General features: G+C 67.6%; 141 protein-coding genes (2 of these 141 cut by a window edge). 60 read left to right on the top strand and 81 right to left on the bottom strand.

Annotation, left to right across the window (positions count from 1 at the left end; genetic code table 11):
* From purH to OHB26_RS15475, 4 genes are all read right to left on the bottom strand, one after another.
* Positions 1 to 550, bottom strand: partial view of a bifunctional phosphoribosylaminoimidazolecarboxamide formyltransferase/IMP cyclohydrolase gene (purH, locus tag OHB26_RS15490; protein WP_330184860.1) — the 5' portion only. The gene continues 1,037 nt to the left of window position 1, outside the view; the window shows 550 of its 1,587 coding nt (coding positions 1-550); the start codon lies at positions 548 to 550; the stop codon falls past the left edge of the window.
* Positions 547 to 1,200: a phosphoribosylglycinamide formyltransferase gene (gene purN, locus OHB26_RS15485; RefSeq protein ID WP_330185654.1), complete on the bottom strand. Its 654-nt coding sequence runs from the start codon at positions 1,198 to 1,200 to the stop codon at positions 547 to 549. Before purN ends, purH begins: the two co-directional genes overlap by 4 nt.
* A 63-nt stretch (positions 1,201 to 1,263) precedes the next feature.
* Positions 1,264 to 2,757, bottom strand: a complete 1,494-nt coding sequence (locus tag OHB26_RS15480; protein WP_330184859.1) for a cell division protein PerM — start codon at positions 2,755 to 2,757, stop codon at positions 1,264 to 1,266.
* 165 nt (positions 2,758 to 2,922) lie between these two features.
* On the bottom strand, positions 2,923 to 3,867 hold the full coding sequence (locus tag OHB26_RS15475; protein WP_330184858.1) for a DUF5336 domain-containing protein: 945 nt from the start codon (positions 3,865 to 3,867) through the stop codon (positions 2,923 to 2,925).
* 244 nt (positions 3,868 to 4,111) lie between these two features.
* Here OHB26_RS15475 and OHB26_RS15470 point away from each other — a divergent pair, with 244 nt between their 5' ends.
* The gene (locus OHB26_RS15470) at positions 4,112 to 4,705 is read left to right on the top strand and encodes a Uma2 family endonuclease (RefSeq protein WP_330184857.1); all 594 of its coding nucleotides are present in this window, start codon (positions 4,112 to 4,114) and stop codon (positions 4,703 to 4,705) included.
* 218 nt (positions 4,706 to 4,923) lie between these two features.
* On the opposite strand, the gene sucD is transcribed toward OHB26_RS15470, so the two are convergent.
* Both sucD and sucC read right to left on the bottom strand, forming a co-directional pair.
* Positions 4,924 to 5,838, bottom strand: coding sequence for a succinate--CoA ligase subunit alpha (gene sucD, locus OHB26_RS15465; protein WP_067572883.1), 915 nt, complete (start codon positions 5,836 to 5,838; stop codon positions 4,924 to 4,926).
* 15 nt (positions 5,839 to 5,853) lie between these two features.
* Positions 5,854 to 7,020, bottom strand: a complete 1,167-nt coding sequence (gene sucC, locus OHB26_RS15460) for an ADP-forming succinate--CoA ligase subunit beta (protein ID WP_330184856.1) — start codon at positions 7,018 to 7,020, stop codon at positions 5,854 to 5,856.
* A gap of 544 nt (positions 7,021 to 7,564) precedes the next feature.
* On the opposite strand from sucC, the gene OHB26_RS39710 reads away from it, so the two are divergent.
* Positions 7,565 to 8,884: a M23 family metallopeptidase gene (locus OHB26_RS39710; protein WP_442942952.1), complete on the top strand. Its 1,320-nt coding sequence runs from the start codon at positions 7,565 to 7,567 to the stop codon at positions 8,882 to 8,884.
* A gap of 283 nt (positions 8,885 to 9,167) precedes the next feature.
* Here OHB26_RS39710 and pcrA read toward each other — a convergent pair whose 3' ends face one another.
* Positions 9,168 to 11,648, bottom strand: coding sequence for a DNA helicase PcrA (gene pcrA / locus OHB26_RS15450; protein ID WP_330184855.1), 2,481 nt, complete (start codon positions 11,646 to 11,648; stop codon positions 9,168 to 9,170).
* A gap of 373 nt (positions 11,649 to 12,021) precedes the next feature.
* On the opposite strand from pcrA, the gene OHB26_RS15445 reads away from it, so the two are divergent.
* Complete coding sequence (locus OHB26_RS15445) at positions 12,022 to 12,309, top strand: chorismate mutase (RefSeq protein ID WP_330185653.1); 288 nt, start codon at positions 12,022 to 12,024, stop codon at positions 12,307 to 12,309.
* 401 nt (positions 12,310 to 12,710) lie between these two features.
* Here OHB26_RS15445 and OHB26_RS15440 read toward each other — a convergent pair whose 3' ends face one another.
* The gene (locus OHB26_RS15440; protein WP_330184854.1) at positions 12,711 to 14,162 is read right to left on the bottom strand and encodes an NAD-dependent succinate-semialdehyde dehydrogenase; all 1,452 of its coding nucleotides are present in this window, start codon (positions 14,160 to 14,162) and stop codon (positions 12,711 to 12,713) included.
* Positions 14,163 to 14,780: 618 nt separating this feature from the next.
* On the opposite strand from OHB26_RS15440, the gene pgi reads away from it, so the two are divergent.
* A complete protein-coding gene (gene pgi / locus OHB26_RS15435) occupies positions 14,781 to 16,421 on the top strand; it encodes a glucose-6-phosphate isomerase (protein ID WP_330184853.1) in 1,641 nt (546 codons plus the stop codon).
* Here the strand turns inward: pgi and OHB26_RS15430 are convergent, their stop codons facing one another.
* The gene (locus OHB26_RS15430) at positions 16,422 to 19,100 is read right to left on the bottom strand and encodes a helix-turn-helix transcriptional regulator (protein WP_330184852.1); all 2,679 of its coding nucleotides are present in this window, start codon (positions 19,098 to 19,100) and stop codon (positions 16,422 to 16,424) included.
* A 114-nt stretch (positions 19,101 to 19,214) separates the two neighbouring features.
* Positions 19,215 to 19,460, bottom strand: coding sequence for a hypothetical protein (locus OHB26_RS15425; protein WP_330184851.1), 246 nt, complete (start codon positions 19,458 to 19,460; stop codon positions 19,215 to 19,217).
* Positions 19,461 to 19,776: 316 nt separating this feature from the next.
* On the opposite strand from OHB26_RS15425, the gene OHB26_RS15420 reads away from it, so the two are divergent.
* Positions 19,777 to 22,440: a helix-turn-helix transcriptional regulator gene (locus OHB26_RS15420; protein ID WP_330184850.1), complete on the top strand. Its 2,664-nt coding sequence runs from the start codon at positions 19,777 to 19,779 to the stop codon at positions 22,438 to 22,440.
* A 25-nt stretch (positions 22,441 to 22,465) separates the two neighbouring features.
* Here the strand turns inward: OHB26_RS15420 and OHB26_RS15415 are convergent, their stop codons facing one another.
* From OHB26_RS15415 to OHB26_RS15390, 6 genes are all read right to left on the bottom strand, one after another.
* Positions 22,466 to 23,962: an MFS transporter gene (locus tag OHB26_RS15415; RefSeq protein ID WP_330184849.1), complete on the bottom strand. Its 1,497-nt coding sequence runs from the start codon at positions 23,960 to 23,962 to the stop codon at positions 22,466 to 22,468.
* A 147-nt stretch (positions 23,963 to 24,109) separates the two neighbouring features.
* Positions 24,110 to 24,463, bottom strand: coding sequence for a DoxX family protein (locus tag OHB26_RS15410; RefSeq protein ID WP_330184848.1), 354 nt, complete (start codon positions 24,461 to 24,463; stop codon positions 24,110 to 24,112).
* 224 nt (positions 24,464 to 24,687) lie between these two features.
* Positions 24,688 to 26,079, bottom strand: coding sequence for a DUF1731 domain-containing protein (locus tag OHB26_RS15405; protein ID WP_330184847.1), 1,392 nt, complete (start codon positions 26,077 to 26,079; stop codon positions 24,688 to 24,690).
* Positions 26,080 to 26,215: 136 nt separating this feature from the next.
* A complete protein-coding gene (locus tag OHB26_RS15400; protein WP_442942951.1) occupies positions 26,216 to 27,301 on the bottom strand; it encodes a CaiB/BaiF CoA transferase family protein in 1,086 nt (361 codons plus the stop codon).
* 91 nt (positions 27,302 to 27,392) lie between these two features.
* Complete coding sequence (locus OHB26_RS15395) at positions 27,393 to 29,018, bottom strand: acyl-CoA dehydrogenase family protein (RefSeq protein WP_330184845.1); 1,626 nt, start codon at positions 29,016 to 29,018, stop codon at positions 27,393 to 27,395.
* 11 nt (positions 29,019 to 29,029) lie between these two features.
* Positions 29,030 to 29,683, bottom strand: coding sequence for a TetR/AcrR family transcriptional regulator (locus tag OHB26_RS15390; protein WP_330184844.1), 654 nt, complete (start codon positions 29,681 to 29,683; stop codon positions 29,030 to 29,032).
* 76 nt (positions 29,684 to 29,759) lie between these two features.
* On the opposite strand from OHB26_RS15390, the gene OHB26_RS15385 reads away from it, so the two are divergent.
* On the top strand, positions 29,760 to 30,521 hold the full coding sequence (locus OHB26_RS15385; RefSeq protein ID WP_330184843.1) for a crotonase/enoyl-CoA hydratase family protein: 762 nt from the start codon (positions 29,760 to 29,762) through the stop codon (positions 30,519 to 30,521).
* 55 nt (positions 30,522 to 30,576) lie between these two features.
* Positions 30,577 to 31,812 (top strand): hypothetical protein, encoded by a 1,236-nt coding sequence (locus OHB26_RS15380; protein WP_330184842.1) that lies wholly within the window; start codon positions 30,577 to 30,579, stop codon positions 31,810 to 31,812.
* Between the two features lie 118 nt (positions 31,813 to 31,930).
* On the opposite strand, the gene OHB26_RS15375 is transcribed toward OHB26_RS15380, so the two are convergent.
* Complete coding sequence (locus OHB26_RS15375; protein WP_330184841.1) at positions 31,931 to 32,620, bottom strand: pyridoxamine 5'-phosphate oxidase family protein; 690 nt, start codon at positions 32,618 to 32,620, stop codon at positions 31,931 to 31,933.
* Between the two features lie 84 nt (positions 32,621 to 32,704).
* Here OHB26_RS15375 and OHB26_RS15370 point away from each other — a divergent pair, with 84 nt between their 5' ends.
* The 5 genes from OHB26_RS15370 (at position 32,705) to OHB26_RS15350 (ending at position 37,951) form a co-directional block, all read left to right on the top strand.
* Positions 32,705 to 33,391 (top strand): DUF4184 family protein, encoded by a 687-nt coding sequence (locus OHB26_RS15370; RefSeq protein WP_330184840.1) that lies wholly within the window; start codon positions 32,705 to 32,707, stop codon positions 33,389 to 33,391.
* Between the two features lie 83 nt (positions 33,392 to 33,474).
* Positions 33,475 to 34,641: an alpha/beta hydrolase family protein gene (locus tag OHB26_RS15365; protein ID WP_330184839.1), complete on the top strand. Its 1,167-nt coding sequence runs from the start codon at positions 33,475 to 33,477 to the stop codon at positions 34,639 to 34,641.
* Between the two features lie 68 nt (positions 34,642 to 34,709).
* Positions 34,710 to 36,122 carry a MocR-like pyridoxine biosynthesis transcription factor PdxR gene (gene pdxR, locus OHB26_RS15360; RefSeq protein WP_330184838.1) on the top strand — a complete coding sequence of 471 codons (1,413 nt, stop codon included), beginning with the start codon at positions 34,710 to 34,712 and terminating at the stop codon, positions 36,120 to 36,122.
* On the top strand, positions 36,119 to 36,364 hold the full coding sequence (locus tag OHB26_RS15355; protein ID WP_067572960.1) for a DUF2630 family protein: 246 nt from the start codon (positions 36,119 to 36,121) through the stop codon (positions 36,362 to 36,364). The genes pdxR and OHB26_RS15355 overlap by 4 nt, the downstream gene beginning before the upstream one ends.
* A 75-nt stretch (positions 36,365 to 36,439) precedes the next feature.
* The gene (locus OHB26_RS15350; protein ID WP_330184837.1) at positions 36,440 to 37,951 is read left to right on the top strand and encodes a carboxylesterase/lipase family protein; all 1,512 of its coding nucleotides are present in this window, start codon (positions 36,440 to 36,442) and stop codon (positions 37,949 to 37,951) included.
* Between the two features lie 31 nt (positions 37,952 to 37,982).
* Here OHB26_RS15350 and OHB26_RS15345 read toward each other — a convergent pair whose 3' ends face one another.
* The gene (locus OHB26_RS15345) at positions 37,983 to 38,849 is read right to left on the bottom strand and encodes an Fpg/Nei family DNA glycosylase (protein WP_330184836.1); all 867 of its coding nucleotides are present in this window, start codon (positions 38,847 to 38,849) and stop codon (positions 37,983 to 37,985) included.
* A gap of 54 nt (positions 38,850 to 38,903) precedes the next feature.
* Complete coding sequence (locus OHB26_RS15340) at positions 38,904 to 39,218, bottom strand: ArsR/SmtB family transcription factor (RefSeq protein ID WP_330184835.1); 315 nt, start codon at positions 39,216 to 39,218, stop codon at positions 38,904 to 38,906.
* 80 nt (positions 39,219 to 39,298) lie between these two features.
* Between OHB26_RS15340 and OHB26_RS15335 the strand changes: the two genes are divergently transcribed.
* Positions 39,299 to 40,069 (top strand): SDR family NAD(P)-dependent oxidoreductase, encoded by a 771-nt coding sequence (locus OHB26_RS15335; protein WP_330184834.1) that lies wholly within the window; start codon positions 39,299 to 39,301, stop codon positions 40,067 to 40,069.
* A gap of 5 nt (positions 40,070 to 40,074) precedes the next feature.
* Here OHB26_RS15335 and cobF read toward each other — a convergent pair whose 3' ends face one another.
* Complete coding sequence (gene cobF, locus OHB26_RS15330; protein ID WP_330184833.1) at positions 40,075 to 40,839, bottom strand: precorrin-6A synthase (deacetylating); 765 nt, start codon at positions 40,837 to 40,839, stop codon at positions 40,075 to 40,077.
* Between the two features lie 69 nt (positions 40,840 to 40,908).
* Between cobF and OHB26_RS15325 the strand changes: the two genes are divergently transcribed.
* From OHB26_RS15325 to OHB26_RS15295, 7 genes are all read left to right on the top strand, one after another.
* A complete protein-coding gene (locus tag OHB26_RS15325) occupies positions 40,909 to 41,742 on the top strand; it encodes a thymidylate synthase (RefSeq protein ID WP_330184832.1) in 834 nt (277 codons plus the stop codon).
* A gap of 70 nt (positions 41,743 to 41,812) precedes the next feature.
* On the top strand, positions 41,813 to 42,304 hold the full coding sequence (locus tag OHB26_RS15320; RefSeq protein WP_330184831.1) for a dihydrofolate reductase: 492 nt from the start codon (positions 41,813 to 41,815) through the stop codon (positions 42,302 to 42,304).
* Between the two features lie 105 nt (positions 42,305 to 42,409).
* On the top strand, positions 42,410 to 42,736 hold the full coding sequence (locus tag OHB26_RS15315) for a cupin domain-containing protein (RefSeq protein WP_330184830.1): 327 nt from the start codon (positions 42,410 to 42,412) through the stop codon (positions 42,734 to 42,736).
* A 57-nt stretch (positions 42,737 to 42,793) separates the two neighbouring features.
* Complete coding sequence (locus OHB26_RS15310; RefSeq protein WP_330184829.1) at positions 42,794 to 43,804, top strand: Dyp-type peroxidase; 1,011 nt, start codon at positions 42,794 to 42,796, stop codon at positions 43,802 to 43,804.
* A 3-nt stretch (positions 43,805 to 43,807) separates the two neighbouring features.
* Positions 43,808 to 44,605, top strand: coding sequence for a family 1 encapsulin nanocompartment shell protein (locus OHB26_RS15305; RefSeq protein WP_330184828.1), 798 nt, complete (start codon positions 43,808 to 43,810; stop codon positions 44,603 to 44,605).
* 113 nt (positions 44,606 to 44,718) lie between these two features.
* Positions 44,719 to 45,264, top strand: a complete 546-nt coding sequence (locus OHB26_RS15300; RefSeq protein ID WP_330184827.1) for a hypothetical protein — start codon at positions 44,719 to 44,721, stop codon at positions 45,262 to 45,264.
* Complete coding sequence (locus tag OHB26_RS15295; RefSeq protein ID WP_330184826.1) at positions 45,245 to 45,673, top strand: NUDIX hydrolase; 429 nt, start codon at positions 45,245 to 45,247, stop codon at positions 45,671 to 45,673. The genes OHB26_RS15300 and OHB26_RS15295 overlap by 20 nt, the downstream gene beginning before the upstream one ends.
* Here the strand turns inward: OHB26_RS15295 and OHB26_RS15290 are convergent.
* Positions 45,623 to 47,299, bottom strand: coding sequence for an MFS transporter (locus OHB26_RS15290; protein ID WP_330184825.1), 1,677 nt, complete (start codon positions 47,297 to 47,299; stop codon positions 45,623 to 45,625). The genes OHB26_RS15295 and OHB26_RS15290 overlap by 51 nt on opposite strands.
* A gap of 351 nt (positions 47,300 to 47,650) precedes the next feature.
* Between OHB26_RS15290 and OHB26_RS15285 the strand changes: the two genes are divergently transcribed.
* Positions 47,651 to 49,357, top strand: a complete 1,707-nt coding sequence (locus tag OHB26_RS15285; protein ID WP_330185652.1) for a TerD family protein — start codon at positions 47,651 to 47,653, stop codon at positions 49,355 to 49,357.
* A 90-nt stretch (positions 49,358 to 49,447) separates the two neighbouring features.
* On the opposite strand, the gene OHB26_RS15280 is transcribed toward OHB26_RS15285, so the two are convergent.
* Entirely contained in the window at positions 49,448 to 50,107 is a 660-nt protein-coding gene (locus tag OHB26_RS15280) for a TetR/AcrR family transcriptional regulator (protein ID WP_442942949.1), read from the bottom strand.
* 162 nt (positions 50,108 to 50,269) lie between these two features.
* Between OHB26_RS15280 and OHB26_RS15275 the strand changes: the two genes are divergently transcribed.
* The 4 genes from OHB26_RS15275 to OHB26_RS15260 all read left to right on the top strand — a co-directional run bounded on the left by OHB26_RS15275 (position 50,270) and on the right by OHB26_RS15260 (position 55,315).
* Positions 50,270 to 51,832, top strand: coding sequence for an amino acid permease (locus OHB26_RS15275; RefSeq protein ID WP_330184823.1), 1,563 nt, complete (start codon positions 50,270 to 50,272; stop codon positions 51,830 to 51,832).
* Positions 51,833 to 51,888: 56 nt separating this feature from the next.
* On the top strand, positions 51,889 to 52,638 hold the full coding sequence (locus OHB26_RS15270) for a DUF1989 domain-containing protein (RefSeq protein ID WP_330184822.1): 750 nt from the start codon (positions 51,889 to 51,891) through the stop codon (positions 52,636 to 52,638).
* On the top strand, positions 52,635 to 53,252 hold the full coding sequence (locus OHB26_RS15265; RefSeq protein WP_330184821.1) for an urea amidolyase associated protein UAAP2: 618 nt from the start codon (positions 52,635 to 52,637) through the stop codon (positions 53,250 to 53,252). Before OHB26_RS15270 ends, OHB26_RS15265 begins: the two co-directional genes overlap by 4 nt.
* A gap of 86 nt (positions 53,253 to 53,338) precedes the next feature.
* Positions 53,339 to 55,315 carry a 5-oxoprolinase/urea amidolyase family protein gene (locus OHB26_RS15260; protein WP_330185651.1) on the top strand — a complete coding sequence of 659 codons (1,977 nt, stop codon included), beginning with the start codon at positions 53,339 to 53,341 and terminating at the stop codon, positions 55,313 to 55,315.
* 6 nt (positions 55,316 to 55,321) lie between these two features.
* On the opposite strand, the gene OHB26_RS15255 is transcribed toward OHB26_RS15260, so the two are convergent.
* Positions 55,322 to 55,918, bottom strand: a complete 597-nt coding sequence (locus OHB26_RS15255; protein WP_330184820.1) for a class I SAM-dependent methyltransferase — start codon at positions 55,916 to 55,918, stop codon at positions 55,322 to 55,324.
* Positions 55,919 to 55,954: 36 nt separating this feature from the next.
* Entirely contained in the window at positions 55,955 to 56,428 is a 474-nt protein-coding gene (locus OHB26_RS15250; RefSeq protein WP_330184819.1) for a MarR family winged helix-turn-helix transcriptional regulator, read from the bottom strand.
* A 110-nt stretch (positions 56,429 to 56,538) separates the two neighbouring features.
* Here OHB26_RS15250 and OHB26_RS15245 point away from each other — a divergent pair, with 110 nt between their 5' ends.
* Complete coding sequence (locus OHB26_RS15245) at positions 56,539 to 57,675, top strand: GDSL-type esterase/lipase family protein (protein ID WP_330184818.1); 1,137 nt, start codon at positions 56,539 to 56,541, stop codon at positions 57,673 to 57,675.
* Here the strand turns inward: OHB26_RS15245 and OHB26_RS15240 are convergent.
* The 7 genes from OHB26_RS15240 to OHB26_RS15210 form a co-directional block, all read right to left on the bottom strand.
* Positions 57,662 to 59,230 carry a hypothetical protein gene (locus OHB26_RS15240; protein ID WP_330184817.1) on the bottom strand — a complete coding sequence of 523 codons (1,569 nt, stop codon included), beginning with the start codon at positions 59,228 to 59,230 and terminating at the stop codon, positions 57,662 to 57,664. The two genes, OHB26_RS15245 and OHB26_RS15240, sit on opposite strands and share 14 nt — an antisense overlap.
* Complete coding sequence (locus tag OHB26_RS15235; RefSeq protein WP_330184816.1) at positions 59,215 to 59,985, bottom strand: ABC transporter ATP-binding protein; 771 nt, start codon at positions 59,983 to 59,985, stop codon at positions 59,215 to 59,217. The genes OHB26_RS15240 and OHB26_RS15235 overlap by 16 nt, the downstream gene beginning before the upstream one ends.
* An 85-nt stretch (positions 59,986 to 60,070) precedes the next feature.
* Positions 60,071 to 60,640: a Uma2 family endonuclease gene (locus OHB26_RS15230; protein ID WP_330184815.1), complete on the bottom strand. Its 570-nt coding sequence runs from the start codon at positions 60,638 to 60,640 to the stop codon at positions 60,071 to 60,073.
* A gap of 77 nt (positions 60,641 to 60,717) precedes the next feature.
* Complete coding sequence (locus tag OHB26_RS15225; protein ID WP_330184814.1) at positions 60,718 to 105,384, bottom strand: non-ribosomal peptide synthase/polyketide synthase; 44,667 nt, start codon at positions 105,382 to 105,384, stop codon at positions 60,718 to 60,720.
* Positions 105,385 to 105,673: 289 nt separating this feature from the next.
* Positions 105,674 to 106,432, bottom strand: a complete 759-nt coding sequence (gene cobM, locus OHB26_RS15220) for a precorrin-4 C(11)-methyltransferase (RefSeq protein ID WP_330184813.1) — start codon at positions 106,430 to 106,432, stop codon at positions 105,674 to 105,676.
* A 28-nt stretch (positions 106,433 to 106,460) separates the two neighbouring features.
* The gene (locus OHB26_RS15215) at positions 106,461 to 107,099 is read right to left on the bottom strand and encodes a response regulator transcription factor (protein ID WP_330184812.1); all 639 of its coding nucleotides are present in this window, start codon (positions 107,097 to 107,099) and stop codon (positions 106,461 to 106,463) included.
* 17 nt (positions 107,100 to 107,116) lie between these two features.
* Complete coding sequence (locus OHB26_RS15210; RefSeq protein WP_442942948.1) at positions 107,117 to 108,310, bottom strand: sensor histidine kinase; 1,194 nt, start codon at positions 108,308 to 108,310, stop codon at positions 107,117 to 107,119.
* Between the two features lie 92 nt (positions 108,311 to 108,402).
* Here OHB26_RS15210 and OHB26_RS15205 point away from each other — a divergent pair, with 92 nt between their 5' ends.
* The 3 genes from OHB26_RS15205 to OHB26_RS15195 are packed head-to-tail and all read left to right on the top strand — an operon-like array spanning position 108,403 to position 111,321.
* Entirely contained in the window at positions 108,403 to 109,461 is a 1,059-nt protein-coding gene (locus tag OHB26_RS15205) for an ABC transporter permease (RefSeq protein WP_330184811.1), read from the top strand.
* Positions 109,462 to 109,488: 27 nt separating this feature from the next.
* Positions 109,489 to 110,223, top strand: a complete 735-nt coding sequence (locus tag OHB26_RS15200) for an ABC transporter ATP-binding protein (protein ID WP_330184810.1) — start codon at positions 109,489 to 109,491, stop codon at positions 110,221 to 110,223.
* Positions 110,224 to 110,283: 60 nt separating this feature from the next.
* Entirely contained in the window at positions 110,284 to 111,321 is a 1,038-nt protein-coding gene (locus OHB26_RS15195) for a TIGR03617 family F420-dependent LLM class oxidoreductase (protein WP_330184809.1), read from the top strand.
* 113 nt (positions 111,322 to 111,434) lie between these two features.
* Here the strand turns inward: OHB26_RS15195 and OHB26_RS15190 are convergent, their stop codons facing one another.
* From OHB26_RS15190 to OHB26_RS15175, 4 genes are all read right to left on the bottom strand, one after another.
* Positions 111,435 to 111,656, bottom strand: coding sequence for a DUF559 domain-containing protein (locus tag OHB26_RS15190; RefSeq protein WP_442943015.1), 222 nt, complete (start codon positions 111,654 to 111,656; stop codon positions 111,435 to 111,437).
* Positions 111,657 to 111,730: 74 nt separating this feature from the next.
* Positions 111,731 to 112,120 (bottom strand): type II toxin-antitoxin system VapC family toxin, encoded by a 390-nt coding sequence (locus OHB26_RS15185; protein WP_330184808.1) that lies wholly within the window; start codon positions 112,118 to 112,120, stop codon positions 111,731 to 111,733.
* Complete coding sequence (locus tag OHB26_RS15180) at positions 112,117 to 112,383, bottom strand: type II toxin-antitoxin system Phd/YefM family antitoxin (RefSeq protein ID WP_330184807.1); 267 nt, start codon at positions 112,381 to 112,383, stop codon at positions 112,117 to 112,119. Before OHB26_RS15180 ends, OHB26_RS15185 begins: the two co-directional genes overlap by 4 nt.
* Before the next feature lie 59 nt (positions 112,384 to 112,442).
* Positions 112,443 to 113,039 (bottom strand): helix-turn-helix domain-containing protein, encoded by a 597-nt coding sequence (locus tag OHB26_RS15175; protein ID WP_330184806.1) that lies wholly within the window; start codon positions 113,037 to 113,039, stop codon positions 112,443 to 112,445.
* A gap of 142 nt (positions 113,040 to 113,181) precedes the next feature.
* Between OHB26_RS15175 and OHB26_RS15170 the strand changes: the two genes are divergently transcribed.
* The 4 genes from OHB26_RS15170 to OHB26_RS15155 all read left to right on the top strand — a co-directional run bounded on the left by OHB26_RS15170 (position 113,182) and on the right by OHB26_RS15155 (position 117,196).
* Entirely contained in the window at positions 113,182 to 114,588 is a 1,407-nt protein-coding gene (locus OHB26_RS15170) for a purine-cytosine permease family protein (protein ID WP_330184805.1), read from the top strand.
* 11 nt (positions 114,589 to 114,599) lie between these two features.
* Complete coding sequence (locus OHB26_RS15165) at positions 114,600 to 115,652, top strand: isopenicillin N synthase family dioxygenase (protein ID WP_330184804.1); 1,053 nt, start codon at positions 114,600 to 114,602, stop codon at positions 115,650 to 115,652.
* Positions 115,649 to 116,680, top strand: coding sequence for an adenosine deaminase (gene add, locus OHB26_RS15160; protein ID WP_330184803.1), 1,032 nt, complete (start codon positions 115,649 to 115,651; stop codon positions 116,678 to 116,680). Before OHB26_RS15165 ends, add begins: the two co-directional genes overlap by 4 nt.
* Before the next feature lie 207 nt (positions 116,681 to 116,887).
* Entirely contained in the window at positions 116,888 to 117,196 is a 309-nt protein-coding gene (locus OHB26_RS15155) for a DUF4254 domain-containing protein (protein ID WP_330184802.1), read from the top strand.
* A 45-nt stretch (positions 117,197 to 117,241) separates the two neighbouring features.
* Here OHB26_RS15155 and OHB26_RS15150 read toward each other — a convergent pair whose 3' ends face one another.
* The 6 genes from OHB26_RS15150 to OHB26_RS15125 are packed head-to-tail and all read right to left on the bottom strand — an operon-like array spanning position 117,242 to position 125,276.
* Positions 117,242 to 119,179: an acetoacetate--CoA ligase gene (locus OHB26_RS15150; protein WP_330184801.1), complete on the bottom strand. Its 1,938-nt coding sequence runs from the start codon at positions 119,177 to 119,179 to the stop codon at positions 117,242 to 117,244.
* A gap of 11 nt (positions 119,180 to 119,190) precedes the next feature.
* Complete coding sequence (locus OHB26_RS15145) at positions 119,191 to 120,024, bottom strand: HpcH/HpaI aldolase/citrate lyase family protein (protein ID WP_330184800.1); 834 nt, start codon at positions 120,022 to 120,024, stop codon at positions 119,191 to 119,193.
* Positions 120,021 to 120,515, bottom strand: coding sequence for a MaoC family dehydratase (locus OHB26_RS15140; protein WP_330184799.1), 495 nt, complete (start codon positions 120,513 to 120,515; stop codon positions 120,021 to 120,023). Before OHB26_RS15140 ends, OHB26_RS15145 begins: the two co-directional genes overlap by 4 nt.
* Positions 120,512 to 121,672 (bottom strand): acyl-CoA dehydrogenase family protein, encoded by a 1,161-nt coding sequence (locus OHB26_RS15135; protein ID WP_330184798.1) that lies wholly within the window; start codon positions 121,670 to 121,672, stop codon positions 120,512 to 120,514. The genes OHB26_RS15140 and OHB26_RS15135 overlap by 4 nt, the downstream gene beginning before the upstream one ends.
* Positions 121,669 to 123,681, bottom strand: a complete 2,013-nt coding sequence (locus OHB26_RS15130; protein WP_330184797.1) for an acetyl/propionyl/methylcrotonyl-CoA carboxylase subunit alpha — start codon at positions 123,679 to 123,681, stop codon at positions 121,669 to 121,671. The genes OHB26_RS15135 and OHB26_RS15130 overlap by 4 nt, the downstream gene beginning before the upstream one ends.
* An 8-nt stretch (positions 123,682 to 123,689) precedes the next feature.
* On the bottom strand, positions 123,690 to 125,276 hold the full coding sequence (locus OHB26_RS15125) for a carboxyl transferase domain-containing protein (protein WP_330184796.1): 1,587 nt from the start codon (positions 125,274 to 125,276) through the stop codon (positions 123,690 to 123,692).
* 94 nt (positions 125,277 to 125,370) lie between these two features.
* Here OHB26_RS15125 and OHB26_RS15120 point away from each other — a divergent pair, with 94 nt between their 5' ends.
* The 3 genes from OHB26_RS15120 to OHB26_RS15110 all read left to right on the top strand — a co-directional run bounded on the left by OHB26_RS15120 (position 125,371) and on the right by OHB26_RS15110 (position 127,697).
* Positions 125,371 to 125,964 carry an SACE_7040 family transcriptional regulator gene (locus tag OHB26_RS15120; protein WP_330184795.1) on the top strand — a complete coding sequence of 198 codons (594 nt, stop codon included), beginning with the start codon at positions 125,371 to 125,373 and terminating at the stop codon, positions 125,962 to 125,964.
* Positions 125,965 to 126,219: 255 nt separating this feature from the next.
* Entirely contained in the window at positions 126,220 to 126,978 is a 759-nt protein-coding gene (locus tag OHB26_RS15115) for a hypothetical protein (RefSeq protein WP_330184794.1), read from the top strand.
* Between the two features lie 248 nt (positions 126,979 to 127,226).
* Positions 127,227 to 127,697, top strand: coding sequence for a hypothetical protein (locus tag OHB26_RS15110; protein ID WP_330184793.1), 471 nt, complete (start codon positions 127,227 to 127,229; stop codon positions 127,695 to 127,697).
* A 65-nt stretch (positions 127,698 to 127,762) separates the two neighbouring features.
* Here OHB26_RS15110 and OHB26_RS15105 read toward each other — a convergent pair whose 3' ends face one another.
* Positions 127,763 to 128,224, bottom strand: a complete 462-nt coding sequence (locus OHB26_RS15105) for a MarR family winged helix-turn-helix transcriptional regulator (protein WP_330184792.1) — start codon at positions 128,222 to 128,224, stop codon at positions 127,763 to 127,765.
* Between the two features lie 111 nt (positions 128,225 to 128,335).
* On the opposite strand from OHB26_RS15105, the gene OHB26_RS15100 reads away from it, so the two are divergent.
* Positions 128,336 to 128,677 (top strand): DMT family transporter, encoded by a 342-nt coding sequence (locus tag OHB26_RS15100; RefSeq protein WP_330184791.1) that lies wholly within the window; start codon positions 128,336 to 128,338, stop codon positions 128,675 to 128,677.
* Between the two features lie 12 nt (positions 128,678 to 128,689).
* Complete coding sequence (locus OHB26_RS15095) at positions 128,690 to 129,010, top strand: DMT family transporter (protein ID WP_330184790.1); 321 nt, start codon at positions 128,690 to 128,692, stop codon at positions 129,008 to 129,010.
* 12 nt (positions 129,011 to 129,022) lie between these two features.
* On the opposite strand, the gene OHB26_RS15090 is transcribed toward OHB26_RS15095, so the two are convergent.
* Complete coding sequence (locus tag OHB26_RS15090; protein WP_330184789.1) at positions 129,023 to 129,466, bottom strand: SRPBCC family protein; 444 nt, start codon at positions 129,464 to 129,466, stop codon at positions 129,023 to 129,025.
* A 264-nt stretch (positions 129,467 to 129,730) separates the two neighbouring features.
* Here OHB26_RS15090 and OHB26_RS15085 point away from each other — a divergent pair, with 264 nt between their 5' ends.
* Positions 129,731 to 130,948 (top strand): TetR/AcrR family transcriptional regulator, encoded by a 1,218-nt coding sequence (locus OHB26_RS15085; protein ID WP_330184788.1) that lies wholly within the window; start codon positions 129,731 to 129,733, stop codon positions 130,946 to 130,948.
* A 307-nt stretch (positions 130,949 to 131,255) separates the two neighbouring features.
* Here the strand turns inward: OHB26_RS15085 and OHB26_RS15080 are convergent, their stop codons facing one another.
* The 5 genes from OHB26_RS15080 to OHB26_RS15060 form a co-directional block, all read right to left on the bottom strand.
* Positions 131,256 to 131,462: a hypothetical protein gene (locus OHB26_RS15080; RefSeq protein WP_330184787.1), complete on the bottom strand. Its 207-nt coding sequence runs from the start codon at positions 131,460 to 131,462 to the stop codon at positions 131,256 to 131,258.
* A 1,208-nt stretch (positions 131,463 to 132,670) separates the two neighbouring features.
* Positions 132,671 to 132,889: an MbtH family protein gene (locus OHB26_RS15075; protein ID WP_330184786.1), complete on the bottom strand. Its 219-nt coding sequence runs from the start codon at positions 132,887 to 132,889 to the stop codon at positions 132,671 to 132,673.
* A gap of 15 nt (positions 132,890 to 132,904) precedes the next feature.
* Positions 132,905 to 161,470: a non-ribosomal peptide synthase/polyketide synthase gene (locus OHB26_RS15070; protein WP_330184785.1), complete on the bottom strand. Its 28,566-nt coding sequence runs from the start codon at positions 161,468 to 161,470 to the stop codon at positions 132,905 to 132,907.
* A complete protein-coding gene (locus tag OHB26_RS15065) occupies positions 161,470 to 179,466 on the bottom strand; it encodes a non-ribosomal peptide synthase/polyketide synthase (RefSeq protein ID WP_330184784.1) in 17,997 nt (5,998 codons plus the stop codon). Before OHB26_RS15065 ends, OHB26_RS15070 begins: the two co-directional genes overlap by 1 nt.
* A 515-nt stretch (positions 179,467 to 179,981) precedes the next feature.
* Positions 179,982 to 181,334 carry a GAF domain-containing protein gene (locus OHB26_RS15060; protein WP_330184783.1) on the bottom strand — a complete coding sequence of 451 codons (1,353 nt, stop codon included), beginning with the start codon at positions 181,332 to 181,334 and terminating at the stop codon, positions 179,982 to 179,984.
* Positions 181,335 to 181,693: 359 nt separating this feature from the next.
* On the opposite strand from OHB26_RS15060, the gene OHB26_RS15055 reads away from it, so the two are divergent.
* Entirely contained in the window at positions 181,694 to 182,884 is a 1,191-nt protein-coding gene (locus tag OHB26_RS15055) for a cytochrome P450 (RefSeq protein WP_330185649.1), read from the top strand.
* Between the two features lie 77 nt (positions 182,885 to 182,961).
* Here the strand turns inward: OHB26_RS15055 and mftF are convergent, their stop codons facing one another.
* The gene (mftF, locus tag OHB26_RS15050; RefSeq protein ID WP_330184782.1) at positions 182,962 to 184,362 is read right to left on the bottom strand and encodes a mycofactocin biosynthesis glycosyltransferase MftF; all 1,401 of its coding nucleotides are present in this window, start codon (positions 184,360 to 184,362) and stop codon (positions 182,962 to 182,964) included.
* A 227-nt stretch (positions 184,363 to 184,589) separates the two neighbouring features.
* Between mftF and mftR2 the strand changes: the two genes are divergently transcribed.
* Entirely contained in the window at positions 184,590 to 185,213 is a 624-nt protein-coding gene (gene mftR2, locus OHB26_RS15045; protein WP_330184781.1) for a mycofactocin system transcriptional regulator MftR2, read from the top strand.
* Between the two features lie 73 nt (positions 185,214 to 185,286).
* A complete protein-coding gene (locus tag OHB26_RS15040) occupies positions 185,287 to 186,342 on the top strand; it encodes a ferredoxin--NADP reductase (RefSeq protein WP_330184780.1) in 1,056 nt (351 codons plus the stop codon).
* Positions 186,343 to 186,444: 102 nt separating this feature from the next.
* On the opposite strand, the gene OHB26_RS15035 is transcribed toward OHB26_RS15040, so the two are convergent.
* Positions 186,445 to 186,984, bottom strand: a complete 540-nt coding sequence (locus OHB26_RS15035) for a transglycosylase SLT domain-containing protein (protein ID WP_330184779.1) — start codon at positions 186,982 to 186,984, stop codon at positions 186,445 to 186,447.
* 222 nt (positions 186,985 to 187,206) lie between these two features.
* The gene (locus OHB26_RS15030) at positions 187,207 to 187,947 is read right to left on the bottom strand and encodes a DNA alkylation repair protein (protein ID WP_330184778.1); all 741 of its coding nucleotides are present in this window, start codon (positions 187,945 to 187,947) and stop codon (positions 187,207 to 187,209) included.
* 134 nt (positions 187,948 to 188,081) lie between these two features.
* On the opposite strand from OHB26_RS15030, the gene OHB26_RS15025 reads away from it, so the two are divergent.
* Positions 188,082 to 188,648, top strand: a complete 567-nt coding sequence (locus OHB26_RS15025) for a DUF3761 domain-containing protein (RefSeq protein WP_330184777.1) — start codon at positions 188,082 to 188,084, stop codon at positions 188,646 to 188,648.
* Between the two features lie 25 nt (positions 188,649 to 188,673).
* On the opposite strand, the gene OHB26_RS15020 is transcribed toward OHB26_RS15025, so the two are convergent.
* The 4 genes from OHB26_RS15020 to OHB26_RS15005 form a co-directional block, all read right to left on the bottom strand.
* Positions 188,674 to 189,921, bottom strand: coding sequence for a hypothetical protein (locus OHB26_RS15020; protein WP_330184776.1), 1,248 nt, complete (start codon positions 189,919 to 189,921; stop codon positions 188,674 to 188,676).
* Between the two features lie 93 nt (positions 189,922 to 190,014).
* Positions 190,015 to 191,232: a lipase family protein gene (locus OHB26_RS15015; RefSeq protein WP_330185648.1), complete on the bottom strand. Its 1,218-nt coding sequence runs from the start codon at positions 191,230 to 191,232 to the stop codon at positions 190,015 to 190,017.
* A 99-nt stretch (positions 191,233 to 191,331) separates the two neighbouring features.
* Positions 191,332 to 191,952 (bottom strand): TetR/AcrR family transcriptional regulator, encoded by a 621-nt coding sequence (locus OHB26_RS15010; RefSeq protein WP_330184775.1) that lies wholly within the window; start codon positions 191,950 to 191,952, stop codon positions 191,332 to 191,334.
* Between the two features lie 5 nt (positions 191,953 to 191,957).
* A complete protein-coding gene (locus OHB26_RS15005; RefSeq protein ID WP_330184774.1) occupies positions 191,958 to 192,308 on the bottom strand; it encodes an SPW repeat protein in 351 nt (116 codons plus the stop codon).
* A gap of 155 nt (positions 192,309 to 192,463) precedes the next feature.
* Between OHB26_RS15005 and OHB26_RS15000 the strand changes: the two genes are divergently transcribed.
* Positions 192,464 to 193,687, top strand: coding sequence for an NAD(P)/FAD-dependent oxidoreductase (locus tag OHB26_RS15000; RefSeq protein WP_330184773.1), 1,224 nt, complete (start codon positions 192,464 to 192,466; stop codon positions 193,685 to 193,687).
* Between the two features lie 21 nt (positions 193,688 to 193,708).
* Here OHB26_RS15000 and OHB26_RS14995 read toward each other — a convergent pair whose 3' ends face one another.
* On the bottom strand, positions 193,709 to 194,056 hold the full coding sequence (locus OHB26_RS14995; RefSeq protein WP_330184772.1) for a DUF1330 domain-containing protein: 348 nt from the start codon (positions 194,054 to 194,056) through the stop codon (positions 193,709 to 193,711).
* A 153-nt stretch (positions 194,057 to 194,209) separates the two neighbouring features.
* Between OHB26_RS14995 and OHB26_RS14990 the strand changes: the two genes are divergently transcribed.
* On the top strand, positions 194,210 to 194,992 hold the full coding sequence (locus OHB26_RS14990; protein ID WP_330184771.1) for a glutamate racemase: 783 nt from the start codon (positions 194,210 to 194,212) through the stop codon (positions 194,990 to 194,992).
* Positions 194,993 to 195,032: 40 nt separating this feature from the next.
* Complete coding sequence (locus tag OHB26_RS14985) at positions 195,033 to 195,275, top strand: hypothetical protein (protein ID WP_330184770.1); 243 nt, start codon at positions 195,033 to 195,035, stop codon at positions 195,273 to 195,275.
* A 7-nt stretch (positions 195,276 to 195,282) separates the two neighbouring features.
* Here OHB26_RS14985 and OHB26_RS14980 read toward each other — a convergent pair whose 3' ends face one another.
* The 8 genes from OHB26_RS14980 to hppD all read right to left on the bottom strand — a co-directional run bounded on the left by OHB26_RS14980 (position 195,283) and on the right by hppD (position 202,893).
* Positions 195,283 to 195,627 (bottom strand): hypothetical protein, encoded by a 345-nt coding sequence (locus tag OHB26_RS14980; protein WP_330184769.1) that lies wholly within the window; start codon positions 195,625 to 195,627, stop codon positions 195,283 to 195,285.
* A gap of 112 nt (positions 195,628 to 195,739) precedes the next feature.
* Positions 195,740 to 196,930, bottom strand: a complete 1,191-nt coding sequence (tuf, locus tag OHB26_RS14975; protein WP_067566908.1) for an elongation factor Tu — start codon at positions 196,928 to 196,930, stop codon at positions 195,740 to 195,742.
* Positions 196,931 to 197,011: 81 nt separating this feature from the next.
* Positions 197,012 to 199,117 carry an elongation factor G gene (gene fusA, locus OHB26_RS14970; protein ID WP_330184768.1) on the bottom strand — a complete coding sequence of 702 codons (2,106 nt, stop codon included), beginning with the start codon at positions 199,115 to 199,117 and terminating at the stop codon, positions 197,012 to 197,014.
* 157 nt (positions 199,118 to 199,274) lie between these two features.
* Entirely contained in the window at positions 199,275 to 199,745 is a 471-nt protein-coding gene (rpsG, locus tag OHB26_RS14965) for a 30S ribosomal protein S7 (RefSeq protein ID WP_030525248.1), read from the bottom strand.
* A gap of 1 nt (position 199,746) precedes the next feature.
* Positions 199,747 to 200,121 carry a 30S ribosomal protein S12 gene (gene rpsL / locus OHB26_RS14960; RefSeq protein ID WP_019049359.1) on the bottom strand — a complete coding sequence of 125 codons (375 nt, stop codon included), beginning with the start codon at positions 200,119 to 200,121 and terminating at the stop codon, positions 199,747 to 199,749.
* 280 nt (positions 200,122 to 200,401) lie between these two features.
* Entirely contained in the window at positions 200,402 to 200,959 is a 558-nt protein-coding gene (locus OHB26_RS14955) for a DUF3558 domain-containing protein (RefSeq protein ID WP_330184767.1), read from the bottom strand.
* Positions 200,960 to 200,973: 14 nt separating this feature from the next.
* Complete coding sequence (locus OHB26_RS14950) at positions 200,974 to 201,480, bottom strand: DUF3558 domain-containing protein (RefSeq protein WP_330184766.1); 507 nt, start codon at positions 201,478 to 201,480, stop codon at positions 200,974 to 200,976.
* Between the two features lie 231 nt (positions 201,481 to 201,711).
* Entirely contained in the window at positions 201,712 to 202,893 is a 1,182-nt protein-coding gene (gene hppD, locus OHB26_RS14945; protein ID WP_330184765.1) for a 4-hydroxyphenylpyruvate dioxygenase, read from the bottom strand.
* Positions 202,894 to 203,029: 136 nt separating this feature from the next.
* Between hppD and OHB26_RS14940 the strand changes: the two genes are divergently transcribed.
* The gene (locus tag OHB26_RS14940) at positions 203,030 to 203,548 is read left to right on the top strand and encodes an Lrp/AsnC family transcriptional regulator (RefSeq protein WP_330184764.1); all 519 of its coding nucleotides are present in this window, start codon (positions 203,030 to 203,032) and stop codon (positions 203,546 to 203,548) included.
* 3 nt (positions 203,549 to 203,551) lie between these two features.
* On the opposite strand, the gene OHB26_RS14935 is transcribed toward OHB26_RS14940, so the two are convergent.
* The 10 genes from OHB26_RS14935 to OHB26_RS14890 form a co-directional block, all read right to left on the bottom strand.
* Positions 203,552 to 204,196: a GntR family transcriptional regulator gene (locus OHB26_RS14935; RefSeq protein ID WP_330184763.1), complete on the bottom strand. Its 645-nt coding sequence runs from the start codon at positions 204,194 to 204,196 to the stop codon at positions 203,552 to 203,554.
* Between the two features lie 27 nt (positions 204,197 to 204,223).
* Positions 204,224 to 205,207 (bottom strand): isopenicillin N synthase family dioxygenase, encoded by a 984-nt coding sequence (locus OHB26_RS14930; protein WP_330184762.1) that lies wholly within the window; start codon positions 205,205 to 205,207, stop codon positions 204,224 to 204,226.
* Between the two features lie 32 nt (positions 205,208 to 205,239).
* Positions 205,240 to 206,403: a nitrate ABC transporter substrate-binding protein gene (locus tag OHB26_RS14925; RefSeq protein ID WP_330184761.1), complete on the bottom strand. Its 1,164-nt coding sequence runs from the start codon at positions 206,401 to 206,403 to the stop codon at positions 205,240 to 205,242.
* Between the two features lie 25 nt (positions 206,404 to 206,428).
* On the bottom strand, positions 206,429 to 207,265 hold the full coding sequence (locus OHB26_RS14920; protein WP_442942947.1) for an ABC transporter permease: 837 nt from the start codon (positions 207,263 to 207,265) through the stop codon (positions 206,429 to 206,431).
* Complete coding sequence (locus OHB26_RS14915; protein WP_442943014.1) at positions 207,265 to 208,062, bottom strand: ABC transporter ATP-binding protein; 798 nt, start codon at positions 208,060 to 208,062, stop codon at positions 207,265 to 207,267. Before OHB26_RS14915 ends, OHB26_RS14920 begins: the two co-directional genes overlap by 1 nt.
* Positions 208,063 to 208,167: 105 nt before the next feature.
* Positions 208,168 to 209,511, bottom strand: coding sequence for an amidohydrolase family protein (locus OHB26_RS14910; RefSeq protein ID WP_330184760.1), 1,344 nt, complete (start codon positions 209,509 to 209,511; stop codon positions 208,168 to 208,170).
* Positions 209,512 to 209,776: 265 nt separating this feature from the next.
* Positions 209,777 to 210,889 (bottom strand): winged helix DNA-binding domain-containing protein, encoded by a 1,113-nt coding sequence (locus tag OHB26_RS14905; protein WP_330184759.1) that lies wholly within the window; start codon positions 210,887 to 210,889, stop codon positions 209,777 to 209,779.
* Between the two features lie 29 nt (positions 210,890 to 210,918).
* Positions 210,919 to 211,893, bottom strand: a complete 975-nt coding sequence (locus tag OHB26_RS14900) for an NADPH:quinone oxidoreductase family protein (protein WP_330184758.1) — start codon at positions 211,891 to 211,893, stop codon at positions 210,919 to 210,921.
* Between the two features lie 96 nt (positions 211,894 to 211,989).
* Complete coding sequence (locus OHB26_RS14895; protein ID WP_330184757.1) at positions 211,990 to 213,633, bottom strand: serine/threonine-protein kinase; 1,644 nt, start codon at positions 213,631 to 213,633, stop codon at positions 211,990 to 211,992.
* A gap of 87 nt (positions 213,634 to 213,720) precedes the next feature.
* Positions 213,721 to 215,202 (bottom strand): serine/threonine-protein kinase, encoded by a 1,482-nt coding sequence (locus OHB26_RS14890; protein WP_330184756.1) that lies wholly within the window; start codon positions 215,200 to 215,202, stop codon positions 213,721 to 213,723.
* 204 nt (positions 215,203 to 215,406) lie between these two features.
* On the opposite strand from OHB26_RS14890, the gene OHB26_RS14885 reads away from it, so the two are divergent.
* Together OHB26_RS14885 and OHB26_RS14880 are read left to right on the top strand one after the other, a co-directional pair.
* Positions 215,407 to 216,183, top strand: coding sequence for an acyl-[acyl-carrier-protein] thioesterase (locus OHB26_RS14885; protein WP_330184755.1), 777 nt, complete (start codon positions 215,407 to 215,409; stop codon positions 216,181 to 216,183).
* Positions 216,184 to 216,310: 127 nt separating this feature from the next.
* Positions 216,311 to 217,075: a hypothetical protein gene (locus OHB26_RS14880; RefSeq protein WP_330184754.1), complete on the top strand. Its 765-nt coding sequence runs from the start codon at positions 216,311 to 216,313 to the stop codon at positions 217,073 to 217,075.
* A 72-nt stretch (positions 217,076 to 217,147) separates the two neighbouring features.
* Here OHB26_RS14880 and OHB26_RS14875 read toward each other — a convergent pair whose 3' ends face one another.
* Positions 217,148 to 218,818: an FAD-dependent oxidoreductase gene (locus OHB26_RS14875; RefSeq protein WP_330184753.1), complete on the bottom strand. Its 1,671-nt coding sequence runs from the start codon at positions 218,816 to 218,818 to the stop codon at positions 217,148 to 217,150.
* A 226-nt stretch (positions 218,819 to 219,044) separates the two neighbouring features.
* Here OHB26_RS14875 and OHB26_RS14870 point away from each other — a divergent pair, with 226 nt between their 5' ends.
* The gene (locus tag OHB26_RS14870; RefSeq protein ID WP_330184752.1) at positions 219,045 to 219,536 is read left to right on the top strand and encodes a SixA phosphatase family protein; all 492 of its coding nucleotides are present in this window, start codon (positions 219,045 to 219,047) and stop codon (positions 219,534 to 219,536) included.
* A 19-nt stretch (positions 219,537 to 219,555) separates the two neighbouring features.
* Here OHB26_RS14870 and OHB26_RS14865 read toward each other — a convergent pair whose 3' ends face one another.
* Entirely contained in the window at positions 219,556 to 219,756 is a 201-nt protein-coding gene (locus OHB26_RS14865) for a hypothetical protein (protein ID WP_330184751.1), read from the bottom strand.
* Positions 219,757 to 219,908: 152 nt separating this feature from the next.
* Here OHB26_RS14865 and OHB26_RS14860 point away from each other — a divergent pair, with 152 nt between their 5' ends.
* Complete coding sequence (locus OHB26_RS14860) at positions 219,909 to 220,358, top strand: MerR family transcriptional regulator (RefSeq protein ID WP_330184750.1); 450 nt, start codon at positions 219,909 to 219,911, stop codon at positions 220,356 to 220,358.
* A 48-nt stretch (positions 220,359 to 220,406) separates the two neighbouring features.
* Here OHB26_RS14860 and OHB26_RS14855 read toward each other — a convergent pair whose 3' ends face one another.
* Entirely contained in the window at positions 220,407 to 221,027 is a 621-nt protein-coding gene (locus OHB26_RS14855; protein WP_330184749.1) for a GTP cyclohydrolase II, read from the bottom strand.
* 150 nt (positions 221,028 to 221,177) lie between these two features.
* Here OHB26_RS14855 and OHB26_RS14850 point away from each other — a divergent pair, with 150 nt between their 5' ends.
* From OHB26_RS14850 to OHB26_RS14840, 3 genes are read left to right on the top strand one after another with little or no spacing between them, the layout of a single operon-like run.
* Entirely contained in the window at positions 221,178 to 221,660 is a 483-nt protein-coding gene (locus OHB26_RS14850; protein ID WP_330184748.1) for a carboxymuconolactone decarboxylase family protein, read from the top strand.
* A 3-nt stretch (positions 221,661 to 221,663) separates the two neighbouring features.
* The gene (locus OHB26_RS14845) at positions 221,664 to 221,975 is read left to right on the top strand and encodes a GNAT family N-acetyltransferase (RefSeq protein ID WP_330184747.1); all 312 of its coding nucleotides are present in this window, start codon (positions 221,664 to 221,666) and stop codon (positions 221,973 to 221,975) included.
* Complete coding sequence (locus tag OHB26_RS14840) at positions 221,972 to 222,958, top strand: pirin family protein (protein ID WP_330184746.1); 987 nt, start codon at positions 221,972 to 221,974, stop codon at positions 222,956 to 222,958. The genes OHB26_RS14845 and OHB26_RS14840 overlap by 4 nt, the downstream gene beginning before the upstream one ends.
* 66 nt (positions 222,959 to 223,024) lie before the next feature.
* Here OHB26_RS14840 and OHB26_RS14835 read toward each other — a convergent pair whose 3' ends face one another.
* Positions 223,025 to 223,861, bottom strand: a complete 837-nt coding sequence (locus OHB26_RS14835) for a helix-turn-helix transcriptional regulator (protein ID WP_330184745.1) — start codon at positions 223,859 to 223,861, stop codon at positions 223,025 to 223,027.
* A 397-nt stretch (positions 223,862 to 224,258) separates the two neighbouring features.
* Between OHB26_RS14835 and OHB26_RS14830 the strand changes: the two genes are divergently transcribed.
* Positions 224,259 to 225,266, top strand: a complete 1,008-nt coding sequence (locus OHB26_RS14830; protein WP_330184744.1) for an aldo/keto reductase — start codon at positions 224,259 to 224,261, stop codon at positions 225,264 to 225,266.
* A gap of 121 nt (positions 225,267 to 225,387) precedes the next feature.
* On the opposite strand, the gene OHB26_RS14825 is transcribed toward OHB26_RS14830, so the two are convergent.
* Both OHB26_RS14825 and mqo read right to left on the bottom strand, forming a co-directional pair.
* On the bottom strand, positions 225,388 to 225,858 hold the full coding sequence (locus OHB26_RS14825; RefSeq protein ID WP_330184743.1) for a PaaI family thioesterase: 471 nt from the start codon (positions 225,856 to 225,858) through the stop codon (positions 225,388 to 225,390).
* Positions 225,859 to 225,936: 78 nt separating this feature from the next.
* Positions 225,937 to 227,445 (bottom strand): malate dehydrogenase (quinone), encoded by a 1,509-nt coding sequence (gene mqo, locus OHB26_RS14820; RefSeq protein WP_330184742.1) that lies wholly within the window; start codon positions 227,443 to 227,445, stop codon positions 225,937 to 225,939.
* A gap of 83 nt (positions 227,446 to 227,528) precedes the next feature.
* Between mqo and OHB26_RS14815 the strand changes: the two genes are divergently transcribed.
* The 4 genes from OHB26_RS14815 to OHB26_RS14800 all read left to right on the top strand — a co-directional run bounded on the left by OHB26_RS14815 (position 227,529) and on the right by OHB26_RS14800 (position 229,571).
* Positions 227,529 to 228,215 carry a TetR/AcrR family transcriptional regulator gene (locus OHB26_RS14815; protein WP_330184741.1) on the top strand — a complete coding sequence of 229 codons (687 nt, stop codon included), beginning with the start codon at positions 227,529 to 227,531 and terminating at the stop codon, positions 228,213 to 228,215.
* A 69-nt stretch (positions 228,216 to 228,284) separates the two neighbouring features.
* Positions 228,285 to 228,590: a hypothetical protein gene (locus OHB26_RS14810; RefSeq protein WP_330184740.1), complete on the top strand. Its 306-nt coding sequence runs from the start codon at positions 228,285 to 228,287 to the stop codon at positions 228,588 to 228,590.
* Positions 228,587 to 229,003 (top strand): hypothetical protein, encoded by a 417-nt coding sequence (locus OHB26_RS14805; RefSeq protein WP_330184739.1) that lies wholly within the window; start codon positions 228,587 to 228,589, stop codon positions 229,001 to 229,003. Before OHB26_RS14810 ends, OHB26_RS14805 begins: the two co-directional genes overlap by 4 nt.
* On the top strand, positions 228,990 to 229,571 hold the full coding sequence (locus tag OHB26_RS14800) for a TetR/AcrR family transcriptional regulator (RefSeq protein WP_330184738.1): 582 nt from the start codon (positions 228,990 to 228,992) through the stop codon (positions 229,569 to 229,571). The genes OHB26_RS14805 and OHB26_RS14800 overlap by 14 nt, the downstream gene beginning before the upstream one ends.
* 6 nt (positions 229,572 to 229,577) lie before the next feature.
* On the opposite strand, the gene OHB26_RS14795 is transcribed toward OHB26_RS14800, so the two are convergent.
* Positions 229,578 to 230,108, bottom strand: coding sequence for a CGNR zinc finger domain-containing protein (locus OHB26_RS14795; RefSeq protein WP_330184737.1), 531 nt, complete (start codon positions 230,106 to 230,108; stop codon positions 229,578 to 229,580).
* Positions 230,109 to 230,147: 39 nt separating this feature from the next.
* Between OHB26_RS14795 and OHB26_RS14790 the strand changes: the two genes are divergently transcribed.
* Positions 230,148 to 230,686, top strand: the 5' portion of a protein-coding gene (locus tag OHB26_RS14790) for an EamA family transporter (RefSeq protein ID WP_330184736.1). The gene runs 430 nt beyond the window's last position; 539 of the gene's 969 nt are visible here — the first part of the coding sequence; the start codon lies at positions 230,148 to 230,150; its stop codon lies beyond the right edge, outside the window.

Below are 230,686 nucleotides of genomic sequence, written 5' to 3'. Positions count from 1 at the left end.
TGGCGGTGTGTTGGAAAGCCTTGGCGGCCAAAGCGGTTCGCTCGGCGAAGGTGAAACCGCCGCCCTGCACCGCCTTCAGCACGCTGTCGTACTCATTGGTGTCCACGACCACCGCGACGGAGGGGTGGTTCTTGGCCGCGGCGCGCACCATGGACGGTCCGCCGATATCGATCTGCTCGACCGATTCGTCGACGCTCGCGCCACTGGCCACGGTCTGGGTGAACGGGTACAGGTTCACCACGACCAGCTGGAAGGCCTCGACACCGAGTTCGACGAGCTGATCCAGGTGCTCATCCTTGCGGGTGTCGGCCAGAATGCCGGCGTGCACGCGCGGGTGCAGCGTCTTGACGCGGCCATCCAGGGTCTCCGGAAAACCGGTCAGGTCTTCGACTTTGGTGACCGGGATGCCGGCATCGGCGATCTTGCCGGCGGTCGAACCGGTCGAGACCAGCTCCACGCCCGCAGCGTGCAGACCGGAGGCCAATTCGATCAGACCGGTCTTGTCGTAGACGCTTACCAGGGCCCGCTTGATCGGCTTACGCTCACTCACCGGAGAACCTCATTCGGGATAACTGCCTTTCGTCCATCGGAGACAATGCCTCGGACCGCGACGGCTGCGACGGTCTCCGCCAGCAGCCGGCGCTCCACAACCTTGATGCGCTCATGCAGCGCCGCCTCGTCGTCACCGGGCAGCACCTCGACCGCCTCCTGCGCCAGGATCGGTCCGGTATCCACGCCGGAATCCACCAGGTGCACGGTCGAACCGGTCACCCGCACGCCGTAGGCCAGTGCGTCCCGCACCCCGTGCGCGCCCGGGAAGGCGGGCAGCAGCGCCGGATGGGTATTGATGATCCGGCCACCGAACCGCTGCATGAAGCGGGGGCCGAGGATCTTCATGAACCCGGCCGAGACCACCAGATCCGGCGAGAACGCGTCGACGATCTCGGTCAGCGCCTGATCCCAGGCCGCGCGATCCTCGAAATCGCTCAACTCGACCATGAACGACGAAACGTCGAAGGCCTCGGCATGATCGAGGGCCGCGCAATCGCGATCCACGCCGACGGCGACGACCCGGGCCGGATAACCCGGCTCCCGAGTCGCTTCGAGCAGCGAACGCAGCAGCGAACCGGTGCCGGAGGCGAGCACGACGACCGTCGCGGGCGCGGACGGCGGTAGCAGCTGGGTGGGCGTGGAGCTCAGCGCACTACTCCCTGGGTATCGGGCGGAAAGGGAACGGCGGAATGCGATCCGCCGCCCTAGAGCCTAACGACCGTCCACTTCAGGGTTGTCCGGCAGGTCTCCCTCTACCACTTCGGCGTCGACTATGTCGGAGTTCTCCGCCGATTCGGCGTGCGGTTCGTGGTCGAGGGCGTCGGGTTCGTCCAGGAGTTCGCCGTCGACCTCGACCACATGACCCGGATCGTCATCGTCGTAGTAGTCGTCGTACTCGTCGTCCTCGTAGTAGTCGTCCTCGGCGTACTCGCCGTCGTAGCCGTCGTCCTCGTACTCGGTGTCGTATTCATTGTCGTCGTAGTCGTATTCGGCCGCAGGCACCTCGACGGGGGCGAACCAGCGCGCGCCGAGCATGCCGACATAACCGGTGGCGGCGAACCAGAGAAAGGCCAGCACCGCCGCGATCAAGGCATCGGGGCCGATCCAGCCGAAGGTGCCGAGCTCACCACCGGCCACGGCACCGAGCAGCGCGATCAGCACCGCGGCCGAGGCGGCGGCGGTGAGCGTCGCCCACGGCGCGGTGGGGCGGTCATCGGTACCGCGGCCGCAGTCCAGGCCGCCGAGCACGCCGACGGCCGCCGGAGCGATGAGAAAGACCAGCCACCAGGCCGCGACCGGGCCGGACGGTACGGCCGCCAGCACCGGTACCGCCGGGACGGGCGCGCCGTCGATGCCGAACAGACTCAGCGACCCCGCGCCGATCCGCACCTGGCCGCCGAGCAGCACGCTCACCGCATCGATCAGCGCATTGGGCAGATAGGCCAGCGACAGCAGCGTCAAACCCAGTGCGCCCGCGAAATTTCCGGCCGAATGATAGGTGTCACCGATCCGCGACCAGTGCACGACGAACGACACCACGGTGAGTACAGCGGCCACACCGAGCAGCCGCCACACCGAACGCATCCCGGCTCGCATCCCCGGAACCACCCAGTGCGGCAGGGGAATCGGCAGCAGATCGGTGAAATCACGCCAATGCCGCACGCCCACACCGGCGATCACCGCGAGCAGGTGCAAACCGATCACCCAGGCGAAGGCGACCAGGGTATTCGGCGGCTGCAAGGCCACCACAGCGGAAGCGTCATCGGCCACCGCCAGGCAGACCGCGGTCACCAGCAGCGGCCCGCCGGTCGCCGCACCCGCGATCCAGGCCAGATCCACCGGGGTGCAATCCCCTTCGGCCGCACAGTGATCGGCGGCCCGGGCGCAGTCGCGCGCCACCAGCCACAGCATCAGCCCGGTCGGCAGCAGCGGCCACAGTCCGATCGAGGTCCGGCCGATGGTCAGCGGAACCTGATGCACCGCAAGCCAGCTCGCCGATATCGCCCCCGACGCACCCGAAAGCCCACTCCCCGCGGCCAACAGCGTCCCGAACACCACGGCGAAAATAATCAACAGCACAATGGCCGAAGCCCTGGCCGCCACGAAGAACAACACCCGGGCCCACTCAGGAGTGAGCGACCCGAACCCGCCCCCGCCTACCGAGACCGGACCCCGCGGTCTTTCCCGCACATCCTCATCGGTCACCCGAGCCAGGGTAGTTCTCGGCGCACTCATGGAAAACCAGCCTGGCAGCTGCACCGCTCCCCCGCAGGCAGGCGCGCCGCACTCCGATCAGGGATGACCGGACCAGCCGCCGAACACGAAAAAGGCCCCCAGCATGTGCTGGGGGCCGCTCATTTCGCGCTGGTTCTACTTATCGTCCTGGCCCGGACGGAAGGCGCGGGTCGCGTCGGCGGCCGGATCGGCGGCCTGTTCGCCTCCGAAGGGCTGGGCCGGGCGCGGCGGCTGCGAGCCGAAATGCTGAGTGGCGTCGGCGCTTCCGGGCTGACCGTAGGACGGCTGCTGCTGGCTGAAACCACCCGGCTGCTGACCGTACGACGGCGGCTGCTGACCATAGCTCGGCTGCTGGTAGCCGCCACTGCTCTGCCCGGCGGGCTGCTGCCCGTAGGACGGCTGCTGCGGGTACTGGCCGCCGGTGCCGTAACCGGCCTGCTGACCCGGCTGCTGGCCGGGCTGACCGTAGGACGGCTGCTGCTGGCCGAAGCCCTGCTGGCCGAAGCTCGGCTGCTGGTAGCCACCACTGCTCTGCCCGAACGGCTGCTGGCCGAAGCCTTGCGGCGCAGCGGGCTTCGGGGCCGGAGCCTTCACGATGCCCGCCTCGAACAGCACCGCCAGCACGGCGATCACGGCCTGTACGAAGGACAGGAACACGATCAGCCAGCCACCCCACTTGGTGGACAGCTCCCCGGTGAACGAGTTGAACAGGATCGACAGGAAGCCCGCCAGCGAGGCGGCCGCCGCGACCCCGGTCCAGTTCTGCTTGGGCAGCAGCGACAGACCGGCGAGCAGACCGGCGAAGAGCAGGATGCCGACGAGCAGCGGATCCGACTCGAACAGGCTGTAGGTGAGGCTGAGTTCCTTCGCGCCCTTGTACGGCGCGAAACCCAGCAGGAAGTTGATTACACCGAGCGCCGCGACGCCCACGGTGAGGAGGAAGGGAAGGCCCTTGCCCGCCACGCCACCCGTACTCGACCCTGCTGCGGGACCACCCGCGGGCTGCGAGCCGTAGCCAGGTGCGTTGGAAGGCGTCGGCGCGGGCCCGTTGTATCCCGAGCCCCCGGTCGGGTATGACATGTCGTCGTCTCCTATCGAGTCGTTCACGAACTCTTACCGACGCTACTGCACCGCGCGGCCGGGGTCACGGCGTGCCACTCGCCGACACCGGACCGCAATGCCCGGGTGCCGCCGGTACAAACAACCCGGCCACTCCGCCATGATCGCGAACGAAAGTTGACGGGTAACGAAAAGTGCGATGATTGAGGCTGCTCTGGGCGAACAACCTCACCAGCACGAGGACCGAACGGTACGGAGGCGGGCGATGACCGTGGAGATGCAACCGATCTCGCACAACCAGCCGATCAGCGTGGAAGAATTCGACGCTCTGCCAGTCGACAACAGCCTGATTTACGAGATCGAGAACGGACTCTTGCTCGTGAATGCTCGCCCCGCGCCGCCGCACAGTCGGGCCATAGTCCGCTTGGCCGCCCAGATAAATGCCCAGCTGCCCGCAGAGTGGGAAGCGCTCCCTGAGCTCGAAGCCGAACTACCGGTTGGCGATTCGCAGCGGCGTGTTCCCGATCTGGTGATCGCCCCCGACGAAGTCGACGAACAGACCCGCGTCCGGAGTGACCAGATCGCGCTGGCAATCGAGATTGCGTCGTCTGGTGAATCGGCGCTGCGTGACTACTCGATGAAATCGAGCGAGTACGCCGCGAACGGGATCGCGCACTACTGGGTGATCGATCTACTCGACGTCGAGCATGCCGCTGTCGGCCTCACCATTTTCGTCCTGGGTGACAACGGCCGCTACACGATCCAACCGCGCGTCACCGGGACCGTACGGGTCGACGAGCCGTTCCCACTCGTCATCGACCTCGACGCACTGTCCACGAAGCGAAAAACCGAAGGATAGCGCCGCAGTAAGCCCGAACATCAGCAACGGCGAAGGCCGCCTCCCGAATTCGGGAGGCGGCCTTCGAGGCTCGAACATCAATGGCGACAACTGATTTCGTGAGGTCCGGGTAACTCCCCGGGTACCCCCGAAATCGGGGTCGCACCGGAACCGCACCACGCGTCCCCGACGCCAACGGCTCTCAGCCGGGCGCTGAAGGCGCGGAGTGGCGGGACAGCTCAGGCGGTGATGCTGGCCTTCTCGAGGATTTCGCGCGCCAGGGCGGCGGTCTCGGACGGGGTCTTGCCGACCTTCACGCCCGCGGCCTCGAGGGCCTCCTTCTTGCCCTGGGCGGTGCCCGCACCGTCGGAGACGATGGCGCCGGCGTGGCCCATGGTCTTGCCCTCGGGGGCGGTGAAGCCCGCGACGTAGCCGACGACCGGCTTGGTGACGTTGGCCTTGATGTAGGCCGCGGCCCGCTCCTCGGCGTCGCCGCCGATCTCGCCGATCATGACGATGAGCTTGGTCTCGGGGTCCTTCTCGAACGCCTCGATGGCGTCGATGTGGGTGGTGCCGATGATCGGGTCGCCGCCGATGCCGATGGCGGTGGAGAAACCGAAGTCCCGCAGCTCGAACATCATCTGGTAGGTCAGGGTGCCCGACTTGGAGACCAGGCCGATCGGACCCTTGCCCGCGATGGTGGCCGGGGTGATGCCGACCAGCGACTCGCCCGGGGTGATGATGCCGGGGCAGTTCGGGCCGATGATCCGGGTCTTGTTGCCCTTCTCGACGTTGTAGGCCCACGCGTACGCGGTGTCCTGCACCGGGATGCCCTCGGTGATGACCACGAGCAGCGGGATCTCCGCGTCGATGGCCTCGATGATGGCGTCCTTGGAGAAGGCGGGCGGCACGAAGGCGATCGAGGTGTCGGCCCCGGTCTTCTCCATGGCCTCGGCGACGGAGGCGAAGACCGGCAGCTCGACCTCGTTGCCGTCCTTGTCGACATGCTTGACGGTGGTGCCCGCCTTGCGCGCGTTGACACCGCCGACCACGTTGGTGCCCGCCTTCAGCATCAGCGCGGTGTGCTTGGTGCCCTCACCGCCGGTGATGCCCTGGACGATGACCTTGTTGTCCTTGTTCAGGAAGATAGACATATTGGTTCGTGTCCCTTACTTGGCGGCGGCCAGTTCGGCGGCCTTGTCGGCGCCTTCGTCCATGGTCTGAGCGAGAGTCACCAGCGGGTGGTTGAAGTCGGCGAGGATCTTGCGACCCTCCTCGACCTTATTGCCGTCGAGGCGCACGACCAGCGGCTTGTTGGCCTCGGCGCCCAGGGTCTCCAGCGCGCCGACAATGCCGTTCGCGACCGCGTCACAGGCGGTGATGCCGCCGAAGACGTTCACGAACACACTCTTGACCTGGGCATCGCCCAGGATGACATCCAGGCCGGCGGCCATGACGGCGGCCGAGGCGCCGCCACCGATGTCGAGGAAGTTGGCGGGCTTGACGCCGCTGTGGTTCTCACCGGCGTAGGCGACCACGTCCAGGGTGGACATGACCAGACCGGCGCCGTTGCCGATGATGCCGACCTCACCGTCGAGCTTGACGTAGTTGAGGTCGTTCTCCTTGGCCTTGAGCTCCAGCGGATCGGTGGCGTCGATATCCGCGAACTCCGCGTGGTCGGGGTGGCGGAACTCGGCGTTCGCGTCCAGGGTGACCTTGCCGTCGAGGGCGAGGATTTCGTCATTGGGGGTGCGAACCAGCGGGTTGACCTCGACCAGGGTGGCGTCCTCCTTGACGAACACCTCCCACAGCTTCTGGATGGTCACGGCCGCGGCGTCGAGCACCTCGGCGGGCAGGTGGCCCTGCTCGGCGATGGAACGGGCGAAGGCCAGGTCGACACCCTTGACGGCGTCGACGGGCACCTTGGCCAGACGCTCGGGGGACTTGACCGCGACTTCCTCGATCTCCATGCCGCCCTCGACCGAGCACATGGCCAGGTAGGTGCGGTTGGAACGGTCCAGCAGGAAGGAGATGTAGTACTCCTCGGCGATGTCCTTCGCCTCGGCGACCAGGATCTTCTTGGTGATGTGGCCCTTGATGTCCAGGCCCAGGATGTTCTGGGCGTGGGTGAAGGCGTCGTCCGGGGTGGCGGCGTACTTCACGCCACCGGCCTTGCCGCGGCCACCGACCTTGACCTGCGACTTGATCATGACCGGCTTGCCGATTTCTTCGGCAATCGCACGCGCGTCCTCGGCCGTGTCGGTGACACGACCCTCCGACGAAGGCACTCCGTGCTTCACGAAGAGTTCCTTCGCCTGATATTCGAAGAGATCCATGTACTCACCGTCTCGTCTGCGTTGTTGTGACAACGTCTGGGTTGGCGGCCCGTTGTCGACCCGTAGCGACTGCTTGCAGGTCGCTCGAAAGGGTCAGCGGGTCGGGTCGGACTCTAACCAGTCACATGGAGCCGAAATCAGCCGCATACAGCCTAAGTGGCGCAGGTCACGGTACTGTCTCTGTGCTCACAAAACGCCTTGTCAATGCTACTCACGGGTAGCTTGTTGACGGTCCGCCAGGTAGAACACTCGAATCCCGCAGCGTGATACGGGCTACTACGTGGCGTCGTTGACAGAGCTCACCTGGTTACCCACAGCACAGTGAGGAAATGTCGGCTCGCGACGTGATGAATGTCACACGAGCGTGTCGAACCCCTTCCATCGCTTGCTGAGCCGCAATCGTTTCGTTACCGTCGATGCGGTCGATGTCACAACCCGGTCACGACAGGAGGACGGCAGGCTTGACGCAGCACAGCGCTCCGCAGGTAGAGCTCCGCTCCGCAGGCACTCCGTCAGCTCCGCGGCAATACCTGGACCAGCTCCGATGAGCGAGGGTCCGTTCCCAGCACGCAGTCGCGCCAAACACGGCCATCGCTATCGCGAAGAGGCCGAGAACTTCGGCGGCGCAACCCACTTCGAGGCCCCGGCACGCAGCCAGGTCGCACACGGAGATTGGTCCGGTTCACAGAACTGGGATGCCCCGGCCGCCCCCGCGCAGAACTGGGAAGCTCCCGCCGAGAACTGGCAGGACTCCGCCGCCGGTTGGCAGGACTCCGCGCAGAACTGGCAGCCGGAACCCAATTGGGAGGCCGCCCAGTCCAACTGGGAGTCACAGCCGCGGTGGGGCAACGCCGGTGGCTGGGATGAACAGGCCGCGTGGAACACCCCCGCCGACCAGTCCGGACCCAACACCGGTGGCTGGGCCGCCCCCAATCCGAGCGATTGGGCCGGGCAGTCCCGCGCCAATTGGGACTCCCCCGCCGATCCGTCGCCCTCGGGTGACTATCGACCCGTCTACAGCTTCCGCACCGCCTCCGGTGACCGCCTCGACTTCTCCGGTGACGGCGCGCGCGTCGATCAGCGTGCGAGCGAAGCGGATTCGGCCGAGGATCGCCCGAAGATTTCCGGTGGTCGCCGCCGCGCCGGTGGTACGCACCGCGTTCCGACTCCGCCGAGCTCGCTCAAGGGTCGCGCCGCCGTGGTGGCCGTGGCCGCGGGCGCGGTGGTCGCCGCCGGACAGACCGGTATGGAGACCACCGGCGCACAGGCCGACAATGTCGAGTACCAGGCCGCCGCACAGGTGCGCGAGGTCTCCGCGAACGAGACCATCGGCGATACGTCCGGCTCACCGCAGGTGCTGAATTCGGGTGCGCCCGTTGATCTCACCCAGTTCAACGACATCTTGCAGAAGGGCCAGAAGTACGCGGCCGATCTGGCCGCCGCCGAGGCCGCCAAACTGCGCCCGCTCTTCACCAAATTCGCCGCCGGAAACTTCACCTCCGGTTTCGGTATCCGCTGGGGCGTCCAGCACCTCGGCGTGGACGTGGCGGCCCCCATCGGCACCCCCATCTACGCCGTAGCCGACGCAACGGTCCTGGAGGCAGGCCCCGCTTCGGGTTTCGGTATGTGGGTCCGTCTGCTGCACGATGACGGCACCGTGACCATCTACGGCCACATCGACACCGCGACGGTGTCCGCGGGCCAGCGTGTGCTGGCGGGCGACCAGATCGCCACCGTCGGCAACCGCGGCTTCTCCACCGGCCCGCACTGCCACTTCGAAGTCTGGCTCAACGGCGTCGACAAGATCGACCCCCTGCCCTGGCTCGCCTCCCGCGGCATCTCCCTCGGCATCCAGCGCGACTGAGTTCCAAGCATTTACAGCTGCCCACCCGGGAAACCGGGTGGGCAGTTCGCGTTTCGAGAGGTTGTCGAGTTCTCGGCCTGAGTCGGGCTCGGTGTGGATCCCGGCCGAAAGATGCCGGGATGACTGGGGCCTCTGCCCGCCGGGACCGCAAGCGATGCCACGGTGAAGAAGATGGCGGGGCGTGCACGTGCCGGAGCGGCGGACTGTCCGCCGACACCTGACGGATCACACCACCCGCAGAAGTCCGTGCGCCGCACATGAACTCGCCGTGCGCGGCGGGCAGCTAGAGCTTTACCAAGGTCCGGCTGTAGGAGGGGATGAGGCGGATTTTGCCAGCGGTGCCGAAGTCGATGGTGACGGTGGCCAAGGTGCCGAAGCCTTCGGCGGCCACCACTCGGCCGAGGCCGTATTTGTCGTCGCTCACGCGGTCACCCACGGCCAGGACGAGGCCGGTGTTGTTGCGTTTGCCCGCACCGCTGCCGCCGGAGGAGGGGGCGGGGCGGCGGTCGCCGCCGCGGACACCGGGGCGGGTTTCCGGGGACCAGCCGTCGCCTCGGGTCCAGTCGCGTTCGAAGCCCTCGTCGTCACCGCGGCGGCGGCCCATGCTGCGACCGGTTTGGGAGACGGTGGGCTCGAGGCGGCGCCAGTCCATCAGGTGGCCCGGAATCTCCTGTAGGAAGCGGGATTCGGGGTTGGAGACGGGCTGCCCCCAGCCGGAGCGGACCACGGCGCGGGTCAGGTAGAGGCGCTGGCGGGCGCGGGTGATGCCGACGTAGGCCAGGCGGCGCTCCTCGGCCAGTTCGGTGGGATCGCCCAGGGCGCGCATATGCGGGAACTGGCCGTCCTCCCAGCCGGTGACGAAGACGACGGGGAACTCCAGGCCCTTGGCGGTGTGCAGGGTCATCATGGTGACGACGCCGGTGCCCTCGTCCGGAATCTGATCGCTGTCCGCGACCAGCGAGACGCGCTCCAAAAAGGCTGCGAGGGAACCGGGTTCGGGTTCGCCCTCGGCCTGTTCGGGCACAATGCCCTCCGCCCGTGCGGCTTCCACATTGTTGCGCGCTTCGGAGCTGAATTCGCGTGCGACGCTGACCAATTCGTTGAGATTGTCCAGGCGCGCGCCGTCCTGCGGATCGTCGCTGGCCTCGAGTTCGCGGCGGTAGCCGGTGCGGTCCAGCACGGCCTCGACCACATTGCCGACATCCGGGAAGTCCTGATCCGGCTGCACACCGGCGGCGCGGATCTCGTCGAGCAGTTCGACGAATCCGGCGATGGCCTTCACCGCACGGGTATTGAGCAGTGCGACCTTACCGTCGGCGGCATCCCGAAGCGCCTGTGCGAAACCGATATCGCGCTGTTCGGCATGCACGGCCACGCACGCCTCGGCGCGGTCGCCGATCCCCCGGCGCGGGGTGTTGAGAATGCGGCGCAGGCTCACCGCGTCATCCGGATTCTCCAGCACGCGCAGGTACGCGACGATATCGCGGACCTCCTTGCGCTCGTAGAAGCGCACCCCGCCGACGACCTTGTACGGCAACCCCATTCGAATGAAGATCTCTTCGAGCGCACGGGAGTTGTTGTTGGTGCGGTAGAAGACCGCGACATCGTTGTAGTTGGCATCGCCCTGGTCGACCAGCTTGTCGATCTCACGCGCCACGAACGAGGCTTCGTCATGCTCGTTGTCGGCGACATAGCCGACGATCAGCTCACCGTCGCCGGAGTCGGTCCACAGCTTCTTCTCACGCCGGTTCTCATTACGCGAGATGACGGCGTTGGCGGCGGCCAGAATATGCTGGGTGGAGCGGTAATTCTGTTCCAGCAGAATGGTTTCCGCATCCGGGAAGTCGCGCTCGAACTCCTCGATATTGCGGATGGTCGCGCCGCGGAAGGCGTAGATGGACTGGTCCGCGTCACCCACCACGCACAACTCGCTCGGCGGCACCCGGTCGGCGGCTTTGTTCTCTTCCTCGAGCGCGCCGTCCGCACCCCAGACGTGCCGGTGATGCCCGACCAGTTCGCGCACGAGCACGTACTGCGCGTGGTTGGTGTCCTGGTACTCGTCGACCAGCACGTGCCGGAAGCGCCGCCGGTAGTACTCGGCCACCTGTGGATGCCGTTGCAGCAGGGCCACCGTCTCGCCGATGAGGTCGTCGAAGTCCATGGCGTTGGCCGCGCGCAGCCGCCGCTGGTACTCGTCGTAGACGCGGGCGACCAGGCGCGGCAGTTCGGCCTCCTCGGTCTCGGCGTCGGCGGCGGCCTGGGCCGGATCGACGAGTTCGTTCTTGAGATTGGAGATGGCGGTGGCGAGCAGGCGCGGGGTGTACTTCTTGGCGTCGATATCGAAGTCGCGGCTCACCATGGCGAGCAGGCGGCGGGAGTCGTCGGCGTCGTAGATGGAGAAGTTGGAGTTGAGCCCGGCGACCAGATTGGCCTGTGTGCGAAGTATGCGAACACAACTGGAGTGGAAGGTGGAGACCCACATTCCGGCCGCGCGCGGTCCGACCAGACCGGCGACGCGTTCGCGCATCTCGGCCGCGGCCTTATTGGTGAAGGTGATGGCCAGCACCTCGCCGGGGCGGACCCCGCGGGCGTCCAGGAGATAGGCGATACGCCGGGTGAGTACGGCGGTCTTTCCCGATCCGGCACCCGCCACGATCAGCAGCGGAGTTCCGGTGTGCACCACCGCCGCGCGCTGTTGCGGATTCAACCCCTCGAGCAGTTTCTGCTCGGCCTGCTGCTCGTCCCTCGCCACCGTCGTCTTCATCGCCCATCCACGCTACCGGCGGGCACCGACAGGTGCGCATCCGGCGGCGAAGGTGTCCGATAAGTGCCGGTCCGGCGAACCCGAGGTGAACCTCGGCGGCGCGAAAACTCAGCAGATTCACAAACGGAGACGTTTTGGTTTGCTCACACCACATGGCACACTGGCCACATGACCGGCGCTTTGGCTAGTGAATGCACCTGAGCGGGTCCAGCGGGGGACAATGTAGAACGCAAGAGGTCTGATTCTTGGTGAAGAACCGATCGGTAACGGGTCGGGGCCGCCTGCCGATCGACGTTCTGGACCACGAGGAGTTGAAAGTATGAGCATCTCGACGACGGGGCAATCCGAGCCTGCCACCGGAGCGGACTCCGCCATGCCCGCCGAGACCGCGGCCGCCGAGGCGACCGCGCTGCCCTCGGAGGCGGAGATCGACAAGCTGCGCAAGGAGATCGACAAGCTCGACGCCGAGATCCTGGCGGCGATCAAGCGCCGGACCGAGGTCTCGCGCATTATCGGCCGCACGCGTATGGCGAACGGCGGCACCAAGCTCGTGCACTCGCGCGAGATGAAGGTGCTGGAGCGTTTCAGTGAGCTCGGTCAGGAGGGACACACCCTCGCCATGCTGCTGCTGCGCCTGGGCCGGGGTCGTCTCGGCCACTGAATTTTCGGCCTCCGCTCCGCTACGGCGGGTCGCGGGCTCCATTTTCGGCCTCCGCTTCGCTCCGGCGGGTCGCGGGCTCCATTTTCGGCCTCCGCTCCGCTACGGCGGGTCACGGCCCTCGTGACCCCGTTTCTTCCCTCCCTCCGCTCCTCCGCTTCGCTCCCCCGCTCCACTCAGTCCAGAAACGGGGCGGGCCGCGACTTTGGGTGGGGGTTATTGGCGGGGTTGTCTCCGGGTGTTAACGCGCGGGACTGGTTGGGGCGATAGAACGTGCGGTGTGCCGTACAGGGCACCGCTGACCACGCGACACTCGTGCGAGCGAGTAGCGCTTTCCAGAGGCCGCCCCGGGTGTCTTACCCCGGGGCGGTTCTTCATTTGCGGAGGAATCCGGACGGTCGGGATCAGGGCAGGGCGATGTACTTGGTGTTGAGGTACTCCTCGATGCCCTCGAAGCCGCCCTCGCGACCGAAGCCGGACTCCTTCACCCCGCCGAAGGGTGCGGCCGGATCGGAGATGACACCGCGATTGACCCCGACCATGCCGGTCTCCAGGCCCTCGGCAATGCGCAGCGCGCGGTCCAGGCTCTGCGTGTAAACGTATGCGACCAGCCCGAATTCGGTGTCGTTGGCGGCGGCGAGCCCCTGCTCCTCGGTATCGAAGCCGACAACGGGGGCGACCGGTCCGAAGACCTCTTCGCGCAGGATGCGGGCCTGCGGCGGGAGATCGGTGAGCACGGTAGCCGGGTAGAACCAGCCCGGTCCGCCGGGAGCCTTACCGCCCAATTCGACTCGCGCACCGGCGGATACGGCGTCCTCGACCAGCTCGGTGACGGTGTCCAACTGGTCTTCGTTGATCAGCGGACCGAGCGTGGTCTGTGGATCGGTACCCGGGCCGAGCTTGTATTCGGCCATGGCGGCGACCAGTTTCCGGGTGAACTCCGCGCGCACCGAGTTCTGGACGTGGAAGCGATTGGCGGCCGTGCACGCCTCGCCGCCGTTGCGGAGCTTGGCCAGTACCGCGCCCTGGACGGCCGCATCGATATCGGCATCGTCGAAGACCACGAAGGGCGCATTGCCGCCGAGCTCCATGGAGGTGCGCAACAACCCGTGCGCGGAGCTCTCCACGAGCTTCTTACCGACCGGAGTGGATCCGGTGAAGGTGAGCTTGCGCAGCCGCGGATCGTTCAGCAGCGGGGCGGTGACGGCGCCGGAATGCGATGTCGTGATCACCGACAGCACGCCGTCGGGCAGTCCGGCATCGCGGCAGAGCTGCGCCAGCAGCAGCATGGTGAGCGGGGTCTCGCTCGCGGGCTTGACGATCATGGTGCAGCCGGCGGCGAGAGCGGGCCCGATCTTGCGGGTGCCCATGGCGAGCGGGAAGTTCCACGGGGTGATGGCCAGACAGGGCCCGACCGGTTGTTTGGTCACGAGGATGCGCCCGGTCCCGGCGGGGGCGGCCTGATACCGGCCGTGGATGCGGGTGGCCTCCTCGCTGAACCAGCGGAAGAACTCCGCGCCGTAGCGGACCTCATTGCGGCTCTCGGGCAGCGCCTTGCCCATCTCCAGGGTCATGAGGAGGGCGAACTCCTCGGACCGGGCGGTAATGGCCTCGAAGACCGCGCGCAGGATCTCACCGCGCTCGCGGGCGGGGGTGGCGGCCCATTCGGCCTGGACGGCGACGGCCGCGTCGAGGGCGCGCACCGCGTCTTGTGGAGTGGCGTCGGCGATTTCGACGAGGGTCTCCCCCGTGGCCGGATTGCGCACCGGGAAGGTCCCGCCCCCGGTGGCATCGACCGGTCCGCCGATCCACAGTCGCGTAGGTATGGAATCGAGTAGTTCGCGTTCTGACACCATGCGAATCAGCCTAGGCTCTGTTTGATTTGCCGAAGCTGCGCTTCGGCGGGTTCGCGGCCCTGTGAGCTCGGTTCTTCACTCCTCCACTCAGTCGCTGCGCTCCCTCGCTCCAGAACCGAGCCGGGCCGCGAACTTGCTCTGTTTGATTTGCCGAAGCTGCGCTTCGGCGGGTTCGCGGCCCTGTGAGCTCGGTTCTTCACTCAGTGCCCTCTGCCTACGCTGCGCTTCGGCGGGTTCACGGCCCTGTGAGCTCGGTTCTTCACTCAGTGCCCTCTGCCTACGCTGCGCTTCGGCGGGTTCACGGCCCTGTGAGCTCGGTTCTTCACTCAGTGCCCTCTGCCTACGCTGCGCTTCGGCGGGTTCACGGCCCTGTGAGCTCGGTTCTTCACTCCTCCACTCAGTCGCTGCGCTCCCTCGCTCCGTCGCTCCAGAACCGAGCCGGGCCGCGAACTTCGTGGGTTCACACGAAGTTCGTGGCCTCGGTCGGCTCGGCCCTCCCACGACGCATCTCGAGTGACCCGCACAAACGCGAACTCGATGGCTTCGATCTGCGGGTTCGGGTTCGAGTTACCCGGGGTTACCTGCGCGTAGGAGAGGGTGGTTGTAACCTCGGCGAACGTGAGCAGCGACATCACCGCATCGGCGGCCTGGCGGAAACTGCACGACCATCATGCGTCCATCGCCGGGCGCCACCTGCGGGAATTCTTCGCGGAGGATCCGAAGCGCGGGGGTGAGTTGACCGTCGAGGTCGCCGACCTGCATATCGACTACTCGAAGCATCGCATCACCCGCGAGACCTTGGATCTGCTGGTCGAATTGGCGGAAACCGCTGGCGTACAGCGGTATCGGGACGCCATGTTCGCGGGTGAGCACATCAACACCTCCGAGGATCGCGCGGTCGAGCATGTGGCGCTGCGGGTTCCGGCCGGTGCGGTCGTCATGGTCGACGGCGCCGACGCGGGTGCGCAGGTGCACGAAGTACTCGACCGGATGGGCGATTTCACCGATGCGGTGCGTTCGGGTGAGTGGCGCGGTGCGACCGGTGAACGGATCAGCACGGTGGTGAATATCGGTATCGGTGGTTCGGATCTGGGTCCGGCCATGGTGTACCTGGCGCTGCGGCACTACGCCGATGCGGGCATTTCGGCGCGCTTCGTCTCGAATGTCGATCCGGCGGACCTGGTTTCGAAGCTGGCGGGGCTCGACCCGGCCACGACGCTGTTCATCGTGGCGTCCAAGACCTTCTCCACACTGGAGACGCTCACCAATGCCACGGCCGCGCGCCGCTGGCTGGTCGCGGCGCTCGGCGAGGAGGCGGTGGCCAAACATTTCGTCGCGGTCTCCACCCATGCGCGGCGGGTCGCCGATTTCGGTATCGACACCGCGAATATGTTCGGCTTCTGGGATTGGGTCGGCGGCCGATACTCGGTGGATTCGGCCATCGGCCTGTCTGTCATGACGGTTATCGGCAGGGAGCGGTTCGCCGAGTTCCTCGACGGTATGCACCGGGTGGACGAGCATTTCCGGACCGCGCCGCTGGCGCAGAACGCGCCGGTGCTGCTGGGTCTGCTGGGTGTGTGGTACTCGAATTTCTTCGGCGCGCAGTCGCGGGCGGTGCTGCCGTACTCCAATGATCTGGCGCGGTTCCCGGCGTATCTGCAGCAGTTGACCATGGAGTCGAACGGTAAGTCGGTGCGGGCGGACGGCACGCCGGTGACCACCTCGACGGGTGAGATCTTCTGGGGTGAGCCGGGAACCAATGGTCAGCACGCGTTCTATCAACTGCTGCACCAGGGTACGCGGCTGGTACCCGCCGATTTCATCGGATTCGCCCGTCCCACCGACGATCTGCCGACCCTCGACGGGTCGGGCAGTATGCACGACATTCTGATGAGCAATCTGTTCGCGCAGACCAAGGTGCTGGCCTTCGGCAAGACCGCCGAGGAGATCGCCGCCGAGGGCGCCGATCCGAAGCTGGTGCCGCACAAGGTGATGCCGGGCAATCGGCCCTCCACGGCGATTTTGGCCCCGCAGCTGACTCCGTCGGTGCTCGGACAGCTGATCGCGCTCTATGAACACCAGGTGTTCGTCGAGGGCGCCATCTGGGGTATCGACAGTTTCGATCAGTGGGGGGTGGAGCTCGGCAAGGCGCAGGCATTGGCGCTGGAGCCGCTGCTCACCTCGGCCGAAGATCCTGAACCCCAGGCCGATTCGTCCACTGACGAACTGATCCGCTGGTACCGGGAGCGCCGCGCCTGATCAGCCGATGCGGAGGCGGGCCAGCTCGACCCGGTTGCTGACGCCGAGCTTCGGGAAGGCCCGATAGAGGTGGTGCCCAACGGTTTTGGGGCTGAGGAACAGTTGGGCGGCGATCTCCTTGTTGGTGGCCCCGGCCGCGGCGAGCCGGACCACCTGGAGCTCCTGCGGGGTGAGCCGAGCCGCGATATCGTCCTCGGGCTCGGGGACCGAACCCTCACCGGCGGCGCGCAATTCGATGCGGGCGTGTTCGGCCCAGGGCGTCGCGCCGATGCGGTCGAAGGTCTCCAGCGCCTGGCGCAGGTGCACACGCGCCTCGTTCATCCGGCGCTCACGACGCAGCCATTCGCCGTAGACGAGTGCGGTGCGCGCGTGATCGTAGCGGCGGTCCGCGATCAGATGCAGTTCCAGCGCCCGCGCCAATAGTGCACCGTCGCCGCGCAGCATGCCCTGGCAGCTGAGCACGATGCCCTCGGCCCACGGCGTGTCCAAGGCCGCTGCCCAGGTTTCGATTTCGGCCATCGCCGCCTCGGCACGTTCGGGTTTGCGCAGTCGCACGGCGGCTTCGATGAGATCCGAGAGCAGATCGATCCAGTGTCCGCGCGCCTGTGCGGGCGCGCGGTGTAGTGCGTCGAGGCGGGCGAGCGCCTGTTCGTAGCGGCCGGTCCCCAGATCCAGTAGGCCGAGCGCCCATTCGCTGTGCGTGACATCGACGGCGTTGTGGTCGCCGGGGGCGTTGCGCAGATTGCGTTCGGCGAGTTCGCGGCAGCGCGGTTCATCGCCCTGGACCGCGGCGATGAGCGCGAGTACCGCCTCGGCCCCGGCCACCCGCGAGGGCTGTCCGATATCGGCGGCGATGCGGGCGGTGGCGGTGGCCATGAGCTCGGCCTCGCGCATCCGCCCGAGAATGAATTCCGTTGTGGCCAGGGTGCTTCCGATGGCGGGGAACCAGCCGATCATGCCGCGGGCGCGGGCCATATCGGCGAGTTCGGTCAGATGCTCACGCGCGATGGCCATATCGCCGATGAGAGCCGCCTGCAGCGCGAAAGCCAGTCGGACCGAGATCATTTCGAGCGGTACGTTCAGGCTGAAGGAGACATTGGCGCGAATCACCGAGATACCTTCGGCCAGTTCGCCCTCGAGCAGTGCGAGTCCGCCGCGCAGGGCGGCCTGGAGCGGTCCGGCGATATCGCGCGGTAGTTCGGCGAGCCGGTCGTTGGCGGCGGTCACGGCGGCGATATTGCCTGTGGTCCAGGCGATTCGGCCGGCCTCGACGAAAAGCAGGGCGGCCCGCTCGGGTTCGATCTCGGCGACCTGCGCGGCGGCGTCGAGCATGAGTTGCTGTGCCTTGCGCAGTGATCCGTGCTCGAACTCGAGCAGTCCGCGGGTGCCGCCGATGCGCGCGCGTTCGACGGGCCCGAGCGGTAGGCGTTCGGCGGTGTCGGCGAGGCGGCGCGCGCGTTCGGTATGACCGGCCTGCGCGGCGGTCTCGACGGCGAGGACCAGTCGCCGGGCGCGGGCGTCCGGATCGGGGGTGAGGGTGGCGGCGCGTTCCAGCGCGATGGCGGCGGAGGCGTGCCCGGTGCGTTCCCGGGCGCGTTCGGCGGCGGATTCCAGTGCGGCGGCGACGGTTTCGTCGGGTCCGGTGCTGGCGGCGGCCAGATGCCAGGCGCTGCGGCTGGGGTCGTCGGCGAGCACCTCGGCGATGGCGGCGTGTACCGCGAGGCGCTGGGTGAAGGAGGCGCCGTGGTAGGCGGCGGAGCGTTGCAGCGGATGCCGGAAGCTCACGGTCTGTCCGGTGACGGCCACCATGCCGGAGAGTTCGGCCTCGTCGAGGGCGGTCGCGGTGTACCCGAGCAGTTGCAGGGCGCGCAGTACCACGCCGAGGTCGCCGGTCTCCTCGGCGGCGACGACGAGCAGTGCGGTGCGTGTGCACGGGGTCTGCGCGGCGATCTGGCGTTCGTATCCGCCCTGTAGCCGCAGTGGTAGCGGGAGCGGTGCGGCGGGTGAGACGTCCCGGTGCATATTCGGGAATTCCAGTAGTGCCAGCGGGTTTCCGGCGGCTTCGGCGAGTACCCGGTCACGCTGGTCGGGGCTCAGACTCGGACTGCACGCGGTGAGCAGGGCGACGGCGGAGGTGGCGTCCAGCGGTCCGAGTCGCAGCTCCGACAGACCGCCGGGTTCGAAGCCCTTGCGCCCGGCGAAGAGCATGACGATGCCCTCCGCGCCGAGTCGCCGGGCGGCGAAGCGCAGTACATCGGCCGAGGGCCGGTCCAGCCAGTGCGCGTCGTCGATGAGGCAGAGCACGGGTCCGTCGGTGGAGAGTTCGGCGAGCAGGGTCAGGGTCGCGACGCCGATGAGGAAGCGGTCGGCCCCGTCCGAGGGGCAGAGCCCGAGTGCGCCGCCGAGTGCCCGGCGCTGCGGTTCGGGCAGGGTGTCGAGGCGGTCGAGAGCGCTGCCGAGCAGCAGATGCAGTCCGGCGAAGGGTAATTCGGATTCGGATTCGACGCCGGAACAGCGGAGTATCCGCCAATCGGCGGCCTGCGCCGCGGCGTATCGCAGCAGTGCGGATTTGCCTTCGCCCGCCTCGGCGGTGAGGGCCAGTGCGCCGCTGCGACCGTGGCGCGCGGCGCGGAGCAGGGTTCCGATCTGCTGCACTTCGGGGAGGCGACCGTACAGCACATGCGACAACCTATGCACCGCGTGACGAATCGGCAAACTCGTTCCGCGCGGAAATCGGCCATCGGCGGCGACCCCTCCCATCAGGAGGGACGAATGTGATGGCGGGGTCCGTCGCTACCGGGTGTGCTGGCGGAGCACGTCGTATGCGCGCATCGCGTCTTCGGGAAAGACGAGGATGTGCAGTCGATTCCCGGCGGTCCGGTACCCGGTTCGATGCGCGCGACCGGTGGTGGCCCGCACCCCGTGGGCGTGCAGGAGTTGGCGGACGGTGCTGGCGGCCCGTTCGTCCGGGACGGTGGCGGCCCGCACCAGCAGCCCGAATTCGCCGCTGTCGTATTCGCGCCGCAACCATCCGATCATTGGTGTTCTCCCGCTGTCCCGCTCCGACTTCCGAGCCCGTCGCGTGTCGAGGATCTCACGGTCGCCGCCGGTTTCCGAGTGTGAGGGAGCAGACATTCACCGGATGCGCGTGACCCGATCCGAATTACGTTGGGAGGCATGCTCCACGGCCGGTCGGAGGAGTCAGCGCGGATCGGGGCGCTGCTGGACGGGGCTCGCGCGGGGTCGATATGAGGCGGCCGTGTGGCGCGGTGAGGCTCTTACGAACAGCCCGACGCGGGCTCGCTGGGGTGCGGGTTGGCGGGGCGGATAGGTTTTGGGGGTGCTGTACGGCCGGATGAGGGAAGAGCAGCGGATCGGGGCGGTGCTGTCCGAGGCCGGGCGGGGGCGAAGTGGGGTACTGGCGGTGGTCGCCGGGCCCGGGGAGGGGAAGTCGGCGCTCTTGGCGCGGGCGGTGGAGTTGGTGGGGCCGCAGTGGCGGATTCTGCGGTACACGGGTGTGGAGACCGAGGCCGAGTTGGCCTTCTCGGGGCTGGGGCAACTGCTGGAGCCCGCGCTGCCGCTGCGCGATTTGCTGCCGGAGCCGCAGTGTCTGGCTCTCGGCGGGGCGCTCGGGCTGGCGCATGCGGCGCATCCGGAACGCTTCCTGGTCGGGCTGGCCACGCTCTCACTGCTGGCGGAGCTGTCGGTGCAGGGCCCGGTACTGGTGCTGGTGGATGACGCGCAGTGGGTGGATCAACCCTCCATCGATGCCCTGCTGTTCACCGCCCGGCGACTCGAAAATGAGGGCGTGGCCATGCTCTTCGCGGGCCGCCCGGACTTCGCCGCACCGGGTCTGCCGCAGTTGGTGCCCGCACCGCTGGACACCGAGGCGGCGCTGGCGCTGCTGGCCGATCGAATGCCGCAGTTGCCCATGGAGATTCGGGATCGGGTGGTACAGGAGTCGGCGGGCAATCCGCTGGCGCTGCTGGATTTGCCCGGGATGAACCTGGATTCGCTGCCGGTGGGTCCGCTGGCGCTCTCGGATCGGCTGCTGTCGGGCTATCAGGGCCATATCGAGCATCTCTCGGCGGCGGCCCGGCTGGCACTGCTGGTCGCGGCCGCCGAGGCCGATGAGGATCTGGGTGTGGTACTGAAGGTGCTGGACGCCTTGGGAATCGGCGCGGAGCCACTCGCCGAGGCGGAGCACAGCACCATGATCACGGTGATCGGCCAGTCGGTGGCGTTCCGGCATCCGCTGCTGCGCGCGGCCGCCTATCGCTCGGCCACCGACGCGCAGCGCATCGCGGTGCACACCGCGCTGGCGCGGGCGTTGATCTCCGATCCCGATCGCTATGCCTGGCATCTGGCCGCCGCCACCGTCGGCGCGGACGAAAAGGCCGCCGCCGCACTGGAGGCCGCGGCCGAGCGGGCCTGTGTGCGTACCGGGCACGGGGCCGCGGCGACCGCCTGGGAGCGGTCCGCACAGCTCACCCCCGACCCCGTGGATCGCGCGCGCCGACTGGTGGCCGCCGTCGAAACCGCGGCGGACGCGGGCCAATTCGCGCGGGCGCGACGCCTGGCCGAACAGGCCCGCGAGCTCACCTGCGATGCGGTGCATCGGGCCCGGCTCGCCACCGTGCTCGCCCATATCGAGTTCGAGCACGGCTCCCCCGCCACCGCCCAGCGACTGCTGCAGCAGGGCGCGGCCGAGACCGCGCTGGCCGATCCGAAGCGGGCCGGGGAGATGCTGCTGGACGCGGGCCGGGTGGCCTGGACCATCGGCGATATGCCGGGTATGCGGACTTCCCGGGCCATGCTCGCGGAGCTGCCGTCCAGCCCGGATCGGGACAGATTCCTGGGCGCGTACGAGGGCACACTCGGCCTGATCGAGCCCGACCCGTCGGCGGGAATCACCCTGCTGCGCAGCAATCTCAGTGTGCCGGAGCAGATTCGACATCACGAACCGGCGGTGCGTTTCGTGCTGGCCACCCAGGCCATCGTGATCGGCGATATCGCGGTGGCGCGCGAAATCCTGGCGGATTTGAGCGAATTCTGTCGTATGCAGGGCAGATTGGGCTGGCTGGCCCCGGTCGAATTGTGGTTGAGCTCGGTGGAGTTCCTGGCGGGCCGCTTCCGGGACTCGGAGCTGCTCTCGACCGAGGGCAGGCGAATCGCCGAGAATACCGATCAGCCGATCCGAATCTTCCACGCCGACAGCAATCTCGCGGTACTCGCGGCGGTCAGGGGTGATGAGCGGCGCTGCCGCGAACTCGCCGACGTGGCCTTCGCCCAGCCCGATCTGACCTCCACGCACCGCGCCCAATTCGATTGGGCGCTGACGCTTTCGGACATGGGGGCGGGCCGCTACGCCACCGCCCTGGACCGGATGGACGAGCTGCTCGATATCTCCACGGCGCGGAATGCGCAGTGGCTCACGGTGCATGCCGATCGGGTGGAATGTGCGGTGCGCTTGAATCAGCCCGAGCGGGTGGCGGATTCGCTCGAGCGGCTGCGGCTGTGGTCGGCGGCGCTGGAGGCGCCCTGGGCGGAGGCCCTGTGGTCGCGCTGTCTCGGGTTGGTGCACGGTGATCCCGAATTCCTCATTCGCGCAATGGATCTGCATGCCAGGCAAACGCGCTGGTTCGATCGGGCCCGCACGGGTCTGCTCTACGGCGAGTGGTTGCGCCGCGAGCGCCGCACCGGGGACGCGCGCGCCGAATTGCGCGAAGCCCTGGATATTTTCGAACGATTGGGCGCGCACCCGTGGTCGCAGCGGGCTCGTGAGGAGTTGCGGGCCTCGGGCGCGGGTGCGATTCCGGAGGGTTCGCGCGGTCCGGCGGCCGACCTCACCCCGCAGGAGTTGCAGGTGGCGCGGCTGGCGGCCACCGGTGCGACCAATAAGGAGATCGGCGCCAGCCTGTTCCTATCGCCCAAAACCGTTGGCCACCACCTCTCCCGGATCTTCCGCAAGCTCGGGGTGTCGAGCCGCGTGGAGCTCGCCCGGCTGGAGTTGGACTGATCCGGCCGACGACATACCGGAACGGCTATACCTGTCCGATGTAGGGCTCACGGGTGGCGCGGCCGCCCTCGGACATCCCGGTGCGCCCGAGCGCGCCCTCGAAGTCGTTCCATCCCGGGGCTTCCCGCTCCCGCAGCAGCAGGTGCACCAGCACCGCTCCGACGGTCACCACGGCCGCGCCCGTCAGCAGCGTGGAGTGCATGGCATGGTCGAAGGCCATGGACGCGGTGGCGACCGGCCCGGTATCGCCGGTCCGGCCCGGCACGGTGAATCGATCGGCGGGCAGGCTGCCGAGTACGGCCACCCCGAGCGCCGCGCCCGCCTGCTGGATGGTGTCGTTGAGCGCGGAGCCGACGCCCGCGTCCTCGGCCGATACCGCACCCGTGAGGGTGACGACGGCCGCGGGCAGCGCCAGTCCGCCGCCCGCGCCGAGTACGCACAACGCCAGGATCAGAGCGCCGATGCCGTGTTCGGCGACCGTGACGAGCAATACCGATCCGCCTGCAAGCAGCAGCATTCCGGTCACGGTGAGCGACGTATCGCAGACCTTGACGCCGAGTCCCGCGCCGATTCCATTGCCCAACAGCGAGGCCAGCACCATCGGAACGAAGACCATTCCGGTCTGGGTCGGTGAGTAGCCGCGCACGAATTGCAGGTACTGGGTGAGAGTCAGCAGCACGCCGGCGGTGCCGAATGGCACCAGGATCAGTGCCAGGCCCGCGCCGCTGAAACCCCGCCCGCGGAACAGTTCGAGCGGCAGCATGGGCGCATCGGCATGCCGCTCCCAGGCGATGAATCCGGCCGAGCCGAGGGCGGCCGACAGCAGTAGCACGCCGGTGAGACCGCCGAATCCCCGCCGCTGCCATTCGATAATGGTGGCGACGATCGCCGTCATGGCGAGCACCGACAGCACCGCGCCGACCGGATCGGAACCGCGCCGCGCTCCGCGTGACTCCGGTATCAGCACCGACGCCGCGATGATGGCCGCCGCGGCGATCGGCACATTGGCGGAAAAGACCGCACCCCAGCCGAATTGGGAGATGAGCGCCCCGGCGAGCACCGGCCCGCAGATCAGTCCGAGCACCGAGACGCCGCCCCAGATCGCCATGGCCCGACGGCGCTCGCCGGTATCGAAGACGGTGATCAGAATGGCGAGCGAGCTCGGCAGGATGACGGCCGCACCGATCCCCATGGCCACCCGCGCCGCGATCAACTGCTCCGGGTTCGCCGCGAATGCGCCCGCCGACGACGCCGCACCGAAGAGCAGCAGCCCCATGATCAGGATCCGACGCCGCCCGAAGCGGTCGCCGAGACCACCGGTGGTGAGCAGCAGCCCGGCGAAGACCAGCGGGTACGAGTCCAGCACCCATTGGGTCCGCGCCGCGCCGGCGTGCAGATCCCGGGCCATATCCGGGACCGCGACCGTGAGCGCCGTATTGTCGACGACCAGCAGCATGGTGCTCAGAGACAGCACGAACAGGATGAGCCAGCGGCGTGGATCGCGCGGGGTGACGCCCTCCATCGGCCGAACCTCCCTCTCACGAAGCGCGGCACCGGAGACCTCGTGGGCGGTGTGCCGCAGCTTTGTACGTTAGGGATGCGCGGGTCGCGGGGGTATCGGGCAAATGCCTTAATCCGGCAGGTCAGTTTCGATTCCGGCGTGTACGGATCACAGCTGGGTCAGACCGAGCGCCAGCGAGCCCGCCGCGAAGGCGAGGAAGAGCAGTGGGAAGTAGATATTGTGGAGCACCCGGGTGTACAGGTGCACGGCGACGGCGCAGAGGAAGAACAGCGTGAGCCCGGCCGCCGCGGCGATCCCGAACGGGCGCGGACCCAGCAGTCCGGCGGTCAGCCCGAGCGCACCCGCGCCCTTGATGGCGCCCAGGTAGGGCAGCATCGCGCCGGGCACCCGCGCTTCGGCCATATTCTTCAGCACGCTCTCGGCCCGCCTGAAGTTGAGCACCGCCTCGGCGGCATTGGCCACGATGGCGATGAGGGTGACGACGACATAGACGGCGAACAATTGGATTTCCCTACCTCGGCGGTTGATTCCGGCTTGATTGCAAGCCTGGTGAATCCCGTCGAAACCCTCCAATACCTGTCTTCATAACCGATAGTTATGGAGGCGGCAGCGGTCGAATCCCGCTCGGGTGCCTGGGATTCCGGCCGCCTTCCCCGAAACCGGAACGCCCCCGGACGTCTCGGACGTCTCGGACGTCTCGGGGGCGTTCTGGTCTTGGTCGTGGACTACCCGGTGCGCGCGGGCAACAGATTGCCCAGGGCCTCGTCCAGGGTCGGGTAGCGGAAGCGGAATCCGCTGCGCCGCAACACTTGCGAGGTGGCGTGCCGTCCGGTCAGGCCGAGCGCCGGATCGGTGCGCAGCAAGACCGCGCCGATGGTGAGCGCCGCGGCCGGGGTCGGCGGCGACCAGGGACGGCGCAGCTGACGGCGCAGCGCGATCATCAGCTCCCGATTGCGCACCGGGAAGTCGGTCGCCGCCACCAGGATTCCGTTCGGCAACGTCACCGTCGGATCCAGCCCCAGCGCCGCGCGGACGATGCCCAGCCAGTCGTCCAGGTGAATCCAGCTGAACCACTGGGTGCCCGGGCCGACGCTGCCGCCGAGCCCGGCTTTGGTCAGCGCCACCAGACGTTTCATGGCGGGTGCGTCCGGATCGAGCACGATCGAGGTGCGCAGAATGGTCCAGTGCGCGGCATTGGCGCCCTCGAACGCCTCCTCCCACGGCTGCGCCACACCGGTCATCTGCGGCAGCCCGGGATCGGGTAGCGGAGTGCCTTCGGTACAACGGATTTCACCGGCATCGGCCCAGATGGCGGTGGTGCTGGCCTGCACCCAGTGGTCGATGGGCCGATCCAGGGTTTTGGACGCCTCCACCAGCGCGCGGGTGGAATCGACTCGGCTGTCGCGCAATTCGGCGATATTGCGGGCGGTGGGTCGGCAGTCGACGAGCTTGCCCGCCAGATTGATCACCGCGGTCGGCCCCGGATTGCGCAGTGCCGCAGCCCATTCGCCGCTGGTGCGGCCGTCCCATTCGAACTGGGCATACGGCAGCTCCGCGACCGCGCGGCGGGTGAGAATGCGCACCCGCTGACCACGGCAGGTGAGATCGGCGGCAAGGGTGCGCCCCAGCGCGCCGGTGCCGCCCGCGATCACGACGGTGAGCGCAGCCGCGGCGGGCCGCAGTCCGGCCAGCCGGGCCAGGCGCGCGAAGCAGGTGTGCGCATCGGTCTCCAGCAGCGTGCCGACCACCTTGCGTGCCACCGCGGCCGAGGCGCCGGTGAAGGTGAGCCGCTGCGAAACCTCGGTACCGCCGTCACGCGGGGTGAGCGTCCACCGGATGCGCATGGTGCCCGCGGGTTCGGGCTGTTCCACACCGATCTCGCGTTCGGGGACGTAGGTGGCGATGGTGAACGGTTTCGCGAAGCGCCCGTGTACCGCCTCGTTCGCACGCCCGCGCGGCAGATAGTCGCCGGTGCTGCCGACGCCCGGCGCACCGTGCAGGATCACGGAGGTGACGGCCGGATTCCACTCGGGCCACCGGGCCGGATCACCCAGTACGGCCCAGACCCGCTCGGGCGGGAGGGCGATCCATTGGCTGTACGTCGTTGTACGAGGCATGCCCCGACGCTATAACCGCTGGCGTCCGCCGGGAAGCGTGGGCTTGGTCGCATCGGGGGCGGGTCACGTATCGGGCGCGGACGGACCGCGATCCCGTGCCCGAGGGGCGGACGGTGTCGCCCGCGCCCCGTGCTCGCTACTTCCAGATCTCGGTGATCGGGGTGAGTTCGGCGGGCGCGGGTTCCGGAACGGCCGCGGGCGTGCGCGAGAAGCGCGGTGCGGGTGCGGGTTGCCGAATGCCGTCGATGTCGACCATGGAGCCGCGGGCGCGCAGGTGCTCGTCCCGTGCCGCCTCGGACCAACTGCGCACGGGGGTCACGCAGGCATCCACATCATCGAAGAGTTCACACCATCGATCCTGCGTCCTGGTGGCGAACTTATCGGTGAAGACCTTGCGCAGCACCTCCTGTCCGGCCGGATCCATCTGCTGCGGAAGCGATTCCGGATCCAGTTCGAGCACCCGCAGCAGTTCGGCGTAGAACTGCGGTTCGAACGCGCCGACCGCCATATACCTACCGTCGGCGGTGGCGTAGGTGTCGTACCAGGCCATTCCGGTATCGAGCAGATTGCTGCCGCGCTCATCGGACCAGACCCCGCCCTGATGCAGGCTGATGATCGAATGTGCCAGTGTGAGAACGCCGTCCACCATGGCGGCGTCCACCACCTGCCCCTGTCCGGAGCGCTGCCGCTCCAGCAGGGCCGACAGCACGCCGAGCACCAGGAAGACCGATCCGCCGCCGTAGTCACCGAGCAGGTTGATCGGCGGCACCGGCCGCTCACCCTTGCGGCCGATACCGTGCAGTGCGCCGGTGAGCCCGATGTAGTTGATATCGTGCCCGGCCCGGTCCGAGCGCGGACCCCGCTGACCCCATCCGGTCATGCGGCCGTAGACGATTCGCGGGTTTCGGGCGAGCACCTCGTCCGGTCCGAGCCCGAGCCGTTCGGCCACGCCCGGCCGGAAGCCCTCGATCAGCACGTCGGCCTTCTCGATGAGTGCGAGCACCTCGGCCACGGCCGCCGGATCCTTGAAATCGGCCGCCACGAAGGTGCGGCCGCGCATCTGCGCCCGCATGGGGCCGATCCCGGCCCGGTCGCCCGGGCGCTGCACCCGCACCACCTCCGCGCCCAGATCGGCCAGCATCATTCCGGCGTGTGGACCTGGTCCGATACTCGCCAATTCGACGACCCGAATCCCGTCCAGTGGCCCGCGCACCGCACCCACCGCCAACTACCCCCTACTGGTTCTCGAACGAATACCCTTGGAGTAGAACACGTTCCAGAAGGACCCGCCAGGTGCAGTTCGACAAATACGGTCAGGCCACGAAGCCGCGCTCCAGGATGGCCTCGGTGTCCACACCGGTCGGCAGGGTGCCGAAGGCGATACCCCAGTCACCGCCGAATCGGGTGGCGCAGAAGGCATCCGCGACCGCCGGGTGGCCGTATCGCACCAGCTGCGAACCCTGGAGCACCAGCGCCATCAGCTCGACCACACGGCGGGCGCGGTACTCGATATCGCTGAGATCGGTGAGCTCCTTACCGATTCGGTCGATGGCGGTGTCCAGGGCCGCGTTCGCACCGCGTGCCAGCGCGACCTCGTCGAAGTACGCCTGCACGGTCTCGGGCTGACGGGCCATGGCGCGCAACGCGTCCAGGGCCGCCACATTGCCCGAACCCTCCCAGATCGACATGAGCGGGGCCTCGCGGTACAGCCTCGGGAGACCGGACTCCTCGACATAACCGTTGCCGCCCAGGCATTCCAGGGCTTCGGCGGCGTGCGCGGGTGCGCGCTTGCACACCCAGTACTTGGTGATGGCCAGGGCCATGCGCCGGAACGCCGCCTCGGATTCGTCACCGGCGGCGGCGCGATCGGTGGCACCGGCCAGGCGCATCATGACGGTGGTGGCGGCATCGGATTCGACGATCAGATCGGCGAGCACATTGCGCATGGCGGGCTGGTCGATCAGGTTGGCCCCGAACGCCTTTCGATGCCGGGCGTGGTGCACGGCGTGGATGACGCCCGCGCGCATACCGGTGGCCGAACCGATCACACAGTCCAGGCGCGTCATATTGACCATTTCGATAATGGTCTTCACGCCCGCGCCCTCCGCGCCGACCAACCAGCCGATGGCGTTCTCGTACTCGATCTCGGAGGAGGCGTTGGACTTATTGCCCAGCTTGTCCTTGAGTCGTTGCAGCCGCAGGGTATTGCGCGAACCATCCGGCAGTACCCGCGGCAGCAGGAAGCAGGAGAGGCCGCCGGGGGCCTGCGCCAGGGTCAGGAACATATCCGACATGGGCGCCGAGGTGAACCACTTGTGCCCGACGATCCGGTACGTGCCGTCGGAAAGTGGTGTGGCGGTGGTGGTATTGGCGCGGACATCCGAACCGCCCTGCTTCTCGGTCATCGACATTCCGGCGATGAGACCGGCCTTGGCCGAAGGCTCGCGCAAGCCGTAGTCATAGACCCGCGAGGCGAGCAGCGGCTCGAACCGGGCGGACAATTCCGGATTGTGCCGCAGCGCGGGCACCACCGCGTAGGTCATGGAGATCGGGCACATATGCCCGGCATCGGCCAGACCCCAGGTGTAGAACTTGGCCGCACGCGCCACATGCGCGCCCGAGCGCTCATCCTGCCACGGTGAACCGTGCAGGCCATGTGTCACAGCGACATTCATCAGATCGTGCCAGTGCGGGTGGAACTCCACCTCGTCCACCCGATTGCCGAAACGGTCGTGGGTGTGCAGCACCGGCGGGTACGCGTTGGCCAGCCGCCCCCACTCCTGCGCCTCGAAACCGCCTGCGAGCGCACCGAGTTCACGCACCTCGGCCTCGGCCCAGCCCGCGCCCTCACGATGCAGCCCCTCGATGAGCGCGGGGTTGCGCGAATTGTCGAACGGCACGATATCCGGGACCTGATTGAACACATCATGGGTATGCATGCGGGGACTCCTTATTCCTGAGGCACGCCGAGCGCGCGCAGCGCGAAGGCGACGAGTTCGGGCACCACCGATTCACTCTCCAACTGTTCGGCGAGCGGGCCGACCAGCACCTCGCCGATGGCGCCGACCAGTGCGGTGGCGCTGGTGCGCGGATCCTGCGGCGGCAGTTGCCCACTGGCCACCCCATCGGCGATCGCGGTCTCGTAGATCTCCGCGAAGGCGCGCCGGAAGCGCAGCCGCTCGGCGTCGACGGCGGTGTCCACCGGCTCGGCGAGCAGTACATAGGCCAGTTTCGGGTTCTTGAGCGCGCGCCCGGCGAAGGTCTCCACCGCCGCGGTAACGCGCTCACGGGCGCTCTTGGGCCCTTCGGCCGAGTCGGTTACGGCCGGGGTGTCGCCGAGTCGCGCGGAGTCGGAGTCACCGGCGGCGGCGACCGCCGCCACCTCGCGGGTGACAACCTCACGGAAGACCGCGGTGACCAATTCGGCCTTGCCGCTGAAGGTTTTGTAGACGGTGCCGGTGGCCACACCCGCCTCGGCGGCGACCGCCGCCATGGAGAGCCCGGCATACCCGTCGCGGGAGAGCACGGCCATGGCGGCCCGCACGATCGAGCCGGCCTGGGCATCGAGGCGGGCCTGTACGGCGGGGGTTCTGCGGTAGGCCACGCAAGAAGTGAACCATTGATTCATTTCTTCGCGCAAGGCCCTTGTCCGCCCCGATTTACGGCGTATGGTCGAGCCCGTGAGCGTACGAGTCGAACGCAATGGCCCCGTGACCACCGTGATCCTGCATCGCCCCGAGGCGCGCAACGCGGTCGACGGACCCACCGCCCGCGCCCTGGCCGATGCCTTCCGCGACTTCGACGCCGACCCCGATGCGGCGGTCGCCGTGCTCTGGGGCGACGGCGGCACCTTCTGCGCGGGCGCGGACCTCAAGGGCCTCGGCACCGAACGCGCCAACCAGGTCACCGAGGACGGCGACGGCCCGATGGGGCCCACCCGGATGATCCTGTCCAAGCCGGTGATCGCGGCCGTCTCCGGCTACGCGGTGGCGGGCGGACTCGAGCTCGCACTCTGGTGCGATCTGCGAATCGCGGAGCAGGACAGCACCTTCGGCGTCTTCTGCCGCCGCTGGGGAGTACCGCTCATCGACGGCGGCACCGTGCGCCTGCCCCGCCTTATCGGCACCGGGCGCGCCATGGACCTGATTCTCACCGGCCGGGCCGTCGACGCCGCCGAAGCGCTCCAGATCGGCCTGATCACCCGGGTGGTCCCGAACGGCGAATCCCGCCGCGCCGCAGAGGAACTCGCCCGCCAATTGGCCGCACTGCCGCAGACCTGCCTGCGCTCGGACCGCATGTCCGTACTGGAGCAGGACGGCCTCGACGAGCCCACCGCCATCACCAATGAACTGCACCACGGATTGAAGGCGCTCGCCGACGGCGCACTGGACGGCGCCCAGCGCTTCGCCTCCGGCGCGGGCCGCCACGGCCAGCCCAGCTGACCCCTGGCCCGCCGACCGCACGGGTTCACAGCCCGGGCCGGTACGCTGCCGTGCGATGAATCGGCTGAGCGTGGTGGACGAAATGTTCCTGCGCGCGCATCGGGGTATGGGTACCCCGATCGCGTTGCAGGGGCTCTGGCGTACCGCCGATCCGGTCGATCGGGAACTACTGGACCGGATTCACGAAGCCCTGCGGGTGGGTCCGCTGGGGCGGCGCGTGGTGCGCACCCGGGTCCCCGGAGCCCGGCCACGCTGGCAGGCCACCGGGTGGGCACATCCAGCGGCGGTGACCGATCGGGCGATTCCCACTGCGGCACTGCTGGATTGGGCCGATGCCCAGGGCGAAAACCTCGACCCGGAGATCGGACCGGGTTGGCGGCTCTCGGCGACCGAACTAGCCGAGGGCGGCTGTGTCATGTCGCTGACCTGTTCGCACGCCCTGGCGGACGGCCGGGCGCTCACCCTCGCCATCGATCACGCGCTGACCGGCACCCCCTTGGCGGCATCCGTTGCCGGACATACCGATTGGGCCGACGCGCGCAAGCAATGGGCCACCGTGATCGGCGGCACCGCGCGCGCCCTGCGCCGGGGACTGCCACCGCGACCGGTCCCACCCGATGATCGAAAGATGCTGCCCACCAACACAATCTCCGGCGCGGTGACCCGCAGCGCGATAATCCAGGTCTCCGCACTGGAGTGGAACCGGGTGGCGGTGGCCAATGACGGCACCGCCAACAGTCTCTTCGTCCAACTCATTGCGAATATGCTGTGGGACAGCGGATTCCAGGAATCGACCATTGCCGCCAGCCTGCCGGTCGATACCCGCGACGAACCGCGCGTCGACAATGACATGGCCATGACGGAGATAGCCATCACCCGGAGCGACACCCCGTCCACCCTGCGCCGCAGGGCCCGCGCCGCCTACGAACATCGCATGACCAGCCCCGGCGGCATTCCGGAGGAGCTTTTGCAGGTCATCCCCGATCGCTGGGCCGCCGCCCTGGCCAAGGGCGCGGGCGAGCGAGACATCCTGTGCTCCAATATCGGAACCCTGCCGGACTCACTGCTCTCGCTCGGACCGCATCCGTGCACCGGGGTCGCGGCGCGCGCCATCCACCCCGGCCTGCGCCCGGATCAACTGCCGCGCACCAGAATCTCCGGATACCTCACCCGCATCGCCGACAACTACACCCTTTCCGTGGTAAGCCTCGACCCCGACGTCGCGCAATCCCCATCCGCCCTCGCCGAGAAAGCATTGGCCGACCTGGGATTGCGTGGAACGTTCTGGTAACCCGACCCCGTCATCCCGGCATGGTCTCGGCCGGGATCCACACCCGCAGTGCTCCAACGAGCTTCGATGGATCCCGGCCAAACGCGCACCGGGATGACGAGGGGTGCCGGGCAGGCGATCAGGCGCCCGCGACCACGGTCTCCGAGTAGCGCGCCCGAACGTGTTCGGGCACTTCGACTCCCGATTCGAGGTCAGTGGAGGAGATGGGAGCATCCCAGATCTGACGCAGCGGGAGTACACCCGCCCAGGTGCCGCCCGCTTCGATATCGGATTCGTCATCGCGCGGGCCGCCCGTGCGCATCTTCACCGAGGCTTCGGTGAGGTCGAGGGCGAGCACCATGGTGGCCGCCATCTCCTTCTTGTTCGGCGACCGAACGGCATCCCAGGACCCGGGTGCCACATGCTCCACAATCACCCGGAGGCCGTGCATGCGCTCGTCGGGATCGGTGAGCTCCACCGGCCTGGCGTGGATTACGGCCGAACGATAGTTCATCGAGAAGTGCATGGCGGAGCGGGCGTAGACCACACCGTCGAGGTGGGTGACCGCCACCGAGACCGCACCGGTCATGGCGGCGCGCAGGTTGCCCGCGCCGGTGGAGCCGTGCAGGTAGAGGGTGTCGCCGTCGCGTCCGTAGGTGGTGGGGATGACGACCGGGCTGCCGCCGAGAACGACGCCGAGGTGGCAGAGGAGTCCGGCATCGAGGACCGCGTCCAGTTCGGCGCGGTCGGTGGCTCCCCGCTCCTTGGAGCGGGTGAGCGCGCTACGGGGCGTGGGTGACAATGGGGTCCGGGTCGCTTGCTCGGTCATATGACCAGCATTGCGCGCGCAGTGGCATTGCTGAATAGCCAATTCGCCGCAAGATCGAAGGACCACTTGCTCGGGGGAGATTTCGTGCCGTTCACGCTCGCGCACCCGGCCGCGGCGCTGCCGCTGGCCCGCAGGCTATGGCTTCCCGGCCTGGTCGCGGGCAGTATCGCACCGGATACTCCGTACTATCTGCCGACGGGCGTCAACGGTGAGCTGACGCATTCGATGCTCGGACTGCCGGTCGATCTGGCGCTGGGAGTGGCCCTACTCGCGCTCGGATGCGTACTCCACCGACCGGCCCTGGCCCTGCTCGGCAAATCGGCTACCCCGCCCAGAACCAGTTGGTGGCGCGGGGCGGCGGCCATCGCGGTCGGCGCGCTGACACATCTGGCCTGGGACGCGTTCACCCATACCGATGGTGCGGCGGTACGACATTGGGGACTGATGCGCGAGTCGGTGGCGGGACCGCATCGCGTGTACAACGTGATCGGGTATCTCTCCTCCCTCGGCGGTCTGCTGGTCCTGGGCTGGTTCGGCGCGCGCCGGTATCGCCGCGCGGAGCCCGGTCCACCGGTGCCGCAACGGAACTGGGTCCTCGGCGGGCTCGTACTCGCCGCCTCGGCCGGAGCACTGATCGCCGGTACCGATCCGATTGTCGAGGTCAGCCTCTATGACTGCGTCCGACACCTGCTCGTCGCCGCAATACAAAGTGCCGCCATTGTTTTCATCGCATGGGCGCTGGCGAACAGCCTCCGCCGGCGCTCCGGCTGACAACCCGCACAGGGCAGGCTAAGGTAACCCCCGCGTCCATAAACGCTGCAAATCAATACGTTTCGGGTATCAATGGGGGATCGTTGATCGGCAAGATCGTCGCGGCAGCTCTCACCTCTGCCGCGCTGTTGACCACGGCCGCGGGCCTGTCCACCGCCGCACCACTGGGCGCGACCATGCTCCCGCAGCCGACCGGCCAATTCCAGGTCGGCACAACGACTCTGCATCTGGTCGACGCGGGCCGCCCCGATCCCTTCCGGCCGACCCGCCCGCGTGAGCTCATGGTCTCGGTGTTCTATCCCGCGACGGCCACCGAACTGTTCCCTCGTGCGCACTATGTCTCCACGGTGCTGGTTCCGGAGATTCAGCGGCAACTCGGCATCGAATTGCCTGGGCTGCTGACCAATTCGTACGCCGACGCACCCGTGATCCCGGATGGCCGATTTCCGGTGGTGCTGTACACCCCGGGGGCCGGAGTGTCCAGATTGCTGGGCACCGGCCTGGCCGAGGACCTCGCCAGTCGCGGGTACATCGTGGTCGCCATGGATCACACCTATGAGGGTCCGGCGGTGGAGTTCCCGGGCGGGCGCGTGGCCACGGCCGCCCCCATGCCCGAGGGTTTCGTGCCGTCGATCCGCAAGAAGTTCATCGCCGCCCGCCTGCTCGATATCGAGTTCGTACTCGACATGCTCACCGGACTGGCGGGCGGCACCAATCCCGATGCCGAGAACCGTTGGCTGCCGGTCGGTCTCGCGGACGCACTGGATCTGGACCGAGTCGGTATCGTCGGCCATTCCTCCGGAGGTTACGCCGCTGTCGAGGCCATGCACGATGACCGGCGCATAGATGCGGCGGTCGATCTCGACGGTCAGATCGGGGTGGACGAGGAGTTCGGCCGGGCCGCCGTCGAGGGTGTCGATCGACCGGTGCTGGTGCTGACCAGCCGCCAGATCGAGGAGGTGGGCGATGCGAATCCGTCCCTCGACGCCTTCTTCGCACACGGCACCGGCTGGAAACATCAACTCACCATGGGCAATTCGGCGCATTACGACTTCACCGATATGCCGTCGCTGGTGCCCGATGCCGTGCGACCCGCCGCCGAGACCTACTTCGGCCCCATCGCCGCCCCGCGTGCCGCCGCGCTGACGGACAGCTATGTGGCGGCGCTCTTCGACAAGTTCCTGCGCGATGATCCGAACACCCCGCTCGATCGCCCCGGCGCGGATCCGGAAATCACCACCCTGCGCTGACCGATACCGCCCGTCGCGAGTGGCAGGCTGTAGTGGCCCGAATTCCGGATCTAGGGAAGGCCACTTCGGTGACAGACGGCGGCAAAAACTGGGCAGTGGTGGTGGACGATCTGCCGCTGGTGATCGACCGCGACTCGAGCGTGCCGCTGGCGGTCCAGGTGGCGGATGGTTTACGCGGCGCCGCGACCACCGGCGCACTGCGCGGCGGGGATCGCCTGCCGTCCTCGCGCGAACTGGCGGCCCGGCTCGGCGTGAGCCGAACCGTGGTCACCGCCGCCTACGACCAGCTGCATGCCGAGGGCTGGCTCAGCGGGCGGCACGGGTCCGGTACCTATCTGACGGCCTCACCGGTGCCGGTGGCGGCGCAGGCCGCCACCACCCCGCGCGCCGATCCGGCGGTCGGCCTGCTGGATCTGGGCACGGGCGCACCGTGTATCGAGGTGATCGATCGAACGGCCTGGCGACGCGCCTGGCGCGCGGTATCGGATCGAAATCCCCTGGTGCGCAAGGAACGAGCCGGTGAACCCGACTATCGGGCAGCGGTGGCCGAACACCTGCTGCGCCATCGCGGGCTCGGTCCGGGCAGCGGCAGCGTGGCGCTCGCCACCGCCGGAACCAGTACGGCGGTAAGCGAACTCGCTGCGACCCTGCTGCGCCCCGGCGATGTCGCCGCCATCGAGGACCCCGGATATTCGCGCGCCGCCGGAGCCTTCCATGCCGCGGGCGTACGCCTGGTCCCGGTTCCGGTGGATGCCGACGGCCTGCGCGTCGACCAGCTGCCCTTGGACACCAAAATGGTGTATTGCACTCCCGCACATCAGTTTCCGCTCGGCGCGCGAATGCCAGCGGCCCGCCGGATCGAGCTGATCGAATTCGCCCGCCGCACCGGAGCTCTCATCATCGAGGACGACTACGACGGCGAATTACGTTACGACACCGCACCTTTGCCACTGCTCGCGGCGCTCGCGCCCGAACTCGTGGTCCACCTGGGCACCACCAGCAAGATCCTCTCCCCCACCCTCGGCGTGGGCTGGATGGTGGCCGCCCCGGCGGTGACCGACGCGGTGCTGACCTATCGCGAACTCACCGGCACCGGTCCCGCCCCCGCCGGTCAGCAGGTGGTGGCCGAGCTGGCCCGCCATGGCGATCTGGCCCGGCACCTGCGCCGACTGCGCCGGGAGATGCCGCTGCGCCGCACCCTGGTCGTCGAGGAGCTGCTCCGGCGCGGTCTGACCGTGCGCGGCGATGATGCGGGCTCGCACCTGTTCATACCGCTGGCCTCGGCCGCCCAGGAGGAGGCCGCCATTGCCGCGGCGGCCACGGCCGGGGTCTACCTCGACGGTCTGGGCCGGTACACCCGCGGCCCCCGACACACCTTCGGGATAGCGCTCGGTTATGCCGCCCTGTCCAGGGCGGACCTGCCGGTCGCGGTGCGCTCGGCCGGAGATGCCTTGGCACGGGTCGTACAGTGGACGCCATGAGCGAACAGGACATTCTCGCGCGCATCAAAACCCTGGTGGATCGTGAGCACGAGCTGCGTACCCAGAGCACGCAGGGCGAGATCGATCCCGAGGCCGAACGCCGTCAGCTCGCCGAGCTCGAGGTCGCCCTCGACCAGTGCTGGGACCTGCTGCGTCAGCGTCGCGCCCGGCTGGATCAGGGCCGTAATCCGGAGGAGGCGCAGGCCAGCTCCGCCCGTCAGGTCGAGGGCTACCTGCAGTAATTCCGCGACAACTTCCTCGTCAGGGCGGCCGGATTTATCGAACGGCACGCCCGTACCCACCGCTACCATCGGTTGATGGTGGCAACGATAGACATCACGACCGGGGACGGGATCGTCCGCGGTTCCCAGGGCCGCCGCGTTTCGCGCTGGCGGTCCATTCCCTTCGCCGCGCCCCCGGTGGGCGAGCTGCGCTTCCGGGCGCCGCAGCCGGTGCAACCGTGGAGCGGGGTGCGCGATGCCACCGAATTCGGTTTCGCCGCAATGCAGCACCGGCGTGGAGCACAACTGGGTCCGCGGCGACAGCAGCCCACCGGTGAGGATTGTCTGACCCTCAATATCACCGCACCCAACACCACATCCGCTACGCCGCGACCGGTGATGGTCTTCATTCACGGCGGCGGCTACTTCATCGGCACCTCCGCGCTCGGCCTGTACTCGGGCGCGCGGCTGGCACTGCGCGGTGATGTGATCGTGGTGTCGATGAACTATCGGCTGGGCGCGTTCGGCTACGTCGACTTCAGCGAATTCTCCACGCCCACACATCGATTCGAGACCAACCTGGGTCTGCGCGATCAGGTGGCGGCACTGGAGTGGGTGCGCCGCAATATCGCCGCGTTCGGCGGCGATCCGAACAATGTCACCATCTTCGGCGAATCCGCCGGTGCGCACGCGGTGCTGGCGCTCATGGCCGCACCCGCCGCGGCCGGACTGTTCCATCGGGGTATCGCACAGAGTCCGCCCGCGGATTGGGGGCCGTCACACGCCGATGCCCGGCTCTTCGCGCGGCGCTGCCTGGACAAACTGGGCGCGAAGCCCGGCGACGAGGCGAATACGCTGCTCACCGCGCGCTCCAATGACATTCGGCGCGCGGTGGATCGCGCGGTCAATGACGTCATGCACCATCAGCCCGGCCTCTTCCCCGCCGCCCCGCAGATCGACGGCGATTTCCTGCCGAAGCCGATTGTCGAGGCGTTCGCGGACGGCAGCGCGCATCGGGTACCGCTGATCATCGGCACCAATCGCGATGAGGGCACGCTGTTCGTACGCTTCGACGACACCCTGCCCACCACCCCCGAACGCATTCGCTGGGCGTTGAAGCAGGCGGGCGATGACGCCGAAGCCCGGGTGACCGCGGCCTATCCCGGCTTCCCGGACCGCAAGACCACGGTGCGCATGGGCGGGGACTACACCTTCTGGCGGCCTTCGCTGGCGGTGATGGAGGGGCACAGCCGGTACGCGCCGACCTATGCCTATCGTTTCGACTTCGCCCCGCGCGCGGTCCAGCTCGCGGGTTTCGGCGCGACGCACGCACTGGATCTGATCCCGGTCTTCGGCGCCACCGCCACACCGGTGGGCCGGGCGCTCACCGCCGCGGGCGGGCAGCGCGGGTTCCGGGCGGTATCACGACAGTTCCAGGACAATTGGCTGGCCTTCGCGCGCACCGGCGCACCGCTGTCGAATTGGCCCGCGTACACCGAGGAGCGGCGCTCGACCATGATCATCGACTACCCGTCCCGGGTGGAGAACGATCCGGAGAGGGCGAAACGCCTGGCCTGGCAGGGAGTTCACCCACCCGCGCTGGTGTAGCCGCACGCACCCCGCGGCGAGATCGGCGAATCTACTTGAGCAGTCGTGACATCCGGCGATCGGCGAGGATCTTGCCGCCGGTCTGACAGGTCGCGCAGTACTGGAAGGACTTGTCCGCGAAGGCGACTTCGCGCACGGTGTCCCCGCACACCGGGCACGGCATGCCGGTGCGCCCGTGCACCTGCATACCGGATCGCTTCTCCCCCTTGAGCCGAGCCGCGTCCTGCCCGACCGAGCGCGCGATGGCATCGGCGAGTATCTCGCGCATGGTGGCGTACAGCCGCGCCACCTGCTCCTGATCCAGGGTCGAGGAGTTCGCGAACGGCGAGAGCTTGGCGGTATGCAGTATCTCGTCCGAGTAGGCGTTGCCGATCCCCGCGATCAGGGTCTGATCGGTGAGCGAGTTCTTGATCCGCTGTGTGGTGCCCTTCAGGATCTCCGCGAACTCCGGCTCGCCGACGACCATGGCATCGGGTCCGAGCCGCGCGATGCTCGGCACCAGTTGGGGATCGGAAACGATCCACACCGCCAGCCGTTTCTTGGTCCCGGCCTCGGTGAGATCGAAGGCGGGCGTATCCCCCTCCGGGGTGAAGAAATGCACCCGCAGCGCCAGCGGACCCTTACCCGGTTTCGGCGGTGTCGCCGACGGGTCGTCGAGCCAGCGCAGCCATCCGCCCCGGGACAGATGCGTGATCAACCACAGCCCGTCACAGTTCAATCCGAGGTGTTTGCCCCAATGCCCCGCCCCCGTGACATCGCGCCCCGAGAGCGCGGTCGCCGGTGGATCGAAGGTCTTGAGCACACTCAGCGCCGCCACATCGACCCGGCCGACCACCGCACCCACCGCATGCGCGCTCAAGAACTGCTCGAGCGCCACAATTTCGGGTAATTCAGGCACTCCCGCAGCCTACCGACCACCCCTGACAAGCGCGACCAGCCACGACGCGCCGATTCAGTGCGCAGCGTCCCGGCTCGCCGCGTCCAGGAGTGAGTCGAGCAGGCCCGGAAAGCGCTCGTCGAGATCTTCACGGCGCAGAGATTGGAAGGTTTCGCGGCCGCTGGGGCGCTGCCAGATCAGACCGGCGTCGCGCAGTACGCGGTAGTGGTGGGTGAGGTTGGACTTGGGGACGCCCTGCACGATCGATCCACAGGTGTGTTCACCACCGTCACCCAGGGCCCGCAGGATTTGCAGGCGGAGCGGATTGCCTACGGCGGCAAGCACGTTCGCCAGCTGGATCTGATCCCGCTCGGGATGTGCCGTGAACATGACCCCAGGATAGCTGCACTGTTGACAAACAGTCGAACTGTACGTAAGTCTTTGAACAATTAAACATAGGAGGTACGGCCATGCAGGACAACGGTTCCCGATTCGACGACAAGATCGCACTCATCACCGGCGGGAGCAGCGGCATGGGATTGGCCACCGCCCGGCGACTGCTGGACGAGGGCGCATCGGTCGTCATCACCGGTCGAGATCGAGCTCGGCTCGACGCGGCCGTCAAGGAGTTGGACGGCGGCGATCGAGTGCTCGCGGTCGCGGGTGACGCGGCGCACCTCGCGGATCTCGACGCACTGGTCGCCGCCATCGAGAATCGCTTCGGCCGCCTGGATGTGGTCTTCGCGAATGCCGGTATCGGTGCGTTCCAAGCCTTCACCGATGTGACCGAGGCCGAATACCACCGGGTGCTGGACATCAACTTCAAGAGCGTCTTCTTCACCATCCAGAAGACGCTGCCGCTGGTGCGCGATCACGGCGCGATCGTGATCAACGCGTCCTTCGCCCTGCATCGCGGCAGTCCGGGCGCGGCGCTCTACTCGGCGACCAAAGCGGCCGTACACAATCTGGCCCGCACCCTCGCCGCGGAGCTCGCCCCGCGCGGCATCCGGGTCAACTCGGTCAGCCCCGGCTACACCTCGACCCCGGCCTTCCATGCCGAGACCTCGCCCGAAATCCGGGCTGCCGCAGCCGCTTCCACCCTCGCGTCCCGAGTCGGCAGCGCCGAGGAGGTCGCCGCGGCCGTGGCATTCCTGACCTCAGGCGAAGCGGGCTATATCAATGCCCAGGACCTACTGGTCGACGGCGGCATGACCACCGCCACTCCCGCACAACAGGTCTGACTCGATCACAAGCCGGGGCGCAGCAGGTAGATGTCCATGATCCAGCCCTTGGCTTCGCGCAGGGCCGCGCGGCGACGGGTGATGCGGGACTCCACGATTCGCAGCGGACCTTCGATAACGGCCTCATCGGGCATACCCAGGTACGCGCCCCACCAGATGTAGACGTCATCGCCGGGGACCTGTGTGAAGGAGCAGTCGCCGTCCAGCATCACCAGCGTGGATTGCCCTGCGGCCAAACCCTCTTCGCGCAGGCGGCGGCCGGTGGTGATGTGCACGGGTTCACCGATTTCGTGCAGCACCATGCGATGCGCGGCGGCGAGCGCCTGCACGCTGGTGATGCCCGGAATCACCTCGTAGTCGAAGCCGACGCGCCCGCGCTCGAGAACGCGCTCGACCACGCGCAGGGTGCTGTCGTACAGCGAGGGATCGCCCCACACCAGGATCGCGCCCACGCCTTCGGTTTCCGCGAACGCCTGCTCCAACAGTGCGGCCCGCGCCTCGTGCCAATCCTCGACCACACCCCGGTACGCGGCATCGGCTCCGGTGGCCGGGACGCTCCGATCGCGTGGCGGATCGAGCACCTCGACCACCCGGTGCGGTTGTTCGGCGTGCTCGGCCAGGATGGTCGCGCGGACGTCGACCAGCTCCTGCTTCTCGGCACCCTTGCCGATCAGGAAGAACACGTCGGTCCGGCGCATGGCCTTGACGGCCTGCACCGTCACCTGGTCCGGATCACCGGCTCCGATTCCGATCACATAGAGCTTTCGCACAGCGCCACAGCATGCCAGGCCGGAAGGGTGCCGCAGCGCGGGGCGGGTGGGTGCGTAAGCTTGCCAGGCGTGGATACCGCCCCTCGAGACCCCCAGAGCCAGGCCCCGCGCGACACTCAGTACGAGGATCTGCTGAGGCTGGTGCTGGAGTCGGGCACCCCGAAGGCGGATCGCACGGGTACCGGTACCCGCAGCATCTTCGGACATCAACTGCGCTATGACCTGTCGCAGGGCTTTCCGCTGATCACCACCAAGAAGGTGCATCTCAAGTCGATCGTCTACGAGTTGCTGTGGTTCCTGCGCGGCGATTCGAATGTGAAGTGGCTGCAGGAGCACGGGGTCACCATCTGGGACGAATGGGCCGACGCCAATGGCGATCTGGGTCCGGTCTACGGCGCGCAGTGGCGGTCCTGGCCGAGTCTGGACGGCACCCATATCGATCAGATCTCGCAGGTGCTGCAGACGCTGCGCACCGATCCGGATTCGCGGCGCATGATCGTGTCGGCCTGGAATGTGGCCGAATTGAATCGGATGGCGCTCGCACCGTGCCATGCCTTCTTCCAGTTCTATGTGGCGGACGGCAAACTCTCCTGCCAGCTGTATCAGCGCAGTGCGGATCTGTTCCTGGGTGTGCCGTTCAATATCGCGAGCTATGCGCTGCTGACACAGATGGTGGCGCAGCAGACCGAGCTACTGCCCGGCGATTTCATCTGGACCGGTGGCGACGTGCATATCTACGACAATCATGTGGCGCAGGTGCGCGAACAGCTGACGCGTGCGCCGTATCCGTTCCCGAAGTTGAATCTGCGCCCCGCGCCGACACTCTTCGATTACGTGTACGAGGATGTGGAAATCCAGGATTACCAGCATCATCCGGCGATCAAGGCCGCGGTGGCGGTGTGAGCGGTCAGGCCCCGGAGGCGGCAGCCCGCGTAACCACGCAGGGCCCCGATCACACCGAATTGGCGACAGCGTGAGAACCATCGGGCTGATCTGGGCCCAGACCCCGGACGGGGTGATCGGTTTGGACAATGCCATTCCCTGGCGCGTGCCCGAGGATATGGCGCATTTCAAAGAGGTCACCTGGGGCCATCCGGTGGTGATGGGCAGGCGCACCTGGGATTCACTGCCCGCGCGCTTCCGTCCGCTGGAGGGCCGTCGCAATATCGTGGTGACCCGGCAGGCGGACTGGTCCGCCGAGGGGGCCGAACGGGCGAGCTCGGTCGAGGAGGCCCTCGAACTGAGCGGCACCGGAACGGTCTGGGTCGCGGGTGGTGGTGAGATCTACCGCGCCGCAATGCCGTTCGCCACCGAGCTGATGGTCACCGAGGTGGACTCCGATGTCGCCGGCGATTGCTATGCCGCACCCATCGGCCCGGAGTGGACCGCCGATGAGGATCCGTGGCGAGAGTCCGCGAAGGGTCTGCGCTTCCGCTTCCGTCGTTATCTGCGTGAACCCCGATAACGCGAAGATTCCACTCCGGTAATTCCTGCGAACGAACGGCCCAATCTGCCGGTCGCCCAGTAAGTAGTCCGGCATACTCACGGATACTCCGGCGAAAGGCAGTCCATGGACAAGAAGTCGCTGACCGCGGTCGCCCGCCAGCAGCTCAAGCTGGCCGCGACCGCATCGAGCGGACGTAGTTCGCTCACCATCTACGGCGGGCACGCGCACAGCCTGCGCCAGACGGTGATCGCCATGACCGCGGGGCAGTCCCTCGCCGAGCACGAGAACTCGGGCGAGGCCACCATGGTCGTGCTCAGTGGTGTGCTGGCTCTCATCAGCGGAACCAATGAATGGAAGGGATCCGCCGGTGACCTGCTGGTGATCCCGAACGCGCGGCACAGTGTGAAGGCCATCGACGATGTGGCCTTCCTGCTCACCGTCGCGAAATAGCGGACACGGGGCTACCGGCCGACCGGTCTGACCAGTGTCCGTTCTAGGCTGGACCGCATGGGTGAGCCGCAGCCGATTCTCGACCCGCTTACGCCCGCCGCGATCTTCCTCGTCGCGACCATCGATGAGGGCGGCGAGGCGGTGGTACGCGATCTACTGGCGGATCTGCCTGGATTACGCCGATCCGTCGGCTTCCGGATACCGGGGGCGGGGCTCGACTGCATCGCGAGCATCGGTTCCGCCGCCTGGGATCGCCTCTTCGCGGGTGCGAAACCTGTTGAACTGCACGAGTTCCCGTCCTACATCGGGGAGCGGCATCAGGCCCCCGCGACCCCGGGCGACCTGCTCTTCCACATCAAGTCACAGAACCAGGACGCCTGCTTCGAATTGGCGATGACGCTGGCCGAACGACTGGCCGGGGCCGCCACCATTGTCGATCAAACCGTCGGTTTCCGGTATTTCGAGCAGCGCGATCTACTCGGCTTCGTCGACGGCACCGAGAATCCCGCGGGCGCGCTCGCGGTCTCGGCGGCATTGGTCGGCGACGAAGACGCCGAATTCGCCGGTGGCAGTTATGTGATCGTGCAGAAGTATCTGCACAACCTGGGTGATTGGAAGGCGCTCTCGATCGAGGAGCAGCAGCGCGTGATCGGGCGCACCAAGCTCGACGACTTCGAGCTCTCCGACGCCGACAAGCCCGCCAATTCCCATGTGGCCGTGAATGACCAGGACGACAACGGCACCATCCTGCGCGCCAATATGCCCTTCGGCAGCGTCAAGGACGGCGAGTTCGGCACCTACTATGTCGCGTACTCGGCCACGCCCGCGGTCACCGAGGTGATGCTCGAGCGCATGTTCCTCGGTACCGACGAAGCGGCCTACGACCGCATCCTGGATTTCTCCACGGCCGTCACCGGCACCTCGTTCTTCGCCCCGCCCCTGGGGTTCTTCGACGCGCTGCCGGACGCACCCGCGCCGGCGGCCGCGCAAGTTCGGGAATCTCCGGCAACCAATGGTGTTGTCTCCCACGATGGTTCCCTCGGAATCGGCACGTTGAAAAGGAGTTAGAGCATGAACAACCTCCACCGGGAACTCGCGCCGATCACCTCCGCCGCCTGGACGGCGATCGAGGAGGAGGCGACCCGAACCTTCAAGCGGCACATCGCCGGTCGGCGCGTGGTCGATGTCTCCGGACCGCACGGCGCGGACTACTCCGCGGTGGGTGTGGGCCGCACCGCGCCCATCACCTCCCCCGGTGACGGGGTGCAGGCGCGCCAGCGCGTGGTGGTGCCGCTGGTGGAGCTGCGGGTGCCGTTCAGCCTGTCCCGCGATGAGCTCGACAATGTGGAGCGCGGGGCCAAGGACACCGATCTGGACGCGGTGAAGGAGGCGGCCAAGAAGGTCGCGTTCGCCGAGGACCGGGCGCTGTTCGAGGGGTATCCGGCCGCGGGGATCGTCGGTATCCGCGCGAGCACCTCATCCGAACCGGTGAAGCTGCCGGGCGATCCGAAGCTGGCTCCCGAGGCCGTCACCCAGGCCCTGAGCAAGCTGCGGCTGGCGGGCGTGGACGGACCGTACTCGGTGCTGCTCTCCGCCGATCTGTACACCGCGGTCAGCGAGACCTCCGATCACGGACATCCGATCCGGACCCATATCGAGCGGCTGATCGACGGCGAGATCATCTGGGCCCCGGCCATCGACGGCGCATTCGTGCTCTCCACCCGCGGTGGGGATTTCGACCTGCAGATCGGCCAGGATCTCTCCATCGGCTATCTCTCGCACGATGCCGAATCCGTCCAGCTGTACTTCCAGGAGTCGCTGACCTTCCTGGTCTACACCGCCGAGGCGGCCGTCGCCCTGGAGGCGTGAGCCGTACGCCGCGAAAGCACCGGCCCCGTACGCACACTGCGCGCGGGGCCGTCTTGCGGGTACGGTGACGCGCAGCACAGAAGCGGGAGGCGATGTTCGATGGTGCGCGCGGGATGACGATGGTGCGGGCCGGTGTGGTGCCGGGGCGGCGGGCCGCCTGGTACGGCGTGGCCGCGGTGTTGGTTACGGCGGCGATCTGCGGTGGCATGGTCGGGGCCTTCGGGGTGAATCGGGTGTTCACCGGATTGCTGCTCGGGATCGCGGCGGGGATCGCCCTGTTGTTTCTGCTGTTCGGGCGCGATGGCGTGGTGTTGACCGAGGATTCGATTGTGCGGCGAACCCCTTGGGGCGCCGAGACTCTCGCCTGGGATCGGGTGGTGGCCGGTCGGTTCGCGCTCGATGAGCAGGCGCGCTGGTCGCTGGCGCTGGATCTCAATGGCGGTCAGGAGCCGCACGGCGAGTTGGTGCTGCTCTCCATCCCGCCGGTGGTCAAGCCCATCGCGAACGCCTACGACATGCGTAAACGTGAGCAGGTCAATGAGATTCGCGGCATGCTGCGCGGTAAGCGGATTCCGGTGACCGTACTCCCGGAGATCGCCGATGCGCTCACCCGGCACTGGCGACTGGCCCCGCCGACGCATGGTGACACCGCTCGGTAGGGTCGAGGCCGTGATTCGCACAGCGGCTCTGGCGCATATCCGGGATCGTCGTCTGCTGCAGACCAGGTCCACCGGCAAAGATGTCTTCTATATGGCCGGCGGCAAGATCGATCCGGGTGAGACCCCGGTTTCGGCGCTGCACCGCGAGATTCGCGAGGAGCTCGGCGTGGACACCGTCGAGGTGGCCGAACTCGGCGTCTTCGAGGCGGAGGCGTACGGCCACGCGCCCGGCACTCGGCTGCATATGACCTGTTTCCTCGGTGAGCTCGCCGATGAGCCCCGAGCCTCCGGTGAGATCGCCGAACTGCGCTGGTTCACGCTCGCCGAGTATCAGGCCATGGAGCATGTGGCCCCGGGTTCACTCCTGGTCTTTCAGCGGCTGCACGCCCTCGGCCTGATCGACGCCTGACCCGCCGTCCGCGGCGTCGACGGCGGTCGGCGCGTCCGCCGCGCGATAGGGAATGCGGGTGGCCGCGGCCAGACCGATCATCAGGAACAGCGCGGCCGCGAGCAGTGTGGTGCGGGTGGCATCGGTGAAGCCGCGGCAGAGCGCGTCCAGCACCGCCGCCGCACCGTTCTGATCGCGGACTCCGGAGATGGCCCCGCCCGCCGATTCCCGGGTGGCGGTGGAGAGCGCGTGGGCCGCGCTGGCGGGCAGAGCCTTCACCTCGTCCAGGCGGCGCGGCAGATCGTGTCCGAGCGCCACCGACAGCAGGGCGCCGACCACCGCGATACCGAAGGCAGAACCGACCTGTCGCACCGTGCTCTGGACCGCCGAGCCCTGGCCCGAATTCGACGGTGGCACATCGGCGAGCACCGTACCGGTCAATTGCGCCGAGGCCATCCCGAGGCCGATGCCGTAGACGACGAGCAGTAAGGCCAGCCACCAGGCCGAGATGTGCGGGGTCACGAACAGCGCCACCAGCGCGATGGCGACGGCCTCCAGGGCCAGGCCGAGCTGCACCACGCGCACCGGTCCGATCCTGCGCACGATGCCCTCGGCGATTCCGGCGGCGAAGAATGCGCCGACCGCCATTGCCGCGAGCACGTAACCCGCACCGAGCGTGGACAATCCGAGCACATTCACCATGAACAACGGCAATACGAACAGCAGGCCGAATTCACCGAGCGAGACCGCGAACGCGGTGATATTGCCCCAGCGGAAACTCGGTATCCGGAAGAGTTTGGGATCCAACAGCGCCGAGCGCCCGATCAGATTCCGATGCGTCTCCCAGCGAATGAACAGCACCAGCGCCAATACGCCCAGCGCCAGGAAGACGGGAATGGGTGAGATCCAAGCGTTTTCGGACCAGTGGAATCCGGGCATCGGGAACTCGCGCAGCGGTTTCCACCAGCCGTAGGTCTGGCCTTCGATGAGCGCGAATACCAGCAGGGCGAAACCGGCCGCGCTGAGCAGGAATCCATCCACATCGAGTCCCGGCGCGGCCTTGCCCATCCGGGTCTCCGGTACGAACAGGAAGAGTCCGATCAGGACCACCGCACCGAGCGGGATATTGACCAGGAAGATCCACGGCCAGGTGTAGTTGGTGGTGAGCCAACCACCGAGCAGCGGTCCGATGGCCGCCACACCGGAGATGACCGAGCCCCAGACGGCGAAGGCGATCACCCGATCCCGCCCCCGGAACAGGGCGTTCATGGTGGCGAGCGTGCCCGGCATCACCCCGGCCGCGCCGATGCCCTGCACGATGCGGCCCCACAGCAGCGGCCAGGCGCTGGTCGCGGAGGCGGCGAGCACACTGCCCGCCAGGAAGACGAGCACGCCGAGCGCGAACATATTGCGCCGCCCGAAGCGATCGCCGAGGCGCCCGCTGGTGATCAGCAGGGCGGCCAGTACGACCGCGTAGATGCTGGTAACCCATTGCGCCTGAGTGAAATTCAGACTCAACTGGTCGATGATGACCGGTAGCGAGACCGAGACGATGGTGCCGTCCAGCACCACCATGGAGAGCCCGAGTGCCAGCACTCCGAGCGTGATCCATTTCTTGCGACCCAGATCCAGCTGCTCTTCTGTCATCCGTCGCTCCTGCCGCGCATGGGACAGCCGTCCGAAATAACCGGTTTATCGCAGTAGCCACACAGGTGCCGTTGGCCGGTCCTCAGTGTATGTGCATCGCCCTGGACAACGACCCAAGGTGACGAGACGGTTACCTGAATGGCGAAAATAGCCAGCTCTTTGCCGCATTTTGATTCGTATGACACCGTGCTCACACGGCGCGGCGAACCACCTGCCAATCGATGCCGAGTATTTGCCATCGCGTTAAGGGGGCTGGCGCGGGGTGCGGGCAGCACCGGCGATCCCGACCGGATCACCGGGACCGAACCGGGACAGCCGATGTCCGAATCGGATACGTTTGAGGGCGTGTCGATGATGAAGGGTTCCAACGTTCCGGTGGCGGCGTCCGCGGTACGGGTCGAGCTGGGGTGGCAGGCGGGTCCAGGCGTTCCGGATGCCGACGCTTCGGCACTCCTGCTGGCCGGAGGGCGGGTGCGCTCGGACAGCGATTTCGTCTTCTACAACCAGCCGGTGCACGGCTCGGGCGCGGTGCGGCACGAGGGTAAGCGGCAGGGGCCGCAGGTCACCGATGTGCTCGCGGTGAATCTGGGGCAGGTGGAGCCGCAGATCGAGACCATTGTCATCGCGGCCTCCGCCGATGGCGGCACCTTCGCCCAATTGCCCGGCCTGCATGTGCGTTTGGTGGATGCCGGTAGCGGCGCCGAGGTGGCGCGCTTCGACAGCACCGACGCCTCCTCCGAGACCGCCTTCGTACTCGGCGAGCTGTACCGCCGCCAGGGCGCGTGGAAGTTCCGCGCCGTCGGCCAAGGATATGCGACCGGACTCGCCGGGCTCGCAAGCGATTTCGGTATCACCGTCGACGATGCCCCGGCCACGCAGACGGCCCGGCCGCCGCAGGGCGCGCCCGCCGCCCCGCCGCCTCCTTCCCCGGCACAGGTCACTCCGCCACCGGCGCAGCCCTTCACCCCGCCGCCCGCCGCCCCGCCGCCGTATGGCGCGCCGCAGCCGAATTACGCCGCGCCGGGCCAGAATCCGCAGCAGTTCGGTGCGCCCGGGCAGTACCCGCCGCCCGGCCAGTACCCGCCGCCGGGTGGATACAGCCCGCAGCCGGGCCAGTACCCGGATCCGGGTGGGCAGTACCCACCCGCCGGGCAACCGCAGGGCGGATACCCGCCGCCCGCTGGTCAGTACCCGCCGGGCGGGCAGTATCAGGATCCGGCGTATTCGCCTGCGCCCGGCGGGTATCCGCCGCCGCAACAGCCGTATCCCGTGCCGCCGAATCCGCATCAGTCCGGCGGGAATCAGATTCCGCCGTACCCGCCGGGTGGGAATCAGCCTCCGCCGCCGTATCAGCAGGGTGCGAATTCTGTTCCGCCGCAGCCGTTCGGGCAGACCCCGCCGCCCGGTGCGGCCGAGCCCAAGGTGAATCTGGGCAAGATCTCGCTGACCAAGGAGGCCCCGGCGGTCTCACTGACCAAGCAGGGTGCGACCGGCGGCATCATGCGGGTCAATCTGAATTGGTCGGTGCCGGGCGCGTCGAGTGGGCTGTTCGGGCGTAAGCGCGGCGGCAATGGCGGTCTGGATCTGGATCTGTGCTGCTTCTGGGAGCTGACCGACGGCTCCAAGGGGTGCATCAGCCCGCTGGACACCATGGGCAATCTGCATCGCGCCCCGTTCATCGAGCTGGATCAGGACGATCGCACCGGCGCGAGCCAGGGTGGTGAGAACCTGTCCATCAATTTGGACAGCACCGCGCAGTTCCGCCGCATTCTGGTCTTCGCCTCGCTGTACGAGGGTGCGGAGGATTTCCGTGGCGTGCACGCCACCGCGACGCTGTACCCGCGCAACTCCCCGCCCATCGAGATGGAGGTCAGCGGCTGTGTCGACGACTCCCGCGAGATGGTGCTCGCCCTCATCGAGAATGTGAACGGCGAGTTGGTGGTTCGCCGCGAGGGCGCCTTCGTGCGCCCGCCGGACGGCCACCGCTTCTGGGGCAAGATGGCCGTGGACCAGGCGTATCGCTGGGACCTGAAGTGGGGCACCTCCAAGGGCAAGTAGGTCCCACCCTCGTCATCCCGGCGCGCTTTTGGCCGGGATCCACACCAGTGCAATGGATCCCGGCCAAAGCATGCCGGGATGACGGGGAAATCAGCCGAGTTCCAGTGCGGCGGCTCGGGTTCGCGTCAGATCGTCCTGATATCCGAGCAGCCGCAGCATGGCGTCGGGGATCAGCTGATCGGCGTACCGCGGCGGCGCGCCCTCGTCGGATCGGATATTGATGACCGATTCGACGAGGCGGAACGGCAGCAGGTCCGCACCGGGCACGGTGGGGTTACCGGCCTCGGATATGACTGCGGCGGCGAGGGTTTCGTAATGCCGCCGCAGCTCGTCACGCCGGGCGCGGAAGGCCGCGAAGCGTTCGCTGCGCAGCTCCGGTAGCAGATAGAGCGCACCCAGATTCCAGCGCGCGGCGCAGAGTTGGCTCACATCGAATCGCGCCAGGGCGTAGAGGCGTACCGCGGCGGGCGCCGCCGTATCCGCCAGCCGTTCGGCGAGTTCCAGTGGTGCGGTGATGGTTTCACCGAGCAGTGCGTCGAGGATGTCGTCCTTGGACGCGAAGTGGTGATACAGCGAGGCCTGTCGAATGCCGACGGCATCGGCGATGGCGCGGGTCGAGGTGCTGCCGTAGCCATTGCCGGTGAACAGTTCCGCGGCGGCGTCGAGGATCTCGGCGCGCGGCGTCTGCCCTGCCCTGCGGCGGGGCTCCAGGCGGGGACGTCCAGGTCCGAGTTGGGTCACGGGCTTCATTCTGTCCTACCGGACCGCGGTGAGGTTTCTGTCACTCGATAGAAATCCCGGCAATGCAGAAGTTACGGCGGGCCACGATTCGGATACATCGGCGTCACCGGGCGAGCGATCGCGATTGGAAAACTTTCAATCGATAGATATTCGCCGCCCGAAGGATTCGCCATGGTTGCCTCCGCCGATTCCATCGTCCAGAAAGACCCGCCGAACAGCACCGATACCGGCGCCGACAGCGCCGACCTGGCGCGCTTCGGCTATCAGCCCGTCCTGCATCGCAAGCTCGGCCGCTACGCCTCGTTCGCGGCGGGCTTCTCCTTCGTCTCCATCCTGACCACGATCTTCCAGTTCTTCGGCCTCGGTTACGCCTTCGGCGGCGCGGCCTTCTTCTGGACCTGGCCGATCGTCTTCGCGGGCCAGTTCCTGGTGGCGTTGAACTTCGCCGAACTCGCCGCGCGCTACCCGCTCTCGGGCTGCATCTACCAGTGGTCACGGCATCTGGCCGGTGCGGTGGTGGGCTGGTTCGCGGGCTGGATGATGATCATCGCGCAGATTGTCACCGCCGCCGCGGCAGCCATCGCATTGCAGGTGGTGCTGCCCTCGATCTGGAGCGGCTTCCAGCTGGTCGGCACCGACACCGCACTGACCTCGCATGACGGTGCGGTGAATGCCGTTGTGCTGGGCAGCATTCTGCTGGTGGTCACCACGCTGATCAATGTGGTCGGCATCGACTGGATGGCGCGGATCAATTCGCTGGGCGTGACCATCGAGATCGTCGGCGTGCTCGCGGTGATCGCGGTCTTCTTCACGCACGCCGATCGCGGGCCGAGCGTGGTCACCCAGACCGATCAGGCCGCACCGGGTTCGTACTGGGCCGCCTTCCTGGTCTCCGGGCTGATGGCCGCGTACGTCATGGTTGGATTCGATTCCGCCGGTGAGCTTTCCGAGGAGACCAAGGATCCGCGCCAGGTCGCACCGCGCACGATTCTGACCGCGCTGACGGTCTCGGGTATCGGCGGCGGCCTGATCCTGCTGGGCGCGCTGATGGCCGCGCCCAGCCTGTCGGACGGCTCGTTGAGCAGTGGCGGACTCGCCTACGTGATCGAGGCCAAGCTGGACAGTCCTGCGGGCAAGGTGGTCCTGGCCTGTGTGGCGTGCGCTGTCACGGTGTGCACCTTGGCAATTCAGACCGCCGGTTCGCGGCTCATGTTCTCGATGGCACGCGACGGTCGCCTCCCCTTCGCCGAGCGCCTGGCCGCCGTGCACCCGCGCTTCGGCACCCCGGTGCTGCCCGCGGTGGTGATCGGCGCACTCGGCATCGGCCTGCTCGTGCTGAACCTCGGCAATGCCGCCATCTTCGCGACCCTGGCCAGCGTCTGCATTGTGACGCTCTACCTGGCGTATCTACTGGTCACGGTGCCGCTGCTGGTGCGTCGTATGAAGGGCTGGCCCGCCGATGACGCCACCACCGAGAACGGTAAGCCACTGTTCGGGCTGGGCCGCTTCGGAATTCCGATCAACGCGCTGGCCGTGGTGTGGGGCATCGCCATGGCGGTGAACCTGGCCTGGCCGCGCGCCGAGGTCTACATCCCGACCGGTGGCAGCTGGTGGATGCAATGGGCCGCACCGCTTTTCGTACTGGTGACGATCGCGGCGGGTGTGCTGGTGTACCGGTTCATCACCCCGTCCCGCGCACTCGCGGCCACCGACCCGATCACCCAACCTGCCTGAACGACAACACCATTCGCCGCTCTCGGCACCGAGGGCGGCGTATGGAAGGAGTATCGATGACGAATACCGCAGACACCTCGAGCGCACGGGCGCACGCCCGGTCGCAGGCAGCCACCGCGAATATGAGCGGACCGGAGCTGCCGGAGGGCATCGATTCGGCGAAAATCACCTTCGCACAGCGGATTCCGTCCAGCGGCTATGCCAATGTGGTGCTCGGACGCGGCACCCGGGTGCGAATCTCGGATCCCATGGGGGCGGCCTGCGCGCATCTGATGCTGTTTCGCGCCGAATCGCCTTGGGAGCGACTCAATGTCGCCGATACCGTGAAGGTGCCGTGGCAGGCGTATCTGGCGGCCGGACATCCGCTGCTGTCCGATCAGGGGCGGGTGCTCGCCACGGTGGTCGCGGATTCCTCCGGTCGGCACGACACCCTGTGCGGCACTTCGGCGCGGGCCCGGGATCAGCTGTGCCTGGCCGGGGTCAAGCAGGGGCTGGAACCGCGCGATATCGCGCAAACCCTCTCGTTCTTCCGCGGGGTGCGGGTGGAGTCGGACGGCGGACTCACCGCCACGGGCAGCGCCGGAGCCGGGACCGCGGTCGAGCTGCTCATCCACCTGCCGGTCACCCTGCTCATCGCCAATGCCGAGCATCCGCTGGACCGCACGCCCACCACGGATCTCGATCTGGTGGCCTGGGCTGCCCCGGAAGAGCTTGTCCGGCAGTTCAATACCGACCCGGAATACCTGCGCGCGGTGGAGAACACCGAATCGGATTGGCAGGCAAGCACTCTGGAGGCAATCGCATGATCATCACATCCGGCACCACCGTGCTCGACGAAACCGTGCCCGCCCGTGCGCCGTGGTCCACGGTGGTGCGCGCCGGTGAGCAACTGGAGATCATCGACCTGCACGGCAATCAGGCGGTGGACTGCCTGCTCTACGCGGCGGACGATCACACCGAGCGCTACAGCGCCCAGGCCACCGTCACCGCACAGCGCAATATCTTCCTGAGCACCGGCAGCGTACTGCTCACCGATGCCGGCACCGCGCTCATGACGGTGGTCGCCGATGAGGTCGGCAATCACGACACCGTCGCCGGGGCCTGCTCACAGGAGTCCAATACGCTGCGCTACGGCCATCACACCCGCCATCAGCACGCCTGTGTGGAGAACTTTCTCGCCGAGGGCATGAAGTGGGGGCTGGGCAAGCGCGATCTGGTCTCGAATATCAACTGGTTCATGAATGTTCCGGTGGAGGCGGACGGCACGCTCGGCATTGTCGACGGGCTCTCCGCCCCGGGTAAGAAGATCACCCTGCGGGCCGAGATCGACACCCTCGTACTGGTCTCCAACTGCCCGCAGATCAACAACCCCTGCAACGGCTTCGATCCGACGCCGGTACGGATGGTGGTGACTCGATGACCCCACTTCTACCCGAAGTCGCCGCGGTGGAGACGGATTCCGCACCGGTGGTGGCACAGCCGGTGGTGGAGCCCGAAACCGACGCGGTGACAGCGGCTTTCCATGTCGTGCGGCCGGGAATGCAGACCACCGTGCAGGATTGGCCCGCGCGAGTCGGGTACTGGCATGTGGGCGTGCCCCCGTCCGGTCCGATGGATGACCTGTCGTTCCGACTGGGCAATCGAGCGCTGGGGAATCCGGAGGGAGCGGCCGGACTCGAATGCACGCTGGGCGGACCGGCGCTGCGATTCGAGGAGCCGACGTGGGTCTGCGTCACCGGCGCGCCGGTGCCGGTCACCGTGAACGGCAAACCCGTTCGGCAGTGGCGCAGCGTGCTGGTCCCCGCCGGTGGGATCTTGGATGTCGGCATGGTGCGCGGTCCGGGGATGCGCTGCTACATCCTGGTCGCGGGCGGTATCGAGGTGCCCGAATATCTGGGCAGCCGTGCGACTTTCACGCTCGGCAAGTTCGGCGGGGGCACCGGTCGCGCCCTGGCCGTCGGTGCTGCGCTCCCACTCGGAACACCGAGCAGGCCGGAGCAGATCAGCGCCGGGGTACCCGGCGATGATCAGCCGGTCTTCGCACGCCGCTGGGAGCTGGCGGTCACCGAGGGCCCGCACGGTGCGCCGGAGTTCTTCACACGCGGCGACTTCGACACGATTATCGGCACCGATTACGAGGTGCATTTCAACTCCGATCGGACCGGCGTGCGGCTCATCGGACCGAAGCCGCAGTGGGCGCGACAGGACGGCGGCGAGGCCGGACTGCATCCGTCGAATATCCACGACACGGCGTATTCCATCGGCGCACTGGACTTCACCGGCGATACCCCGATCCTGCTCGGACCGGACGGCCCGAGCCTGGGCGGCTTCGTCTGCCCGGTCACCGTGGTGGCGGCGGACCGCTGGAAGCTGGGTCAGCTCACCCCGGGTGACAAGGTCCGCTTCGTCCCCGTGCGCGCCGATCGCGCCGCCTCCCTGCGCGAACTGGGCGCGGCCCGCCGGGCCGCCTGGCCGGTGGTGCTCTCCCCCGGCGGCGATGGTGACGACGGCGTGCTGGCGCGGCGGGACGGCAATGAAACGGCCGTCACCTACCGGCGGGCGGGCAATGACGGCATGCTCATCGAATACGGCGATATGACACTGGATTTGGAGTTGCGCGCCCGCGTGCACGCGCTGCACCAGGCCCTGCTGGAGCGCAAGGAACCCGGCGTCACCGAACTCACCCCGGGTGTCCGCTCACTCCAGGTCCGCACCGATCCGGATCGCCTGCCCACCGCCAAACTCCTGGACCTGCTCGGCGAGGTGGAGGCCGAACTCCCCTCCGCCGATGAACTGGTGGTCCCCAGCCGCACGGTCTCGCTTCCCCTGTCCTGGGACGATCCCTCCACCCGTGAGGCCATCACCCGCTATATGCACGGTGTGCGCGCCGATGCCCCGTGGTGCCCGTGGAATATCGAATTCATCCGCCGGATGAACGGGTTGGCCACGGTGGACGACGTTTTCGACACCGTCTTCGCCGCCGAATACCTGGTCCTGGGCCTCGGCGATGTGTACCTGGGCGCACCGGTCGCCACCCCTACCGATCCACGCCATCGGCTGGTCACCACCAAATACAATCCGGCCCGCACCTGGACTCCCGAGAACGCGGTCGGCATCGGCGGTGCGTACCTGTGCATCTACGGCATGGAGGGACCGGGCGGCTACCAGTTCGTCGGGCGCACCACCCAGGTCTGGAACCACCGCTCCACCGGACTCGGTGAAGACCCTTGGCTCCTACGCTATTTCGATCGCATCAGCTGGTATCCGGTGAGCGCCGAGGAGCTCCTGGACCTGCGCGCCGACGTGGCGGCCGGACGTGGTGAACTGCGCGCCCGGGACGGCGAATTCAAACTCGCCGACTATCGCCGGTTCCTCAGCGACAATGCCGATTCCATCGAATCCTTCCGCGCCACCCAGGCCGAAGCCTTCACCGCGGAACGCAATTCCTGGCGGGCGGCGGGTGAGCTCACCGAAACACCTTGAACGGCGCTACTTCTTGGTCCACATGATCGAGTAGCGCCAGTAGAGATGCCGCCGGTAGGCGGCGCCGGGGAGCCTTCGGGACAGCTCACGAATATCGGCGTAGGTGTGCGGCGGCGGCCACACAATGGGTGAGGGGTGCTCCCAGCGCTTCCTGGTGAAGCGGTACCAGTTGTAGCCGATACCCGCGGCGAGCTCGCGCGGGATATCGGCGGGCCAGTTCGGCATCGCCAGCCCGATGAGCGCCAAAGTTCCTCCGGGCCTGAGTAATTCGGCCATACGCGACAGTGCCGCCGCCGGATCCATATGGTGCAGGGTCGCCACCGAGACGATGCCGTCGAAGGATTCCGGCTCGAACGGGTGGGCCAGGAAGTCCGCGCACAGATAGGTGATATCCGCCGGACCCTGGGCCCGCGCCAGTTCGATACTCGGTTCGTGCAGGTCGATACCGGTGACATGCGGAATCCGTTGGCGCAGACGGCGAGAGAGCATGCCCTCGCCGCAGCCGACATCCAACACCGAGTCGGCGGCGGCGACCGCATCGGCCAATATCCCGTGATAGTGGATATTCGTATTCCAGCGGTCGGCGTCCGGAATGTCGGTCATGATTCCGAGCCTAGCCACGGGCACGGGCGGGTGCCTTCAGTCGGAGGTGTGGGTGGCCTCCGGATTGGTGGTGTCGCGAATGACTCGTAGAGCGGCGGTGAGGGTGTCGAGCTGTTCGGGGTCGAAGAGACCGGTGAACCAGCGCTCCACGCCCTCCAGATAAGCGGGCAGTACCCGGGCCACCCGGGTCGCACCCGCGGCGGTGAGCACCGCGTAGGAGCTGCGGCGGTCGCCGGGATCGGCCTCTCGGCGCACGAAGCCATTGCGCTCCAATCGATCCACCAGGCGGGTGACGCCGCTGGTCGAGAGATTGGTCTGCACCGCGAGATCGGTCATGCGCAGTTTGCGCCCCGGTGAACGACTCAGGCGCATAAGGGCATTCAAATCGAGGCCGGAGAGCCCATTTCCCTTCCAGGTCGGTTCGAGCCGGGCGAGCAGACCGTCGTGCGCCTCGTAGAGCAGGCCGACTGCGGTCAGGCGGGGGTCGTCGAAGAGATGCTTGGGATCCACGCTGAGCAGCGTAAACCAGATGACTGCATTGGGGATAGTTGACACGCGGAACAAATCTAGTATGTTGTTGACAACGCAATAATCCGCACAGCAACAACTTGGAGGACGTCATGACCGCACAGCGCTGGGTGGCCGGTTTCCGTGCACCGCTGGTGAATCCGGCCGAGGAGATCCGGCTGGCCGAGCCGCGCGGCTTCGCCGGGGAGACACTGCGCCAGATCGCGCGGGTGGCCGGTGCCGGATCGCAGCTGCGGGTGCGGCTCACCAATCGCTACTCCGAGCGGGACCTCGTTATCGGCGCGGCGCACATCGCGTTCGCCAAGACCGGGTCCGAGATCGTCGGCGAGACCGATACCGTGCTGCGGTTCGCGGGTGCGGAGCAGGCGCGGATTCCGGCCGGGGCCGATCTGATCAGCGATCCGATCGAACTGCCCATTGCCGCGGGCACCGAGCTGGCGCTCAGCCTGTACCTGCCCGAGCCGACCGGATTCGCGGCCTTCGCGCATCTGCCCGCGCAGCCGGGCTGGATCACCTCGGGCGACCACACCGGAGAAGCCGTGTGGTCCACGGCCGAGGAGACCGGTTCCCGCTTCTTCCTCACCGGTATCGATGTGCTGACCGATGCCGATGCGCCGGTGCTGGTCGCCTTCGGCGACTCCTGGTTCGAAGGTGTCGGCTCGACTCCGGGCGGTAATCACCGCTCGGTGGATGTGCTCGGCGAGAAGCTGGCCAAAGGCTGGGCGGTCAATCAGGGTATCGGCGGAAACCGTTTGCTCACAGACGAAGTCGGCGAGCACGGCCTGGCCCGGTTCGAGCGGGATGTACTCTCGGTGCCCGGGGTGACCGGTGTTTGGGCCAACTTCGGGATCAATGATCTGATCGTGGGCGGTACGGCCCCGGCCGCGCAGCTCATTGCCGGGTACATCGAGCTGGCACGCTTGGCGCATACGGCGGGGCTGCCGATCTATGCCAATACCGTCGGACCGTTCGCGGGTGTCATCTACCCGGGTTTGAGTGTGGCGGAAGGGGTTCGGGTACGCCGCGAGGTGAACGAGTGGCTGCGCACCACCGATGTCTTCGACGCCGTCTTCGATATCGCCGCGGCGGTGCAGGATTCCGAGACCGGTGATTTCATTCGCGCCGAATTCGACAGCGGGGACGGGCTGCATCTCAACGACGCTGGTCATCGCGCCATGGCCGGGGCGGTGGATATCAGCGCCCTGACGGCCCATCTCAGCGGGGTTTGACCTCGGCCATCAGCTCCGGACCGTAGGTATCGAGTCGGGTGGTGGCGAGCCGGATTCCGAGGGTCGCGGCCAACCCGCCGACCAGCAGACCGACCGGTAGTGCCGCCCACTGCACGAACGGATTGCGCAGGACCGCACCGACTATCAGAATCGCCAGTACCGGGACCGATATCAGCAACTGTCCGAGGCCGACGGTCAGCTGCATGAGCAGTTTCGCGCAGCCCGGGTTTCCCGAGCCCGCGAATGGGTTACCGCGTTGCGGCGGAAGGGAATACGCCGCATGCGTGGACAGGAAGACCACCGCCGCGACACCGACGCCGAGCAATACCGGCAGGGTGCACAGCACCCACGGATAGGCCCCCGACCGTCCCAGCGCACCGGGCAGGATGAGCGCGGCCAGCAGGGCCACCGGAGCGACCAGTATCAGCCAGGCGATGGCACGGCCGCGCACATCCGCGCGGGCGGCTCCCGGGGTGACGATGGTCTGCCATACCGAGGTGCCGTCGAAGCCGTACAGATTCGTGGAGCCCATGGCGGCCATCCACACCACGAAGGCACCCGAATACGCGATGGTTCCGGTGCCATTGTTCTGGAAGGACAGGAAGGCGGGCAGCGCGAACCCGACCAGCAGCAGCGGGAGCAGGGCGGCGCGGCGGCGGCCGTCCCGCCACCAGGTGCGCAGCTCCTTGGCGACCACCGCGCCGACCGGGGTGGCGGGCAGGTAGCGATCCAGGAGTCCGGCTCCGCTGTCGAGGATCTGCCCGGCCGGGGCGGGTGGGAGGGTGAGGCGGCGGTGCAGCAGTACCGCCCACAGCTGCCACAGTGCGAGCGAGAGGGCGGCGAGACCGAGCAGCGGGAGCAGTGCCCATAGCGCATCTCCACGCACCGCCGATTCGACCGCGTAGGGGGCCCAGCCCGACGGCACCGCGCGCAGTGTGGTGGCAAGCGCGCCGCCCGAATTCTCCAGGGAAGGACCGAGATTCGTGATCAGCAGATTGAGCGGATAGTAGGCCAGGCCGAGCAGCGCCGCGAGCAGCACACCCAGATCCCGTCCGCGCCGCGATCGCATGGCCGCACCCAGCCAGGCCACCATCACCCGGGACAGCAGCACCACGAAGATCAGTTGCAGCACCACGCCGATGAGCGCGATCACCACGGGCACAACGCCTTTCGGTGCGGCGAGAATCACCAGGCCGGCGAAGGCGAGCAGGTTGATCACGGCCGCAGGACCGGCGAACGCGGCAGCGCCCAGTCCGTACGCCAATTGCCGATCCGTCAACGGCAGCAACCGGAACTGCTCCGGTTGCAGGGTCTCGTCACTGCTCCCGGTGAGCACCGGACCACAGATCCACCCGAGCGTCCATCCCGCGAAAAGCGCTGCGGCGATGGTGATTCCACCGTGCACGGTCTCATGCCCGAATCCGATGAGGATGGCGGTGATCAGGGCGGCCACGAGCCCGAACGCGCTGCCGACCCAGAAGTTCAGCGCCGCCCGCCCCTCCCGCATGGCTCTGGCGGTGAGCCGCAATCGCATTCGAATCAGGACGCCAACCACGACAGCCCCTCCTCCCCACCCACATGCCCGCCGACGAGCCGCACGAACGCCTCCTCCAGCGTTCCCTCTCCCCGCACCTCGGCCACGGTCCCGCCCGCGACCACCTTGCCCCGATTGATCACCACGACCCGATCGCAGAGGTTCTCCACCAGTGCCATCACATGACTGGACAGCACCACGGACCCACCCGCCGCCACGAACCGCTGCAGAATGGTCCGAATTGTCCCCGCCGACACCGGATCCACGGCCTCGAACGGCTCATCCAGTACCAGCAGTTTCGGTGCGTGCAAAAGGGCGGTGGCCAGCCCGATCTTCTTGCGCATACCCGCCGAGTAATCGACCACCACGGTGTTCTCCGCGCCGGTCAACTCCAGCACCGCGAGCAGCTCCTGCGCCCGCTCCCCCACCGTCTTCTTATCCATCCCGCGCAGCAATCCGGTGTAGGTCAACAACTCCCGCCCGGTCAGCCGCTCCGGCAAAGCCAACCCATCCGGCAACACCCCCACCACCGTCTTGGCCCGCACCGGATCCGCCCACACATCACCCCCGAATATCCGAGCCACCCCATGATCCGGCCGCAACAACCCCACGGCCATGGACAGCGTCGTCGTCTTCCCGGCCCCATTGGGCCCGACCAACCCGAAGAACGATCCGGGCGGCACCGCGAGACTCACCCCCTCGACCACCCAGGGGCCCCCGAACCCCTTGAAAAGCCCCTCCAACTCGAGCGCCCACTCTCCGCCAACCGCGGTCATAACCCCTCCTAGCCCGCCGAAGCCAAGTTCACGCTTGACGATACGGACCGCACGGCCCTCCGGTTCGATTCCGAAGGGCTCAGGGCTACGGCAGGAGGGTCGCGAGGTCGAGGGTGAGATCGAAGGGGGTTTTGAGAGTGGCCTCCGCGCCGCCCGCCACCCGGCGGTCGAGCTCGTACTCGCCCGCGGCACCCAGGGCGAAGGCGAACAGGACGGGCAAGGTCTCGCCGGGCAACTGACCTTTGAATCGACTGGTCTCGAGGCGCCAATAGGTCGGTATGCCGGCGGCGGCGTACAGGAGTGGCTTGACCACGCGGTCGGCCACGGTGGTAGATCGGGACACCACCTCGACAGCGAGCACGATCTGATCGGCCGGGATGCCACGGTCGTCCCAGGGGATCGGGCCGGTCGCAATCAAGAGATCTGGAATCGGCTCGTCCTCACCGACGAGTATGCCGACACCTTGAATCGTGACATGCTCCACCGGGAGTGCTTGGTCAAGCATGTCGGCCAGGCGTGAGACCAACCACTGATGACTTGGTGTTGGGACGGCATTCACCACCAATTGACCGTTCAAGACCTCGTATCGGAGTCCGTTCTCCGGAAGGTGATCGAGATCGGCGGCTGTCCAGCGATCAGAGCCCGGAACATACATCCGATACGAATAACCCGGTACTGCGCGCGACTTGCCGGTGACGCACCTTTTCTGTGGGCGTCACCGGCGCGTCACGGTTAGGCGTTGATGATGCGGACCTCTTCGGGGGCCGCTTCGGTCGAGTCGCCCGCGGTGGTGAACCAGTGGCTTACTTCGCCCTCTTCGAGGTCGGCGCTCAGGTCCTCGGTGGGGAGGACGGAGAGGGCGCCGGCGGTGGACGAGGTGAGGAATTCGTCTACCGCGGGGAGGCCGATGGTCGCCGTGGTGAATGTGGTCGATTCGTAGTCGATCTCGTTCTCGGTGCGCAGGGTTGTCGCGCGGTCCAGTGCTTCGGCCTGGGTGAGGGTGGCCCAGGTGCCGGAGGCGTTGCGGTAGACGAAGGCCGGGTCGGATTCGGTCAGCGGGCGGACTCGGTCGGTGTAGGTGACCGGGTGCGCGGGGCGGGCGGTGAGGTCGGCCTGGACCTGCGGGTCGGCGGGGACCAGCCAGCGGACCGAGCTGGCTGCCGGTTCCTTGGCGATGCCGAAAGTGGCACCGGCCGCGAGGATGTCGCCGAAGGACAGACCCTCGGCGAACAGTACTGCGGCACCGGCCTTCTGGATGGCCCAGACGGCTACGACCGCCTCCACCGAACGCGGCAGGGCGACGGCGACGATATCACCGGGGCCCGCGCCACGGTCGATGAGCAGGCGCGCGAGCTGCGAGGAGCGCCGGTCCAGGACGTGGTAGGCGAGTTCCTGGCCGTTGTCGAGCAACGCCGGGGCCTGCGGATCTTCCTCCACTACCTCGGCCAGCACATTGGCCACGGTGCGAGCGCCCACGCGGGCCGGTTCCGCCGCCGAATCAGCCTGGGTCACAGAGCTTTCGGCGAGGATGCGGGCACGTTCGGTGGCATCGAGGATATCGATGTCACCGACCAGCGCCGACGGCTCACCCAACAGCGCGTCCAGCACCCGGTTCAGGCGCGCGGCGAGGGTTTCGACCTCGTCGGCGGTGAAGCGGGTGTCCAGGTAGCGCATGGAGATCTCGATGGTCTCGCTGGCCATGACCACCAGCGTCATCGGGTAGTGGGTGTCGTCGTTGATGCCGACGCCGTTCACCGACATGCCGTCGATGGAGCTGGCGGCGGCGATGGCGTCCTTGTCGACCGGGTAGGACTCGAACACCACGAGGGTGTCGAATTCCGCTGCGGCACCGGCGAGTTGCTGGATCTCGGCCAGACCGATGTAGTGGTGATCCAGCAGATCCGCCTGCTCGTGCTGCACCCGCTCGAGCATGCCGCCGATGGTGAGGCGGTCGTCGATGCGAATGCGCACGGGCACGGTGTTGATGAACAGACCCACCATGGATTCCACGCCCGCCAGATCGGCGGGACGCCCGGAGACGGTCGCGCCGAACACCACATCGCCACGGCCGGTGAGCCTTCCGACCAGAATGGCCCACGCGGTCTGCACCAGCGTGTTCACCGTGACGCTGAGCTCGGCGGCCCGCTTGCTGAGCTGACGGGTGCGTTCGGCGTCGATCTCGAGCACGTGCCGCCCGACCTCGTACTGCTCGTCCGCGCGTCCGGCGGGCGCGAGCTGAGTCGGCTCGGAGACACCGGTGAGCGCACGCGCCCACGCCCGCAACGATTCCTGGCGGTCCCGCCCGGCCAGCCAGGCCAGGTAGTTCCGGTAGGAGACCGCGCGCGGCAGTGCGGACAGATCACCGCGCACCGCGTACAACACCAGCAGATCGCGCATGAGCAACGGCATGGACCAGCCGTCCACCAGGATGTGGTGGGTGGTGATCACGAGGTTGAACTGCTCGGCCGAGGTGCGGAACAGCGTGAACCGCATGAGCGGTGCGGCGGCCATGTCGAAATGCCGCGCCCGGTCGGCGTCGATGAGTTCGCGCATGCGCGGAACCCGTTCGCCCTCGGGCAGATCGGTGAGATCGACAATGCTCCACGGTGCTTCGACGCGATCCAGGACGACCTGGTGCGCCTGTCCCGCGGCATCGGTGACGAAGGCGGTCCGCAGGCTCGGGTAGCGGTCGACAATGGCCTGTGCGGCCGCGTGCAACCGCTCGATGTCCACCGTGCCGTGCAGGTCGAGGACGGCCTGCATGGTGTAGACGTCGATCGCCTCACGGCTCTGCGACATCAGCGCCTGGAACAGCAGACCGGACTGCAGCGGCGACAGCGGCCACACCTCGGTCATGGCCGGGTAGGCCCGCTCCCAGCCTTCGATATCGCCCTGGGTCACCTTGACCAGTGCCATATCCGACGGCGTGTAGCCACCGGCGTCCGGCCGCTTGGCGTGTTCGGCCAGCGCGGTCAGCGCCGCCACGAACAGATCCGCGAACTCCCGCACCCGCTCGCGCGAGAGCAGTCCGGTCGGGAAGGCGAAGGCCGCGCCCAGCTGCGGGCCGTCCTCGCCATCGGTGACGATGGCGTTGATATCGAGGGTGGCGTTGGCGGGCATATCGAGATCCATGTCCGCGTCCAGCTGCCCCAGATCCGCGACCGGCACCCAGCCCAGCTCCGAAAGCTGTTCGGGCACTTCACCGGTGGAGACGCGACCCAGGTAGTTGAAGCTGATCTGCCCGACACTGCGCAGCCGCGGCGCGGTCTCGGCGTTCAGGTAGCGCAGCAGACCGAAGCCCAGGCCCTTGTCGGGCACCGAGAGCAGCTGCTCCTTCACCGATTTGACGATGTCGCCCAGGGCTTTTCCGCCCGCGAAGGCATCGTCGAGGTCGGCCCCGGCCAGATCCAGGCGCACCGGGTAGGCGCTGGTGAACCAACCGACCGTGCGCGAAAGATCCGCGCCCGGAACGACTTCCTCTTCACGGCCGTGACCCTCGAGCTTGATGAGGGCGGCATCGTTGCCGTCGTTGCGCCAGCGCGCGACGGCCATGGCCAGCGCCGAGAGCAGACCGTCGTTCACACCACCGCGGTACCGGCCCGGAATGGCGGTGAGCACCGCATCGGTGACCGCCGCCGGGACGGTGACCTCGACCCGCTCGACCGTGGCGAAGGTATCCACCGCCGGATCGAAGGCACGCGCACCGAGCAGCGGATCGGCGGTGCCGACCACGCCCTGCCAGAACGGCAGCTCCGCAACGCGTTCCGGAGCCGACGCCGCATCGACGAGGGCGTGCGCCCAGCGCCGCATGGAGGTGCCGTTGGCGGGCAGCGCCACCGGCTGACCGAAGGCCAGCTGCGACCAGGCGACCGCGAAGTCCGGAATCAGGATGCGCCAGGAGACACCGTCGACCACGAAGTGGTGGGCGGCGACGAGCAGCACATCCGGACGACCCTCGCCGAAGGCGAACCAAACGAACTGCATCATGGCGGCATTCGCCGGATCCAGCTTGCCCAGCGCGGTATCGAGCTCGGCGCTGGCGACGCGAGACAGCTCTTCATCGGAGATGTCGGCGGCGACCTCGACGCGATGCACCAGGGCATCGACATCGACGCCACCGCGCGGCAGGGCTTCGAATTCCCAACCGATGCTGTCACTTCCGCGCAGACGGGAGCGCAGCACATCGTGGTGATCGAACACCGCGGACAGCGTGCCGACCAGGATCGAGCGGTCGATATTGTCCGGCAGGCGCAGGGCCATCGACTGCGAGAATCGCTGGTACGTCGAGCCGCTCGACAGAATCGCCGTCATGATCGGCGTCAGCGGAATATCGCCGACCCCGCCACCGGGCAACTCCGCCAGCCGCTCCTGCTCGTTGTCCCCGCCCAGCACGGCGATTTCGGCCAATCCGGCCACGCTGCGCTTCTCGAAGACCTCACGCGGGCTGAACAGGATGCCGCGCGCCTTGGCCCGCGACACCAGCTGGATCGACAGGATCGAGTCACCGCCGAGCGCGAAGAACGAATCATCCGCGCCGACCTGGTCGACCCCGAGCACCTCGGCGAAGACCTCGGCGATGGTGGCCTCGATATCGCTGACCGGAGCCCGGAATTCGCGCGGGGCGAGCACCGGTTCGGGCAGGGCGCGCCGATCCAGTTTGCCCGCCGGGGTGAGCGGAATCTGGTCCAGCACCGTAATGGCGGTGGGCACCATGTACTCCGGCAGCCGCGCGGCGGCGTGCTCGGTCAGTGCGGCGATATCGATGACGGCACCGGCGACGGGCAGCACATAGGCCGCCAACATGGTGGTGCCGACCTCGAAGCCCGGGGAGGCGGGGCGCCTATGGCCGACTGTGACCGCGAAGTCCACCGTCTCGTGCGCCATGAGCGCCGCGTCGATCTCGCCGAGTTCGATACGGAAACCGCGCACCTTGACCTGGAAGTCATTGCGGCCCACGTACTCCACGGCGGGAGCGCCCTTGGCATCGCGCGTCCAGCGCACCACGTCACCGGTGCGGTACAGGCGTGCGCCCGGCTCGCCGTACGGGTTGGCGACGAAGCGCTCCGCGGTCAGACCCGGACGGGCGTGGTAGCCGCGCGCCAATTGCGGTCCGGCCACGTACAGCTCACCCGCGACACCCTCGGCGACCGGCTGCAAACGGTGGTCGAGCACCAGTGCCCGCATACCGCGCACCGGTCCACCGATGACAACCTTGTCACCGGGCGCGAGCGCATCGGAGATATTGGTGGCGATGGTGGCCTCGGTCGGACCGTAGGCATTGTGGAAACGCCGCGGCCCGGCCGAATTCACCGACCACTTGGCGACGAGATCGGCCGAGACCGCCTCACCACCGGCGATGATGACCTCCATACCCGCCAGCTGCGACGGTTCCAGTGAGGCCAGTACGGACGGCGTGATCAGACCGGCGGTGACCCGCTCGCGAGCGATCAGCTGCCCCAGTTCGTCACCGCCGTAGGTGCCCGGCGGCACCACCACGAGCGTGCCACCGGCGCCCAGCGCCAGCAGCAGCTCCAGGATGGAGGCGTCGAACGACGGCGAGGCGAAATGCAGTGCGCGCGAGGAGGAGTCGAGGCGGTAGCGCTCGACCTGCTCCTTGGCGAAGTTCGCCAGACCCGCATGGGTGACGACGACGCCCTTGGGCAGACCCGTCGATCCCGAGGTGTAGATGACGTAGGCGGCGTGCGCGGGCCGGATGACCCCCCACCGCTCGGCATCGGATACCGCTGCGGGCGAGTGCGATTCGATCTCGGCGATGGTCAGCGGATCGTCCAGGGAGATCCATCCGGCCAAGCTAGCCACCGGCGGCAGCGCGGTCAGTTCGGCATTGGTCGTCAAACCGAGCATGGCCCCGGAGTCCGAGATCATATGCGCGATGCGATCGGCCGGGTAGGCCGGATCGACCGGTACGAACGCCGCACCGGACTTGGCGACCGCCCATACCGCGAGCACCGATTCGAAGGAGCGCGGAATGGCCACGGCCACCCGCATATCCGGTCCGGCGCCGCGCTCGATGAGCATGCGCGCCAGGCGCGAGGAGGCCGCGTCCAGCTCCGCGTAGCCGAGCACCTGACCGTCGAAGACCACGGCCTCGCCGACCGGGTTCGCGGCCACCGCGGCGGCCATGATCTCCGGCAGCGTCTTGGGCTCGACCGCCGCAGCACCGTTGCGGGACAGCAGATCCGCGCGTTCGGCGGCCGACAGCAGTTGCAGATCGCCGACCGGCAGCTGCGGCCGCGCGGTGATCTGCTCCAGCAGGCGGGTGAAGCGCTGGGCGAACTTCTGCACCGTGGTGTCGTCGAACAGGTCACGGGCGTAGGCGAATTCGGCGTACATGCCCTCGCCCGCGGCCCCGGCCTCGGTAATGGTCAGCGACAGATCGAACTTGGCCGTGTCGTTCTCGAAATCGACCGCGGCGACCCGCAGTCCGGGCAGTTCGAAGGTGCTGTCCGGCAGGTTCTCGAAGGACAGCACCACCTGGAACAGCGGGTGACGTGCGGTCGAACGCTCCGGATTGAGCAGCTCCACCAGGCGTTCGAACGGGATATCGGCGTGTGCGAAGGCACCCAGATCGGCATCCTTGGCGCGCGAGAGCAGTTGCGCGAAGGTCAGATCCGGATCCACCTCGGTGCGCAGCACCAGGGTGTTGACGAACATGCCGATCACATTGTCGAGCTCGGCCTCACCGCGACCCGCGATCGGCGTACCGATGGCGATGTCCTCGGTGCCCGACAGTCGCGACAGGAATACCGCGAGCGCGGCGTGCACGACCATGAACATGGTGGCGTTCTGCTCGCGGGCGATGGCCTGCAGGCCGCGATGCAGTCCGGCCCCGATCGGGAAGTGCACCTTGCCGCCGCGGAAGGACTGCACGTTCGGGCGCGGACGATCCGAGGGCAGGTTGAGCTCGTCCGGCAGATCCGCCAGCGTGGTCCGCCAGTACTCGGCCTGACCCGAGATGAGGCTCTCGGGATCCTGTTCGGAGCCGAGTACCGCGCGCTGCCAGATCGAGTAGTCGGCGTACTGCACCGGCATGGGCGCCCAGCCCGGCTGCACCCCGGCGGCGCGGGACGCGTACGCGATCATCACATCGCGGGTGAGCGGGCCCATGGACCAGCCGTCCGCGCTGATGTGGTGCGCGACGAAGACCAGCACATGCTCGATGACCGGCTTCGGCGGTTCCACCCGGACGGTGCCCAGCGCGCTGGCCGCGTGTGCGCCGACCGCGCGCAGGGTCGCGGCCTCGAAGGCGTCGGCCACATCCAGCACCACGGATTCGTGCACGCCGAGCTCTTCGGCGGCCGGTGCGGTCTCGACGCGGAACAACTTGGCCCGCAACGGAACCTCGGTGGTCACATCGAAGCCGGTGGAGATGAGTTCCGCGATCCGGTCGCGCACGGACTCCGCCGTGACATCGATCGGGGTGAGATCCGGAATCGCCTGTGCGGCAGGCACGATCACCTGCGAGGCGGCCCCGTCGACCTGCGGGTAGATGGTCCGCAGGGTCTCGTGGCGGCCGATCACATCGGCGACGGCGCGCTGTAGCGCATCGGTATCCAGCTCACCGAAGCGCGGGTCGACGGAGCGGAGGCGGACCGCGACCGGGATGTTGTAGGCCGCCGAGCCGGTGTCGAACTGGTTCAGGAACCACATGCGCTGCTGTGCCAGCGACAACGGCACCGAGGCCGGGCGTTGCTGCGGTACCAGCGGCTGCCGATCCCCGCTGCCCGCGTGCAGTTCCAGCTTGATGGCGAGTCCGGCGACGGTGGACGCCTCGAACAGGGTACGCACCGGAACGCGAGCGTCCAGGGCCACACCGAGACGCGCCGCGACCTGCGTGGCCAACAGCGAATTACCACCCAGAGCGAAGAAATCGTCATCCGCGCCCACCCGCTCGGTACCCAGCACCTCGGTGAACACCCCCGCCACGATCTCCTCGATCGGGGTGGACGGCGCACGGAACGCCACGGTCTCGAACTCCGGCTCCGGCAACGCCTTTCGATCCAACTTGCCGTTCACATTCAACGGCAGCGCGTCCAGCACCACGAACGCCGACGGCACCATGTACGACGGCAGACCCGCCCCCAGCACCGACTTGGCATGCGAGACCTCAACGCCCGCAGCCGGATCGGACGGCACCAGGTAGGCGACCAGACGGTCACCGGTGCGCTGATCCGACTTCGCGACAACCGCGACCTGCGCGATCTCCGGCATCGCCAGCAGCGCCGCCTCGATCTCACCGAGCTCGATACGGAAACCACGAATCTTCACCTGGAAGTCCGTACGACCCCGATACTCGAGCTCACCATTGCCCGCCCAGGCGACGAGGTCACCGGTGCGGTACATACGCTCGCCGATGGCGAACGGGTTGGCCACGAAACGATCCGCGGTCAGGTCACTGCGACCGTGGTAACCGCGCGCCAACTGCGCACCCGCCAGATACAGCTCACCGGATACCCCGACGGGCACCGGCTGCAGGCGGGCATCGAGCACGTAGACCTGGCTGTTCCATTCGGGCAGGCCGATGGAGACCGAACCCTTGTCGGCGTCGGTGACCAGGTGACTGGTGATGGAGACCGCGGCCTCGGTCGGACCGTAGAGGTTGAACAACCGCGCCGCCGGGTTCGCCGCACGGAAACGCCGCGCCACGACCGCGGGCAGCGCCTCACCGATGGCCAGCACCCGACGCAACGAACCCGCCAGCACCCCACCGGATTCGGTGAGCAACGCGTCCAACATCGACGGCACCACATGCAACGTGGTGACCAGCTCCCGAGACATCAACTGGTTCAGGTAACCGGGATCGCGATGGCCATCGGCCGAGGCGATCACCAAACGACCACCACAGACCGCGGCCGACCAGAACTCCCACACCGAGAGATCGAAGGTCGCGGCCGTCTTGAGCAACACCGCATCATCGGCACCCAGCCCGAATTCGACTGTCTTCCACTGCAACTGGTTCGCCACCGCGGCATGCGGCAACGCCACACCCTTCGGGCGACCCGTCGAACCGGAGGTGAAGATCACGTACGCGGTATTGCTCGCCAGCAGCGGTGCGACCCGCTCGGCATCGGTGATCGGCTCCACCGCAACCGATCCCAGCTTCAGCTGATCCAGGCGCACCAGCGGTGCGGCCTCGGTGGTGAAGCGAGCCTCGGCATTGGTGAGCACGCAGACCGGCGCCGCGGTCTCGAGAATGTAATCGGTGCGCTCGGCGGGCTGATCCGGATCGACCGGCACATACGCACCACCGGCGACCGAGACCGCGTACATGGCCACCACCAGATCCACCGAACGCCGCAGCGCCAGCGCCACCCGGGACTCCGGTCCGACGCCCATCGAGATCAGGTGTCGCGCAAGACGATTCACCCGAGCACCGAGCTCGGCGTAGGTGAGCACCGCACCGTCCGGCCCGATCAGCGCGACCGCGGTCGGAATGGCGGCCACGGTGGCATCGAGCAGCGATACCAGGGTCGCGGCCCGATCGGTCCCATGCGCGGTGGCATTGCGGGCCAGTACCAGATCGAATCGCTCATCGGGGTGCAACAGCTCGATATCGCCGACGGCGGTGCGCGGCGCGGCGGTGATCTGGCCGAGCAGTCGCACGAACCGGTCCACGAAGCCCTGCACGGTCGGCTGATCGAAGAGATCGGTGGCGTAGGTGAACAGGCCGGTAATGCCCACCGGCGCACCGGTCTCGTCGTACCGGTCGGTGGCGATGAGATGCAGATCGAACTGCGAGATCTGGGTGTCGATATCCAGACCCGAGACGGTCAGACCGGGCAGCTCCAGGCTGGACTGGGCCAGGTTCTGGAAGGACAGACCCACCTGGAACAGCGGATGCCGGGCGGTGGAGCGCACCGGGTTGAGCACCTCGACCAGACGCTCGAACGGAACGTCGGCATTGGCGAACGCCTGAATGTCGGTCTCGCGCTGGCGGGCCAGCAGTTCGGTGAAGGGTGCGTCCGCATCGACCCGGGTGCGGAACACCAGAGTGTTGACGAACATACCGATGAGGTCGTCCAGGACGGCCTCGCCGCGTCCGGCCATCGGGGTACCGATGGCAATGTCATCGGTACCCGAGAGACGGGCCAGCAGTACCGCGAGCGCGGTGTGCACGACCATGAACAGCGTCGCACCCTCGGCGCGCGCCAAACGCACCAGCGCACGGTGCGTTTCGGCATCGATGCGCACCTCGACCCGGTCACCGGCGAAGCTCTGCACCGCCGGGCGCGGACGATCCGACGGCAGATCCAGCTGATCCGGGAGCTCGGCCAGCGCCTGCTTCCAGTAGGCGACCTGCTTGGCCGAGAGCGATTCCGCGTCATCCTCACTGCCCAGCAGATCGCGCTGCCAGATGGAGTAGTCGGCGTACTGCACCGCGAGCTTGGACCAGCCCGGAGCCTCACCCATGGAGCGGGCGGCGTAGGCCATCATCAGATCGCGGGTCAGCGGCGCGACGGATGAGCCGTCACCGGAGATGTGGTGAATCGCCAGGGCGAGAACGTATTCCGTGGAGCTGTCATCGCCGATACGGAACAGCGCGACCCGCAGCGGCACCTCGGTGGTGACGTCGAAGACCGTGGAGGTGAGCGCCACCACGGCCGTGGTTACCTCATCGGCGCCGACGGTGCGCACCTCGAGCTCCGGAACCGCCTGGGCCGCGGGCAGGATGACCTGCACCGGACCCTGTTCGGTCTGCGGGTAGATGGTGCGCAGAATCTCGTGGCGGGCAACGACATCGGTGATGGCGGCGCGCATGGCCTCGATATCGAGGGCGCCCGAGAGCCGCACCGCGACCGGCACGTTGTAGGCCGCGGACTGGTTGTCGAAGCGGTTGAGGAACCACATGCGCTGCTGGGCGAGCGACAGCGGAATGTGTTCCGGCCGTGCACCGGCGGTGAGCGCCTTACGGCCCGCACCGGCATCGTGCTCCACGCGTGCCGCCAGAGCGGCCACGGTGGACGCCTCGAACATCAGGCGCACCGGCACCCGGGTGTTCAGGGCCTCGCCGAGGCGCGCCGCGACCTGGGTCGCGAGCAGTGAGTTACCGCCCCAGGCGAAGAAATCGTCATCGAGGCCGATCCGGCCGCCCTCGATATGCAGCACGTCCGCGAAGACGCCGGCCACGATCTGCTCGATCGGGGTGACGGGCGCGCGGAAGACCGCCTTCTCGAAGGTGGGCTCCGGCAGCGCCTTTCGATCCAGTTTGCCGTTGGCGTTCAGCGGCAGGGCGTCGAGCGGCATGAAGACCGACGGCACCATGTACGACGGCAGCTCCGCGGCGAGCGCGGATTGCAGGGCCTGCTTGTCGATCTCACCGTCGATGCCGACGACATAGGCGACCAGGCGGTCACCGAGCGCCGCATCCTGGTGTGCCACCACGGCGGCCGAGGCCACCGAAGGCTGGCGAAGCAGCGCGGATTCGATATCGCCGAGCTCGATGCGGAAACCGCGGATCTTGACCTGGAAGTCGGTACGACCCCGGTAGTCCAGCTCGCCGTCGGCATTCCAGGCCACCAGGTCACCGGTGCGGTACATGCGGGTGCCGATGCCGAACGGGTTGGCCACGAAGCGATCCGCGGTCAGATCGGCACGGCCGAAGTAGCCGCGCGCCAACTGCGCACCGGCCAGGTACAGCTCACCCGAGACACCGACCGGCACCGGACGCAGGTGCGCGTCCAGAACGTAGACCTGGCTGTTCCATTCGGGTGAACCGATGGAGACGGACACCTCGTCCAGCGCGGTGACGCGATGGTTGGTGATGGAGACCGCGGCTTCGGTCGGCCCGTAGAGGTTGAACAGTTCGGTGCGCGGACGCTCGGCCAGCACGCGCTGAGCCAGCGGTCCGGGCAGCGCCTCGCCGATGGCCAGAATCCGCCACAGCGAATCCGGCAGACCGTCCGCCAGCAGCGCGTCCAGCATGGACGGCACCACATGCAGGGTGGTCACCCATTCGCGAGCCATGAGCTCGTTCAGGTACGCCGGATCCTTGTGACCACCGGGCACCGCGATGACCAGGCGGCCACCGCAGGCCACCGCGGACCAGAACTCCCACACCGAGAGGTCGAAGGTCGCGGCGGTCTTGAGCAGCACCGCATCGGCCGGATCGAGCCCGAATTCGGTGACCTTCCACAGCAACTGGTTCACCACCGCCGAGTGCGGCAGCGCCACACCCTTCGGACGACCGGTCGAACCGGAGGTGAAGATGATGTACGCGGTATTGGCGGGCGTCAGCTCCCGCACGCGCTCCGCGGCGGTGATCGGCTCGGCCGAGTGGCCGGACAGATCCAGCTCGTCGATGCGCAGCACCTCGACGCCGACATGCTCGAAGGCATCCACGCCGGTGCTGAGAACCACTGCCGGAGCGGCGGTTTCGAGGATGTAACCGGTGCGGTCGGCGGGCTGATCGGGATCGATCGGCACGTAGGCGGCACCGGTCTTGGCCACGGCGTACATGGCCACGACCAGGTCGGTGGAGCGGCGAATGGCCAGGGCCACACGGTCTTCGGTACCGATACCGCGGCCGATGAGCTCACGGGCCAGGCGGTTCACCCGGGCGTCGAGTTCGGCGTATGTGAGGTTCCGCGCACCGTCGGCGGTATCGGCCACGATGGCGACGGCCTTCGGGTCCGAAGTTACGGCCGCGTCGAGCAGTGAGACCAGGGTGGCCTCCGCACCGCCCGGGAACACCTGCTCGACATCCTGCGCGGTGTCGTTCCAGTGCTTCAGGATTCGATCGTTCTCCGCGGCATCGAGCAGATCGATATCGCCCACGGTGATACCGGAGTCGGCGAGCACCGCGTCCAGGACGCGCAGGAACCGGTCGGCGAAGGCACGCACGGTGGATTCGTCGAACAGATCGGTGGCGTAACCGAATTCGGTGAGGATCTCGGCGGGCGCACCGTCATCGGTGTACCGGTCGTAGAGCGTCACGTGCAGATCGGTCTTGGCCAGCTGCGATTCGAACTGGACCGCGCTCACATGCAGGCCGGGCAGTTCGAAGGCGGTCTCGGCCAGGTTCTGGAAGGACAGACCCACCTGGAACAGCGGATTGCGCGCATTGGAGCGAACCGGGTTGAGCACCTCGACCAGGCGCTCGAACGGCACCTCGGCATTGGCGAAGGCCTCCAGGTCGCGTTCGCGCACCTCGGCCAGTACGTCGGCGAACGGCACCGCGGGATCGATCCGGGTCCGGAACACCAGGGTGTTCACGAACATGCCGATGAGGTCGTCGAGTTCGCGCTCACCACGACCGGCGATCGGGGTGCCGACCGCGATGTCATCGGTACCGGACAGGCGCGCCAGCAGGATGGCCAGTGCGGCGTGCACGACCATGAACAGCGAGGCGTTATTGGCGCGGGCCAGCTCGTGCAGCTTGGCGTGGCGTTCGGCATCGATATCGAAGCGCAGCGCCTTGCCGTGGAACGACTGCGCGGGCGGGCGCGGGCGATCGGTGGGCAGTTCCAGCTGATCGGGCAGATCGGCCAGGGCCCGGGTCCAGTAGGAGACCTGCTGTGCGGCAAGCGATTCCGCATCGTCCTCGGAACCCAGGACCTCACGTTGCCACAGCGCGTAATCGGCGTACTGCACCGGCAGTGCGGTCCACTGCGGCGCTTCACCATTGGCGCGGGCCACGTAGGCGGCCATCACATCGCGCGCCATCGGGCCCATGGAGGAGCCGTCGGCGGAGACGTGGTGGATGGTGAAGGCGAGGACATGCTCTTCGGTCGCGGCATCGCTCACGCGGAACAGCTTGACCGCCAGCGGCACCTCGACGGTGACGTCGAAGGTGGTCATGGCGAATTCGATGACCTTGCCGAGCAATTCGCCCTCGGTGACCGGCTCCGGCACCAGGCCGAGATCGGTCTGGGTGGCGGGCAGGATCACCTGGTGCGGACCGTCCACCGAGCGAGGGTAGACGGTGCGCAGCACCTCGTGGCGGCTGATCACATCGCCGATGGCCAGACCCATGGCATTGAGATCCAGCGCACCGGTGAGGCGCACCGCGAGCGGAATATTGTCCACCGCCGAAGTGCTGGTGTCGAACTGGTTCAGGAACCAGTAGCGCGCCTGCGCCGGGGAGAGCGGCAGATTCTCCGGGCGCTCCCCCGCGACCAGGCGCGGACGGGTGCGGCCGGAACCGGCATGCCGTTCCACGCGCGCCGCGAGGGCCGAGACGGTGGAGGCCTCGAACAGATCGCGCACGGCGAGCTGGATATCCAGGGCCGCGCCGAGTCGTGCGGTGACCTGGGTGGCGATGAGCGAGTTGCCGCCGAGCTCGAAGAAGTCGTCGTCGACGCCGACGCGACCGACCCCGAGCACATCGGAGAAGGTGCCCGCCACGATCTCCTCGATCGGGGTCGAGGGTGCGCGGAAGACCTTGGCCTCGAAGACCGGTGCGGGCAGCTGCTTGCGATCCAGCTTGCCCGAGGCATTGAGCGGGAACGCCTCCAGCACCACGAACGCGGCCGGAACCATATAGCCGGGCAGCGCGTCGTGCAGTTCGGCGCGCACGCCCTCCACATCGATACTGCGTCCGGTGGCGGGGATGACATAGCCGACCAGCTGATCGCCGAGGCGATCATCGCTGCGGACCACGACCACCGACTGGGCAATGGAATCCACCGCGGTGAGCGCGGATTCGATCTCGCCGAGTTCGATGCGCAGACCGCGCAGCTTGACCTGGAAATCGGTGCGGCCCAGGTACTCCAGCTCCCCCGCACCGGTCCACTTCACCAGGTCACCGGTGCGGTACATGCGCGCACCGACGTGGAACGGATCGGCGACGAAGCGGTCGGAGGTCAGCTCCGGCCGCGCGACGTAGCCGCGCGCGAGCTGGCTGCCCGCGAGGTAGAGCTCACCCGCGATACCCGGGGCGACCGGGTGCAGACGCGAATCCAGCACGTACACGCGGGTATTGAAGACCGGGCGGCCGATCGGCACCGACAGCGTGTCCGCGGCCGTGACCTCGTGATAGGTGACATCGACCGCGGCCTCGGTGGGGCCGTACAGGTTGTGCAGCTGCGCGCCGGTGAGCTCGAGCAGCTTATGCGCGGTCGGTGCGGGCAGCGCTTCACCGGAGGCGAAAACCTGTCGCAGCGACACACATTCGGGCACGATTCCGTCGGGAGTTCCTGACCTGCCCAATTCGAGTTGTGCTACGAACACCGACATCATGGACGGCACGAAATGCGCCGTGGTGACGTCGTATTCGGTGATCAGGTCCGCCAAGTAGGCCGGATCGCGATGGCCGTCCGGCTTGGCGACGACCAGCTGCGCACCGACCTGCAAGGGCCAGAAGAACTCCCAGACCGAGACGTCGAAGGTGGCCGGGGTCTTCTGCAACACCACATCGTCGTCGAACAGGCCGTATTCGGTCTGCATCCACACCAGACGGTTCACGATCGCGGCATGGCTCACCGCCACACCCTTCGGGCGACCGGTCGAGCCGGAGGTGAAAATCACGTACGCCGTATTCGAATCCCGCAGCGGCGCGATGCGATCCGCGTCGGTGATCGGAGCGTCCGGGTATGCCGAGAGGTCGACCTCGTCGATGCGCAGCGTGCGCGCACCGGCATCGAAGCCATCACGGGCGGTGGTGAGCACCCGCACCGGCTGTGCGGTGTCGAGCACGTAGCGGTTGCGCTCCTCCGGATGATCCGGGTCGAGGGGCACGTACGCACCACCGGCGGCGATGACCGCGTACATGCCGATCACCAGATCCAGCGAGCGGCGCATACCCAGCGCGACAAGCGAATCCGGTCCGACGCCCTCGGTGATGAGGTAGCGGGCCAGCCTGTTCACCCGCGAGGCGAACTCACCGTAGGACAGAGCTGCCCCCTCGAACGCCACGGCCGGGGCCTTGGGCGTCTGCGCGGCCTGCGCGGCGAACATGGACGCGAGCGTCACATCGGCATCGGACTTACGACCCGCCAGGGCTACCCGGGTGACGTCGTACTCGGTGGCGTTCCAGGAGCGCAGCACGCGGCGGCGCTCCAGGTCGTCGAGGAGTTCGATATCGCCGACCAGGGTGGTCGGCTCCAGCACGATGCCGGTCAGGGTGCGCACCAGGCGATCGGCGAAGGTCGAGATCGTGGCGGCGTCGAAGATATCGGTGGCGTAGGCGAATTCGGCGGTCATCCCGTCGACCACGCCGTCCGCGCCCAGGTGTTCGAAGCGCGGGTCGACGGAGCGCAGGTTCAGGTGCAGATCGAACTTGGCGGTCACCACATCCAGCGGTACGCCCGCCACTTCCAGACCGGGCAGGGTGAAGGTGGCCGCACCGGTGTTCTGGAACGACAGCATGACCTGGAACAGCGGATGCCGGGCCTGCGAACGCGCCGGGTTGAGGATCTCCACCAGGCGCTCGAACGGCAGATCGGCATGGCCGAACGCGGCCAGGTCGGTGTCCTTGGTACGGGCCAGCAGCTCGGTGAACTTCTCCCCCGAATCGACCGCCGTACGCAGCACCAGGGTGTTGACGAACATGCCGATGGCGTCGTCGACCGCGGCTTCACCACGACCGGCGACCGCGGTGCCGATGGCGATGTCCGCTGCGTTGGACAGCCGCGCCAGCAGCGCCGCGAAGGCCGCGTGCACGACCATGAACAGTGACGCCCCGTGTTCGCGGGCAAGGGTGTTCAGGCTGTTCAGCAGCGCGGTGTCGATCGAGAACTCGTGCACGCCACCGCGGTTCGAGGCCACGGCCGGGCGCGGACGATCCGAGGGCAGATCGATCTGATCCGGCAGTCCGGCCAGGGCAGTGGACCAGTACCCGACCTGCTGCGAGATCAGCGAATCGCTGTCCTCTTCGGAGCCGAGCGTCTCGCGCTGCCACAGCGCGAAGTCGGCGTACTGCACCGGCAGCGGTTCCCACTGCGGCGCGACACCATTGGCCCGCGAGGCGTACGCGAGCATGACATCGCGCGCCAGCGGACGCACCGACCAGCCGTCACCGGAGATGTGGTGCACCACGAAAACCAGGACGTGCGTGGGGGTTTCGGCGTCCGCGACCCGGAACAGTCCGGCTCGCACCGGCGGAGCGACGGTCACATCGAAGCCGGTGAGCACCAGCTCGGCGACGCGGTCACGCAGCTCGGCTTCCGTCACGACGACGGCCGCGAGGCCCAGCCCCGCGCTCGCGTCGCTGTCCGCCGCCGCGTCCAACGGCAGTCCCGCGTTCAGGCGGACCTGGTCGGCAGGCAGGATGACCTGCACGCCACGGCCTTCGGCGTTCTCGGGGTAGACGGTGCGCAGCACCTCGTGCCGGTCGAGCACATCGCCGACCGCGTGCAGCAGCGCGACCGTATCGAGTTCACCGGTGAGGCGGACCGCGAGCGGAATGTTGTTCACCGCGGAGGTGGTGTCGAAGCGGTTCAGGAACCACATGCGCTGCTGCGCGAGCGACAGTGGAATCTCCGCCGGACGCTCCTGCGCGACCAGTTCGGCGCGGCGACCGGTACCGGATTGCGCGTCGACGCGGGCGGCCAGGGCGGCGACCGTCGGGGCGTCGAAGAGCGTGCGCACGGGGACGCGGGTATCGAGGGCGGCGCCCAGTCGCGCGACCACCTGGGTCGCGATGAGCGAGTTGCCGCCGAGCTCGAAGAAGTCGTCCTCGGCGCCGACCGGGCTCTCCAACCCGAGCACCTCGGCGAAGACCTCGGCGACGATCTCCTCCGCACGCGTTGCGGGAGCCCGGAATTCGCGAGCGGCGAACTCCGGCTCGGGCAGCGCCCGGCGATCCAGCTTGCCGTTCGCGTTGAGCGGGAACTCGGCCACGGCCACAAAGGCCGCCGGGACCATGTACGACGGCAACTGCGCGGACAGGTGCGCACGCAGCGCCTCGACATCCACGACATCGGCGGGCAGCGCCACGGTGCCCGGCGCGGCAGCACCGACGGCTCCCGGAGCTCCGGATTCAGTGGACTGCGGCGCGGCAGCACCGGCGGGCGCGGTCGACGTGGAACCGGACGGGACCACATAGGCGACGAGTTGGTCACCCGTACGGGCGTCCGAACGCAGGACGACAACGGCCTGGGCGACGTCAACGTGCGCGGTGAGGGCGGCTTCGATCTCGCCGAGCTCGATGCGCAGACCGCGGAGCTTGACCTGGAAGTCGGTGCGGCCCAGGTATTCCAGCTCACCGTCGGCGGTCCAGGTGACCAGGTCGCCGGTGCGGTACATGCGCTTGGAGGCGCCGAAGGCCGCGAACGGATTGGCGACGAAGCGGTCGGCGGTCAGATCGGGCCGCGCGACGTAGCCGCGAGCCAGCTGATCACCGGCCAGGTAGAGCTCGCCGGCCATGCCGGGCGCGACCGGCTTCAGCCGCGCGTCGAGCACATAGACCTGGGTATTGAAGACCGGTCGGCCGATCGGCACCGTCTCGGTGTCGGCATCGACGACCTGGTGATAGGTGACATCGACCGCGGCCTCGGTCGGGCCGTACAGGTTGTGCAGCTCCGCACCGGTCAGCCGCCGCAGCTGCTGAGCGGTGGTGGCGGGCAGCGCTTCACCGGAGGCGAAGACCAGTCGCAGGCCCGGCCCCTCGTCATCCCGGCGTGCTTGTGGCCGGGATCCACCATTGGCTTCGAGCTCGGCGGTGAACACCGCGAGCATCGAAGGCACGAAGTGCGCGGTGGTAACGCCCTCGGCGGCAATGACTTCCGCCAGGTAGGCCGGATCGCGGTGACCATCGGGCCGAGCCACGACCAAGCGCGCGCCGATCTGCAAGGGCCAGAAGAACTCCCACACCGACACGTCGAACGTGGCCGGGGTCTTCTGCAACACGACGTCCGCCGCGTTGAGCTCGTATTCGGCCTGCATCCACACCAGGCGGTTCACGATCGCCGCGTGGCTGACCGCGACGCCCTTGGGGCGGCCGGTCGAACCGGAGGTGAAGATGACGTACGCGGTATTCGAAGGATGCAGCGGCGCAAGACGATCCGCGTCGCCCAGCGGTGCGTCCGAGTAGCCCGACAGATCGAGCGCGTCCACCGCGAGTACCTCGGCGCTCGCATGGGTGAACCCATCACGCTCGGTGGTCAGCACGCAGACCGGTCGCGCGGTATCGAGCACGTAGTCGATGCGGTCGGCGGGCTGATCCGGATCCAGCGGCACGTACGCGCCACCGGCCTCCAGCACCGCGTACATGGCCACGACCAGGTCGAGCGAGCGTCGAATACCCAGCGCCACCATGCTGTCCGGGCCTACTCCGGCCTCGATCAGCTTGCGCGCCAGGCGATGTACGCGTCCGGCGAACTCGCCGTAGGACAGCTCCGCACGTGCCTCGCCGGGCTCGGACGCCCCCTCGAAGCTGAGGGCGATCGCTTCCGGAGTCCGCTCGGCTTGCGCCTCGAACAGCGCCACCAGCGTGTTCGCGGCGTCACCGGTGTCGGGGAGCTGCCACAGATCATGCCGGGACGCACCGGGGGTTTCCAGTGCGGCCCAGTCGACATCGTCACGCTCGACGGCATCGGTCTGCTCGGCGACCACCTCGTCGACGGAGTAGTAGGTGCGGTTCCAATCCAGCAGGACGCGCGACCGCTCACCACCGTCGAGCAGATCGATATCGCCGACCGCGGTCTCCGGCTGCGCCGCAATGGCTGCGAGCAGGCGGTTGAAGCGGGTCGCGAAGCGGGTCATGGTGGCCGCGTCGAACAGATCTGTGGCGTAGATGAGTTCGGCGGTGATGCCGGACGGGGTGCCGCCGAAGCCGTTGCCGGAGATATTGTGCGCGGCGGTGGCCTCGGTGAGGACCAGTTGCAGATCGAACTTGGCGGTGTCCAGCGGCAGGTCGACGCCGCTGACGGTCAGGCCGGGCAGCTCCAGTTCGGCCGGGCCGGTGTTCTGGAACGACAGCATGACCTGGAACAGCGGATGCCGGGCCTGCGAGCGGGCCGGGTTCAGGATCTCCACCAGGCGCTCGAACGGCAGATCGGCATGGCCGAAGGCCTGGATATCGGTGGCGCGCACCGATTCCAGCAGCTGGTTGAAGCCCGCACCGGAGTCGATCTGGGTCCGCAGCACCAGGGTGTTGACGAACATGCCGATCAGATCGTCGAGGGCGCGCTCACCACGGCCCGCGACGGGCGTACCGATGGCGATGTCCTCTTCACCCGAGAGGCGCGAGAGCAGTACCGCGAGCGCGGTGTGCGCCACCATGAACAGCGTGGCACCGCGCTGGCGGGCCAATTCGACCAGCTTGGCGTGGGTTTCGCCGTCGATGGTGAAGGTGTGCGTGGCGCCCTTGCCCGAGGCGACGGCCGGACGCGGCCGGTCGGCGGGCAGATCCAGCTGATCGGGCAGTCCGCGCAGCGCCTGACCCCAGTACGAGATCTGCTGTGCGATCACCGATTCCGCATCGGACTCGGCACCGAGCACCTCGCGCTGCCACAGCGCGTAATCCGCGTACTGGACTTCCAGTGGCCGCCAAGCGGGTTCGCCGCCCTCGACCCGAGCGCCGTAGGCGGTCATGACATCCCGGGTGAGCGGGCCCATGGAGAACCCGTCGGCGGAGATGTGGTGCACCACCAGTGCGAGCACATGTTCGGTGGGGCTGACCTCGAACAGGCGGGCGCGGAACGGCACATCGACGGTGACGTCGAAACCGGCCCGCATGAACTCCGAAAGCGCCTGCGGCAGTTCGGCTTCGGAGACATCGATGGGTGTCAGGTCGGGAATGACCTGACCGGTGGGGACGATCTCCTGGTACGCGGTGCCGTCGATCTCGGGGTACCGGGTACGCAGCGATTCATGCCGCGCCAGTACGTCGGCGACGGCGATCTGCAGCGCCTGGCGGTCCACCAGACCCGAAAGGCGAACCGCCGCGGGAATATTGTCCACGGCCGATTCCGGATTGAACCGGTTCAGGAACCACATGCGCTGCTGCGCGAGCGAGAGCGGCAGCCGCTCCGGGCGCTCGCGCGCGGTGAGTGCCTGGCGCGCACCGGCGCCGGAGTGCGATTCGGCGCGCGAGGCGAGCGCCGCCACGCTGGAGGCTTCGAAGATCTCCCGCACACCCAGCTGGGTGTCCAGGGCGGCCGAGAGTCGCGCCGCCACCTGGGTGGCGATCAGCGAATTACCGCCGAGGGCGAAGAAGTCGTCGTCCAGGCCGACCCGCTCCAGGCCGAGCACCTCGGCGAAGACACCCGCCACGATCTGTTCGATCGGGGTGGTCGGGGCACGGAAGACCGCGGCCTCGAAGACGGGGGCGGGCAGGGCGCGGCGGTCCAGCTTGCCGGAGGGATTGAGCGGGAACTCCTCCAGCACCATGAGCACCGAGGGCACCATGTACGCGGGCAGGCGTTCGGACAGTTCGGCGCGTGCGCCGTCGATATCCACAATCCGGCCCGGGGCCGCGATCAGATAGCCGACCAGCTGGTCACCGGTGTGCTGATCCCCGCGCACCACGACGACCGACTGGGCGACCGAACCCAACGCGGTGAGCGCGGATTCGATCTCACCGAGCTCGATACGCAGACCGCGCAGCTTGACCTGGAAGTCGGTGCGGCCGAGGTATTCGATCTCGCCCTCGGCATTCCAGACCACGAGGTCACCGGTGCGGTACATGCGCTCGGAGGAGCCGAACGGGTTGGCCACGAAGCGATCCGAGGTCAGATCGGGGCGCGCCACATACGCGGTGGCGAGCTGGTCACCCGCGAGATAGAGCTCACCCGCGACACCGACCGGAACCGGCCGCAGACGCGAATCCAGGACGTAGACCTGGGTATTGAAGACCGGGCGGCCGATCGGCACCGAGTCCACATCGACCGCGGTCACATGGTGGTAGGTGACGTCGACCGCGGCCTCGGTCGGGCCGTACAGGTTGTGCAGCTCCGCACCGGTGATCTCGCGCAGGCGATGTGAGGGCTTGGGCGAGAGCGCTTCACCGGAGGCGAAGACCATGCGCAGACTGGTGCACCGCACCGCCGCCGCCTCGGCGACGAAGACCGCGAGCATGGACGGTACGAAGTGGGTGACCGTAACGCCTTCACCGGCAATGAGTTCGGCGAGGTACGCCGGATCGCGATGACCGTCGGGCTTGGCGATGACCAGCTTCGCGCCGATCTGCAGGGGCCAGAAGAACTCCCACACCGAGACGTCGAAGGTGGCCGGGGTCTTCTGCAGCACAACATCTTCGGCGAGCAGGCCGTACTCGGACTGCATCCACACCAGGCGGTTCACGATCGCCGCATGCGGCACCGCCACACCCTTGGGTCGACCGGTCGAACCGGAGGTGAAGATCACGTACGCGGTATTCGATTCCCGCAGCGGCACAACGCGATCCGCGTCGGTGAGCGGCGCGGCGGAGTAGCTGGAGAGCTCCAGCAGGTCGATACGCACCTGCGCGGTCTCGACATCCAGATCCGCACCCGAGGTCAGCACGGTCACCGGATCGGCGGTCTCGAGAATGTACTCGATGCGCTCGGCCGGGTGATCCGGATCCAGCGGCACGTACGCGCCACCGGCCACGGTCACCGCGTACATGCCGACGACCAGATCGATCGAGCGCCGCATACCCAGCGCCACAAACGATTCCGCACCGACGCCGCGCTCGACGAGCCAGCGCGCCAAGCGGTGCACCCGCTCGGCGAACTCGCCGTAGGACAGACTTGTGCCCTCGAAGCTGAGGGCGATCGCGTCCGGCGTCCGCTCGGCCTGCGCCTCGAACAGCGCGACCAGCGTAGCCGCGGCATCGTCCGAGGATTTGCTGTCGGTCATGACGGCCAGCACGGTGTCGACGTCGTACGCGGTGTCGTTCCACTCGGTGACCACGAGATCGCGCTCGTCGGCGTCGAGGAGTTCGATATCGCCCACGGCCGCGGCGGGTTCGGTGGTGATCGCGGTGAGCACCCGGATCAGGCGGTCGGCGATCCGGCGGACGGTGTCCTCGTCGAACAGGTCGCGCAGGTATCCGGCGCGAATGCGCAGGCGGGTGTCGAGCTGTGCGATCAGGGTCAGCGGATAGTGCGTGGCATCGGCGGCGTCCAGACCTGTGACGGCCATACCGTCGATATCGGCGGCCTGGGACCGGATGCCCTCGGCGTCGACGGGATAGGACTCGAACACCACCAGGGTGTCGAAGAGTCCGCCGATCCGGGCGGCCGACTGGATATCGGCCAGGCCGATGTAGTGGTGATCGAGCAGGTCGGCCTGTTCGCCCTGGGTGCGATTGAGCAGCGCCCGCGCCGATTCGGCCGGATCGAACGCGACCCGCACGGGCACGGTGTTGATGAACAGACCCACCATGGATTCGACCCCGGCCAGCTGGGCGGGACGCCCGGAGACGGTGGTGCCGAAGAGCACGTCATCGCGGCCGGTGAGGCGGCCGAGCAGGATGCCCCAGGCGACCTGGAGCACGGTGTTCGGCGTGACACCGATCTCCGCGGCCAGGCCGGTCAGGCGCGCGGTGGCGGCCTCGTCCAGATCGAAGAAGTACTCACCCGACAGCGCGGTGATCTCGCGACCGGCGTCGGGGCGGGTGAGCAGCGTCGGCTCGGAGACTCCACGCAGCGCCTGCTTCCAGGCGTCGAGGGAGGCCGAACGATCCTGCTGCGCAACCCATTCCAGGAAGTACCGGTAGGACCGAACCGGCGGCAGCACGCTGGTGTCCGAATGCGTGGCGTACAGCACCAACAGGTCCTGCATGAGCAACGGCATGGACCAGCCATCGAGCAGGATGTGATGGTTGGCCACGGCCAGCTGCCAGTGGTCGGCGGCGGTGCGCACCAGCGTGTAGCGGATCAACGGCGGTGCGGTCAGGTCGAACCGGGTCATGCGGTCGGCGGCGATGATCTGCTCCGCCGCGGCCTGCCGGGCGTCGGCGTCGGCGATACCGGTGAGGTCGTGTGCGGCCCAGGCCACGTGCACGCCGTCCAGCACCACCTGCACCGGTACCCCATTGGCATCGGAAACGTATGCGGTGCGCAGGATTTCGTGGCGGTCCAGCAGCGCCTGGGCGGCGGCGCGCAGGCGATCGCCGTCCACGCGGCCGGTCAGGGTGAGCACGGCCTGGGCGGTGTACACGTCCACCGAGGTGGCGGCGAGCTGGGCGTGGAAGAGCAGACCGGACTGCAGCGCCGAGAGCGGCCACACCTGGTCGATCGCGCCGAAACGCTGTTCCCAGCCGTCGATATCGCGCTGGGCGACCTTGACCAGGCCGAAGTCGGACGGGGTGTGTCCACCGGCCTGTGCCGATTCCGCGTGGTGCGCAACGGCTTCCAGTGCGGCGACCCATACCGCGGCGAATTCGGCGACCGCCGCGGCGTCGAGCAGGGTGCTCGGGTAGCCGATATTGGCGGTCAGCTTGTCGCCGACCACGATGGCATTGATATCGATCGGGGCCATGGCGGGCATATCGGCGTCATAGGCGCCGCCGAGATCGCCGAGCTCGGGGGCCGGAATCCAGCCGAAGCCGCGCAGCGCCTCGGGCACATCGCCCTCGTTGACCCGGCCCAGGTAGTTGAAGCTGACCTGGCCGGGCAGCTGTTTGGGCAGCTGATCGGCGGTGGCCTGATTCAGATAGCGCAGCAGGCCGTAACCGATGCCCTTGTCCGGCACCGCGAGCAGCTGCTCCTTGACCGCCTTGATGGCGCGGCCCATGGCCGGACCGCCCGCGAGCGCGGCCGCCACATCGATATCGGACAGGTCGAAGCGGACCGGGAAGATGGCGGTGAACCAGCCGACCGTGCGGGACAGGTCGGCGCCGGGCACGACCTCTTCCTCACGACCGTGGCCTTCGAGGCGAACGAGCGCCGTGTGCTGCCCGCCCTGCTCCGCGGTAATCCCCTTGTCCGAGCGCCACTTCGCGACGGCGAGCGCCAGCGCGGTCAGCAGACCGTCATTGACACCGCCGTGGAACAGCGCGGGCACGGTGGTGAGCAGCGACTTGGTGGTCTCGGCCGAGATCTCGACCCTGTGCTTCTCGACCACGGCGGTGATATCCACGGCCGGATCCATCGCGCGCTCGGTGAGCAGCGGATCCGGACCGTCGACGACGCCACGCCAGAAGTCGAGTTCGGCCAGGCGCTCATCGGTGGCGGCTTCGCGCTCGAGGGCGTGCGCCCAGGTGCGCATGCTGGTCGCGGGGGCGACCAGTTCGGGGGTCTGTCCGGCCGAGATCCGGCCCCAGGCGGTGACGAAGTCCGGCACCAGGATTCGCCAGGTCACACCGTCCACCACGAGGTGGTGCGCGGCGACGATGAGGCGACCGGCGCGCGAGGCGTCGCTCGGTGCGAGCCAGACGAACCGCACCACGACGCCCGCGGTCGGGTCGAGCTTGTCGAGGGTGGCATCCAGTGCGGCGGAGGCGATTTCGATGAGCTCGTCCTTGCCGACGCGCGCATCGAATTCGGTGCGGTCGATGAGCGTGTCCACATCGACCGCGCCCGGCGCGGCGGTCTCCACGATCCAATCCGCGCCCGGCACCCGGCGCAGACGCGCCCGCAGCATGTCGTGTCGGTCGATGACCGCGCCGACGGTGGCCGCGATACCCGCGCGGTCGATGCCGACCGGAAGTTCCAGGGCCATGGTCTGGTTGAAGCGCCCGAGGGAGCCGGGCCGCTCCACCATGAACCGCACCACCGGGGTGAGCGGCATGACGCCCACGCCACCACCGGGCAGTTCGAGCAACCGCGGAGCCGAATCACCCTGGCTGTCGGAGGTTTCGGCGACCGCGGCCAGACCCGAGACGGTGCGCTGTTCGAAAACGTCACGCGGGCTGAAGATGACCCCGCGCGCCTTGGCCCGCGATACCAACTGAATGGAGACGATGGAGTCGCCGCCGAGTGCGAAGAAGGAGTCGTCGATACCGACCCGCTCCAGGCCGAGCACCTCGGCGAAGACCTCGGAGATGGTGTGCTCCAGCGTATTACGCGCGGCACGGAACACCACCTCGGTGGCGAAGACCGGTTCGGGCAGCGCCTTGCGGTCCAGTTTGCCGACCGGCGTCAACGGGACCCGGTCGATGATCATCACCGAGGACGGCACCATATACGCCGGGAGACGCTGTTCGACATGCGCGGTGACCGCGCCGATATCGATCGAATGACCCGGTGCGGCAACCACATACGACACCAGCGAGACCGCGCCCGCGGCGTTCCTGTGGCCGATGGTGACCGCGAAGTCCACACTCTCGTGCGAGGCCAGGGCGGCGTCGATCTCACCGAGTTCGATACGGAAACCGCGCACCTTGACCTGGAAGTCGGAGCGGCCGACGTACTCGACCGCACCGTTCGGGGTCCAGCGCACCACGTCGCCGGTGCGGTACATGCGCTGACCCGCGACGTACGGGTTGGCGACGAAGCGGTCCGCGCTCAGGCCCGGACGCGCATGGTAGCCGCGCGCCAGCTGAATGCCCGACAGGTAGAGCTCACCCGCGACACCGACCGGCACGGGGCGCAGGCGGTTGTCCAGGATCAGCGATTGCATACCGCGGGTCGGGCCACCGATGGTGACCGGATCGCCCGCGACCAGCGGATCGCTGATATTGGTCATAATGGTGGTCTCGGTCGGACCGTAACCATTGTGGAAGGCGCGAATACTGCCGTCCGCCAACGGAATCGCCCACTTGGCGACCAGATCGGCCGGGACCGCCTCACCACCGGCGGACAGCACCCGCAAGGTGTCCAGTCCGGTCGGATCGAAGGTGGCCAGCGCGGCCGGGGTGATGAACGCGTGCGTGACGCCCTCGGAGCGGATCAGCTCCGACAGCTCCTCACCGCCGTAGACGCCCGGCGGGACGACCACCAGGGTGCCGCCCGCGCCGATGGCGAGCAGGAACTCCAGCATGGCGGCGTCGAACGACGGCGAGGCGAAATGCAGTGCGCGCGAGGAGGAGTCGAGGCCGTAGCGCTCGACCTGCTCGACACTGAAGTTGGCCAGACCGGCATGGCTGACCACGACGCCCTTGGGGACGCCGGTGGAGCCGGAGGTGTAGATGACGTACGCCGGATGCTCCGGGCGCAGCGGGCGCACCCGGTCAGCATCGGCAATGGCGTTGGCGGAGAACGACTTCAGGTCGAGTTCGTCCAGCACCAGCCACTCCACCGAGTCCGGCAGATCGGCACGGACCGACGCCACGGTCAAGCCGACCGGGGAACCCGAATCGGTGACCATATGGGCGATGCGGTCGGCCGGGTAGTTCGGGTCGACCGGGACGAAGGCGGCACCGGTCTTGGTGACCGCCCACTCGGCGAAGTAGGAGTCGTCCGAGCGCGGGACGGCGATGGCGACCAGGTTCTCGGTGCCGATACCGCGCTCGATGAGCAGGCGCGCCAGGCGATTCGAGCGCTCGTCGAGATCGGCGTAGGACAGACCTGTCCCCTGGAAGCGGACGGCGGTGGCCTGCGGATCGCGAGCCACGGCCTCGGCCAGCAGCTCCGGCAGGGTGCGACCCGGGATGGCCGGGGCACCGAAGCGCGCGGTGAGATCGGTCCGTTCGGACTTGTCGAGAATATCGATGGCCCCGACGACGATCTCCGGATCGGCGGCAATGGCCTCGAGCACGCGCAGCCAGCGCTGTGCGAACCCGTCGGCGGTGGCCTCGTCGAAGAGATCCACCGCGTAGGTGAGCGCCAGCGCCATGGCCGTGCCCGACCCCGCCCTGCTCCCACCCGTGTCCTGTTCGGACAGCGTGAATTGCAGGTCGAACCGGGAGATGTTCTCGTCGAGGTCCAGCGCCGAAACGGTCAGCCCCGGCAGTTCCAGGGTGGCGCGATCCAGGTTCTGGAAGGCCAGCACGACCTGGAACAGCGGGTTCCGTGCCTGCGACCGCTCCGGTGCGAGCAGCTCCACCAGACGCTCGAACGGCACATCGGCATTACCGAAGGCGTCGAGGTCGGTATGCCGGGCGCGATCCAGCAGATCCGAGAAGGATTCGGCCGGGTCGATTCCGGTGCGCAACACCAGGGTGTTGACGAACATGCCGACCAGGTCGTCCAGGGCGGCCTCGCCACGACCGGCGACCGGGGTGCCGATGGCGATGTCGTCGCCGCCGGACATCCGGGCCAGCAGCACCGCGAGCGCCGAGTGCATGACCATGAACAGCGTCGAACCACGCTGCCGGGCAACATCTTCCAGAGCGGCAACGAGTTCGGGAGCCAGTGTGCGCTGCAGCGTCGCACCACGATGCGAGGCCACCGCCGGGCGCGGGCGATCGGTCGGCAGCGCCAACTCGTCCGGCACCCCGTCCAGGGTCCGCGTCCAGTAGCCGACCTGACGGGCCATGAGCGAGGACGAGTCCTCCTCGGACCCGAGCACCGCCCGCTGCCAGATCGCGAAGTCCGCGTACTGCACCGCCAGCGGAGCCCAACCCGGCACCGCACCCTGGGTGCGCGCCGAATAGGCCACCATCACATCGCGAGTCAGCGGCGCCATCGAGAACCCGTCACCGGCGATGTGATGCACCACGACCACGAGCACGTACTCGCCCGCGGACCCCGGCGCGACAGCACCACCGGCAAGCGCGCCAGCGTCCCCGGCGAGCGCGGTGGCATCCCCCGTCATCCCGGCATGCTTTCGGCCGGGATCCACATCGGTCACTCGGAACAGCCGGGCGCGCAACGGAACTTGGTCCGCCACATTGAAGCCCAGCGTCGCGAAGGCCGTCACCGTAGCGGTGAGGTCCGCGGCGGCGACCGTGACCGGGCGCAGATCGAGAGCGATCTGCTCGGCGGGCACGACCACCTGCATCGGCGTGCCGCCATGCTCGGGGTAGCGGGTGCGCAGCGATTCGTGGCGACGCACCACATCGGCGACCGCGAGTTCCAGTGCGGCGGTATCGAGTTCACCGGTGAGACGGATCGCCAGCGGCAGGTTGTAAGCCGCCGACGAGGTGTCGTACTGGTTCAGGAACCACATGCGCTGCTGCGCGAAGGACAGCGGCACCAACTCGCCAGGAGTACGCGGGCGCGCCACCAGCTTGGCGCGCGACGCACCGTCGGCATGCGATTCGATGCGGGCCGCGAGGGCCTCGACCGTGCTGGCCTCGAACAGGGTGCGCACGGCGACCGTGGTGTCCAGGGCCGCACCGATGCGCGAGACCACCCGGGTGGCGATGAGCGAGTTACCGCCCAGATCGAAGAAATCGTCGTCCAGGCCGACGCGCGGGAGGTCCAGGACTTCGGCGAAGACGGCGGCGACCGTCTCCTGGGTGGGTGTCTCGGAGGCGCGGAAGGCGCGCGCCTGCACCGCCGGGGCGGGCAGCGCACGGCGATCCAGCTTGCCGTTGACGGTCAACGGGATTCGATCCATGGCGACCAGGGCGGCAGGGACCATGTACGACGGCAGGCGTTCGCCCGCGCCGTCGCGGATCTCCAGGAGTTCGGCGTCGGTGGCCTCGATACCGGTCTCCGGTACGACGTAGGCGACGATGCGCTGATCACCCGGGATGTCCTCGCGCACGATCACAGCGGCCTGGGCCACGCCCGGCTGCGCCAGGACGGCGGCCTCGATCTCACCGAGCTCGATACGGAAACCGCGCACCTTGACCTGATCGTCCGCGCGCCCCAGGTACTCGAGTTCGCCGAAGCGATTCCAGCGCGCGACGTCACCCGAGCGGTACAGACGACTACCGTTCGCGCCGAACGGGCTGGCGACGAAGCGAGCGGCGGTCAGATCCGGGCGGCCGAGGTAACCGCGCGCCAATTGCGCACCGGCCACATACATTTCACCCGCGACACCGACCGGGACCGGATGCAGGCGCTCGTCCAGGACGTAGACGCGCAGACCCGCGATGGCGCGACCGACCACCGAACCGGTGGCGGCGGCGATGGTGTCGGCATCGAGCACGCGGTGCGAGACATGCACCGTGGTCTCGGTGATGCCGTACATGTTCACCAGGTACGGCGACGAATCACCGTGCCGGGCAACCCAATCCGACAGGCGACGCAGCTCCAGGGCCTCACCACCGAAGACCACGTAGCGCAAGGCCAGGGGCTGATCATCGCCCGCGGCCACGGCGATACGCTCGGCCTCGGCCAACTGATAGAACGCCGACGGAGTCTGATTCAGCACCGTCACCCGTTCACGGCGCAGCAATTCCAGGAACTGCTCGGGCGAACGAGACACGTAGTAATCGACCACGACCAGGGTGCCGCCGTACAACAGCGGACCCCACAGCTCCCACACCGAGAAATCGAACGCGTACGAATGGAACAGCGTCCACACATCATCGGCGGTGAACCCGAACTCACGATCGGTATTGGCCATGAGCCGCACCACATTCCGATGCGAAACGGCCACACCCTTGGGGCGACCGGTCGAACCGGAGGTGTAGATCACGTACGCGACATGATCGGGCCGCAGCGCCGCGATTCGATCCGCGTCGGTGATCGGTGAATCGTCCGCGTCCTCGATATCGCCCGCCTCGACGGTGTACCCGTCGAGCGAGACCGTCGGCAGTCCGGCGGGCAGCTCCACCGTCACGGTCGAGTCGACGACCACGCTGGTGGGCTCGGCATCGGAGAGCACGTAGGCGATGCGATCGGCCGGGTAGGTCGGATCGACCGGCACATAGCCCGCACCGGTCTTGATCACCGCGAGCAGCGCCACGACCAGATCCACCGAGCGCGGCAGCAGCACCGCGACCAGCGACTCCGGCCCCGCGCCGTCCTCGATCAGCCTGCGCGCCACCACATTCGAGCGTCGATCCAGATCACCGTAGGTCAGCTCGTCATCGCCGAATCGCACCGCGATCCGCTCCGAATTCGCCGCGACGGCCCGATCGAACAGGCTCGACAGGGTGGCGTTCTCCGCCACGAACGGACTCGACAGCGCCGCCACCGGATCGGTGAACAGCTCCGCCACCGCGCCGAACGCACCGCCGGGCGCGAGCACCCGCTCCAGCTCCGCGGCCGAGATGGCCGGTGCCGCGGCGTCATCCATCGGGTAGGCAGTGCTTTCGGCGGCGTCGACGTCGTGCTGCGGTGACGTGAGCACGGCGGCGCGCGCGGCTGCCGCGAGCTCCACGATGTCGTCGCCCGCGGAGACCCAGCGTTCGGAGACCTCATGCCGTTCGACGCCGCCGAGCAGATCGATATCGCCGAGCAGCACCGACGGGTCGTCGGCGACGGTGCGCAGAATGCGGACCAGGCGCTCGGCGAAGGAGGCCACGGTCTCGGGATCGAACAGGTCGGTGGCGTAGTTCCAGGACAGGCTCAGCGAATCGTCGGCGCGCTCGCCGACGGTCAGCTGGATATCGAATTTGGCTGTGCCCGCGTCGAATTCGACGGTTTCGAGCTCCAGGCCGGGGAGCGAGACCGCGCCCGCGTCCTTGGCTCCGGCGGCCTCGAAGGTCAGCGCCACCTGGAACAGCGGGTGGTGCGCCTGCGAGCGCACGGGGCTGAGCACATCCACCAGGCGCTCGAACGGCACGTCGGCGTGTGCGAAAGCGGCCAGATCGGTACGCCGCACCTGGGCGAGCAGCTCGCGGAAGGCCGCGTCCGGCAGCACCGGGGTGCGCAACACCAGGGTGTTGACGAACATGCCGACCAGATCGTCGAGCGCGGCCGCACCGCGACCCGCGATCGGGGTGCCGATGGCGATATCGATGGAGCGGGACAGGCGCGCGGACCAGGTGGCCAGTGCGGCGTGCAGCACCATGAACAGCGTGACATCGTGCTCGCGGGCGAGCGCGGTGAGCGCGCGGTGCAGCTCGGCGTCGATCGAGAAGTCGTAGGTGCCACCGGCATTGGTGGCGATCTCGGGGCGCGGCCGGTCGGCGGGGAGTTCGATCTGCTCGGGCAGATCGCGCAGCTGTTCGCTCCAGTAGTGCACCTGCTGTGCCGCGATGGAGTCCGCGGCCCCCTCATCGCCGAGCACCTCGCGCTGCCACAGCGCGTAATCGGCGTACTGCACCGGCAGCGGCGTCCAGGCCGGAGCCTGCCCGCCGCTGCGGGCCAGGTACGCGCCGACCACGTCGCGCAGCAGCGGACGCAGTGAGAAACCGTCCGCGCTGATGTGGTGCAGCACCAGTACCAGCACGTGGGTGGGCTCGACGACGGCGTGCCGGCCGCCCGCCTCCGGGCTCAGGGTGAGCACGGTGGCACGGAACGGCAGTTCGCGGGTGACGTCGAAGTGGACGCTCACCAGTTCGGTGATGCGCGTGGGCAATTGGGCCGCCGAGACGGTCTCGGTGCGCACCTCGAAGTCGATCTCGGACAGCTCCAGTACGCGCTGGAAGCCGTCACCGGCGATCTCCGGGTAGATGGTGCGCAGCGCCTCGTGCCGGGCCAGCACATCGCCGATGGCGGCGTTGAACGCGGCGATATCGATATCGCCGAAGCGCGGGTCGACGGAGCGGAGCTTCAGCGCCACCGGGATGTTGTTCACCGCGGTGCGGTTGTCGAAGCGGTTCAGGAACCACATGCGCTGCTGCGCCGGGGACAGCGGCACCAGCGCCGCGGTCTCACCGGTCGGCAGCGCCACGGGGGCGGGCCGCTCCTGCGCCACCAGGGGCGCGCGGGTTCCGGAGCCCACACGCGATTCCAGTTGCGCCGCGAGCGCCGCCACCGTGGTGGCCTCGAACAGCGTGCGCAGCGGGATATCGGCGTCCAGCGCCGCGGACAGGCGCGAGATCACCTGGGTGGCGATGAGCGAGTTACCGCCGAGCTCGAAGAAGTCGTCGTCCAGCCCGACGCGTTCCCCGCCGAGCACATCGGCGAAGACACCGGCCACGGTCTGCTCGACCGGGGTGGCCGGGGCGCGGTACTCCTTGGCCGCGAAGGCCGGTGCTGGCAGCGCTTTGCGATCCAGCTTGCCGGAGGCGTTGAGCGGGAAGGCGTCCAGCACCATGACCGCCGCCGGGACCATGTAGGCCGGAAGCTGCTGGGCGAGAGTCGCTTTCGTGGCATCGACGTCGATATGACCGTCGGCCGCGACAACATACGCGACCAATTGATCGCCGGTGCGCTCATCGCCGCGTACCACGACGACCGCCTGTGCGACCGCGTTCAGCGCGGTGAGCGCCGCCTCGATCTCGCCGAGTTCGATGCGCAGACCACGCAGCTTGACCTGGAAGTCGGTGCGGCCCAGGTACTCCAGCTCACCATTGCCGGTCCAGACCACGAGGTCGCCGGTCCGGTACATGCGCGCGGCGTCCCCGAACGGGTTGGCCACGAAGCGATCCGAGGTCAGATCCGGCCGCGCCACATAGGCGGTGGCGAGCTGATCACCCGCGAGGTAGAGCTCACCCGCGACACCCACCGGAACCGGCCGCAGCCGCGAATCCAGCACGTACACCTGGGTATTGAAGACGGGTGCGCCGATCGGCACCGAGGTGGTGTCGGCATCGGAGACCTCGTGATAGGTCACATCGACCGCGGCCTCGGTGGGGCCGTAGAGATTGTGCAGCCGCGCGCCGGTCAGCGCGCGCAGGCGCTGCGCGGTCGGCGCGGGCAATCCCTCGCCGGAGGCGAAGACATTGCGCAGGCTGGTGCATGCGGCGGCGCCGGGCTCGGCCACGAAGACCGCGAGCATGGACGGCACGAAGTGCACCGTGGTGACCTGCTCATCGATGATGAGCCGGGCCAGATAGGCGGGATCGCGGTGACCATCGGGCTTGGCGACCACCAGGCGCGCGCCGACCTGCAAGGGCCAGAAGAACTCCCACACCGAGACGTCGAAGGTGGCCGGGGTCTTCTGCAGCACCACGTCATCGGCGGCGAGGCCGTACTGCGCGTGCATCCAGACCAGGCGGTTGACGATGGCGGCGTGCGAGACCGCGACACCCTTGGGGCGGCCGGTCGAACCCGAGGTGAAGATGACGTACGCGGTATTCCGCGGCCGCAGCGGGGTCAGTCGATCGGCATCGGTGAGCGGGGTGTCCGCGAAGCCGGACAGATCCAGCTGATCGATCCGAACCTGGCGTGCCGCAACACCTTCCAGGTCAACCTCGAGCTCGTCACCGGAGGTCAGCACACAGACCGGTTGCGCGGTCTCGAGGATGTACCGGGTGCGCTCGGCCGGATGATCCGGATCCAGCGGGACGTACGCGCCACCGGCGACGGTGACGGCGTACATCCCCGCCACCAGGTCGATGGAGCGGCGCATACCCAGCGCCACAAAGGATTCCGGTCCCACACCCGCGGCGATGAGCCAGCGGGCGAGCCGCCGCACGCGGGCGGCGAACTCGGCGTAGGACAGACTCGTCCCTTCGAAGGTGACCGCGGTCGCGTCCGGGGTCAGCGCCACCTGGGCTTCGAAGAGTGCGGCCAGCGTCGCCGCGGCGCCTTCGGAGACCTCCGGCAGGGCGGCGTCCAGCTCGAACGCGGTGTCGTTCCAGCCGCGCAGCACACGCTGGCGCTCACATTCGCCGAGCAGTTCGACATCGCCGACCCGCATGGCCGGATCGGCGACGAGCGCGGCGAGCATGCGCTCGAAGCGCTGGGCGAAGACCTCGGCGAACGCACCGTCGAAAAGATCTGTGGCATAGACGAGTTCGGCGTCCATCGCGGAATCCGCGGTGCGGCCCGCCGCGCCGCCGTCCATGACCTCGGACAGCGTCAACTGCAGATCGAACTTGGCCGACTGCTGGTCGATACCCAGCTCGGACACGCTCAGCCCCGGCAGCTCCAGCGCGGTGCGCCCCAGGTTCTGGAACGAGAGCATGACCTGGAACAGCGGATGCCGGGCCTGCGAACGCGCCGGGTTCAGCACATCCACCAGGCGCTCGAACGGCACATCGGCGTGCGCGAAGGCGGCGAGATCGCGCTCACGCACCTTCTTCAGCAGTTCGGCGAAGCTCTCGTTCGTATCGACGGGCGAGCGCAGCACCAGGGTGTTGACGAACATGCCGACGAGATCGTCGAGGGCCTGCTCACCGCGGCCCGCGACCGGAATGCCGACCGCGATGTCATCGGTGCCGCTCATCCGGGCCAGCAGTGCGGCGAAGGCGCTGTGCACCACCATGAACAGCGTGGTGCCGTGCGACTGCGCGACCCGCTGGAGTCCGGTGATGAGCTCCCCGGGCACCTGGAAGCGATGCGTACCGGCCTCATAGGAGGCGACGGCCGGGCGCGGCTTGTTCGACAGCCGCAGCTCGTCCGGCAGCCCGCCCAGGGTGTTGCGCCAGTACTCCAGCTGCTCGGTGATGAGTGAGCGCGCATCGTCTTCCGAGCCGAGGGTTTCGCGCTGCCACAGTGCGTAATCCGCGTACTGCACCGGAAGCTCCGGCCAGCCGGGGGCCTCGCCGTTGCTGCGCGCCACGTAGCCGGTCATCAGATCGCGGACCAGCGGATTCATCGAGAAGCCGTCTGCGGCGATGTGATGCGCGACGAGCACCAGTACGTGGTCGTCCTGCGCCAGACGGAAGGCGCGCAGCCGCACCGGCGGTTCGGCGGTGACATCGAAACCGCGCCCGGCGAAGTCGTAGACCGCGGCGTACAGCTCGCCCTCGGCCACATCCAGCACCTCGAGCTGCGGAATGGCACGGGCGGTGGGCAGCACCTTCTGGTAGGCGACGCCCTCGTAGGACGGGTAGATGGTGCGCAGCGATTCGTGCCGCGCCATCACATCGGCGACGGCCCCGCGCAGTGCCGCGAGATCCAGTGCACCGGTGAGCCTTACGGCCGCCGGAATATTGTTGGCCGCGGAATCGGTGTCGAACCGGTTCAGGAACCACATGCGCTGCTGCGCCAGCGACAGCGGCGGATGCTCGGGCCGGGTGCGCACCGTAAGCGCCTGGCGCACACCGGTTCCGGCATGCGATTCCACGCGCGCGGCCAGCGCCGCCACGGTCGGGGCCTCGAACAGCACGCGCACGCCGACCTCGGCATCGAGCGCTGCGGAGAGGCGGGCGACGACCTGGGTGGCGACCAGCGAGTTGCCGCCGAGTTCGAAGAAGTCGTCGTCCACGCCGACCCGGTCCAGGCCGAGCAGTTCGGCGAAGATCGAGGCGGTGATCTCCTCGATCGGGGTGGCGGGCGCGCGGAAACGCCTGGCCTCGAAGACCGGTGCGGGCAGTGCCCGGCGATCCAGCTTGCCGGAGGCGTTCACCGGGAAGTGGTCCAGCACCACGATGGCGGCCGGAACCATATAGCCGGGCAGCGAGCGCCCCAGGGCGGCCTTGACCGCGTCCACATCGATGACCGCGGCATCCGATTCGCGGCCTGCCGCGGCGGGCTCGCGCACCACATAGCCGACCAGCTGATCACCGGCGTGCGCGTCGGCGCGGACCACCACGACGGACTGGGCGATACCCGGCTCGGCCAGCAGCGCGGCCTCGATCTCGCCGAGTTCGATACGCAGACCGCGCAGCTTGACCTGGAAGTCGGTGCGGCCCAGGTACTCGATCTCCGCTCCGCCACCCCGCGCTTCGCTGCCGGTCCACTTCACCAGGTCGCCGGTGCGGTACATGCGCGCACCGACGGCACCGAAGGGGTTGGCCACGAAGCGATCCGAGGAGAGATCCGGACGGCCCAGGTAGCCGCGGGCCAGCTGATCGCCCGCGAGGTAGAGCTCACCCGCGACACCCGGCGCGACCGGGTTCAAGCGGGCATCCAGGACGTAGGTCTGGGTGTTCCAGACCGGACGGCCGATCGGCACGAAGACGGTGTCGGCGTCCACCACCTCGTGGTACGTGACATCGACGGCGGCTTCGGTCGGACCGTAGAGGTTGTGCAGCCGTGCGCCGGTGAGCTCGCGCAGCTTCTGCGCGGTCGGCGCGGGCAGCGCCTCACCGGAGGCGAAGACCTGCCGCAGGCGTGGCGCGGCGACTGTGGAGTCACCTTTTTCATTACCGAGGGTGGCGACGAAGACCGAGAGCATGGACGGCACGAAATGCGCTGTCGTAATGCCCTCTTCGGCGATGACCTGCGCCAAATACACCGGATCACGATGACCATCCGGCTTGGCGACCACCAGACGCGCACCGGTCTGCAAGGGCCAGAAGAACTCCCACACCGAGACGTCGAAGGTCGCCGGAGTCTTCTGCAGCACAGCGTCACTCGCATCGATCGGGTACTCGTGCTGCATCCACAACAGACGATTCACGATCGCGCCGTGCTCCACCGCGACGCCCTTGGGGCGACCGGTGGAACCGGAGGTGAAGATGACATACGCGGTGTGATCGGGCCGGATCGACTGTGCGCGTTCGGAATCGGTGATCGGCGCGGCCGAGTAACCCTCGAGGTCGAGGGTGTCGACCTCGAGCACCGGCACATTGCGACCGGTCACGAAGTCGTCGCGACCGGTGGTCAGAATGGCGACCGGGCGCGCGGTGTCGAGGACGTAATCGATGCGCTCGAGCGGCTGATCCGGATCCAGCGGCACGTACGCGCCACCGGCCTCCAGTACCGCGTACATGGCGACGACGAGATCCATGGATCGGCGAATGGCCAGGGCCACAAGCGATTCCGCGCCGACACCCTGCGCCATGAGCTTGCGGGCCAGGCGGTGCACCCGTCCGGAGAACTCGGCGTAGGACAGACTTGTCCCGTCGAAAACGACCGCGGTCGCGTCGGGGCTGGTCAGGGCCTGTGCCTCGAAGAGCGAAACCAGCGTTGCCGCCGCGCCTTCGGGCAGACTGGGCAACGCATCGCCGAGATCGAAGGCGGTGTCGTTCCACCCGGTCAGCACCTGGTCGCGCTCACCGGCGACCAGCAGATCGATATCGCCGATCGGCTGCTCCGGATCGGCGACAACGGCCGCCAGAATCAGATCCAGTCGACGCGCGAACGCGGCGACCGTCGGCTCGTCGAAAAGGTCACGCGCATAGGAGAACTCGGCGGACATACCGGCGTTCTCACCGTGCTCGTCCTGCGCCTCCTGCAGGGTCAATTGCAGATCGAACTTGGCCAGCTGGGCGTCGTAGTCGATGCCGTTGACCGAGAGTCCGGGCAGCTCCAGACTGGCCTGGCGGGTGTTCTGGAAGGTCAGCATGACCTGGAACAGCGGATGCCGGGCCTGCGAGCGCGCCGGGTTGAGCACCTCCACGAGGCGTTCGAACGGCACATCGGCGTGCGCGAAGGCGTGCAGATCGCTCTCGCGAGCCTGGGCGAGCAGATCGGCGAAGGTCTTCTCGCTCTCGACCTCGCTGCGCAGCACCAGGGTATTGACGAACATGCCGATGAGGTCGTCCAGCGCGGCCTCACCGCGACCGTGCACCGGGGTGCCGATGGCGATATCGCTGGTGCCCGAGAGCCGGGCCAGCAGGACCGCGAGGGCACTGTGCAGCACCATGAACAGCGAGGCATTGTGCCGGCGGCCCAACTCCACCAGGCGCTGCTGCGTCTCGGCGGAGATGGCGAACGGATAGGTGCCGCCCCGGTAGGAGGCGGCGGGCGGACGCGGGCGATCCGAAGGCAACACCAGCTCGTCCGGCAGATCGGCCAGGGTGTCGGCCCAGTACCGAATCTGCTTGGCGATCAACGAGTTCGGATCATCCTCGGAGCCGAGCACCTCACGCTGCCAGAGCGCGTAGTCGGCGTACTGCACGGGCAACTCGGCCCAGGCCGGAGCCTCCCACGAAGTGCGGGCGGCATAGGCGACCATGACATCGCGGGCCAGCGGTCCCATGGACCAGCCGTCCGCGGAGATGTGATGCACCACCATGCCGAGCACGAACTCGCTCTCGCTGAGTTCGAAGAGCGCCGCGTGCATCGGCACCTCATCGGTGACGTCGAAGGCCATCGACGCCAGTTCGACCAGGTGGTCGACGAGATTGGCCTGGGTGACCGGCACCGGGGTCAGGTCGGGCACGATCTGCGCGGCGTCCAGCACCCGCTGGACGGGTCCGTGCGCGGTCTCCGGGAAGACGGTGCGCAGCGATTCATGCCGGTCGATGACGTCGATGACGGCGACCTGGAGCGCGGCCACATCCAGCTCGCCCGAGAGTCGGATGGCGACCGGGATGTTATTCACCGCGGAGGCGGTGTCGAAGCGGTTCAGGAACCACATGCGCTGCTGCGCAAGGGAAAGCGGGATCTCACTGGGCCGCTCACGCGCGACCAGGGCCTTGCGCGCACCGTCACCGGCGTGCGATTCGACGCGTGCCGCCAGGGCCGCGACGGTGGCGGCCTCGAACAGCATGCGCACCGGTACGCGGGTATCGAGCGCGGTACCCAGGCGGGTGGCGACCTGGGTGGCGATGAGCGAGTTGCCGCCGAGTTCGAAGAAGTCGTCATCGACGCCGACGCGGGCGATGCCCAGCACCTCGCCGAAGATCTGCGCCACGATCTCTTCGATAGGCGTTGTGGGAGCGCGGAATTCGCGCACCTCGAAGACCGGCGCGGGCAGTGCGCGGCGATCCAGCTTGCCGGAGGCATTGAGCGGGAAGGCGTCCAGCACCACGAAGGCCGAGGGCACCATGTACGCCGGCAACGTGCGATGCAGCAGCGCCTTGACGCTGTCCAGATCGACCGGGCCGCGGGTCACCACGTAGGCGACCAGCTGATCACCGGCGACGGTGTCGATGACCAGGACCACGGCCTGATTGACCGACGGATGCCCGAGCAGCGCGGTTTCGATCTCACCGAGTTCGATGCGCTGACCGCGGAACTTGACCTGGAAGTCGGTACGGCCGATGTACTCCAGCGCGCCGGAGGCATTCCAGCGCACCAGGTCACCGGTGCGGTACAGGCGCGCACCCGAGGTTCCGAAGGGATCGGCGACAAAGCGTTCGGCGCTCAGATCTGGGCGGCCGTAGTAGCCGCGCGCGACCTGCGCACCACCCAGGTACAGCTCACCCGGGACACCGGCCGGGACGGGGCGCAGGCCCTCGTCCAGGACGTAGGTCTGCGCATTCCACACCGGGCGGCCGATCGGCACCGCGGTCGGAGTCGGGTTGCCGATGGCCGCGTAGGTGGCGTGCACGGTGAACTCGGTCGGGCCGTACAGGTTGTGCACGGCCGCGGTGGAGAAGCGCCGGAACGCGGTGACCGTGGCGGGCGGCAGCGCCTCACCGGCGACCAGAACCGCACGCAGGGAAAGGCATTCGGCCGCCGAGGCGCTGGAGGCGAAGACGCTCAGCATGGACGGCACGAACGAGGTCATGGTGACCCGGTGCCGGCCGATGACCTCGGACAGGTACATGGGATCGCGATGCCCGTCCGGGGCCGCGATGACCTGCTGTGCGCCCACGGCCAGGGAACCGAAGAGCTCCCACACCGACACGTCGAAGGTGACGGGGGTCTTCTGCAGGATAACATCGGTGTCGTCGATACCGTATTCGGCTGTGATCCAGGCGATCTGGTTCAGGACCGCGCTGTGCGGGACCGCGACGCCCTTGGGTCGACCGGTCGAACCGGAGGTGTACAGCACGTACGCGGTGTTCGACGGGCGCACCTCCGCCGATCGATCGGCGGAGGTGACGGGAGCATCGTCGAATTCGCTCAGATCCAGCGAATCCAGGTGCAGCACAGTGCAGTCGGCGGTCTCGACCGCGTCATCGGTGGTGGTGAGCAGGACCACCGGCCGCGAGCTCTCGAGCACGTATTCGGTGCGCTCGGCCGGATGATCGGGATCGACCGGAACGTAGCCGCCACCGGCGGTGAGGGTGGCGTAGATGGCCACCAGCATGTCGATGGAGCGGCGGATACCGACCGCGACCAGCGTCTCCGGACCCACACCCTCGGCAATGAGCTTGCGCGCCAGCCGATTCACCCGGCTGGAGAAGTCGACGTAGCTGAGTTCGGCGGCCGCGCCGAACATACTGCCGCTGCGCTCACCCGGATCGAAGATCAGCGCGGTGCCGTGCGGGCGCAGGCGGACCCGCTCCTCGAAGAGGTCCAGCACGAAGCGCGGGGAGGCGGAGCGCCGCGCGGCGGGCAGCGCGTGCGCGTTGCGGCTCCAGTCGCCCAGTACCAGCGCACGCTCGTCCGCGTTGAGGACGTCGATATCACGGATGACGGTTTCCGGTGCGGCGACGGCGGTTTCGAGCACCCGCACATAGCGGTGCCCGAACTCGGCGACGGTCTCGGCGTCGAACAGATCGGTGGCGTAGGACAACACCACCGAGAGTCCGGCGGGCTGACCCCGCATGCCGCGCTGTTCGGTCAGCGTCCACTGCAGGTCGAACTTGGCGATATCGACCTCGAGCTCATCCGCCGAAACGGTGAGTCCGGGCAGCTCCATGGAGCCGTGCGACATCTCCTGGAAGGAGAGCATGGTCTGGAACAGCGGATGCCGGGCCTGCGAACGGGTCGGGTTGATGACCTCGACCAGGCGCTCGAACGGCACATCGGTATTGGCGAAGGCCGCCAGATCCGCTTCCCGGGTGCGGGCCAGGAAATCGGTGAAGCTCTCGGCCCCACGCACTTCCGAGCGCAACACCAGGGTGTTGACGAACATGCCGATCAGATCGTCCAGGGCCTGCTCACCACGACCGGCGACCGGGGTGCCGATGGCGATATCGGAGGTTCCGGACAGGCGCGCCAGCAGCACCGCGAGCGCGGAGTGCATCACCATGAACAGCGAAACACCCTGCGCGCGAGCCAATCCCGCGAGCTTGGTGTGCAATTCGGCCGGGATCTCGAAGGTGACCCGGTTACCCCGGAAGGACTGTACCGGCGGGCGCGGGCGATCCGCGGGCAGGTCCAGCTGATCGGGCAGACCCGCCAGAGACGAACGCCAGTAGTCGATCTGGCGTGCGGCCATCGACTCCGGATCGGACTCCGAACCCAGCACCTCACGCTGCCAGAGGGAGAAGTCCTGGTACTGCACCGGCAGCGGGGCCCACGCGGGCTGCTGTCCGGCCACGCGCGCCAGGTAGGCGGCGGTCATATCGCGCGAGAGCGGACCGAACGAGAAACCGTCCGCGGCAATGTGATGCACCACGAACGCCACGGCGTAATCGGCCGATTCGGCGGTCGCCTCACCGACCTGGAAGACCCGCACCCGAATCGGCAGCTCGCGCGAGACATCGAAACCGCGCGAGGCGAATTCGGCCAAACCGGCGAACAATTCGTTTTCGTCGATGCGCTGGACCTCGATACCGAGATCCACCTCGGCCATGGGCAGCACCTGCTGCAGGCCGCCGTCCCCGGATTCGGGGAAGACGGTGCGCAGCGATTCCTGCCGCTCCACCACATCGTGCAGCGCCGATTGCAGCGCCTCGATATCGACGCCACCGCGCAACCGCACCACGAACGGGAGGTTGTAGGTCGGGACGTTCGGATCGAACTGGTTCAGGAACCACATGCGCTGCTGCGCAAGGGAGAGCGGCACCCGCTCCGGGCGCGGGCGCGCCACCAGCGGCGGCCGCGAGACATCGGACGGGGCGGTGTTCTCCATGCGGGTGGCGATGCCCGCGACGGTCGGCGTCTCGAAGAGCGCGCGCACACCCAGGCGGGTGGAGAACGCGGCCGAGATGCGGGCCACCACCTGGGTGGCGACGAGAGAGTTACCGCCCAGATCGAAGAAGTTGTCGTCGATGCCGACCCGCTCGTGGCCGAGGACATCGGCGAAGATGCCCGCCACGATCTCCTCGGCGGCCGTACGCGGGGCGCGGTATCCGGCGGCGTCAACGCTGAACACCGGTTCGGGCAGACCCTTACGGTCCAGCTTGCCGGAGGTGTTGAGCGGGAAGGCGTCCAGCACCATGATCGAGGCCGGGACCATGTAGGTCGGCAGCTTCTCGGCGGCGAAGCGGGTCAGCTCGGCCGGGTCGATGCTCTGACCTGGCATGGGCACCACGTACGCGACCAACTGCTGACCGGTGGCGGTGTCCATGACCAGGACGGCGGCCTGGCTGACGGCCGGATGCGCGAGCAGATCGGTCTCGATCTCACCGAGCTCGATGCGCTGACCGCGGAACTTGACCTGGAAGTCGGTACGGCCGATGTACTCCAGCGCGCCGGAGGTGTTCCAGCGCACCAGGTCACCGGTGCGGTACATGCGTTCGCCAGCGGTCGACAGCGGATTCGCGACGAAGCGATCCGAGGTCAGATCCGGGCGGCCCTTGTACCCCCGCGCGAGCTGACGCCCGCCCAGGTAGAGCTCACCGTGCGCGCCGACGGCGGCCGGGCGCAGCCGCGAATCCAGTACGTAGACATCGACATTCCACTCCGGCACACCGATCGGCACGGTGGTGGTGTCGGCATCGGTGTTCTCCCAGTACGTCACCGAGACCGCGGCCTCGGTGGGGCCGTACAGGTTGTGCAGACCCGCACTGCTCAGGGCACGGAAGCTCGCACCCGTCTCGGGCGGCAGCGCCTCACCGATGACGAAGACGGTCTTCAGCGAAACACACTGTGCCGCACTGGCATGCGAGACGAATACGGTCAGCATGGACGGTACGAAGTCGGTGACCGTGACCCCGTGGCGCGCAATGGTCTCCGCGACGTACACCGGATCACGATGCCCGTCCGGGGTCGCGATGATCATCTTCGCGCCCACCATCAGCGGCAGGAAGTAACCCCACAGCGAGACGTCGAAGGTGGTGGCGGTCTTCTGCAGGTAGACATCGTCGGCCGTGAACCCGTACTCGTCGAGCATCCAGAGTTCTTGATTGACAATGGCGTGGTGGGTGACGGCCACGCCCTTGGGGCGACCCGTCGAACCCGAGGTGTAGATGACGTAGGCGGTATTGAGCGGCCGCAGCGGGGCGATCCGATCCGCGTCCGTCACAGGCTGATTCGCGAAACCCGAGACGTCCAGGGTGTCGATCTCCAAGCGCCGCACCGACTCCGGGAGCTGGAGTTCGTCCCGCGCGGTGGTCAATACACAGACCGGTGCCGCGGACTCGAGGATGTAGGCGGTGCGATCGGCCGGATGATCGGGATCGATCGGCACGTACGCGCCACCGGCGCGCAGTACCGCGTGCATACCGACGACGAGGTCGAGCGAGCGCCGCATACCAAGGGCGACAAGCGATTCCGGGCCGACACCATCGGCGATGAGGAACCGCGCCAGGCGGTTGACGCGCTCTCCGAACTCGGCGTACGTCAGCGTCGCGCCCTCGAATTCGAGAGCGATATTGTTCGGCGTCAGCGGAATCTGGGCATCGAGCAGATCCGGCAGCGTGGTGGTCGGGACCGTATGCCCCGCCGAATTCCACTCCACCAGCGTGCGGGTGCGCTCGGCCGCGGTGGTGATGGGCAGTCCCCACACCCGCTGTTCGGCGCCCGCGGACAGGAACCGGTCGAAGAACTCCAGGAAACGCGAATGATGCTGGTGCGTCTCGGTTTCCGAGTACAGGTTCGGATTGGTCTCGAAGTCGATATGGTTCCGGGTACCCGCCACCGATTGGTAGAAGTTGATGCCCAGATCCTCGACCGAACCGGTGGAGAGCACGCTGTACTCACCGGTGACCGGGCCGAGGGTGACCTCATTGTGGAACAGCATGATGTTGACCCAGGGTCCGAAGAACTCCCGGGTCACCACGCCATCGCCGGCGCTGTCGCGGCGAATGTCCTCATGCCGGTACCGCTGATGCCGCAGTGCGCCCGACACCTCGACGGTGACCTGCTTGAGCAGCTCGGCAATGGTGGTGCCGTGGCCGACGCGCAGGCGCAGCGGCACGATATTCGACACCGCGCCACCGGAGCGGCGCATGATCGCGGTGGTACGCGCGGTCACCGGCAGCGAGAGGATGACATCCTCGGAGCCGGTCCACTGCGCCAGATATCCGGCGAAACCGGCGATGAGCATTGCCGCCGGGGAGGATTCGTGCACCGCCACCGCGGTATCGAGCAGTTCGGTCTGATCATCGGTGAGCGAGGCCGAGGCGATGGTATTGATGGCCGAGGGCGGCGCGCTGCGCCCGGACAGACTCGTCCCCTCTTCCAGACCGGCGACTCGCTCGGACCAGTGCGCCTTGTCCGCGATGAAGCGGGTGCTGTCGCGGTAGGCGAACTCCTGCTCGACCAGGGTGGCCAGCGGGGTGGCCTTGGAGGGCGCGGGTTCGGTGCCGTTGAAGCGTGCGGTGTAGATCTCGGCGACGCGGCTCATGTACGTCATGGCGCCGAAACCGTCGAGCACGATGTGGTGCACGCGGGCGTACCAGTAGTAGTGGTCCTCGCCCAGCCGGATCATGGCCGAACGGATGAGGCGGTCCGCGGTGATATCGAGCGGGCGGCTGTAATCGGCGCGCATCCACTCCAGGGCGGCGGCGCGCGGATCGTCGGCATCGCGGACATCGATCTGGTAGATCGTGCGGTCCAGCGACGTATCGATGATCTGCAGCGGTTCGCCATTGCGCTCGATGACGCGCAGGAAGCCGGAGCCCACCTCCAGCGAGCCGTCGACCATGGCCTGCTCCAGCAGCGGTACGTCGATCTCACCGCGCAGTTCGACGTACTGCGCGATATTGATCGGCACCTGCGGGTCGAGATGCTGGGCGTACCAAATGCCCAGCTGAGCGGGCGACAGCGGGAAAGCCTCGCCCGATCCCGGCGCGATTTCGCTGCCAGCTTCGCCGTTGCCGCCGAAATCTAGCCGGTCCAACCCAAACCTCGCTTCTGGAACACCACAGCGCTCCCCACCGAAAACCCGAACAGGACGCCACACCAGCCATGGGTGGCGTCCGATGCTCGGGGCTCACTTCACGTATTTTTGAGATCCTCTGGGCTATCTACCCAGTCGACCGAAGTTGTTACATGGGCGTACGAACGTCCAAAGGTCTACCGACCGCTATTGGTACAAAGCTGTTGAGCACCCGAACCAATCTACCGGCAGCTGGCAACCCATTACGAAGAAGCACCATAGCTCTGCGCTATCACCGCATTTCGCGGTCTCAGCCAGTGATATGCGTCCTGTCCCGGGCAGGGTCGTACAGGTGCGACTGGGCGCAATCCACCGATTTCGCCAGTGCCCGGCCGACCAGAATCACCGCCGCCTGACGCAGGTTCGCGGCCTCCACCCGGTCCGCGATATCGGCGAGGGTGCCTCGCAGGACCTGTTGTTCGGGCTGACTGGCCCGGTAGACAACGGCAACCGGACACTCCGCGCCATACTCCGGGACGAGCTCCTGCGCGAGGGTTCGGATGCGAGTGATAGCCAGATGCAATATGAGGGTCGCGCGGGTGCGCGCGAAGTTGGCCAGGGCCTCGGATTCGGGTATGGCGGTCGAGCGCGCCTGTGTGCGCGTCAACACCACGGACTGGGTGAGCTCGGGGACCGTCAGCTCGGTGCCCAGCAGGGCGGCCGCGGCGGCGTAGGCGGGCACACCGGGGGTGACATCCCACGGGACACCGGCGGCGTCGAGCCTGCGGGTCTGCTCGGACAGGGCCGAGTATATGGACGGATCACCCGAACACAGGCGCGCTACGTCCCGGCCCTGGTTCGTGGCCCGCACGCAGTGCTCGATGATCTGATCCAGATCCAGGCCCTGGGTGTCGATGAGTTCGGCGTCGGGCGCGCAGTGCGCCAGCACCTCGGGGTCCAGATACGTCCCGGCGTAGAGGCAGACCGGTGACTCGCGCAGCAGACCCACCGCGCGCACGGTCAACAGGTCCGCCGCCCCGGGTCCGGCCCCGATGAAGTGCACAGTCATGCGGCCGAGTCTGGCACAGGCGAATCGATCAGATAGCGCCGCGCTCGCGGGCGCGGGCCACCGCGGAGGTACGGGACTTCACCCCGAGCTTGGCGTAGATGTGCACCAGATGGGATTTGACGGTGGTCTCGCTCAGGAACAGGCGGCGGCCGATCTCTCGATTGGAGTGCCCGTCGGCGACCAGGCGCAGCACCTCGATCTCACGGGGACTCAGCGTGGTGTCCGGTTTACGGACGCGGGTCATCAGGCGCGAGGCCACCGACGGGGACAGCACGCTCTCGCCCTCGGCGGCCGAGCGGACCGCGGCGAGCAGCTCCGAGGGCGGGGTGTCCTTCAAGATGTAGCCGACCGCGCCCGCCTCGATCGCGCCGAGGATATCGGCGTCGGTGTCATAGTTGGTGACCACCAGCACATTCGGCGGATCGGGCAGTTCGCGCAGCGCGGCGGTGGCATCGGCACCGGACTTGCCCGGACCGAAGCGCAGATCCATCAGCACCAGATCCACCCGGGTGGTGGAGCAGAACGCCACGGCCTCCTCGGCGGTGGCGACCTCGCCGACCACCTCGATATCGCCGCCCGAATCACTCTCCACCACACCGGAATCCAGTAGGGCGCGCAGGCCCGCGCGAACGATGGCGTGATCGTCGGCGAGCAGGATGCGGATCATTTCTCCTCCAGCGGATGTCACTGCTGCTCCACGGGGAACGAGACGGTGACGGCGGTATGCCCGGGCTCGGACTCCACACTCATGGTGCCGCCCTGCTGCTCGACTCGATTGCGCATGGCATTGAGACCGAAACTGCCCGAAGGGGATTCGGCCAGCACCTCGGGCGCGATACCGATGCCGTCGTCGACCACATCCAGGTGGACGGCGTCCCCGGCGTAGGTCAGGGTGACGCGCATACGCTGAGCCTGCGCGTGCCGCACCACATTCGAGACCGCGCCCTGGGTGATGCGCACCAGGGCGGCCTCGATCGGCATGGGCAGGGCGTGCGGTTCACCCTCCACCAGCACCTGGGCGTCGAGTCCGGGCGCGGTGGCGCGCTGGGTGATTCGGGTGAGCGCGCCCGCGAGCGATTGACCCTCGAGCGCGGCGGGCGTGAGTTCGGCTATGAGATGGCGGGTTTCGACCAGACTGTCGGCGGCGGTCTCGCGGGCGAGGCGAATCTTGGCCAGCGCCGGGTGATCCGGGGCCGCGCGCTCCACGGCGTGCAGCAGGAGTTGAATGCTGCTCAGGCCCTGGGCGACCGTATCGTGGATCTCCTGCGCCAGGCGCTCACGCTCGGCCATCTTGCCCGCGGTGCGCTCCTGCTCCGCGAGAGTGTTTCTGGTGGCGAGCAATTCGTCGATCAACTGCTGCCGATCGGCGGCCTCGCGGAAGAGCGCCTCGTAGCCCAGGCCGATGCCCACCGCCACCAGCGCGCCCAGCAGCGGACCGATAATGCCGCCGAAGGTCCAGCCGCGATGCAGTGCGAAGCCGACCACCGAGACCGCCGTGGTGACGGTGACCGCGATCAGACCCCAATTACGCGGCAGCAGATGCAGATACAGGAAGAACAATCCGAAGACGAGGTAGACGGCCTCGGGGACGAAGGCCACCAGCACCAGCCACAGCACCGTCAGCGCGAGCAGCCACACCCGCGCGGCCAGCAATCGGCGGCGGAACAGGCCACCGGCGAAGTACACCCCGAGGAAGGCCCCGGACAGCACCACCACGACATAGGGATGGGAATCGGCGATGATCGCTCGCGCCGCGACCACCGCCGTCAACGCCACCACCAGCACGTGCAGGCCGAGCTGCACGGCGGACAGGACGGGGGTCAGCGGCGATCGATGCACGCCGACCAGCTTATGCCGGGCAACCCGTGCGGCATCCATCGAAAGTAGGAAACGCCGCACCTCCATCGGCAGGGGCCGGATTCGTTCGGCGGCGCGATGGAATCACCGGTGTTTCACACCAGAGTGGAGTCATGTTCGTAGCACTCCGAGATCTGCGGGCCGCCCGCGGCCGCTTCCTGCTCATCGCCCTGGTGGTGACGATGGTCGCACTGCTCGTCAGCTTCCTGAGCGGCCTGACCGCCGGGCTGGCGCACCAGAACATCTCCGCCATCCAATCCCTGCGAACCAGCACCGTGGTGTTCGCCGACACCGGGTCGTCCGCATCGTTCGACTCCTCGACCCTGAGTGCGGAGCAGGTGCGGGCCTGGCAGCAGGCCGGCGGTTCCACCGGCACCGTCGACCCGATCGGCATCAGCCGGGCCCGAGCCACCCACGATGGGGCCGCCCCCACCCAGGTCGCACTGTTCGGGGTCGAGGGAACCCCGTTCGGCAATCGCACGGCAACCGAGAACGGTCAGGTGGTGCTCTCCGAGGCCGCCGCCAAGAACCTCGAGGCCGGAGCGGGTGACACCGTCGCGCTGGGCAGTGGGAACTTCACCGTCAAGAGTGTGACCGCGGACGACTGGTACGCGCACACACCGGTGGTGTGGATGACGCTCTCGGATTGGCAGACGCTCAATCCGCGATCCGGAGCCGCCACCATTATCGCGGTCTCGGGCGTCAGCGATCAGTCCGCGACCAACTCGGCCGCACACACCACCACGACCTCTTCGAAGGATTCGCTGTCGGCCATGAGCTCGTACAAGGCCGAGAACGGGTCACTGACGCTCATGACCGCCATGCTCTTCGCGATCTCGGCACTGGTGATCGGCGCGTTCTTCACGGTGTGGACCGTGCAGCGGGCGCCGGATATCGCGACACTGAAAGCCCTTGGGGCAACTACCGGTTCGCTGGTCCGCGACGCGCTCGGCCAAGCCCTGGTGGTACTGGTCGCCGGTGTCGGCATCGGCGTCGGGCTCACCGCGCTGGCGGGCACGTTCATGGGCGATGCGGTGCCTTTCGTACTCAGCGTGAGCACCACGCTCTTCCCCGCCGCCGCCCTGATCCTGCTCGGTCTGCTCGGTGCGGCCTTCGCCCTGCGCTTCCTCGTCACCACCGATCCGCTCAACGCCCTCAACCAGGTGCGCTGAATCAGCTTGTCTCCCAGGAGTTCCGCGATGACCAACGCACTCACAATCACCGATCTCATGCTCACTTTTCCGGACGGCAACGAGCGGATCACCGCACTGAACCACATCGACCTGTCGGTGCGGGGTGGCGAGATCGCGGCGATCACCGGTCCTTCCGGTTCGGGCAAGTCCACGCTGCTGGCCGCGGCCTCCACCATGATCCGCCCCGATTCCGGCCGGATCGAACTCGAAACCGACAGCGGTACAGTCGATCTCGCGAATCTCGGCCGCCGTGAAGCCACCACGCTGCGCCGCGAATCCATCGGGATCGTCTTCCAGCAGGCCAATCTGGTGCCCGCGCTGACCGCGTTGGAGCAGCTCGAGGCCATGGTCCACCTGGGGCAGACCTGGTTCGTCTCCCCCGCCCGACGCCGCGCGGCCCGCGCACACGCCCGCGAACTGCTCGACGCGGTGGGATTGGCCGAGCATGAGAACAAGCGTCCGGGTCAGCTCTCCGGCGGTCAGCGGCAGCGGGTGAATATCGCCCGCGCCCTCATGAACGATCCATCGCTACTGGTGATCGACGAACCCACCAGCGCTTTGGATCAGGAACGCGGCGCGGCCATTATCGAACTCATCGTGCGCATCGCCCGCGAACACCAGGCCGCCACCCTGCTCGTCACCCACGACCTGGCGCACCTGCATCAGATGGACACCGTTTACCGCATGGTCGACGGCACCCTGACCTTGGAGTCCGAAAACCGCGCGGCCCACGCGGTCTGACAGGATCGGTCGGCCGCCGCTCGCCGAGCCCGTGGCCGAGCCGATCCCGAAGGGCCCGTCATGGAACTCGTGACCTCGCTACCCGCCGACACTCCCCTGTCGGAGGTAGACACACGAATCCGACGCATAGAAGCCCTCGGCTTCGACACCGTCCACATCTCCGAAACCCTGCGCGACCCCTTCGCCAGCTGCGCCCTCGCGGCCGAGCACAGCACCACCCTGACCATCCGCACCAGCATGGTGGTCGCCTTCCCCCGCAGCCCGATGGTGACCGCCTACGCCGCATGGGATCTCGCCAACTTCTCCGGCGGCCGCTTCCAACTCGGCATCGCCTCCCAGGTCCGCGGCAACATAGTCGGCCGCTACTCCACCCCATGGACCGACCCCGTCGCCCAACTGGGCGACTACGCGGGAGCCCTGCGCGCCATCTTCGCCGCCTTCCAGTGCGGCGCCCCCTTGGACTACCACGGCACCCACTACGAATTCACCCGCCTACAGCCATATTTCAACCCCGGCCCACTGGACGTACCCGCCCCCGAAATCTGGATGGGCGGCGTCGGCCCACGAATGTGCACCCTCGCGGGAGCCGTCGCCGACGGCTTCGTCGCCCACCCGACCGGCTCCCATCCGGTTTCACTGACCGAGCAGGTGCTACCGGCCCTGCGCGCGGGAGCCGACAGCGCCGGACGTACAGCTGGCAGACCGCGAATCATAGTGGTGCCCAAGGTGATTACCGGACCGGACGCTACCGCCGTCGCACAAGACCGCGAGGCACGCCGCGCAGAAATGGCATTCCTCTACTCGACGCCCGCTTATCGCGGCACCCTCGACCGGCTCGGTTTCGCGAAGATCGCGGACGATCTGAGCGCGGCGGCACAGGCCAAGGACTGGGGGAAGCTGCCCGCTCTGCTGAACAACGAAGTACTGGATGCACTTGTCCCGCAGGGCACCTACGCCGAGCTACCGGCGGTATTGCGGTCCTGGTACTCCGGAGTTTGTGACGGCATCTCGCTCGATCTGCCAGTTGACCCGGACGCCGATCCGGAGTTCCGGGCGATGCTCAGCACGGTAAGGGGTATCTACCCGGGGCCTTCGTAGCCGGGACACGCGGTTCGGATCACGTTCCAGCGGGGCTCCATTCGGACAAGCCGAAACCGGTAGTGCTGGTCGCTTCGCCTGCCGTACCCAACTTTCGCTCCCCCAACCCCTGATCACGCGTCGAACCGCACGCCTCGGCTACCGAGAACACTTCGAACTCGCCCGAGAACGATATCGGGACGCCGATACGGAAGCGAAGCACTGACTCGAACAACATGCCACCCAAGAGATTCCAGAATGGCGAGACGATCGATGTCCTTCGCACGCTGAGCCGAATCGGTCCAGTGTTGCGCACCGTCGTACTCGACACCGACCTGCCAGGCACGCCAGCCCATATCGAGGCGCGATCGAGTAGACGGACTCGTCACGAACCACGAGTTACGTTGCAGGAAGGGGGAATTCGATCGAATCAAACGCGTATGACTGTCAACTCCGGGATCTCGGACGGAAATCCAAGATCCTGTGTGACAACCGGCCAGCCGTGAGCGATCGCGGTCGCTGCGATCCACGAGTCGTTGATCTCCATCTTCTTGCCGGCACTCTTCAGTCGTTGTCGCAGCAGCGCCCACGCCGCCGCCACCCGTTCGTCAATCGGAATAGGCTGGAGACGCTGTGCAGCAGTGAAGGTTTCGAGCCGACTGGCGCGCGCCTCGTCATCTCCGGCCATTAGCACGCCCCACCGCAGCTCGGCGATGGTCACGACACTGACAGCCGACTCCTCAGGCAGCAAGCCGAGATCAATTCGGCGATTGGCTTCTCGCGCGATGAATACAGATGTATCCAGCAGCCCAACGCTCATCCCTGCCACGGATCCCTACTGTCTTCCGTGGTCTCGATCAACTCCGCCGACAGCTCATCGCGGAGGCCGGGATCCGCCAAAGGCAACTCCGCGAAAAAGGATCGGGTAGACACCGTCGACGGCCGCTCGTGCCGCGGCACAAGAAGCGCGACAGGCCGCTCATTCACGGTGACTTCGAGAGTCTCGCCCGCTTCGACGCGACGGAGTACCTCACTTACATGGTTCCGCAGCTCACGCACCGAGACCCGCTGAGGCTGAGTCATAGAGCCAGTGTAGCCCTTTTGCTACAGCGTGCTACGGGTATTGAAATCCCAGCTGGGGACTACCTGGGCTGGGCGATGACCAGGAGGACGTGGGCGGGTTGGTTGTCTACCAGGTGCCAGCGGTCGCGCATGATGGAGGGGAAGTCCACGAAGTCTCGGGGGCCCAGGCGGATTTTGCCGATGCCGACGAGTTCTACGTCCAGGTGGCCGGAGACTATGTAAACGCCTGTGACACCGGTGGATTCGAACCAGCCGCCAATGAATTGCCCGGGCTCCACGAGGTATTCGATCACTTCGAGCGGACTGTTGGGGCGCATGTGGATGGCTCGGCCGATGGCGGCGTCGGGGCGGTCGCCGACGGGGAGGCGGACGCCTTCGTCGGCTCGGACGACGGTGACCTGATCGGTGGCGGGGCTGGGGAGCAGGTCGCCGGGGGTGACGGCGAGGGCGGCGGCCAGGCGGTAGGTGGTCAGCATGGAGGGGGCGCTGACGCCGCGTTCGATCTGGCTCAGGAAGGGCTGGGAGATGCCGGCGCGTTTGGCGAGTTCGCGCATCGACAGCCCGGACTTCTCACGCAGTTCGCGAACCACGCTGCCGACCAGTTCGGCCAGGCTCGACTCATTCGGTTCGCCGGGGGCTGCCGCTGTCTCGTTCACACAGGCCAGTGTGCCTGATCCCCGATTACGGCGAATGCGCGGGCGTTTACATATTTGTGACGCGGGTGAACGCTACCGCCATACAACTGCGCCAATCTGACTGCTGTCACTTATCACCCCTGGTTTACTCGGAGCGTGCCCGATGTCGGTCCTCGACGGCGACCCACAAGTCACCGCCCCCACTCGCAGTACCCGGCTGGTCGAACAGCGCGGCATCGACCACATTCCGGAGTCCGAGCGCACCGGCACCGTCCGGCAGCTCGGCCTCATGTGGAGCGGTGTCATTCTCAATGTGCAGGTCGTCGTCTACGGCACACTGCTCATCGCCATCGGCCTGAATGTGTGGCAGGCGCTGGCCGCGGTGGCCATCGGCACCGCGACCTGGGTGATCGCCGGATTGGCGAGTCTGCCCGGCCCGGCGGCGGGCACCACCACCTTCACCGTCACCCGCGCCGCGTTCGGCCGCAATGGCATGCGGCCCATCGCCTTCTGCAATTGGCTACAGCAGATCGGTTACGAGGTACTGGATCTGGTGATTCTGGTGCTGGCCGGTTCGGCGCTGCTGGATATGACCGGGGTGCATGTCGGCACATCCACCAAAGTCGTTCTGCTGGTGGCGTTCTCGATCGCGCAGAGCCTGCTGCCGAGCCTCGGTCACGCGGCGATCACCCGGGTGCTGAATATGCTCGTCGTCCCGTTCGCGGCGCTGTTCCTGATCATGGCCTGGCTGACCGCCGACGAGCTGGATATCACCGTCGGCCAACCGGCGGGCTGGACCGCCTTCCTCGGCGGAGTCGCCTTGGCCGCCAGCGCGAGTGGACTGGGCTGGACGCCCAATGCCGCCGACTTCTCCCGCTATCTGCCGAGTGCCACCCCGCGCCGCGAGATCGTCGCGGCGGTGACCATCGGCGGTGGAGTCCCGCAGGCGCTGCTCATGCTGCTCGGCATCGGTGTGGCGCTGCTGACCGAGCAGGCGTCGGACCCCATCAGCGGGCTGCCCAGCGTGTATCCGGGTTGGTTCCTCGGCCCGTACCTGGTGCTGGTGATCGCGCAGATGATCTCGCTCAACGCCATCGATCTGTACTCCTCGGGAGTCACCCTGCAGGCCATCGGAGTTCGGATCGGCCGCTGGCAGGCGGTGGTGCTGGACGGGGTGATCTGCGCGCTCATCGGATCGATCGTGGTGTTCTCCTCGGACTTCAATACCTTCGTATCGAACTTCCTGCTCTTCATGATCGTGTGGTTCGCGCCGTGGGCGGCCATCTTCGTCATCGACTACTTCCTGCGCCGCGGGCGCTACGACCTCGATTCGCTCGGCACGGCGGGCGGGCGCTATCCGCGGCCCGGCGGCCTGCATATGCCGGGGGTGATCGCGCAGGCCGCGGGCATGCTGGCGGCGCTGTGCTGCATCGATACCAGCATTTTCACCGGGCCGATCGCGAAAGCCCTCGACGGCGCGGATCTGAGCGTTCCGGCGGGGCTGCTGGTGGGCGGCATCGTCTACTACCTGACCGCGCGCCGCACCGTCACCGACGAAGCAACTGTCTGAAAGGAATAGCTGTGGAATTCCAGGTACCGGTCATCGATATCACGCCCTATGTGGGCGAGGGCGACGCGCAAGCTCGTCGCGCGGTCGCACGACAGCTCGACGAGGCCGCGCGCACCGTCGGCTTCATGCAGATCGTCGGACATGCGGTGCCGCACACCGTAATCGACGATTTCACCGGCGCGCTCGATGCGTTCTTCGCACTCGAATTGGAGATCAAGAAGCAGTACCGCACACCGCCCGCCGTCAATCGCGGCTACTCACCGCCCAAGAGTGAGAGTTTGAGCCTGAGTCTCGGTGTGGAATCCGCGACCAGAATGAACGATTTCTTCGAGGCGTTCAATATCGGCACCACCGCCGCCGACCATCCCGGACTCGACCTGCCCACCACCGAGTACTCGGAAAACCTGTGGCCACAGCATGTTCCGCGGTTCCAGGCCCCGGTGCGGGCATACTTCACCGAGGCCGAGCGAGTGGCGCGCACCCTGACCACCGCCTTCGCGGACGCGCTGGAATTGCCCGTGGGCTACTTCGACCGCTTCACCGATCACTCGCTGGATGTGATGCGGATGAACAATTACGCGCTGCCACCCGGAACGGTGGATCTGGACGGCGATCTCATCGGCATGGGTGAGCACACCGATTACGGCATTCTCACCGTGCTGTGGGCCGATCGAACGCCCGGCCTCCAGGTGCTCGGCGCGGACGGCACCTGGCATGACGTACAGCCCGCCGACGGCGCGCTACTGGTGAATCTCGGTGACCTGATGGCGCGTTGGACCAATGAGCGCTGGCTCTCGACCCTGCACCGGGTGAAGCCGCCGATCGTGAACGGCACCATCGCGCGCCGCCGCAGTGCGGCGTACTTCCACGACGGCAATATCGATGCCCTCATCGAGACGCTGCCGTCCTGCGTCGGCGAGGGAAGTAAATACGAGCCGGTGACGGTCGGCGAACATCTGCGGGCCAAGCTCGCGGGTTCCCGTGCGGGCCAGGCCAATACGAACGCGCCCCGGGAGGCCGCCCGGGTGCTCGCGGCCGCTCGAGCCGAGGGAGACCGCGCGTGACGATTCCTTTTCGTGAGCTACCCAAGGTCAGCCTGCACTGTCATCTGACCGGTTCGGTAGTGCCCGAAACCGTTGCGGCACTGGCCCGTAAGTACGGCGTGCCGATGCCCGACGGCCGCACCGCCGACAATCTCTACGATATCGACAGCCATGTCGATCTGGATGAATTCCTGCGCGTCTACGACATGGTCGGGCGGGTGGTGCGCGATGCCGACGATTTCCGCCGCATCACCTACGAGTCGCTGACCACGCTCGGCTCCGAACACGGTGTGCTGTATCGGGAGATCTTCGTGAGTCCGCCCGCGCATCCGGGTGTCGACTATCGAGTTCTCCTGGACGGAGTTCGCGCGGGAATGCGAGAAGCCGAGCAGGACACCGGAATCGGCAGCCGCATCATTGTCGCCATCAATCGCGAGGACACTCCGGCGGCGGCCGTCGAGCTGGTCGGGAAGGTCATCGAATTCCGTTGCGACGAGGTCGTCGGCATCGGCCTGGATTACGCCGAAGTGCACGGTCCGCCCGAGCTTTTCCACGAGGCGTACCGCATTGCCGGTCGCGCCGGTTTACATCGCACCGCCCACTCCGAATCCGGTCCGCCCCCGAATATCGAAGTCCTGCTCGATGTTCTCGGCTGTACCAGGGTCGATCACGGCTACCACGTGATCGACAGCCCCCGCATTACCGAACGCTGCCGGGATGAGGGCATCGTCTTCACCTGCACCCCGGTGAGTTCCGATATCGGCCGGTACTCCGGCAGCGGCGATGGCAAACACGAAAAGATCGCCGCAATGGTCGAAGCCGGACTCCGAGTAACGATCGACTCCGACGACCCGCCGATGTTCGGCACCGACCCCACCAACGATTTCGAAGTCCTGCACAAAACGCTCTGCTATGACGTTGATCAACTACTGGCGTTCACATTGAACGCCATCGAGGGCGCCTGGCTGGACGAATCAGACAAATCTCCGCTGCGTAGCCGGGTTCGGCAACACCTCACCTCGGCGTCCGCGGTAGTCGGAAGATCATGAAATAGCTTGTTGGGCCGGAGGTTACGGGATGGTCATTTTGAGGGAATAGCGTTCTCGGAATTCGCAGTTCTCGGAAGAGGAGTGGTCGCGATGAGGGAAGCGCTTCCTAGCAAGAGGCAAGTTCTCCTGGCTTGCCGTGGAACCAGTTTTCCGGGGCATCCGGTACTGAGCGCCGCACATGAACTAACCGAGCTACATGGGCGGAAGATGGCGGCAGCGCCGGATGCCTGCGCCGAACTCGACAGTCTGCGCATCGAATTGGTGCATACCATCGACTGTTGGGTGACTTCGCGGCTACCACCCTCGCATGGGGCGGCTCGGGTGCATACCGAAACACTCGGCGCGGTGATCGATCGGCTCGCGCAGTTGACCGCTCATGCCTGTGCGGCGCTCGCGCATGCCTCGGGGCAGGAATTGACCAACGTGTGGGAGAGCCTGGCCGAATTGGCCGTGGGCTATGAGGATTTGGCGTCCGAGGTGTGTACCGGACGTCGCCGGTTGCCCGGCGGGCATTGAGCGAATCGCCCGGCGGACACGGGGCCGCCGGGCAATTCGCGCCGCTTACTTCGGCGGGGAGTGCTGGGCGTACCAGGTCAGCAGGTCGGGATCATCCACCGCGGTCGGTGCGACGACCCTGGCCAGTTCCGCGCCCTGGAAGAGTTTTTTGAGGGGGACCTCGAGCTTCTTTCCAGTACGGGTGTGCGGAATAGCCGGGGCGGCAATGATTTCGTCCGGCACATGCCGAGGAGAAACCTCGGTGCGAATGGCGGAATTGATGCGCGCCTTCACCTCATCGGTCAACTCGACACCGGGGGCGGGGACGACGAACAGCGGCATCCAGTAGCGGCCCTCGGGTAGCTCGACGCCGAGCACCAACGCCTCGGCGACCTCCGGCAACCCCTCGACCGTCTGGTAGATGTCGGCGCTGCCCATGCGAATTCCGTGCCGGTTCAGGGTCGAATCGGAGCGGCCGTGCACGGTGATACTGCCGTGGTCGTTGATGGTGATCCAGTCACCGTGCCGCCAGACACCGGGGAACATATCGAAATAGGCTTCGCGGTAACGACTTCCGTCCGGATCGTCCCAGAAGCGGACCGGCATGGAGGGCATCGGTTTGGTGATGACCAACTCGCCGACCTCACCCCGCACCGGATGGCCCTTCTCATCCCAGGCATCCAGGGCCACGCCGAGATAGGGGGCGGAGAGTTCACCCGGCCAGACCGGGACGGTGCGCACCCCACCGATGAACGCGGAGACGACATCGGTGCCGCCGCTGATGGAGGCGACCGGAACGTCTTCACCTACATTGTCGCGCAACCACAGTGAGGATGACGGCGGCAGCGATGAGCCGGTGATGCCGACCATGCGCAGCGCGGAGAGATCGTGATCGCGGCGTGGCACCACACCCGCCTTGGCGCAGCCGAGCACATAGCCCGGGCTGGTGCCGACGACCGTGGCACCGGTACGAGCGGCGATGGCCCACAGCGCATCCGGCGTCGGAGCCGCCGGGCTGCCGTCGTAGGTGACGATGGTCGCGCCGGTCAGCAGCCCGGCCACCTGGAAGTTCCACATCATCCAGCTGGGGCTGGTGTACCAGAAGAAGGTGTCCGCACGCCCGATATCGGATTGCAGCGCAACGGCTTTCAAATGCTCCAGCAGCACTCCGCCGTGCCCGTGCACGATCCCCTTGGGCTTGCCGGTGGTCCCGGAGGAGTACAGCACCCAGAGCGGATGTTCGAAATCGACCGGGACGGTGTCGATTACGGGCGAATCCGCGTCCGCGATCACCTCATCCCAGGACACCACATCCGGTAGCGACTTGCCGATGCGTGAGACCAGTACCGTCGCGGCCAGCGAGGGCAGCCCGGCCCGCAGCGCCTCGATATCGGCGGTCTTGTCGTGCACCTTCCCGCCGAAGCGATATCCGTCCGCGGTGACCAGGACCTTCGGCTCCAACTGACCGAGTCGGTCCAGGGCCGCCTGCGCCGAGTAGTCCTGGCCGCAGGCACTCCAGATGGCGCCGAGGCTCGCGGTGGCGAGGAAGGCGATGACGGCCTGTGGAATATTCGGCAGGTATCCGGCGACCCGATCACCGCGCCCGACACCGAGTTCGCTCAGCGTGCGCGCGAAAGCCGCTGTGCTGCTCAGCAGTTCGGCCCAGGACAGCTCGATCACACTGCCGTCCTCATCGACGCCGATGATCGCGGGCCGATCCGTGCGCGCCTGCCGAACGACCTGATCGACATAGTTCAGCTGTTGCGCCGGAAACCATTTCGTCCCGGGCATCTCGGTGGAGACCAGGACCTGACCGCTGCGCTCGCCCAGGTCGAAGTAGTCCCAGAGCGCTCCCCAGAAGCCCGCCAGATTCTCCACCGACCACCGCCAGAGCGAGTCGTAGTCCGGCAGTGCCGTTCCCGTGCGCTCGGTCACGTACTTCGCGAAATCGGTGACCCGCGCTCCGGCGATATCCGCCGCACTCGGCACCCACTGTGGTTCCACCGCACTACCTCCTACGACGCGAATCCCGCGCTGTCCGCGACCTGCGCACGCTGCACGATCCGCTCGGCATGCCGGATGACCGGCATATCCACCATTCGGCCCTCGAAGGTGAAGACACCTCGATGATTCGGCACCTCGGCCAAAAGCCTTTGCGCCCAGTCGACTTCCTTCGCCACCGGGGCGTAGGCGCGCCGGATGACCGGCACCTGACTGGGATGAATGGCGACCTTGGCATCGAAGCCGACCGCGACCGCGTCCTCGGATTCCGTGGCGAGCCCCGCCAGATCGGGGATGTTCAGGAACACCGAATCCAGCGCGAACTTGCCATATGCCTTGGCCGCCAACAGCGATTGCGAGCGCACATGCAGCGCCACATCGCGATAGCCACCGTCGGCATGCCGGCTGGAGTTGCCGCCGAGCGCCGCCACCAGATCCTCCGCGCCCCACATGACGCCGATGGCATTGCGCACCATGACCGCCCGGCCGACCGCCATCGCGCCCAGCGGCGATTCGATGAGCGCGATCACCTCGTAGTCGGACAGGCGCGTAATCTGCTCCGCCGATTCACATTTGGGCAGCATTAGACGCCTGTACTCGGTGCGCAGCAGGGCATCCAGGTCCAGCATGTGCTCGACCGTCCCCGCCGCGTTCACCCGCACCACGGTGCGCTCGGGATCCAGCGGAGTGGCGATCAACGCCTCGCGGGCCGCAGCCTTGTCGGCCTCGGCCACACCATCTTCCAGGTCGATGATCACCACATCGGCCGCCGTGGCGGCCTTCTCATAGCGCTCGGGCCGATCCGCGGGACAGAACAGCCACGCGGGTCCGGGCATCTCCCAGCTCATTGCTTTTGCTTCCTCACCAGGGTCTTGCGGTTGGCGGTGGCCACCACATCCCCGTGCTGATTGCGGCCGGTGTGCGCGAAGGTCACGATGCCCTCCCCCGGACGACTCTTGGATTCCCGCAGGTCGGTGACGACGGTCTCGGCGTACAGCGTGTCGCCGTGGAAAAGCGGTTTGGGAAAAGCGATTTCGGAGAAGCCGAGATTGGCCACGATGGTGCCCTGGGTCAGCTGCGCCACCGACAGACCCACCAGCGTGGAGAGCGTGAACATGGAGTTCACCAGCCGTTGGCGGAACGGCTCCTGGGTGGCCGCGAACGCGGCGTCCAGGTGCAGCGCCTGGGTATTCATCGTGAGCGTCGTGAACAGGACATTGTCGGCCTCGGTAATGGTGCGGCCGGGCCGATGCTCGTACACCACACCGAGCTCGAACTCCTCGAACCACAGGCCGCGCTGTACGACTCGGCGAACCTCCGGCGTGCTGCCCTCGGTCACAGGCCCAGCTCTCGTCCGATAAGCATCAACTGCACCTCCGTGGTGCCCTCGCCGATCTCCAGGATCTTGCTGTCGCGATAGTGCCGCGCCACAGCATATTCGTTCATGAAGCCGTAGCCGCCGAAAATCTGGGTGGCGTCGCGAGCATTGTCCATGGCGGCCTCGCTGGCGACCAGTTTCGCGATGGAGGCCTGCTTCTTGAACGGCTTACCCGAGAGCATGAGCGCGGCCGCGTCGTAGTAGGCGGTGCGGGCCATATGCGCGCGCACCTCCATCCGGGCGATCTTGAAGGCAATGGCCTGATTGCTGCCGATGGGACGGCCGAACGCCTCGCGCTCCTTGGCGTATTTGATGCTCTCGTCCACGCAACCCTGTGCCGCGCCGACCGACAGTGCGGCGATGGCGATGCGGCCCTCGTCCAGAATGCGCAGGAAGTTGGCGTAGCCGCGACCGCGCTCACCGAGCAGGTTCTCCGCGGGCACCCGTACATCGGTGAAGCTCAGCGGATGCGTATCCGAGGCATTCCAGCCGACCTTGTTGTACGCGGGCTCGGCCACGAAACCGGGGGTGTCGGCGGGCACGATGATGGTGGAGATCTCCTTCTTGCCATCGGTCTCGCCGGTGACGGCGGTGACGGTGACCAGACGGGTGATATCGGTGCCCGAATTGGTGATGAACTGCTTGCTGCCGTTGATGATCCAGCTGTCACCGTCCTGCTTGGCGGTGGTGCGGGTGCCGCCCGCGTCGCTGCCCGCGCCGGGCTCGGTGAGGCCGAACGCGCCCAGCGCGCGCCCACTGGCGAGCAGCGGCAGCCACTCCTGCTTCTGCTTGTCATCGCCGAAGCGGTAGATCGGCATCGCGCCCAGCGAGACACCCGCTTCGAGGGTGATGGCCACACTCTGATCGACCTTGCCGAGCTCTTCCAGGGCCAGGCAGAGCGCGAAGTAGTCGCCGCCCATACCGCCGAACTCCTCGGGGAACGGCAGGCCGAACAGGCCCATATCGGCCATACCCGCGATGACCTCGTACGGGAAGCTGTGCTCGGCATCGTGTTTGGCGGCGACCGGGGCCACCACCTGATTGGCGAAGTCGCGGACGGTGAGGGCGAGTTCGCGGTACTCGTCCGGCAGCGTGCCGGTGGACAGGAAGTCGGTCATGACGCGGTGTTCTCCTGGGAATCAGCGGTGATGATGCGGGCCAGCGGCTGCTCCAGCTTGACCTGGGCTCCGGCTTCGACGAGCAACTCCACCCGCCCGGCTACGGGGGCGGTGAGGGTGTGCTCCATTTTCATGGCTTCGACAATGACGATCGGCGCTCCCGCCGCGACCTCGGCGCCGTCGACGGCGGGTACCGCGATGACCGAACCCGGCATGGGGCTGGTGATCTCGGCATCGCCGACGTGTTCGCCGCCGCCGCGGACATCGGCCTCGGCGACCTCGCGCAACTGGGCGACGCCGGTGGCGTCGGCCACCCAGAGCTGATCGCCGGCGGTGGCGACGCGGTAGCGTCCGCGCAGTCCGTCGAGCGTGACGGTGAGCCAGTCACCGTCGGACGCGGCTGTCAGCGAGTGCTTTTCGCCATCCTCCAGCCAGGCCGTTGCCTGATCGGGGGTACCCGAGAGGTAGACGTGCGCGGTGCGATCACCGGAGCTCAACCGGAAGCCGGTGGGTGCGTGCGCGCCCACCCGCCAGCCGTTCGGGATGGACCAGGGATCGGCCGCACCGGTAGGCCAGTGGCGCAACCACAGATCCGTTGCGGCGGCGATGAATTGGGCGTCACTTGCGGCCGCGGGCGCGAAGTCGACCGCGCGCCGATCCAGCAGGCCGGTATCCAGGGCTCCGGCCCGCACGTCCGGATCGGCGAGCAGGAAGCGCAGGAAATCGATATTGGCGCGAACGCCCAGGATCTGCGTATCCCGCAGGGCCGCATCGAGTTTCTTGATAGCGGAGTCACGGTCACCGGCGTGCGTGATGACCTTGGAGAGCATCGGATCGTAGTCGGTGCCGACCACGGTTCCGGCGCGCAGACCCGAATCCACGCGCACGCCTTTACCTTCCGGCTCGGACAGCGCCAGCACGGTGCCGCCGGTGGGCAGGAAGCCGCGACCGGGATCCTCGGCGTACACCCGCGCCTCGATGGCATGGCCGGTGAGCTTGATGTCCTCCTGGCCGACCGCCAGCTTCTGACCCGCGGCGATCCGCACCTGGCACTCGACCAGGTCCACGCCGGTGATCAGCTCGGTGACCGGATGCTCCACCTGCAGACGGGTATTCATCTCCATGAAGAAGAACTCGTCCGGCCTGTCGGCGGAGACGATGAACTCCACGGTGCCCGCGCCGACATAGTCCACGCTGCGCGCGGTATTGCAGGCGGCCGCGCCGATCCGAGCCCGGGTGCGGGCATCCAGCAGTGGTGACGGAGCCTCCTCGATCACCTTCTGATGGCGGCGCTGCAGACTGCATTCGCGCTCGCCCAGATGCAGCACCTGGCCGAATTCGTCGGCGAGGACCTGCACCTCGATATGCCTGGGGCGGTTGACGAATCGCTCCAGGAACAGGGTGTCGTCACCGAAGGCCGCACCGGCCTCGCGGCGGGCGCTGATCAGGGCCTCGGGCAGCAGGGCCGGATCCTCGACCCGGCGCATACCCTTACCGCCGCCACCGGCGGACGGCTTCACCAGCACCGGATAGCCGACTTCGGCTGCCGCCTCGATCAATTCGGCATCGGTGAGACCGGGCCGGGCGATACCCGGCACCACGGGGACTCCGTAGGCCGAAACCGCGTTCTTGGCGGCGATCTTGTCGCCCATGATCTCGATGGCCCGGGTCGGCGGTCCGAGGAAGACGATATCGGCCGCGTCGAGCGCCGCCGCGAAGGCCGGATTCTCCGACAGGAAGCCATATCCCGGGTGCACGGCCTGTGCGCCGGAGCGCACCGCGGCCTCCACGACCTTGGCGATATCCAGATAGGACTCGCGCGCCGGGGCCGGGCCGAGCCGCACCGCGATATCGGCCTCGTGCACATGCCGGGCATTGACATCGGCATCGCTGTACACCGCGACCGAGCGAATTCCCATGGCGCGCAGGGTGCGAATGACTCGCACCGCGATCTCACCGCGATTGGCGACCAGCACCGTATCGAAGGCGACGGGGTGTGCTTTGTTCATCAAGGCGATCACATCCTGAAGACGCCGTAGGAGACGTCTTCGAGGGGCGCTTGCGCGCACGCCGAAAGCGCCAGGCCGACAACTGTTCTGGTATCGGCGGGGTCGATGACGCCATCGTCCCAGAGCCGGGCGGTCGAGTAGTAGGGATTGCCCTGCGCCTCGTACTGGTCGCGAATAGGGGCCTTGAACGCCTCCTGATCCTCGTCCGACCAGGGCTTGCCCGAGCTGTCCAGCTGTTCGCCGCGCACGGTGGCCAGCACCGAGGCGGCCTGTTCACCACCCATGACGGAGATGCGGGCATTGGGCCACATCCACAGGAAGCGCGGCGAATACGCGCGCCCGCACATGGAGTAGTTGCCCGCACCGTACGAGCCGCCGATGACCACGGTCAGCTTCGGCACCCGGGCGCACGCCACCGCGGTGACCATCTTCGCACCGTGCTTGGCGATACCGCCCGCTTCGTAATCGCGGCCGACCATGAAGCCGGTGATGTTCTGCAGGAACAGCAGCGGGATCTTGCGCTTATCGCAGAGCTCGATGAAGTGCGCGCCCTTCATGGCGGATTCGCTGAACAGCACGCCGTTATTGGCGACGATGCCGACCGGATGGCCGTGGATGTGTGCGAAGCCGGTGACCAGGGTGCGACCGTATTCGGCTTTGAACTCACCGAATTCGCCGCCGTCGACCATCCGCGTGATCACATCGCGGACGTCATACGGGGTCCGGAGATCAACGGGCACAATGTCGTACAGCTCATCCTGCGGCGCGATGGCATCGACGACCGGGCGCACCTCCCACGGCGTGGGGGTCTTGGGGCCAAGGGTGGCAATGATATCGCGGACGATGCGCAGCGCGTCCTGATCACTCTCGGCCAGATGATCGGTCACACCTGAAGTGCGCGAATGCAATTCGCCGCCGCCCAGCTCCTCGGCGGTGACCACCTCACCGGTGGCGGCCTTCACCAGCGGCGGGCCGCCCAGGAAGATGGTGCCCTGATCGCGCACGATGACGGTCTCATCGCTCATGGCCGGGACGTACGCGCCGCCCGCCGTGCACGAACCCATGACCGCGGAGATCTGCGCGATCCCCTTGGCGCTCATATTCGCCTGATTGAAGAAGATGCGGCCGAAGTGTTCGCGATCCGGGAAGACCTCATCCTGCTTGGGCAGGAACGCGCCACCCGAGTCGACCAGGTAGATACAGGGCAGATTGTTCTGCAGCGCCACCTCCTGCGCCCGCAGATGCTTCTTCACCGTCATCGGGTAGTAGGTGCCGCCCTTGACGGTGGCGTCATTGGCGATGATCACGCATTCGCGCCCGGAGACCCGGCCGATACCGCCGATCACACCCGCGCCCGGGCATTCGTCCCCGTACATGCCGGTGGCCGCCAGCGGCGACAGCTCCAGGAATGGTGAGCCGGGATCGAGCAGCTGATCCACGCGCTGCCTGGGCAGCAGCTTCCCACGCGCCAAATGCCGCTCACGTGCCCTGTCCGGACCGCCCAGCGCGCTGACCGCCAAGCGTTCGCGCAGCTCATCGACCAGCGCGTGATGCGCGGCCCGATTTCCGGTGCGCACCTCCCCAGTCACCGTCATGCCGCCATCCTGCCACTCGGTTAATCGCCAATAACTGGAATATAAGATAATCTTCACTAACTGAGTTGTCCAGGACCGAGGAAGGGAGCCCGCGGTGAACAACACGGAAACCGTGCCCCAAACCCGGCGCGAACAGCTCAAAGCCCAGCGGCGGGAACAGCTGCTGGAAGCGGGCGCGCGGTTGATCGCGGACCGCGGATTCCTCGGCATGCGCCTGGACGATCTGGGCGCGGCGGCGGGTATCAGCGGACCCGCGGTGTACCGGCACTTCCCCAATAAGGAAGCGCTGCTGGTGGAGTTGCTGGTCGGGATCAGTCAGCGCCTGCTCGACGGCGGGAGCGCGGTCGCGGCCGAGGCGGACTCCCCCGCCGCCGCGCTCGACGCGCTGATCGATTTCCATCTCGACTTCGCGCTGGGCGAGCCCGAACTCATTCGTATCCAGGATCGCGATCTGGAGAATCTGCCCGAGGCCGCGCGCCGCCAGGTGCGCCGCACCCAGCGGCAATACGTGGAGGTCTGGGTCGCCGTACTGCGGGATCTACACCCCGACCTACCGGAGGCCACCGCGCGCGTCCAGGCGCACGCCACCTTCGGCCTGATCAACTCCACCCCACACAGCGCCCCCGCCGCTACCGCCACCCGCGCCCGCCCGGTACTACGCCGAATGGCCCTGGCCGCTCTCGGCTGATACCGCCCGACTCTTCCAGCGGTCGTTTGTGATCCGCGACTCAGCCGCTCTCGATCGTTTGACATGCGCTTATGAACCCCGATGTACTGCGGGGTGAATTGTCCTGCCCGCATACCGATTCCGCTGTACGAGAATCGAAATCGCGAGCACGGCAGTTGGCGTGACACGCGCTGACCGGGGGGTTATCGAACAGCTATCCCACCGGCGTGCGGTCGCGCGGTCGAAAACAGTGCATTGAAGGGTTCGGGGACTCATATGGCGAAACACCGCAGGCAGACGACGACTCAGCGCATGGCCGCCCGTGCGGCGATGGGCGTGGTCCCACTGGTGGCGGTGGTCGCCGGGAGCGCGACCGCGCAGGCCGCATCGGAGCAGGCGGTGGCGCAGCCGCAGTTCATCACCCCGCAGCCGGGTGTCACCACACCCAATCCGGGCAACCAGTCCCCCGGCCCGATCCAGCCCGGCGTGACCAAGCCGCCCGCGCCCGCCGCCGTGAAGACGCCGCCGCCATCGGATTACGTCTCACCCGCCGACGACGCGCACGGCGTGGCACCGGCTTCCGATTACAACGCGCCGTATCGCCAAGTACCGCAACGGGAATACATCGCACCGCTGCAACCGGAGACGCTGCACGCCCCCGAGCCCGCACCGCAGCTCGCGGAGATCGTGCCCGATCCGAAGGTGCTGCGCGCGGGTGATCTCTCCATGGCCGCACCCGATTTCCTGAATACGGACCAGATCGACCAGATCAACTCCACCTTCGCCCGCCCCGAAGCCGATATCTCCCAGTACGCCCGCTCCCTGGGCGTGGCCCCCAGCCGCGCCGACAGCGTCGCCGCCTCCGCCATCGCCGGAGCGGTCCAGGGCGCTGTAATCGGTTGCGGCATCGGCGCAACCCTTCAGATCGTCACCGTTATCGCATTCCCCCTGACCCCGCTGACCTGCCTCACCTGGGGTGCGACCGGCGGCATCGCGGGGGCGGTCATCGGCGCGGGCATGGGCGGCCTCCGATGAATCTCGGATCCTTTCCGACAGCTATGCGGCACAACACCATTCGGCGTGGCAACCTTCGAAGCGCACTCGACACCGCCGTAATCGCCACACTGGCAGTGGGAATCACCTGCGCCGCAACAGGAATCGCACAGGCTCAGCCGGAAGCCGCACCGGCGGTCGCGGCGGCGTCATCCGACCCGGCTGCTTCGATTCGCGGAATCGAGAGCGGCATAGGTTATTTCGCTAGCATCACGCCCGACGGCGGCGGCGTGACGACCACCCTCGACACGGGCACCTTCGCCATGTCGACCGAGGCGAACGCGATCACCATCGCCGATCGGTCCGGCACAGTCGCGGGGGCCGTGCCGCTGGCGATTCATGCCGCCGGTCGCGATATCGCCCTGGACCCGGCCATCGAGGACGGCGGCGCGACGCTGACACTGCGCCCCGGCACCGCACCCGGGCAGGCCACCCAGGTCGGTGCGCCCCTCACTCCACAGTCGATTGATGCTCCGGCACAGTCGATTACCTCGCAGGAGCGGTGGAATGAGCAGGTACAGCGCGGCACCTTCGGCGCATTGATCGGCGGCGCGATCGGCGGCCTGATCACCATCCCGTTCTGGATCTTCGTACTGCCCCCGCTACTGGGCATCGCCATCGGCGCGGGTATCGGCTTCCTCGCGGTCGGCGGTCAACCCCTCATCGATGCCGGAGTCGCGTACTTCACCGGCCAACCCTGAGCAGGCATCCAGCCGTCATCCCGGCATGCTTTCGGCCGGGATCCACACCCTCGCGGCGCAGGAGTTCAATTCTCCTGCGCCGCTTCGGTTTTCCGGGCTGCGGCAAGCAGGTCGGCTACGGCCGGGTCGGATTCGGCGGCCTCGGCCAGGGCCGCGGTGAGAGTGTTCTCGTAGGTGGGGCGGGCCTGTCGGTAGCGGGTGCGGCCGGAGTCGGTCAGGACCGTGTAGACGCCGCGCTTGTCGTCGGGGCACAGGTCGCGGTAGGTGAGGTCGGCGGCGTTCAGGCGGGTGACCAGGCGGGTTACCGAGCTTTGATTCAGGCCGAGTTTGGTGGCCAGGTCCTGCATGCGGAGTTCGTTGTCGGGGGCGTCGCCGAGGAAGACCAGGGCTCGATACTCCGAGAGGCCCAGGCCGTGGTGGCGCTGTAGCGCGGCGCCGAGGCGGGTTTCGACCAGGGCGTGCAGGGTGAGGACGCGGTTCCAGAGGTGGGTGTCACCGGCGGCCGCTGGGGTGGTTCGAGTTGGCATGCGGCGCTCCTTGTATCGGCGGACGGGGGTTGACATGAGTTTACATGTACATGCATCATCTTTCGAGCAAGTGTTTGCATATACATGCAACTACCAAACAGGGAGACTCCCATGGCATGGGCATATCTACTGATCGCCTCGGTCTTCGAGGTGGTCTTCGCATTGGGCACCAATGCGACGCACGGGTTCACCGAACTCGGGCCGTCACTGCTCACGGCCGCGGCGGCGGCGGGCGGGATCTTCTTCCTCAGCCTGGCACTGAAATCGCTCGATGTCGGCGTGGGCTACACCGTCTGGACCGGAATCGGCTCGGTCGGCACCGTCATTCTGGGCTCGGTGCTGTTCCACGAGGCGGTGACACCCGCCAAGGCCCTCGCGTTCGTATTGATCATCGGCGGCGTCCTCGGACTCAAGATCGCCGACAAGCTGGCCACCGCGCCCAGTGCGGCCTGAAAGGAAACCGTCATGGCCTGGGGATATTTGATGATCGCCGCGGTCTTCGAGATCGCGTTCGCATTGGGCACCAATGCCACCAAGGGGTTCACCCGGCTGTGGCCCTCGGTGTTCACGCTATTGGCCGCCGCCGGAGGTATTTTCACGCTCAGCCTGGCACTGCGCACCCTCGATGTCGGCGTGGGTTACACCGTCTGGACCGGTATCGGATCCATCGGCACGGTCGTGCTCGGCGCGCTCATCTACAAGGAGAAGATCACGGTGCCCAAGCTGATCTCGTTCGCCGCCATCATCGCGGGCGCGATCACGCTGCGGATCGCCGCGGGCGCGTAGCTCGAAATGCCCTCACGCACCGCGGAGTTCACGCTCCGCGGTGCGTAGCACCATGAGGAACCCGGCCCGGATCGCCGGCAGGAAAACCGCCGTGCAGAGCCCCGGCATGACCGGTGAGGCGATCTCGAAGGTGGAGAACCAGCGCACCCGGGTTCCGGCGGACACCTCTTTGAAGGCGATGAACCCGTCCTGATGTCGCAGTGGCGGAACGGATTTCAGCAAACGGTAGCGCATGAGCTGCTGCGGCTTGTACTCGACGATCTCCTCGGTGAGGCGAATCAGCGGAGTGACTATCAACCGCACCGCACCGGCCCCGTGCCCCGCGGTATCACCCGGCCGCACCAGCGTCACCCGGCGAACCATAGGCACGCGTTGATAATTCGTCGCATCGGTCAACCAGTCGAACACGTCCGGCAGTGGTGCCCGGATGGTGCGCTCAACATCGACCGTGCGCATGCCCGGCTCCATTCTGATCTCGCCCGAACCTCTGGGCAGCCTACGAGATACGTCACCGGTAAGTCGAAGGAAACGCGCGCGAAACGCCGAATCAGGTGAGCGCCTTACCCTTTCGTGACCTACAACGTCGATGGCCCAGCGTTGCGGGGGGCGGCCTCCCGACCCTCTTCCATCCGCTCGACCCGACAGCGCCACGGTGCCGGTCGCGACCCGAGCCGCCAACCCGGCATGGCGGCAAAAGACCTGGTGACTACCATTACCGGCATGAATGTCGAGGAGCAGCGCGTGATCCGCCGCCGCCCGAAGAACCGGCGCGCCCAGATCGCCGCCACCTCGGCGGCCGCCTTCGGCTCGCTCGGCTATCACGGGGTGAGCATGGAGGATATCGCCACCCGCCTCGGAATCTCCTCGGCCGCGCTGTACCGGCACTATCCGAGCAAGTACGCGCTCTTCCGCGAGGAGCTGCTGCGACTGGGCCAGCTCACCATCGACGCCACCACCCCACCGGACGAGGCGCGGGAGTTGGACCCGCGCGCGCGGCTGTCGAGCGTGCTGGATCGGATCATTGCCGAGACCATCGCCAATCGCGCCACCGTCACCCTGGTGCGCTGGGAGCAGCGGTATCTGGACGAGACCGATCGGCAGACACTCTCGGATCAATTCGCGCGGGCGCTGAGCATCCTGCGCGGGCTCATCGGACAGGTGCGGCCGGAGCTGGACGAGCATGATCGCGCGGTGCGGGCGGTGGCACTGTTCAGTGTGATCAGCAGTATCGGCGACCATCACGCGGCGCTGCCGGTGAAACCCCTGACCGCCCTACTCCATTCGACCTGCGACGCCATCGTCGCGGCCGAGCTACCACCGCCCGGCACCGATGCGGACGCGCCGCGCAGCACCGAGATTCCACAGTCGTTCAAGCATGAGCTGCTGTTGAAGAAGGCCGTCGAGCTGTTCCATCAGCGCGGGTATCCCAATGTGAGCGTGGAGGACATCGCCTCGGCGGCGGATCTCTCCGCGGCCTCGGCGGTGTATCGGTACTACCGCAGCAAGGGTGATCTGCTGGCGGCGGCCTTCCGGCGCGCGGCCGATCGGGTGTCGGGGGCCATCGGTCCGGCGGTGTCCTCCTCCGCGACACCCGCCGAGGCCTTGGGCAAGCTCATCGACCTCTATGTCGCGGGCTCATTCGCCGAGCGCGAGCTCACCTACGTGTATTACGCCGAGTTCAGCCATGTTTCGCCCGAGGAGCGCACCATGCTGCGCAATGTGCAGCGGCTCATCGTGGCGGAGTGGGTGCGGCTACTGGTGGCGGTGCGGCCGGAGCTGTCCGAGGGCGAGGCCAGAATTCTGGTGCACGCCGGATTCGGCATGGTGGTCGATATGGGGCGGGTGTTCGGCGCCGATCTTCGAATCTGCCCGCAGGAGCGGGTGATCCGGCTCATGGAGATCATCCTCTTCGGGACCGGCGGGCGCGCGGAGGTTTAGGAGCGACGGTGCCGGAACCCCGAATACTCGGAGAACCGGCCACCGCCGCGACCGGGCACGCGACGCTACGCCACCCGGCCCGCCACAATCGGGAGCGGCAGTTGGGACACTGCCCGCCCGCCGACTGTCGCGAACTTCGACACGGCGTTTCCCATTCGCCTGTCAGCTGGTCATCGGCATCGCCGCGTCGGTACCGGCAATTCCCGGGTATTCGACTTCCGCGGCACTTTCTTTCAGGATTCCGGCCGGCCCCCAGCCGGTCATATTTGCCAAATGTTAGCTGTCATACCAAGCGGTTTCTTTTATTTCACGCGGCGGTGAAGATTGCCATGGGCGTGAACGGTGCGTAGTCCTGTACGTGCCCGTCCTCCCAGTCCCACAATGAGATCGGATCGACGGCCACCCCACTCTGCAGGATGAGACGCCAACCGGCCTCCTCACGCTGCCAGACATCACCGTCGCGGTCCCAGTAGAGACCGACGGTGTTCGGCTCGACCGTATTGCTCCGGCTCATGGTGTTCCTCTCCATTGGATAGCAATCCGACAGCGACTGATCGGGAACGGTAGGCCGCGCTGCGGTGCGGTCGAGCACCGCTGCTGCGCCCTCTTCGTGTTCACTGGTTGCCGTAACCGTCACCATTGGAAATCCCTTCGTAGCGTCGTATCGAAAAGTATTCGCTCCCACACTTCCGGGCCTCTTTCGCGGCGACTTTGGCTTGTCTTCCGCACAAATATATTTGCCAAACATTCGCGCATGCAGGAAGCGCAGGGGGTGAGTTGAATTCGCCCGCGTTGTTTCCACCGAAACGCAGCCGGGGGACGCTGGAATAGTCGCCGCTTTCCGGTGGCCGACATGGGGCCCGATTCCGGATGGGCGTGGCGGGTGTCGCGGATCATGGCCGAAGCGGCGTCGGCGCGGCGCCCGCGGCGCCATTCGAATTCGCCGGATCCGCGCGCCGGGGCCACTGCGGCTCGAATCCGCGCGACAGCCGGGCCAGGGGCGCGCGCCGACGAGTGGGGTGATCGGCCGAAGTCACCGCGCCGTATCGATCCGCGGGACCGGAGGTGTCACGCCATTCGGGCTGCGATACTCGAAATGCCTGGACGCCGCGGCGTACCGGTCCGGCAGGGAGTGGTGGAACGGTACGCCGCGGCGGTATTCAGGTGGATCGGGCGGCCGTCAGGGCGTTTTCACGCTCTGACGGCCGCACGCCTTTCCGCTGGTCAGGCCTGCGGCGGGAAGGTGTAGGAGGAGCCGGTGCCGAGCATCTTCGCCAGGGTGGCGAAAAGATCGTTAACCATGCTGCCACTGAACATTTGAGCTCCTAGACGGTCGGGGTGACCACCGGCGGCGGGGTGGGCTGGGTGACCGAGGTGGACGAACCCGAGTTGACGAGGTGGGCGAAAGCCATGAGCAGATCGGTGAAGCCGCTGCCACTGAGCATTTTGCTATTCCTTTCGAGAAGTGTTCCGGCGCTGAGGATCAGTGCGGGGTGTAACTGGCGCTGGAGCCACCGCTCAGGAAATTGAGCAGGGTGGTCAGGATGCCGCCGATGTCGACGCCGCCGGTGGGATCGGTAGTGGGAGGAGTGGTCATCTTCTTCCTTTCTTCGTTCGCGGACAGACCCCCGGACTGTCGTCGGGACCGCCGCACGGGACGTACACACGCCCCGAGTCTTTACTTGCGGATTACGTTGTGCCGCAAGAGTTTTCGGGTGAAGACTAATCTATTTCGGTCGCCATGGCATCGGCTAGCGATTTGGGGCGCATATCGGTCCAATGGGTCTCGACGTAGTCCAGGCAGGCCTGGCGCTGCGCCGGGCCGTGCGCGATGGTCCAGCCGCCGGGGATGGTGGCGAAGATCGGCCACAGCGAATGCTGCGCCTCATCGTTCACGAGCACGTAGAACTGGGCCTCATCGTCATCGAAGGGATTGCTCATCGCGAAGTACCTTTCTCACAAGGGTTTCGAAGAGTGGTTCAGCACCCGGGCGATGACGGCAAGCGCCTCGGGCTCGGTCATGCGCCAGTGCGTGGCCTGCACCGCATGGGTGTGCAGCACGCCGTCGATGGCGTCGGTCCAGCTCGCCACGCCGACCGCGCAGGTCGGATCGTCGAGGGCGGCGGCGAAGTACCGCAGCTCACCCTTGAAGCGCCGCGGCTGGTAGCTGCCGATCAGCGCCAGCGATTCGACACCGGTTCGCACCATCCGGCCCAGCCGATCCGCGCCCAATGAGGCGAACGGTTCGGGCAGTCCGGCCAGGCGTCCGGCCAGTTCCTCGGGCTCGAGCTCATCCGCACCCAGATCCACCTGTCCGGCGAGCAACCCGCCGAGCACTTCGGCCACCGGAATTCGCACCGGCCCGGTGGCCTCGGCATCGACATCCAGCGAGCTGTCCAGCATGGCCAGGGTCGGCACCTCCTCCCCCAGCGCCTGCAACTGGACCGCGACCGCGTGGGCCAGCACGCCACCCAACGACCAGCCGAGCAGGTGGTACGGCCCCTCCGGCTGGACCGCGCGGATCTCCCGCACGTAGCGGGCCGCCCACTCGTCGATGGAGGCCGGTAGCGGCACATCCGCGGCCAGGGTCGGCGACTGCAGGCCGTAGATCGGCCGATCGCCGTCCAGATGCGCGGCCAGTCCGGCGAACGACCAGGAGATACCGCCCACCGGGTGGATGCAGAACAGCGGATCGCCCGACCCGCCGGTGCGCAGCGGGAGCAGCACCTCGAATGCGCTGTCCGAGCCGAGACCGCCTGCGGCGCGGCCGAGTTCAGCGACCAACCCGGCGGGAGTGGGCGCACCGAACAACCAGTTCACCGGAATCCGGGCGCCGAGTACGGCGCTCAGGCGGGCGACCAACCGCACCGCGATCAGCGAGGTGCCGCCGAGCTCGAAGAAGTTGTCGTCCAAGCCGATTCGCTCGACCTGAAGCACTTCGGCGAAGACGGCGCAGACGGAGATCTCCGACTCCGTTTCGGGAGCCCGGAATTCGCGTGCGGTGAAGACCGGCTCCGGCAGAGCCCGCCGATCCAGCTTGCCGCTCGCGTTGAGCGGATACTCCGCCAGCGCGATGATCATGGACGGCACCATGTAGGCGGGCAGGGTCCGCGCCACCGCGGTCCGCAATGCCGTGTCATCGATGCTCGCGCCGGGTGTCGGCACCGCGTAGCCCACCAGCTGATCTCCGAGGGCGGTCGGCACCACCAGCACCACGGTCTGACTGACTGTGGGCTGTGCGAGCAGCGCCGCCTCGATCTCACCGAGTTCGATGCGCTGGCCGCGGAACTTGACCTGGAAGTCGGTGCGGCCGATGTACTCCAGCACGCCCGCGGCACTCCAGCGCACCAGATCGCCGGTGCGGTACATACGCTCGCCGACCGCGAAGGGGTTGGCCATAAACCGATCCGAGGTGAGATCGGGCCGCCGCACATAACCTCGGGCCAGCTGGTCACCGGCCAGGTAGAGCTCACCCGGCACCCCGGCGGGCACCGGCCGCAGCCGAGCGTCCAGCACGTACACCCGGCTGTTCCACTGCGGCAGGCCGATCGGCACGGTGCGGGTGTCGCCGCCGTCCGCCGGCCAATACGTGATCGAGACCGCGGCCTCGGTCGGACCGTACAGGTTGTGCACCCGCACGCCGGCACCGAGCGCGAGTGTGGCGGTCACCGTCTCGGGCGGCAGCGCCTCACCGATGACGAAGACCTCACGCAGCGTCCGCAGGCTCGCGGCGGGTGTATGCGCGGCGAACACCGTCAGCATGGACGGCACGAAGTCAGTCATCGTGACCTGTTGGGCCGCCATGGTTTCCGCGAGATACGCGGGATCGCGATGCCCGTCGTGGGTGGCTACCACCAGGGTGGCCCCCGCCCGCAGGGTCATGAAGATTCCCCACAGCGAGACGTCGAAGGTGGTGGCGGTCTTGAGCAGATACACATCCGCGGCCACCATCGGGTACTCGGCGAGCATCCACTCGATCTGATTGTGGATGGCGCCGTGCGAGACACCCACGCCCTTCGGCTTGCCGGTGGAGCCGGAGGTGAAGATGGCGTAGGCCAGGTTCTCCGCCGTGACCGGCCGCAGCAACTCCGCCGGGCGCACCGATTCGACCGAGAAATGTTCCAGTACAAGCGCATCCAGATGCAGGACCGGCATATCCCCGGACACCTCGACCGCATCGGCCGTGGTGGTCAGGACGCATACCGGCTGTGCGGTCTCGAGGATGTGCTCGATGCGATCGGCCGGATGATCCGGATCCAGCGGCACATACGCGCCGCCCGCCGTCAGGATGGCGTAGATCCCGACGAGCAGGTCCGGCGAACGCCGAATGCACAGGCCCACCAGTGATTCCGCGCCCACACCCTGCTCGATGAGCAGGCGCGCGAGCCGATTCACCCGGGCGTCGAACTCCCCGTAGGTGAGTGCGGTGCCCTCGTAGACCAGTGCGGTGGCCTCCGGGTGCGCCGCCGCGGCGGCACGATAGCCGTCGAGCAGCAGGCCGGGCGCGACCGGATGCCGAGTTTCGTTCCGGTCCAGTAGGACTCGCTCCAGCTCGGCCGGGTCCAGCAGTTCGATATCACCCACCGGGCGGCTGGTGTGCGCGGCGACCGCGGCCAGCAGCCTGCCGAGTCTGGCATTGAAACCCGCCGCGGTGGCGTCGTCGAACAGGTCGTCCGCGTACACCAGGTCACCCGCGATTCCGGCCGGGGTGCCATCCGCCTCGTACCCGTCGGACAGGATCCAGTGCAGGTCGAGCTGCGCCGCGACATTGTCGAAGTCGACGTCCGAGACGGTCAGCCCGGGCAGTTCGAACCGGGTGGGCGCGAGATTCTGGAAGGACAGACCGATCTGGAAGAGCGGATTGCGCGCCGTGGACCGGACCGGGTTGAGCACCTCGACCAATCGCTCGAACGGTACGTCGGCATGGGCGAAGGCCTGGATATCGGTCTCGCGCTGCCGGGCGAGCAGTTCGGTGAAGGCGGCCGCCGCGTCGACCTCGGTGCGGAACACCAGGGTGTTGGCGAACATGCCGACCAGATCGTCCAGCGCGGCCTCACCGCGGCCGGCGATCGGAGTGCCGATGGCGATATCGCTGGTTCCGGAGAGTCGTGCGAGCAACACCGCGATGGCGGTGTGCACGACCATGAACAGCGTCGCGCCCTCGGCCCGGGCCAATTCGACCAGCGCCCGGTGGGTTTCGGCATCGATCCGCAGACCGGTCTTGCCGCCGGTGAACGACTGCACCGCGGGGCGCGGCCGATCGAACGGGAGATCGAGCTGATCGGGCAGCCCCGCCAGCGCGGACTTCCAGTAGTCGACCTGCGTGGCGGCGACCGATTCCGGATCGCTCTCGGCGCCGAGTACCTCGCGCTGCCAGATCGCGTAGTCGGCGTACTGCACCGGCAATGCGGACCAGCCGGGCTCGGCGCTCTGGGACCGGGCCGCGTAGGCGGTCATGAGATCCCGGGTGAGCGGGCCCATCGAGGAGCCGTCGCCGGAGATGTGATGCACGACCATGGCCAGCACGTAATCGGTTCCGGCGCCGTCGATATCGAGCAGGGTCACCCGCATGGGCACCTGCACGGTGACATCGAAGGCGATCCGGGCCAGCTCACCCAGCGCGGCCTCCAGACCGGCGGCGGAGACGGTGCGGAGCTCCAACTCCGGTGTCGCCTGCGCCGGGGCCAGCACCACCTGCACGGGTCGAGCCTGCTCGGACTCCCCCGCGAGCGGATAGACGGTACGCAGAATCTCGTGGCGGGCAACCACATCGGCGATGGCGGCACGCAGCGCATCCACATCGAGCGCACCGGACAACCGGACTGCGATGGGCACGTTGTAGGCCGCGGAGGTGGTGTCGAACTGGTTCAGGAACCACATGCGCTGCTGCGCCGGGGAGAGCGGAATGAACTCCGGGCGCGGCTGTGCGACAAGGGCTTTACGATCTCCGGCACCCGCCTGCCGGGCGACCCTGGCGGCGAGTCCGGCGACGGTGGACGCCTCGAACAGGGTACGCACCGGAACGCGGGCGTCCAGGGCCGCACCGAGACGCGCCGCGACCTGCGTGGCCAACAGCGAATTACCACCCAGAGCGAAGAAATCGTCATCCGCGCCCACCCGCTCGGTACCCAGCACCTCGGTGAACACGCCCGCCACGATCTCCTCGATCGGGGTGGACGGCGCACGGAACGCCGTGGTCTCGAACTCGGGCTCCGGCAACGCCTTTCGATCCAACTTGCCGTTCACATTCAACGGCAGCGCGGCCAGCACCACGAACGCCGACGGCACCATGTACGACGGCAGACCCGCCCCCAGCACCGCCTTGGCATGCGAGACCTCAACGCCCGCAGCCGGATCGGACGGCACCAGGTAGGCGACCAGACGGTCACCGGTGCGCTGATCCGACTTCGCGACAACCGCGACCTGCGCGATCTCCGGCATCGCCAGCAGCGCCGCCTCGATCTCACCGAGCTCGATACGGAAACCACGAATCTTCACCTGGAAGTCCGTACGACCCCGATACTCGAGCTCACCATTGCCCGCCCAGGCGACGAGGTCACCGGTGCGGTACATACGCTCGCCGATGGCGAACGGGTTGGCCACGAAACGATCCGCGGTCAGGTCACTGCGACCGTGGTAACCGCGCGCCAACTGCGCACCCGCCAGATACAGCTCACCCGAGACACCCGCGGGCACCGGGCGCAGCCGTGCGTCGAGCACATACACCCGGCTGTTCCATTCGGGCGAACCGATCGAGACGGATACGACATCCGCCTCGGTCACCCGGTGATTCGTGATCGAGACCGCGGCTTCGGTCGGCCCGTAGAGGTTGAACAGTTCGGTGCGCGGACGTTCCCGCAGTACCCGCTGCGCGAGCGCGCCCGGCAGTGCCTCGCCGATGGCCAGGATACGCCACAGCGAATCCGGCAGACCGTCCGCCAGCAGCGCGTCCAGCATGGACGGCACCGCGTGCAGGGTGGTCACCCACTCCTGGGCCATGAGCTCGTTCAGGTACGCCGGATCCTTGTGACCACCGGGCACCGCGATGACCAGGCGGCCACCGCAGGCCACCGCGGACCAGAACTCCCACACCGAGAGGTCGAAGGTCGCGGCGGTCTTGAGCAGCACCGCATCGGCCGGATCGAGCCCGAATTCGGTGACCTTCCACAGCAACTGGTTCACCACCGCCGAGTGCGGCAGCGCCACACCCTTCGGACGACCGGTCGAACCGGAGGTGAAGATCACGTAGGCGGTGTTCGAAGGACGCAGCGGCGCAAGGCGATCCGCGTCGGAGACCGGCGCGGTCGCGACCGTGTCGAGCTCGAGCTCATCGATGAACACCAGCGGCGCGGCCTCGGTCGAGAACGCCGTCGCGGTGGTGGTGAGCACGCAGACCGGCGCGGCGGTACCGAGGATGTAGTCGGTGCGCTCGGCGGGCTGATCCGGATCGATCGGAACGTATGCGCCACCGGCGACCGCGACCGCGTACATGGCGACCACCAGATCCACCGAACGCCGCAGCCCGAGGGCGACCCGGGACTCCGGACCGACACCGATCGAGATCAGATGGCGGGCAAGACGATTCACCCGGGCACCCAATTCGGCGTAGGTCAATTCGACCCGGCCGTCGGCGGTATCGGCGATGAGCGCGGCCTCCTTCGGCGCGCTCGCCACACTCCGATCCAGCAGGGTGGCCAGGGTCGCCTCGATCTCCACCGGTTCCGCGGTGTCGTTCCAGGTCTCCAGGATCCGAGTCCGTTCGGCCGGAGCCAACAGCTCCAGCTCTCCGACCGGCAACGCGGGGGTGGCGGTCACCGCGGTCAGCACCCGCTGGAAACGCTCGGCGAATCCGGCGGCCGTGGCCGCGTCGAACAGCGCGGTCGCATAGGTGAGCGAGACCGCCAGACCGGCCGGGGAGCCGTCCGCGTGATAGCGGTCCACGACCACCAGGTGCAGATCGAACTGCGAGATGGCGGAGTCGAAATCGACCGCGCCGACCCGCAATCCGTCCAGTTCGAAGGTGGCGGCCTCGGTGTTGTTGAACGAGAAGCCGACCTGGAACAGCGGATGCCGAGCGGTGGAGCGGACCGGGTTGAGCACCTCGACCAGCCGCTCGAACGGTACGTCGGCGTGTGAGAAGGCGGCCAGATCGTGTTCGCGTACTCGGCGCAGCAGGGCGGAGAAATCGGCCGCGGGGTCGATCTCGGCGCGCAGCACCAGGGTGTTGACGAACATGCCGACCAGATCGTCGAGCGCGTCCGCACCACGACCCGCCACCGGCGTGCCGACCGCGATATCGGCGCTGCCCGACAGGCGGGACAGCAGCAGTGCGAAGGCGGCGTGCACCACCATGAACAGGGTCGCGCCCTCGGCGCGGCCCAGCTCGGCCAGCTGGGCGTGCAGTCCGGCGGCCACGGCGAAGTTGATCTCGTCACCGACGGTGGAGGCCACCGCGGGGCGGGGGCGATCCAGCGGCAGCTCCAGCTGATCCGGAATCCCGGCCAGCGCCTCGGTCCAGTACGTCAACTGCTGGGACAGCAGCGAATTCGCGTCGTCCTCGGAGCCGAGCCGATCCCGCTGCCAGAGTGCGTAATCGGCGTACTGCACCGGCAGCGGTGTCCAGCCGGGCGCGCTGCCCGCGTGCCGAGCGGCGTAAGCGGCCATGACATCGCGGGCCAGCGGCGCCATGGAGGCACCGTCCGCGACGATATGGTGCACGGCCACCACCAGGACGTATTCATCCTCGGTGCCCGAGGGCTGATAAAGCGCCGCGCGCAGCGGTACCGCCGCCGTGACGTCGAAGCCTTCGGAGACGAATTCCGTTACCGTGCTGAGCAATTCGCTCGCCTCGACCGGAATCGGCCGCAGCCGGGGCGGTCGGGCCTCGGCAATCGGCAGGATCACCTGTACCGGACCGGATGCGGTGAGCGGGTACACCGTCCGCAGCACCTCGTGCCGGGCCACCACATCGGTGAAGGCGGCATCGAGGGCGGCAGTATCCAATGCGCCGTTCAACCGAATGGCAAGCGGCATATTGTAAGCCGCCGATTCGCCGTCGAACCGGTTCAGGAACCACATGCGCTGCTGTGCCAGTGAGAGCGGCACCGCACCGGTCTCCCGGCGCGGGGCCAGCACCGGCCCCGAGGCGACGGGCTCGCCGTCGACGGCGAGGGCGGCGGCGAGGGCGGCCACGGTCGGGTGTTCGAAGACGGTCCGCATGGCAACCGCTGCGCCGAGCCGGGCCGAGAGCCGGGCCGAGAGCTTCACCGCGCTCAGCGAATTGCCGCCGAGAGCGAAGAAGTCGTCGTCCAGGCCGACCGGATCGGTGGCGCCGAGCAGTTCGGCCATGGTGGCCGCGACCACGAGTTCGGCGGCGGTGACCGGGGCCCGGAACTCGGCGGTGCGGAATACCGGCTCCGGCAGTGCCTTGCGATCCAGTTTGGCCGTCGGGGTGAGCGGAATGGCGTCGATGACCATGACGACGGCGGGGACCATATAGGCGATGAGCGAACGGCCCGCGAAGCTTCGCAGCTCCTCGACATCCACGGTGTGGTCCGGTGCGGGCACCACATAGGAGACCAGCGACACCTCACCGGAGCGTCCGGTGTGGCCGATGGTGACAGCGAAGTCGACGCTCTCGTGGGTGGTTAGCACCGTATCGATCTCGCCCAGTTCGATGCGCAGGCCGCGCACCTTCACCTGATCGTCGGAGCGGCCCAGGTATTCGAGCACCGGATAGCTGATACCGCCGACCGAGCGGCGCACCCAGCGCACCAGATCGCCGGTGCGGTACAGGCGGCCGCCGGGCTCACCGAACGGGTCGGCGATGAAGCGGTCGGCGGTGATATCCGCGCGCCCGTGGTAGCCGCGCGCCAATCCCGGTCCGCGCAGGTACATTTCGCCGATGGCGCCGTCCGGCACCGGGCTCAGCCGGGAGTCCAGGACCACCGCGCCGAGGCCGTGCGCGAGTCCGCCCAGCACCACGCTGTCACCCGGCCGCAGCGGCGAGCTCATATGCGTGGTGATGGTGACCTCGGTCGGACCGTACGAGTTGTACAGATCGCGGCCGCCGGCCCAGCGCTCCACCAGCTCCGGGCCGAAGCTCTCGCCGCCGACCGAGAGGTGGCGCAGTCCGCGCAACCGCTCCGGGTCCAGGGTCTGCAGGACGGACGGGGTGATGAGCGCGTGCGTGACCCGCTCGGTGTGGATGAGATCACTCATCTCGTCACCGCCGAAGACGTCGGCGGGCGCGATGACCAGCGCGGCGCCCACCGGCAGCGCCATCAACAGCTCCATCAGCGAGGCGTCGAAACTGGGTGAGGCACGGTGCAGTACGCGCGCCCGGGCCGTGGTCGGCGCATGCTCCTGGTGAATGGCGGCGACACCGGCGATACCGGCGTGGCTGACCACGACACCCTTGGGGCGGCCGGTGGAGCCGGAGGTGTACATCATCCAGGCGGCATTGCCGATACCTACCGGCCGCACCAGTTCGGCGGACTCGATCGGCTCCGCGCGGAGACCGAACAGGTCACGCGCCAATGCCTCGTCATCGAGGACGAGCCAGTTCGCCTGCGCCGGAAGCTGTTCCGCGTACGCGGAGAGCGTCAGACCGATGGTCGCACCGGAATCGGCGAGCATATAGGCGATCCGCTCGGCCGGGTAGGTGGGGTCGACCGGCAGGAAGGCCGCGCCGGTCTTGGCCACCGCCCACAGCGCCACCATGGAGTCGATCGAGCGCGGCACCGCGACGGCGACGAAATCCTCGGCGCCGACGCCGTATCCGATGAGCAGACGGGCCAGGCGCGAGGAGCGCTCGTCCAGCTGCCGGTAGCTCAGCGCGCCATCCCGCGAGATGAGCGCCGTCGCTTCGGGATCCAACTCGACCGCGGCCCGCATGACCTCGGCGAGGGTGCGCGGCGGCAGGGCTCGCGGTCCGCGCCGGGCCAGCAGTTCGGCGCGCTCGACCGGGGCCAGCAGTTCGATCTCACCGATGGTCACCGCCGGATCGGCGGTGACCGCGCCGAGCACGCGGCCGAAGCGGCGCAGCAGATCCGCCGCGGTCGCCTCGTCGTACAGGTCGGTGGCGTAGGTGAGTTCGACGATCAGGTGGCCGTCATCGTCGAGTTCGTCGCCGATGGAGAAGGTGAGATCGAATTTGGCGACGGTGTCGTCGAATTCGACGTTCTCCAGGACCAGGCCGGGTACGCCGTGCGTGTCGCCGTCGAGGTTCAGGTAGTTCAGGCTGACCGTGAACAGCGGATGCCGGGACTGATTGGATTCGATGCCGAGTTCGTTCACCACGCGTTCGAACGGCACCGTGGCATTGGCGAACGCGGCCAGATCCACGGTCCGGCTCTCGGCCAGCAGGTCCGCGAAGGAGCGGTCCAGGGCCGGTCGGGTGCGCAGCGCCAGGGTGTTGACGAACATGCCGACCAGATCGTCCAGGGCGGCCGCGCCGCGCCCGGCAACCGGGGTGCCGATGGCGATGTCCTCGGTACCCGAAAGCCGGGCCAGCAGCACCGCCAGGGCGGCGTGGAACACCATGAACGGCGTCGCGCTGTGCCGCTTGGCGACCTCACGCACCCGCTCGCCGACATCGCCGCCGATACGGCCGCGCACCACGGCTCCCCGGTACGAGGAGACGGCGGGGCGGGGACGGTCGGTGCGCAGCGGGAGCTCGTCGGCCAGACCGGTGAGCTGTTCGCGCCAGTACGAGAGTTCCGGTGCGGCAACGGTATCCAGCACATCGTGCTGCCACAGCGTGTAGTCGGCGTACTGCACCGCGAGCGGGGCCCACTGCGGTGCCGAGCCGGAGGTCCGGGCCAGGTAGGCCAGGATCACATCGCGCAGCAGCGGATCCATGGAGGCGCCGTCACCGGCGATGTGGTGCAGCACCGCGACCAGCACCGTACTGCTCTCGGATTCGCGCAGCAGCACCGCGCGCAGCGGCAGCTCGGTGGTGACATCGAAACCGGTGGAACCGAATTCGTAGATGCGCGGCAGCACCGAACCCTTGACCAGCTCGACCGGCAGCTCGATCGCGGTACCGGCGGGCAGGATCACCTGGTGGCCCTCACCCTCGGCATCCATCGGGTAGATGGTGCGCAGCACCTCGTGCCGGGCCATCACATCGGTGAGTGCGGCGCGCAGCGCGGGCACATCGAGATCGCCCATGAGCCGCACGGCCGCCGGGATGTTGTAGGCGGCGGACTCCGGATCGAGGCGGTTGAGCAGCCAGATCCGAGTCTGCGCCAGCGACAACGGGATTCGCTCCGGTCGCGGCCGCACCTCGAGCGCCGGAAGCATACGCCCGGCGCTACCGGTCACCCGGACGGCGAGCCCGGCCACGGTCGGGGCCTCGAAGATCTCACGGACGCCGATCTCGCAGCCGAAGGCCGCGTTGACCCGTGCCACCAGGCGCATGGCCAGCAGCGAGTTGCCGCCACGATCGAAGAAATCGTCATCCGCGCCGATCGGATCGCCGCCGAGCAGATCGTGCACCAGCTCGGCCAGCATCGACTCGGCGCCTTCCCGCGGAGCACGGAAAGCGGTTGCGGCAGCCGTGAATTCGACCGGAGGCAGCGCCTTGCGGTCCAGCTTGCCGACGCTGGTGCGCGGCATATCGTCGAGCACCACCAGGTGCGCGGGCACCATGTAGACCGGGAGCAGCTCGCGCACCTGCGCCAGTACGGCTTCGGCGGACAGGCCCGGACCCGAGACATAGCCGACCAGCGCGTCGGTCCCGGCGGAGTCCTTGGCCAGCAGCACCGCGGCATTGGCCACCCCGTCGGCCGCCAGCAGCGCCGCCTCGATCTCGCCGAGTTCGATGCGCTGACCGCGCAGCTTCACCTGGAAATCATTGCGGCCCAGGTAGACCAGATCGCCGGTGCGGTTCCAGCGGACCAGATCGCCGGTGCGGTACATGCGGGCGCCGGGCACGCCGAACGGGTCGGCGATGAAGCGTTCCGCACTGAGCGCGCCGCGCCCCTGATAGCCGCGGGCCAGCTGATCACCGGCCAGGTACAGCTCGCCGATGACACCGGTCGGCACCGGCCGCAGCCGCGAGTCCAGCACATACGCGCGGGTGTTCCAGTTGGGCCGGCCGATCGCGACCTCGTAATCCGGGTCCGCATCGGTGAATTCGTGGTAAATGGTCGAGACCGCGGCCTCGGTGGGGCCGTAGGCGTTGTGCACCGCACCACCCACGTATTCGCGCAGGGCCGAGAGCAATTCGGCGGGCAGCGCCTCACCACCGGTGTGCAGGTGGCGGAACGAGCCCAGGGCCGAACCCTGCCCCTCGGCGACCAGTGCGGCCAGCACCGACGGCACATGCTCGGCGATGGTGATGCCGTGCTCGCGCATCTTGCCGGCCAGATAGTCCAGATCCTGATGCCCGTCCGGCTTGAGCAGCACCAGCGGCGCACCGACCAGGGTGGGCAGGAAGCACTCCCACACCGAGACGTCGAACGACAGTGGCGCGCGCTGCATGATGCGGTCGGCCGCGGTCACGCCGTATCGGTGCTCGAGCCAGTACAGCTGATTGACGATGGCGTGATGGCTGGTCGCCACACCCTTGGGCAGACCGGTGGAGCCGGAGGTGAACAGCACATAGGCCAGGTTGTCCGGGCGCAGCGGCAGGATCCGCTCGGCATCGGAGACCGGGGTGGTCGCGTACTCCGCCAGGTCCAGCTCCGCGGTCGCCACGGTGCGCACACCGGTCAGCTCGGGCAGGGTCGCACCGTCGACGGCGAGTACCAGGCTCGTCTCGGCGGTGCCCAGGACATGAGCGAGGCGATCGGCCGGGTGCGCCGGGTCCACCGGCAGGTAGGCCGCACCGGCGGTGACGATGGCGTACAGCGCGATCACCATGTCGAAGCTGCGCTGCGCGGTGACGCCGACGATATCGTCCGGGCCGACGCCCTGTCCGATCAGCCAGCGCGCCAGGCCGTTCACCCGCGCGGCGAACTCGGCGTAGCTGAGCGTGGCGTCCTCGAGCACGAGGGCGGTCAAGTCCGGATCGACCGCGGCGCGGCGATCCAGCAGATCGGCGAGGGTTTCGCGCGGAACGATCCGGGCGGTGGCATTGCGATCGGAGAGCACCACACCACGTTCGGCCACGGACATGAGCTCCACATCACCGGCGGCGATCCGCGGATCGGCGATCATGGCGCGCAGCACCCGCTCGTAGCGGATCAGGAATTCGCCGATGGTGTTCTCGTCGAACAGATCCAGCGCGTAGTGCACGTGCACGTCGATACCGGCGGGCACACCGTCGGTGTAGTGATCGTGCATGGTCCAGTCCATATCGAACTGGATGGGCGGCACTCCGGCATCGAGTCCGGAGATGGCCAGGCGCTGCAGGCGGAACTCCGGCTTGGCATGGTTCTGCAGGGTGAACGCGACCTGATAGACCGGCGAATGCGCCTGGGAGCGCACCGGATTCAACGCGTCGACCAGTGCCTCGAAGGGCAGGGCGGCATGATCGAAGGCCGCCAGATCGGTGTCACGCACCTGGGCGAGCAGCTCGGCCAGCGCGGCGCCCGGGCGAATATCGCTGCGCAGCACCAGGGTATTGACGAACATGCCGACCAGATCGTCCAACTCCTGCTGACCGCGGCCCGCGACCGGGGTGCCGATGACGATGTCCGAGGTGCCGGAGAGCCGGGCCAACAGCACCGCCAGCGCGGTGTGCAGCACCATGAACGGGGTCACCCGGTGCTCGGCCGCGAATTCCATGATTTCCGAGTGCAATTCGGCGTCCAGGGTGCCGAGCAGCGCCGCACCGCGGTTACTGGCCACCGCCGGGCGGGGCCGATCCGAGGGCAGGGTGAGCAGCTCCGGCGCACCCTCCAGGCGACGCTTCCAGAAGCGCAGCTGCCGGGCCAGCACCGAGTCCTCATCGGCGACGGTGCCGAGCGAATCACGCTGCCAGATGGCGAAATCCGCGTACTGCACCGGCGGGACGCCGAGATTGGGGACGGTATTCGCGCAGCGCGCCACATACGCCTTGGCCAGGTCGCGGGTCAGCGGCGCGAAGGACCAGCCGTCCGCGGCGATATGGTGCACCACGAACAGCAGGATGTGGGTGTGCGGGTGTTCGTCGGCGAGCTCCAGCAGCCGCACCCGGATGGGCACCTCCACGGTGACGTCGAAGACGGTCGCCGAGACCGACTCCACCAGTGCGGGCAGTTCGGCGGCGGAGATGGTCTCGGGCTCGAGCTCCACCAGATGCGTGCCGGCGGGCAGGATCAGCTGGGTGGCCTCACCGTCGCGCTCCGGATACAGGGTGCGCAGGGTTTCGTGCCGGTTGATCACATCGGCGATGGCGGCCCGCAGCGCGGGCACATTCAACGCACCGGTCAGGCGCAGCGCGAACGGGATGTTGTACCCACCGCTCCTGGCGTCGAAGCGGTTCAGGAACCACATGCGCTGCTGGGCGATGGAGAGCGGAATGCGCTCCGCGCGTTGCTGCGAAACCAGCGGGGGCAGCGGCAGATTCGCGTCGGCGTCATTGGCCAGCGTGGTGACCCGCGCCGCGAGTTCACGCACGGTGGCGGCGTCGAAAACCGTTCGCACGGGGACCGGGGTCCCGAGTGCCTTGGTGAGACGTGCGGCGAGCTGGGTGGCGATGAGCGAATTGCCGCCCAGGGCGAAGAAGTCATCGGCCGCGCCGACGCGCTGGACGCCGAGCAGATCGGCGAAGGTCGCGGCCACCAGGGCCTCGGTCTCACCGACGGTGGCCTGGAAGGCGGCCGCGGTGAACTCGGGGGCGGGCAGTGCGCCACGATCCAGCTTGCCGTTGGCGCTGAGCGGGAAGGCGTCCAGGACCACGAAGGCGGCCGGGACCATATAGGACGGGAGCCGGTTCGCGAGTTCGGTCCGCAGCTCGGCGATATCGATCGGCCCGCTCGCGGGGATCACATAGCCGACCAGCTGCTCACCGGTGTGCGCGTCCGAGCGCAGCACCACGACCGCCTGGGAGACCGTGGCATACGCGGTGAGCGCGGCCTCGATCTCGCCGAGTTCGATGCGCAGACCGCGCAGCTTGACCTGGAAGTCGGTGCGGCCCAGGTACTCCAGTTCGCCCTCGGCGGTCCAGACGACGAGGTCGCCGGTGCGGTACATGCGCTCGCCCGGGGTGAACGGATTGGCCACGAAACGGTCCGCGGAGAGATCGGGGCGGCCCAGATAGCCGCGGGCCAGCTGTTCACCGGCGAGGTAGAGCTCACCCGCCACGCCCGCACCCACCGGGTGCAGACGCGAATCCAGCACGTACACCTGGGTATTCCACACCGGAGCGCCGATCGGCACCGTCACGGTATCGGCATCGGTCACCTCGTGATAGGTGACGTCGACGGCCGCCTCGGTGGGACCGTACAGATTGTGCAGCGCCGCACCGGTGAGCCGGCGCAGGCCCTGTGCGGTCGACGCTGGCAGCGCCTCACCGGACGCGAAGACCATACGCAGTGACAGGCATTCGGCGGCGCCGTCCTCGGCGATGAAGACCGACAGCATGGACGGCACGAAATGCGCTGTGGTGACGCCTGCTTCGGCGATGATCCGCGCCAGGTAGGCGGGATCGCGATGCCCCTCGGGCTTGGCCAGCACCAGGCGGGCGCCGGTCAGCAAGGGCCAGAAGAACTCCCATACCGAGACGTCGAAGGTGGCCGGGGTCTTCTGCAGCACAACATCATCGGCGGTCAGGCCGTATTCGGACTGCATCCACACCAGACGGTTGACGATCGCCGAATGCGGCACGGCCACGCCCTTGGGGCGACCGGTGGAGCCGGAGGTGAAGATGACGTAGGCGGTATTGGCCGCCCGCAGCGGGCGACGGCGCTCGGCATCGACAACCGGCGCCGCCGACCAGCCGGACAGGTCCAGCAGATCGATGCGCACCTGCGCGGTGTCGATGGTGAGATCCTCACCCGAGGTCAGTACCGCGACGGGATCGGCGGTGGCGAGAATGTATTCGATGCGATCGACGGGCTGATCCGGATCCAACGGCACGTAAGCGCCGCCCGCGGTGAGTACGGCGTACATACCGACAACCAGATCCATCGAACGCCGCATACCCAGGGCGACAACGGAGTCCGGTCCGACCCCGTGCGAGATCAGGTGCCGGGCCAGCCGGTTCACCCGCTCGGAGAACTCGCCGTACGACAGTTCGGCGCCCTCGAAGCTCACCGCGGTGGCGTGCTCGGAACGCGTGGCCTGTGCCTCGAAGAGTGAAACCAGGTTGGGCGCGACACCTTCCAACCACAGGTCGGCCTCGGTGTCGTTCCACTCGCACAGCACCCGCTCGCGCTCGACGGTGTCCAGCAGCTCGACATCGCCGAGGCAGACGGCGGGATCGAGGGTGATCGCGGCGAGCACCAGCAGCAGGCGGCGCGCGAACGCGTCCGCGTAATCGGCATCGAAAAGGTCTGTGGCGTAGACGAGTTCGGCGTTCATCGCGGACTCGTCCAGACCGCCACCGAGGGAGAGCTGCAGATCGAACTTGGCGGCCTGCTGGTCGAGGCCGAGTTCGGCGACGCTCAGTCCGGGCAGCTCGAGCGCCGCGCCGCCCTGGTTCTGGAAGGACAGCATGACCTGGAATAGCGGATGGCGGGCCTGCGAGCGGGCCGGGTTCAGCACCTCGACCAGACGCTCGAACGGAACGTCGGCGTGCGCGAAGGCGGCGAGATCGCGCTCGCGCACCGTCTTCAGCAGATCGGTGAAGCTCGCGCCGGTGTCGACCCGCGTGCGCAGCACCAGGGTGTTGACGAACATGCCGATCAGATCGTCCAGGGCCTGTTCGCCGCGGCCGGCGACCGGAATGCCGACGGCGATGTCCTCGCTGCCGCTCAGGCGTGCCAGCAGAGCGGCGAACGCGCCGTGCACCACCATGAACAGCGTGGCGCCCTGTGCGCGCGCCACCCGGTGCAGCCCCGTCACCACTTCGGCGGGTACCTCGAAGCGGTGCGTACCGGCCCGCCGAGAGGCCACGGCCGGGCGCGGGCGGGCGGACAGGCGCAGCTCCTCCGGGAGGGCGGCGAGCGCCTCGCCCCAGTAACGGAGCTGGCGTGCGATGACGGAGTCGGGATCGGTCTCCGCGCCCAGCGCCTCGCGCTGCCACAGCGCGTAGTCCGCGTACTGCAGCGGCAGCGGAACCCACTGCGGCGCTTGCCCTTCCGCACGCGCGGCGTAGGCCGAAAGCACATCGCGGGCCAGCGGGCCGAGTGACCAGCCGTCACCGGAGATGTGGTGCATGACCAGCACCAGCACATGCTCGGTTCCGGACGGCAGGCTGAAAAGCGCCGCGCGAACGGGGATTTCGGCGGTTACATCGAAGGCGCCGCCGGCGAGATCGGCGATCCGCTCGTGCAGCTCATCCTCGGTGACCGCGATCGGAGCGAGATCGCCGATCGACTGCCCGGGCGGCAGCACGACCTGGACGCCGCGCCCCTGTTCGGTGGCCGGGTAGACGGTGCGCAGCACCTCGTGGCGGTCGATGACATCGCCGACCGCCAGGCGCAGCGCCGCGGTGTCGAGCGCACCGGTGGAGTCCGAGCGCAGGCGCACGGCGAGCGGGATATTGTCCACCGCCGACTCCGGATCGAAGCGGTTCAGGAACCACATGCGCTGCTGTGCCAGTGACAGCGGCAGCTCCGCCCGGCGCACACCGGCGATCAGCGGCGGGCGCTCGGCGGCGGTGCCCGCGCGGGATTCCAGCAGGGTCGCCAGCGCCGCGACGGTGCTCGCCTCGAAGAGGTCACGCACGCTCAACTCGGCGACGACGGCCGCCGCGAGCCGCGCGGTCACCTGGGTGGCCAGCAGTGAATTGCCGCCGAGCCCGAAGAAGTCGTCGTCCAGGCCGACGGTCTCCGCGCCGAGCACGGCGGCGAAGGTGCCCGCCACGATCTCCTGAACGGGGGTCACGGGGGCGCGGAAGACCTTGGCCTCGAAGACCGGAGGGGGCAGCTGCCTGCGATCCAGCTTGCCGGAGGCATTGAGCGGCATGGCATCCAGCAGTACGAAGGCGGCGGGCACCATATAGCCGGGCAGGACCGCGGCGAGCTCGGTACGAACCGCGTCGATCTCGATCGCGGCACCGGTCGCCACCAGGTACGCCACCAACTGTGCGCCCAGGCGCTCGTCCGAGTACACCACCACGACCGCCTGGCCGACGGAGTCCAGCGCGGTGAGCTTGGCCTCGATCTCGCCGAGCTCGATGCGCAGACCGCGCAGCTTCACCTGGAAGTCGGTGCGGCCCAGGTACTCCAGCTCCGCGCCGGTCCACTTCACCAGATCGCCGGTGCGGTACATGCGCGCACCGGGCTCGTACGGGTTGGCGACGAAGCGATCCGAGGTCAGGTCGGCACGCTCGAGATAACCGCGCGCCAGCTGATCCCCCGCCAGGTACAGCTCACCCGCGACACCGGGGGCGACGGGGTGCAGTCGTGCGTCCAGCACGTACACCCGGGTGTTCCAGACCGGGCGGCCGATCGGCACCGAGAGCGTATCCGCGGCCGTGACCTCGTGGTACGTCACATCGACAGCTGCCTCGGTGGGGCCGTACAGATTATGCAGCGCCGCACCGGTCAGGGCACGCAGCTCCTGTGCGGTGGAGGCGGGCAGCGCCTCACCCGAGGCGAAAACCTGTCGCAGCGAATCACATTCGGGCACGATTCCGTCCGGAGTTCCTGACCTGCCGGATTCGAGGTGTGCGACGAAGACCGAGAGCATCGACGGCACGAAATGCGCCGTGGTGATGCGCTCTTCGGCGATGAGCTGTGCGAGATAGGCCGGATCGCGATGACCGTCCGGCTTGGCCACGACCAGCTTCGCGCCGGTCTGCAAGGGCCAGAAGAACTCCCACACCGAGACGTCGAAGGTCGCCGGGGTCTTCTGCAGCACAGCGTCATTCGCATCGATCGGGTACTCGTGCTGCATCCACAGCAGACGATTCACGATGGCGGCGTGCGAGACCGCGACACCCTTGGGGCGGCCGGTGGAACCGGAGGTGAAGATGACATACGCGGTGTTCGAAGGCCGCAGCGGGGCAAGGCGTTCCGCATCGGTGATCGGGGTGTGGCGGTAGCCGTCCAGCTCCAGGGCGTCCACGGCCAGGACCGGGGTGAACCGGCTGGCGCGGAAGTCGTCGCGGCTCGAGGTCAGGATGACGATCGGGCGCGCGGTATCGAGCACGTACTCGATACGGTCGGCGGGCTGATCGGGATCCAGCGGGACATACGCCGCGCCGGACTCCAGCACCGCGTACATGGCGACGACGAGATCGATCGAGCGCCGGATGGCAAGGGCCACGGTGGTCTCGGGACCGACGCCCTGTGCGATGAGATGCCGGGCCAGGCGATGGACACGAGCGGAGAACTCGGCGTAGGACAGACCGGTCCCGTCGAAGCTGATCGCGGGTGCGTCGGCGCTGGTCAGTGCCTGGGCCTCGAACAGCGAAACCAGGTTCGCGGCAGTCTCTTCCGACCGACCGGCGGCGAGTTCGACGGCGCCGGTGTTCCATTCGCCCAGTACCCGGCGGCGCTCGTCGGCACGCAGCAGATCGATATCGCCGATCGGCGCCTCGGTCTCGTCGACCGCGGCGCGCAGCACCCACAGCAGGCGCTCGGCCAGCGCGGCGATCGTCGCGGCATCGAACAGATCTGTGGCGTAGGTGAATTCGGCGGCCAGGCCGTCGATACCCGGTACCTCGGAGAAGTTGAGCTGTAGGTCGACCTTGGCGGCGGCCACTTCCACCGGTAGGCCGGTGACATCGAGGCCGGGCAGCGCGAAGGTGGTGCTGCCGGTGTTCTGGAAGGAGAGCATCACCTGGAACAGCGGATGCCGGGCCTGTGAGCGTGCCGGATCGAGGATCTCGACGAGCCGCTCGAACGGCAGCTCGGCATGTCCGAAGGCGGCCAGATCGATGTCCTTGACCGCGGCCAGCAGTTCGGGGAAGGTCGCACCGGCATCGACCGGCGTGCGCAGCACCAGGGTGTTGACGAACATGCCGACCGCGTCGTCCAGCACCGCCTCGCCGCGGCCCGCCACCGGTGTGCCGATGGCGATATCGGGCTGACCGGAGAGTCGGGCGAGCAGGGCGGCGAACGCGGTGTGCACCACCATGAACAGGCTGACCCCGTGCTTGCGGCCCAATGCGTTCAGCTCGTCCAACAGCACCGTGTCGATCGAGAAGCCGTGCACGTCACCGCGGTAGGAGGCGACCGCCGGGCGCGGGCGATCCGTAGGCAGCTCCAGCTGATCCGGGAGTCCGGCCAGCGTCTTCGACCAGAATTCGGCCTGCTGCGCGATGACCGAGTCGGGATCCTCCTCGGCGCCGAGCACGGTGCGCTGCCACAGCGCGTAGTCGGCGTACTGCACGGCCAGCGGCGCCCAAGTTGGTGCGGCGCCGGCCGTGCGGGCGGCGTAGGCGGTCATGATGTCGCGGGCGAGCGGATGCACCGACCAACCGTCACCGGCGATGTGGTGCACCACGAGAGCCAGTACATGCGTGGGTGATTCGGCGTCGGTCACCTGGAAAAGCCTGGCGCGCGCGGGAACCCGCACCGTCACATCGAATCCGGCGAGTACCAGATCGCGGACGCGGCCGGTGATCTCCGCCTCGGTCACCCGTTCCGGACCCAGATCCGGCAGGCCCTGCCCGGCGGGCAGGATCACCTGCACGCCTTGGCCGTTCGCGTTCGCCGGGTAGATGGTGCGCAGTACCTCGTGCCGGTCCACCACATCGGCGACCGCCGCGAGCAGCGCCTCGGTATCGAGAGCACCGGTGAGCCGCACCGCCAGCGGGATATTGTCCACCACGGAGTCGGTGTCGAACCGGTTCAGGAACCACATGCGGCGCTGGGCCAGCGAGAGCGGGATCTCGTCCGGGCGCGGGCCCGCCACCAGTGCGGGCCGGGCGCCCTCACCGGCATGTTCACCGGCGTAGGCGGCGAGCTCGGCGACCGTACTGTGCTCGAAGAGCGTCCGCAGTGGCACCTGGGTGTCCAGGGCCGCGCCGAGCCGGGCCACCAGTCGGGTGGCGATGAGCGAGTTGCCGCCGAGTTCGAAGAAGTCGTCTCCGGCGCCGACCGGCGCCCGCAGGCCGAGTACCTCGCCGAAGATGCGGGCGACGACCCGCTCGCTCCGGGTGGCGGGGGCCTGGAAGGAGCGCGATGCGGTGACCGGGGCGGGCAGCGCGAGACGATCCAGCTTGCCGGAGGCGTTGAGCGGCAACGCGTCCAGCACCACGAAGGCCGCGGGCACCATGTAGGCGGGCAACCGCTGATCGAGGGCGAGCTTCAGCAGATCGATCTCGATGCGGGCCGTGGCCTCGGGCACCAGGTAGGCGACCAGGCGATCACCGGCGCCGGTGTCGTCGCGCACCACCACCACGGCCTGAGCGATGGAATCCTGTGCGGTGAGCGCGGATTCGATCTCGCCGAGCTCGATGCGCAGACCGCGCAGCTTCACCTGGAAGTCGGTGCGGCCCAGGTACTCCAGTTCGCCCTCGGCGGTCCAGACGACGAGGTCGCCGGTGCGGTACATGCGCGCGCCGGGGGTGAACGGATTGGCGATGAAGCGATCCGAGGTCAGGTCGGGGCGCATCGCGTACGCGGTGGCCAGCTGCGCTCCGGCCAGGTAGAGCTCGCCGGGCACGCCGACGGGAACGGGACGCAGTCGAGCGTCGAGCACATAGAGCTGGGTGTTGTAGACCGGTGCGCCGATGGGCACCGAGTGGGTATCGGCATCGGTCACCTCGTGGAAGGTCACATCGACCGCGGCCTCGGTGGGACCGTACAGATTGTGCAGGGCGGCGCCGGTCAGGACGCGCAGCTGCTGTGCGGTCGGGGCGGGCAGCGCCTCACCCGAGGCGAAAACCTGTCGCAGCGAACCACATTCGGCGGCCTTGGGCTCAGCGACGAAGACCGCCAGCATGGACGGCACGAAATGCGCGGTGGTGACACCGCGCTCGCCGATGAGCTCGGCCAGATACGCCGGATCGCGATGCCCGTCCGGCTTGGCCACGACCAGCTTCGCGCCGATTTGCAAGGGCCAGAAGAACTCCCACACCGAGACGTCGAAGGTGGCGGGGGTCTTCTGCAGTACGACATCGGCGGAGGTCAGACCGTACCGCGCCTGCATCCAGACCAGCCGGTTGACGATGGCGGCGTGCGAGACCGCGACGCCCTTGGGGCGGCCGGTCGAACCGGAGGTGAAGATGATGTAGGCGGTGTTCGACGGCCGCGACGCGGCGACCCGATCGGTATCGCGCAGTGGGGCATCGGAGTAGGCGGACAGGTCGAGCCGATCGAGCCGAACCTGCTGTGCCCCGGCCTCATCCAGATCCTGACCGGAGGTGAGTACGCAGACCGGCCGCGCCGTCTCGATGATGTAGCGGGTGCGGTCGGCGGGGTGGTCCGGGTCCAGCGGGACGTACGCGCCACCGGCTGCGATGACCGCGTACATGCCGATCACCAGGTCGAGGGAGCGGCGCATGCCCAGGGCGACCGCGGATTCCGCCCCCACGCCCTGGTCGACCAGGTAGCGGGCCAGGCGGTGCACGCTCGCGGCGAACTCGGCGTAGGACAGAGCTGTCCCGTCGAACTCGATGGCGGTTGCGTCGGGGCTGGTCAGCGCCTGTGCCTCGAAGAGGGAGACCAGCGTGGCGGTCGCGTCGACCGGTGCGGCGGTGTCATTCCAGCGGCGTAGAACCAACTCCTGCTCGGCGGCTTCGAGCAGCTCGATATCACCGATGCGTACCTCGGCGTCGGCCGCGACGGCCGCCAGGACACGGGACAGCCGGGTGGTGAGGGCGGTCGCGGTGGCCCGGTCGAAGAGTTCGGCGGCGTAGCGCAGGCTGGCGGTCAGTCGGTTGTCCACAGTCGTGTTGACGACCAGTTGGAGATCGAACTTCGCGACCGTATCCGGAAGTTCGATCGGCGTCACGGTCAGGCCCGGCAACTTGAATTCCATTGCCTCACCGCGGTCTTCACCGAAGCTGAGCATGACCTGGAAGAGCGGGTGCGCACCGGTCGAGCGATCCACCACCAGATCGTCGACGAGACGTTCGAAGGGGAGATCGGCATTGGCGAAGGCGGCCAGGTCGGTGTCGCGGGCACGGGCGAGCAGATCGGTGAACGGGGCGGCGGGGTCGACCTCGGTGCGCAGCACCAGGGTGTTGACGAACATGCCGATGAGGGCGTCCAGCTCGCGTTCACCACGGCCGCCGACCGGAGTGCCGATGGCTATATCACCGGTACCCGAGAGGCGGGCCAGGGTGGCGGCGAAGGCGGCGTGCACCACCATGAAGAGCGTGGCCTGGGTACGGCGCGCCAGCTCGCGCAGGTCGGTGAGAACCTCGCTGCCGATGGTGAAATCGACTGTGCCGCCGCTGTTATCCGGCTGCGCGGGGCGCGGGCGATCGGCGGGCAGGGCCAGCTGGGCCGGGAGTCCGGCGAGGGTGTCACGCCAGAATTCGAGCTGCTGATGGGCCAGGTCGCCGGGATTGGTATCCGAGCCGAGCAGGGCGCGCTGCCAGAGGCTGTAGTCGGCGTACTGGATGGCCAGGGGCTCCCAGTCGGGGGCCGAGCCGCCGAGCCGAGCGGTGTAGGCGCGCACCAGATCGGCGACCAGCGGCCCCATCGAGAGGGCATCGCCGGTGATGTGGTGCAGGACCATGACCAGCACGTACTCATCGGAGTCGAAGGGCGCGTCGGCCCCGCGATCGACCACCAAAAGCGCGATGCGCGAGGGCAATTCGCGCACCACATCGAACGGGGCCTGGGCGATGGCGGTGACCGCCGCGACGATCTCGGACTCCTGTACCGGCACCGGGTTCAGGGTGAGGCCGACATCGACGGGGTCGAGGGTCTTCTGGTACGGGCCGAATTCGGTATCCGGGTAGTAGGTGCGCAGTGACTCGTGGCGGGCGAGCACGTCCAGGACGGCCTGCTCCATGGCCATTACGTCGAGGCGGCCGGTCAGTCGGAGTACCACCGGCAGGTTGTAGCTGCTGGGGCGCTCCTGCTCGCTCTCCAGGCGGTTCAGGAACCACAGGCGCTGCTGGGCGGAGGAGAGCGGGACGCGGTCGGTGCGGGGCTGCGGGACCAGGGCGGGACGCACGGTGGCGGCGGCCAATTCGCCGACGGCGGCGGCGAAGCCCTCGACGGTGCCCGCGTCGAACAGGGTGCGGACCGGAATACGCACGCCCAGTTCGGCTCCGGTGCGGGCGGTGACCTGGGTGGCGTAGAGGGAGCTGCCACCGAGGGCGAAGAAGTCGTCGTCCAGGCCGATGTGCTCCAGGCCGAGCACCTCGGCGAAGACGCGGGCGACCAGGCGCTGGGCGGCATCGACGGGGGCGCGGAAACGCTTGGCGGCCAGTGTCGGAACGGGCAGGGCGCCGCGATCGAGCTTGCCGCTGGTGCCGAGCGGGAACTCGGCGAGTTCGACGATCACGGTGGGCACCATGTACGCGGGGACCAGCTTGGTGAGGCGCTCACGCAGCGCGTCGGTGTCGAGATCGGTTCCGGGCGTGCGGATTACGTACCCGGCGAGGAAGTCGCCGGTGTCACCGGGGATGACCCGGACCGCGGCCTGCGCGACCTCGGGGGCGGTGAGCAGGGCGGTCTCGATCTCGGCGAGTTCGATGCGCTGGCCGCGGAACTTGACCTGGAAGTCGATGCGGCCCAGGTAGACCAGCTCACCCTCCGGGGTCCACTTCACCAGGTCGCCGGTGCGGTACATGCGCTCGCCGCCGAGGCCGAAGGGGTTGGCCACGAAGCGATCCGAGGTGAGGTCGACACGGCGGTGGTAGCCGCGCGCCAGCTGCACGCCCGCCAGGTAGAGCTCACCGGGTACGCCGATGGGGGCGGGGCGCAGGCGCGAATCCAGCACGTAGACCTGGGTGTTCCACTCCGGCTCGCCCATGGGGACGGCCTGGGTCTCCTCGCCGACTTCGCGGAAGGTGACGGTGACCGCGGCCTCGGTGGGTCCGTACAGGTTGTGCAGACCGGCATCGCAGACCGCGCGGAAGGCAGTGACCGTCTCCGGCGGGAACGCCTCACCGGCGACGAAAACCTCACGCAGCGAATCGAGTTCACCGGGCTCGGCGTGGGTGGCGAAGACCGCCAGCATGGAGGGGACGAAGTCGGTGAGCGTAACCCTGTGCTCGGCGACGGTTTCCGCGAGATACCGGGCATCGCGGTGGCCGTCGGGGGCGGCCAGCACCATGGTGGCCCCGGCGCGCAGCGGCAGGAAGTAGCCCCATAGCGAGACATCGAAGGTGGAGACGGTCTTCTGCAGGTAGACGTCCTTGCGGCCGATACGGTATTCGGCCTGCATCCACGCCATCTGATTGGCGATGGCGCGGTGGCTCACGGCGACGCCCTTGGGCTTGCCGGTGGAGCCGGAGGTGAACAGGACGTAGGCCGGATGCTCCGGGTGCAGGGTGGCGCGGCGGTCACGGTCGGTGACGCGACCGGGATCGAAGCCCTCCAGATCCAGTTCGTCGACGCGGTGCAGCGGGAGGTCGATGCCCGCGGGCAGGGCGAAACCGTCACCGGCGGTGGTCAATACGAGCTGCGGTTGGGCGGTGTCGAGAATATGGCCGATGCGCTCGATCGGGTGCGAAGGGTCGATGGGCACGTACGCGCCACCGGCGCGCAGCACGGCGTACATGGCGACAATGAGCTCCACCGAGCGCGCCATGGCGAGTACGACCAGGGATTCGGGGCCGACACCGGAGTCGATGAGCAGGCGGGCCAGTCGATTGGCGCGCTCGTCGAGTTCGGCGTAGCTGAGTTCGGTCTCGCCGAAGACCAGGGCGCGCGCCGCGGGGGTGCGCTGCGCCTGGGCGTCGAAACCGGCGTGCAGGAACAGATCCGGGACCTTGTGACCGGTGGCGTTCCAGGAGTCCACCACGTAGTCGAGCTCACCCATATCGAGGAGTTCGATATCGCCGACCGGGCGTTCGGGAGCGGCGGTGGCGGCGGTCAACAGGCGGGTGAATTTGGCGGCGAACTCGGTGATCGTGGGTTCGTCGAAGAGTTCTGTGGCGTAATTGAATTCGGCGCGATAGCCGTCGCCCTGCGCGGCGACGGTCAGCTGCAGGTCGAATTTGGCGAAGCCGGAGTCGAATTCGACCAGCTCGGCTTCGAGGCCGGGGAGTTCGGGGGTTTCCGCGCCGAGGTTCTGCAGCACCAGCGCCACCTGGAAGAGCGGGTGGCGATTGCGCGCGCGAGCGGGGTTGAGCACCTCCACCAGGCGTTCGAACGGCACATCGCGGTGCGCGAAGGCGCGCAGATCACGTTCGCGCGCAACCGAAACCAGGTCGGTGAAGGAGAGCTCACCGCGTACCTCGGTGCGCAGCACCAGGGTGTTGACGAACATGCCGACCAGATCGTCCAGCGCGCGTTCACCACGACCGGCCACGGCGGTGCCGATGGCGATATCGGTGGTGCCGGACAGGCGCGCCAGCAGGGCGGCCAGCGCCGCGTGCAGCACCATGAACGGGGTCGCCCGGCTCTGCGCGGCAATGTGGTCGATGGCGGTGCGCAGCTCGGCATCGATATCGAAACCGACTGTCGCGCCCCGGTATCCGCTCACCGCGGGGCGGGGGCGATCGGCGGGCAGATCCAACTGCGCGGGGAGTTCGGCGAGCTCCCGGGTCCAGAACGAGAGCTGGCGGGCGGCAAGCGATTCCGGATCGGCGTCGTCACCCAGCAGTCGCTGCTGCCACAGGGCGTAGTCGGCGTACTGCACATCCAGCGGAGCCCAGCCGGGCCACTCCCCCGCACGGCGCGCGGTGTACGCCTCGACCAGATCGCGGACCAGCGGGGCCATGGAGACGCCGTCGGCGGCGATATGGTGCACGACCAGCACCAGGGTGTGATCGGCGGGATCGACCCGGAACAGGCGCAGCCGCAGCGGAATCTGCGCGGAGACATCGAATCCGCGCCGGGCCTGCGCCTCGATGGCCGAGCGCAGCAGCGCGTCGGTGGTGTCGACCGGGGTCAGCTCGTCCGCGATCGGATGGCCCGCGGCGATCTGCCCGAGTGGGGCGGAGTGCACGAGCTGGATCGGACCGGCGGGGGTCTGCGGGTAGGAGGTGCGCAGCACCTCGTGGCGGGCGATCAGATCGGTGACCGCCGCGGTGAGGGCGGCCGCGTCCAGCTCACCCCGCAGGCGCAGGGCGACGATCACATTGTCGACCGCCGCCGCGTCGAATCCATCCGCGGCCGTGTCTGATTCGGTGTGCGCGAGGCGGTTCAGGAACCACATGCGCTGCTGTGCGGGCGAGAGCGGAACCAGGGCGGGCCGCTCCCCCGCCGACAGCACGGGGCGGTCGGCGTCGAACTCGGCCGGGCCGATCAGCGCCGCATCCGAATCCACCTGTGCGGTCGGATCATCGGCGAGCAGCGCCAGGGCCGCCACGGTGGGGCGGTCGAAGAAGTCGCGCACATCGAAGGTGATGCGCAGCGCCTCGGAGACCCGGGCGATGGCGCGGGTGGCGATGAGCGAATTACCGCCGAGGGCGAAGAAATCGTCGTCCGCGCCGATCCGATCGGTACCGAGCAGATCGGCGAAGATGGCCGCGACGGCCAGTTCGGCAGTGGTCTCCGGGGCGCGGAATTCCACCGCGCTATCGGTGAATTCGGGTTCGGGCAGCGCGCGCCGGTCCAGCTTGCCGTTCGGGTTGAGCGGGAACTCCGGCAGCACCACCAGCAGGGCGGGCACCATGTACTCCGGCAGTCGCTCGCGGGCCGCCGCCAGCACCTCGACCGTATCCAGCGAGTCGGCCGCGGGCACCACATAGCCGACCAGGTGATCACCGGTGGCGTTGCGGTGCAGTACGACCGCCGCCTGCGCGACCTTGTCATGGCTGAGCAGGGCGGCCTCGACCTCGCCCAGTTCGATGCGCAGACCGCGCAGCTTCACCTGGAAGTCACTGCGGCCCAGGTACTCCAGCTCGTCCGGCCCGCCGTCCACCTGCTGCCAGCGCACCAGGTCACCGGTGCGGTACATGCGATCGCCCGGCGCACCCTCGGGATTGGCGACGAAGCGTTCCGAGGTGAGCCCGGCACGCGCCACATAGCCCCGCGCCAATTGCACTCCGGCCAGGTACAACTCGCCGACCACACCGGCCGGGACCGGGCGCAGATTGTCATCCAGGACCAGCAGATCGGTGTCATCGGCGGCCGCGCCGATCGGCACCTGCACGATATCGGCGGCGGTCACCTCGTGGGCGGTCACGTCGACGGCCGCCTCGGTGGGGCCGTACAGATTGTGCAGCGTGGCTCCGCTGACATCGCGGAAATCGGCGGCGGTGGCGGCGGGCAGGGCCTCGCCGGAGGCGAAAACCGCACGCAGCGAATCGGATACGCCGTCACGGGCGGCCTCGGCGACGAAGACCGAGAGCATGGAGGGCACGAAGTGCGCGATGCTGATGCCGTAGTCGGCGATGGTGCGCAGCAGATACGCGGGATCGCGGTGACCATCGGGTTCGGCGATCACCAGGCGTGCGCCGACCTGCAGCGGCCAGAAGAACTCCCACACCGACACATCGAAGGTGAACGGGGTCTTCTGCAGTACCGCGTCGGCGCCGTGCATCCGGTACATGCGCTGGCGCCAGCGCAGATTCGCCACGATCGCGCGATGCGAGACCGCGACGCCCTTCGGCCGTCCGGTGGAGCCGGAGGTGAAGATGACGTAGGCGATATTGTCCGCCATCGGCTGCGGCACATCGAGCTCGGAGACCGGTGAATCGTCGGCGGCGGCCGCGGTGCGCTCGAATTCGTCGATCCGCAGCACCGGGACGGCGGTCTCGAACTGCGGCTCATCGGCCGAAGTAGTCAGTACGACAGCGGGATTCGCCACCGCGAGCACGTACGATAGTCGCTCCGCCGGATGATCCGGATCCAGCGGCACATACGCGCCACCGGCCTTCACGATGGCGTACATGCCGACCAGCAGCTCGAAGGAGCGCCGAACGGCCAAGCCCACCAGTACATCCGGGCCGACACCCAGATCGAGCAGGTGCCGGGCCAATACATTGGCGCGGGCATCGAATTCGGCGTAGGTCAGGCTCTCCCCGCCGAACTGCAGCGCCACCGCGTCGGGGGTGCGGCGCACCTGGTCCTCGAAGAGGGTGCCCAGGGTTTCGACCGGGGCCAGGTGCGGGGTGAGCACGGCGGCCGCGGCCTCGATGGCATCGTTCAGGAGGTCCTCGAGGACGGTGGTGAGCGCGCCCTCCTCGCCCTCCATGAGCGCGGGCAATTGACCCGAGATGACCACCTGTACCAGGGCCTCGGGCTCGAGTGCGCCGCCCATGGCCTCGGCCAGCGCACCCAGCTCGGCGGCGAGTGCGCCGTAGCCGACGGTGACATCCCCGTGCCGGACCGCAATGCGCTCCGGCTCCAGGGCCGCCACCGTTTCGATCAGATTGGGCAGGTCCGCGGCCCCATAGGCGCTACGCAGCGCCGCATGGTTACCGAACCGATTGAGGGCGACCGACTCCACACGAGACATCAGAGGTCTCCTTCTGACTGAACCAGCGCCTGCGCCGCGCCCGAGAGCGTGTGCAGGACTTGGGACAGGCCACCCGCACCGAGGGCGGCCAGGATGCCGGGCACCAGACCGGCGAGCGCGACATTCACCAGGGCCTCCGGCTTCGCCGCGGCACCCATGGCCCGGGCGACGGTGGCGATCTTGGCGGCGAGGTCGCGGTAGGTGACGTTGTGCGCGCCATGCGTGACGGCCACAGCGTCGGGAGCCAGCTCGGCGGCGGCTGCGATAAGCGCCGGGAGCTCGGCCGCGGGCACCTCGGCGGGTGTCCGCTCCGCCCCTTCCGGACGCGCGGACGCGCCCGGAGCCGGGGTGGACGCCGGACCGGAGTTGCCGCTGCGGGGCCGCTCCGAATCCGTACGAATATCGATGGCGCGCACCGCGACCGCCGGATCGGCGGCAATGGCGTCGAGTACGCACCGCAGCCGCTCCGCCAGCAGGCGAATCGTGGCCGCTTCGAAAATGTCTGTCGCGTAAGCGAATTGCATACGCAATCCGGTGACGCGACCCTGCGGGTCGTACTGCTCCAGCGCGGTCAGCTGGAGATCGAACTTGGCCTCGGTCAGGCGCGGTTCGAGCACCTCGACCTCGAGACCCGGAAGGGTCACCGTGCCGGTATTCATGTTCTGGAAGGTGAACATGACCTGGAACAGCGGGGTGTACGCGGTGGACCGGGCCCGGCCGGAGGCGGACAGCACCGCCTCCACCACGCGCTCGAACGGGATATCGGCCTGGGCGAGTGCGGCCAGATCGCGATCGCGAACCTGACGCAGCAGCTCGTGGAACGGGGCCCGCGCGTCCACCTCGGCGCGCAGCACCACGGTATTGACGAACATGCCGATCAGGTCGTCCAGGGCCCGCTCACCGCGACCGGCGACGGGCGCGCCGATGGCGATATCGCTCAGACCCGACAGCTTGGACAGCAGCACCGCGAAAGCGCTGTGCAGGACACCGAAGAGGGTGGCATTGTGCTCGCGGGCGACCGCGGTCAGCCGCTCGGTGAGATCTGCTTCGATCTCGAACTCGATTGTGTCACCGCGCATTTCGCGACGGGCCGGGCGCGGACGGTCGGTGGGCAGCGGCAGCTGCTCCGGCAGTCCGGCCAGTTCGCTGCGCCAGAAGCCGAGCTGGGTGTTGAGCAGGCTGTCCGGATCAGCCTCAGCGCCGAGAACGGTGCGCTGCCAGGCGCTGTAGTCGCCGTACTGGATGGCCAGCGGCGTCCACTCCGGAGCGGAGCCCGCGAGTCGACTCGTGTACGCCCGCACCAGATCCCGTGCCATCGGCGCGACCGAGTAGCCGTCCGTGCTGATGTGGTGCATGACCACGACCAGCACATGCTCGGCCGCGGAGACCTCCAGCAGGGCCACGCGCACCGGCGGTGCGACAGTGACATCGAAACCTGCGGAGACGATTTCGGCGATTCGATCGTCGAGATCGGCGCCGTTCGGCGCCATCGGCGTGAGATCGAAGCGCACCTCGTCCGCGGGGAGCACCTGCTGTACCGCCTCGCCATCCACCTCGGGGTAGCGGGTGCGCAGGATCTCGTGGCGCTGCACCAGATCCCGCAGTGCGGCGGCCAGAGCAGCCTGATCCAGGGCTCCGACGCGCGGGTCGACGGAGCGAAGGCGAATCGCGGCGGGCACGTTGTACGCACCCGACCCCGGGGTCAGACGGTTGACCACCCACATGCGCTGCTGCGAAAGCGACAGCGGTGCGGGCGTTTCCGTGGTCCGGCGCACCAGCGCGGGCCGGACATCGGACGGATCGATCGCCGCGAGCCGCTCGGCCAGGGCCAGCACGGTCGGGGCCTCGAACACCGCCGCCACCGGAACACGCACACCCAGATCCGCGCCGAGGCGAGCCGCGAGACGCGTCGCCATCAGCGAATTACCGCCCAGGGCGAAGAAATCCGCGTCCAGGCCGACGGTTTCGGTGTCGATGTCGATGACCTCCGCGAAGGCCGCGGCGATCAGGTGCTCGACGCGCGAGACCGGCGCGCGGTACACGGCGGCGGCGAAGGCGGGCTCGGGCAGGCGGGCCCGATCGACCTTGCCATTGGCATTGAGCGGCAGGGCCTCCAGCACCACCAGCGCGGCGGGGACCATGTACTGCGGCAACTCCGCGGCGAGCGCGGTGCGCAGCGCGGCGGCCGTCTCCTCGTGGCGGGCGGGATCGGCGCCCGGCACGGCCGCGTACGCGACCAGCCTGGACCCATTGCCATCGGCGCGGGCCACCGCCACCGCGGCGGTGACACCGTCCCGGCGGCGCAGCGCCGTCTCGACCTCACCGAGTTCGATCCGGAAGCCACCGATCTTCACCTGGAAATCGGCGCGATCGACATACTCCAGGCTGCCGTCCGCACGGCGGCGCACGATATCGCCGGTGCGGTACAGGCGGCCCGCGCCGAACGGGTTGGCGATGAAGCGATCCGCGGTCAGCGCGGGGCGACCGTGGTAGCCGCGCGCCAACTGCGCACCCGAGAGATACAGCTCGCCGGGTACGCCGATCAGCACCGGCTGCAGACGCGCGTCCAGTACATAGGCACCGCTGTTCCAGGCGGGGGTGCCGATGGAGATCGCCTGCTCGGAGCGCTCGGTCACCTCGCACGCGGTGATCGATACCGCGGCCTCGGTCGGGCCGTACAGGTTGAACAGGCGGGCCTTGCCCGGATTGTCCAGGAACTCCGTCGCGGTGGCGGCGGGCAGGGCCTCACCGATGGCCAGCACCGCGCGCACCGAGGCGGGCAGCGCACCGGAGGTGAGCAGCATGCCGAGCAGGGACGGAACCGGATGCAGCACGGTGACGGCGTGCGTCTCCATGAGGGCGCGTAGACGGTCCGGATCGCGCTCGTCGCCGGGGGCGGTGACGACCAGGCTGCCGCCGGTGGTGAGCAGGGACCAGAACTCCCAGACCGAGAGGTCGAAGGTCGCGGGGGTCTTCAGCAGGGCGCGATCGTTCGCGTCCAGCTCGAAAGTGGTCTGCAGCCACTGCAATTGGTTGGCGATGGCGGCGTGCGGGACGGCCACACCCTTGGGCTTGCCGGTCGAGCCGGAGGTGAAGATCAGGTAGGCGGGGTTGTGCGGACGCAGGGGGCGTACCCGCTCACCGTCTCGGATCGGCGCGGCGGGGTAGGCGGACAGATCGAGCTCGTCGATCCGCAGCATGCTGATGGCGTTGCTGTGGATCCCGGCCGAAAGCGCGCCGGGATGACGGCGGGAATCATCGCCGGTGGTAGTGAGAATGACTGCCGGAGCGGCGGTTTCGATGATATAGGCGATGCGGTCGGCCGGGTGATCCGGATCGATCGGCACGTAGGCAGCACCGGACTTGACCACCGCGTACATGGCGATGACCAGGTCGATGGAGCGGCGGATGGCCAGGACGACCGTCTGCTCCGGGCCGACACCGTCGGCGATCAGGCGACGGGCCAGGCGGTTCACCCGGGCATCGAATTCGGCGTAGCCGAGGGAGATCTCGCCATCTGCGCTCAGCAGGGCGACGGCCTCGGGAGTGGCCGCGACCTGGCTGTCGACCAGATCGACCAGGGTGACCGGGGCGAGGGCACGTTCGGTCGCATTCCACTCGGTGAGCACCTGCTCGCGCAGGTCCCGGCCGAGCAGATCGATCGCACCGACGGTCGTATCCGGCTCGGCGGCAACGGTTTCCAGCATGCGGCGCAGCGCCGCGGCGAATCGGAGCGCGGTGTCCTCGGTGAAGAGATCCGTGGCGTAACCGAGGGTCAGCGCCATACCGGCCGGCGCACCGGCCGGGCCGTAGTGATCGACCGCGAACAGGTGCAGATCGAACTGGGCGATCTCATTGTCGAAGTCGACCTCCGAAACCGTCAGACCGGGCAGCTCCAGGGCGGCCCGCTCATGGTTCTGGAAGGAGAAGCCGACCTGGAACAGCGGATGCCGGGCGGTGGAGCGGGCCGGATTGAGCACCTCCACCAGGCGTTCGAACGGCACATCGGCGTGTGCGAAGGCCGCGATATCGGCGGTGCGCACCCGGCCCAGCAGGTCCGAGAACGGCTCCGCCGCATCGATTTCGGTGCGCAACACCAGGGTGTTCACGAACATGCCGATGATGTCGTCCAGCGCCGCCTCGCCACGACCGGCGATAGGGGTGCCGACGGTGATATCGGCGGCACCGGACAGGCGGCCCAGCAGGGCCGCGAAGGCCGCGTGCACGACCATGAACAGGGTCGCGCCGTGGCCGCGACCGACCCGGATGAGACGGGCGTGCAGTTCGGCATCCACCGGAAGCTCGACCCGCTTACCGCGCAGGCTCTGCCGGGCCGGGCGCGGGAAATCGGTGGGCAGATCCAGCTGATCGGGCAGACCGGTCAGGGCCGTACGCCAGAACGAGAGCTGCTGTGCCGCCACCGATTCGGCATCCGCTTCGGAGCCGAGCAGGGCACGCTGCCAGAGCGCGTAATCGGCGTACTGCGCGACCATGGGCGACCACGCCGGAGCCGCACCCGCGAGATGCGCACCGTAGGCGAGCATGAGATCGCGAACGAACGGCACCAGCGAGGAGCCGTCGGCCGAAATATGGTGCAGCGCACCGACGAATACGTACTCGCCGGGGCCCGCATCGGTGATGCGGAACAGTCGCAGTCGAACCGGGACCTCGGTGGTGACATCGAAGCCCGCACCGGTCAGCGCCAGAATGCGCTGCGGCAGTTCGGCTTCGGTGCAGTCGATCGGCAGCAGCGGCTGCGCGGCCCGATCGGCGGGCAACACCACCTGTACCGGACCGGAAGCCGTCTCCGGGTAGATGGTCCGCAGCGTCTCGTGCCGCTCGACGACCTCGGCCACCGCCGCGCGCAGGGCGGTCACATCCAGGTCGCCGGAGAGCCGCAGCGCCAAGGGGATGGTGTACGCGGTCGAGCTGCCGTCGAAGCGGTTCAGGAACCACATGCGCTGCTGCGCGGGCGAGAGCGGCAACTGCTCGGGGCGAGCACCCGCGACCAGGGCCGGGCGCGAACCCGACGGCGCGACCTCGACCCGTGCGGCCAGTTGACCGACCGCTGACGCCTCGAACAGCGCCCGCACGCCCACATTCGTGTCCAGTGCGGTACCGATCCGGGCGACCGCCTTGGCGGCCAGCAGCGAACTGCCGCCCAGCTCGAAGAAGTCGTCATCCACACCGATGCGCTCGGCACCGAGCAGATCGGCGAAGATACCGGCGACAATCTGCTCGACCGGAGTCGAGGGCGCCCGGAACACCTTGGCCTCGAACACCGGCGCGGGCAGCGCGCGACGATCCAGCTTGCCGGAGGCGTTGAGCGGGAAGGCATCCAGCACCACGAACGCGGCCGGAACCATATACCCGGGCAATGCCGCGGACAGACCGGCCCGAACCTCGTCGATCTCCACCGACTCGGCGGCCGGAACGAGGTAGGCGACGAGCTGATCGCCGAGCAGCTCATCGGCGCGCACCACGACCACGGCCCGGTCGACCGAATCCATGGCGATGAGCGCGGACTCGATCTCACCGAGCTCGATCCGCAGACCGCGCAGCTTCACCTGGAAGTCGGTGCGGCCCAGGTATTCGACCTCACCGTCGGCGTTCCACTTCACCAGATCGCCGGTGCGGTACAGCCGCGCACCGGTCGTGGCGAAGGGGTTCGCCACGAATCGATCCGCGGACAGGTCGGGGCGGCCGAGATACCCGCGCGCCAGCTGGTCACCGGCGAGGTACAGCTCACCCGCGACACCCGGCGCGACCGGATTCAGCCGGGCATCCAGGACGTAGGCGCGGGTGTTCCACACCGGGCGGCCGATCGGCACCGAGAGGGTGTCGGCGTCCACGACCTCGTGATAGGTGACATCGACGGCGGCTTCGGTCGGACCGTAGAGGTTGTGCAGCCGTGCGCCGGTCAGCTCGCGCAACCGTTGCGCTGTCGCGGCGGGCAGCGCCTCACCGGAGGCGAACACCTGCCGCAGGGCAGTGCATCGCGCGGCCTCGGACTCCGCGACGAAGACCGAGAGCATGGACGGCACGAAATGCGCTGTCGTAATGCCCTCTTCGGCGATGACCTGCGCCAGATACACCGGATCACGATGACCATCCGGCTTGGCGACCACCAGACGCGCACCGGTCTGCAAGGGCCAGAAGAACTCCCACACCGACACATCGAACGTCGCCGGAGTCTTCTGCAACACAGCGTCACTCGCATCGATCGGGTACTCGTGCTGCATCCACAACAGACGATTCACGATCGCGCCGTGCTCCACCGCGACACCCTTGGGGCGACCGGTGGAACCGGAGGTGAAGATGACATACGCGGTGTGATCGGGCCGGATCGACTGTCCACGTTCGGAATCGGTGATCGGCGCGGCCGAACAGCCCTCGAGGTCGAGGGTATCGACCTCGAGCACCGGCGTATTGCCACCGGTGGTGAACGCATCGCGGGCCGTGGTCAGGATTGCCGCCGGGCGAGCGGTGTCCAGCACGTAGTCGATGCGGTCGGCGGGCTGATCGGGGTCCAGGGGCACGTACGCGCCACCGGCCTCCAGTACCGCGTACATGGCGACGACGAGATCCACGGATCGGCGAATCGCCAGGGCGACAGTCGATTCCGCGCCGATACCCTGTGCGATCAGGTGTCGTGCCGTGCGGTGCACCCGCCCGGCGAACTCCGCGTAGGACAGGCTCGCGCCCTCGAAGACGAGGGCGATCGCCTCGGGAGTCGCCCGCACCTGCGCCTCGAAGAGCGAGACCAGGTTCGCCGCAGCGCCTTCCGGAAGTTCGGCGGTGAGATCGCGGGCGGTGGCATTCCATTCGGTGAGCACCCGGCGGCGCTCATCGGCGCGCAGCAGGTCGATATCGCCGACCGCGATCAGGTGGTCGGAGGCGACCGTCGCCAGCACCTGTTCGAAGCGGCGGGCCAGCAGGGCAATGCTGTCCGCATCGAAAAGGTCGGTGGCGTAGGTGATCTCGATCTCCAGGCCGCCGGTGCGACCCTCCGGGCCGAAGGATTCGGTGACGGTGAACTGCAGATCGAATTTGGCGATACCCGCCTCGATCTGTGCGGGCAGGACCCGCAGACCCGGCAACTCCAGGGCGGGCAGCGGGAAGTTCTGGAAGGTCAGCGCCACCTGGAACAGCGGGTGGCGGTTCTGGGCGCGGGCGGGGGCGAGCACCTCCACCAGGCGTTCGAACGGGATATCGGTGTGCGAGAGGGCTTCGATATCGCCCGCGCGCACCTGTGCCAGCAGGGTCTCGAACGCCGCGCGCGGATCGACCTCGGTGCGCAGCACCAGGGTGTTGACGAACATGCCGACCAGACCGTCCAGGGCCTGCTCACCACGTCCGGCCACCGGTGTGCCGATGGCGATATCGGTGCTCCCCGACAGCCGGGACAGCAGAATCGCCAGCGCCGCGTGCACGGTGCTGAACATCGTGGTGTCCAACTTCTGTGCGAGAGCGGCGAGTTCGCCGTGCAGATGGGCGTCGACGGTGAAGTGATGCGCGCCGCCACGCTGGGTCGACACCGCCGGGCGCGGGCGATCGGCGGGCAGGTCCAGCTGTTCGGGCAGACCGGCGAGCCGGTGCTGCCAGTAGGACAACTGACGGGCCGCCTCGGAGTTCGGATCGGTATCCGAACCGAGCACCTCGGCCTGCCAGAGCGCGTAATCCGCGTACTGCACCGGCAGCGGCTGCCAGGCCGGAGCCCGACCGGTGTGGCGCGCGGTGTACGCGGCCATCAGATCCAGGGCCAGCGGACCGAGCGAGTAGCCGTCGGCGCTGATGTGATGCAGTACCAGGGCCAGCACGTGTTCGGTGCCCGAGAGCCGGAAAAGCGCTGTGCGCAGCGGAGTCTCGCCGGTCAGATCGAAGCCGTAGGTGGCGGCGGCGACCAGTCGCGCATCAAGTTCGGATTCGTCGATCTGCTCGGCGACCACCGCCGGAACACTCTGTGCGGCGGTCAGAATCACCTGCTCCGGACCGTCCACGCCGTCCGGGTAGATGGTGCGCAGGGTCTCGTGCCGCTGCACCAGATCGGCGAGCGCACCGGCCAGCGCGACCACATCGAGCGCCCCGGAGAAGCGGATGACCAGCGGAATATTGTCCGCGGCCGCCCCCGGACCGGAGGTCTCCTCGGCGGCCCAGTACCGGTTGAGGAACCACATGCGCTGCTGGGCCAGGGCCAGCGGCAATCGCTCCGGTCGCATGCGCGGCAGCAGCGCCTTGCGCGCGCCCGCGCCGGAGAGTTCGTGCGCGTACTCGGCAAGCGCTGCCACACTGCGGGTTTCGAACAGCACGCGCACCGGGATCTCACAATCCAGCGCCGCGCCGATACGGGCGACCGCACGGGCCGCCAACAGCGAACTGCCACCGAGCGCGAAGAAATCGTCATCCACGCCGACCCGGTCGATACCGAGCAGTTCGGCGAAGACATTCGCCACCGCGATCTCGGCGGGCGTACCGGGCTCACGGTAGGCCGCGGCCTCGAAGGTCGGGGCGGGCAGCGCGGCGCGATCCAGCTTTCCGTTGACGGTCAACGGAATTCGATCGATGACGACGATGGCGGTGGGCACCATATGCTCGGGCAGCCGCCGGGCGACCCCCTGGCGCAGCAGCGCGGTGTCGACGCTCGTATCGGCGACCACGTAACCGACAATGCGGTCCTCGGCGACGATATCGTCGTGGCGGACCACCACGGCCGCCTCCCGTACGCCCCGCTCATCCAGGAGTGCGGCCTCGATCTCACCGAGCTCCACTCGGAAGCCGCGCAGGTTCACCTGCTGATCGGCGCGACCCAGGTACTCGAGCTCACCGGTCGCGGTCCAGCGCGCCAGATCGCCGGTGCGGTAGGCGACCGTACCGGCGGGACCGTACGGGTCCGCGACGAAGCGGCTCGCCGAGAGCGCCGGACGCGACAGGTAGCCGCGCGCCAACTGCCCGCCCGAGACGTAGATTTCACCGGGGACACCGGCGGGCACCGGCCGCAGCCGCGAATCCAGTACGCGCACAACCAGACCCGGCAGCGCACCGCCGATCACACTCGCCGAACCGGTGGTCGGGGTGATCGGCCGGTACGACACGTGCACCGTGGTCTCGGTGATGCCGTACATATTGACCAGCGCCGGGGACTGCGGATGCCGGGCGAACCAGTCGCGCAGCCGCTGCGGCTCCAGGGCCTCGCCGCCGAAGATGACACAGCGCAGCGCGAGATCGTCTTCGGCGTGCGCCAGATCGGCGGCGATCAGCTGATAGAAGGCCGATGGGGTCTGATTCAGGACCGTAACCCGTTCGGCGGCGAGCAATTCCCGGAACTGCTGCGGCGACCGCGAGGTGAAGTAGTCGACCACCACCACGCTGCCGCCCGACAGCAGCGGCCCCCAGAGCTCCCAGACCGAGAAGTCGAAGGCGTACGAGTGGAACATGGTCCACACATCGGACGGTCCGAAGGCGAAGTGGCGCTGGGTATTGTCCAGCAGCCGAACCACATTCAGGTGCGGGATGAGCACGCCCTTGGGACGGCCGGTCGAGCCCGAGGTGTAGATGACATAGGCGGTATGGGCCGGATCGAGGGTGCCGCGCCGGTCGGCGTCGGTCACCGGGGTATCGGCGTAACCGGTCAGATCGATGGCGTCCAGATCGAGCACCGGGCCACCGAACCAGCCCGCGGGCAGATTCGCGGCTGCGCTGGTGAGCGCGCAGACCGGGCGGGCGTCATCCAGGACGTACTCGATACGGTCCGCCGGGTAGTTCGGGTCGATGGGCAGATAACCGCCACCGGACTTCAGCACCGCGAGCAGGGCGACCACCAGGTCGGCGGTGCGCGGAAGCGCAACGGCCACCAGGGATTCCGGGCCGACACCGGCGGCGATGAGCCGCCGGGCCAGGCGGTTGGAGCGGGCGTCGAGCTCGCCGTAGGTGAGGGTGAGGTCACCGGAGCGGACCGCCGGCGCCAGCGGATCGATCAGCGCGGCGGCGGCGAAACGTGCTGCCAGCGTGTCGGATTCGGAGCCGTCAACACCGGTGGCCGGCCAGTCGTACAGCACCCGCTGGCGCTCATCGGCATCGAGCACCTCGATATCACCGACCGGCAGCGCGGCATCACTCGCCACGGCGGTGACCACGCGAGCGAAGCGGCGAGCCAGCGCCTCGATAGCCTCGGCGTCGAAAAGATCGGTGGCATAGGTGAATACAGCTGCCAGACCGCCGTCGGCGCTCTCTCCGATCGAGAGCTGCAGGTCGAATTTCGCGGTGTGCGTATCGATATCGAGGCGCGAGACCTCGAGCCCCTCCAGCTCCAGGGCCGCGCCCGCGGTGTTCTGGAAGTCCAGCACCACCTGGAACAGCGGGTGCAGACCCGGTGTGCGCACCGGATTCAGCGCCTCCACCAGGCGCTCGAACGGGACATCGGCATTGGCGAAGGCGCGCAGATCCGCATCCCGCACGGCGGTAACGAGATCGGTGAAGGAACCCCGCGGCGCGACCTCGGTGCGCAGTGCGAGCGTATTGACGAACATGCCGACCAGACCGTCCAGCGCGGCCTCACCGCGCCCGGCGACCGGGGTACCGATCGCCACATCCGACTGCCCGGAGAGCTTGGCCAGCAGTGCGGCGAAGGCGGCGTGCACCACCATGAACAGCGAGGCATTGGACCGCTCGGCAATCGCCCGGAGCCGCTCGTGCAGACCGGCATCCAGTGCGAACTCATACCGCGCGCCACGCCCGGAGGCGGTGGCCGGACGCGGCCGATCCAACGGCAGCGACAGCTCCGGAGCCAGCCCGGAGAGCTCGTTACGCCAGAACGAGATCTGCTGCGACAGCAGCGAATCCGGCTCCTCGGCGGCGCCGAGCAGCTCGCGCTGCCACAGCGCGTAGTCGGCGTACTGCACCGGCAGTGCGGCCCACCGCGGCGCCGCCCCACGCAGGCGCGCGGAGTACGCGGCCATCACATCGAAGGTCAGCGGCGCGACGGACCAGCCGTCGGCGGCGATGTGATGTACCGAGAACACCAGCAGGTGCTCGGTGTCGTCGACCCGAAGCAGATTGAGCCGCAACGGCACCTCGGCGTCCACCGCGAACGGTGTACCGGCCAGGGCGCGAATGCGCGCGTCCAGCTCGGCCGCGGTGATCTCCTCGGTGATCAACCCGACCGCGGCCGCGGCGACCGGAAGCACCTGCTGCCGGCCGATACCGTCGGTCGCGGGGTAGATGGTGCGCAGGGTCTCATGGCGTTCGATCACATCACCGAGCGCCGCCGCCAGGGCGTCGCGATCCAGTGGACCGGAGAGCCGGATGGCCGCGACCAGATTGTCCGCCACCGATTCGGTGTCGAAGCGGTTCAGGAACCACATGCGCTGCTGCGCGTAGGAGAGCGGCACCTGCGCGGGCCGCTCCCCCGCCACCAGCGGTGGACGCCCGCCGGTACCGGCGAATTCACCCAGGGCAGCCGCCAATTCGGCGACGGTGCGGGCATCGAAGATCAGCCGCACCGGGACCCGGGCATCCAGGGCCGCGCCCAGCCGGGCCGTCAGCCGAGTGGCGATGAGCGAATTACCGCCCAGCTCGAAGAAGTCGTCGTCCGCGCCGATCGGGGTGCCGGAGCCGAGCACCTCGGTGAAGGCGGCGGCCACCAGGCGCTCGGCCGAGGTGCTGAGCGCACGGAACTCGCGGGCGGCGAACTCCGGTGCGGGCAGGGCGCGATGATTCAGCTTGCCGTTCGGGGTCATCGGCAATTCGGCGATCACCGTGAACGCGGCGGGCACCATATGCGGAGCCAGACGGCCCTGCAGGCTCGCCCGCACCACCTCGGTGCGCACGCCCGCGGCGGGATCGGCCGGAACCAGGTAGGCGGCCAGCTGATCGCCGCGCACCGCATCGCCGTGCACGATCACCACGGCCTGGCGGACCTGCTCGTGCGCGGCCAGCGCGGACTCGATCTCGCCGAGTTCGATGCGGTAGCCACGCACCTTCACCTGTGAGTCGTTGCGGCCCACATAGATCACCGAACCGTCGGCGGCCCAGCGCACCAGATCACCGGTGCGGTACATGCGCTCGCCCGGAGCCCACGGGCAGGCCACGAAGCGATTCGCGGTCAGCTCGGGGCGGCCGTGGTAGCCGCGCGCCAGCTGCGGTCCGGCGACATACAGCTCACCCGTCGCGCCCACCGGGACCGGCTGCAGCGCACCGTCGAGGACCCATTCGCGCACACCGCGAATCGGGCGGCCCACGTGGACGGGCTCACCCGCGCGCAGCGGCTGCGACATATTCACGATGACCGTGGTCTCGGTCGGGCCGTAGGCGTCGACAATGGTCCGCCCGGCCTCGACCCAGCGGCGCACCAGCTCCGCCGGAACGGCCTCGCCGCCGACCGCCACCGACTGCACATCCGGCAGCTCCGCCGGATCCAGCGAGGCGGCGGCGGACGGTGTCATGGCCAGATGCGTAACCCGCTGTGCGCGGGCGAAATCCGAGAGCTCCTGACCGACGGTCGCACCTGCCGGCGCGATGACAAGGGTGGCACCGGAATTGACAGCCAGCAACAATTCAGCGACCGAAATGTCGAAGGACGGCGAGGCAACGCTCAGCACCCGCGCGCCCGGATGACCGAAGTAGTGCGCGGTCTGCTCGGCCGCCAGGCTCACCAGCGACTCATGCGTGACGAGCACGCCCTTGGGCAGACCGGTGGAACCGGAGGTGTAGATGGCGTACGCGATGTGCTGTGCGTGCAGCGGGCGCACCCGATCGGCGTCGGTGATCTGATCATCCGCGAAAGCCGCGCAGGCACTGCGGAATTCGGGATCATCCAGCAGCAGCCAGGGCAGCGGTCCGGGGAGTGCGGCGCGGGCCGCGGCCGTGGTCAGGCCCAGCACCGCGCGCGAATCGGTCACCATATGGGTGATCCGGTCCACGGGATAGGCGGGGTCCACCGGCAGCCAGCCCGCACCGGACTTGATCACGGCCCAGACGGCGGTGACCTGTTCGATCGAGCGGGGTACGCCAATGGCGACCAGATCATCAGGACCGATGCCGCGATCGATCAGCAAACGAGCCAAACGCGAAGAGGCGGCATCGAGTTCGGCATAGGTGACCGCGCGGCGCTCATCGCAGATGGCGATATCGTCCGGATCCGCCTCGGCGGCCTCGGCCAGCACATCGGGCAGCAGACCCGTGGCGGTGGCCGGACCACCGGAACGGGTGGTGAGGTTGGCGTACTCGCGCGGGGAGAGCAGCGGGAGATCGGCGACCACGGTCGCGGGGGCGGCGGTGACGGCATCGAGCAGGCGCAGGAAGCGCGCGGCGAGCACGGAGATGGAGGCGGAATCGAAGAGGTCCGTGGCGAAAGCGAACTCCGCCTGGATCCCCGCCGGTGCCGGACCTTCCCCGGGACCGGCACCGGCGAAGCTTTCGGTGACCGCGATCGATAGGTCGAACTTGGCCACTCCGGTGTCCAGCGTACCCGCCGTGGCAAGCAATCCGGGCAGTTCGACGCCGACATTCCCTACACCGGTGAAAGACAGCGTCACCTGGAAGACCGGATGGCGCGCTTGGGAGCGGGCCGGATTCAGCGTCTCGACCAGCTGCTCGAACGGCACATCGGCGTGCGCGAAGGCGGCGAGATCGGATTCCCGTACGGCACTCAGCAATTCGGCGAAGGTGGCGCGCGTGTCGATCTGGGTGCGCAGCGGGAGGGTGCCGACGAACATACCGATCAGTTCGTCGAGATCGCGTTCACCGCGTCCGCCGACCGGTGTGCCGATGACAATGTCATCGCCCCCGGACAGGCGGGCGAGCAGTACCGCGAGCACCGCGTGCAGGAGCATGAAGGCCGAAACCCCATGTTCCTGAGCGGTTTCCAGCAGCCGAGAGTGCAGACCGGCCGGTATTTCCAGCTGGTGGGTTCCGCCGAGGCCACTCGCCACCGCCGGACGCGGACGATCCGACGGGAGGTCGAGCTGCTCCGGCGCACCGGCGAGCGTGCGCGTCCAGTACTCGAGCTGCTGGGCCAGCAGGGAGTTGGGATCGGTTGCGGCACCGAGCCGCTCGCGCTGCCACAGCGCGTAATCCGCGTACTGCAGCGGCAGCGGGGTCCAGCCGGGCGCATGTCCGGCGAGCCGAGCCGTGTACGCGGCCACCAGATCCCGCGCCAGCACGGGCAAGGAGAGACCGTCCGCCGCGATGTGATGCAGCACCACGGACAATGCGAAGTCGGCTTCACCCGAGTTATCCGAGTTGTCGCTGTTATCCGCATTGTCGGTGTCTTGAATATCGAAAAGCCGGGCCCGGAACGGGATCTCGGTCTCGAGATCGAAGCCGCGCGAGGCGAACGCGCGCAGCTCGGCATCCAGATCCGCGGCGGCGATCGGCTCGGCGGCGGCGACGAGATCGGTACCCGCGATGAGCCTGAGCTCGGCGGCGTCGAATTCGGCGACCGCCGCATCGGTCAGCAGCTGATCCGCGAGCGACTCCAACGCGGCCCGCGGCGACAGCGCGGCCGCCGGAAGCACCCGCTGGCACGGACCATCGGCCGTCTGCGGGAAGACGGTGCGCAGCACCTCGTGCCGCCCCACCAGATCCGCGATCGCCGCACGCATGGCGGCCACATCCAGATCACCGCGCAGGCGCAGGACGAACGGCATGTTGTAGTCGGCGCTGCCGGTGGCGAATCGGTTCAGGAACCAGATGCGCTGCTGCGCGGGCGAGAGCGGGAGTACCTCGGGGCGCTCACGCACCGCCAATTCCGGTACCGCCGTGCCGAACTCGGCATCTTCATCGAGGAACTGCCGCTCGATCAGCTCCGCCACCGCGGCCACCGTCGGCGCGCCGAACAGCTCGCGCACTCCGATCCGGCAACCCAGATCACCGCTGATCCGCGCCGCCACCCGGGTGGCGATCAGGCTGTTGCCGCCGAGCGCGAAGAAATCGTCATCCAGTCCGAGACCGTCGCGCTCGAGCACCTCACCGAAGACCCGGGCCACCGACTGCTCCACCACCGAAACCGGGGCGCGGTAGACGGTGACGGTCGGCTCCGGCGCGGGCAGCGCCCGGCGATCCAACTTGCCGGAGGCATTGAGCGGCAACGCGTCCAGCACCACGTAGGCCGACGGGACCATATAGGAGGGCAGCGTGGCGGCCGCGGCCACGCGCGAACTCGCCACATCCACCGCAGCCGATCCACGAGCGGGAACCAGGTAGGCGACGAGCTGCTCGTCACGAACCACGACCACCGCCTGGTGCACGTAATCCTGTGCGGTGAGCACGGTTTCGATCTCGCCGAGTTCGATGCGCAGGCCGCGCAGCTTGACCTGGAAATCGGTGCGCTCGAGGTAGACGAGCTCACCCTGGGCCGTCCAGCGCACCAGATCGCCGGTCCGATACATCAATTCGCCCGCATCGCTGAGCCCGTCCGGCCCGGCGAACGGGTCGGCGACAAAGCGCTCCGCGGTCAGGCCCGGTCGCGCCACATAGCCCCGGGCGAGCTGAACCCCCGACAGATACAGCTCACCCGGGGTCCCCACGGGGACCGGCCGTAGACGTGAATCAAGCACGTACAGCCGGGTATTGGATACGGGCGCACCGATCGGCACCACCTCGGTATCCAAGTCGGTGACCTCATGGAAGGTGACGTCGACCGCCGCCTCCGTGGGGCCGTAGAGATTGTGCAGGCGCGCACCGGTCAACGCGCGCAACCGCTGCGCCGTCGCGGCGGGCAGCGCCTCACCGGAGGCGAAGACCATGCGCAGCCGCATCTCCCGCGCCGAGGCCGCGACCAGCTCACCGAGGAAGACCGCCAGCATGGCGGGGACGAAATGCGCGACCGTAACCCGCTCACGGACAATGGTTTCCGCCAGATAGCCGGGATCGCGGTGCCCGTCCGGGGTGGCGACCACCAGGGTCGCTCCGATCTGCAAGGGCCAGAAGAACTCCCACACCGACACATCGAAGGTGGCCGGGGTCTTCTGCAGCACCACATCATCGGAGTTCAGGCCGTACTCGGACTGCATCCACGCCAGCCGATTCACGATGCCGCGATGCGTGACCGCCACACCCTTGGGCAGACCGGTCGAACCCGAGGTGAAGATGACGTAGGCCGTGTTCGAAGGCCGCAGCGGCGCAAGCAGTTCCGTGGAGCGCAGGGGCGCGCCGGACCAGCTGTCCAGCACCAGCTCATCCAGGACGAGCACCGGCGCCTCGAACCCGACGGCCGGTCGATCGGCAGCGCTGGTCAGCACCACCGCCGGGCGCGCGGTCGCCACGATATGCGCGGTGCGATCGGCCGGATGATCCGGATCCAACGGTACATACGCCGCACCCGCCGCCTGCACGGCGTACAGCGCCGTCACCAGCTCCGGCGAGCGGCGCAGATGCAGCGCCACCATGGTCTCCGGGCCGACGCCCAGGGAAATGAGATGCCGGGCAAGACGATTCACGCGCGCGGACAGCTCGGCATAGGTCAGCTGGACCGCCGGTTCCCCGGCATACCGCAGCGCCACCGCGCCCGGAGTCCGCGCGGCCTGCGCCGCGAACAGCGAGACCAGCGTCGACTCCGCCGCCACCGGCGGTTCGAAGTCCGCCGGGTCGCGGGCGGTGTCATTCCAAATCCGCAGGCTCACTTCGCGTTCCAGCTCGGTGATGACCGGGACCGCGCCGAGCGGTGTCGCCGGATCCAGCTCCAGCAGCCGCTCCAGGAAGCCGGTGAAGCGGGCGTGATGCCGAGCCAGATCGTCACTGCCGTACAGGTTCGGATTGGCCTCCAGCTCCAGATGCACCTGATCGCTGTCGGCGTAGTACACCTGCAGGCTCAGGTCCTCGACCGGACCGGTGGTGAGCACGTTGTACCGCGCGGTCGCCGCCGCCAGTGGCAGCGCCAGATCGAAGAGCATGAAATTGGCGAGCGGGCCGAACAGCGCGCGCCGGGTCTGCTGACCCTCACGATCGGCATCGCGGCGAATGTCCTCGTGCCGATACCGCTGATGGCGCAGCGCGTTCGACAGTTCCAGGCGGGTCCCGGCCAGCACATCGTCCCAGGTGGCGTCGTCACCGACGGCCAGGCGCAGCGGCACGATATTGGAGAGCATGCCCGCCGAACGCCGGGTGTACTCATCGATGCGCGCGGTCACCGGCAGGCTGAGCACCACTTCGCGCTGATCGGTGAGGCGGGCCAGGTAGGCGCCGAAGGCCGCCAGCAGCACCACGGCGGTCTTCGAATCGCGTTCCCGGGCAACCTGATTGATGCGGTCCAGCACCCGCTGCGGCAGCTGCCGGCCGAAGCGCAGATTGGCGGGGGCGGCCGGGGCGGTACGGCGATCCAGGGTGGTGGCCTCCAGGCCGTGCACCCGATCCGCCCAGTACCGGCGATCGGCCTCGAACTCCGCGCTCGCCCGGTAGCGCTGCTCGGATTCGACCAGCACCGTCATCTCACCGGGATCGATCGTCGCCGGGGTACCACCGGTAACCAGCGTGTTGTAGCGCTCGGCGATGCGCATGGTGATGGTGAGCGCGCCGTAACCGTCCAACAGGATGTGATGGCAGCGCAGGTAGAAGAAGTACCGCTGTTCGCCGACGTGCAGCACCGCACCGGCGAAGAGCCGATCGTGCAGCAGATCCACTGGGGCGGAGAAGTCGGCGTGCATCCATTCCCGGGCCGCGGCCTCCGGATCGGCGTTCTCACGCAGGTCCAGGTACGGAACCGCCACGGGCAGAGTGGGATCCACGATCTGCCGGGGCTGTCCGTCGACCTCGATCAGGCGCACCACCACGGCCTGGAATTCGCGAATCGCGTCACCGCTGGCGCGCTCCACTGCGGCGGCGTCGAGATCGCCGTGCACATCGAGATACTGCGCGACATTGATCGGCACATCCGGATCGAGCAGCTGGGCGTACCAGAGTCCGAGCTGACCGGGGGTGAGTTCGAAGGCCTCCGGCGTGGGCGCACTGCCCACCGCCCGATCGCTGCCCGGTCCGAAACCACCCAACTCCGTACCCTGCACCAGAGCCTCCTCGATTTGCCCGAATTGCTATGTGGCCGAACGCTTTCGGGCATCGCGAAATAGACCTGGACACACCGGTGGGATACCGGATGCCAGGTCGCGGAAGACCGCATTGCCCTGGGTGATTCGACGAATGCGCGGCGTCGGGGATGACGCTTTCGCGCGTGATTTCCTATGTGCTCGTTCCGGCCGGTTGCCCGTTATGTCGCGGCCGGGGATGCGGTTGCCTCCGGGTCACCCGCATCGGATTGTCGTGCTCTCTCTTCTCCTCCAACTTCACCGGCGAGCGTTGCTCACCCGACTCTCGTGAGCGATGCTCTGTCACCCGCATCACACGGATGCCGTCCATGCATTGCGAAGACTAGGGGCAAAGCGAATAAAACGGAACTTTTTCCCGAAAAAAAGTTGGACGAGCGTCTAGTTGGTTTCGGAGATTACGCGGAGACCGCGAATAATGTGGGTGCAACCACATGGCAGAGCCAACGTGTGACCGAGCACACTTTCGGATGCGAAGACTATGAGTCGAAACGTTGCATCTGCGTTGCATCGGCGCCCATCCGCCGATCCAGCACCCGGATCTTCGCCTCGATCTGCGAATACAGCGGTGAATCACGGTCCACCGTCGAGCGATACGCCGCCCAGGCGGCCGCATCGTCACGACCTTCCGCACCCGAGGTCCACTTGCTCAGGACGGCGGCTTCACCGGAACGCAACACAGCGGTGCGCAGGCGCACCCGCAATTCATCGCGAATGTCTATAACTCCCGGCGCATTCGAACGCGGCAGTGCCGGACCCGCGTACAGGCGCACCGCCGCATCCACATCCCCGGAATCCAGCGCGGCCCGCAGCGCCTCCACATCCGTGGCGATCGGAACCCGCAAACGGTAAGGGCGCGAACCGAACACATTCGGACCGACCACCGACCGCAACCGCGACATGGCGGCGCGAATGGTGGCGTTGTCCAGATCGGCGTCATCGAGCAGCAGAGCCAGGTGATCGGCGGACAGGCCCTCGGGATGCTCGGCCAACAGCAGCAGGATCTCGGCATGGCGCTGCGACAATGGAACTCGCTCACCCGCCACCGTCAACTGCGGCTGGCCCAGACCCAGCACCTCCAGACCCAGCCGTTCGGGCATCGGCGCGTCGGCACCGGATCGGCGATCATGGCCCGAACGCACCGCCGCCAGCAGCAGATCCATCTCCGCCGCCGTCGCCGCCGCCTTGACCAGCGCCAGAATCTCCGGGCGCGCGACCCGCACCCCGCCCGCGATCATCAGCACACCCACCAGACGGCCATCCGGATCATGAACGGGCGCAGCCGCTCCGGTGATCTGATGCATACGATGCAGGAAATGCTCCGGCCCGTGAATCCAGGCCGCCCGGCCGGTCCGCACCACCAGGCCCACCGCATTGGTGCCGACCCGGCGCTCGCTCAGATCATTGCCCTCACGCAGACCGGCGTCGGCCGCGGCCTGCACCCGATCGGTATTGCCGTGCACCGACAACACCCGACCGAACTGATCGGCCACCACCACGATCAGCCCCGTGCTGGTGGCATCGCGCAGCAGCAACTTGTCGACCAGCGGCATGACAGCGGCGATCGGATGGGCGTCTCGATAGCGTTCGAGATCAGCGCCGCGCAGTCCGCGGCCGTCGTTGTCGTCCATGGGATCGACGCCGCCGCGCACACTGCGCAGCCACGACTCGAGCACCATCGGTCGCAACAAACCAGGCAGCTGACCCAACTGTTCGCCGCCCACACTGAGATATCCGTGGGCTTGCGCGGCATAGGCCTCGAGCGCACCCAACTGAGTGCCCGGTTCGGCACCGTGCTGCGGACTGCTCCCACCTGCGAGATTGCTGACCATTTGCCTTTCTTTCCGAACCCAAAGAGTACCTACGGGTTACCGCACACAAGTACGAAGCCATAGGTTTGTCCCGCAGGTCACATCCGAAACCGAGCCTCGCGGAATGTGAGCTGTGTCTAATTGCCGTATCTTCTGCCCTCCGCTTCGCTCCGGGCGGGTTCGCGGCCTTGAAGTCCCGTTTCTTCCCTCCCTCCGCTCCTCCGCTGCGCTCCCCCGCCTCCAAGGCGCAGGTCTATGGAGCCGCAGTCCAGAAACGGGACCGGCCGCGAACCTTGAATGTCATTGCGCCACGGGGGAATCGGGTGCTGTGCGAGGGTGATCGGGTGGATGGGATCGACCTGACCGATTTGGATCGCTTCATGTGCGGGTTTCCGCACGAGACCTTCGATCGACTCCGCGCGGAAGCTCCGGTCTGGTGGCATCCGCCCACCGGTCACACCCCTGACGGCGAGGGGTTCTGGGTGCTCAGCCGGTATGCCCACATCGTTGCCGCCGCGGGAGATTCGGCCACTTACTCCTCACAGGGCGGTGGCACTCGCGCCGGGGGCGGGACGCTCATCGAGGACCTGCCCGGCGGATGGGCCGCCGGGGTTTTGCTCAATATGATGGACGATCCCCGGCATGCGCGGGTGCGACGGTTGTTGACCCCGAGTGTGGCTCCCCGGACGCTGCGACTCATCGAAGCGGACCTGCGCGCGCGGGCCGGGGCGCTCGTGGCCGCGGCGGTTGCCAAGGGGGAGTGCGATTTTCTGCTCGACCTGGCCGCGGAGTTGCCACTGCAGGCGGTCGCGAATCTGCTCGGAGTGCCGCAGGAGGATCGGCATCGGCTCTTCGGATGGGCGAATGTCGCGCTGGATTACCAGGATCGGGAGCTGGGCGAGATCAACGCGCGCACCCGGGAGGCCGTCGCACAGACACGGAGTTATGGCACACGGCTATTGGCCGCCAAGAAGGCCGCACCCGCGGACGACCTGATGTCGCTCGCCGCCACCGCCACCATCGACGGGGAACCGCTCTCGGAGATGGAGCAGGCCATGCTGTTCAGCCTGCTCATCGCCGCCGGCAGCGAAACCACCAGGAATTCGGTGGCACTCGGTATGGCGGCGCTCATCGAACGACCCGAGATATGGCACCGGCTCCGGACCGATCGCAGCCTGCTCGACGGGGCCGTCGAGGAGATGCTGCGCTGGGCCTCCTCCACGCCCTACAACCGGCGCACCGCCACCCGCGATCACGAACTCGGCGGGCAGCGCATACGCGCCGGGGACAAGGTGACGCTGTGGTGGGCCTCGGCCAACCGGGACGCCGAGGTATTCCCCGATCCGCACCGATTCGACATCTCCCGAAAACCCAACCCGCACCTGGCATTCGGGCGTGGCGGCCACTTCTGCCTCGGCTCGGCGCTGGCCCGCATGGAGATGCGGGTGATGTTCACGGCCCTGCTGGATCAGGTCGCGAGCGTGGAGCTCACCGGGCCCGTCGAGTACACCCGCAGTAACAAACACACCGGCGTCCGGCATATGCCGGTGCGCTTGACCGCCTGGGATTGATTTGCGGACCGTGGATCCCGGCCACAAGCCTGCCGGGATGACGAGGCGAGCATTCGCAATCACGGTGGAGCGCGAAATCAGTTGGGCGGCAAGGTCGGTCGTAGAGCGGCGGCGTCACGGAGCTTGGCCGCGCCCCACCACAGGCCGGTGCCGTACGCGACATCCTCGAGCCGTTTGCACAGCACATAGCGGGTCGGATCGAGGCTGCCCGCCTCACGATGGATGAACCAGTCGGCCAGACCGTCCGCCACCGCGATGGTCACCGCCAGATGGCGAATCCGGCGCGAGCACAGCATGCCCAGCAGCGTCACCGGCCAATAGTGCCGGCACAGCGAGGAGGCCAGCCGCCACATACCGCCCGAGAAACCACGCGCCATATATATGGCCGAGACCCGGGTCGGATTGTCGAGCTCGGCGAAGACCCGGCGCAACCGGAACAGGGTCAGTACCAGCGTCACGATGCCGCCCGCCGTACCCCAGCGGGTGAGCGTGCCGAACAGCAGCGCCGTCACCGCCGTCCAGATCGGAATCGACAGCGGTGAGGCCATACCCGCATGCCGCTGACCCAGCGGAGCCACCCCGGTGCCATGGGTCACCTTGTGCGCGAACCACTTTCGCAGCGATACCGGATTGCTGTGCGCCACCCGGGCGGCCGGTTCATAGCGCAGCCGCCAGCCCGCGCGATCCAGTCGCCAGCACAGGTCGATATCCCCGCCCGCCGCCATGGCCTCGTCGAAACCACCCTCGGCCAGTAGGGCGAGGCGGCGCACCAGCAGCGCGGTACTCGGCACATACGGCACCGGACCGTGCGCCTGCACCGCCGACTCACGACGCCCGCGATGCAGCGAACCGCGGGTGTGCTCATACCGCGCCAGCAGCGTCGAATCCGGATCCATGGCCAGAATGCGCGGGGCCACCAGCGCCACCTTGGGATCGCTGAAATGCCCGAGCATGACCTCCAGCCAGCCCGTGCGGGGCACCACATCCGGATCCAGGAAGGCTACGAATTCGGTGGCGGCACACCGTAATCCGAAATTGCGGGCCGCCGCCGATCCGTGCCGCCGATCCCGGCGCAGCACCGTCACCCGGCAGCGATTGCCGCGCGCGGGCGGAATCGACACCGGGCGATCCGAACCGTCGTCCACCACGATCACCGTGTACCCGCGCAGCGCCGACAGCAGCCGATTCAGCCCATCCGGGTCATTGTGCACCGGGACGATGACGGTCACATCCTCCAGCGACGGCAGCAGTCGCGGACGCGGATTCGCCACCCCCGAGTCGAGTAGACGTCTGGCAACCCGAGCCGACGTAGGGTCGGTCACCTCGAGGTACCCGTCACCGATCATGGCCGCAGCCTCCGGAGCTAGGCGGAGCAACCGGTTCGGCGAGCCGCCGACCAGGAACCGTCCGCCGGAGTAAGTGCGCACCCTGGGATCGATCCGCACCCCGAAACCATCGGGAAGGCGATCATGGCGCATTCCTGGAATGCTAAGTCAGCACACCGGTAGCAATCATGATTGGCGCGCCGCTCACTCACGGAGATACTGCGTAAATCCGTATGCGCCACCCACAGCGGAACCGCCGCGACATACGGCGCTCTAGACTGCGGAGGCAGAAAAACCGGCAGGTGAACAGGCAGGGGACTTCGAATCCGGTCCCACGATGCCCACCGATGAGTGGTCGAGGTGGTATGGGAGTCGGACGTATGCAGACAAGCGGGGGCGGGAGTAACACTCTCTCCGAAGCAGAGATCGTCGAAGCGGCACTGCGGGTGGTCCGGCAGGACGGTGTGGAGAAACTCTCCATGCGCCGCCTCTCCCGCGAACTCGGCGTCTCCCCCATGGCCCCGTATTACTACGTCGCGGACAAACGCGAGCTACTCGACCTGGTCGCCACCGCCGCACTCACCGGAGTACGCAAGCAGCCACCGGAATTCGGCCCGTGGCAAATGCGACTGCGCGACCTCATCGATCAGATCGACGAGAAATTGCGCCGCCATCCCGGACTCGGCGATGTACTGATCGAGCAGATGCTCGGCAAACAGCTCGATCTCATCGCCGCGGTGATGGAGATACTCTTCGATGCCGGATTCAACGAGCGCAATGTGCTCGCCGCCTACGCGACCATCCACACCTACCTCTTCGGGCGCAGCAAGGTGAATCCGCGCGACCGCGGGGCATTACAGGATCGGGTGCTGCCCGAGGCCGTGGAGCGCGCCATGAAACACCTGGGCGACCTGCGCGGGAAGTACTCCTACGACTTCTCGATGGATGTGCTGGTGGCCGGACTCGAGGCTCAGCTTGTCCGGCAGCGAGACAGCACCGTATAGTTAAACTAGAACACGTTCTAGTTTGGGCACACTGGGCCGGGACCCCACACCGCGCCGGGTTCGAGAGGACACTATGACCACCGTCGACGTACCGCACAGCTCGCGGTCTGTGGTGCTGCGAGTCTCCGCGGTCATCAACGAAACAGCCGATTCGGTTTCGGTGGTATTCGACGTCCCCGAGGATATGCGCGACCGCTTCAGCTACCAGCCGGGCCAATTCCTGACCCTGCGCATTCCCAGCGACCTCACCGGATCGGTCGCGCGCTGCTACTCGCTCGCCAGCTCACCGCATACCGACGACAAGCCCAAGGTGACCGTCAAGCGCACCGTGAACGGCTACGGTTCGAACTGGGTGTGCGACAACCTCACCGCGGGCAGCGAGATCGAAGTACTGCCGCCCTCAGGCGTCTTCACACCCAAGAACCTCGATGCGGATCTGCTGCTCTTCGCCGCGGGCTCCGGCATCACCCCGGTCATGTCGATCCTGAAATCCGCGCTCGCGCGGGGCAACGGGCGCATCGTGGTGGTGTACGCCAACCGCGATGCCGAATCGGTCATCTTCGCCGCGGAGCTGCGCGAACTCGCGGATAAGAATCCGCAGCGGCTCACCGTCATCCACTGGCTCGAGCCACTGCAGGGACTGCCGACCGCCGACGCGCTCGCCACCCTCACCGCGCCCTACGCCGGGTACGAGGCATTCATGTGCGGCCCCAAGCCGTTCATGGATCGGGTGCACGACGCACTCGCACAGAACGCGGTGCCGCGCAATCGGACTCATGCCGAGGTGTTCAACTCGCTCTCCGGTGATCCGTTCGCCGATGTCGCACCCACCGAGATCAGCGATGAGGAGGCCGCCGACGCGGCCACCGTCGAGGTCGAACTCGACGGGGAGACACACGAACTCACCTGGCCGCGCAGTCAGACGCTGGTGGACATCATGCTGTCCAAGGGCCTGGACGTGCCGTACTCCTGCCTCGAGGGCGAATGCGGGTCGTGCGCCTGCACCGTCGTCGAGGGCAGCGTCGAGATGGAGAACGCCGAGATCCTCGACCCCGAGGACATCGCCAACGGCTACATCCTGGGCTGCCAGGCGCGACCGACCACGGACCGCCTGAAGATCCAGTTCTGACCAACTCTCGGGACTCTCAGGGGCTTCGCCCCCGAACCCCCGAGTGGAATCGGCCGCCGCGTCACTGACGCGGCGGCCGATTCAGTTGTGGCGCACGGCCACTCAGTACGCCGAGAAGACGTTGGCGATGGTGCCGTAGCGGTGGGCGGCGTAGTTGCACGCCGCGGTGATGTTGGCGACCGGGTCGTAGATATCCCAGGAGGTGCCCTCCACGTGGTACGCCTGGAAGGTCGGGTCGATGACCTGGAGCAGGCCCTTGGAGGGGATGCCCGCGGCGGCATTCGAGTCGTAGAGGTTGATGGCGCGGGGATTGCCGCCGGACTCGCGGATGATGTTCCGGAAGATGCTGTCGTAATCGCCCGGGATGTTGTTCTTGCCCATCACATAGAGGGCGTTCTTGATCCAGCCGTCGAGATCGTCGGCGAAGGTCGGCGGCAGCAGATCCGAGTACGGCGCGGGCAGCGTCTGCACGTACTGGCGGATCTGATCCTGCTGCGGCTCAGGCAGCGTACGAGCGAACTGCTGAGCCTGCTCAACGGGCTGCTGCAGCTCCGCGGGCACACCGGGGGCATCGGCATGCGCCGTGGCGACGGGTACCACGGTGAGCGCGGCGAGGACGGCAAGGGGGAACAGTTTTCGCAATCTGGTGACCTGCTGACTTGTGTTGTGAACACCGCCGCCGACAGGCGACTCGCCGCACGGGATTCCGCATGGAGGTCGAGTACGTCCGGCTATAACAGGACGTGCGGTCTGTTCTTGGTAAGTCACAGAATGATTGCGCTAGGTTAACGTAAACTTAACTGGAGATGAACAGATGGATATCAAGGTTTGCGTGAATGCCACGCGTTCCACCGATCTCCCAGCTCAACGCAGTGATCTATAGTGCGTTCGCTGCTCCGAAGTCAGGTGTTCTGTGGCGTAGCTCAAAGCTGTCCGGCCCATAGCCGGAGCATGCGAATCCAGGAATCCAGTGAGAATCGCGGGATCCACCCGCTTGCCGATCTCGCGCAGCATCCACCCCAACGCCTTCTGAATCAGATCACGTTCGTCCCCCAGCAATCGCTCACACAGTTCGACGGTCGTGCCGGTATCCCCCGCCTTGATGAAGGCGAAAGTCGTCAGCAACGCCACCCGCCGCTCCCACAGCGAATCCGCACCAGCCAACTCGAATAGCAACCCCCGCGGGCGCTCCAGCAACCACGGACCCAGAATGAACTCCGCCGAAGCATCCACCAGATCCCAGTTGTTCACCCGCCCGCGTCGCACCGCCGCCAGATACAACTCCACAATCCGTTGTTGCGCCGCCACATCCGCACCCCGTTTACGCGTGGCCCGCGCCATCTCCCCATTCAAAATCACCAACCCGGCGAGCCGGTGCTCATGCACCGCGCTGTCGAGCAATAGATCGATCTGCGCGAGTGGCATTCCGGCGAACGGCTTCACCGCCGCGCGCGTCTTGGGCACCCGCACGCCGATGAACACATCCCCCTCGCCGTATTCGCCCGGCCCGGTCTTGAAGAACCGTTGCAGGTGCACCGCATCGCCCGCATCGGCCACTTTCGCCAATTCCGCCCGAACCGCCGCCGCGGTCAATTCACCGGTCACGCCACCATGATCGAGTACCCCACCGACACGCACTCGCCCCCACGCCGAATGCGGTAATGGCCACCCGGCGAGGCGCGATGCCCGGAGCACGGGTCGCGCATCCCGCGCGATCCTCCTCCTGGAGAGATAAGCAAATGCGCATTACGGGACGCGGAGCGCTCGGCGTAATCACCGCGGTACTCGGGTTTTTCGCACTCATCGGATGCTCCGCCACCAGCACCACCTCGCTACCCACCCCGACCCATCCCGTGGTGGTCGCCGCGACCCCGTTCCCCACCACCTCGAGCACGCCGGTCACCACCACGACCACGCTCCGCGCGGTGGCCCCGGAGACGACCCCGGGTTCCCCGGGCACCCCACCCGCACCGGTCACCACCATCGCCGCGCCCAGTGAGATCGTCCCACTTGTCCTGCCGCAGCAGACAATTCCGACCGCACCGGCCGTGGCCGCCCCGCAGATCGCGACCGAACCACCCACCGTGGCGGCACCGCAGCCGGTCCCCCAAGCCGCGACCGAACCCGTAATCTCCTGCGGTTCAGGACATTACGTCAACTCCAATGCCGTCTGCGTACCCGATCCGGTCGCGGCGCCCAGTGCGCCCTCCGGCGCTACCGCCCGGTGTGGCGACGGTACGTATTCATTCAGCCAGAACCGTAGCGGTACCTGCTCTCATCACGGCGGCGTACAACGCTGGCTGTGAGATCGCGTACCGAACGTGCTCGGCGTCAAGCGGTTTCAGCCGCGGCCTGTAACAGCACCTCGCCGAATCTGCGCATGTGATCGGGGCCGCCGTACCAGGCGGCCACCAGATCCACCGCGGCACTGCGCGTCTTGCGCGCGGCCCGCGCCAACTCCTCGACCGAACCCGCACCCGCCTCGGCGGCCTGCGCGGCCACATCCAGATCATGACTGGCCACCAGCAGCCGCATGATGTGATGCAGATCGATATTGGGGGCATCCTCGGCCCGGAACTCGCGGGCCCGCGCACCCTCGACGGTCGAAGCCGGTTGCGGCAGCTCGGGTTCCGGCGCGGCGCGACGGCCGGTGGACGAATCCGACTCCGGCGCGGCGTGCTGCGCGACGGGGGTTGTTTCGGGTGCGGCCCGGCGCGCCGGGGAATTCGCCGGACTCGACTCCGGCGCGGCTCGGCGCGAGGGCGAATTCGACTCGCGCGCAGCAAGTCCCGACGAGTTCTGATCCGCCGCGGCGTGACTCGACCAGGAGCTCAGATCGGATACGGAGCGATGTGCGGCCGTGTCGACCTCCGGAGCCGCCCGCCGCGATACCGGCTCGGGATCGGGGAGCGCCGGACGCTCGGCAGGCTCGGTAGCCGGAGCCGACAATCGCACGGCGGGCTCGGGGGCGGGCGCGGACAATCGCTCGGCGGAGAGAGCGGAACCGAACGGCTCGGGCTCCGGATCGGTCCCGGCACGGCGCACGGCCGCCTCCAGTTCAGCGGCACGGCGCAGCGAGGCCTCCAGATCCTGTGCGGCGCGGCGGGAGGATTCGAGATCCTGTGTCGCGCGACGGGAGTCGCTCTCGGCGACCGCGTGACCATTCAGGCCCGAGTGTCCGTTCAGCCCCGAGTGTCCGTTCAGCCCGGAGTGACCATCGGTGGCGGCGTAATCCGCGGTGAAGGCCGGGGCGGCGTCGAAGTCCTGCACCGAACGCCGCGCGGGCGTATCCACCTCCGGCGTGGACAGCCGCGGGGCCGCCGCGAAATCCTGGACCGAACGCCGCTGCGGCGAGTCGGATTCATTGGTGCGGCGCGTCATCGGCGACGACCACTGCACCGGATGTCCGGGCTGATCCAGGGCGGTCCGGCCGAGGGTCGAGTTCGAGCCGGTGTCGATGCCGGTCAGCACCGGATTGACGGAAGAGCCCTGGTCGGAGCCCTCCGGATGGGTGAGGCGGTAGCTCTCCTGGCGGGAGTTCAGGGGCGAACCCAACCCGGTGGTGAAATCGGCATCCATGGGCGACATTCTTACCGTGCCGCCGCGGCCCATGCGAGTCGGGCCGCGGCGAAAGCGATTCACGAGCAACGGTATTGGGGGATTGACGGCAAATCAGCAATTCGACGGCGCCGGCTCACCACGCAGACGGGCATCCACCCACGCCAGTGCGGACGGCATTCCGAGCACCGCGGCGGAGAGATGTTCGGGTGAGGCGTTCATATCCATCTCCAACCGCACCCCCGCGGCACAATAGCGCCTATCGGTGTTGACAATCGCATCCACCGGAATCAGCGGATCACTCGGCGAATGCCACTCGAACACCGGCATATTCGGCACCCCGTCGAACATCTCCAGACTGTTCTCCCGCAGCACCCCCTGCACGTCCGGATCATCGATCATCGAGGTACTGGCCGCGAACTCACGCGCACTGTGGCCCGCGCCGATCGCCATGATCTCGTTGGTGCAGCCATTGGCCATGGCATTGCGCGCCGCCAGACCGAGTTGATTCATCTGCGTACTGATCGGCAGCCGATCCGGATACTCCCGCTCCAGGCCGATCGCCGCCGCCATCGCCAAACCGAATGCCGGATGCGGTTGCAGACCGAGCGAATTCACCATCTTCACCATATTCATCGGCACACCACCCGTGGCCGCGCCCGCGATCCGCAATTCGGGTGCGTAGGTCGGAGCCAGCGCCGCCGCCCACGCCGTCGCCATCCCGCCGCCGGAGTAACCGGCCATTGCCACCGGACTGTTCGCCGCCGCCAACTCCGGCAGTCGCTGTACCGCGCGAATACCGTCCAGAGTGATCTGACCACCCAATTTGGCCGCACCATAGGCGAAATTCGGACCCAGATGATCCGGCAGCGCCACCGACCAGCCCCGCCGTAGCGCCACATTCAGCGCGACCGATTCCTTCACGAACAGATTCGGATCCGCCGTGTACAGCACCCGCGATACCGCGCAGTCGCTGCCCAGACCATTGATGATGTGCTGATAGGACAGCACCGGACCATCCGGGCGGTGCTCACGCGGAGTCAGCACGGTGGTGATCGCCGCGATCGGCGCACCCTCCGAACTCGTGGAACGGAATTTGATCGCCGTCACGGTGGTATCGGGAAAGAAGGGCAGCGGCGGCATGATTCGCGAGGCCAGCACATCACCCGGCTGATAGTTCGCCATATCCGCGGACTGGGCGTAGAAGGGGTCCGGATCCGGCCGGGGATAAATCGGATCCGCGGTGGCAACAGGTGTTCCGGCTACGATCGCGCACCCCACCGTGACCGCGCCGATAAGTCTGACCTTGTGCAGCAACCATCTGGCCTTCATCTGTTCCTCCGCGTGAATTAGCTCGATATGCGCTATGTCATGTCCCATATCGAGTGTCGTGCGGAAGAGAATCAGACTGTGCAGTGACACGCCAGCAAATCAGCCGAGCTGCGTCATACCCGCCGCCACCACCTGCGCCACATTGAAGATCTCATCGGAGGTCGGCAGCGTCAGACCATCCAGCGCGTGCAATCGATCGGTACTCGCGATCGCGAACATGGCCGAGACGAATGCCGCCGCGCACGCGCGCAAGGTATTGGGCTGCACCGGATCCGGCGCACTCGCCTGCAACACCCGGGCGGTGATATCGAGCATCTGATCTCGCATCCGCCGCAACTGTTTACGCACATCCGGATGCGTATCCGCCTCCCGCCACATGATCACCCGCAGCACCCCGGAGCGGGTGTCCCGAAGATTCAGCGCCGCATCCAGATTCACCAGGCTCTTGACCGGATCACCGGGAGCCACCAGCGAATCGATGTCATCGATGGGCTGTACCGGAACGCGCTCGGCCATCAGCGCCGACAGAATCGCGTCCTTGGTGGGGAAGTAATAGAAGACCAAACCCTTGGGGACCTCGGCGGCCGCGGCTATCGCGGCCGTCGGGGTCGCATCGAATCCCTGTGCCGCGAAGAGCTTCTCCGCGGCATCGAGAATGAGCTGACGGGCGTCGCCGTCCAGCTTCCTGGTCCGGCGGCGCCCCGCTCCCGGTCGACGCATCTGCATCAGTGGCTGGCACCCAGGTGCAGACGCCCCGTCACCGCGGGCATGGCGGACAGCGCCATGACCACGCTCAGCGCACCGACGACCCATGCGGTCCACGAGGCCCCGCTGTAGGAATCGAAGCCCATCACCCAGGGGGAGATGAACAGCAGTGCGCCGAGCACGACCAGCGCGTAGTCGGCGATACCGCCGAGCAGATCGCCGATCAGACCCAGACCGGTGAGGGCGATCAGCACGCCCAGCACGACCAGGGTCCACATTGCCTTGTCGCTGTGGCCGACCCACAGGGGCGACAGGGCGGCGACGGCGCCGAGGATAACGGTTACCGCGTGGGTACGGCTCTCGGTGAACATGAGGTGCCTCCTAAAGGCTGAGGATATGTCCTACTTTCCGGTTTAGTCCTGATTGACCGCCCGATCAATAAACTCCCGGCTACGATTCAGCACCTGATCGGATGTGGCGCGTGACACAGCGTCAAGGCCCCTGCGGAACCGATATGGTGAGCTACATGTCGCATTCGGTAGAACACGTTCTAATTGTCGGCGCCGGACTGGCCGGACTGAGAACCGCCGAAGAGCTGCGACGCGCAGGTTACGACGGCGAACTCACCCTCATCGGTGCCGAGAACCGCGCACCCTACGACCGGCCGCCGCTGTCCAAACAGTTCGTCCGCGGCGAGATCGAGGACACCGCGCTGCGGCCCGCCGAATTCTTCACCGAAAACCGCATCGACCTGCGGCTCGGAGTCAGTGCGACCGGTGTCGACACCACCGCCCGACGGGTCACCCTCGGCGACGGCGAGAGTCTCGGCTACGACCGGCTGATCATCGCCACCGGACTGCGGCCCCGGCGCATTCCCAGCTTTCCCGACGCCACCGGCGTGCACGTACTGCGCACCCACGACGATGCCGACGGTATGCGTCAACACCTCGCGACGGCACAGCACGCCGTCATCGTCGGCGCGGGATTCATCGGCTGCGAACTCACAGCGAGTTTTCGAGCGCGCGGAGTCGACGTGACGCTGGTCGAACCCCAGCCCACTCCCCTGGCCGCCGCCCTCGGCGTGGAGATCGGCGCACTCGTGGCGCGCATGCACACCGAGGAGGGCGTCGATGTGCGCTGCGGTGTCGGCGTCGAGGCACTGCTGGTCACCGAGAGCGATTCAGCTGCCGCCCAAGCTGATTCACGACCCGCGGTGCGGGGCGTCCGGCTCGGCGACGGCAGTGTCGTCGAGGCCGATCTCGTCGTGATCGGCGTCGGCTCGATCCCGGTCACCGAATGGCTGGCCGACTCCGGCATCCCACTGGCCGCACCCGCCGACGGCGGCGGCGTCCTCGCCGACGAGGTCGGGCGCACCGGCGTGGACGGCGTCTGGGCGGTCGGCGATGTGGCGGCATGGTTACACGACACCGGGCGCAACAGGCGGGTCGAACACTGGACCAATGCGGGCGAACAGGCGCAACTGCTCGCGGCCGCGATGCTCGGCACCGAACCGCCTGCCGCCGTACGGGTTCCGTACGTGTGGAGCGATCAGTACGACGTGAAGATCCAGGTGCTCGGCACCCCCGCGCTCGCCGACGAGGTACGAATCGTCGAGGACAAGGGGCGCAAATTCCTGGCCCACCTGTTCCGCGACGGGACGCTGGTCGCCGTCGTCGGCGCGGGTATGACCGGCAAGGTCATGAAGATGCGCGGACAGCTCGCCGCCGCGCATCAAACCCCGGTCGGCTGAGCCACCCTCGAGATCGCGTGCTCAGCTCGACCGGGCCTGCGCGCGGAGCTTGGCGACGCGCTCACGCGGGTCGTAATGCGGGCCGACACCCTCGATCAACAGAAGGTCACCGTCGATGTGATCGGTGCGCAAATGCAAGATCTCTTGATAAGCGGGCGAGCGGTACCAGGCACGGGCCTGATCCATGGTCGGGAACTCCAGCAACACCATCGAACCCGGCCATTCACCTTCCACCACCTCCACCGGCGGGCCGTGAATGACGAACCGGCCCGCGTACGGATCCAAGGTGTCCTGGATGCGCTCCAGATACTCCAGAATCTCCGGATGCGGACGCCGATCCCGCAGATGCGCGAACCCGTACGCGGACATGAGCCACTCCTTCGTTCGAACCGGCCACCAGCACCCGGCGGCCCCTTCGAACGGTAGGAGCGCCGCGCGCCGAACCCAATTACCTCGCAGGTAAAGCCGCAATCCGGACCCGCGGTTCGCGAGGGCGCGGGGTACTTCACTACCGTGACAGCTGTGATCGTCGCGCTCATTGATTCCGGACTGGGGATGCTGCCCACGGGGGCGTGGTTGCGCAAATTGCGCCCCGATATCGATCTGCTGCTGCAAATGGACCCCGACGGCGCACCCTGGGGACCCAAACCCGAGCAGTGGGTCATCGACCGCGTGCTCGACACCGCACGCGCGTCCCTGCGCGAAGGCGCGGAAGTCATTGTGGTGCCGTGCAATACGGCCAGCGTCACCGCACTGGAACCGCTGCGCGCCGAGGTCGGGCCGGGCGTACCGGTGATCGGCACCGTACCCGCCATCAAACCCGCCGCCGCCGCTTGCCACCGGGTTGCGGTCTGGGCGACCGCCGCCACCACCGCCAGCGCCTATCAGGCCGACCTGATCGCCCGCTTCGGTGGCGAAGCCGAGATCACCGGCGTCGCCTGCCACGGCCTGGCCGACGCCATCGACCGCGGCGATCTGCCCGCCATCACCGAGGCCATCACCAGCGCCGCCGCCCGCACCCCCGCCGACACCGAGGGCATCGTCCTCGGCTGCACCCATTACCCGCTGGTCATCGACGCCATCCTCGCCGCCCTCCCGGCCGGCATCCGCGTCTTCGACAGCGCCGAAGCCGTAGCCGCGCAAACCCTGCGCCGCATGGACGCCCTCGGCCGCCCCACCACCGGCACCGCCACCACCCGCGTCCTCACCAGCAACCGCCCCGGCATCATGCCCGCCGCCGCGGCCGCCTTCGACTCCGGCCGTCTGCTCGGCGCACGAGGACTCGGTTCGGTACCCACCGCCTGAGCAGACGTTTGGCCTGCTCGGATACGGGCAGGTCATCACCATGAGTGAAACAGGACGAGAGGACGAACGACCGGCCATCCCCGAGCCGGAGGTGAGCGCGGCCAATCGGGAGCAAGCGGCGCGCATGACCGCCTCCTACGCGGACGACCGGCCCACGACGGTCTTGCCTGGCACCGACGGCATGGTCTCGGGGACAGCGATATCAGATTGGGTCGACGACAATGGCGACCCGATCTACGGGCGGGACGAACCCCACGACCGCGAATACCCTGCGGACCGATGAATTCGAATCAGTCGGTGCTCTTCGGATGACCGGCACCGGCATAGGTGGGCCAGACGGTGGCCCGCGCATCATCGATGAGATACCAGATCCGGCCTCCCGCACTGACCTCATATTGCCAGCGCTCCAGCGTCGCACCTTTCCAAATCGCTGATCCGAGAACACCTTTGAGGCGGTGCTGACGGTCGGGATTCAGCGCCACGCGCGGGTCCACTCGGAGCGCCCGGCGCAGGTTTGCCGGAACCTGCTGGGCCGGTACCTCCCATCCTGCAGCGGATTCCACTGTGGCAAAACGGATTTCGAATTCCGGGCCGATCGCAGGCGGTGCGGCTCGGTCGCCGCGTTTCGGACTCATTTCAGCCCCCTCGCCAGGCGGGGGCACCGGCCTTGGATGTTATGGCCAGAGTATGCAAAGCGAAAGGGCCGCTCCCCCGGAGGGGAACGGCCCTTTCAGTAAGAACTAAGTCTTACTTGTTGATCTTGGTGACGCGACCGGCACCGACGGTGCGGCCACCCTCACGGATCGCGAAACGCAGGCCCTCTTCCATGGCGACCGGCTGGATGAGCTTGACGCTCATCTCGGTGTTGTCGCCGGGCATGACCATCTCGGTGCCCTCGGGGAGGGTAACGACGCCGGTCACGTCCGTGGTGCGGAAGTAGAACTGCGGGCGGTAGTTGTTGAAGAACGGGGTGTGGCGGCCGCCCTCGTCCTTCGACAGGATGTACGCCTGGCCCTCGAACTCCGTGTGCGGAGTGGTGGTGCCCGGCTTCACGACGACCTGGCCGCGCTCGACATCTTCACGCTTGATGCCACGAACCAGCAGACCGACGTTGTCGCCCGCCTGGCCGTTGTCGAGCAGCTTACGGAACATCTCGATGCCGGTGATCGTGGTCTTCGTGGTCTTCTCACGAATGCCGACGATCTCGACTTCCTCGTTCACGTTGATGATGCCGCGCTCGATACGACCGGTGACGACGGTGCCACGACCGGTGATGGTGAACACGTCCTCGATCGGCATGAGGAACGGCTTCTCGGTCTCACGAACCGGGTCCGGGATGGACTCGTCGACCGCGTTCATCAGCTCGACGATGGACTCGGTCCACTTCGGGTCGCCCTCGAGCGCCTTCAGACCGGAGACGCGCACGACCGGCGCATCCTCGTCGAACTCCTGGGCGGCCAGCAGTTCGCGGACCTCCATCTCGACGAGCTCGAGGATTTCCTCGTCGTCGACCATGTCCGACTTGTTCAGCGCGACCAGGATGTAGGGCACGCCGACCTGACGGGCGAGCAGCACGTGCTCGCGAGTCTGGGGCATCGGGCCATCGGTGGCGGCGACCACGAGGATGGCGCCATCCATCTGGGCCGCACCGGTGATCATGTTCTTGATGTAGTCAGCGTGGCCCGGGGCGTCGACGTGGGCGTAGTGACGCTTCTCGGTCTGGTACTCGACGTGGGAGATGTTGATCGTGATACCACGAGCCTTCTCCTCCGGAGCCTTGTCGATCTGGTCGAACGCGAAGGCCGCGTTCAGGTCCGGGTACTTGTCAGCCAGCACCTTGGTGATCGCCGCGGTCAGCGTGGTCTTGCCGTGGTCGACGTGACCAATGGTGCCGATGTTGACGTGGGGCTTCGTCCGCTCGAACTTCGCCTTCGCCACTGTTGTCCTCCTGGACTAGTTAGTGCGTGCTTTTTTGCAGCAGTGCGGTTTGTATTACAGGGGGTCGAACTGGAAACCGACTTATTCGCCGGTCGCCTTGGCGATGATCTCCTTCGACACATTGGCCGGAACCTCTGCGTACGAATTGAACACCATGGAGAAGTTGGCCCGGCCCTGGGTCTTGGACCGCAGGTCACCGATGTAGCCGAACATCTCCGAAAGCGGAACCAGCGCCTTGACGACACGGGCACCACTGCGCTCCTCCATGGCCTGGATCTGGCCACGGCGAGAGTTCAGGTCGCCGATCACTTCGCCCATGTAGTCCTCGGGCGTGATGACCTCGACCGCCATGAGCGGCTCGAGAATCACCGGACCGGCCTTGCGAGCCGCTTCCTTGAGGGCCGCGGAACCGGCGATCTTGAACGCCATTTCCGAGGAGTCGACCTCGTGGTAGGCGCCGTCGAGCAGCGAGGCCCGAATGTTGACCAGCGGGAAGCCCGCGAGCACGCCGTACTGCATGGCGTCCTGCATACCTGCGTCAACAGAGGGGATGTACTCGCGCGGCACGCGACCACCGGTGACCTTGTTCTGGAACTCGTAGGTCGCGCCGTCCTCGGCGTCGGTCAACGGCTCCAGAGCGATGATCACGCGGGCGAACTGGCCCGAGCCACCGGTCTGCTTCTTGTGGGTGTACTCGTGCTTCTCGACAGCCTTGGTGATGGTCTCGCGGTACGCGACCTGCGGCTTACCGATGTTCGCCTCGACCTTGAACTCGCGCTTCATGCGGTCCACGTAGATGTCGAGCTGGAGCTCGCCCATACCACCGATGATGGTCTGGCCGGTCTCCTGATCCAGCTTCACATTGAAGGTCGGATCCTCTTCGGCGAACTTCTGGATCGCGCCGCCCAGCTTCTCCTGATCGGCCTTGGTCTTCGGCTCGATCGCGACCTGGATAACCGGGTCCGGGAAGGTCATGGACTCGAGCACGATCTGGTTCTGCGCGTCACAGAGGGTGTCACCGGTGGTGGTGTCCTTCAGGCCGATGACCGCGTAGATGTGACCGGCAACGGCCTCGGGGACCGGGTTCTCCTTGTTGGAGTGCATCTGGAACAGCTTGCCCAGACGCTCCTTCTTGCCCTTGGTCGCGTTGACGACCTGAGCACCGGAGTCGACCTTGCCCGAGTAGACGCGGACGTAGGTCAGCTTGCCGAAGAACGGGTGCGTCGCGATCTTGAACGCCAGGGCCGCGAAAGGCTCGTCCACGGACGGCTTGCGGACCAGGATCTCGTCTTCCTTGTTGGGCGCGTGGCCCGACACGGACTCGACATCCAGCGGCGAGGGCAGGTAATCGATGACGGCGTCGAGCATGGGCTGAACGCCCTTGTTCTTGAACGCCGAACCGCACAGCACCGGGTAGAGCTCGGAGTTGACGGTCATCTTGCGGATGGCGCCCTTGATCTCCTCGATCGAGAGCTCCTCACCACCGAAGAACTTCTCCAGCAGCGACTCGTCCGACTCGGCGACGGTCTCGAGCAGTTCCTGACGGTACTGCTCGGCGCGCTCCTTGAGATCGGCCGGGATCTCGACGACCTCGTACTGCTCGCCGAGCTTGGTCTCGCCACGCCACACCTTGGCGTTGTTCTCGACCAGGTCGACGATGCCCTCGAAGGTATCCTCGGCGCCGATCGGAAGCTGGATCACCAGCGGGCGGGCGCCCAGGCGATCCTTGATGGTCTGGACGGTGAAGTAGAAGTCCGCACCCAGCTTGTCCATCTTGTTGACAAAGCAGATACGCGGAACGTCGTACTTGTCGGCCTGACGCCACACCTGCTCGGACTGCGGCTCAACACCTTCTTTACCGTCGAACACCGCGACGGCGCCGTCGAGGACGCGGAGCGAACGCTCCACCTCGACGGTGAAGTCGACGTGCCCGGGGGTGTCGATGATGTTGATCTGGTTGTCATTCCAGTAACAGGTCGTCGCGGCCGACGTGATCGTGATGCCGCGTTCCTGCTCCTGGGCCATCCAGTCCATGGTGGCTGCACCGTCGTGCACCTCACCGATCTTGTACGTGATGCCGGTGTAGAAGAGGATGCGTTCGGTGGTCGTCGTCTTACCGGCATCGATGTGCGCCATGATGCCGATGTTGCGGACCCTGTTGAGGTCGGTGAGCACGTCCTGTGCCACGGAAATCTTCCCCGCTCGTAGCTAGTTGGGATCTTCGGGAACGACCCTGGCTTCTCCAGCGGTCATCACTGTGTCAACGCCCGGCGCGGCGGGTAGGTGCCGCGCCGGACTGTGACTCGACTCCCGGACCATCCGAACGGAGGGGCCGGGTGTCCAATCACCAGCGGTAGTGCGCGAAGGCCCGGTTCGACTCGGCCATCTTGTGGGTGTCCTCGCGACGCTTCACCGAAGCGCCCAGGCCATTGCTGGCGTCGAGGAGCTCATTGGCGAGACGCTCGATCATGGTCTTCTCGCGACGGGCGCGGGAGTAGTTGACCAGCCAGCGCAGCGCCAGGGTGTTGGAGCGGCCCGGACGGACCTCGACCGGCACCTGGTAGGTGGCGCCACCGACGCGGCGGGGCTTCACCTCCAGGGCGGGCTTGACGTTGTCCAGCGCGCGCTTGAGGGTGACGACCGGATCGGTGCCGGTCTTCTCGCGCGCCTGCTCGAGGGCGCCGTAGACGATGCGCTCGGCGGTGGACTTCTTGCCGTCCAGCAGGATCTTGTTGACCAGCTGAGTGACCAGCGGGGACCCGTAGACCGGGTCGTTGATCAGCGGACGCTTGGGTGCGGGGCCCTTGCGTGGCATATCAGCTCTTCTCCTTCTTGGCGCCGTAGCGGCTGCGAGCCTGCTTGCGGTTCTTCACGCCCTGGGTATCGAGCGAACCGCGGATGATCTTGTAGCGCACACCGGGGAGGTCCTTCACACGACCGCCGCGGACGAGCACCATCGAGTGCTCCTGCAGGTTGTGGCCCTCGCCGGGGATGTACGCCGTGACCTCGACCGCGCTGGTCAGGCGAACACGCGCGACCTTACGCAGCGCGGAGTTCGGCTTCTTCGGGGTCGTGGTGTACACGCGGGTGCACACGCCACGACGCTGCGGGCTCCCCTTCAGGGCCGCAGTCTTGGTCTTGGAGACCTTGTCGCGACGACCCTTGCGGACCAGCTGGTTGATGGTTGGCATAGACCGGCTTTCCTTATTTAGTAACCAGGTGTCTGGAACTTCATGTCTTGGTCATTCGAGCTTTTCGCCCAGTTCCCGTGGCATTTCCTCGCCACGAGGTCGGGCGTGTCATACGCAGCGCGGTGTCCGAAATCCGGGCACGCTGGAACGGTCAGCCGCTCTCGCTGGCCTACGTACTGCGCACAAACCTGCCCGAATGCTTCCGGGCACAGCGGTCCACGATACCCGCACCCTTTACAGGGGGCAAAAAGGGGTCCGGGAACCGGGCCTGGTAGAGCGGTTATCGCGCAAGGTTGAGGGTCAACTCCACCAGCTTGCGGGCCGCTTCGCACGGATCGCCGTGGCTGGAACCGGCGCGATAGTTCACCCACCAGCCCACGATTCCGGTGTCCGCGGCGGGTGCGCTGACACCGCACGAATCCGGGTCATTGGGGCGATGGGTCTCCAGGGAACGACGACCCTGCACGGTTATGTCATTGGTCACATAGCCCAGGCGATCGTTATTGGACTTCTCGTTCGCGAGCGAACCCTCCTCGTACCAGCTGAGGGTCACCATGCCGCTGCCGGATGATCCGCCGGACAGATCCCACATACAGACCGCGCCGTTGAACGAGGGGCTCGCGTAGGTGCCCTCACCGACGGTCTTGCCGATGTCGTCGGCGGAGACGACCTCGCATTCGCGCAGCAGCTTGTCGAAGTTGGTATTGATCTTGCCGCCGTTGTCGGTGGTGGTGCCGCCGGCGGGCAGGGCGGTGCCGGGCACGGTATTGCCGCAACCGGCGACCGCGGTGCTGAGCGCGAGTGCCGCGAGCAGCACCGCACCCCGAGTTCGCCGCATCCCCGTACTCCCCCTCATCCGAGACGCTGCACGGTCAGTTCGGCCATCTTGTGGGTGCGGTCGCAGGGATTGCCCAGATTGCCCGCACCGAAGACGCCGTAGGACATGGACCATTCGAAGAAGTCGTCGTCCAACTGCACCGCGAGATCGCAGACGCTGCCGCGCGGGTCCAGTGCCTGGAAGCCCTTCTTACCGCCGACATCGATGGTCTGCGGATTACGGCCGACGCTGGCCACCCACGCCTTCTCGCGGTCGATGGGGCTGCCCCGATAGGAGGCGAAAGTGACGCTGGCCGAGGTCATTCCGGCGGCCTGCCAATTGCACCCGACCGCGTTCTTGAAGACCGTGGAGACCGAGCCCAACCCGCCGAGATCGCGCACTTCGTCGTCGGTGAGGTGGCCGCATTCGCCCACGAACGGACCCAGCGTCGCCACCTTCGGGGGTGGGCGCAGAGGTCCGCTCGGGGTGTCCGAATCACTACTTCCCCCACAGGCCGACAGCAGCAGCGCGAGGCTCAACACAATGCCTATCTTGCCCCTGCGCCCCGCTCCGGGGCGGGTTCGCGGCCCTGAGGTCTCGATTCTTCCCTCCTCCGCTCCTCCGCTGCGCTCCCCCGCTCCGTCAGTCCAGAATCGAGACGGCCGCGAACCATCTGCGTACATGCTCTGGACGGTACCGGAAGGGGGCGGTGCGGTGGCGGTGGCGGCAGTCACGTGGGAGAACGTGCCACACAGAGGTTTCCGGCTGGCGGATCAGAGGTTGCCGCGGGCCTCCTGTTCGCGTTCGATGGCCTGGAACAGCGCCTTGAAATTGCCCTTGCCGAAGCCGAGCGAACCGTGCCGTTCGATGAGTTCGAAGAAGACGGTGGGGCGGTCGGTGATGGGCTTGCAGAAGATCTGCAGCAGATAGCCGTCCTCATCGCGGTCGACCAGGATGCCGCGACTCTGCAACTCCGCGACCGGAACCCGGACGTGGCCGATGCGAGTGCGGAGTTCGGCGTCCTCGTAATAGGTGTCGGGGGTGTCGAGGAATTCGACGCCCTCGCGGCGCAGTGTGTCGACGGCGGTGAGGATATCGCCGGTGGCCAGGGCGATGTGCTGGACGCCGGGGCCGCGATAGAACTCCAGGTACTCGTCGATCTGAGACTTCTTGCGGCTCACCGCGGGTTCGTTGAGCGGGAACTTGACGCGGTGATTGCCATTGGCGACCACCTTGCTCATGAGCGCGGAGTATTCGGTGGCGATATCGTCGCCGACGAATTCGGCCATATTCTCGAAACCCATGACGCGGCGGTAGAACTCGACCCATTCGTCCATCTGCCCGAGCTCCACATTGCCGACCACATGGTCGATGGCCTGGAAGACGCGCTTGGGCGCACCCGGGCGCGGCTCGAATCGTGAACGGCGGGTGATGTATCCGGGCAGGTAGGGGCCGTCGTAGCGGGAGCGGTCGATGAGCGAGTGCCGGGTTTCGCCGTAGGTGGCGATGGCGGCGGAGCGGACGGTGCCGAAATCGTCTGTCTCATCGTGCGGTTCGACCAGGACGGTGGCGCCGTGCGTGCGGGCCCATGCGATGCAGCGGTCCACATCCGGAACCTCGAGGGCGATATCGGTGACGCCGTCGCCGTGCCGATCGTGGTGGGCGATCAGGGAACTGCCGGGATCGACCGCACCGCGCACCACGAAACGCGCGCCGCCGCTGCGCAGTACGAAGGCCTTGTGATCGCGGTTGCCGGTCTCGGGGCCGGAGTACGCCTCCAGGCGCATTCCGAAGGCGGATTCCAGGAAGTGGGCGGTCTGGGTGGCATTGCCGACGGTCCAGACCAGGGCGTCCCAGCCCAGGACGGGGAAGGGGTCGGCGGTGGCGTCGTGATCGATCAGTCCGACCAGTCGGCGGAGATCCTCGGTCTCTTGTCCAGCAACCTCGATGCTCATGTGTCCAGGAAATCGTCGTGCGATCAGCTGAGCAATATCGGTGCGTTCTCGTAGACACCCTGGTGAATTACGCCACCATTTCCGTGCTGGTGCTGGACAATTTGAATACCTCATCACCCGGAGCGGAGGTCCCGCAATGGCACGCACGCCCGCCAAGCTGGACGAACTTGACCTGGCCATCCTGACCGCCATGCACGAGTACCAGAAGGCTGGGATTCTGGAGCTGTCGCGGCGCACCCGAGTCGCGCGCGCGACGGTGCAGTCCCGAATCGCGCGCATGGAGGAGGCGGGTGTGATCGCCTCCTATGATCCCCAAATCGATGTCACGGCAGCGGGATTCGATGTGCAGGCGTTCGTCACGCTGGAGATAGCCCAGGGTGCGCTGGAAGCGGTCGCCACCGATCTGGAGGCGATTCCCGGCGTCCTCGAGGCCTATGCCACCACCGGTTCCAGTGATGTGCTGTGCCGGATCGGCGCGGATTCGCACGCCGGATTGCAGAGTGTGCTGCTGAGCATCGATCGCAGCGCGTCGATCTCGCGGTCACACAGTGTGATCGTGCTGTCGACGGTCGTGCCGCAACGCACCCTGCCACTGCTGCGGACCTTGACGCCCGCCGGATCGAGTAAAGCTCCGGCATACCGCAATTCGCGCTGAGCGCTACAACCGATCCATTCGGGTGATCAGCCCGCAGACGTGTGCCTCGGCTGCCGCGCGGGCGTCTCCCGGATGCCCGGATTCGAGGGCTTCGAGGATGCGACGGTGTTCGCGCAGCGCGGTGCGGCGGTTACGGGGGTGGGTCCAGAGGTCGCCGCGGTAGAGGTGGGCCTGGGCCTCGAGGCGGGATAGTTCGTCGGCGAGGGTGCGGTTGCCCGAGCGTTCCCGGATGAAGGTGTGGAACTCCAGGTCCAGGACGGTGTCCCGGGCCGGATCGGCATTGTCGCGCAGGTTGTCGTCCTGGGCGGAGAGCATGGCGGTGAGTTTGCCGAGGTCGAATTCGGTGACCCGGGTGGCGGCCCCGGCGGCCGCCAGCCCGTCCAGGACGGAGCGGACGGCGAGGACATCACGGATCTGGTCGTCGTCCACCACGGCGACGCGTGCGCCCGCGTGCGGGACATTCACGGCCAGGCCCTCGTAGATGAGCTGCTGTACCGCTTCGCGAACCGGACTGCGGCTCACCCCGAGCCGCGCGGACAGGGCCAGCACGCTCAGCGGTGCGCCCGGTTCCAGTTCACCGGAGAGCACGAGCTGGCGCAGCTGCCGGTGCACGGAGGGGCCGAGCAGCTCGCTGTCCGGTTCGGTCATGGCGGTCCTTTCCTGATCGAGATGAAATTACCCTTGCGGCCGGTAGTTGGCGCGCACGCGCTCGGCGAGGAAGTCGGCGGCGGTGACCGGCGGGTAGACGCCTCGCGGGCCCTGGATCACGGCGTCGCGGTCGGCCTGGGCGAAGTAGGCGATGCTGTAGCGATCGCCCTGGTATTCGTCCCGCCCCGGACTGCGGACCCGGTGGAAGTTCGAGGGCAGCAGGTCATCGCTCCAGCGGGTGAGCATGTCACCGATATTGCAGGTGATGAGCGCGGAGGACGGGGTGATGGAGGTCCACTGCTGTTCGGCCATCTCCTTACCGGGGCACACCTGCAGGCCGCCCTGGCCGTCGCGCTGGAAAAGCAGTGTGAGGCAGTCGAAATCGGTGTGCGCGCCCGCCCGCCAGCGGCCCGGGACATCGCGCAGTTCGGGCGGGACGGCGAAGTAGTGCAGTAGCCGCAGCGTGGATTGATACTGCTCGGAGCCGGGATCGTGTGCGGCGGTGAAGTGTTCACGCGGCAGGCCGAGCCGGTCGGCGAAGCAGGACAGCACCCGCATGGCGACCTGCCAGCAGCTGTATTCGAAATCCAGTATGGCGGTGGTGAATCCGGCGAGTTCCCGCTCGCTGGGCCAGCGGCCGGTCATATGCGGCCGGGTGATCTGGTAGGACTCCTTCTGGTCCGGGACGCCGATGGAGGGGCGCACCTGACTCAGGCTCTCCCATCCCGCATTGTCGGCTTTGACCAGCGGGTACTGTGCCTTCACCGGCTCCGGGAGGGCGAAGAAGTCCGCGGTGAGGGCGAATACGGCGTCCATCTGTTCCTGCGGGATACCGTGGCCTGAGAGTTGGAAGAAGCCGATCTCGGTGGCGGCGGTCCAGAGCTGGTCGGTGATCTCGGCGCGGCGATTGTCGAAGTCGCCTAGGTCGATAATGGCGATATCGCGGACGGCCTCGGCTCCGAGCCCGCCCATCTGCTTCTCGCGGGCGACTTCTGCGGTGTCGTTGCTCATGGGAATCCTTGTCCGGTAGATGATTTCGTTGGTCAGCCGGCGGTGACGGTGGTGTCGAGGAACTCCTTGTCGACAAGGTCGTGTGTGCTGAGCCCGGCGGGGACATTCGCACCGCCCTTGCGCAGAATGGGCGCGAATTCGTCGATGACGCGCTGCACCCGGGCCTCGTCGAAACTGCCGATCACACCGTCGGTGTCGGCGCCGACGAGTCCGCTGTCGATGAGGGTTTTGGAGCCGAAGGCGGCCTGGCCCGCGCTGTACGGGGTGAAGTTGGCGCTCTTGGCGACCACATCCACGACAACGTCATCGACATGGCTCGGGTCGGCGCGGAATTGTGCTGTGGACCTTTGGATCATGGGAACCAGCTTCCGCAGGCAGGGCCGCAGTTCGTTCAGCTTGTCCTTGCGGACATTCACGGTGCGGGCATAGCCCTCGTAGCCGACATCACGCAGCAGTTGGTAGCCGACCGGCTTGTTCCACGCCTTCACCTCGTGCTCATAGACGTACGGCTCGGAGTTGACGAAGCCCTGCTGGGCGAAGGAGGGATCGGCGACGAAGCGGGACGGGCCGTTGTCGTAGGAGTTGTCGATCTGCTCGGCGTTCAACAACCCTCGGGCCACGAGCCAGTCGGGGTACAGCTGCCCTTGGGAAACCACCACGGGCGCACCGGCTTTGCCGATATCGGCGATACCGTGCCAGTCCGGATGGGTCTTGGGATCCCACATGAGCATCTGCGGGCTGCCCTTCAGCAGCGTGGTGACCGCGACAATGGGCTGTTTATCGGCGGCGGCGATGGCGTGCTCAGAGTGCGTGAGCCCCAGGGTGATCGAGGAGTCGACGTACATCTGCGAGGGCACGGTCTGGAAGCCGATGGCCGGTCCGCCCGCCCGGATCTCCAGCTTGACGCCGGTGTCCTTACCGTCGACCACCAGCGGGCCGGTGACCTCGTTGTTATCGGAGTCGACGTGATAGCCCGGCCCGAGCAGGCCGAAGATCGGACCGGAGTCGGTCTCGGGCTCCCACTGCAACTGCACGACCACGGTGGCCGGGCAGGATCCGGCGAGTTGCTGTTCGACGGGTGCGGCGGGGAGTTGTACTGCCGCGGAGTCGGTTTCGGAGCTGGAGCAGGCGGAGCCGGTGGCGACCACGACGGTCGCGAGGGCGGCCAGGCTCAGCCCGCGCAGGGAGTTGTGCATGAGTTCTCCACAGGGTGTTGATGATTCAGCGGCCGGACGCGTGCCAGCGGCCGACGGTGAGGCGCTGGGCGGCGGTGAAGAGGGCGAAGACGGCGACACCGAAGAGAGCGGCCAGCAGCAGGGCCGCGAGCAGATCCTCCGATTGCAGTCGGGAGCGATAGGTGTCGAGCAGGGTCCCGATTCCGGGCTGGCCCTTGGCGAAGAACATGTCACCGATGACCGCGCCGGTCACCGAGAGTCCGGCGGCGGTGCGCAGACTGGCCATGATCGACGGCAGTGCGGCGGGAAGCTCCAGCGATATCAAGCGGCGCAAACGATTCGCGCGGCCCAGCGTGAAGAGTTCGCGCAGATTCTTGTCCACCGATTGAATACCGAAGAGCGTCATGGCGATGATCGGATGTACCGCGATCAGGACGCAGACCATGGTGCGGGCGGTGAGGCCGTAACCGAACCAGAGGCCGATGAGCGGAACCACCGCCAGGACCGGAATCGCCTGCAATACAACGGCATAGGGGTAGACCACGCGTTCGACGACCTTGGCCTGACTCATCAGCACGCCAATGGCGACGCCGATCAGGGCGGCGCAGAACAGACCGGTGACGGCCACCCGGGCGGTCACGGCCAGCGCGCGCAGCATCACCTCCAATTTCGCCGGGTTGGAGAGGGATTCGGCGAATACCCGGTGCGGCGGCGGCAGCAGGAAGCGACGATCCGGGGCCAGCAGCACCAGCGAAACCGTGTACCAGGCGGCCAGCGCCAGACCCGTACAGACCAGCGGCACCATGGCTTTGCGCAGCAGGCGATAGGGAAGGTGCCGGGCGGGGTGGCTGAACGTCGGGGCGGAGACGGCGAGACCGACCATTACGAAGCCTCCTTCAGGGACCGGGAGACCCGCGATACCAGTTCGGTGAAGGCGGGCTCGAAGCGCAGTTCACGATCGCGCGGATACGGCAGATCGATATCGATGACCTCGTGTACGCGGCCGGGGCGGGCGGACATGACCACCACGCGGCCCGCCAGGAAGACCGCCTCCGAGACCGAATGGGTGATGAACAGGGCGGTGAAGGCATTGTCGCGGTAGAGCCGCAGCAGCTCCTCCTGCATGCTCAGCCGGGTGATCTCGTCCAGGGCTCCGAAGGGTTCGTCCAGCAACATGAGCTCGGGTTCCAGGGTGAGCGCCCGGGCCAGCGAGACCCGCATGCGCATACCGCCGGAGAGTTGACCGGGGAGTTTGCCCGCGAAGTCGGCGAGCCCTACGGCGGCGAGGGCGCGGGTCGCGCGTTCGCGCCGGGCGGTGCGGTCGATACCGCGCAGTTCGGCGCTGAGCTCGACATTGCGCCGCACCTTGCGCCAGGGCAGCAGGGTGGCCTCCTGGAAGATGAAGCCCACCGAATCGGTCTGCACCGCAATGCTTCCCGAGGTCGGTGGCTCCAGTCCGGCGGCCAGGCGGAGCAGGGTGGACTTGCCGCAGCCGGAGGGCCCTACGACAGCGACGAATTCACCGCGCCGTACCGCCAGGTCGATATCGGTGAGGGCGACGACCGCATTGGAGCCGGTGTCCGCGTAGCGCTTTCCGATACCGCTGAACGAGATCTCCGTATCGGGCAGGTCGGTCGCCGTTGTCCCGGCCGGGTCGCGCACCGTGTCGTGGAGGACCACCACACTCACCTTCTCTCACTTGTATTGCGTGCACTTCGTGCGTGAGATCAGTGTTGTCGATATGAATTACATGCAATCGCATGCCTGTTTCCAGTTCATTAACTGTCATTGCATTCCGACCAGCTTCCGGACCAGCTCGCGTTCGTCGACCCGCGTGCTGCGGCCGTCGCGGATCACCGGCTCACCGTCCACCCACACCGTGTCCACCACCCGGGGCGAGGCGGTGGTGAGCAGCACGGCGCCGGGATCACGCGCGGGCAGGCAGGCGAAATCGCGGTCGAAGCGGATGAGGGTGAGGTCGGCGCGGTCACCGACGGCCAGACCGGAATGCGTTGCGGGATCGCCCAATGCGCGTGCCGCGCCACGGGTGGCCAGGCGCATCATGTCGTGGAAGCCGAGCAGATCGGCCCGCCTGTGGTGTGCGCGTTGCAGATACGCGCCCATGCGCAGGGCCAGCAGCATGTCCTGGGTGTCGTTGGAGGCCGCACCGTCCACGCCCAGGCCGACACCCACTCCGGCGGCGAGCATTTCGGGGATCGGGGCCACACCGCTGCCGAGTCGCATATTGCTCAACGGGTTGTAGGACACCGAGACTCCGCGTTCGGCGAAGACCGAGCGGCCGTACTCGTCGAGTCGGACGCAGTGCACCGCGAGGGTGCGCTCGCCGAGCAGGCCACCGGCATCGAGGTAGTCGACCGCCGAGCAGGCCGCATGCAGTCGGCACATGTCTTCATCGGTGCCGGTCTCCAGCAGATGGATGGAGATGGTCTTCCCCGTCGCGTCGGCGTACTCGCGCACGGCCGCCATACCCTCGGGGGTGAGGCAGCGCGGGTTCGGTACGGCCAGGGCGGTGCTGATCCGCGAGCCCGCGAGCTCCTTGTCCAGCTGGTCGATATGCGCGAAGACCTCCGAAAGCGGCTGCACCAGACGGGGATCCATCCCCCACTTGCGACTCGGGTCGGCACGATCGGCGATACCGCGGCCGAAGACGACCCGAATCCCCAACTCGCGCAAGGCCCGCAGCGCCGCGGCGGGCACCTGCTCCGAGGGGCTCGGCCACATATGTTCGACCACCGTGGTCACACCGCTGCGCAGCAGCTCGAGACCACCCGCGAGCGCCGCGAGATAGGTCTGCTCGGGTGTCGCCGCCACCGTGAATTCGCCTACGCAGTGCAACCATTCGAGCAGCGGCAGCCCCTCCCCCGCCCCGCGCAGAATCGACTGCTGCAAATGCGTGTGCGTATTGACGAAGCCGGGAATGAGGTGGCCGCCGCTGCCGTCCACGCGCGGACTGTCGCGCGCGGGATCGGCCGCACCGGGTCCGATCGCGATGATTCGGCCATCCTCGACCACCACGTCCTGCCCCGAAACCCATTGCGGGCCTTCCGCGGTGGCGGCGTAGACGGTGACATCACCGATGACTGTGGACAGGGCTGTAGCGGGCACCATGCGGCATTCCTCCGGGAAACGCGGCTGGTTCGCCCACCCCTTCCAGGCGGTGCACATGCGTCCGTTGCAGCCATGAACGCCGTGGACCGAGCCTAACCACGCCATGTTGCATGCGAGTTAACCCTGCCGGACCGATCCACAGATCCGACTGCATCCAGTACCTGCCCCCGCCATCCCCGGCATACTTTTGGCCGGGATGACGAGGGGGCGCGTCGAGAGTGCCGCGCAGAAAGGGTTACGCCGAGAGAGCCGCGCCGAAGTGGCTTCAGGGCTTGGGGTCCGCGCCTATGGACAGGATCTCCACGGAAGGCGTGCGATCGGGTTCGGTGAAGTTCAACAGGGCCCGGGCCTCGGATTCGACGGCGGCCCGCTCGGCCTTGGTCCAGTCGCGCCGCGGGCTGATGCGAAGACGGGCGGTGTCGCCCGTGGCGAAGATCTTGTAGATCCCGGAGAGGTAGCCGTCCACCAGGACCGGAGAGACCTGGTTGGCGAATGCCCGCAGTGGCGGGGCCGCGCCGTCCGGGATGATCCGGCTGCGGTCCTGGTGGGAGAGCAGCACATTGTCGTACCAGCCGAGCAGGCGGACCGGGGCCGGGAGATCCGGATCGGCCAGTTCGGCATCGGCGGCGTCGTAGAGAGTGCGGCCGCGGTCGTCGGTATAGGTGCGGACCCGGTCGCCGAGCTTGGCGACGGCGGTCTTCATACCGGTGAGCTTGGACCAGGTCTGCATATCCATGGTGGTGGCCGGGCCGAAGGCGCGCAGATAGCGCAGCAGCAGCTCCTCGAGGGGGTAGCCGTGGTCCAGGGGTGCGCCCAGCCAGGGCTCGACTCGGGACCACACCGGGCGGCTGCTGTCCCGCCAGCGGCCGCGCGGCGGAGTTTGCAGTACGGGGAGCTGGTAGAGCCAGGTCTGCAGTACCGCACCGGGATCGCGGTCGGGGTAGAGCTCGACGGCCCGGGCGCGCAGCTCGGCGGCGGACATGGGTTCGTCGCCGAGCACCTTCTCCCCGTGTGCGCGCACCTCGTCCGGGTCGAGGCCGACCATGGCTCCGTAGTTGAATCCCTTACGGAACGGGATCTTTTCGAGCTCCGGCTGGATATGCGGTGCGATGCGCAGCGCGTCCGGCGGGGTGACGAGGTGAATGGTGCCGCGCATCAGTGTGATTCGCACCAGCGACCGGTCGTCCAGCGCCGCCGACACCGAAGCCTGGTCGAAATCGACTGTGCGGCTCCACAATGCGAGGAACGGCGGCAGCATGTCCTGCGCCTGCAATCCGATCAGGTGATCGCACAGCTGCGGCACGCCGAGCGTGGAGCGCTCGAGCAGGTGCTGGCGCGCCAGCAGCGTACGGTTCAGAACCTGATTGGAGAGCTTCACAATTCGCCCACGCTACGGGATGTCCCGACTCAGCGGAGGGTGACGACGACCTTGCCGGTGGCGGTGCGCTTGTCCAGCGCCGAGACCGCCTCCGCGGTGTGCGCCAGGCTGTACAGCACCGGCTCCGGCGGGGCGATATCGCCATTGGCGAGCAGCGGCGCGACCTGCGCCCACTGCTCCTGCAGGTAGCCCGGGTGCGACATCACCCACTCGCCCCAGGCCGCGCCGATCACCTCGACATTCTTGAGCAGCAGGCGGTTCACCTTCACCGTCGGGATATCGCCCGCGGTGAACCCGACGACCAGCACCCGGCCCGCCGAGGCGAGCGAGCGAATGCTGTCGGTGAAGCGGTCGCCGCCGACGGGGTCGAGCACGATATCGACGCCACGACCACCGGTGATCTCTTTGACCGCGGCGAGCCAGCCATCGGTGAGCACCACATCGGTGGCGCCGTTGGCACGGGCCACCTCGGCCTTCTCCTCGGTGCTCACCACGGCGATGACGCGACCCGCGCCGAGTGCCTTGGCCATGCGCAGGGTGGAGGTGCCGATTCCACCGGCCGCGCCGTGCACCAGTACGGTCTCACCGGGTGCCAGACGGCCGCGCTTGGTCAGGCAGAAGTGCACGGTCAGATCGTTGAAGAGCACACCCGCACCGGCCTCCAGGGAGACATTGTCGGGCAGTTTGAACACCATTTCGGCGGGCGTGACCGCGAGTTCGGCGGCGGCATTGCCGAGCAGGGTCAGCGCGACCACCCGGTCACCGGCCTGTACGTGCGAATCCGCGGGGGCCGCACGGACAATGCCCGCCACCTCGCAGCCGACGATGTACGGCAGCGGCGGCTTCATCTGGTACAACCCGCGGGTCATGAGGACATCCGGGAAGGCGATTCCGGCCGCGTGCACCTCGATGACCACCCCGCCGGGGTAAGCCGCGGGCTCCGGCATATCGAGCACCTCGATGCTCTCGGGGCCTTCCAGCTTGCTCACCACGGCTGCACGCATGCCATCACTCCGATCAACCCAGCATTGGATACTCCGCCGAACGTAACCCATGCGCAGGCGGCGTGTCACCGTTGGCGTGCCGAACGATTGCGGCGGTCAGCGGTGCGCGTATTCGATCATGGCCTCATTGGCGACGACTTTCCCGCCGCTCACGATGGTCAGTGCCGCGGCGGTGACCGTGTACCGGGTGCCGTCTCCGGGGTTGGTGACGCTGAATCCGCCGGAGCCGTCGGGCACGGGATCATCGAGTTCGATACCCGCGCCGTCACTGTTGCGAGCACCCATGTAGTAGTAGCGGCCGACCCCGGTGCGGCAGATCAGCACGCGGGAGGCGGCGGTGCGGCCGATGGCGTAGGCGGGATTATCCGCTTTGCAGCGCGGATTGCCCGCGAAACCCTGTGCGTCCGTTCCGGATACGGATCCGATGAAGGCGGGTGTGGCCGGTGTGGTGGCGGGATTGCCCGGCTGGGTGGTCGGACCGGGCCGGGTGGTGTTCACGGTGCCGGGATTGCTCGTGGTGACCGTGCCGGGCGCACCGGGGCCACTCGCGGTACCGCCATTGTCGTTGCCGGACAACAGCAGCCAGGCCAGGATGCCGCCGAGCATGAGCACCACCGCGATGAGCGCGCCGACCACCATCGGTAGGGTGCCGCGGTCTCGCGCCGACGGCAAAGGCAGTGGGGCGGACGGATGTTCGCGCGGCGGAGTGGCCGGAATGCCGTACCGCGTCGGCTGCGACGCCTGATAGTCGACCTGCCCGGACCGACGCTCGCCGTACCCGACCGGACCCGACGGATGCTCGCCATAGCCGACCGGACCGGACGCCTGCGAGCTTCGAGGCGGAAAGGATTGCACTGCGGGAGGCGCCACCATGGTCGGCCCGACCGAGGCGCGGGTGACCTGGCTGTCGGCGTGCAGTAGTGCCACGCGCGCGGCGCGGGCGAGCTGCCCGGCGGAGGCGTAGCGGCGAGCCGGGTCCTTGGCCATGGCGGTCGCGATGATCCGGTCGAAGCTGGCGGGCACACCGGTGCGCGCGCTCGGCCGGGGCGGCGGGGCCATCATATGGGCGCGGATGGTGGAGAGATTGCTGTCGGTCTTGAAAGGTATTTCGCCGGTGAGGCTTTCGTACAGCACACAGCCCAGGGCGTAGATATCCGCGCTCGCCGAGAGTGCATTGTCGTGCTCGAATCGTTCGGGCGCCATATACGCGAACGATCCGATAGCGCTGCCCATACTGGTCAACTGCGCGTCCGATTCCGCGTGCGCGATCCCGAAATCCACCAGGTAGGCGAAGAGCTCGCCGGTGAGCAGAATGTTCGCTGGCTTGATATCGCGGTGCACCAGGCCGATCCGATGTGCCGCGTCGAGGGCGGCGGCGACCTGTTCGACCACGCCGACCGCGTGCTGCGGCGGCATCGGCCCCTCGGCCGCGAGGTAGCCCTTCAGATCCCGCCCGACCACCAGGCGCATATCGATGAACAGCACCCCGTCCACCTCACCCCAGTCGTGCACCGGAATGACATGCGGTTCCTGCAGCCGTGCGGCGGTATGGGATTCACGCCGGAACCGCTCCACATAGGTGGGCGATTTGGCCAGCTCCACATCCAGGAGCTTGATCGCCACGGTGCGATCGCGGATGGTGTCGTAGGCCTCGTAGACCTCGCCCATCCCGCCGACGCCGAGCAGACGTCGCAACTCGTACTGTCCGAACCGTTGACCGGCCCTGTCTCCTGCGGCCACGTCGCGCCGCCTCCCCTGTGTGAGTCCTGCCCCACGGAAAAGGCTACGGCGCGCGAGCCCGCCTGTCATGACCCTCGAAGGATCGGGTCAGCGGTGCGCGTACTCGATCATCTGCTCATCACCGAGCACATTGCCGTCCTTGACGATGGTCAGCGCCTGGGCGGTGATGCGGTATTGGGTGCCGTCGGAGAGGTTGGTCGCGGTGTAGCCACCGGAGCCGTCGGGCAGCGGATTCTCGATGATCTTGACCGCGCCGTCACTGATCCGGAAACCCTTGTAGAAGACACGATCGGTGGAGGTGTAGCAGATCAGCACGCGGGACGCGGCTGTCCGGCCGATCACCAGAGCCGGAACGTTCGTATTGCACCGGGGCGCATCGAGAAAGCCCTGTTCATCCGTGCCGGATACAGATCCGACGAGTGGGGCCACGGTGGCGGTGGGAGTCACGGCCCCGATGATGACATCACCATTATCGTTGCCGGACAACAATCGCCAGCTCAGCACGGCACCGACCAGTACGACTCCGGTGAACAGGCCGATCACGACGGGAAGTGAGAACCGTTTCGGCGGTGGCACTTTCAGCGGCGCGGAGGGATGCGGCCGGTTGGTCGGCACCGGGCGGCGCGCAGTCGGTCCGGCCCGAACGGGTCCCGATCGGCGATCGGCCGGAAAGGACTGCCGGACGACCATCGTCGTTTCGGTCGCGGGCACGGTGGCACGGGTCGGCTGGGCCTGGCGCACCGGTGCCAGGGCCGCCCTGGCGGCGCGGGCGAGCTGACTCGCCGAGGGGTATCGCCGCCCCGGATCCTTGGCCATGCCGACCGCGACCACCTCGTCGAAACCGACCGGTATGCCGGGTCGGGAGCTGGGGCGCGGCGGTGCGGTCATCATGTGCGCGCGAATGGTGGAGAGATTGTTGTCGGCCTGAAAAGGCGGCCTGCCGGTGAGACTTTCGTACAGCACGCAGGCCAGTGCGTACACATCCGCGCTCGGGGCGACCGCCGTACTGTGCTCGAAGCGTTCGGGCGCCATATATCCGAATGATCCGATGGCGCTGCCCATACTGGTCAGCTGGGCGTCGGATTCGATGTGCGCGATACCGAAATCGACCAGATAGGCGAATAATTCGCCGGTCAGCAGAATATTGGCGGGTTTGACATCGCGGTGCACCAGTCCGATCTGATGCGCGGCGTCGAGGGCGGCGGCGACCTGCTCCACCACCTCGACCGCCTGGCGCGGCTCCAACGGACCGCGCCCGGCCAGATGCTCGCGCAGATCGCAGCCGTTGACCAGGCGCATATCGATATACAGGACACCGTCCACCTCACCCCAGTCGTGCACCGGAATGACATGGGGTTCCTGCAGCCGAGCCGCGGTGCGGGATTCGCGGCGAAAGCGCTCCACATAGGTGGAGGATTTGGCGAGTTCGATATCGAGCAGCTTCAACGCGATCGTTCGATCGCGGACGGTGTCGTAGGCCTCGTAGACCTCCCCCATACCGCCGACGCCGAGTAATCGCCGCAATTCGTACTGTCCGAACCGCGAACCGGCCCTGTCCCCGTTGGCCACCCGCGACCCTCCCATGGTGCTGTCTTGCAACGGGAAAAGGTTACGGGCCACACCCTTCCCTGTCATGTCCCCGGCAGAAGTCGGTCCCGACTGATAGGAGTATGAGGCGACTCGACGCGAGTGTGTGACGCACGCCCCGTAAAGTCATGTCACAGCAAGCACCGCACGAAACGCGGCACACCGTGCAGCGCGAGGAGCACCAAAGTGTCAGTCGATCAGCCACTCGCCCCGCTTCCCGAGGAGGGCATGGGCTTCGCCTCGGCGTGGCCTGTCCGGGCTGGCGACGTGGATCCCTATCAGCGACTACGGTTCGACGCCGTAGCCCGCTATTTGCAGGATATTGCCTGGGAGGAAATGCATTCCGGGTTCTTCCACCGCACCGACCCGGCCTGGATCGTGCGGCGCACGATCGTGGACGTGGTCCGGCCGATCCACTGGCCCGAGCGGGTGGAGTTGACCCGCTGGTGTTCGGCCATGTCGACCCGGTGGACGAATATGCGGGTGCGGATCACCAGTGCGAACGGCGGTCTCATCGAGACCGAGGGCTTCTGGATCAATATCAACGAGTTCACCAATATGCCGACCCGCATCAGCGATGAGGGCCTGGCCGAACTCGCCCGCACCACCAGTGAGCACCGGCTGCGCTGGCGGCCCATGCTCACCGATCACACGCCCCCGGAGTCGGACACCGATCTGACATATCCGGTGCGTGCCACCGATATCGACCAGTACAACCATGTGAACAATGCCGCGTACTGGCAGGCCGTGGAGCAGTACCTGGTGGATTATCCCAAGCTGGTGGCGGGACCGCACCGGGCGGTCATCGAGTACATCGCACCGGTGCTGGCGCGCCAGCACGTGAGTGTGCGCAGCCGGTACGAGCCGGGTGACCGGACCGGGCATCCGGTGCTGCGGCTGTGGTTCGTGGTCGGCGGCATCACCACCACGACGGTGCGGATCGGACCGCTCCCCACGGAGTGAGTGGCGCGGCGCGAAATCGCTTGTTCGCCGGACATTCCCCTCACAAATCGCGATCGCTGAATGTTTGCCTGGCACACTCTGCACAGGCCGATCGCCCCGAGGTGATCGAGAACAGGAGATCGCCCGGATGAAACCCGCCAGTTATGCGCTGCTCGCCGTCACGCCGCTGCTGATCGCCGGACTGGCCGCCTGCGGCGGCTCCTCGGACTCGGCGAAGAGCAGCACCGCCGCCACCGCCAAGCCGACCACTTCGACGGCCACCGCCTCGGGCCAGACCGCGCCACCGACCCTGTCCCCCAATCCGACCCGGCCGCCGATCCCGCCGGCGCCCACGCCCGCCGATGTCGACTGCGGGCCGATCACCGGGGCCAATGGCGGTTCGGCGAATGTGATCGCGTACTCGAATCAGGCCGGTATCCCGGGCTGCACCGAGGCCGTCACGGTCGCCAGCGACTACGTGAACGCCACGCGAAGTGGTGATGCCGCGCAGGTCGACGGCTGGACCTGTGAACCGCAGCCGGACAACACCGTTCCGCACATCTGCTTCAAGGACGGTTTCCTGATCGGCCTGCGTGGTACGGCCGCCCCGAATCCGCCGACCCCGCCCACCACGACCGCGCCGCCGACCACCACCACGGTCCCGGTCGACAATGCCAACTGCGGCACCGTCACCGATGCGGGCGGCGGCACCCGCACCGTCATCGCGGTGGGCACCCCGGCCGGTCGCGTCGGCTGCACCGAGGCCATCAATGTCGCGACGCAGTACGTGCGAGCGGTCAGCGATACCGATGTCGCCACCATCGACGGCTGGAGCTGCAATGCCCAGCCCGATGCCCAGGTGCCGTCCATATGCGCCAAGGACGGGCTACTGATCAACCTGCTCGCACAGTAATCACGACCTGCGAAAACGAGTGTGGCCCACCCGAATCGGGTGGGCCACACGTCGTTGTTCATGCCGGAGGGCTCAGCCCTTGGCGGCCTTGAGCAGATCCTCGAGGCTGGTGAACTTCACCCGGGGACGGCCCGCCGCCTTACCCGCGGTGCGCTCGGCCTGATCGATGGCCTTCCAGCCGTCGCGGCCGACCATATCGGGCTGGCGCTCGGTGAGCAGCGCGTCGAGCGCGGCCCGATCCGCCTGCGGGGCAGCGAGTTTGCCATTGGTGAAGTCCTCGATCAGGTGATCGACGGTCTCCTGCGAATCGACCCGGTTGGAGCCGATCACGCCGCGCGGGCCGCGCTTGATCCAGCCCGAGACGTATACGCCCTGCACCGGATCGCCGTTGACGTCCACGACCCGACCGGCCGCGTTCGGCACCACGCCCCGGTTCTGGTCGAACGGGATATCGGCGATGGGCTGACCGCGGTAGCCGATGGAGCGCAGCACCAGGGAGGCATCCAGGCTGCCGGTACGGTCCGAGGCGCGGGCGGCGGTGTGACCGTTCTCCTGGACGAGTTCGTTATGCACGTACTCGACCGTCTCGACCTTGCCGTCACCGGTGAGGGCGGTCGGCGAGACCAGGTAGCGGAAGACGATGCGCTTATTGCCCGGCTTCGGCGCGGTGGCCGCGTACTCCTTGGCGAGGGTGTACTTGAGCGCGAGCGAGGGCTCCACCTCCGGATCGTCCAGCTCGGCCCGGCTGGCCGGATCGAGCTCCAGCTCGGCCGGATCGATGATGACGTCGACACCCTTCAGATGGCCGAGCGCCAGGAACTCCGAGGAGGTGTACGCCGCCTGCAGCGGACCGCGACGGCCGAGTACCACCACCTCCTGGATATTGCTGCGGCGCAGCGCGTCCAGGGCGTGATCGGCGATATCGGTCTTGGCCAGCTCATCGGGATCGACGGTCAGCACGCGCGCCACATCCAGGGCCACATTGCCGTTGCCGACGATGACGGCCCGCTCACCCGAGAGGTCGAATTCGCGGTCCGCGAAGTCCGGATGCCCGTTGTACCAGGCCACGAACTCGGTGGCGGAGATACTGCCGGGCAGGTCCTCGCCGGGAACCTCGAGCTTGCGGTCGGTCGACGCACCGTGCGCGTAGAGCACCGCGTGGTGGTGCGCGAGCAGCTCCTCATGCGAGATGTGCTTGCCCACCTCGACATTGAGCCGGTACTGCAGCGCGTCGCGGCGGAACGCCGATTCGAACAGGCTCGATACCGATTTGGTGCCCGGATGATCCGGGGCTACACCCGCGCGCACCAGGCCGTAGGGGGTGGGCAGCCGATCGAACAGCTCCACCTCCACATCGGCGCGGCGCAGTAGCTCCTCGGCGGCATAGCAGGCCGCCGGGCCCGCGCCGACGATGGCGACGCGTAGCGTGCCGAGCTCCTTGGGCGCGCGGGTGGGCGGTACCAGCGGCTCGAAATTGGATTCGAGCGGATGCCGGACGAAGTACGCGGCATTGATGTCCTTGAACCGCGCCAGCGATGCGAGCAGATCGTCCTCGGAGAAGATCGCGTCGACCGGGCAGGCATCGACACACGCACCGCAGTCGATGCAGGTATCCGGGTCGATGTAGAGCTGCTCGGTCGTGGAGAACTCGCGTTGCTCTGGGGTGGGACGAATGCAATCGACCGGACACTCGGGTACGCAGCTGGCGTCGTTGCAACAACGCTGCGTGATCACATAGGCCATATCTCGCAGATCCTCGAAACAGTCGCGTGGTGCTACTCCGCTCGGGGTTCGAGCAGGGCGGTAGAACACGTTCTAATATATCGGCGCTCCGGCACCTCACAGCACGCAGGTGTGGCAGCACCTTTCAGTGTGCCTCGAGTGTGAGGCGGGTCTCCTGCCGGGAGCGGGATCGCTTGATGTGAGACCAGTCTCGGCAGGTGGAGCGGTGCAGCATAACGTAGTGCACATGGCTCGGACTCTCATCTTGATGCGCCACGGCAAATCCGGCTACCCGGACGGCGTGGCGGACCATGAACGACCGCTCGCGCCGCGCGGGCTGCGCGAGGCCGGGCTCGCCGGGGACTGGCTGCGCGATACCCAGCCGCCCATCGACGCGGTGCTCTGCTCGACCGCGACCCGGACCCGTGAAACGCTCGCCGCGACCGGTATCACCGCACCGGTGTCGTACGAGAAGTCCATGTACGAGGCGTCACCGCACGCGCTCATCGAATTGGCGCGCCTGGCGGGCGAATCGACGCAGACCCTGCTGATGATCGGCCACTCCCCCGGAATGCCTTGGACCGCATGGGAATTGGCCGCCAATCGAGATTCGGCGGCGGCGGACGAGCTCAGCGCGAAATTCCCCACCTCGGCGCTGGCCGTCCTGGAGTTCGATCGACCGTGGGCGGAGATCGATCCGGGTACAGGTGAACTCGTCACCTTCCACGTACCGCGGTAGGACCCCGGCCCTTCGGGGCTCAGCCCAGCAGCTTGCCCCGCCAGACCACGACGCCGCCGACCACGAGTAGGAGCAGCAGCGCGGGGAAGAACCCGGCCAGCGCCCACACCACGCCGAAGACCACCAGCACCGGCAGCGCCGCGATAGCGGCGATGACCGGCTGTTCCTTCACGGTCTCCAGCGCCGACCGCGCCCGATTCCGATCAATCTCTTTTGCCATGCCACCCAGAGTAGGCGCGTGCGGCCACCGAGTCCCGGCTCGAGCGAACCTCGCACCCGGCACGTCGGAGCGATTTTCGGCAGAATGGGCTTGCTTGGAGTGCACTCCAGGTAGCTAGCGTCGGCGGTATCTCCGCACAGAAAGGCGAGCCGATGGGCACAGCAGTGGCACCCGTACAGCAGCCCGGGCGACAGGGCGCCGATTACGACCAGCCGCGGTATTCGATCGGTGAGGTTTCCGAGCGCAGCGGGCTCACCCGGGACACGCTGCGCTGGTACGAACGCATCGGCCTGCTCAACTCCGTCGGCCGCGATCATGCCGGGCAGCGGCGATTCTGCGATCGCGACCTGGACTGGCTGAGCCTGATCGGAAAACTGCGCCGCACCGGCATGTCCGTGGCCGATATGGTGCGCTACGCCGAACTCGTGCGCGCCGGGGACCACACCTACCCCGAACGCCTGGAGATGTTCCATCGCACCCGCGAGGAGGCGCTCGCGCAGATCAAGGAACTCGAGCAGACCATCGCCGTCCTGGACTGCAAGATCGCGCACTACGAAGGCAATCCGAACGCCACGGACTGGCGCACGGTGGTGAAACCGTAGCGCCGCAATCGCTTTCGCACGCCCTGCCGGATCGCCCGCGCAGTCCGCTCAGCCCGCGAGGCTGATGGTGTGACCGGTGTGCTCGACCTTGGCGCGCAGGTAGCGCAGATTATCGGGGGTGGCGTGCACGCCGGTCGGCACGGTGCTGTGCACCCGAACGCCGAGTTCGGTCAACTGGCGCGCCTTTTCGGGGTTGTTGGTGAGCAGATCCAACTCGGCGACGCCGAGCGCGGTGAGCATCTGCGCGGCGGCGGTGTAATCGCGGGCGTCCTCGGGCAGTCCGAGCGCGGCATTGGCCTGATAGGTGTCCAGGCCGCCGTCCTGTAGCGCGTAGGCGTCGAGTTTGTTGTAGAGGCCGATATCGCGGCCCTCCTGGCGCAGGTAGAGCAGGACGCCGCCGGCCTCGCTGATCAACTGGACGGCCTCGCGCAATTGCGGCCCGCAGTCACAGCGGGCCGAGCCGAACACATCACCGGTCAAACACTCCGAATGCAGTCGCACCAGTGGGGTGCCGCCGGGCTCGCCGAGCACCAGTGCGACGTGTTCGCGCCCGTCGGTCAGGCCGTCGAAGGTGACGGCCGCGGCGGTGGTGGCGTAACCGTCGGCGAAGGTCAGCGGTATCCGCACGCGGGTGCGGATACGCGCACCGGCGCTCGCTGTTGAGCTCATGGCCGCTCCGAGGTTCGTGATCGACATACTGCTCGGTTGCCAACCCCGGCAGCGCACCCGATATTCCGAACACGGTTCGATTCAGAAAACACGCCGCCCGCGGTGAACCGGAGGGCAGGTTTCAACTTCGCGGCTTACTATGCCTCCACTATGCAGTCGCTCGTATCCCATGACCGTGTCTGGATAGACAAGCAGACACCAGAGGTCTTTCACGCGCTCAACAGTGTGGCCGCCGCGGTCCGAACCGCCGCGGCCGCAGTCGATCTGGGGCGGGCGGTGATGGAGTTGGTGAATGTGCGGGTCTCCCAGCTCAATGGCTGCGCCTACTGCCTGGACATCCACGTCCGGGCAGCCGGAGAGGCCGGGGTGAGCGCACAGCAACTGGCCGTGCTGGACGCCTGGCAGCGCAGTCCACACCTGTACTCCGAGCAGGAGCGGGCCGCGCTCCGCATCGCCGAAACCGTCACCGCGCTACCGGACGAACACCGTGTAGAGCGTGAGTATGCTGCTGCGCGGCAACACTTGTCGGATGACCAGATGTCCGTTCTCATCTGGGCCGCGACCACCATCGGCGCATTCAATCGCGTCTCGATCATGAGCGGACATCCGGTGCGGGTGCGGAAGGGGAACTGAACAATGAGCGAACAAACCGTGGTGGCGACCGTCGTCCGCAATGACGCGCAGCACCGCTATGAAGTCTGGTACGGCAACTCGCTCGCCGGGTTCACCGAGTACCGCGAGCGCGATGACGACACCACCTTCATCCACACCGAGGTGGACAAGGCCTTCGGCGGTAAGGGGCTGGGCAGCACGCTCGCCCGCCAGGCCGTCGAGGATGTGATCGCGCGCGGACGGATCATCGTGGCGCGCTGCCCGTTCATCAAGGCCTGGCTGGACAAGCATCCCGACTATGACGAGCACGTCGTCGGAAAGGGCATCAAACGATGAGCGATCTGGAGGCGAATCCCCAAGAGACGCTGTGTGAATCGTCCGGCCGGCCCGGACCGCGCGCGGAGTCCTTTCCGGCCCGCGAGGTACCGCTGGGCGGGGTGCGCGGGGTGACCGTCTTCCGGACGCTGCCGCAGCGCGATCTGCCCACCGTCGGCGCCTGGTGCTTCCTGGACAATTTCGGCTCCGGCTCGACCGCGCGCCCGCACGGCGGCGATATCGATCCGCATCCCCATATCGGATTGCAAACCGTCACTTGGCCTTTGAACGGGCGCATCCGGCATCGCGACAGTGTCGGCTCGGATGTGGAAATCTGGCCGGGACAGCTGAACATCATGACCGCCGGGCGCGGTATCGCGCATTCGGAGTACCGGGTGCCGGATCACGAATCGGGGGCCGGACTCCAGCTGTGGATCGCGCTGCCCGGTGCAACCGCCGCCATCGCACCGCATTTCGAACAGCATCGGGAGCTGCCGGAGTTCGAACGCGACGGTCTGCGCGGCACCGTGCTGATCGGTTCGCTGGACGGGCAGACCTCACCGGCCACCGCGTACACGCCGATCGTCGGCGCGGATCTGCGGGCGGACGCCGGAACCGAGACCGTCCTGCCGCTGAATCCTGACTTCGAGCACGCCATCCTGGTCATCGAGGGTGAACTCACCGCCGACGGCAATACCGCCGCCCCCGGCAGCCTGCTCTACCTGGGCAGTGACCGCGCCGAACTCGCACTCACCAGCACCGCGGGCGCGCACGCGCTCCTGGTCGGCGGTGAGCCGTTCGACGAGGACCTGGTCATGTGGTGGAACTTCGTGGCGCGCAGCCACGAGGAGATCGAGGCAGCCCGAAATGATTGGGAGGCACACGATCTCACTCGCTTCCCGGATATCGCGGGCCACACCCCCGATCAGCGCATCCCCGCCCCGCCGCTGCCACCGCTACACCTGAAACCACGCAAGCGCCGCTGCGGAGTACCGCACGATTAGGCTTGCGGCACAGCACAATCCGGCCCCGGACCACTGGGTCCGGGGCAGATTCGTCATCGAATATCCTCAGGGAGTGAGGGTTTGGGTGCCGATCACTCGGAGCAGGTCCAGCTTGTCCTGGGTGTCGGTGCCCGATCGCGGGTAGTAGACCAGGACTCGCCGGGTGGCGCTGGGGGTGAGCAGCGGTTCGCAGAGCAGGTCCAGCAGACCCACCTCGGGATGGAACATGCGTTTACCGTGCCCGTCGTCGTGGCGCACCTCGTGCTCGCCCCAGAGCTCCTCGAATTCCGCACTGACAGCACGCAATCGGGCCACCAACTCGGTGACATCGGCATCGCCGGAGCGGGCCGCGGCGGTGGCGCGCAGCCCGGCCACATGATGCCGGGACATGCCGGGCCGGTCCTCGGCGGGGAAACGCTCGCGGTCGGCCGGCTGGGTGAACCAGAGCCACGGCACACAGCGGTCCAGGCCGGTGCGCTGGGAGAAATCGCCGGAGACCAAGGCGTGCATACGGTTCTGCACCAGCACCTCACCCAGATCCGAGATGACACACGCCGGGGTGTCGTCCAGTTTGGTGAGCACATGCAGGATGGCCGGGCTGACATGGGTGTCACCGCCGCGCGCGGGCGGCTGCTGCCCGGCCAGGTGGTAGAGGTGATCGCGCTCGTTGTCGGTGAATCGCAGCGCCCGCGCGAGCGAGGCCAGCACCTGGGTGGACGGGCGCGGGCCGCGGGCCTGCTCCAGGCGGGTGTAGTAGTCGGTGGACATGCCCGCGAGCATGGATACCTCATCGCGGCGCAGGCCCGGGGTGCGGCGGCGCGGGCCCTCGGGCAGGCCGACGGCGGCCGGTTGCAGGGCCTCTCGATGCCGGCGCAGGAAGTCGGCGAGTTCGTCGCGGTTCACCTGACCAGCTTCCCGCTTCCGGGCCGGGCTAGCCAGGTACTACCGGTCCCCGTCTCGCGACCGGGCCGATCGCGCAGCTCCGCACGAACCACCGGGCCTTCCGGCACGATCGCCCAGCCGCGCGAACCGAACAATCACCCGCGGCACGATCGCCGGCCCGCGGCCCGAACCGAGACATCACCCGCAGTGCGATCGCCGGCCTCCACATCGAACCGAGGCGGTCACCCGCCCGATCGACCGGCGGCGCCACCGGCCGACGGACCCTCAACGATCGCGCTTTCGGCGGTAAGCGGTGCGGCCGCGGCTCACCCAACGTACTTCCCGCATCCAGGGATCGGCGATCCCTGGATGAACGGTCCCCTCCCGGACCTCCGATCGGCGGCGCATCGTTTATCCCATGACCGACAACCTGCACACCGTCCAGCTCGGCAAGACCGGGCCCGCCGTCTCCCGTATCGGCCTCGGGGCCATGGGGATGTCCGGCATGTACGGGTCCACCGATGAGCAGACCTCCATCGCGACCGTGCACGCCGCCATCGACTCCGGCGCGAACCTCATCGACACCGGCGACTTCTACGGTATGGGCCATAACGAACTGCTCATCCGGCAGGCGCTCACCGAGCGCAAGCGCGAGGATGTGCTGCTCAGCGTGAAGTACGGGGCCATGCGCGGACCCGACGGCGGCTTCGTCGGTGTCGACACCCGCCCGGCGGCCACTCGCAATTTCCTGGCCTACTCCCTGCAACGGCTGGGCACCGATTACATCGACATCTACCGGCCCGCGCGGCTGGACCCGAGTATCCCCATCGAGGAGACCATGGGCGGACTGGCTGAGTTGGTCCAGGCCGGATACGTACGCCATATCGGACTCTCCGAGGTCGGAGCGGAGACCCTGCGCCGCGCCGCCGCCGTACACCCGGTGGTCGATCTGCAGATCGAGTACTCGCTCATCTCGCGCGGCATCGAGGCCGAAATCCTGCCTGTCGCGAGGGAACTCGGTATCGGCATCACCGCGTACGGGGTGCTCTCACGCGGACTGCTCAGCGATTCACTGCGCGGCGGAGCGCAATTCGCGCCCACCGACTTCCGAGCGCACAGCCCGCGCTTCCAAGGCGAGAACCTCACCGCCAACCTGCGCCTGGTGGACGCGCTCGCGGCCATCGCGGCCGAACATCAGGTGAGCGTGGCGCAGCTGGCCATCGCCTGGGCGCTGTCCCGCGGCGCGGACATCGTGCCGATCATCGGCGCGCGTCGCCCCGACCGTTGGTCCGAAGCCCTTGCGGCCGTGGATATCCAGCTCTCCGAGGCCGAATTGGCCGCTATCGAGGCGGCCGTGCCCGCAGATCAGGTCGCCGGTGGCCGCTATGCCGAGGCACAGATGGCCATGCTCGACAGCGAGCGCTGAACCGACCCCGAGACAGCACAGTCCATCTCGTCATCCCGGCATGCTTTCGCCGGGATCCACAGGTACTCAATTGGTTACCGTGGATCCCGGACAAAAGCGCGCCGGGATGACGGGGAGTCCACTACTTACGCCGGGGCCGGATGACGGCGGTGAAAGCCGCTGAGGCCACGGCCTTTCCGGTGCTGTCGGCGATGATCACCGGCACCTCGAGCTCGATTTCGGTCTGCGCCTTGATATCCGAGCGGGTCTTGGCGATGAGCTCCTCCGACAGCTCGGAGGTCGCGGTGAACGGGCCGAGTTCACCCTTGGCCCGCGCCAGATAGGTGATCTTGCCGTCCCGCGCGACGATGAAGGTCTCGCCCATCAGATCCACGATGCCGGAGATGGACGCGCCCATGGCGGCGGTCTCGGCCAGGCCGAACAGCAGCGCGGCGTGCATATCGCCATTGTGGTTCAGGTGTTCCGGGCGCGGAGCCATGCTCACCACATTGCGGCCGCTGGCGAAGTCGACCGCCTCGATACCGGTGAATTGGATGAAGCCCAGTTTCTTGAAGCCCGCCATCACCAGATCGCCCATGGTGGCGTTGTCCATCGCATCTCCTGAGAAAAAGTGAAACCTGTTCCAATTTCATACCGGGTGCGATAGCGAATTGTCCATGTCCGCTTCCTGTCAGGACAGATTGTCCGGGGCCACCAGGCCGAGAATCTCCGCGGTGCGCGACATGGTCTGCCGAGCCAGGCGCATATCGGTGGCCAGACTCAAACCGAGCGTGGGAATCAACTCGCGCAGCCGCTCGGCCCATAGGCCGCGGTAGCGCGGGAAGCAGCGCTCCAGCACATCCAGCAGGATGGCGGGCGCGGTGGAGGCGCCCGGCGACGCGCCCAGCACCGCGGCGATGGTTCCATCCGAGGAGGACACCACCTCGGTACCGAATTGCAGTGCGCCCCGGCCATCGGCATCCCGCTTCACGATCTGCGCGCGCTGACCGGCCTTGATCAGGGACCAGTCACCGTTGACGGCGGCGGGCGCGAATTCGCGCAGCGCGGCCATCTTCCGGCCCCGGGTCGCGGTCAACTGGGACAGCAGCAGCCAGATCAGGCCCGGATTCTCCTTGATCATCGAGGCCACCGGGCCCACATTGTGCGAGCGTAGCGAGGCGGGTGCGTCCAGCACCGAACCGTGTTTGAGGAATTTCGGATTCGCACCCGGATACGGGCCGAAGAGCAGCGCCCGTTTCCCGTCGATCACGCGAGTATCCAAGTGCGGCATGGACATCGGCGGTGCGCCGACCTTGGCCTTGCCGTACACCTTCGCATCGTGCCGCTCCACCACCGCCGGATTGTCACAGCGCAGGAAGCGACCGCTCACGGGGAGCAGTCCGTATCCCTGCACCTGCGGCACGCCCGCACCCTGCAGCAGCTTCAAGGCCCAGCCACCGGCGCCCGCGAAGACGAATCGGGAGTCCACCCAGCGGGTGATGCGGTCGTTGTCGGTGAAGTGGTGAATTCGCAATTGCCAAGAGCCGTCATTGTTCTTGCGCATTCCGCGCACCTCGGAGCGGCGGTGGATCTCCACCCCCGAGGCCGCCAGATGCGCGAACATCTGCCGGGTGAGCGAACCGAAATCGACATCGCTGCCGGTGGTATCGCGGGTGGCGGCGAACGGTTCGTACAGGCCGCGGCGCTCGGTGAGCAGCGGCGCCCAGCCCTCGATGGTCTTGGATTCGGTACTGAACCGCATGGCGCTGAAAAGCGGGTGTGCGGAGAGGGTCTCATGTCTGCGGCGCAGATAATCGACATCGTCGGTGCCGTGCACCAGCGTCATATGCGGGACCGGATTGATGAAAGTGTCCGGCTTGCCGAGGATTTCGGCCTCGACCAGGGAGGCCCACAATTGCCTGCTCTGCTGGAAATGCTCATTGACGGCGACCGCCTTGGCGATATCGACACTGCCGTCGGATCTTTCGCTCGTATAGTTGAGTTCACAGAGCCCGGCGTGCCCGGTTCCGGCATTGTGCCAGGGAGCCGAGGCCTCGGCCGCGAGCTCGGGGAGCCGCTCGTAGACCGCAATCGACCAGGTCGGTTCGACGTGTTTGAGCAGGATACCGAGCGTCGCGCTCATGATCCCGCCACCGACCAACACCACGTCGTAGGGGCGCAGGGCCGTTCGCGTATTCATAGTCATGTCTCCGGAGACCCCCATTGGACTCGTAAAGCGTAGGGGCACGCTAACACTCACCTGTACATGCGTATAGTTGAGCGATGGCCGGACGTGAGAAACTCAACAGGCAACGCCTCAGTCGCGACGCCGTGATAGAGGCCGCGCTCGACCTGGCCTACCGCCGCGGCATCGACGGACTCAGCTTCCGGCGGCTCGCCGATGCGCTCGATGTCTCACCGATGGCGCTGTACTGGCATGTCGAGAACAAAGACGAACTACTGAATGCCATGGGCGACAGAGCATGTCGCGACCTGCGGATCACCGCCGATCCGAATGATCCGTGGGATCGCCAATTACGGTCACTGGTCACCGATTTCGTGCGCATGATCGAGAAGAATCCGGGCGCGGCACCCATCATCATTCCGCGCGTGGTGTACTCCGAAACCGGCCGAGAGTTCATGGAGCGGCTGATCGGACTCCTGCGCGGGGCGGGCTTCGACATCGGTGAGGCAACACAATTGGCGCGCCAGGGCGCACGCACGGCCATGAGCCTGGTCAATGAACCACTCTTCACCGGAGTCACCCTCGAACCCGAACGCCGGGCGGTACTGCTCGCCCAGGCCGAGGCGCTGCACGCGGAGCTTCCGCCCGAGCGGTATCCCAATATCCTCGCCGCCTGGAATGACCTGGGCGATATCACCTCCCGGGAATCTTTCATCCAACTCGGCATCGACACCTACGTGCACGGGGTGGTCGGGCTCGCGGCCGCGCGGGCGGCCACCCGGTAGCGGGCATTGCCGAGGCTGTCATACGAGCGTATGGTTTCTCTCATACAGTCGTATGAGAGGGGTGTGATCATGCTTCGCGTAGTCGAGATTCTCGGACTCTGCGCTCCGGTGGCCGGGGCCGCGCTGGTGCTCTACTACCGGCGGCGCATGGGTGCCGCCTGCGGGTATGCCCTGGTAGCGGCGGTACTCGCACTGGTCGGCTCGGGCATCGGGATGCTCACCGAACGCGCCATGTGGTTCGGTGGCGGTGGTACCGAGGGCATGACCGAACGGATGGAGTTCGGGGCGGGCCTGCGCAATCTCTTCCTCGCCGGGGCCTGGCTGCTACTGCTCGTGGCCGTGCGGCTGCGACCGAGTCGGGAGGTGCGGGCATGAGCGCGCCACTGGTATTCGAGGTGAGTGAGATGGCGGTGCTGACCCTGGCCATCGGTACGCTCGGGACCGGAGCGAGCATGCTGCGGCGGTATCGGGTCGCGGGTACCGCGCTCCTGCTCGGCGCGGTCGCATGGCTGCTCGCCGAGGGTGCGCACTGGTTGCAGATCGGCGTCGTCATGCCGAGATTGGAAGGCGAGGAACATGATTCGGCCCGGTTCATCGTGAGCATGCTCGGTGATGCGCTCTACTTCGGCATCGGCGGCATCGGACTGCTGCTGCTCTTCTTCGCCGCCGTAGCCGATCGGACCGCACGCGACGATCGGCGGCGCGAACCACTGGAACTCGCCCAGCGGGTGGGCGCGCAGGCGTGGCGGTATTACCAGGGGTCGCGGGGGCGTCGTGGCCGCTACTGACCGGGAGACCCGGGACCGGCGCGGAGACCTCCTCGACCGGCTCGCCGACGCGATCGCCGAGAACGGGATCGAAGGGGTCAGCATCCGCGACCTCGCCACCCGCGCCGGGGTGTCCATCGGGACGGTGCAGTACTACTTCTCCACCAAAAGCGCACTGCTGCAGGCGGTCTGGCTGCACGTTCGGGAGCAGGCGGCACAGCGGTTCACCAGCTCCGGGGTCGTGGATATGGAACCCGCGGAGCAGTTGCGCAAGCTGACCGAGCTACTGCTCGCGCCGAGCCATGAACACCGGCTCTCCCGGGTCTGGCTGGCGCTGGCCGCCCGCGCGGCACACGATCCGCAGATCGCGGCCCTGCATCGGGAACAGTGGGTGGGCACCGAGGATCTACTCGATCGCGTACTGGCACGGGCCAATCCGGCCCGCGCCACCGAATCCGCCGATGCCGCGGCGGCATTGCTGGCGCTACTGGACGGCCTGTCCATCTCGGTCCTCACCGAACCCGATCGGATGCCACCCGAACGAGCGGCCCGCATCGGCGCGGCCTGGGTGGATTCCTGGCTGGGATAAGAGCTTTCAGCGCTGGCGGGCCCGATATGCCGCCACCGCATTGCGATTGCCGCACGTGGTACTGCAGTAGCGACGAGAACGGTTGCGGGACAGGTCCAGGACTATGCCCTCACAGGTGTCGTCGGCGCAGATGGCGAGGCGGCTGAGTTCGTTCGCGCGAATCAGGTCGATCATCGCCATCGCGGTCTCGACGGCGATACGGACCGGCAGCGGGGCATCGGCCGGGACGGCATGGATGTGGTAGTCGAGATCGTCATGGCGGACCAGCTGCGGGACCGCGCGATGCTCGGCGAGAATGGCGTTCACCAGGGCGACGGCGGTATCACGATCACTGGTGAGCAGGCGGCGCATGGGGGCGCGCTGGGCGCGCACGGCGTCCAACTCCGCGCCGCCGCCGGTGCGGGAACCGGTGTAGCCGTGCCGGACGAAGAACTCCTTCAGCTGGGCGGTCTCGGTCATCGTGTCCGGAGGTTCCGCCGAATTCACCAGATCTACGGCGGCGGCGAGCGACGCCACCGTGTCATCAGCAAAAAGCATATTGACATATTACACACACGCACCTTAGCGTCATTAGTCATGGCCACGATGACACATGACACGCAGGTGCGCAGCCGGCTCGGCAACGGGCTGCTGCTCGCCGCGCTGTCCGCATCGTCCTTCGGACTCTCCGGCGCACTCGCCCGCGGACTCATGGACGCGGGCTGGAGCCCCGCCTCCGTGGTCATCGTGCGCGTACTGCTCGGGGCCCTGGTGCTGCTCCCGGTCGCACTGGTGCAGCTGCACGGCAACTGGAATCTGCTGCGCCGCAATATCCCTCTGCTCGCCGGATACGGACTGCTCGCGGTCGCGGGCGCACAGCTGTCCTACTTCAATGCCGTCGCGCATATGGATGTCGGGGTGGCGCTGCTCATCGAATACACCGCACCCATCGCGGTGGTCGTCTGGCTATGGCTGCGCCATGCCCAGAAACCCGGGCGCGCAACGGTTCTCGGTGCGCTGATCGGCATCGCCGGACTCATACTGGTATTGGACCTGCGCTCCGACGTGCCCACCAGCTGGATCGGCGTGCTGTGGGCCCTGGGCGCGATGGTCGGCGCGGCGGCCTATTTCATCCT

Source organism: Nocardia sp. NBC_01503 (assembly GCF_036327755.1).
Classification (GTDB): Bacteria; Actinomycetota; Actinomycetes; order Mycobacteriales; family Mycobacteriaceae; genus Nocardia.
The sequence above is the reverse complement of the archived record's forward strand: the minus strand, read 5'-3'. Positions and strand labels throughout refer to the sequence as shown.

Coding starts and splice junctions, on each gene's coding strand:
- OHB26_RS15425 (WP_330184851.1), bottom strand. CDS start 19,460: ATGATCGGATGGTTGCGGCGCGAATACGACAGCGGCGAATTCGGGCTG.
- OHB26_RS14870 (WP_330184752.1), top strand. CDS start 219,045: ATGGCTCGGACTCTCATCTTGATGCGCCACGGCAAATCCGGCTACCCG.
- OHB26_RS15060 (WP_330184783.1), bottom strand. CDS start 181,334: ATGGTCAGCAATCTCGCAGGTGGGAGCAGTCCGCAGCACGGTGCCGAA.
- OHB26_RS15135 (WP_330184798.1), bottom strand. CDS start 121,672: ATGACCGACTTCCTGTCCACCGGCACGCTGCCGGACGAGTACCGCGAA.
- OHB26_RS14795 (WP_330184737.1), bottom strand. CDS start 230,108: ATGCTTTTTGCTGATGACACGGTGGCGTCGCTCGCCGCCGCCGTAGAT.
- pcrA (WP_330184855.1), bottom strand. CDS start 11,648: ATGAAGACGACGGTGGCGAGGGACGAGCAGCAGGCCGAGCAGAAACTG.
- OHB26_RS15340 (WP_330184835.1), bottom strand. CDS start 39,218: ATGTTCACGGCACATCCCGAGCGGGATCAGATCCAGCTGGCGAACGTG.
- OHB26_RS15005 (WP_330184774.1), bottom strand. CDS start 192,308: ATGTTCACCGAGAGCCGTACCCACGCGGTAACCGTTATCCTCGGCGCC.
- OHB26_RS15075 (WP_330184786.1), bottom strand. CDS start 132,889: ATGAGCAATCCCTTCGATGACGATGAGGCCCAGTTCTACGTGCTCGTG.
- OHB26_RS15025 (WP_330184777.1), top strand. CDS start 188,082: ATGCGCATTACGGGACGCGGAGCGCTCGGCGTAATCACCGCGGTACTC.
- OHB26_RS15190 (WP_442943015.1), bottom strand. CDS start 111,656: ATGGGCTGGCGTGCCTGGCAGGTCGGTGTCGAGTACGACGGTGCGCAA.
- mftR2 (WP_330184781.1), top strand. CDS start 184,590: ATGCAGACAAGCGGGGGCGGGAGTAACACTCTCTCCGAAGCAGAGATC.
- OHB26_RS15170 (WP_330184805.1), top strand. CDS start 113,182: ATGTCGGTCCTCGACGGCGACCCACAAGTCACCGCCCCCACTCGCAGT.
- cobM (WP_330184813.1), bottom strand. CDS start 106,432: ATGACTGTGCACTTCATCGGGGCCGGACCCGGGGCGGCGGACCTGTTG.
- OHB26_RS15040 (WP_330184780.1), top strand. CDS start 185,287: ATGACCACCGTCGACGTACCGCACAGCTCGCGGTCTGTGGTGCTGCGA.
- OHB26_RS15275 (WP_330184823.1), top strand. CDS start 50,270: ATGGTTGCCTCCGCCGATTCCATCGTCCAGAAAGACCCGCCGAACAGC.
- OHB26_RS15070 (WP_330184785.1), bottom strand. CDS start 161,470: ATGTCTCGTGTGGAGTCGGTCGCCCTCAATCGGTTCGGTAACCATGCG.
- OHB26_RS15185 (WP_330184808.1), bottom strand. CDS start 112,120: ATGAGCGTTGGGCTGCTGGATACATCTGTATTCATCGCGCGAGAAGCC.
- OHB26_RS14810 (WP_330184740.1), top strand. CDS start 228,285: ATGCTTCGCGTAGTCGAGATTCTCGGACTCTGCGCTCCGGTGGCCGGG.
- OHB26_RS15230 (WP_330184815.1), bottom strand. CDS start 60,640: ATGTATGTTCCGGGCTCTGATCGCTGGACAGCCGCCGATCTCGATCAC.
- OHB26_RS15395 (WP_330184845.1), bottom strand. CDS start 29,018: ATGCATACCCATGATGTGTTCAATCAGGTCCCGGATATCGTGCCGTTC.
- OHB26_RS15145 (WP_330184800.1), bottom strand. CDS start 120,024: ATGAGCTGGGAGATGCCCGGACCCGCGTGGCTGTTCTGTCCCGCGGAT.
- sucD (WP_067572883.1), bottom strand. CDS start 5,838: ATGTCTATCTTCCTGAACAAGGACAACAAGGTCATCGTCCAGGGCATC.
- OHB26_RS15235 (WP_330184816.1), bottom strand. CDS start 59,985: ATGACCGCGGTTGGCGGAGAGTGGGCGCTCGAGTTGGAGGGGCTTTTC.
- sucC (WP_330184856.1), bottom strand. CDS start 7,020: ATGGATCTCTTCGAATATCAGGCGAAGGAACTCTTCGTGAAGCACGGA.
- OHB26_RS14880 (WP_330184754.1), top strand. CDS start 216,311: ATGAAACCCGCCAGTTATGCGCTGCTCGCCGTCACGCCGCTGCTGATC.
- OHB26_RS14985 (WP_330184770.1), top strand. CDS start 195,033: ATGAGTGAAACAGGACGAGAGGACGAACGACCGGCCATCCCCGAGCCG.
- OHB26_RS15350 (WP_330184837.1), top strand. CDS start 36,440: ATGGTGGCAACGATAGACATCACGACCGGGGACGGGATCGTCCGCGGT.
- OHB26_RS15205 (WP_330184811.1), top strand. CDS start 108,403: ATGTTCGTAGCACTCCGAGATCTGCGGGCCGCCCGCGGCCGCTTCCTG.
- OHB26_RS14865 (WP_330184751.1), bottom strand. CDS start 219,756: ATGGCAAAAGAGATTGATCGGAATCGGGCGCGGTCGGCGCTGGAGACC.
- OHB26_RS15180 (WP_330184807.1), bottom strand. CDS start 112,383: ATGACTCAGCCTCAGCGGGTCTCGGTGCGTGAGCTGCGGAACCATGTA.
- OHB26_RS15475 (WP_330184858.1), bottom strand. CDS start 3,867: ATGTCATACCCGACCGGGGGCTCGGGATACAACGGGCCCGCGCCGACG.
- OHB26_RS15245 (WP_330184818.1), top strand. CDS start 56,539: ATGACCGCACAGCGCTGGGTGGCCGGTTTCCGTGCACCGCTGGTGAAT.
- OHB26_RS15000 (WP_330184773.1), top strand. CDS start 192,464: ATGTCGCATTCGGTAGAACACGTTCTAATTGTCGGCGCCGGACTGGCC.
- OHB26_RS14995 (WP_330184772.1), bottom strand. CDS start 194,056: ATGTCCGCGTACGGGTTCGCGCATCTGCGGGATCGGCGTCCGCATCCG.
- OHB26_RS15085 (WP_330184788.1), top strand. CDS start 129,731: ATGAATGTCGAGGAGCAGCGCGTGATCCGCCGCCGCCCGAAGAACCGG.
- OHB26_RS15380 (WP_330184842.1), top strand. CDS start 30,577: ATGAATCGGCTGAGCGTGGTGGACGAAATGTTCCTGCGCGCGCATCGG.
- OHB26_RS15215 (WP_330184812.1), bottom strand. CDS start 107,099: ATGATCCGCATCCTGCTCGCCGACGATCACGCCATCGTTCGCGCGGGC.
- OHB26_RS15375 (WP_330184841.1), bottom strand. CDS start 32,620: ATGACCGAGCAAGCGACCCGGACCCCATTGTCACCCACGCCCCGTAGC.
- OHB26_RS14850 (WP_330184748.1), top strand. CDS start 221,178: ATGCAGTCGCTCGTATCCCATGACCGTGTCTGGATAGACAAGCAGACA.
- OHB26_RS15015 (WP_330185648.1), bottom strand. CDS start 191,232: ATGAAGGCCAGATGGTTGCTGCACAAGGTCAGACTTATCGGCGCGGTC.
- OHB26_RS15020 (WP_330184776.1), bottom strand. CDS start 189,921: ATGGATGCCGATTTCACCACCGGGTTGGGTTCGCCCCTGAACTCCCGC.
- OHB26_RS15210 (WP_442942948.1), bottom strand. CDS start 108,310: ATGGATGCCGCACGGGTTGCCCGGCATAAGCTGGTCGGCGTGCATCGA.
- OHB26_RS15280 (WP_442942949.1), bottom strand. CDS start 50,107: ATGAAGCCCGTGACCCAACTCGGACCTGGACGTCCCCGCCTGGAGCCC.
- OHB26_RS15105 (WP_330184792.1), bottom strand. CDS start 128,224: ATGCCAACTCGAACCACCCCAGCGGCCGCCGGTGACACCCACCTCTGG.
- rpsL (WP_019049359.1), bottom strand. CDS start 200,121: ATGCCAACCATCAACCAGCTGGTCCGCAAGGGTCGTCGCGACAAGGTC.
- OHB26_RS14860 (WP_330184750.1), top strand. CDS start 219,909: ATGGGCACAGCAGTGGCACCCGTACAGCAGCCCGGGCGACAGGGCGCC.
- OHB26_RS14900 (WP_330184758.1), bottom strand. CDS start 211,893: ATGCGTGCAGCCGTGGTGAGCAAGCTGGAAGGCCCCGAGAGCATCGAG.
- OHB26_RS14910 (WP_330184760.1), bottom strand. CDS start 209,511: ATGGTGCCCGCTACAGCCCTGTCCACAGTCATCGGTGATGTCACCGTC.
- OHB26_RS15095 (WP_330184790.1), top strand. CDS start 128,690: ATGGCCTGGGGATATTTGATGATCGCCGCGGTCTTCGAGATCGCGTTC.
- OHB26_RS14815 (WP_330184741.1), top strand. CDS start 227,529: ATGGCCGGACGTGAGAAACTCAACAGGCAACGCCTCAGTCGCGACGCC.
- OHB26_RS15315 (WP_330184830.1), top strand. CDS start 42,410: ATGGACAAGAAGTCGCTGACCGCGGTCGCCCGCCAGCAGCTCAAGCTG.
- OHB26_RS15010 (WP_330184775.1), bottom strand. CDS start 191,952: ATGCGTCGACCGGGAGCGGGGCGCCGCCGGACCAGGAAGCTGGACGGC.
- OHB26_RS14855 (WP_330184749.1), bottom strand. CDS start 221,027: ATGAGCTCAACAGCGAGCGCCGGTGCGCGTATCCGCACCCGCGTGCGG.
- OHB26_RS14805 (WP_330184739.1), top strand. CDS start 228,587: ATGAGCGCGCCACTGGTATTCGAGGTGAGTGAGATGGCGGTGCTGACC.
- OHB26_RS14845 (WP_330184747.1), top strand. CDS start 221,664: ATGAGCGAACAAACCGTGGTGGCGACCGTCGTCCGCAATGACGCGCAG.
- OHB26_RS14930 (WP_330184762.1), bottom strand. CDS start 205,207: ATGAGCAACGACACCGCAGAAGTCGCCCGCGAGAAGCAGATGGGCGGG.
- OHB26_RS14935 (WP_330184763.1), bottom strand. CDS start 204,196: ATGACCGAACCGGACAGCGAGCTGCTCGGCCCCTCCGTGCACCGGCAG.
- OHB26_RS15470 (WP_330184857.1), top strand. CDS start 4,112: ATGACCGTGGAGATGCAACCGATCTCGCACAACCAGCCGATCAGCGTG.
- OHB26_RS15080 (WP_330184787.1), bottom strand. CDS start 131,462: ATGAGCCGGAGCAATACGGTCGAGCCGAACACCGTCGGTCTCTACTGG.
- OHB26_RS15155 (WP_330184802.1), top strand. CDS start 116,888: ATGGCGGCAGCGCCGGATGCCTGCGCCGAACTCGACAGTCTGCGCATC.
- OHB26_RS15290 (WP_330184825.1), bottom strand. CDS start 47,299: ATGACAGAAGAGCAGCTGGATCTGGGTCGCAAGAAATGGATCACGCTC.
- OHB26_RS15125 (WP_330184796.1), bottom strand. CDS start 125,276: ATGACGGTGACTGGGGAGGTGCGCACCGGAAATCGGGCCGCGCATCAC.
- OHB26_RS15090 (WP_330184789.1), bottom strand. CDS start 129,466: ATGCGCACGGTCGATGTTGAGCGCACCATCCGGGCACCACTGCCGGAC.
- OHB26_RS15130 (WP_330184797.1), bottom strand. CDS start 123,681: ATGAACAAAGCACACCCCGTCGCCTTCGATACGGTGCTGGTCGCCAAT.
- OHB26_RS15420 (WP_330184850.1), top strand. CDS start 19,777: ATGAGGGAAGAGCAGCGGATCGGGGCGGTGCTGTCCGAGGCCGGGCGG.
- OHB26_RS14830 (WP_330184744.1), top strand. CDS start 224,259: ATGACCGACAACCTGCACACCGTCCAGCTCGGCAAGACCGGGCCCGCC.
- OHB26_RS14925 (WP_330184761.1), bottom strand. CDS start 206,403: ATGCACAACTCCCTGCGCGGGCTGAGCCTGGCCGCCCTCGCGACCGTC.
- OHB26_RS15300 (WP_330184827.1), top strand. CDS start 44,719: ATGACGATGGTGCGGGCCGGTGTGGTGCCGGGGCGGCGGGCCGCCTGG.
- OHB26_RS15200 (WP_330184810.1), top strand. CDS start 109,489: ATGACCAACGCACTCACAATCACCGATCTCATGCTCACTTTTCCGGAC.
- OHB26_RS15115 (WP_330184794.1), top strand. CDS start 126,220: ATGGCGAAACACCGCAGGCAGACGACGACTCAGCGCATGGCCGCCCGT.
- OHB26_RS15445 (WP_330185653.1), top strand. CDS start 12,022: ATGCCCGCCGAGACCGCGGCCGCCGAGGCGACCGCGCTGCCCTCGGAG.
- hppD (WP_330184765.1), bottom strand. CDS start 202,893: ATGAGCATCGAGGTTGCTGGACAAGAGACCGAGGATCTCCGCCGACTG.
- OHB26_RS14825 (WP_330184743.1), bottom strand. CDS start 225,858: ATGGACAACGCCACCATGGGCGATCTGGTGATGGCGGGCTTCAAGAAA.
- OHB26_RS15100 (WP_330184791.1), top strand. CDS start 128,336: ATGGCATGGGCATATCTACTGATCGCCTCGGTCTTCGAGGTGGTCTTC.
- OHB26_RS14955 (WP_330184767.1), bottom strand. CDS start 200,959: ATGCGGCGAACTCGGGGTGCGGTGCTGCTCGCGGCACTCGCGCTCAGC.
- OHB26_RS14920 (WP_442942947.1), bottom strand. CDS start 207,265: ATGGTCGGTCTCGCCGTCTCCGCCCCGACGTTCAGCCACCCCGCCCGG.
- OHB26_RS15285 (WP_330185652.1), top strand. CDS start 47,651: ATGATGAAGGGTTCCAACGTTCCGGTGGCGGCGTCCGCGGTACGGGTC.
- OHB26_RS15055 (WP_330185649.1), top strand. CDS start 181,694: ATGTGCGGGTTTCCGCACGAGACCTTCGATCGACTCCGCGCGGAAGCT.
- OHB26_RS15265 (WP_330184821.1), top strand. CDS start 52,635: ATGATCATCACATCCGGCACCACCGTGCTCGACGAAACCGTGCCCGCC.
- OHB26_RS15270 (WP_330184822.1), top strand. CDS start 51,889: ATGACGAATACCGCAGACACCTCGAGCGCACGGGCGCACGCCCGGTCG.
- OHB26_RS15310 (WP_330184829.1), top strand. CDS start 42,794: ATGGGTGAGCCGCAGCCGATTCTCGACCCGCTTACGCCCGCCGCGATC.
- OHB26_RS39710 (WP_442942952.1), top strand. CDS start 7,565: ATGAGCGAGGGTCCGTTCCCAGCACGCAGTCGCGCCAAACACGGCCAT.
- OHB26_RS14940 (WP_330184764.1), top strand. CDS start 203,030: ATGGCACGCACGCCCGCCAAGCTGGACGAACTTGACCTGGCCATCCTG.
- OHB26_RS15440 (WP_330184854.1), bottom strand. CDS start 14,162: ATGGTGTCAGAACGCGAACTACTCGATTCCATACCTACGCGACTGTGG.
- OHB26_RS15335 (WP_330184834.1), top strand. CDS start 39,299: ATGCAGGACAACGGTTCCCGATTCGACGACAAGATCGCACTCATCACC.
- mftF (WP_330184782.1), bottom strand. CDS start 184,362: ATGCGCCATGATCGCCTTCCCGATGGTTTCGGGGTGCGGATCGATCCC.
- OHB26_RS15355 (WP_067572960.1), top strand. CDS start 36,119: ATGAGCGAACAGGACATTCTCGCGCGCATCAAAACCCTGGTGGATCGT.
- OHB26_RS14840 (WP_330184746.1), top strand. CDS start 221,972: ATGAGCGATCTGGAGGCGAATCCCCAAGAGACGCTGTGTGAATCGTCC.
- OHB26_RS15305 (WP_330184828.1), top strand. CDS start 43,808: ATGAACAACCTCCACCGGGAACTCGCGCCGATCACCTCCGCCGCCTGG.
- rpsG (WP_030525248.1), bottom strand. CDS start 199,745: ATGCCACGCAAGGGCCCCGCACCCAAGCGTCCGCTGATCAACGACCCG.
- OHB26_RS15295 (WP_330184826.1), top strand. CDS start 45,245: ATGGTGACACCGCTCGGTAGGGTCGAGGCCGTGATTCGCACAGCGGCT.
- OHB26_RS15255 (WP_330184820.1), bottom strand. CDS start 55,918: ATGACCGACATTCCGGACGCCGACCGCTGGAATACGAATATCCACTAT.
- OHB26_RS14980 (WP_330184769.1), bottom strand. CDS start 195,627: ATGAGTCCGAAACGCGGCGACCGAGCCGCACCGCCTGCGATCGGCCCG.
- OHB26_RS15415 (WP_330184849.1), bottom strand. CDS start 23,962: ATGGAGGGCGTCACCCCGCGCGATCCACGCCGCTGGCTCATCCTGTTC.
- OHB26_RS14875 (WP_330184753.1), bottom strand. CDS start 218,818: ATGGCCTATGTGATCACGCAGCGTTGTTGCAACGACGCCAGCTGCGTA.
- mqo (WP_330184742.1), bottom strand. CDS start 227,445: ATGAATACGCGAACGGCCCTGCGCCCCTACGACGTGGTGTTGGTCGGT.
- OHB26_RS15405 (WP_330184847.1), bottom strand. CDS start 26,079: ATGCCTCGTACAACGACGTACAGCCAATGGATCGCCCTCCCGCCCGAG.
- OHB26_RS15195 (WP_330184809.1), top strand. CDS start 110,284: ATGGAACTCGTGACCTCGCTACCCGCCGACACTCCCCTGTCGGAGGTA.